Here is a 225,333-nt window from a genome sequence, read left to right on the forward strand (position 1 = left end):
TGCCGTCGCTCGAAAGCTGCTCACCATCCTCAACGCGATGATGCGCGACCGAAAACCCTATCGGGCGGCTCCTTCAACATAACAGTTGCCGGCTCCCGTGCGCAATTGCGCACTAGGCCGGGACGACGGCTAGCTTCCGCTGAACGAATTATACCCCTGGTCTTCCCAGTAGCCGCCCTTGTAGTCGTTCGTGACTTCCATCGAGAGCACGTATTTCGGGTTCTTGAAGCCGAGCTTGGTCGGCACCCTGATCTTCATTGGAAAACCGTAGGCGCGCGGCAGGATCTCGTCGCCGAATTTGAACGTCATCTGGGTCTGCGGGTGCAGCGCGGTGCGCATGTCCAGAGGTGAATTGTAGCCGTCCTTGTCGGCGCACTGGAACCAGACATACTTCGCGCGGGTATCCGCACCGACCAGCTTGAGGAAATCGCGTAAGGGCGTGCCGGTCCAGCTGCCGATCGCGCTCCAGCCCTCGACGCAGATGTGGCGCGTCACCTGCTTGACCTGCGGCAGCTTGTACAATTCGTCGAGCGTCCACGACTTCTTGTTGTCGACCAGCCCGCGCACCTCGAGCTTCCAGTCCGCGCCCGCGATCTCGGGCGCATCGTCGAGATCGTAATAGGCATTGAACGGGAACGGCTTGGTGATCATGCTCTCGGGGAAGGTCGGCGCCAGCGCATCCGGATTGAACATCCAGGCCTGCACCGCGTCGTTGAACTTCGAGACCTTCTTCAGCAATTCCTCCGCCGACGACGAATCGACCACGTCGCAGCCGGTGAGCAGCGTCAGCGCGCCGAGGCTGGTGCCGGCCGTGATGAAGCGGCGGCGCGTCAGCTCCGGCATCGTCTTCACCGCATCGCGCACGAGCAGCTTCTTGTCGACACCGGGGATCAGGAGTTTGCGGAGACGACCCATGATACCCTCCCTCAACGCCCGATGAGCATCGCGCGCAGGCTCTTCGGCACCAGCAGCGCGAGCGCGACATGGATCACCAGGAAGGCGACGATCAGCGCCATGCAGGTGAAGTGAACATAGCGGGCAATGTCGTAGCCGCCGAACAGCGCCACCAGCCAATGCAGCTGCACCGGCTTCCACATCGACAGGCCTGACAGCACGATGACGATGCCGACGGTGATGATGCCGGCATAAAGCAGCTTCTGCACCGAATTGTACTTGCTGAGATCGTCATGCGACAACTTGAAGGTCAGCGCCGCCTTGGTGTCGGCAATCACGCCGCTGGGGGTGATCGGCAGCAGCTTCTTGCGGAAGCGGCCGGTCGCGAAACCCAGGGCCAGATAGACCAGGCCGTTGACCATCAAAAGCCACATCGCGGCGAAGTGCCAGAGCAGCGCACCGCCGAGCCAGCCACCGAGCGTGATGCTCCGGGAGAAGGTGAAACTGAATAGCGGCGAGGCGTTGTAGATCTGCCAGCCGGACATGATCATCAGGATCATCGCGAAGGCGTTGGTCCAGTGCACGATCCGCACCCACACCGGCTGGATCGCCTTCGCCGGGGTTGCGGTCTCTGCCTGGTGGTCGCTGACGGCAAGGCTCGTCATGGAAGTTCTCTGCTGGTGGTCGTTACCGGCTTATACGCCGGGAACCGGCGTTCCGTTACGGGGTGGCGGGCTATCAGTTTGATATAGGCCGCTTCATGTGGTCACAAAAATGCGAGCCGGGGCGAGGCTCCGGCTCGCTGTTTCGTCGGACCGGCCAGGGACTAAACCGGGCGGCCAGGTGTTACGACGCCGGCATCAGCACGGTGTCGACCACATGGATGACGCCGTTCGACTGGTTGACGTTGGAGATCGTCACCATCGAGGTGCCGCCCTTGGCATCGACGATCCAGACCTTGCCGTCCTGCCGCTTCACGGTCAGCTCCTCGCCCTCGGCGGTCTTCAGCATCTTGCCGTCGGTGAGGTCGGAGGCCTCGAGCTTGCCGGGCACCACATGGTAGGTGAGGATCTTGGTCAGCGTCGCCTTGTTCTCGGGCTTGACGAGACTGTCGACGGTTCCGGCCGGCAGCTTGCCGAACGCGGCGTTGGTCGGCGCGAACACCGTGAACGGGCCCTTGCCTTCCAGCGTGCCGACCAGGCCCGCGGCCTTCACCGCTGCGACGAGCGTGGTGTGGTCCTTCGAATTGACGGCGTTCTGGATGATGTTCTTGGACGGGAACATCGCGGCGCCGCCGACCATCACGGTCTTTTCCTCGGCGCGAACCGGCGCGATGACGGTGGCAGTGATCGCGAGCGCGCTGAAGGCGGCGGCAGCGAGATAGGCAATACGCTTCGACATGATTTCGTCTCCCGATGGGTAATCTGGCCGGCGCGTCTCCGCCGGCGATGAAGGGGCAACAACGGCGCGGGTTGGTTGATGAATGCGCCGTCGTTGAGCTGAGCTACGCGAGGTTTTCCGGGCGGTTTCCGGAAATAATTCTTTGTGATTCCTGAAACCGGCTGCGCCGTGCTTCGTACACGCGCTCGTCGCACGACCTGCGCGCCATTCCATTCAGCGGAATGGACGCGTGCGCTGCCGCGAGCAATTTGCTTGCCGCCATTGTTCGATTGGTTCAGCCTGAGATTGCGGCGCAGCTTCGCCGCCGGCGGTCGTGGGGATCCCAGTCATGAGCAGCATTACGGCGGATGGGCGCGCCGCGCCTATGGTGAACGATGCCGATAGCGACGTCGGCCCGCTCGAACAGAAACACCTGCAATACGCCAACTACCGCGCCGTCGCCGGCAGCACCGAGCTCACGAAGACCCATTGGCACATCGCCACCGCCAACGCGCTCGGCTGGGGCTTCGACGGCATGGATGGCGTGATCTTCGCGCTGATCTCGCCGATGGTGATCAAGGACTTTGCGCTGAGCTTGCCGGAGTATCGCTCCGGCATGCAGATCGCGCTGTTCGTCGGCATCGCCGGGCTCTATTTCTGGCCGTGGCTCGCCGACCGCTACGGCCGCCGCACGCTGCTCGCGGTCAACATCGCACTGTTCTCGCTGTTGATGCCGGTGGCGGCGCTGTCGCCGACATTCGCGGTGTTCGTGATCGCGCGCTCGCTGCTGTTCTTCGCGCTCAACGGCGAATGGTCGCTCGGCTCGATGCTGGTGGCGGAGACCTGGCCGGCGCGCTTGCGCGGCCGCGTCATCAGCATCACGCGCTCGGCGTGGTGCCTCGGCGCGACGCTCGCCGGTGCGATCACCGGCCTCGTCGCCGCCAATTTCGGCTGGCGCATCGCCGTGATGGTCCCCGGCGCGATCGCGCTGCTCGCGATCTATATCCGCTCCACCTGTCCGGAATCGCCCTATTGGGTGCGCGCGCAGGACCGAAAGCGGCGCATCTCGGAGACGCTGGCGCGCGGCGGCACGGTCAGCGACGACGACCGCAACTGGTTCACCAAGGCCAAGTCGGTCGGCATCAGCCAGGTGTTCATGCCCGACGTGCTGCCGTCGACATTGGTCGCATTGTTCGTTGCCTGCGCCTCGACCTGCATCTACGGCACGGTCGGCGCCTGGATGCCGCTGTATCTGTCGACCGAGAAGCATTGGTCGACCGCCGAATACAGCCTGTTCTACGTATTCTACGGCCTGTGCGGCTTCCTCGGCTTGTGCGTGGTCGGCTGGCTGATCGACAAGATCGGCCGCCGCCGCACCTTCATCATCACCCTGATCGAGGGTGCGATCTTCATGACGCTCTGGGTCTATTCCGAGGACCGCGTCCTGCTGTGGACGTTTGGTCTCGCGTGGTGTCTCGGCTTTCTCGGCTTCTGGGGCCCGAGCACGACGCTCACTGCGGAAATCTTCCCGACCCGGATCCGCGGCGCTGCCAACGGCGTGGTCTGGGCGATCGCCTATTTCGTCGGCTTCGTGCTGTTTCCCTTTGTCTCGATCGCACTCCAGCAGCACACCGGCTCGTTCGCGCTGGCGTTCCTCTGCATCCCCGTGCTGATGATCGCGATGGCGATCGGCGTGTTCCTGTTCGTGCCGGAGCATACCGGCAAGGAGCTGAATGAGATCAGCGAGTGAGGTCGATCGCAAAAGCCTCCACACCGTCGTCCCGGCCAAGCGAAGCGCGAGCCAGGACCCATAACTACGGATGGTCGTTTTGCGAAGGCTGTGGTTCCAACCTTTGCTAACAACCAATATTAGTGGTTATGGGTCCCTGCGTTCGCAGGGACGACCGGTTGTGGGAGCTCGGCCTAATCCCGGTTCGCCGGCGTCTGGATAAACCCGCGGTTATGCGTCGGGCTGATCAGAATCTCGTTCATGCAGACCCGCGCCGGCATGCTGGCGACGAAGGCGATGGTGCGGCCGCAATCTTCGGGCTGCAGCATCTTGGCCTGCTCGAGCTCGCTCGGCACCACCGGCCGCTGCTTCAGGATCGGGGTAGCGACCTCGCCCGGCGACAGGCAGCAGGCGCGCAGGCCGTTGATGCATTCGTCCATGTTGAAGGAATGGGTCAGCGCCAGCACCGCGTGCTTGGTCGTGGTGTAGGCCGGGCCCGGCATCTTCGAAACGTGACGGCCGGCCCAGGAGGCGACGTTGATGATGCAGCCGTCCTGCTGCTTGCGCATGGTCGGCAGCACCGCGCGCATGCAATAGAGCACGCCGTTGAGGTTGACCTCGACCAGCTTGTCCCAGCCTTCCAGTTCCATATCGGCCCAGCTGCGCTTCGGCACGTTGATGCCGGCGCTGTTGACCAGGAGGTCGATACGGCCGTGTTTGGCGACGATCGCCTCGGCCGCCTTGTTGACGTCGGCCTTGTTGCTGACGTCGAGCGGGATCGCCTCGGCCTTGCCGCCCTTTTTCGTGATGTTGGCCACCACGCGGTCGAGCTCTTCCTTGCGGCGGCCGGAAACCACCACCGTCCAGCCGTCCGCAGCCAGGAATTCCGCTCCGGATTCACCGATTCCCGTTCCACCGCCGGTGACCCAGGCCACGCGTTTCCCATTATTTGTCATGCAAACTGTCTCCGTTGCTTTCCGAAGGGCGTTTTTGCTAATCCAGCCAGACCTTTCCGGCTCTTTTTCGCCCTTCGGGGGATGTTGCATGAACACGACCACCAACGCCAATCTGTTTTCCCGCCTGTTCGACGGCCTCGACGATCCCAATCGGCTCGCGATCGAGCAGCTCGACGGCAGCCGCATCTCCTATGGCGATCTGATCGCGCGCGCGGGCCAGATGGCGAATGTGCTGGTTGAGCGCGGCGTCAAGCCGGGCGACCGCGTCGCGGCGCAGACCGAGAAATCGGTCTCGGCCCTGGTGCTCTATCTCGCGACCGTGCGCGCCGGCGGCGTCTATCTGCCGCTCAACACCGCCTATACGCTGAACGAGCTCGAATATTTCATCTCAGACGCCGAGCCGGCGCTGGTGGTCTGCGATCCCGCCAAGCTTGATGGCATCAAGGCGATCGCCGCCAAGGTGGGCGCCAAGGTCGAGACGCTCGATTCCAGCGGCAAGGGCTCGCTGACCGAGGCCGCCGACAAGGCACTGACGGAATTCGCCACCGTGCCGCGGGCAAACAACGATCTCGCCGCGATCCTCTACACCTCGGGCACCACCGGCCGCTCCAAGGGCGCGATGCTGTCGCACGACAATCTGGCGTCGAACTCGTATTCGCTGGTCGACTACTGGCGCTTCACCGACAAGGACGTGCTGATCCACGCGCTGCCGATCTATCACACCCACGGCCTGTTCGTGGCGAGCAACGTGACGCTGTTTGCGCGCGCCTCGATGATCTTCCTGCCGAAGTTCGATCCGGACGCGATCCTCAAGCTGATGGCCCGCGCCACCGTGATGATGGGCGTGCCGACCTTCTACACCCGCCTGCTGCAGAACCCCGGCCTGAACAAGGACGCCACCAGGCACATGCGGCTGTTCATCTCGGGCTCAGCGCCGCTGCTCGCCGACACCCATCGCGAATGGTCCGCGCGCACCGGCCACGCCGTGCTCGAGCGCTACGGCATGACCGAGACCAACATGAACACCTCGAACCCCTATGACGGCGATCGCGTGCCCGGCGCCGTCGGTTTCGCGCTGCCCGGCGTCACGGTGCGGGTCACCGATCCCGAAACCGGCAAGGAGCTCGCGCGCGAGACCATCGGCATGATCGAGGTCAAGGGCCCGAACGTGTTTCAGGGCTACTGGCGGATGCCGGAGAAGACCAAGTCCGAATTCCGCGGCGACGGCTTCTTCATCACCGGCGACCTCGGCAAGATCGACGGCAAGGGCTACGTCCACATCCTCGGCCGCGGCAAGGATCTCGTGATCTCGGGCGGCTTCAACGTCTATCCGAAGGAGATCGAGAGCGAGATCGACGCCATGCCCGGCGTGATCGAGTCGGCCGTGATCGGCGTGCCGCATGCCGATTTCGGCGAGGGCGTCACCGCCGTGCTGGTCTGCAGCAAGGGCGCCGACATCAGCGAGGCCTCGGTGCTGAAGGCGCTCGACGGACGGCTGGCCAAATTCAAGATGCCCAAGCGCGTCTTCGTGGTCGACGAATTGCCGCGCAACGCGATGGGCAAGGTGCAGAAGAACATTCTGCGGGATACGTATAAGGATATTTATTCGAAGTAATTCCGCTTCGTAGCCCGGATGGAGCGAAGCGAAATCCGGGAGCGGTCTATCGTCTGCAAGAGTCCCGGATTGCGCTTCGCTCCATCCGGGCTACGCGATACCTATAAGGATATTTGCAAGGTGTAGTCAGGAGGCCTTTGGCATGGATCGAGAGCGGGCGGCCGAACTGAAGAAACATCTCCTGAAAGTGAGCCGGGCACTCGATCGTACGGTCATCGCCACGAACGGAATCGACAAGGTCGACCGCGACGCCTTGTTGGAGCATCTGACCAAGGCCTGCCAAATCGTCTACGAGAAACAATTCGACATCTATGCCGAGCATCCAGAGCTGGCGCCGCGCCCCAAGCCCCCACGGATCAGCAGCACGCTCACCTGGGATGAGGTTTCGCCAAGCCTGTCCGTATCGGTCACCAAACTCGACCAGATCATCTTCTCTGTCATGGAGCCACAATGGCGGAATATGATGTTGATTGTAGGCACGGCATTTGTGGAGTGCGCGGACATCGGGCTAGCGATCAGCGACGAGACGATTGCCGCCCGGATTCAGGCATTGGCAAGTGCGGGCCACTTTGAGAGCCAAGGCGACCTGCGGTACTGGGGCAACAGCATGATCCGCCTGAAGGCCTCGCTTGTAGGCCAGGTGTCGTAGCCCTCTCGACTAGTGCCCTCCGACGAGGCTGATCACGAACCGTCCTCCGACGATGAAGAGATAGGCCCCGAACGCCACCTCCAGCGCGCGCTTCGACAGCGCGTGCGCGACCTTCACGCCGAGCGGCGCGGTGACGAGCGTGGTCGGCATCACCAAGAGCGCGCCGATCAGCGAGACATAGCCGAGTGCGAACGGCAATTGCAGCGCGGCGACGTCGGGAAAGCGCGCGGCGGCGGGCCAGCCGGCATAGACGTAACCCAGCGCGCCGGGGATCGAGATCAACACCGCGAGCGCAGACGAGGTCGCGACCGCCTGATGGATCGGCCGGCCGTAGAAGGTCATCAGCAGATTGGCGAACAGGCCGCCGCCGATGCCCATCAGCGTCGACAGCAAGCCGACGAAGAAGCCGTAGACGCGCATCAGAAAACCCTTCGGCACGTCGTCGCCGAACTTCCAGGTCTCGCGCGCCAATAGCAGCCGCGCCGCCGCCGACCAGGCCACCATCACGAACACGATCTTGAACAGCCGCTCCGGCGCGTAGCGCGCGGTGATACTGCCGGCGGCGACACCGATCACGATCGGCAACCACCAGCGGTTCAATATCTCCATGTCGACCGCGCCGCGGCGATAATGGGCGCGGAACGAGCTCAGCGAGGTCGGGATGATGATCGCGAGCGAGGTGCCGATGCACAGCGGCATCCGCACCTCGAGCGGCACGCCGGCAAGGCGAAAGCATTCGTAGAACACCGGCACCAGGATCGCGCCGCCGCCAATGCCGAACAGGCCGGCGAGAAAGCCGGACAGCGCGCCGACCGCGACCAACAGCAGCGCAAGCTCGAGCAATTCCTTGGGGTCCAGGCCGGCCATCATGTCCTTCGTGCAGCGGTTGGCGCCGCATGCAGGTATTGGCGCCGTCGTGAGACTGTTCCCCCGAGCAATAGCCCCTTTTGGGATTCGGGAGTATCTATGCTGTTGAGCAGGCTCTGTTGCGAAATGCGGAAGGATCGAGCTTGGACCAGCTTGCAGCGATGGCAGCCTTTGTCCGCGCGGTCGAGACCGGCAGCCTTTCGGCGGCGGCGCGGTCGCTGCCGAGCTCGCTGACCTCGGTGAGCCGCCAGATCAGCGCGCTCGAAGAGCATTTCGGCACTCGCCTGCTGCTGCGCACCACGCGCCAACTCGCGCTGACCGACGACGGCCGGATCCTCTACGAGCGCGCGAAATCGATTCTTGGCGAGGTCAAGGAGATCGAGGCGGCGTTGGCGCGAGACCCGCATCAACCGTCGGGCCGGATTCGGCTGAGCTCACCGAGCCTTGTCGGGCGGCTGGTGATCGCACCGATGCTGGTTGAGTTTCTGCGCCGCTATCCGGCAATCTCCGTCGACTTGCTGTTGATCGACCGCACTGTCGATATGGTCGAGGAGGATATCCATCTCGCTGTCCGCATCGGCCGCTTGCGCGACTCGCAACTCGTCACGCGCAAGCTCACCGACCTGCAGATGATCGTGTGCGCGGCGCCGGACTATCTGGCGCGGCGCGGCGAACCACGCACGCCGGACGATCTTGCTGATCATGACTGCCTGGCGTTTTCCGATTCGCCCGGCAGCGCCGCGTGGCGTTTTGCCGACGGCTCGAAGACGGGTCGCAAATTCCGCATATCCGGTCGGCTCTGGATGAATAGCCTCGACGCGCTGGTTGCTGCGGCGCGGGATGGCGCGGGCATCGTGCGCGTGCCGTCCTGGCAGGTGCAGTCTGATCTTTCGAGCGGCCGCCTGCGACGGCTGCTGTTGGATCATGAGCCGGCCCCAACGCCACTGCATCTGATGCTTCAGCCATCGCGTCTCGCATCGCCTAAGATCAGGGCATTCGTTGACTATCTGGTGGAACAATGGGGAAAGATCGACGCCTTCCGGGCTCTATCCGCGCGCCAGTGAATACGCCGGCCGACGTTGCGGATTTGGATTCACTTCTTAGTTCACCCGACCTTGCATCTGGTATACCACACTGCGGATCAACCAGAATTCGGCAAAGCTAGTAATGAACTTCGGTTCGACCGAAGGCTATTTGGCCGTTGCGCGGGCTGATCCTAGTCCGTAAATAGAACTCCTCTACCGCGTTCCCCGATGGGCCGGGCGCGGTCCCTCACATCATAAAGCCCGCCGATGACCGCCAGGATCGAACGACCGCTTTCACCCCACATTCAAACCTACCGCGTGACCCTGACGATGGCGCTGTCGGTGGTCCATCGGGCCACCGGAATCGCGATGTATGTCGGCACGCTGCTGCTGGCCTGGTGGCTGATCGCAGCCGCCTCCGGCCCCACCGCCTACGCCAACGTGCAGGCCTTCACCGGCAGCATCATCGGCAAGCTGATCCTGTTCGGCTACACATGGGCGCTGCTGCATCACCTGGTCAGCGGCATGCGCTACTTCGTCTGGGACCTCGGCTACGGCTTCAAGGCCAATGAGCGCGAGGCCCTGACCTGGGGCGCGCTGATCGCCGGCATCGCGCTGACCGTGCTGGTCTGGATCATTGCCTACGCCGTTGGAGGTGGACGATGAGCGGCCATTCCTCGATGCGCACGCCACTGGCGCGCGTCCGCAATCTCGGTTCCGCGCATACCGGCACTTCCGATTTCTGGCGCCAGCGCCTCACCGCGGTCGCCATGGCGCTGCTCATCGTTCCCGTTCTGGTCGTGATACTGACGCTGATCGGCCGCAACCAGGCCGGCGCAGCGCAGATCCTCGGCTCGATCCCGATCGCCATCATCCTGCTGCTCTTCATCGTCGCCAGCACCTGGCACATGAAGATCGGCATGCAGATCATCATCGAAGACTACGTCCATAACGAGAAGGCGAAACTCGCCTGCGTGATGGCGAACAATTTCTTCTGCGTCGCGGTCGCATTGGCCTCGATCTACGCAATCCTCAAATTGTCGTCTGGAGTTTGACCCATGGCCGGTGAAGGAAACGGCAAGGCCACCAATGGCGGCCCGGCCACGAACGGCAAGGCCTATCCGATCCAGGACCACACTTACGACGTCGTCGTGGTCGGCGCCGGCGGCGCGGGCCTGCGCGCCGTGGTCGGCTGCTCGGAAGCGGGGCTGCGAACCGCCTGCATCACCAAGGTGTTCCCGACCCGCTCGCACACGGTAGCGGCGCAGGGCGGCATCTCGGCTTCACTCGGCAACATGCATCAGGACGACTGGCGCTGGCACATGTACGACACCGTGAAGGGGTCGGACTGGCTCGGCGACCAGGACGCGATCGAATACATGGTGCGCAACGCGCCCGACGCGGTCTATGAGCTCGAGCATTGGGGCGTGCCGTTCTCGCGCACCGAAGACGGCAAGATCTATCAGCGCCCGTTCGGCGGCATGACCATGGACTACGGCAAGGGCCAGGCGCAGCGCACCTGCGCCGCCGCCGACCGCACCGGTCACGCCATGCTGCACACGATGTATGGCCAGTCGCTGCGCCACTCGGCCGAGTTCTTCATCGAATTCTTCGCCATCGACCTGATCATGGACGACCAGGGCGTCTGCCGCGGCGTGATCGCGCTCAAGCTCGATGACGGCACGCTGCATCGCTTCCGCGCCCAGACCACGATCCTGGCGACCGGCGGCTATGGCCGCGCCTACGCCTCCTGCACCTCGGCGCACACCTGCACCGGCGACGGCGGCGGCATGGTGCTGCGTGCCGGCCTGCCGCTGCAGGACATGGAGTTCGTCCAGTTCCATCCGACCGGCATCTACGGCTCGGGCTGTCTCGTCACCGAAGGCGCCCGCGGCGAAGGCGGCTACCTCGTCAACTCCGAGGGCGAGCGCTTCATGGAGCGTTACGCGCCGTCGGCCAAGGACCTCGCCTCGCGCGACGTCGTCTCGCGCGCGATGACGATCGAGATCCGTGAAGGCCGCGGCGTCGGCAAGAAGAAGGATCACATCTTCCTGCACCTCGATCACCTCGATCCGAAGGTGCTGCACGAGCGGCTGCCGGGCATCTCGGAATCGGCGAAGATCTTCGCCAATGTCGACGTCACCCGCGAGCCGATCCCGATCGTGCCGACCGTGCATTACAACATGGGCGGCATTGCCACGAATTATCACGCCGAGGTGCTGACCAAGCGCAACGGCGACGACAATTCGGTGGTGCCGGGCCTGATGGCGATCGGCGAAGCCGCCTGCGTCTCGGTGCATGGCGCCAACCGCCTCGGCTCCAACTCGCTGATCGACCTCGTGGTGTTCGGCCGCGCCGCCGCGCTGCGCCTGGCCGACAAGCTGACGGCGAACGCCAAGCAGCCGGAGCTGCCGAAGGATTCGGCTGACCTCGCGCTCGGCCGGCTCGATCATTTCCGCCACGCCTCCGGCGGCACACCGACTGCCAAGCTGCGCGACAGCATGCAGCATGTGATGCAGAACAATTGCGCGGTGTTCCGCACCGGCGACGTCCTGCAGGAAGGCCAGAACCTGATCCACAAGGTCTATGGCGGCGTCGGCGACATCTCGGTCTCGGACCGCTCGCTGGTGTGGAATTCCGACCTGGTCGAGACGCTGGAATTCGACAATCTGATCGTGCAGGCGGTCGTGACGATGGATTCGGCGGCGAACCGCACCGAGAGCCGCGGCGCGCATGCGCGCGAGGACTTCCCGGATCGCAACGACAAGGACTGGATGAAGCACACGCTGACCTGGATCGATCCGGCCGGCAAGACCGCGATCGAGTACCGTCCGGTGCACAGCTACACGATGACCAATGACGTGCAGTACATCCCGCCGAAGGCGCGGGTCTACTGAGAACGAAGGCGAGCAAGCATGGTTGAATTCGCACTTCCGAAGAATTCGAAGATTTCCGGCGGCAAGACCTGGCCGAAGCCGGCCGGCGCCACCGAGACCCGCGAATTCCGGGTGTATCGCTGGAACCCGGACGACGGCAAGAATCCGAGCGTCGACACCTACTATGTCGACACCCACGATTGCGGTCCGATGGTGCTGGACGGTCTGATCTGGATCAAGAACCACGTCGACCCGACGCTGACCTTCCGCCGCTCCTGCCGCGAAGGCGTCTGCGGCTCCTGCGCGATGAACATTGACGGCCAGAACACGCTGGCCTGCACCAAGTCGATGCACGACGTCGGCGCCGGCGGCGCGGTGAAGGTCAATCCGCTGCCGCACCAGCCGGTCGTGAAGGACCTGGTCCCCGACCTCACCAACTTCTACGCCCAGTATGCCTCGATCGAGCCGTGGCTGAAGACCACGACGCCGACGCCGCAGAAGGAGTGGAGGCAGAGCCACGAGGACCGCGAGAAGCTCGACGGTCTCTATGAGTGCATCCTGTGCGCGTGCTGCTCGACCTCCTGCCCGAGCTACTGGTGGAACAGCGAACGCTTCCTCGGCCCTGCCGCACTGCTGCAGGCAACGCGCTGGGTCACCGATTCCCGCGATGAAGCGACCGGCGAGCGCCTCGACAATCTCGAGGATCCGTTCCGCCTCTATCGCTGCCACACCATCATGAACTGCGCCAAGGCCTGCCCGAAGGGACTCAATCCCTCCGAAGCGATCGCCGAGCTCAAGTTCAAGATGGTCGAACGCCAGATCTGATCCGATGCAGCCGCGGCTGGCGCTGGTATCAGCGGCCGGCCGCAGCTGATCGAATCAGGATATCCGCGCCGACCGCATCGACCCCCGGCTTGCGGAGGTCGAGCACGACGTCGACGATGCTGTGATCCTTCGGATCCATCGTGACGGTGAAGCCGAGATCGCGGCACATCCCGATCATCGTGGTGTTCTCGGTCAGCACCTGGCCGGACAGGCGCTTCAGTCCCTCCGACTGCGCATAGTGGATCAGGAGCTGCATCAGCGCCCAGCCAAGCCCTTTGCCCTTGAGATCGGACTGCAGCAGGATCGCGTATTCGGCGTTCTCGTACAGCGAGTCCGAATGCAGCCGAACCGCGCCCATCATCTCGCCGGTGGCCGGATCGAGCGCCACAAACGCCATCGCGCGCGCATAGTCGAGCTGGGTGAGGCGCGCGATGAAGGCGTGCGAGAACTCCTTCATCGCGTGGAAGAAGCGCAGCCTGAGGTCTTCGGCGGTGACGCGCCGGAAGAACGCCTCGACCATCGGCTCGTCCTCCGGCCGCATCGGGCGCACCGTGACGTGCGAGCCATCGCGTAACGCAAGCTCGCCCTCCCATTGCGAGGGATAGGGCCTGACCGCGAGCCGGGTCTGACCGGCGAACAGCCGCGCCGGCTTGCGGATCGCGACCCGCGCATCGAGCGCGAGCACGCCGGTCTCGTCCGCCAGCATCGGATTGATGTCGAGCCCGGCGACCTCGGGAATGTCGGCGGCCATCTGCGCGAGCTTGACGAGGGTGAGCGGCACCAATTCGGCCGGAACGGCCGGCACATCGCCATAGCCGCCGAGCAGCCGCGAGACGCGCGTGCGTCCGACCAGCTCACGGGCGAGATTCATGTCGAGCGGCGGCAACGCCAGCGCCTTGTCGTTGATCACCTCGACCGCCGGACCGCCGCGGCCGAACACGATCACCGGACCGAAGGTCGGATCGTCGGCGATGCCGAGGATCAGTTCGCGCGCTGCGCGCCGCACGATCATCGGCTGGATCGTCACCCCTTGCAGGATGGCCTCGGGCCGCGCGCTTCGCGCCCGTGCGATAACGGTCCGCGCGGCCTCGATGACGCTGTCCTTGGTGCGGAGGTCGAGGATGACGCCGCCGACGTCGGACGCGTGCCTGATGTCGCGCGAGAACACCCTGACCACGATCGCGTGCCCCTCGGCAAGGAATGGCGCCGCCTTCTCGGCGGCGTCCTCGGCACTGTCGGCGACGAGCGTCGTCACGATCGGAATGCGATAGGCCTCGAACAGGGCGACGATCTCGGCCGGATCGAGCCATGCCCGTCCCTCCGACAACGCTTTCACGACCACGTGCCGCGCCGCCGCCGTCTCCGGCGTGAACAGCGATGCGACGCCGGGCGGAGTAGCGGCGAGCGCGGTGGAGGCCTCGCGATAGCGCACCAGATACATGAAGGCGCGGACCGCATCGTCCTCGGTCGGGAAATGCGGAATCCGCGCCGCCTCGAAGATCGCGCCGGTGCGCTCGTCGGCGCCGACCCACGCCGCAAGCACCAGCGCGGCGACCGCGCTGCGTTTTGACCGGCGATCGCGCACGCATTGCGCCACCGCCTCGGCAATCCCCACGGCCGGCGCCACCGCCGTCTCGACGTTCGCGACCAGGACGGCGTCGTTGTTGGCGTCATCGAGCAGCGCGTTGAGCGCCACCACGTAGCGGGCGGCATCGGCATCGCCGGCGATGTCGACCGGATTGGCGCATGACCAGCCCTGCGGCAGCAATTCGTCGAGCCGCGCGATGGTCTGCGCCGTCAATGTCGCGGGGACACCGCCGAGCTCGGCCAGCCGGTCGGTCGCGAGGATACCGAGGCCGCCGCCATTGGTCAGGATCGCCAGCCGGTTGCCGCGCGGCACGAAGCCGCGGCCGAGCAACTCGGCACAATCGAACAGTTGGCGAAGGTCGTAAACGCGCAGCATGCCGGCGCGGCGGAACGCGGCATCATAGACCGCATCGGAGCCGGCCAGCGCGCCGGTGTGGGTCGCGGCGGCCTTCGCCCCCTCCGCCATCCGTCCCGATTTGACGATGACGACCGGCTTCATGCGCGCCGCGGCGCGCGCCGCCGACATGAACTTGCGCGCGTCCTTGACCGCTTCGAGGTAGATCAGGATCGCGTTGGTATGATCGTCGAGCGCGAAATAATCGAGCAGGTCGGCGACGTCGACGTCGAGCTGATCGCCGATCGAGGCGATGCCGGAGAAGCCGAGCCGCCGCTCCGCCGCCCACTCGATCATCGCCGACGCGACCGCGCCGGACTGCGAGATCAGCGCGACATGGCCATCCGACGGCTGATGCGAGGCGAAGCTCGCATTGAGCTTGGCGCGCGGCACCATGACGCCGAGGCAGTTCGGCCCGACCAGGCGCATGCCGTGCCGCCGCGCCGTCTGCTCTACGATCTCCGCGAGCGAGCCCGCACCATGACCGAGACCGGCCGACAGGATCGCCGCACCGGCAACGCCGGCGGCACCTGCTTCCGCCACGATCTGGGGAACCGCAGCCGCCGGTGCGCTGATGACGACGAGGTCCGGCGTGAACGGCAGTGACTTCAAGTCGGGAACGGTCGGCGCGCCATCGACATCGGCATAGTGCCGGTTGACGACGCCGAGCTTGCCGGTGAAGCCGCTCGCCTTGATGTTTCGCAGCACCGCCGCGCCGAGCGACGACGGGCGTGGGCTGCCGCCGACCACCGCGATGCTTCGCGGCGAAAATACCCGCTCCAGGCCGAACGTCGACATAGCGTGGTCCCGCAGGAAGCGCGTGATGCGCTTCGAATGAAGTCTACTTCCTCGTTCGACCCATTGTACCCGTTGCGACCTCAGGCTGGTATGACGGAACTCAATACTCCGTCTAATGCAGGCCGAGCGCCTGCGCCAGGTTGAAGGTCAGGAAGCTCGCGACATAGGCCAGCGCGAGCATGTAGAGGAACGTCACCACCATCCACTTCGCGCCGCCGGTCTCGCGGCGAATCACCGCCAGCGTCGAGGCGCATTGCGGAGCGAAGATGTACCAGACCAGGAGCGACAGTGCGGTCGCCAGCGTCCATTTCTGCGCCAACACCTGGCCGATCGCATCGGCCGCTTCCTTGCCGCCCTCGATCGAATAGACGGTGCCGAGCGCCGCGACCGCGACCTCGCGCGCCGCCATGCCCGGGATCAACGCCACCGCGATCTGCCAGTTGAAGCCGATCGGCCGCAGCAGCGGCTCGAGCGCATGGCCGATCATCGCCGCAAAGCTGTAATTGATCGCCGGTCCCTCGGCACCGGCGGGCGCCTGCGGGAACGAGGCCAGGAACCAGATCAGCACCATCATCGAGAGGATCGTGGTGCCGGCGCGATACAGGAACATCTTGGCGCGGGTGAACACGCCGATCGCGATGCTCTTCAGCCGCGGCATCTTGTAGTCGGGCAATTCCAGCATGAACGGCGCCGGCGCATGGTCGCGCCACAGGAAGAACTTTGCGATCGCCGAGACCGTCAGCGCGCTCGTGATCCCTGCGGCATAGAGCCCGAACATCACGAGCCCCTGCAGATTGACGAAGCCCCACAGCGTGGTCGCCGGAACGAAGGCCGAGATAATCAGCGTGTAGACCGGAATGCGCGCCGAGCAGGTCATCAGCGGCGCGATCAGGATCGTGGTCAGGCGGTCGCGGCGGTTGTCGATCACCCGCGTCGCCATGATGCCGGGAATGGCGCAGGCGAAGCTCGACAGCAGCGGAATGAAGGCGCGGCCATGCAGCCCGGCGCCACCCATGATGCGGTCCATCAGGAATGCGGCGCGCGCCATGTAGCCGAAATCTTCCAGCAGCAGGATGAACAGGAAGATGATGATGATCTGCGGCAGGAACACGATGACGCTGCCGACGCCCGAGATCAGGCCGTTCTGCAGGAAGCTCTGCAGCAGGCCCCAGCTTGCGGGCAACAGGTCGTGGATCAGTTGGCCGAGCGCGGCGAAACCGTCCGACAATAACTCCATCGCCGGCTGCGCCCAGGTGAACACTGCCTGGAACATCACGAACAGGATCACGGCCAGGATCACGAGACCCCAGACCGGATGCAGCACGACCGAATCGATCCGGTTGGTCAGCGTGTCCGGCTTGGTCGGCAGCGTCACCACTGCTGCGATGATGCGGTCCGCCTCGCGTTGCGCCGCCTTGAGGTCGGCAATCGTCGGCGTCGTCCATTCGCTGGCCGCCGCCTCATGCGACTTCGCCAGGAATTCGTCGGTCCGCTTCAAGAGTTCGTCGACGCCGCCCTTGCGGACCGCGACCGAGGTCACGATCGGCAGGCCGAGCTCCTGCGACATCCGGTCGAGATCGATCGTCACGCCGCGGCGCTTTGCGATGTCGATCATGTTGAGCACGAGCATCATCGGCCGGCCGACGCGCTTCAGCTCGAGCACCAGCCGCAGGGTCAGCCGCAGATTGGTGGCATCCGCGACGCAGAGCATGAGATCTGGCACCGCCTCGCCGTCGAAGCGGCCGAGCACGATGTCGCGGGTGATCTCCTCGTCCGGGCTGCGGCCGCGCAGCGAATAGGTGCCGGGCAGATCGAGCACGGTGACGCTGCGGCCCTCCGGCGTGACGAAGCCGCCGGATTTGCGTTCGACCGTGACGCCCGGATAATTGGCGACCTTCTGGCGGCTGCCGGTCAGGCTGTTGAACAGCGACGTCTTGCCGGTGTTCGGCGCGCCCACCAGCGCCAGACGCAGGGATGCAGTTGTCATTCGACGATCACGGCCATGGCTTCGCTCCGGCGCAGCGCGATCGTGATGTTGTCGACGCGCACCGCGATCGGATCCCGCCGGATCGTGCCTTCATGCAGGATTTCCACGCGCGCGCCCTCGACAAATCCCATCTCCACCAAGCGCTGCTCCAGCTCCTGCGGAGAGAGCGATGAACCCGTCACGAGCGCATCGAGCCTGATGATCTTTCCGACAAAACCGCGATCCGCATGTCCGAGCCGGATGTCCTGAAGATTATCCTGGGAAGTGTCTGGATCGCCTGTCATGCGGCCTGTTTTTCAGCAGGTAGTCACAGGGTCAAGCATTTGCCCGCGAGAGGTTTTAGAACCCCTAAAAACAGCACCCGCGCCCGTCATCCCGGCCGATTTTCAGCTTGACTGCCGCGCTCCAGCTAACGAGGTCGTGATCCTTCCGGGTCCCTCTGGGGCGTCGCCCTCCCGCCGTGGCAGGCTGGCGGAAACTCGGCCAGCCACGCCGGCGGTATTGCCCCTCCACGCCGGGCCTGAACGCGAGCCGGCAGCCGACCGATCGCCCCGCAGGACTTTCGTTACCACGAACGGCGGACGAGCTTCGGTACGGCCATCCGGGACGGGGATTTGCTTCCTCCGGCACAAAGGTTTGCGTTAAGGTCTGCAAGGAGCCGGAGCGCCCGTGCCGACCGCACAACGCAATTCGCTGAGACTGCTGCAATGGATGATGGCCGCCTCGCTGGCCCTTCCGCTGGCACTGTTCCTGTTTGCGTCGGCAATGTCCCGGATCTCCAACAGCGAGGCCGCCGACCAGGAAATCCAGCGGACCCTCGACGTCACCCATGAGCACGCGCTCAAGGTGTTCGAGACCATCGACCGCAGCCTGGCCGAGGTCACCGAGGTGGTCCGCGGCATGAGCGATGCCGAGATCGTCGCCCGCGAGAAGAGCCTGCACGAGCGGCTGCGCAAGGTCGCCGAGGCGCTTCCTCAGGTAAAATCGATCTGGATATTCGATGCCAGCGGCCATGCCCTGGTCAACAGCCTGGTGGAGCCGGCTCCCGACATCGATTTCTCGGATCGGGACTACTTCCGGATCCATGCCGAGCGCGATATCGGCACCTATATCGGCGAGGTGCTGACCCCACGGCCGCCTTACCAGGGCGCGCGGTTCTTCAGCGTCGGCCGGCGCCGCAGCAATGCGGACGGCAGCTTTGGCGGCGTGATCCAGGCTTCGGTGCTTCCGGAGTATTTCGAGAACTTCTATGCGCGGATCGGCCGCGAGCCCGGCAGCTTCCTGGCGCTGATCCGGACCGACGGCGCGGTGCTGGCGCACTACCCGGTTGTCGACCACGACGCCAGGTTCGAGCCGAGCGGGCCGCTCGGACAACAGATGGCCGCCAATCCGCAGGCCGGCACCATGACGATCCGCTCCCCCGTCGACGGCATCGAACGCCGCATGCGCTATGAGCGGCTGTCCGAATACCCGATCTATGTCAGCGCCGGCCTCGAAACCCTGGCGATCCGGGCGCGCTGGATCACGACCATGGCCCAGCACCTGATCTTCGGCATCCCGGCCACCGCGCTGTTGTTCGGCTTGCTGGTGCTCGCCTATCAGCGAACCGAGCGACTGGAGGAGGAGGCCAACAAGCGCATCGAAGCCGAGGAGGCGTTGCGGCATGGCCAGCGGCTCGAGGCACTCGGGCAACTGACCGGCGGCGTCGCGCACGACTTCAACAATCTGCTCACCGTGATCCGCGCGTCGGTCGACATGTTGCGGCGGCCGGACCTGCCGGAGCCGCGGCGGCAGCGTTACATCGATGCGATCTCCAACACGGTGAACCGCGCCGCCAAGCTGACCAACCAGCTGCTCGCGTTCGCGCGCCGGCAAACCCTCAAGCCCGAGGTGTTCGACGCCTGCCAGAACGTCCGCACCCTGAGCGAGATGATCGCGACCCTGATCGGCTCGCGCATCGAGATCACGGCGCAGGTGCCGGACCAGACCTGTCTCGTCAACGCCGATGCCGGCCAGTTCGAGACCGCCATCATCAATATGGCTGTCAATGCGCGCGATGCGATGGAGGGCGTCGGCCGGCTCACGATCGCGGTCCGCGCCGTCGACAAACTGCCGTCCGAGACCAGCACGCCGCCGGGCCCGCACGGCCATGTCGCAGTGTCGGTGGCCGATACCGGCGTCGGAATTCCGCAGGAGCTGTTCGGCCGCATCTTCGAGCCGTTCTACACCACCAAGGAGGTCGGTCACGGCACCGGCCTCGGCCTGTCGCAGGTGTTCGGCTTCGCCAAGCAATCCGGCGGCGAGGTCACCGTGAGCAGCGAAGTCGGCAAGGGCTCGACCTTCACGCTGTATCTCCCGCGCGTCGTCGGCAGACACAACGCGCAATCGCCGCTCATGGAGGATGCGCCTCCGGTCGATCCGGCCAGCGCGTCGGTCCTCATCGTCGAGGACAATGCCGAGGTCGGAAAGTTCGCGGCCGACACGCTGACCCAGCTCGGATGCACCTGCGTGCTGGTGGAGAACGCCACCCACGCGCTGGAGGAGCTGGCCGTCGACCCCGGCAGGTTCGATCTTGTGTTCACCGATGTCGTGATGCCCGGCATGAGCGGCATCGAGCTTGCGGAGGAGATCCGCCGGCAGCGGCTCGACCTGCCGATCGTGCTCGCCTCCGGCTACAGCCAGGTGCTGTCGCAGCAGGGCAGCGGCGGCTTCGAGCTGCTGCAGAAACCCTATTCGGCCGAACAGCTGGCGCGCATGCTGCGCAAGGCCGCGCGCTCGCGCCGGCTGCGGCGGGATCAGGCGCCGGCGGGGTGAGGTGATTGCGCACTGGTGCCACAAGTGCGCCGTCGTCCTGGCGAAGGCCAGGACCCATAACCACCGCATTTGATTTTGAACGAGATCGTGGCCCAGCCTCGCGCAACAATTCTCATTCGGGGTAATGGGTCCTGGCCTTCGCCAGGACGACGCTGGGGATAGATCGATTCAAGACTTCAGCCGTGCAATGACAAGCGAGGATGCTCGCGGCCGGCTGCCGGAAATGGGATGGAACCGGCCGATTTCCCTGGCGTTGACGTGCCATGGGCAAAGCCGCGGCAAAATCCGGATCTGCGTGCAAACAATCTTCGAGCGAGGCCGCGCCGCGTCGGAAGGCAAGTCCTAAGCAAAGCGGTTCTGAAGGCAAGAACCACGCGAAGACCGAAGCGGACGACAAGTCCGAACTCGTCGAAGTCGTCGCCGAAGGCGGCGATCATGTCGAACCACCGCCGCCGGAAATCCTCGAGCCCGATCCCGAACTGTCGCCCGAAGAGGCGGAGCAGGCGCGCAAGGATTATTTGCTGACGCGGTTCTGGATCACCGCGCGCGGCTACTGGGGCCGCAATGGCGACCGGCTGGCTTGGCTGTTCACGATCGGCCTGCTGCTGCTGATCGTCGCCAACGTCGCCGTCCAATACGGCATCAACGTCTGGAACCGCGCGATCTTCGATGCGATCGAGAAACGCGATTCGGTCAGCGTCTTCCATCTCACCGCCATCTTCTTTCCGCTCGCGATCGGCAGCGTCCTGCTGGGCGTCGCGCAGGTATTCGGCCGCATGGCTATCCAGCGGCGCTGGCGCGCCTGGCTGACCAACGCCGTCGTGTCGCGCTGGCTGACCAACGGCCGCTACTACCAGCTCAATTTGGTCGACGGCGACCACAAGAATCCGGAATACCGCATCGCCGAGGACCTGCGGATCGCGACCGACTCGCCGGTCGACTTCATCGCCGGCGTGACGTCGGCGCTGCTGTCCGCCGTCACCTTCATCGTCGTGCTCTGGACGATCGGCGGCGCCCTGACGGTGACGCTCGGCGGCTCGTCCATCAGCATTCCCGGCTTCCTGGTGATTGCCGCAATCATCTACGCGGCGATTGCGTCCGGCTCGATCACGGCGATCGGCCGCAGCTTCGTGCAGATCTCCGAGGACAAGAACCAGGCGGAAGCGGAATTCCGCTACATCCTGACCCGCGTCCGCGAGAACGGCGAAAGCATCGCGCTGCTCGGCGGCGAAACCGAGGAGCGCGACGGCATCGACAAGACGTTCTCGAACGTGCTGCGGCAATGGGCGCGGCTCGCCGGACAGCACATGCGCACGACGCTGGTGTCGCAGGGATCGAACCTGATCGCGCCGGTGGTCCCGCTGTTGCTGTGCGCCCCGAAATTTCTCGATGGCAGCATGACGCTCGGCCAGGTGATGCAGGCAGCGTCCGCCTTCACCATCGTGCAGACGGCGTTCGGCTGGCTGGTCGACAATTATCCGCGGCTCGCCGACTGGAACGCATGCGCACGCCGCATCGCATCGCTGATGATGTCGCTCGACGGACTCGAACGCGCCGAGACCGGCGACGGCTTCGGACGCATCGAACGCGCCGAGACCGAGGGGGAGGCGATGCTGAGCCTCAACGACCTCTCGGTCACGCTCGATGACGGCACCGCCGTGGTCGCCGAGACCGAGGTCGTCGTCGAGCCTGGAGAACGGCTATTGGTCGCCGGCGAATCCGGCACCGGCAAGAGCACGCTGGTCCGCGCCATCGCCGGCCTGTGGCCGTGGGGCGGCGGCAGTGTCGGCCTGCATGCGGACCGCCGCCTGTTCATGCTGCCGCAGAAGCCCTACGTGCCCTCGGGCAGGCTGCGGCGCGCAGTGGCCTATCCCGGCGCGGCGGAAGATTGGAGCGTCGAGGAGATCGGCGATGCCCTGCACAAGGTCGGCCTCGACCATCTCAAGGACAAGATCGAGGAGGATGCGCCGTGGGACCAGACCCTGTCCGGCGGCGAGAAGCAGCGGCTCGCCTTTGCCCGCCTGCTGCTGCACAGCCCCGACATCGTCGTGCTCGACGAGGCGACCTCGGCGCTCGACGAGAAGAGCCAGGACAAGATGATGGAGACCGTGACGACGGAATTGCCGAAGGCGACCATCGTCAGCGTCGCCCATCGCGTCGAGCTCGAAGCGTTCCATAGCCGCAAGATCGTGCTGGAGCGCCGCAAAGGCGGCGCCAGGCTGGTCAGCGACGTCGACCTGATCCCGCGCAAGGGCAAGCGAAAGCTGCTCGGTCGCTTCCTGGGCCCGCGGCAGGCATCCGGCAAGGCCGCGTAACGGGCGTTGGCGCTCCGGTCAAAACCGGCTATGCATGCGCCGCTTTTGACGAGGGCAATGCGTGATCCCCAGCAACGACATTTCGCCGGCGCCGTTCGGCGCCCTGGCGCCCAATGTGGCGCAGGCCGCCATCATCCGGCTTGCGCATGGCACCGGATTGAAGCGCGGCGCGTTCCGACCCTGGCTGTCGCGGCTGGTCAATCTGTTCGGTTCGGGACCGCTTGATGTGACCTATCAGGGCGCATCGTTCCGCTTCTATCACCAGCACAGCGCGACCGAGCGTGGTGCGCTGTTCAACCCCGACTACAACCTCGAAGAGCTCGCGTTCCTGCGCCGCCATGTCGGCGCTGGCGGCACCTTCGTCGATCTCGGCGCCAATGTCGGCACCTATGCACTGGCGCTGGCGCGCGATGTCGGCCCCAATGGCAAGGTGATCGCAATCGAGCCGCATCCGATGACGCATGCGCGGCTCAAATTCAACACACAGGCCTCCGGCTTTCCGCAGGTGCGCCTGGTTGCGGCGGCCGCAGGCCCCACCGACGGCGAGCTGATGATCGAGACCGACGGCGACAATCTCGGCGCCAGCCACATCGTCACCGGCACGCCCACGGGCAAGGCATTCAAGGTGCCGTCGCTGCGGCTGCAACGGATCCTCGAGGAAGCCGGCGCTGACAAGGTCGATGCGCTGAAGATCGACGTCGAAGGTTTCGAGGATCGCGTGCTGATCGGCTTCTTCCGCGACGCGCCGGAGCAACTCTGGCCGCGCGCGGTCGTGATCGAACATCTGTCGAAGGACGAATGGACCGACGACTGCATTGCGGACATGCACACGCGTGGTTACGTCGATCAGGGCCGGACGCGAAGCAACACGCTGCTGGTGCGGGGGTGATCTCGCAGGGCTCGCACCTTGAGCGAGGAGCTCGGAGATAATGCGCACTTTATCCACGTCATTGCGAGCGAAGCGAAGCAATCCATCGCGCAGCAAGCGGAGAAATGGATTGCTTCGTCGCTGTCGCTCCTCGCAATGACGGCGGCGCAGCGCGTCAATTCTCTCAGGATGAGGGAATATCGAACTGATGTAGCCACAACAAGGGAGGCTCGCGATGATCGACCATATCGGCTTTTCGGTCTCTGACTACGAACGCGCGAAGGCGTTCTACCAGGCGGCGCTGGCGCCGCTTGATTACGGCCTGATCATGGAAGTGCCCGCGGAAGTAACCGGGCACGCGCCGGCGGCAGGCTTCGGCGCCAACGGCAAGCCGGATTTCTGGATCGGCGGCGAAGGCGCGATGAACAAGCCGGTGCACATCGCCATCACCGCCAAGGACCGCGCCACCGTCGACGCGTTCTACAAGGCCGCGATGGCGGCCGGCGGCCGCGACAACGGCGCACCGGGCATTCGCGCGCATTATCATCCGAACTATTACGGCGCGTTCGTGCTCGATCCCGACGGCCACAATATCGAGGCGGTCTGCCACACGCCGGGATAACGCCTGCAGGAACGCTGCGGCGCGCGATCCGTTATCGCTTCGAACTACAACGGAGCGATCAATGCGCGCGCCGCGACTTGGTATCGGCAGATTTGGCATCGGCATCAGCCGCCCGGTCTCGATGTGATGCCGATCGAGCCTCCGGACATTCCGCCGGCAACTCCTGGCACGCCGAGCGAGCCGCCGCCGGGAATTCCGCCCGGCAATCCGCAGCCGGAGATTCCTCCGCCGGTGCGCGAACCCGGCGAGCCACCGCGACCAGATGAGTTGCCCGGCAAGACGCCGGACGAATCGCCTGTGCGCGGACCGCCAGGACCATCGGGCCCGCCGCCTGCGACAGATCGACCCGCAGCGCGGTGAATCACCCTCGCGCCTTAGTTCCACATCGATTGCGAATGTGTCGAAGCGTTTCTTCTGAATGTCCAGTGAACAAAGGCACATGCAACCCGTTATAATGTCGAAATAAACTTCGCCGATGATTCGGCGCTCGCCACAATCCGGCCTAACGGCTGGCAATTCATCGTCCTGCCGAATTGTTCGGTTCTGACTTTCTTTCCTTCCTGCCCAGACTTTCCGCCGGGGACTCCAAGATCATGACAAAGCTTCGTCTCGTGCTGCTTGCCACGACTGCGCTGACGGTGATGCAATTCGCCACTTCAGCGTCGCACGCCCAAACTTCGCCGCTGGTCGTCGCACAGGCGCAGCAAAAGGAAGAGCTCGGACCTGACGGAAAGCCGAAGCCAAAGCCAGCACCGCCGGCCGCCGCGCCGCATCCGCAAGCACCGCCTCCGGCAGCCGCGCCGCCTGCACATCCGGCTCCGCCGCCGGCCGCAGCACCCGCGAGGCCGACCCCACCTGCAGCGCCTGCTCGGCCCGAGCCGCCCGCAGCTGCCCCCGCAAAGCCGACGCCACCCCCGGCAGCAGCACCGCATCCGACGCCGCCCCCGGCTCCCGCACGGCCTGAACCGCCCGCCGCGCGCCCGGCCCCGCCGCCGGCCGCAGCGCCCGCAAGGCCAGAGCCGCCTGCCGCAAAGCCGGCAACGCCGCCGCCTTCGGCCGCGCCCGCACACGAGCCCCCTGCTGCGAAGCCGGCACCGACACCCGCACGGCCGGAGCCGCCCGCGGCTGCACCCGCGAAGCCCGCGACGCCGCCGGCGGCAGCGCCCGGACATCCCACGCCGACCCCGCCGCCGCCTGCTGCAGCACCGCAGCGGCCGGGCACGCCGCCGACTCCGGCGCCGGGAGCCGCGCACACGCCGCCGACTCCGACGCCAGGTGCCGCAACTCCGGCACCGGGTGCCGCTGCTCCGGGTGCCCGCCCCGGCACGCCGCCCGCGGCCGCAACGCCGACACCTGCAACGCCCTCACCGACAACGGCGCCGGCCGAGCGCCGGCCTGGCGATCGCCCGGGTGGCGAACGTCCGGGTGGCGCCAAGCAACCGCCGGGCACGCCGCCTGGCACAACATCGCCGGCAACGCCCGCGCCGGGCGCGACACCGGCAGCACCGGGTGCCGCTACTCCGCCGGCACGTCCCGGCACGCCGCCGGCCGCCGCAACGCCAACCCCGGCCGCACCTGCAGCGCCGGGAGCTGCAACACCGGCACCGGGTCAGCAGGGACGTCCCGCGACACCGCCCGGAACGCCTGCGACTCCGGGCGCGGCAATGGGCGCCCCCGGCGCCACGCCGGCTCCGGGTCAGCCAGCCCGTCCGGGCGTTGCGCCCGGCGTCTCGCCGGCGCAGGGAGCCGCGATGGGCGCGCCGGCACCGTCGGTCGTCCCCGGCTCAGCCGCCGCAACGCCACCGCCCGGCCGCGCGCAATACGCGCCGCCGACGGTCGCGCCTGCGTTCCGGGCCGCGCCTGCGGTCGCAGCACCGCTGCCGCCGCCGCCGCGGCATGACAACATCACGCCGCTGGCCATTGGCGCCGCGGTCGGTGCCGGCGTGGTCGCTGGCGCCATCATCGGCGGGAGCATCGCCGACCTGCGCGGCCAGCGGCAGGAAGTGATCGAAGGCGGCCGCACCATCTACACCGAGCCGGACCGCGTCATCATCCGCGATCCGGGCGGCCAGGCCTATGTGCGCGGCGACGACGTCTATCGCTTCCGCTACGGCGCGCGTGACATCCGCACCGAAACGATCGGCGGCGAAACCCGCACCGTCGTGGTTCGCCCAGACGGCAGCGAGATCATCACCGTGGTCGGTGCCGATGGCCAGATGCTGCGCCGGATCCGCAGGGATCCCGGCGGGCGCGAGCTCGTCATCATCGACAACAGCTATCGCGATCCGCGCGCGGTCGGCGGCTTCTATGTCGACGTGCCGCCGCCGGTGGTCAACATTCCCTATGATCGCTATATCGTCGACGCTCAGGAGGCGTCGCCGGACGTGATCTACGAGACCATGGAGGCACCGCCGGTGCAACGGATCGAGCGGCGCTACTCGCTCGAAGAGATCCGCTACAGCCCCAACGTCCGCATGCAGATGCCGAGCATCGACGTCAACACGATCAACTTCGACTCGGGATCGTGGACCATCCCGCCGGACCAGGCGGCGAGGCTGCAGGTGATCGCCGACGGCCTCAACCGGGCCATCCAGCGCAATCCGCGCGAGGTGTTCCTGATCGAGGGCCATACCGATGCGACCGGCAACGACACCGACAATCTGTCGCTGTCCGACCGCCGTGCGCAGTCCGCCGCCGAATTGCTGACGCAGCAGTTCGGCGTGCCGGCCGAGAATCTGACCTCGCAGGGTTACGGCTCGCAATACCTGAAGGAGCAGACCGACGGACCGAGCCGCATCAACCGGCGCGTCACCGTCCGCCGCATCACCCCGCTGCTCAACGGCGGCACCGCCTCCGCCGCACCGCCGCGCTGAGCCGGCGCGACATCAGACGACGAAATGGCCGGGAGCGATCCCGGCCATTTTTGTTAGGTGAGATTCTGGAGCAGAGGTTTGCCCTTCCTCGTCATTGCGAGCGGAGCGAAGCAATCCATCGATCCACACGCGCGGACAGATGGATTGCTTCGTCGCTACGCTCCTCGCAATGACAGCGAGGTCACTTCCCCGCCCCTAACCCCAGCGCCTCGACCATCACGCGAAACACTTCGGTGTTGTCCATCGAGCCGCGCACGCGCTCGCTGCCCGGCCCGGTCGCGGTGAGGATGACGTCCTCGCCGGAATGCACGCTGGCACCGATCATCGCCGGCAGGTTGCCGAAGCGCATCACGACGCCGGGCACATCCTTGTACTTGTCGTTGGCCTTGAAGGTGTCGGGCGCATCGCCCTTCACGGTCGGCTCATTCGGATCGTCGAGCTTCGGACGGAACGTCTCGTAATGATCCGGCAGGCTGGCCGAGAAGATCGCAAGCCGCCTCGAGACATCGACGCGCGACGGATAGCCCTCCGCATCGGGCGCCGGATAATTCGGAAAGCCGGCCTTCTCGTAGACGCCGACGCGCTCGCGCAGCGGCGCGCTGGGCACGGCGGCCATGTCGTCATTGATGGTGCCGACCAGGCTGTTCGGATGGTTGTGGTCGGCCACGGCCAGGATCAGCGTGTCGTCGCCACGCGCTTTTGCCCAATCCTTCGCCAGCCGCACCGCATTGTCGAGCATGATGGTGTCGTAGACCGCGCGCTCCATGTCGAGCAGATGGGCGTATTTGTCGATCAGACCGGACTCGACCATCAGGAAGAAGCCGGGCTCGTGCTTCGACAGCACCGTGAGCGCAGCCTGGACCTGCTCGGTCAGATCGGGTTGCTCGGGGAATTTCTTGACGCCGCCGCCCTTGAGGAATTTGCGGTCCAGCGCGCCGTCCATGTTGCCGCCGGCGAACAGGCCGAGCAATTGCCGCGTCTCCGGCCTCGCGGCCAGCGCATTCAGCTCGCTTGCGGTGGTGGCAACCGGATAACCGGCGTCGCGGAAGCGCGCGATATAATCGATGTCGTCCTTGCGCTTCGATCCGGCCGCGAATTGCGGCAGGAAGTTCGCTGCGCCGCCGCCCATCAGCACGTCGGGCTTGGCATCGAAATATTGCGCGACGATCGCGTCATAGGCCGCGCGGCGGCGGGTATGCGCAACCATCGCCGCCGGCGTCGCGTCCTCGACCTCGGTGTTGGTGACGATGCCGACGGCAAGGCCCGCCCGCTTTGCGAGACTCGCGATGGTCTCGACCCGGGGATCGTCGAGCGGATCGGGCGTCCGGTCGGCATAGACGCCGAGCGCATTGACCGCGGCCTTGTGGCCGGTGGCGTAGGCGCTCGCGGCATTCGCCGAATCGGTGATGATCGAGTCCGAGCCGGCGGTCGCGACCAGCGCCATCTGCGGCATGTCGTCGATGGCAAGCTTGCCGCGGCTCTTGCCCTCCGTGATTCCCTTGGAGAGGATTCGCGCGGCGACGCGGTGCGCAGGCGACATCCCGTCGCCGATGAACAGGATCACGTTCTTCGCCTTGCGCGCGCCGGTGTCGTAGACCGTCCAGGTCACGCTCCGGCTCTGCGTGCCGTCGCTGACTTCGACGGCAACCGGGCCGGGCTTGGCGAGCGTGACGTCGCGCAGCAGCAATGCCGACTGCTCCTTACCCGCCTCGCGCGCGATGAATGTGCCGCTTTGGCCGAACACTGCGGCATAGTCGACGCCGTTCAGCGTCACCTTCAGCTTGGCCTGGTCGACCACGCCGGGCAGCTCGACCTTGAAGTCGAATCTTGCACCGGCGAGGACATCGGTCCGATCGATCGGATAGATGGTCTGGGCCAGCGCCGGCGCCGCCGACAGCAATAGCGTGACGGCCACGCCGGTGACTGACTTGATCATGATCGATGCTCCGCCCCTTGCGCACGATGCGCAGTACAGGCGGAGGCTAGTGGCGGCGGATGACGCCGCAATGAGGCGGCGCCGGGGCGTATTGCCGCAAGCGCCGCCAAGGGGCGTCAGCGCGCCATCTGCGTGGGATCGTAGAAGAAGCGTTCCTCGACCAGTTCCTCGCCGCGCCAGGTCTGCCAGGCGACCTCCTCCATGCTGCGGACCTTCCCGTCCTTGCCGGTGAATTCGAACCGCCAGCAGATCGCCGAATGATCGCCGTCGAGCAGCAGCGGCCCGAGCCGCGTCGTCTTCACGCCAGAGACCGCGGCGAGCACCGCCGCCTCGCGCGCCGCCAGCGCCTCGCGGCCGACGCGCCATTCGCCGTCATTCTCCTGGGTGCGGGCATCGGCGGTATAGAAGTTCCTGATCGCGCCGACATGGTCGTTGGCTTCGACCGTGTCAGCGAAGGCTTGCAGCGTCTTGAGCGAGGGCATCGGGCAATCTCCATTTACCGACTGATAGTCGGTATTTATCGACTGACAGTCGGTAAGTCAACTGGCGTCGCCGTGGAACCTGGGTTAGAGATGCGTGATCCGGAAAAGTGTGAAGCGGTTTTCCCGCGACAAACGGGAAGCGTTTGCGCTGAGATCACCCTCAAAAAATAACGAACCATGGCAACCCAGGCCGAACGGCGCGAGAAAACCAGAGCTTCGATCGTCAAGGCGGCGCGGCGCATCTTTGGCGAGCGCGGCTTTTCGGCTGCGACGATGGACGACATCGCCGCCGGCGCACGCGTCGCCAAGGGCGCGGTCTATCATCACTTCGCGACCAAGGAGGCGGTGTTCGAGGCGGTGTTCGAGCAGGTATCGATCGACCTCGTCGCCGATCTCGACCGCATCTCGCGCGCCGAGAACGATCCGCTCGCCGCGATGGCGGCGGGCACGCAGGGCTATTTCGCGGCGTGCTCGAAAGGCCCGACCGGCCAGATCATCCTGCGCGACGGCCCCGCCGTGCTCGGCTGGGAGCGCTGGCGCGAGATCGACGCCAAGCATTTCGGCGGCAAGTTTCCGCGCGCGCTGGCGGCCGCGATGGAGGCCGGCGTGATCGCCAAGCAGCCGATCGAGCCGCTGGCGCGGCTGTTGCTGGGTGCTGTGACGGAGGCTGCCGTCGCGGTGTCCGCGGGGCCCGACATCGGCAAGACCGGCACGGATTATGCGCGTGCGTTCCGCTCGCTGCTCGATGCGCTCAGGGTGAAGTAAGCCCGGCTCTCTCCCCGCGTCGTCCCGGCGAAGGCCGGGACGACAGCGAGTTTGTGGCGCGGTTCTCGCCCCGCCTCAATCCTTGTCGTTCTCGAGCTGGAAGATCTGCGAGCCCTCGCCGCTCGAGATCAGGCCGGTCTTGTTGTAGAGGCCGAGCTTGGCGCGGGTGTCGGCGATGTCGAGGTTGCGCATCGTCAGCTGGCCGATGCGGTCGGCCGGCGTGAAGGCGGCGTCCTCGACCTTCTCCATGCTGAGGCGCTCCGGCGCGTAGGTCAGGTTCGGGCTCTCGGTATTGAGGATCGAGTAATCGTTGCCGCGGCGCAGTTCGAGCGTCACCTCGCCGGTGACGGCGCGCGCCACCCAGCGCTGCGCGGTCTCGCGCAGCATCAACGCCTGCGAATCGAACCAGCGGCCCTGATACAGCAGCCGGCCGAGCCGCATGCCGCTGATGCGGTATTGCTCGATCGTATCCTCGTTATGGATGCCGGTGACCAGCCGCTCATAGGCGATATGCAGCAGCGCCATGCCCGGCGCTTCATAGATGCCGCGGCTCTTGGCCTCGATGATGCGGTTCTCGATCTGGTCGCTCATGCCAAGGCCATGGCGACCGCCGATCACATTGGCCTCCAGGAACAGCGCGACCGGATCGGCGAACGTCTTGCCGTTCAGCGCGACCGGCTGGCCTTCCTCGAAGCGCACCACGACCTTCTCTGCCTTCACATCGCAATCGACGCGCCAGAACGGCACGCCCATGATAGGGTTGACGATGGTAATGCCGCTCGACAGGCTCTCGAGATCCTTGGCCTCATGCGTCGCGCCGAGCAGATTGCTGTCGGTCGAATAGGCCTTCTCCGCGCTCATCTTGTAGGCGAAGCCCTGCGCGGTCATGAACGCCGACATTTCGGCACGACCGCCGAGCTCGTCGATGAATTGCTGGTCGAGCCAGGGCTTATAGATCCGCAACGACGGATTGGTCAGCAGGCCGTAACGATAGAAGCGCTCGATGTCGTTGCCCTTGAAGGTCGAGCCGTCGCCCCAGATGTTGACGCCATCCTCCTGCATGGCCGCCACCAGCATCGTGCCGGTCACCGCGCGGCCGAGCGGCGTGGTGTTGAAATAGGTGATGCCGCCGGTCGAGATGTGGAACGCGCCGGACTGGATCGCGGCGATGCCCTCATGGACCAGCTGGGTGCGGCAATCGACCAGGCGGGCCTTCTCGGCGCCGAAATCCATCGCCTTGCGCGGGATCGCGTCGTAATCGGCCTCGTCGGGCTGGCCGAGATTGGCGGTGTAGGCAAAGACCTTGGCGCCCTTCAGCTTCATCCAGAGCAGCGCCGCCGAGGTATCGAGCCCGCCCGAGAACGCGATGCCGACTTTCTCGCCGGTGGGCAGGCTTTTCAGAATCGTACTCATGGGACGGTCCAATCGGTCGAAATGGATGAGGGTTCAGAGGTCGCGAATATCAAATTTCGGAAGGCGGGGCACGCCTTTAATCAGGCTTCAATCAGACCTCGGGCTGGCTGGACGCCGCCTTGCCACCCCCGCGCCAGCGCTGCATCCACCGGTAGCCGGGCATCGCAAGCCGCGTCAGCGCGGCATCGACCTGGGCGTCGGTCAGACGGGTCGAAGCCCAGCGGTAGATCAGTGCGTAAAACAGCCAGACGGTGAAGAACGACACCAGGCCCGCGATCGCGACATCAGTGAAGAAATGGCCGCCAAAGGCCATTCGGAGCCCGCTGGTGACGATGCCGAACACGGTGGCCCCTGCAAACGCCAGCGGCCGCCACGCGGGCGGCGTCAGCGCCGCCGGCGCATAGGTCCAGAACGCGGTGGCGCCCTCGCCCGAGAAGAACGAGCAGTTGCGCGGGCAGCCGCCGCGCGGGTCCCACCACGGCATGAATTGCAAATCGCCGCCGAACTGCGTCACGAACACCGGCCGCGGCCGGCCCCAATAGTTCTTGAAAGTGAAGTTGGTCAGCACGCCGGCCGACAGCAGCATCGTCGCGAGCAGGAACACCGCGGCGCGGCCGGACATCAGCATCGGCCGATCCGGCCGGATGAATTTCCAGACGATGGTCACGATCGCCGGCAGCACCAGCGCCCAGGCTATCCACATCGCCGCATCGCGCGCGAACTGCGCCACCGTATCGAGCTTCACGGGGAAGGTCTGTTCCGCCGCGTCGTAGAACAAAGCTGCCAGCTTCAGGTCGAGCTCGGGATAGAGCCCGAACAGGATGCCGACGATGAGCGCTAGCGCCAGCGCGATGAAAAGTCCGGTCCGGTTCATGGCGCGCGGTTTAGCCGAGGCGGGAGGGCATGGGAACCCCTCCTCGTCATTGCGAGCGAAGCGAAGCAATCCATAGCGCCACATGACGAAAGAATGGATTGCTTCGTCGCTTCGCTCCTCGCAATGACGGCTTGCATCACGCCTTCGGCGATTGCGACGGCAATGGCGGGGGCGGCCGCAAGGGGCGCGTCGGCTCGCGCCAGGCGCCGGCGGTGCGGCCGGCGATCAGCCAGTAGACCAGGCCCGCGACGATGCCGGCGCCGGTCATGATCTCCATGTGCCGGCGGACGATGCCGTGGAACTGCATCGTGTCGGGATCGAACGGGATCAGGCCGAGATAGCAGGCCGCGCCGACGATCGCGCCGCCGACGGCATAGGCCAGCACGCTCCTGATGAAGAACGCCTCGGTGATCAGCACCACGATCAGCGCCGGCAGCAGCGCAAAGCCCGAGATGAAGATGAAACCGAAGCCGAGCACGATATCGATCGCGCTCTGGTCGATCTGCCCGCCGAAATCAGAGATCTCGGGATACAGCACCGCGCCGACCACGATGATCCCTGCCACGAAGCAGGCCATCAGGAAGCCGAACGCGACGACGAACAGGCGGCCGATCACGGCCATGCTACGGCCTCCCCGTCATTGCGAGCCACCCGGTCGGCGCGAAGCGCCGCCGGATGACAGGCTCCGCGAAGCAATCCATGTCTCAGCTTGCTGAGGAATGGATTGCTTCGTCGCTTCGCTCCTCGCAATGACGGATTGCATGGAGAGTGGCACTTCTCAATCCGTCATCGCCATCGCGCGCAGCGCCTGGCGCTCACGGGCCGAGAGCTTTTCGGTCTCCGACTTGAGCTGGCCGCAGGCGGCGAGGATGTCGCGGCCGCGCGGCGTGCGCACCGGCGAGGAATAGCCAGCGTTGAAGATATATTCGGAGAACTTCTCGATCTGCTCCCAGTCCGAGCATTCATAGGCGGTGCCCGGCCACGGATTGAACGGGATCAGATTGATCTTCGCCGGAATGCCCTTGAGCAGCTTCACCAGGAGCTTCGCGTCATCGAGCGAATCGTTGACGCCCTTGAGCATCACATATTCGAAGGTGATGCGCCGCGCGTTCGAGGCGCCGGGATAATCGCGGCAGGCCTGCAGCAGCTCCTTGATCGGATATTTGCGGTTCAGCGGCACAAGCTCGTTGCGCAGCTCGTCGCGCACCGCATGCAGCGAGATCGCGAGCATCACGCCGATCTCGTCACCGGTGCGCTGGATGTTCGGCACCACGCCGGAGGTCGACAGCGTGATGCGGCGGCGGGAAATGCCGATGCCTTCATTGTCGGCAACGATGAGCAGCGCATCGCGCACCGCGTCGAAATTGTACAGCGGCTCGCCCATCCCCATCATCACGATGTTGGTGACGCGGCGCGTGCCGTCTTCGCGATCGGCCCAGTCGTTGAGCCGGTCGCGCGCCACCATCACCTGGCCGACGATCTCGCCGGCAGTGAGGTTGCGCACCAGCCGCTGCGTGCCGGTGTGGCAGAACGCGCAGTTCAGCGTGCAGCCGACCTGCGAGGAAACGCACAGCGTGCCGCGATCGGTCTCGGGGATGTAGACGCACTCGACCTCGTGCGGCCGCTCGACCTTGTCGCCGCTCGGCAGCCGCAACAGCCATTTGCGCGTGCCGTCATTGGAGATCTGCTCGGCGACCACCTCGGGACGGTCGACGGTAAAATGCTTCTCGAGCTCGGCGCGCATGTCCTTCGAGACGTTGGTCATCTCGGCAAAACTCTTGGCACCGCGGAAATACATCCAGTTCCAGAGCTGCTGGATGCGCATCTTGCGCTGGCCGGCCTGCACGCCGATCTCGCCGAGGCGATCCGATATCTCCGCGCGCGACAGTCCGATCAGCGACGGCTTGGCCGGCGGCACATAGGTCTCGAGCGGAACCTTTTCGACCAGCGCGCTGGCGCCGGACACGGCTTGGGTGGTCACGGTGTCGGTCATGAAACCTCAAATAGGCCTTCCAGCCGGTGCTGGAAAGCCACCAAATACCTCGAATTTACGTCACAGAGCGGACTTTGTCGGCCGGACCGCGCTCTAGCGCCGGCAGTCCTGCCCGAGCCGGTCGAGCGCCTGCGCCAGGCCCTTCAACGAGAAGCTGTCGATCGTCTCGGTGCCCTTGGCCGAGACGGCCTTTACCGTCAGATCGGCCGATTTCCGCATGGCTTCCACCATCCGCTCCTCCTCGGCCGCATTCTTGATCCAAAGGCCGTCGCCCTGCGTGTACATCGCATAAGTTCCGCCGCCGACCTGGAGCGTCGATTCCGAGCCCGGCTTCACGGTGTAGCCGATCATGATCGAGACCTCGTTGACGACCTTCTCGGCCGGACGGGTGGAGATGAAGGCATAGGCCGGATCGCGCGGCCGGTTCGGCGGGTTGGTCTTCGACGACGACGGCTTGGCAAGCGCAAAGCACACCTTCTTGCCGTTGGGCGAGGCGGTGTAGGCGCCCCAGGTCCCGAATTGGCCGATCAGCGTCGGCTCCGCACCGCCCGCCGCAGCCGCGGCGGCCGAAGGCGCCGGCTTGGCCGCTTCCTTGGCCGTCTCCTTCTTGGGCGCAGCCTGCGTCGGCGCGAGGGTGATGATCCCGCACAGGACACAAGCCGCCAGTGATGTCAGAATCTGCCGCACGGCCAACTGGTTCCCCCATCATTGTGACTGCAAGATGGCCCGGCGATTCCCCCTCTGCCGGCTCGGATGGATAACCGGGAAACGCTTTTTTGGGAAGGCAGTTAGACCCGGCGCGCGTCAGCCAAAAGCCGCATGCGCGTCATCGCGCCTCGGTGCTTGTTGCCGCTGATCAGGCCTTGATTCCTTGATCATCCCTTGGCACGCGCCGCGCGCTGGCTTTCCCACTGCGCTTCGGTCCATTGCAGCAGGTCCTCGGCACCGGAGCTGCGCAAATGCGAGCCGCCGTCCTGCACCACCATCTCGCCATTGATGTAGCCGGCCTGATCCGAGATCAGGAAGCTCGCCAGATTGGCGAGTTCCGAGTGCTCGCCGGCGCGGCCGAGTGGATTGCGATGCGCCCAGGTCTCGCCGCGCCCTTCGGGACGCAGCTGTCCGGTGGCACCTGGCGTCGGGAACGCGCCGGGCGCGATCGCCACGGTACGGATGCCCTTCGGGCCCCACTCGACGGCAAGGCTCTTGGTCATCGCCAGCACCGCGGTCTTGGCCATCGACGACGGCACCGTGAAGGCGCGGCCGGTGATGGTCGAGGTCGACAGGATCGAGAGCACCACGCCCTTGTGCTTGCCGTCGATCCAACGGCGGCCGGCAGCGAGCGTGCAGTACATCGTGCCATGCAGTGTCGGCGCGAGGATCGCGTCCGCGGCACGGAATGACAAATGTTCGCTCTGCGCAATAAAGGTTGCGGCAGCATTGTTGACGAGTACGTCGATCGGTGCGTCCTGCCACACCTGGTCCATCATCGCTTCGACCGCCGCGCCATCGCGGATATCGCAGCGCGCGGTCGAGACCTTGGCGCCGAATTCGCTGCGGAATTTTGCGGCGGTTTCCTCCAGCAGCCCCTCGCGGCGCCCGCAGATGATCAGTTCGGCACCGAGTTCGGCAAAGCGGGCGCCCATCGCGGCGCCGAGGCCGGAGCCGCCGCCGGTGATCAGGATGCGCTTTTTCGCTAGCAGGCCTTTTTCAAACATAGTTTGATCCCTCCGCTTTGTATTGTCGCTCCGCCGCAAATCCGGCATGAAGCTTGTAGTCCAAGATCTTGCAGCTCTTTCTGCGTCCGAAACTCAGGTGTGTCCATGAAAGCCATCCTCTGCTCGCAATACTGTCAACCCGACGATCTCGTGCTGGCAGACGTGCCCGATCCGGTGGCGGGTCCCGGCGAAGCCGTGATCGCGATCAAGGCGGCGGCGCTGAATTTCTTCGACATCCTGATGATCCAGGGCAAGTACCAGATCAAGCCGCCGTTCCCGTTCTCGCCGGCCGCCGAAGTCGCCGGCGTGATCGAGAGCGTCGGCGCTGGCGTCACCGATCTCAGGATTGGTGATCGCGTCGTGGCGTCATGCGGTCACAACGGCGCGCGCGACAAGATCGCGCTGCCGGCGAATACGATCGTGAAGATTCCCGACAATCTCGATTACGATCGCGCCGCAGGCATCATCATCATCTACGGCACCGCGCTGCATGCGCTGGAAGATCGCGCGAGCCCGAAGCCGGGTGAGACGCTCGCGGTGCTAGGCGCTGCCGGCGGCACCGGCCTTGCCGCGTGCGAGCTCGGCAAGCTGATGGGCCTGAAGGTGATCGCCTGCGCGTCGTCGGACGAGAAGCTCGCATTCGCCAAGCAGCATGGCGCCGAGCTGACGCTGAACTACGCCAAGGAAGATCTGAAAGAAGGCCTGCGCAAGCTGACCGACGGCAAGGGTGCCGACATCGTGTTCGATCCGGTCGGCGGCGCCTATGCCGAAGCCGCGCTGCGCTCGACCGCTTGGGAAGGCCGCTTCCTGGTGATCGGCTTTGCCGCCGGCGACATTCCAAAGATCCCGCTCAACCTCGCGCTGCTGAAGGGCTGCGACATCCGCGGCGTGTTCTGGGGCGCGTGGGCGCGGCAGAATCCGGAGAAGAATCGCAAGAACCTCGAGAAGCTCGTGCAGTGGACCGCCGAGGGCAAGATCTCCTCGCATGTCGACCGTACCTTCCCGCTGTCGCAGACCGCTGAAGCCCTGAAGGTGCTTGCCGGCCGCAAGGCGATGGGCAAGGTGATCCTGCATCCGGGCAGCTGAGCGGGGATCACGTAGCCCGGATGAAGCGCAGCGTAATCCGGGACTGCTCGTACGATTGGTGAGAAGAACCCCGGATTGCGCTTCGCTTCATCCGGGCTACAACTTAATCCTCTGCAGGCACCCCGCGCTTCAGCGCGGCGCGCGCGGCTTCGCGGTGGTCCGGCGTGATGTGGCTGGCCACCATGCGGATCGCGGTTGCAAGCACTGCGGCATCGTCGGTGAAGCCGAGCACCGGCAGCATGTCCGGGATGAAATCGAACGGCAGGATGAAATAGGCGATCGCGCCGAGCAGCGCCGCCTGCACGTGGCGCGGCGTCTGCCGGTCGAAGGCGCAATAATAGGCGGCCAGCAGATCCTCGGCGAAGGGCAGGCGCGCCACCACTTTCTTGAACTTGATCCAGAAACGGCGGCGCACGCTTTCGGGGTCCTGCGCCAGCCGGTCGGCAGGCCCAAATCCCACACCGTAGTCGCTCGTTGCCATCGCCAGGGTTCCTCGACGCCGCGACAGTTCGGCGGCGAACGATACGAATCTGGGGATGTCGGCCAACCGGCGCAAGGCTGCGCGCAACGGGGTCAGTTGACCCCGAGCTGCCTTGCGATCGCGTTCATGGCCTTGGCGAGGTCGATATCGCGCTTGGTCACCCCGCCGACGTCATGGGTCGCCAGCACGACCTCGACCGTCTTGTAGACGTTCTTCCATTCGGGGTGATGGTCGCACTTCTCGGCGACCAAAGCGGCGCGCGCCATGAAGCCGAATGCCTCGTTGAAGTCCTTGAACACGAAGGTCTTTGCGATCGCCTCGCGTCCGGCCAGCTCCGACCAGCCGGCCAGTTCCCAAAGCGCGGCCTTCCTTGCTTCCGCTGACAGCTTTTCGACCATGGTAGAACCCTCCCGTCTGGCGCCGACCATAGCCTAACAACCGGCGTCCGGGTGGGATCCATGCCGAAATTAAGGCCGAAATCGCGTCCTATCGCCGCTGGTAACCATGACGGAGATGTAACATCTGTCCGTTCAGTAATTTGCTACAAACAGAAGATGTATCCCCGTTGGTAGTTTGCGAAATTGAGCCCAGACGGTTGTTTGCGAGATCGATGATCCAAGGCCGATGACAGACGGCTCCGCCAGCATATCGCCCAAGCCGTTGCGCTCCGCCAAGCGCCGGCTGATGTTCGTTTTGATCGCGGGCGCGCTCGCCATCGTCGGCGCGCTGATCGCCGGCTACTATTTCGCGGTGCGTCCGGTGACGCTCAAGATCGCGGTCGGCCCGGCCAACAGCGATGACCTCAAGGTCGTGCAGGCGCTGGCGCAGGCCTTCAACAACCAGCAGCACACCCAGGTCAAACTCCGACCAGTGCAGACCGACGGCGCCACCGCCAGCGCGAAGACGCTGGCCGACGGCAAAGCCGATCTCGCCATCATCCGCGGCGACCTCGAGGTGCCGAAGAATGCGCAGGCGGTCGCGACCTTGCGCAAGAACGTGGTGGTGATGTGGGTTCCGCCGGCAAAGGGCAAGGTTCGCAAGTCCGCCAGGATCACCAAGATCGCGCAGCTGGCCGGCCGCAAGATCGGCGTCGTCGGCCGCACCCCGGCCAATGTCAATCTGCTGAAGCTGATCCTGACGCAATACGGTGTCGATCCGATGAAGGTCGAGATCGTGCAATTTCCGGCCAATGAGGCGCCGGACGCCATCAAGAACCTGAAGGCCGACGCCTATCTTGCCGTCGGTCCGGCCAACAGCAAGCTCACGATCGACGCGATCACGGCGTCGACCAAGGACGGCGGCGAGCCGACCTTCCTGGCGATCGACGCGTCCGAGGCGATCGCGCAAAACCATCCGGCCTATGAGGCCGCGGAAATCCCCGCCGGCTCGCTCGGCTCGGCCGACCGTCCCGACGACGAGGTGAAGACGATCAGCTTCTCCCACCACATCGTCGCGCGAAAGGGCCTGTCGGACGCAACCGTCGCGGCCTTCACCCGGCAATTGTTCGCGATCCGGCAATCGCTCAAGAACGACTTCCCGCTCGCCGCCAAGATCGAGACGCCCGACACCGACAAGGACGCCACCATCCCGGTGCATCCCGGCGCGGCCGCCTTCGTCGACGGCGAGGAAAAGACCTTCCTCGACCGCTACAGCGATTACATCTGGTGGAGCCTGATGGCGTTCTCGGCAATGGGCTCGGCCGGTGCGTGGTTCGCCGGCTATCTCAAGCAGGACGAGCGCAACACCAACACCTCGCAGCGCGAACGCCTGCTGGAGATGCTGAAGGCGGCGCGGCAGAGCGATTCGACCGACGAGCTCGACCAGCTGCAGGCGGAGGCCGACGACATCCTGCGCCACACGCTGGACTGCTTCGAGCATGGCGCGATCGAGGAAGGCACGTTGACCGCGTTCAACATCGCGCTCGAGCAGTTCCACAACGCCGTCGCCGACCGCAAGGCGCTGCTGCTGAGCATGCCGCAGAACTTGCAGCGGACCGCGAGCCAGTTTCGGGCTGCGGGCACGGCGTAACGGCCCGCTTACCGCAATCTTTCCAGGAGCTCCCTTCGCCTCCTCCGCTTGCGGATGACTTCGTCCGTTCTCTCATCCGAAAACTTGTGAGGGAGTCAACGGCGGCAGGGTTCCCTCCCCCCTTGCGGGGGAGGGTTAGGGAGAGGGGCGCCACACAACGCGCTCTTTCCATGCAATTCGATGTCAAGCGGCAGTGCTGCGCAGGCGCCATTCTCCATGCGCATCCCGCCCGGGGCCCTCCCTCTCCCCACCCTCCCCCGCAAGGGGGGAGGGAGCCTGACGTGCGTGCTCACCTTACAAACGACGCCGGTGGCAGTCTTCGTACGCACTAAACATCCATCGCGCTGCTTCCTCCCGCCCTGTAATCCCACCGTCATGGAATTTTTCTAGGTCTTGGCTCGCCCGCGGCGCATTGTCGCTGTGACCTTGAGGAGACCCCCATGACGATCCGGTTCTCGCGAAATCTCACCCGCCGACGCTTCCTCTCCACCGCGGCTGCGGCCGGTGCCGGCGTGATCGCGATGCCTTATCTGTCGCGCGCGGCCGATCGCCCCGTGATCACCCATGGCGTGCAGTCCGGCGATGTCGGCGTCGACGGCGGCGTGGTGTGGGCGCGTGCGGACCGGCCGTCGCAGATGATGGTCGAGGTCGCGACCACTGAATCATTCAAGGACGCCCACGCGCTGCCGCCGATCACGGCGCTGCCGGAGAGCGACTTCACCGCCAAGATGCTGCTGGAGAACCTGCCCTCCGGCCAGGACATCTTCTACCGCGTCCGCTTCCGCGACCTCGCCCATATCGACATCGTCGGCGAGCCCGTGGTCGGCCGCTTCCGCACCGCGCCGAGCGACCGTCGCGACGTCTCCTTCGTATGGGGCGGCGACGTCGCCGGCCAGGGCTGGGGCATCAACCCCGACGACGGCGGCATGATCACCTTCGCCGCGATGAAGAAGCACAATCCGGATTTCCTGCTGCATTCGGGCGACACCATCTACGCCGACGGCGTGATCCCGGCCGAGGTAAAGCTCCCCGACGGCAAGGTCTGGAAGAACATCACGATCCCGGAGAAGGCCAAGGTCGCCGAGACGCTCGACGAATACCGCGCCGCGCACAAGTACAATTTCCTCGACTCCAACCTGCGCGCCTTCAATGCCGAGGTGCCGATCTTCGTGCAGTGGGACGATCACGAGGTGACCAACAACTGGTCGCTGTCGAAGCAGCTGCCGGCCGCCTACAAGGAGCGCGACATCACCGTGCTCGCGGCGCGCGCGGCCAAGGCCTTCCACGAGATGTATCCGATGCGCGAGAGCATCGTCGAGCCGGGCCGGGTCTATCGCACGTTGAGCTACGGCCCGCATCTCGACGTCTTCATGCTCGACGAGCGCAGCTATCGCGGCCCGAACGGTCCGAACCTGCAGGAAAAATATGGCCCCGACGCCTATTTCATCGGGCCGGACCAGATGGCCTGGCTGAAGCGCGCGCTGCTCAACTCGCGCGCCACCTGGAAGGTGATCGCCTCCGACATGCCGCTGTCGCTGATCGTCTATGACGATGCCGCCAACAAGAAGGGCTCGGAGGCGTTCGCGCAGGGTGACGGCCCGGCGCGCGGCCGCGAGCTCGAGATCGCCGACATCCTGCGCTTCATCAAGACCGCGGGGATCGTCAACACGGTGTGGCTGACCGCCGACGTGCACTACGCGGCGGCGCATTACTACAACCCGAACAAGGCCCAGTTCCAGGAGTTCGATCCGTTCTGGGAATTCGTCTCCGGCCCGCTGCATGCCGGCACGTTCGGCCCGAACGAGCTCGACAATACGTTCGGTCCCGAGGTGAAGTTCGTCAAGGCGCCGGGCGAGGCCAACCAGAACCTGCCGCCGTCGGCCGGCATGCAGTTCTTCGGTCACGTCAAGATCGACGGCAAGAGCGGGCAGATGACGGTGAGCCTGCGCGATCGCGTCGACGCCGAGCTGTGGGCGATCACGCTCGATCCGAAGCCGGTGTAAACCGGCCACCGCAGCGAGGGAACCAGACGCCCTGTCCGCGACGCCCTTGCCGCAAAGCAAGGGCATCGCGATTGACAGGGGATGGACGCGACCTGCCTCTTCCGGTACCGATATCAGAGCCGTTATGCTGGGGGCCCGGAGGGGCGGAGCATGAGGCGCTGCGAGTTCTTTCGCGTGCTCGGTGGCATCGTCGCGAGGTTTCGGCCTCGCCGCTTGATTGTTGTCGCGATCGCCGTGTTCGCGCTGCTGCCGATCGAAGTCAGCGATGCCGGCTGGCTGCCAGATTTCTTCAAGACCTCGTCCAAGCACGCCAAATCGCCAAAGCGCGCGAAGCCGACAAGGTCGGCCAAACTGGCCAAGCACCGCGCGCCGGCAAAGCACCGCGCCACGCGGCTTGCCGCCCTTGGGCCGGTCGCGCTGCCGCCTTCCGTTCTCAGGCCGGCCGCAGGCAAATGCGATCCCGCGACATTCCGGATCGTTCTCGATGTCGGACATACCGCAGAATCGGAAGGCGCGATCAGCGCCCGCAACGTCGCCGAGTTCGCCTTCAACCTGCGCCTCGCGCGGCAGATCGAGGAGACCTTGAAGGCCGAAGGCTTTGCCGAAACCAGGCTGCTGCTGAGCGAGGGCAAAGCAAGACCCAGCCTGTTCAGGCGCGTCGCCGCCGCCAACAATCTGCACGCGGATCTCTTACTGTCGATCCACCACGACTCCGTGCCCAACAAGATGCTCGAGGACTGGGAATTCGAGGGCAAGAAGAGCCATTTCAGCGACCGCTTCAGCGGCTACTCCGTGTTCGTCTCCCGGGAGAATCCGGACTTCGGGACGAGCCTGCGGTTCGCCGAACTGGTCGCGAAGGAAATGAAGGCCCAGGGGCTGCAATATGCCGCGCAGTACAGCCTGCCCATCATGGGTAGCAACCAGCACCCGCTGCTGAACAAGGAAACCGGCGTCTACAGCTATGATGAGCTGATCGTGCTGCGAAAGACCGCGATGCCCGCCGTCCTGCTGGAGGCCGGCTCGATCATCAACCGGGACGAAGAACTCGCAATGGACTCGCCGGAACGCCGCAACAGCATCGCCAGCGGCGTCGCAGTCGCCGTGAAGGAATTCTGCGATCCGCGCTGGGCGCTGCTCGGTCCGCTCTGACGGCCGGGTGATCGGCACTTCCTCGTTCAGCCCGGTTTGCCCGCCTTGAGCTCGCTGAGCTTGTCCAGCGCCTGTTCGAACTTGGCGTTGAACAGCCACATCGCATCGAGAATTTCGCGGAAGGTCGCGGATGATTTGGCGCGGTCGGTGCGGCCGAACGCGAAGACGCTGTTGTTGCGCAGATATCCCATGATCCTGGGATCGGAAATCCTGTAGCCGACGAGGTTGCCTGACTTCAGCGCGGCCCGCGTCGGCGTTGGAATGATCTGGATCAGTTCGAACAGCTTCATTTGATCGATGGGATCGGGCAGCGCCTTTGCGATCGCCGGGACCTGCGGGAAAATATCCGCGTGCGCGTTCATGAGCGCGTCGCGCACCGCGGTCCAGTGATTGAACCGATGGTCGAGATTGCCGGCCCGGGCCTCTTCCTTGTCGTCGCGACGGCTCAGCGCAGGATCGAGGGCTGCGATCGCCTCCTTGATGGCGGCCCACTTCTTTCGACCGTTGCGATCTTCGGACGGGCCGGTCTGCAGGCTCCCCTTGTAGGTGTTCGAGCGCGCATTTCCCGCATTCTGCTTGCCGTTCGTCTCGGCAAAGAACAGGCCGAGGCTGATACGGCCCGCGGTGGCGGCAGCAACGGGATCGAGCCCCTTGGCGCGCGCGATCACCGTCGCCAGGTCGACCACGTCCTTGAATGGCGTATCGGAGCTTTGCGCGTCGGCGGGCGGCGCCTCCATGACGTCGAACAGCTTCCTGTACTCGTCGAGCAGCGGCTCGTTATCGGCGTCGAAATAGGCCGGAGGGATTCCGGATCTGCCGGGCTTGCCGATCCTGGATGGGAGCGCATCGGTGAGATCCTTGTAGGCGCTCATCATCTCGACGCGGGCGAGATAGAGCGCCTGCCCCGGCAGGTCGGGCAGCGGCTGCCTGGAATCGATCTGCGCGCGCCGCTGGCGCAGGATCGAGACGAAGTTCTTCAGCGCATTGTCGTAGGCCTTGAGCGCGGCCGCTTGCTCGCTCGTGACGGCGGTCGGCTCGGCGATGGCTGGACGCGCCACAGCCGGCGCAAGAAGCAGCCCGAGAGAGAGCGCCGCTGCGCGCGCAGCGGCAGATGTTGTGATCGCCATCCTGATTGCCATGACAGCTTCCCGGGGCCTGTGCGTCGCCGAATCCGATATTCCGGATCGTAGACTGCGTGGCCGAAGCCCGGCAATCCGTCAAAGCTCGTTTCTCAGCGCAGCTTCGAGCGTCTCGCTCGAACACGGCTTGGTCAGCCGCGGCTTGTCGGCGAGCGATTCCGGCAGCCTGATGTCAGCGCCGTAACCGGTGACGAATGCGAACGGCACTTTCAGCGCATCGAGCCGCTCGGCGATCGCGAACGTCTTCTCGCCCCTGACGAGGGCGACGTCGAGCAGCGCGAAATCCGGCGCGCGTTCGGCGATCAGTTCGAGCGCCCGGGCGACGTTCGCGGCGGTGCGCACCGTGCGGGCGCCGAAGCCGAGGATGGTGTCCTCGAAATAGAGCGAGATGATCGGATCGTCCTCGACGACCAGGACATCACCGGGCATGCCGGCATTGGGAGCAGATTCCATGACGCGGTGTCCATTTCTTCGATGATGGATGAGAGACCGGATCAGTCCGGCCGGATGGCCCGCGACCGGCGCCCGAAAGCACGCCGGCTGTTCCCGAGATGAAACCCACCACAGCGCGAGCCGCCGCGTCTGCTCACTAGTGAACATAAAAGCTGGAACATTTTCAGTATGGTCCGCGTTGGATTTTCAGGATTTTCCAATGATTGCCAAACGGACCGATTTGGCCGGGACGTGCGACCGGCCATTCAACAATCTCTTGCGCCGGCTGAATGCCGCCGATTACGAGCTGATCGCGCCGCATCTTGCGGTGGTCGATGCTGATGCGAGTGACCTGCTCTACAATCCCGGCGACGACGTGCAGATCGTGCATTTCCCATGCGGACCGAGCCTTGCGTCCTACATGGTGGCCAACGAGGACGGACGCGATGTCGAGACCATCCTGGTCGGCCGCGAGGGTGCCGTCGGCGGCATCGTCAGCCAGGGATTCCTGCCGGCCTATACCCGCATCACCGTCAAGTTCGGCGGCCCGTTCGTGCGGCTGCCGATCAGCAGGCTCGACGCCGCCAAGCTGAAGTCGATCTCGGTGCGCAACATCTTCGCGCGCTATGCCGACTGCATGCTGGCGCAGATCTTCCAGTCGACCGCCTGCAATGCGATCCACTCGATCGAGCAGCGCGCCGCAAAATGGATCATCTCGGCGATGGAGCGCACCAACGGCAACGGCGTGGTGCCGCTCACGCACGAGCAGCTCTCGACCTTGCTCGGCGTCGGCCGCAGCTACACCAGCCGGATGATCCAGAGCTTCAAGGCGGAAGGCGTGCTGGACACCCGCCGCGGCGCGATCGTGATCCGCGACCCGGACAAGCTCAAGCTGCGCTCCTGCTTGTGCAACGAGGCGGTGAAGGATCACTTCGAGGAAGTGCTGCGCGGGGTCTATCCAAGCGAGGACAACCCGGCGAACTAGACGGCTCCAAGCCGCTATCGCGGACCGCGAAAATAACGCTACACTCGCCTCATGAGCGGGGCTGAACTTCACGCCGTCTTCGACGTCGCAGCATGGGGCGCGGCCGCGGCCGCCATTTGGTGGCTGTCGCGCATACGCGGGCTGCAATTCCCGCGGCAATCCTTCGAGCTGCCCTACATCGCCGTGCTGGTGTTCGGCGCCGGCATCGGCGCCTACATCTTCGGCACGCTGAACCTGTGGTTCTCGGGCATGCCCGGCATCGCCCGCTCGGTCGAGGGCGCGCTGGCCGGCGGCATCGTCGCGATCGAGCTCTACAAATGGCTGCACGGCATCTCGCTGCGCACCGGGGCACGGTTCGCGCTGCCGCTTGCGATCGGCGTCGCGGTCGGCCGGCTCGGCTGCTATTTCGCGGGGCTCGAGGATTTCACCTACGGCACGCCGACCACGCTGCCCTGGGGCCATGATTTCGGCGACGGCGTGCTGCGCCATCCGGTGCAGCTCTATGAAAGCCTCGCGATGGCGGCGTTCGCGGTCTTCTACGTCTGGGCCGTATTGAACCGCAACGCCGCTATCATCACCAATGGATTCTACCTCGTGCTGTTCTACTACGGCCTGCAACGCTTCGTCTGGGAGTTCATCAAGCCCTACGGCGCGCTGATCGGTCCGTTCTCACTGTTCCACCTGCTGTCGCTGTTTGTCATGGTCTATGCCGCCGTCATGCTCGCGACGGCGCCGAATGTGAGTGTGAAGCATGAACGCGCCGCTGCGTAAGTCCCGCCCCTACATCTTCTGGGGCCAGACCCAGTCGCTCTGCGAAACCTGCCTGACCCTGGTGCCGACCAAGATCCAGATATCAGGCAACGAGGTCTGGCACGAGAAGCGCTGCAAGCAGCACGGCGTGCAGTCGACGCTGGTCTCGACCGACCAGGCCTATTGGCGGCTGTGCAAGGATTTCATCAAGCCCGGCGACCGGCCGCTCGCCTTCCAGCGTCACACCGAATTCGGCTGCCCCTATGATTGCGGACTGTGCCCGGACCATGAGCAGCACTCCTGCCTGGCGCTGATCGAGATCACCGAGCACTGCAATCTGACCTGCCCGGTGTGCTTTGCGGATTCCTCGCCGGCGCGCACCAGCTTTACGCCGCTGGCCAAGATCGAGAAGATGCTCGACGCGCTGGTGGCGAGCGAGGGCGAGCCTGACCTCGTGCAGATCTCCGGCGGCGAGCCGACGCTGCATCCGGATTTCTTCGCGATCCTGGATGCGGTGCGCGCTCGCCCGATCCGCCATGTCATGATCAACACCAACGGCCTCAGGATCGCGCGCGAGCCCGACTTCGTGGCCAAGCTCGCCGAGAACAAGCGCGGCCTTGAAGTCTACCTGCAATTCGATTCGCTGAAACGCGAGGCGCTGGTCAATCTGCGCGGCGCGGACCTGCGCAAGATCCGCCAGCAGGCGCTGGAGAATCTCGAACACTACGGCGTCTCGACCACGCTGGTCGCCACCATCAAGCGCGGCGTCAACGACGCCGAGATCGGCGACATCGTCCGCCATGCGCTGACCTGGACATGCGTCCGCGGCGTCACGCTGCAGCCGGTGCAGGACGCCGGACGTAACGAGAATTTCGACAAGAATACCGACCGCATCATGCTCTCGGAGATTCGCCAGCACGTGATCGAGACCGGAGTGTTCGGCGACAAGGACATGATCCCGCTGCCGTGCAATCCCGAAAGCATCTCGATCGGCTACGGCCTGCGCAATGCCGACAAGGTGCTGCCGCTGACCTCGCTGATCCCGCAGGAGCAGCTGGTTGCCGTGATGCCGAACACGATCAGCCCGGAGAAATATCCGGTGTTGCGCGAAAAATTCGTGGATTTGTTCTCGCTGTCGTCAGGGCCGCTCAACACGTCGGATCGGGTCTGCGAATTGCTGTGCTGCCTGCCGAGCTTCGAGGTGCCGGAGGGCCTGACCTACGAGAACGTGTTCCGCGTAACCATCGTGCAGTTCCTCGACCGCTTCAATTTTTGCGTCGGCAACGTGAAGCGCAGCTGCATCCACTTCGTCACCGAAAGCGGCGTGATCATCCCGTTCGACACCTACAATCTGTTCTATCGCGACGGCAAGATCGAACGCATCCGCGCCGCGATGGCCGGGCAGACCTATCGCGAGGCACCGCCAAGCGAGGATGTATCGCGATGAGCGATACCGGCGCGCCCTCTTCGCCTCCGCCCCGCCCTGCGGAGCAGCGCAATGGCTGCCTGACCGCACTGATGATCGTCGCCGGCGGCATTCTGTTGCTGCCCGGCCTCTGCTCGCTGTTCTTCGTGTTTACCGGCATCGCCAACATCAGCAACACGGCCGACCTTCAGTTCGTCGGCGGCTGCTTGCTTGTGGGGTGTCTCGGCGTGGCCCTGATCTGGTGGGCCATCCGCAGACCTGGACCCTAGGGACGGCTGGCATCGCGAACCTATTGGTGGACCAACAGCCATGAGCGAGACAAATCCGCCCCCCCTGCCGCCTGCGCCAGCACAGCCGCCCCACGAATACGTCCCTCCGCCGCTGCCGCCACGACGCGGCGGCTGCGCGACCGCCTTCATGGCGCTGTTCGGGGTGTTCCTGCTGCTGCCCGGCCTCTGCGCCCTCCTGTTCGGGTTCGGCGTCCTGAGCGAGTCGAAAACCGATCCCTCCATTCTCTTCCTGATCCTGCTCGGGCTCGCGGTCTGTTTTGCCGGCGTGATGCTGATCCGCGCCGCGATCAAGGGGGGCTGACGCTGCTCGACAGAAATCCGGACCTGACGGGTCATGAGTGACGCCAATCGACCGCCGATCCCCAAGGAGCGCTGGAAGGGTCCGCCCGAAGGCCCGCCGGACCATGTGAGACCGCTGGTTCGCGCGCCGGGAGCGGCTACACGACGTCGTCACTCGTGATCGCCGGTCTCGTGCTGGCGATGGTTGGACTTGGCTGCCTGATCCTTTGGTTGATCCTAAGCGGTGGCACCATCGGTGCCAACATCGGCATCTTGTTCGGTGGCTTACTCACGGGCGTTTGCGGCCTCGTCCTGATCCAGCTGACCGGCCGTCAACCGGTCATTGAGCAAACCGAGACATCATCGGGCGGATGCCTGTGGGCGCTCATGGCGCTGTCCGGAAGCCTGATGCTCATTCCCGGACTCTGCTCGCTGCTGTTCGGCATGGGCTATCTCGACAGCCCGATCGCCGGCACTGGACTCTTTTCTGACGGGTACTTCACGATTTTCCTGACCGGTGCGCTGATCGGCGCAATCGGCGTTGGGCTGCTCCGCTGGGTCATCGTCCGTGCGCCCCTGTTGGCTGGCATCACAATGGTGGTCGGCACCGTCCTGGTGCTGCTTGGCTTCTATGTGGCGCTTTTCGGCGCCAGCCGCGGCCACGTGCGCGTCTTGTTGGTAATCGGCCTGCCAGCTGCGACCGCCGGAATTCTCTTCCTCCGGAACGCCATGCAGCGCCGCCTCCGCGACGGGCCGGATCATTCTGGTCTGGACCTGGCCCCACCCAACCATGAATAAATCAATCGAGAGGTCCGCCTTGGACGCAGAAGATAGATCGCGACATCGATGAGCAATTCCGATCAGCCGCCATCGACAGAGCCGCCGCGGCAAGAGCCACGGCTGCCGCCCGGCTGCACGATCTTCATGCTGATCGTCGGGGTACTTCTGCTGGTCCCGGGCGCCCTCTGCGTGGTCCTCAATGTCACTCTGGGCGGGTCCGGTGACCCGCTCACCGGGGTGTCGGTACTGGTGACGCTTGTTGGGCTCGGGTTGATCGTGTTCGCGCGTTCTCAGAAACGAGGCTGAATCGCCCCCGAAAAGGCCCCCAAAACCGGCTTCCGGAACCAAAATCGGCCACCCAAACCGCCAATAAACCGTTGTTTTTTGGCGTTTTCTGACTATATTGCGCCGCAACGCACGAGGTGCCCGGTCCGCTGACCGGGCTTCCTTTTTGGGGTGATGCGTCCCCGTCAAATTTCTTGGGTATGAGCGTGATCCGGGCCCCTGATGGGCCACGCGAGCGAGCGGCCGGCCAAACTGGTCCGGCGAGATCGCGCATCTGACCATTGCACGACCAGAAGAAGAGCCATGAACCTTCGCAACGTCGCCATCATCGCCCACGTCGACCACGGCAAGACCACCCTCGTCGACCGCCTGCTGCAGCAATCCGGCACCTTCCGTGAGAACCAGAAGGTCACCGAACGCGCCATGGACTCCAACGACCTGGAGCGCGAGCGCGGCATCACCATCCTGGCCAAGGCCGCCTCGGTGCAGTGGAAGGACATCCGCGTCAACATCGTCGACACCCCCGGCCACGCCGATTTCGGCGGTGAGGTCGAGCGCATCCTCAACATGGTGGACGGCGCGCTGGTGCTGGTCGACGCCGCCGAGGGTCCGCTGCCGCAGACCAAGTTCGTGGTGTCGAAGGCGCTCAAGATCGGCCTGAAGCCGATCGTCGTGATCAACAAGGTCGACCGCCCCGACGCGCGCCCGACCGAGGTCATCAACGAGGTGTTCGACCTGTTCGCCGCGCTCGACGCCAGCGAGGAGCAGCTCGACTTCCCGATCCTCTACGGGTCGGCCAAGCAGGGCTGGATGGCCGAGAGCCCGGAGGGTCCGAAGGACCTCGGCATGCAGCCGCTGTTCGACCTGATCGTGCGCCATGTCGAGCCGCCGAAGGTCGAGGAAGGTCCGTTCCGGATGATCGGCACCATCCTCGAAGCCAACCCTTATCTCGGCCGCATCATCACCGGCCGCATCTCGTCGGGCTCGATCAAGCCGAACCAGCAGGTCAAGGTGCTGGGCGCCGACGGCAAGCTGATCGAGAGCGGCCGCCTGACCAAGATCCTCGCCTTCCGCGGCCTCGAGCGCACGCCGCTCGAAGAAGCCGAGGCCGGCGACATCGTCGCGATCGCGGGCCTGACCAAGGGCACCGTCGCCGACACCTTCTGCGACCCCTCGGTCGAGACGCCGCTGCCGGCGCAGCCGATTGATCCGCCGACGGTGTCGATGTCGTTCATCGTCAACAACTCGCCGCTCGCCGGCACCGAAGGCGACAAGGTCACCTCGCGCATGATCCGCGACCGCCTGATGCGCGAGGCCGAGGGCAATGTCGCGCTGCGCGTCGTCGAAGCCGCCGACAAGGATTCGATGGAAGTCTCCGGCCGCGGCGAATTGCAGCTCGCGATCCTGATCGAGACCATGCGCCGCGAGGGCTTTGAGCTCTCGGTGTCGCGTCCGCGCGTCGTGCTGCAGAAGGACGAGGCGACCGGCGGCTGGCAGGAGCCGATCGAGGAGGTCGTGATCGACGTCGACGAGGAACATTCCGGCGTCGTCGTGCAGAAGATGAGCGAGCGCAAGGCCGAGATGATCGAGATGCGCCCGTCCGGCGGCAACCGCCTGCGGCTGGTGTTCTACGCGCCGACCCGCGGCCTGATCGGCTACCAGGGCGAACTGCTCACCGACACCCGCGGCACCGCGATCATGAACCGCATCTTCCACGGCTACGCCGCCTACAAAGGCGAGATCCAGGGCCGCCGCAACGGCGTCTTGATTTCGAACGACCAGGGCGAAGCGGTGGCCTATGCGATGTTCAAGCTGGAAGACCGCGGCCCGATGATGATCGAGCCGGGCTGGAAGGTCTACAAGGGCATGATCGTCGGCGAGCACACCCGCGACAACGACCTCGAGATCAACGTGCTGAAGGGCAAGCAGCTCACCAACATCCGCACCACCTCGAAGGACGAAGCGGTGCGCCTGACGCCGCCGATCCGGATGACGCTGGAAAAGGCGCTCGCCTATATCGAGGACGACGAGCTCGTCGAGGTGACGCCGAAGTCGATCCGGCTGCGCAAGAAGCATCTCGATCCGAACGATCGCAAGCGCGCCGAAAAGGCCAAGGAAGCAGTGGCGTAAGCACTCTGTCATGCCCCGGCATCGGGTCGGCGCGAAGCGCCGCCCGATGACTAAACGCCTCCGGGGGCATCCAGTACGCCGCGGCCTATCGGTTCAATCACAACCGTCTCTGGAATACTGGATCGCCCGCTTTCGCGGGCGATGACAGTTATGCGCGCGGCGGCTTCAGGCCCGGCGGCGAACGTGCTAGAGCCGGGGCATGAGTTCGCTTCCCTCCACGGTCGATGTTGCCATCATCGGCGCAGGCGCCGCAGGCCTCGGCGCCGCGCATGCGCTGAAGGGCACCGGCCTATCCGCCATCGTGCTGGAAGCCCGCGACCGGCTCGGCGGCCGCGCGCATACGATCCAGGCCGCGCCAGATGTGGTGTTCGACGTCGGCTGCGGCTGGCTGCATTCGGCCGACCAGAACAGCTTTGTCGGCATCGCCAGGCAACTCGACTTCGAACTCAACAAGGACCTGCCGCCATGGCGTGAGCGCGCCTATGGCAAGGCATTCCCGCAGGCCGACCGCGACGCCTTCATGCTTGCGCTCGACGAGTTCTACGATCGCCTCGAAGAGGCGGCGCGCGGCGGCAAGGACGGCTCGGCCGATCGCTACCTCGAGCCCGGCAACCGCTGGAACCCGATGATCGATGCGATCTCGACCTATGTGAATGGCTGCGAGCTCGACCAGCTTTCGATCCTCGACTTCGACGCCTATGAGGACAGCAACGTCAATTGGCGGGTGCGGCGTGGCTATGGCGCGTTGGTCGCGGCCTACGGCGAACAAGTATCGGTCGCGCTGAATTGCGAGGTCCGGCTGATCGATCACTCCGGCAAGCGGATCCGCATCGAGACCTCGCGCGGCGTGCTGGAGGCGGACAAGGTGATCGTCACCGTGCCGACCAACCTGATTGCCGATGAAGCGATCCGCTTTTCGCCTGCGCTGCCCGACAAGCTCGATGCCGCGCGCGGCCTGCCGCTCGGCCTCGCCGACAAGGTGACCTTGGCGCTCGCCGAGGCCGAGGCGCTGCCGAGGGAAGGCAATCTGCGCGGCGCCACCATGCGCACCGAGATGGGCACCTACCACATCCGCCCGTTCGGCCAGCCCTGCATCGAGGGCTTCTTCGGCGGCCGTTTTGCGCAAGCGCTCGAAGATGCCGGCGACGGCGCCATCGCCGCGCACAGCATCGACGAGATCGTCTCCTTCCTCGGCAATGATTTCCGCCGCAAGCTCAAGCCGCTCAGCGAATCCCGCTGGGCCCACGACCCGTTCGCCCGCGGCTCCTACTCGCACGCGCTGCCCGGCCACGCCGACAAGCGCGCCGTGCTGGCCGCCCCGGTCGACGGCCGTCTGTTCTTCGCGGGCGAAGCGACATCGCCGCATTTCTTCTCGACGGCGCATGGCGCGCGGGACAGCGGTGAGCGAGCGGCGAAGGAAGTGTTGAGTACCCTGTCAGACATCGAGTGAGCCTTTGACAGAACATACCATGAACAACTATACATTCTGGGACGAATCGCTGACAAGTTGTCCATTACTGTCCCAGCACAAGAGTTGCTCATGGCTCGCTCCCACCATTCGGTCGAATTCGAAGAACTCCGACTGAAAACGGGGCTCACGCGAGCCGAAACGGCAAATTTGCTCGGCGTTACGGAACGCACTGTCGTTCGGTATGAGGGTGGTGAATCGCGCCCCTCTCCGATCGCGATCAAGTGGCTGCAGGATTATCTAGCCAGATTGCCGGAGAAACGGCAGAAACCTGCCGCCTTCCGATTCGTCGACCTGTTCGCTGGCATATCCTTGTAGTCCTGCAAATATCTCCAGAGGTGCGCAGTCAACGTATACTTCGGATCGACGCTCTCATTGAGGTCTAGGATTGATCCAAGCTTTGGACCTTGGTCTGGAACGACGAGACGATCGAAGTCAAACCGGCTCTCTCGTTTGAATCCCACAATGAAAATGCGCTCGCGTTTTTGTGGCACCCAAGGAGCGGAGCTAATGACCCTATGATGGATTTCATACCCAAGTTCATTGCGAAGCACGTTCTCGATCGTTGCAAACGTGCGCCCCTTGTCGTGTCGCTGAAGGTTCTTGACGTTCTCCAGGAGAAAGGCGTGCGGTCGATGATGCGCGATGATCTGGGCAAGGTCAAAGAAGAGGGTGCCTTGGGTATCGCAGAGAAAGCCGTGCGGCCTTCCCAAGGCGTTCTTCTTTGAGACGCCGGCAATCGAAAATGGCTGACAGGGAAATCCGGCGAGCAACACATCGTGTGCTGGAATTAACGAAGGGTCCTTGGAATACTCCCGGATATCACCTGCAATCGGATGATCGCTTCCGAAGTTTTCCCGGTAGGTGATCTGGCTGTACTTGTCCCATTCGGATGTAAAGACACACTGTCCTCCGATTGCGTCGAATCCCAGTCTCAGCCCGCCTAAACATCAGGCGAAGGGCAATGGTTTCGGTTACAGCCTGTTTGGACCGGACGATGTAGCTCGCACGCTCTCCGCCCGATACTTCAAGGACGGATCCGAGGTGTTGGTTGCCCAATCGAGAAAGAGGCCGCGTCGTCTAACTCCGCGCGAATGCGCCCGTCTTATGGGCTTCCGTCACGTTGATGGATCAGATTACCGCATTCCCGTCTCAGACACTCAGGCCTATCGGCAATTTGGCAATGCAGTTGTTGTCCCGGTGGTGGCCGCCGTCGCCGAACTGATGAAGCCGCACATCCTTGCGGCAATCGAACATCGGGCGATGAGAGAGCCCGTCAAGCAGCCCGAGCTACCGTTCGTTCGGGAAAGGGATCAGGTTTTCGCCTATGGCTGACGTCGTTTCGGCCGAGGTCCGAAGCCGAATGATGGCCGGTAAAGATGTTGATGACTGGATCGTAGAGAATAAGAAGAAATCCGCGTACTGGATCGGAAAGCGGCTTTCGTCAAACGACACAGGCCTTACGGGAAATCATCAATACGGGCCGCTCATCGTAAAGACCGCCCTCTTCAGATTGTTTCCCAAGCTCTCCGCAATAGAGCCCTCCGTTACGGAAGATCATTTTAGTTTGGAGATCGATTCGCACGCCCACTCGTCCTATGCCCGAGCAGTTTGGTACAAGAGCAAAAATGAGGGACGTTTCACGAACCTCGGCGGGACCAGATCGCCTCTTCTCGATCCGGAAAATACAGGTGGCCTCGCGGTCTTCGCCTTTCGTCTTGATCCATCGGGCAAGGTCCTTGAGGGACGCGCTTGGGTTTGCAGGAGCCCGTCAGAGGAAGACAGATTTGAAGCGCTGATCGGACCTGTGGAGCCGCGCGAGTTCGTGATCTGGGAGAACGCTGAAGTCTCGTATGCCCACCTTGGAAGATCGGAAACTCAATCAACATGCTGGCTTGATTACGACGAGATTCCTCGAGAATGGCTGCAGAAGTTTCCCACCGGTCAACAGATCCTGACGAAGGTAATTGAGAGACGCGCGGCGAAAGGTACGCCTGATCAACTATTGATGCAGCGCCGCAAATGCGAGTACGAAATGTTCCAAAGTATAGAGGAAGCCACATTCCTACCGAAACTAACACCTGGTTTTAAGTCCGTTTCATCCTTCACTGCTTTGGCGCAATCTATTCTCCAAAGCAGAAAGTCTCGCGCTGGAAACTCACTGGAATTGCACGCTCGCCAGATTTTCGAGGAGAGTGGTTTGAGGTCAGGCCAACAGTATTCTCATAAGCCAAAGATCGACGGCAACCCGGACTTCATTTTTCCATCGGCCGCTGCATACTCGGACTTGCATTTTCCGACTGCCAGTCTTCGCATGCTCGCCGCTAAGACGACCTGCAAGGATCGTTGGCGTCAGGTCACAAAGGAAGCAAAGCGTCTTACGGAACGACATCTGCTAACGTTGCAAGTCGGAGTAACGGAATCGCAGTTCGCGGAGATGTCCGAAGCCGGGGTACGCTTGGTAGTTCCGACCGAGCTCCACAAGGCATATCCGGCAAAGGTGAGGACGAAATTGATTAGCCTCGAGAGCTTCATAAAGGGCATTACGAAGTTGAAGCCCTACAAGCCGTAGTCGGCCTACTCCAAGACCCGCGCTCGCATGTCCGCATCGGGCACGAAGCACGTCTCATATTTTCCGAAGATGCGATAGCGGTTGCGGGCGATGAGGCTGTAGACGGCGTCGCGCAGCGGTTTTGGCACCGCGAACAGCGCGCTTGTCCAGCCCCAGCCGGGGAGATGGCTCAGCACCGTCAGCGCGGCATCCGACTTCATCCAGGCGATGCCGCCATGAACCACGGCGTTGGTGTCGGGATCCTCGGGATCGATGCCGAAGGTCCTCGCCAGCCGCGTGCCGTAGGCGGACTGGATCGGCGTGAAACGGAAGCGCCTCTCGGAATCGCGCGCAACGACGAAGCGGACCCAGCGCGAGCAGAAGATGCAGACGCCATCGTAGAGGATCACGTCGTCGTCGGGCCAGCTCGTCATCGATTGTCCAAAATAAGCAGCGCGACCAGCATCAGCACGATCGCAGGTCCCGTCTTCACCAGTGCGCCGAGCGGCTCGATCCAGAGATCCGGCGTCAGGACCGCCGATCCCGTCATGTAGCCGAGCGAGGCGACGATGCCGGCGACAAGGCCGAACGCCGCGGTGCGTCGGATCGCGATCAGCACGCCGATGCTCATGTCCATCAGGCTGGTCAATACCGTCACCGGCCCGACCAGCGCGGGCGGAAAGTGATGCGCGCTCAGGATACCGGCGGCGGCGTCATAGGAGATGACCAGCGCGATGAAGCCGGAAGCAACCCAGAACAGCGCGAGGCTTGCGAAGATCAGCGCCTTGATCAGGAACAGCCGCGCAAACCATTTGTCCTGGATGGTCGCGGGTCGGCCGCCGACCGCCTGCGCGATCGTCTTCGGCACGATGCCGGTCGCGGCCATCCAGGCCGTGGGATCGCCGGTGACGCCGCGGCGCAGCTCGGCAATCGCATTGGAGCGCATCGGCGGCATCCAGCCGAGGCGGCTCGTGAGATCGCCGAGACGGGCGCCGAGATCGATCAGGAACGACGGCGACGCGATGCGAAAATGTTTCGCCGTGCCGAATGACCAGCGGAATTGGGCGATGACGCCGCCGAGCGAGACCGGCTGCTTCTGCATCAGGTCCCATGTCACCGCGCGCACCGCATCATCGGCGGCATCGCGCGCGGCGAGCCAGGCGATGGTGGCGGCGATATCCTCGACCGCGACCGGCTGGAACGGCGTTGCCGCCTCGTCGGCCGGCAAATCCACCGGCAGCGCCGCCAGCGCGCGCAGCATGGCGCTGCCGCCATAGGCCGATGGCGCGATCACAAAACCGGGGCGCAGGATCGCGTAGGCGATGCCGGACTCGGCGATCAGCCGTTCGGCCTCGCGCTTGGTGGTGCTGAAGGCCGTGCGATCCTCATCGGCGCTGCCGGGAATCGAAATGTGCACCAGACGGACGGCGCGATGGCTGTCGCGAATCGCCTGCAGCAGTCGCGCCACGAAGTCGCGATGCACGGCGCGGGTGTCGCTGCCCGGACCATCCTGCAGCACGCCGAGGCAATTCACGACGACATCGGCCTCGTGGGTACGAATAAGCTGCGTCAGGGCAGCGACATCCATCGCCATCACCGGCAGCTCGAGGTCGGCCGCGCCCATCTTTTGTGCAGCCGTGAAATGCCGCGCGATCCCGATCGCGCGAAAACCGCGCGCCCTGAGATCGTCGGTGACATAGCGTCCGATCAGGCCCGACGCGCCGAGCACGAGGATATTGTGTGATGCGCCGTCACTCATGAAATCGGATCATGCTCTAGAATGGTTTCGCGATCATCAGCCAGAGGATGATCATCACCGAGCCGAAGCCGGGAATCCCGAACAGGAACCAGCGGCGAAACAGCGCAGTGTAGCGCGGCGGCAGCGGAAGTCCCTTGTCGGCCGCCGCCTGCGCGAGGTCGCGCATCTCCATCTGCATGAAGACAACGGGAACCCAGAACATGCCGGCCAGCGCGTAAAGCGCGAGCGACACCAATAGCCAGCGCTCGGTGATGCTGGTTGCCGACAGCCACATCAGCAGCCCGCCGCTCGCCGGCTGCAGCAGCACCGCGCTCAGGGTGAAGATCATGTCCGCAACCACGACGGTCGACGCCGTGCGCGCGATGAACGACGCGCTTTGCGTGCGATGCGCCGCCAGCATGAAGAAGGCGATGCCGGTCCCGGTGCCGAGGATCACGATGGCGCCGAGCACATGCAGATATTTGATCAGGAAATAGAGCGTCATCGCAGTCCGCTCGCGATCGGGCCGGTTTCGGCGCGCACAAATACCGCCGCTGCCATAGGCCGTGCGCGCGCAAAAATCCACTGCGGCGGCGCACGCGGAGTACCCACATCGCGTTTGGATCGCGCGCCAAATCCTGGCGGCGAATCAGCCCCGAACGAGCTTTTTCCAAGCGATGGCACTGTCATACTGCGCGCGCGATTCACGCTTTGCACAGGGCCGGACCAGCAACCGGTCGCTTGAACCCGGCAAGTGTCCTTTTTCGGAACAAGTTTTCATGACACTGATGCAAAAAACCCACACGTTAACCGATAATTAACGATGGACCTTGAAGGCGGCCCTCCGACTTGCTTTGATTAGATGCATGAGCACAACGCTAATCGAGGTCCGGCCAGCCAAAGCTGCAGACGCAGCCTCGGTGGCGTCTACCCATGACGAAGCCTGGCGCTCGGCGTATCAGGGAATCATCCCCGGCGCCGAACTCGAAAAGCTGATCAATCGCCGTGGCCCGCAATGGTGGGATAGCGCCATCCGCAAGGGCAGCCGCGTCAGCGTGCTGGTGTTCGGTGACAGGATCGCGGGCTACGCCAATTACGGCCGCAACCGCGCCCGCAGCCTGCATTTCGAAGGCGAGATCTACGAGCTCTATCTGCGGCCGGAATTCCAGGGCCTCGGCTTCGGCCGGCGCCTGTTCGCCGCAGCCCGCCGCGACCTGATGCAGAGCGGCCTGAAGAGCATGGTGATCTGGGCGCTCTCCGACAACGAGCCGGCGACCGAGTTTTACCGCGCGCTGGGCGGCCGGATGGTGGCGCGCTCCTCGGAGCGGTTCGGGCCGAAGTCGCTCGACAAGGTCGCTTTCGCCTGGGCCAACTGAAAATCCTGCTTCTCTCGCAGCTGCAGCAAGGCTAAACCAGCTTGAGCGCTGCGCGCGACGGCCAGCCCGGCCCCACGGCCGGGCCTGATGCCGTTTTGCGGCCTGGCGGCGCCAACCAAAAAATCACATCGTTCTCAACTTCCAAAAGGCCACGCGGAGCAATCCATGCGTATCGACGCCATATCGATCGGAAAAAATCCGCCCCACGACGTCAACGTCATCATCGAGGTTGCCGTCGGCGGCGAGCCCATCAAGTACGAGATGGACAAGGAGGCCGGCACGCTCGTGGTGGACCGCTTCCTCTACACGCCGATGCGCTATCCCGGCAATTACGGCTTCATCCCGCACACGCTGTCGGGCGACGGCGATCCCTGCGACGTGCTGATCGTCAACACCCGCGCGATCGTGCCGGGCGCCGTGATGAGCGTGCGCGTGGTCGGCGTGCTCCTGATGGAGGACGAGGCCGGCGGTGACGAGAAGATCATCGCGGTGCCGTCATCGAAGCTGACCCAGCGCTACGACAAGGTGCACAATTACAGCGACCTGCCCGACATCACCCTGCAGCAGATCCAGCACTTCTTCGAGCACTACAAGGATCTCGAGAAGGGCAAGTGGGTGAAGGTGCTGCGCTGGGGCGACGCCGAAGAAGCCCGCAAGCTGATCCTCGAAGGCATCGAGCGCGCGAAGAAGAAGTGAGGACCAAGGTCCTGTTGCCTACTCCGTCATTGCGAGGAGCGTAGCGACGAAGCAATCCATGCTCCCACAAGGGGAGAGATGGATTGCTTCGCTCCGCTCGCAATGACGGCGGAAGTACTATTCGCTGGCTCACACCGCCGGCGCCGGCAGGCCGGCAATCGCGCAGGCGGCGCGCAGCGTGTTGACCAGCAGGCACGCCACCGTCATCTGCCCGACACCGCCCGGCACCGGCGTGATCGCGCCGGCAACGTTGAGCGCTTCCTGGAATGCGACGTCGCCGACCAGCTTCGGCTTGCCGCCGGGCACCGGGATGCGGTTGATGCCGACATCGATCACGGTCGCGCCCGGCTTGATCCAGTCGCCACGCACCATCTCCGGACGGCCGACGGCGGCATAGACCAGGTCGGCCCGGGCGCAGAGCTTGGCCAGATCGCGCGAGCGCGAATGCGCGATCGTCACCGTCGCGTTCTCGTTCAGCAGCAATTGCACCAGCGGACGGCCGACCAGATTGGAGCGGCCGATCACGATCGCGTTCATGCCCTCAAGCGAAGCATGCACGCTCTTGGTCAGGATGATGCAGCCGAGCGGCGTGCAGGGCGACAGCGCGGCCAGGCCACCGGCGAGCCGGCCGGCATTGCTCGGGTGCAGGCCGTCGACGTCCTTGGCCGGGTCGATGGCGTTGATGATGGTCTCGGTGTGCAACGATTTCGGCAGCGGCAGCTGCACCAGGATGCCGTGCACCAGCGGATCGCGGTTGAGCCGCGCGATCAGCGCCAGCAGATCAGCCTGCGACACGTCCTCCGGCAGCTTGTGCTCGAACGAGGCCATGCCGGCGGCCTGGGTCTGGGTGTGCTTGCTGCGGACATAGACTTCGCTGGCCGGATCGTGGCCGACCAGCACCACGGCGAGCCCCGGCGTGAGCGCATGATCGCGCTTGACGCGGGCGACCTCGTCGGCGACGCGGGCGCGAAGCTCGGCGGCGATGGCTTTTCCGTCAATGATGCGCCCAGTCATGTCAGTCCTTCGTCTTTTGGTTCGGCCCGGCCGCCGTCAGCTTCCGCAAGGTCTCGCCAAGGCCCTTGGGGTCGCCGGCGACCGCCACCTGCTTCAGCCGCGAGGTGGCGCCGGACAGCAGCTTCACCCTGGCCTTGGGCACGCCGAGCGCCTTGGCCAGCAACTCGGTCACCGCGCGGTTGGCCTCGCCGCCTTCCGCAATGGCGCGCACCCGCACCTTTACCACCGAGCGGCCGTTGGCCAGCGTTTCGATCCCGTCGATGTCGTCGCGGCCGCCGCGCGGCGTCACGCGCAACGCGATGCTGATGCCCTCGGTGGAGTAGCGCCAAGGCTCCATCAAAAAGGATCCATCAGCGGAGGTCCATCGCGAGGGGTCAGATCACGTTGGGATAGATGTAATAGGCGATCACCCGCTGGAGGAACATGATGATCAGGATCACGATGATCGGCGAGATATCAAGGCCGCCCAGATTGGGCATCACATTGCGAATCGGCCGCAGCACCGGCTCGGTGATCCGGTAGAGGAACTCGGCCACCGCGGAGACGAACTGGTTGCGCGTGTTGACCACATTGAAGGCGACCAGCCAGGACAGGATGGCGGAGGCGATCAAGAGCCAGACATAGAGGTCGAGGACGATGATGACGATGTCGAGAACAGCGCGCATATGTTGGGAGCTCGCGGGTGGGACGACCAATTGAAGCGCAACGAGACCGGACTGAGCCGCCATCGCGCGTCTTGTTTGAGCAGGATCTTCTCGGAAAACCGCTACACGCTTTTCGCTAACGCGGCCCGCCGGGTCCGGATCATGCTCTAAATATCGGTTCATCCCCCCGCAAACAAGGGAAGTTCCCGGCGGGACGGGCCGAAAACCGTTGTTTCACCGTTCTTGACTTGGCCTTGGGCGGGACTGTAAATGGCGCCCGACTGACGGCCGGGATACTCAGCAACACCCGGCCGCGATGGGGCCATAGCTCAGCTGGGAGAGCGCGTCGTTCGCAATGACGAGGTCGGCGGTTCGATCCCGCCTGGCTCCACCACGCTCCGCCCTTCGGGCTACGCGTGGCGCAGCCACGCAGGAGCCTGAAGGGCGGAGCGTGGTGTCCGGCGAAGCCCAAAGGGCGAAGACGGACTACCCCAGAACTCCTCTCTTCTCGGACACCTCGCCCTACGCGTGGCGCAGCCACGCAGGAGCCTGAAGGCCGAAGCGTGGTGTCCGGCGAAGCCCAAAGGGCGAAGACGGACTTTTACCCCCCTCACGTCCCCGTAAACCGCGGCGGCCGCTTCTCCACAAAGCTCGCGACACCCTCCCGGAAATCATTCCCCTTGAGCGCGATCTGCATCTCGCGGTTGGCGTCGATGGTGGCCTCGGCGAGGGTCTGGAACGGCACGTCATAGACCTGGCGCTTGATCACCGCGATCGCGCTCGGCGAGACGAAATCGGCGAGGTCGCGGGCATAGGCGTAGGTTTCCTCGCGCAGCTTCTCCGGCGAAGAGAGCCGGTTGACGAGGCCGATGCGCAGCGCCTCCGCGGCCGAGACGCGCCGCGCCGACATCAAGAGATCGAGCGCATTGGCGTGGCCGACGATGCGCGGCAGCATCCAGCTGATGCCATGCTCGGCGATCAGGCCGCGCCGCGCGAAGGCTGTCGTGAACACCGCACTGTCGGCCGCGAAGCGCAAATCGCAATACAGCGCGTGGACCAGGCCGATGCCCGCCGTGGCGCCGTTGAGCATCGCGATCACGGGCTTCTTGATCGCAGGGTAATAGGCGTAGCGCGTCTGCCAGTCGGCGCGGCGGTTCATGTCGAACGGAATGCTCTCGCCGCGCCTGACCTCGTTAGGATCGATCCCCTTCAGCGCTTCCATGTCGGCGCCGGCGCAGAAGCCGCGGCCCGCGCCGGTCAGGATGATGACGCGAACATCGTCGTCGTTCGATGCAGCCTCCATCGCGTGACGCACGTCGCGCTCCATGATCGCGGTCCACGCATTCATGCGGTCGGGACGGTTGAGCGTGATGGTCGCGATCCGGTCGCTGACCTCATAGAGGATGTGCTGGTAGCTCACGGCGATCTCCCTGTGCCTTGTTGTTATTGATGCGCGCGGCGATGCGAGCCGCGCGCGGCAGCCGACAGTAGCACATCCATCAGAATGAAAAGGCGGCGCGAAATTCCGCGCGGCGGCTATTCCGCGGCCTGCAACAACACCGGCTGCGGCACACGCGCGATCCAGCCGTCGATGAAATGCTTCAGCCACGCGCGCTCGGCGGCATCGTGCACGGCGCGTTCGGCGAAGTGCAGATGACGCGGTTGCGCACCCGGGGAATCCATTCGCGCGCAACCGCGCGTGGTCCAGCGATGCATCATTGCGTAGGTCACGTCGGGATGGAATTGCAGGCCGAAGGCGTTGCCGAGCTGGAACGCCTGCACCGGGAAATCGTCGCCCGCAGCAAGCAGGTCCGCGCCGTCGGGCAGTTGGAAGCCCTCGCCATGCCAGTGATAGACGCGCGCCGGCCAGTTCGGACACAGCGCGCGGCCGGCCGCCGTCGGCCTGACCGGGTAATAACCGACCTCGACACGGCCTTGTGGATGCGGCGCGACGCGTGCGCCGAGTTGCCGCGCCAGCATCTGCGCACCGAGGCAGATGCCCAGGAACGGACGCTGCTCGCGCAAGGGAATCGCGATCCAGTCGATCTCGCGCCGGATGTAATCGTCGGGATCGTTGGCGCTCATCGGGCCGCCGCAGATCACCGCGCCGGCATGCGCGTCGAGCGTTGCGGGCAGCGCGTCGCCGAAGCGCGGACGGCGGATGTCGAGGGGGTAGCCCAGCGCACGCAGGGCGTTGCCGATCCGGCCGGGAGTCGAGGTCTCCTGATGCAGCACGATCAGCACCGGCCGCCGCGAAACCTGATCCAAGGTCTGGTCCCAAATCTGATCCTTGGGCGTGACCGCGGCCGGCCTTCGGTTCGCGAAGGGCACCACGACACGGGTTTGGTCAGACCGGAACGACATTGCCTCTGCTTGAAGGTTTGGCCTCTGCTTAAGGATTCGGCACGTAAGGTGCGATCATAGCTAAGTGGTCGTTAACATCGTGTGAGTTTGCGCACAGACGCGCGAAGCAAATCGCGGGCCAGAAACAGCCTTAACGACGATCAATGGGCGCGTTTCGGAGCGAAGCGAGCAGCGGCTAGCGCTTGCGGAGCTGGAAACCGCCGACCGCCGTCAGGATGAAGGAGCGCGGAAACAGCCGGAGCAGGAACGGCACGACCTTGATGAAGGCGCCAGGCAGCACGGCGCGCTTGTTGGCCATCAAGCCGCGATAGGCCTGGCGCGCGACCTCGGCAGGCGTGACGTCGAGGATCGCGGAATCGAAGCCAGGCGCGAAGCCGGCGCGGTCCTGAAACTCGGAGGGCACGGGACCCGGGCAAACCACGGTGACGCGCACGCCCTTCGGCGCCAGCTCACAGCGCATCGCCTCGGAGAACGACAGCACATAGGCCTTGCTGGCATAGTACACCGCCATGCCGGGGCCCGGCAGGAATCCGGCGATCGAGCCGAGATTGAGGATACCACCGCGGTTGCGGATCAGCTGGTCGGCAAAGCGCAGCGTCAGGTCGGTCAGCGCGCGGATGTTGACGTTGATGATGTTGAGCTGCTCGGCACGGTCCCGCTCGATGGCGAGGCCGAACAGGCCGAAGCCGGCATTGTTGACGAGATATTCGACCTCGACACCGGCCTCGGTCAGGGCCTGCGCGATCCGGTCGCCCGCATCGGTCTGCTGGAGGTCACAGGGGATCACGATCGGCACCGCGCCGCCCTTGGCCCCGAGCTCGTCGGCGAGCGCCTTCAGGCGGTCGGCGCGCCGCGCCACCAGCGCCAGGCGGTGACCATTCGATGCAAACACGCGCGCCAGTTCGGTGCCTATGCCCGCCGATGCCCCGGTTATCAGCGTCACACGCTCAGTCACGTTCAAACTCTTACTGCAAATTCTAGTGAGGTCCCCAACAAGGCGACGAGAGCATAGGCATGCGGTGTGACGCAAGCCGCGTATGGGCTTGTGGACAGTCGCAGGCCGCTAATTTGGCGATGAAACGTCAGATTTTCAGTCGGATCGCCCCCAATCGCGGCGGACATTAAAGTTTCGTCATCCGTGATGCCGGCGACGATGCTCCCGCTTGCGCGGCCGACCGTGTCAGATTGCCGCGTCTGCCGTGCCCCAGGGGCCCTTCGGCAGCTCCGCCTGCTTCTCGGCGACCCGGTGCTTGAGGTCGATGCGGTCGCGCGAGGAAATGCCGAGCAGATCGGCAGCGCGCCAGACCACATTGTCCTCGAACTCGCTGACCTGGCCATCGGCATAGACCAGCTCCCACATCATCTCGACGATGCGCAGCCGTCCCTCCTCATTCACCGAGCGCATGATCACACTGGTAAAGTGATAGAGATCCACCGCCTCGCCTTCGACGCGCATTGCGGAGGCGATCAACTTGTCGGCGGTGCCGGGATCGAGCTGGAAGCGGCTCTCGATCAGGCTGTGCAGCTTGCGCGTCTCGGCGGGCGTCGGCTCGCCGTCCAGCGAGACGACATGTACCAGCAGCGCGGTGGCCGCTAGGCGATAGTCGCCGTCATCGAAGTGGCGGTCGGCCTTTGCATCGGGGGAGACGATATCGGCAATGAATTGGCGGAGTCCGTCGAGCATCGCTCTCTCTGTCGAATGAAGCTGAAACGTATATGGCGTGGAAACAGAACCGGCGCAATCCGCGCAGGTTCCCGCTGCGGCATTACGTTTGGGTAATCTGGAGCACCGTCATTGCGAGCGAAGCGAAGCAATCCATGGTTCTGCGGATGCGGTGCGATGGATTGCTTCGTCGCTTTCGCTCCTCGCAATGACGGAGAGGTCACTACCCCTCACGGTATCTCGTACACCACGAGCTTGTCGGCAATGCCGCGCAGTGCCGCTTCCTTCTGGATCGGCTTGATCGCAGCGCGATCGAGGATGCCTGCAACCTCCGCCGATTCCATCACCGGCTGGGTCAGATGGATTTCCTGCGACGTCGACAGGCTCTGCACCCTGGCTGCGATATTCACGGTCTGGCCGAAATAATCCTGCCGCTCGTTCAGCGTCACCGCGAGGCACGGCCCTTCATGGATGCCGATCTTGACGACCAGATCCTCCTTGCCGCGCTCGGCGTTGAGCTCTTTCATCGCCGCACGCATGCGCAGGCCCGCCGACAATGCATGCTCGGGCCGGATGAACGTTGCCATCACGGCATCGCCAATCGTCTTCACGACAGCGCCGCGCTCGGAGGCGATGATCTCGAGCAGCGCGTGGAAATGCGCCCGCACCAGATCGAACGCGGCGAGATCGCCGACCCGCTCATAAAGCGCGGTCGAGCCCTTGAGATCGGTGAACAGGAAGGTCAGCGCGGTGATCTTCAGCCGCTGGTCGACGGTGAGATTGTCGGCCTTGAATACGTCGCGGAAGGTCTGGTTCGACAGCATCCGCTTTGCGGTGAGGATCGGCTTGCGCTTGCCGAGCAATTTGTGCAGCGGATCGCCGGCGATCCACACCGATGGCAGCACGCGAACGTCGGCGTGATTCTCCAGCGAGAGCCGCAGTGGCCCCGGCCGCATCGTCGAGGTCCCGGTCGGCGCATGAGTCTTGTTGAATGCGATCGAGAACTGCTGACGATCGGTGGTCGGCTCGCCCTCGACGGCGAAGAAGTGCGCCGAATGCGTCACCGGCTCGAACACGATGACGAATTCATTGGGCAAATTGAGCGACAGGATCGCCTTTTCGCCGGGCGGCAATTCGAGCCCCTCCAGCGTCACCTCGTTGATCAGGGTCGCCAGCGAGCTCTCATCGAACTCGATCCCCGAACTCCAGAACATCTGGCGGAAATATTCCCAGATCGGCAGCGTGCTGGGATCGTGTGCGGCAATGTGCCGGACGCGCGGGCTGACGGTGAAGGCAACCTCGACCAGTTCATCGACCGAGGCCTCGTAGCCGCACGCGCACAGCGCGCAATTATAGTCGTCATGACGCAACGACTTCAGGGTGGTGTGGGCATCGAGCACGCCGCCGCAGCCGGGACACAGCACGTTCCAGCTCATGTCGAACAGGCCGAGCCGCGACGCATGCAGGAAGCCGGAGATCACCTTCTCCTCTTCCAGCCCGGTGCGGCGCGAGAAATCCAGCGCGTTGATGCGATTGAGCTCGCGATCATGGCCATCGGCGATCAGTTGCTGCATGGCATCGACGACGGCCGGATCGGCCGTCTGCCTGAGGACTGCGAGATGGGCCTGTGTATCGCTCATGGTGAGGCCTTAAGTGAGCATTGGGACACCGCCGCGCAAGGTCAGCGCGGCTTGATCGTGAACACCGGAGAGCGGTTCGGCTGTGTCGTCACCACGCCGATCGGAATCACCGGATCCTTGTCCGCCAGCGCGACGCGGAACGCGCCGACGATCTTCGCGAGCGCGAGCGTCGCCTCGACCAGCGCAAAATGCGCGCCGATGCAGACTCGTGCGCCAACGCCGAACGGCAGATAGGCAAAGCGATCGGGCGGCGTTCCCGTCAGGAAACGCTGCGGCACGAACGCGTTCGGGTCGCGCCACAACTTTTCATGCCGGTGCAACAGCCACGGTGCGATCAGGATTACGTCATGCTTCCTGACCGGACGGCCCATGATGGTGTCGGGACCGCCCGCCGCGCGCGCGATCAGGAATGCTGGCGGATAAAGCCGCATGGTTTCGTCGATCACCGCGCGGGTGAACTTCAACCGCTCAATGTCGAGCGTGCCATCTGCTGCCACGCTCCTGACTTCTGCTGCCAATTGTTCCTGGGTCTCAGGATCGAGCGCCAGCAGATAGAGCGCCCAGAACAGCGCGGTTGCGGTCGTCTCATGGCCGGCCAGGATCATGGTCGCGACCTGGTCGCCGAGCTGGGCATCGGTGAAGGCCTGGCCGGTTTCAGGATCGCGCGCGGCACCCATCAGATCGAACAGGTCGCGGGCCGGCGCGTTGTCATCCTTGCCGGCGGCGCGGCGCTCGGCCATCAGCATGCCAACGAATGCGGTCCAGCGCTTGCGGAAGCGGGCGCGCCGGAAATCCTGCGGGGTCGGCCAATTCAGGGGCAATAGCAGGTCCAGCATATGCGGCCGCGCCAGCGTGTCGCCATACTCCATCACGAAGTCGCGCAGCGCGGCGCCGTGGCGCTCCATGCCGAACGAGAACATGGTGCGGCCGGCGATCTCCAGCGTCATGCGCTGCATGACCTCGCGCAGATCGACCGGTCCATCGCTCGCGGTCTTCAGCTTGGCGATGGTCTCGTCGACCGCCGCGATCATGTAGGGCACGAGCGTCATCACCGCGCGCGGCGTGAATGCCGGCGCCAGCGTGCGGCGCTGATGCTTCCACGCGCGGCCCTCGGCGATCAGCAGGCCCTCGCCCAGCATCGGACGCAGCACGCGAAGACCTGCCGGCGTGCGGTGGTAGTTCTCGTAATTGTCGACCAGCACATGGCGGATCGCATCCGGCGTGTTGAGGATGAAGCTCGAGTGGTTGAAGAAGCGGCCCTGGACGATGTCGTCCTCATAGGCGCGCTGGCCCCAGGTTTCGATCGGCGAGTTGCGCATCACCCGCATCCGCTGGAACGCACCCATGTCGGCGGGCGCGCGCGGCGGAGCCGGCGGGACCAGGGGACGCCGCGTGACCGTGATATCGTAGACTTCGGCTATGCTCATGGTCCTCGCTTCCTGCCTCACGCATTGGCCGATCCGGCCATGCGATCCCGGCGCCATGAAGGCGCGCGGACCCTCCACCAGACCTAATAAGTCAGCTCGGCGACCGCAATCCGGTTCTCGGACGCCGGCCAGGCCCGCATCACGATGCGCTCTCCGTTGAAGATCGCGGCGACCGGACGGCCGACCTCGGCCGCGGCAAACCGCAACGTCGTCACCGCATCCGTCGGCACGCCGGATTTGACGTCGCCCGGCTCCTTGCCGTCGAACAGCACGATATCGCGCGGCAGACCGAAATAACCGCGCGGCCGCGACATCAGCACGATGGCGCCTGCACCGGCATCGGCCGGCAGCATCGGCCGCGCCGCACGCAGATGCACGATCTCGGAAGAGCGCGAAAACGGCGAGCGATAGATGTGCGTCGTCACCGCATCAGGCGAGGTCAGCACGAATTCGAGCGGCCAGGACGGATCGACCTGCGCCGGCCCCCAGCGGCCATCGGCGCCGGTCTGCGAGCTGTGCAGCGGGCCGCCGATGCGCTCGCCGGTCTCCGCCGACACACGATAGATATCGACCACGGCACCCGGCACCGGCTGGTTGGTCGGCACGCCGCCGGGCGTGCCCGTGACGAGGCCGCTCAGCCGCACCGCCGTCTCCGGCACGATCTCGATCCGCGACGGCTCATGCCCGGCGATGAATTTGTAGATCTCGCGAAAGGCGCGCGGATGATACGCGGTCTCGCGATGATCGACCGCACCGAGCACCAGATTGGTCGCGCCTTTCAGCGCGGGGCCTTCCGTCGTGACGTTGGTCGGCGTGCCCGGCTTGCCGATGAAGCGGCCGTCGGCTTGCGCATATTTGTCGAGACCGTCGCTGCGCAAGGTCAGGAACGCGGTGCCGACAGTTACTTCGCTGTCGCCATCGTTCAGCCCGCGCAGGAACGGTCCGCGCCCGTTGAACTCGTTGCCGAGGCCGTCGTCGGACGCATACACGCCGTGATTGGGCGTGCCGCACAGCACCGCGTGGCTGATGTCGCCGCCGCCACCATTCTTGATGATGTTGCGGATCGCATTGCCGCCGCGCGAATTGCCGACCAGCGCGATGCGCGCGGCGCCGCTGCTCTGCTTCAGCTCCTTGACCGCCTCGGCGAGCGCGCGGCGCTGGTCCTCGGTCGAGGAGCGGCCCGCCTGCTCGATCTTGTCATCGGCGCGCGCCAGCGGATCGGTGAAATTGATCGCGGCCATGCGCTCGCGCGGCACGCCGTTGGACTCCATCCGCCACAACGTCGTCATCCAGAGCGCGGCGTGATCGCCATTGCCGTGGACGAACAGGATCGGCGGGATGTCGCCGGCCTGCGCGGACTGGGCGAAGGCCGGGGCAGAGAGGCGGCCGGCCAGCAGAGTCAGGGCGCCGGCCCCTTGAAAAAATCTCCGCCGCGACAGCGCCATTGGTCCCCTTCCCCAAGCCTTTCAGGGCTTTAGCTGTGTCCTACCCAGCTCAGGGATACCGTTATCGCTGGACAGGACACGCGTTTGCCGGGCATCAGTTGATGCAGCCGGAATCATTCACAAACCATAGCAGGCCTACCGGAACCGGATATGACCGAACCGCCTGATCGACCAGACAGTATCACTGCACCGTTGCGGCATTCAATCTTCAGGCGAATCTGGCTCGCCAGCCTGCTCTCCAATCTCGGCATCCTGATCCAGGGCGTCGGCGCCGCCTGGGCGATGACCCAGATGAGCTCGGAGGCCGACAAGGTGGCGCTGGTGCAGACCGCGCTGATGCTGCCGGTGATGCTGATCTCGATGCCGGCCGGCGCCATCGCCGACATGCATGACCGCCGCATCGTCGCGCTGGTGTCGCTGGCGATCGCGCTCTCTGGCGCCACCACGCTGACGGTGCTGGCCTGGCTCAATCTGGTGACGCCGAACATCCTGCTCGCGCTGTGCTTCGTTGTCGGCAGCGGCATGGCGCTGTTCGGCCCGGCCTGGCAATCCTCGGTCAGCGAGCAGGTGCCGTCGGAGACGCTGCCGGCCGCGGTCGCGCTGAACGGCATCAGCTACAACATCGCGCGCAGCTTCGGCCCGGCGATCGGCGGCATCGTGGTTGCATCCGCGGGCGCCGTGGCGGCGTTCGCCGCCAATGCCGTGCTGTATCTGCCGCTGCTCGTCGTGCTGTTCCTGTGGAATCGCGTCAGCGAGCCGTCGCGGTTGCCGCGTGAACGGCTGAACCGCGCCATCGTTTCCGGCGTGCGCTACATCACCAATTCGCCGTCGATCAAGATCGTGCTGACCCGCACCATGGTGACCGGCATCATCGGCGGCTCGGTCTCGGCGCTGATGCCGCTGGTGGCGCGCGACCTCCTGCATGGCGGCGCGCAGACCTACGGTATCATGCTCGGCGCCTTCGGCATGGGCGCTGTGATCGGCGCGCTCAACATCAGCGAAATCCGCAGCCGGCTCAGCGGTGAGGCCGCGGTGCGGACCTGCGCGCTGCTGATGGGCGTCGCGATCGCAATCGTTGCCGTGAGCAAGCAGCCGGTCATCACCGCAGCCGCGCTGGTGGTGGCCGGCGCGGTGTGGATGCTGGCGATCGCGCTGTTCAATATCGGCGTGCAGCTGTCGGCGCCGCGCTGGGTCGCCGGCCGTTCGCTGGCGGCCTTCCAGGCCTCAATCGCCGGCGGCATCGCGATCGGAAGCTGGTGCTGGGGCCGCATCACGGACGTCGGCGGCGTCGAGATGGCGCTGCTGATCTCCGCCGGGTTGATGCTGCTGTCGCCGCTGCTCGGGATCTGGCTGCGGATGCCGCCGGTCGGCGCCCGCAACGAGGACGCGACCGATATGCTGGCCGATCCCGAGGTGCGGCTGCAACTGACCGGACGCAGCGGGCCGCTGGTGGTCGAGATCGAGTACCGGGTGGCGCAGGACAATGCGCGCGCCTTCCACAACGTGATGCAGGACGTGCAGCTGAGCCGCCAGCGCAACGGTGCCTATGGCTGGTCGATCGCGCGCGACATCGCCGATCCCGAATTGTGGACCGAGCGCTATCATTGCCCGACCTGGCTCGATTTCCTGCGCCAGCGCAACCGCGCCACCCAGATCGAGCGCGAGCTGCATCAGAAGGCGGCCGACTTCCATATCGGCGCGGATCCGATCCGCGTGCGCCGGATGCTGGAGCGGCCGTTCGGGTCGGTGCGCTGGAAGGACGAGACCCCGGACCGCGCCGCCAAGGAAGTGATCCCGGTGGTCGCGACCGCGGCGGGCAGCAGTACGTAGATCTAGCCGGTCGTTACTGCCCGTTGTCGGTGAGCGTCTGCTGGCAGGCCTTGCTGAGGCGGCTGCGATGCTCTCTCAGGCAGGCCAGCACGACCTGATCACCCTCGCTGAGATGGGCGCGGCAGAACCGCGAGGCATCGCGCGAGCAGGCATCACGCCCCTGCTGCTGTGCCGACGCGGCCGACGTCAACAGGACCAGTGGAACGACGGCGAACAAGAATCGGGTCATCTCTCAAAGCCTCTAAGGAACAGAACGCTGGTTCTATAGCGTTTCAGGGGTGCGAAGAAGCTTGAAACGGGCAGACCCGGCCGGTTCCCGCGGCGCAAATCACTCGGCGGCGGCCCGGCGCTGCGCGGCGAGATCGCGATCCAGCACGATGCGGCAGCCGCTGCTGAGCTGGGAGCGATTCTTGACCATGCAGGCGGTGATCCTGGGGATGTTCGGGATCTCGGCGCTGCACAGCCGGAACGCATCGCCCGAGCACATCTGCTGCGCTTCGGCACTGAACGCAAAGCTCGCGGTCGGCGACAACACGGCAATTGTGGCCGCAACGGTCAACGCGACGCCGGCTCTGCGCACTGCACGCTCGAGACCCTGACTGCTGAAGATGGTGATCATGATCGGCTCCCATCGGCGCCGCAAATGGCGGGGCCCTTGTTTGATGGACCGATCCTGCACGGGCGCGAGCTGGCCGACCGTGACGGTCATCACGCATGGATAGGGCCCGCTTTTTCTTGCCGTTTCGCCGCCTTGTTGGGACCGCGTTAAGACCTTGTTGGCATTAATCGCTCGTTACGGCTGTGGCGTATCCTTAAGTTCCGAGAGAGTGTGTAGCGATGCGTAGTGCGTTGGGCCTGATGCTGGCCAGTGTTGTAGCGGCGATCGTGATCGCCGGCGTGTGGTTCTGGACCTCCTCCCCGCGTGCCGACGCGGCTCCTCCGCAGACAACGGCAGCAAGCCAGGCCGATCCACTCCCTGTGGCGGCGAGGCAGGCCGCCAGGGACGATGTCGACACGACCGCCGCGCTGTCGAAGCGCGCCGACGCCACCCAGGCGGCAGCGCCGGCCGCAGCCCCCGCACCGGCTCAGGTGCAGGCCCCGGTCGCGGCCGCGCCCAAATGCGCCAATCCCGATGGGCTCGGCATCAGCCGCACCGTCGTGGTCGACACGACCGGCGGCCCGGGCTTCGGCTTCCTGCAGTACAAGCAATATGACTTCCTGACCGACCATGAGGTCGTGCTGACCTTCGACGACGGTCCGTGGCCGACCACGCCCACCGTGCTCAAGGCGCTGGCGGATGAGTGCACCAAGGCGGTGTTCTTCCCGATCGGCCTGCACACCACCTATCACCCGGATATCCTCCGCCAGGTCGCCGCCGCCGGCCACACCATCGGCGCCCACACCTGGTCGCACGCACATCTGGCCGGCAAGAAGATCACCGAGCAGCAGGCCAAGGACGAGATCGAGAAGGGCTTTAGCGCGGTGAAGCTGGCGCTGGGGGCCAACCCCGCTCCGTTCTTCCGCTTCCCGGCACTGGCGCACACGCCGGCGACCACAGCCTATCTCGGCACGCGCAACATCGCGATGTTCTCGGTCGACGTCGACTCCAACGACTTCAAGTCCAAGAGCTCGGATGAGGTGATCAACAACGTGATGACCAAGCTCGACAAGGAGCACAAGGGCATCATCCTGATGCACGATCTGCAGAAGCACACCGCGCAGGCGCTGCCGACGTTGCTGCGCAAGCTGAAGGCCGGCGGCTACAAGGTGGTCTGGATGAAGGCCAAGACCCAGATCGAGACGCTGCCCGAATACGACGCGATGATGGCAAAGACCGAGAAACCGGTCGCATCGGGCCGGCCGATCGGCAACGTCGTGCAGACGGTCGCCGAGTAACGCCGCGAATACGCCGAACACGCTCAACGCAAAAAGCGCCCCTGGATCGGATCCAGGGGCGCTTTCGTTTGCGGTGTCGGCGTCGGCGACCCGCAAATCACCGTGGGCGCCGGTGGCGAGGTTCCCTGCCGCAGAGGCGCGCCGCCAAAATATCGAAAACAACCCCATGCAAAGGAGCTGGCGGTGCCGGCGCTCGACAAGGCGCGCCGTCGCGCGCTTGCCCGGGCATGACGAAGCCGAACGCGCGGCTACCAGTAAATCCCGTGGCGATGCAGCTCGCCGATGATGCGGCCCTCGGTCCAGCGCCGTGCGTGGCGGCGATGGCTCGACCGGTGCGCGGTCGACCACTGCTCGCCTGCCGGCCTGGCGTCGGGCGCCGCTGACGGCTGGACGTTGGCCTGCTGCGCGGTCGGCTGGGCTTGCGGCTGCGGGGCCGGCGCGGCAACCGGCGCCGCCCGCTCGACATATTTCGGCGCCTCGGCGGGCTGCGGGGGCGCTTCGACGGCTGGTGTCACCGGCGCATCGGCACCCTTGCCCGCCGTTTTGACCGAACTCGATGCGGCTGCCGGTAGCGACGCTGCCCCGCCCAACGACAGGCTTCGTTCGCCGGCCTGTGCGGAAGCGGACACCAAGACCATCGCCATGATCAGGATGAGTTTACGCATTGTTGTTCTCCCGTTGGTGGCCGGGAGACTAGCGATGTCGAGCGACGGACTTTGTGAGATGCGTCACGCCATCAAGACATCGGTTGCCGACGGGTTGGCATAGTCCAGTCGGATTGTTGGAACTTGGTCCTATCGGCGGGGCCGTATCACTGTAGCTTATGGCCTTGAGACATGGTCTCGGCACAACGCCCTTCGCCCGTGCGCGCCAGCGTCGACAGCACAGGTTTGTGTGCCGCGCCTCCGACAATGACCTGGGAATAGATTCGTCGGTTTGGCCTTCTCCTTCACGATGCTTGAACTCCGGAGAAACTCAGTGAGTGCATTTGAACAAGGTCGCGTCCGGCCCGGCGCCGATGGCTTGGCAAATACGGCCGCCGAAAAGCTCCGTTCGATGGTGCCGGCGGCTGGAGCGATGGCTTATCCGTTCGTGCTCGATGCATTTCACCTCGCGGTCTCTCCGGCGAGCGGTCAGCTCTCGCCGGGCCGGCTGGTGCTGGCGGCGCTCTGCCTGCTGGCCGCGACGGCCGTGCCCTTGCTGGGGCTAGCTTGCGCCTGGTGGCTCACCAAGGCAGCGCCGTCGTTCTTCGAACTACGCGCCCGGCGGCTCGCCTATGTCAGCATCGCCGCGCCGCCATTGTTCGTGCTGACCGGCGTCGGCCTCGGACTGCTGCACATCCCCATCAGCGACGAGCTCGTATGGGTCGCGGCTTGGCTCGCCGCGTCTCTCTACGTGCTGCTCGGCGGCGAGCAGGAGCGGCCGGCGACATCGGCCGCGAGTGCTCCGTCCCTTGCCGGATGGCGCGTTGCGCATGGTATCGCGGCGGCGGTGATTCTGCTCTACGTCGCGTTTCATCTCACCAATCACCTGCTGGGCCTGCTCGGACCCGACGTTCATGGCGCCGTGATGAAGATCGGACGCACGGTCTATCGCTCTTCCGTGATCGAACCGATCCTCGTCGGCCTGATGCTGTTCCAGGTCGCAGTCGGCGTGCGGCTCGCCTGGCGCTGGAGCGCGCTGCCGGCGGATGCGTACCGCGTGTTTCAGATCGGCTCCGGCACCTACCTCGCGGCATTCATCGTCACCCATCTGAATTCAGCATTCGTCTCGGCGCGCGCCGCGCATCACATCGACACCAATTGGGACTGGGCCTCGGGCGCACCGACCGGCCTGATCCATGACGCCTGGAGCATTCGCCTGGTGCCGCACTACGCGCTCGGCGTGTTCTTCGTCCTCGGCCATCTGGCTGCAGGATTGCGCGGCGTCCTGATCGCACACGGCATCGCCACCACCATTGCCAACCGGATCTGGGCAATCGGGCTCGCGATGGGAGGGCTGATCGCGATTGCGATCATGAGCGGCCTATGCGGTGCGCGGATCTAGAGCGTCAGGCCGCGCAAATCGTCCGATAGGCTGCCAGCTGGAGTGCGACCACGCGCCGCGCGGAATGACATTTCTCGAACCACAGACGCGCGGCGTCGCCGCGGCCATTGTCGTCCAGCGGATCAGCAAGGACTTCGAAAATCCGGGCCGCGCACGACTCGATGCTGTCGGCAGCCAGACAGGGCGGCGCTGCTCCGAAGAACTCCGCTGATTGGGCTTCATCCAGATTCGTTATGACCCGGCGTCCGAGCGCCATTGCCTCAAAGGTCACTCCGCCCATCGCCGGTATCATGAACTGATCGACCACGACGTCACTCGAGCAGTAGAGCTGTCGAAGCTCCGCCTTGTTGAGCGACGGAATCCACGAAACCATGTCTTCGATGCCAAGCTCCCGGATGAGCTCCTTGCTCCGGTGGACGTCAACACCCCACTCGACCAGGATGATGCGAAAATCGCGATCCGTTTGTGCGACCTGTGCTGCCGCCCTCAGAAAAAGATCATTGCCCTTCTGCATTGAAGCCGGTGCCGCGTGCCAGTGATGGCGCGTCGGACTAAAGAATGTGGTGACCTTGGCATCCCGCATCGGGATCTTGAGCTTTGCTCGAAAGGTCGAAATCTTTTCATCGTCGAAGGCATGCGGAAGGTAGACGGTCCGCTCTCTCTTTAGCTTCAGCCGCTTCACGGACGGCAGCACGTCCGAATTGGTCACGAACGAAAAAGCCGCATTCTTGTACGCCGCCGAACAAAGAATGCCATTGTAGCTCTTCTCAAAGGGCACTTCCCGCAGCGTGCCATGTTCGTAACAGGTGTAATTCTTGAATCCGTTGATGAATGGAATGAACCCGTCGATCGAATAACCCTGAATGATGTCGTAGTGCTCCAATACGTCCGCGAACTCATTGGCGACGGTCGATGCGAAGGCTTCGACGGAGACCAGGGCTTCTGCCGGATAATCCGTGAACTGCCGCAGCACATCGCCAAGCAGTACCGCACGTTGCGGGGCGCTTCGATCCTCGCCCTTGCCGTACTTTTCGAAATAGCGAAACTCCGGGCGATCGATGATCTCCGAGCGGGTCACCACGGGAACGACGAACGAACCGACGTCGGCGGCCGCGCTTGTGCTTGCTGCCGTCATCGCGGTGTCAGGGTCCGGGATCGCAAGGACATTGCTTTCGCTTACAACCGGCGTCGCGGTGCCTGGATCCGGCGCCGCAAAGACATCAGCAGGAAACTCGAAGCCAAAACGCGGCAAGCCGCGGGTCCGTCTCTGACTTCGCCAAAAGGCGACCGCCAGGCTCGACCAGGCCGCAACTCCGGTTTCCGCCTCACGGCGCAAATGAACAAACACATATTTCGTCAGCAAGGAGCGATAGATCGATGTGAGGCGACTTGGCCCTTTGGGATCTGGTGCGCGCGTATCGCGAAGCGTTACATCCTCGTGGCTTTCACTTGCAGTCGGCACTGCGATGTCAGGATCCGGCGTCGTGAAGACATCAGCCGGGAACTCGAAGCCAAAACACGGCAAGCCGCGGCTGCGTCGCTGACTTCGCCAAACGGCGACCGCCAAGCTCGACCCGGCGACGACACCGGTTTCCGACTCACGACGCAGCTGAACAAACACGTGCTTCATGAGCAAGGCACGATAGATCGATATCAGGCGGCTCGGCCCGTTGGGATTTGGTGGCGGCGGGCTGCGGAACGTCTGGTATCCATTGTCTTCGCTTGCAGGCGGCGCCGCCGTGTCAGGACCCGGGATCGTGAAGACATCAACCGGAAACTCGAAGCCGAAACGCGGCAGGCCGCGGCTTCGTCTCTGACTTCGCCAGATTGCGACCGCCAGACTCGATCCGGCGACAACGCCGGTCTCCGCCTCGCGCCGCAAATGCGCAAACACATGCTTCGTGAGCAAGGCGCGATAGATTGATGTCAGGCGGCCTGGTCCCTTAGAATCTGGCGACCGCGAACTGCGGAAGGCCCGATATTCGTTGCCTTTGCTTGCAGCCGGCGCCGCGGTGTCAGGGTCCGGGATCGTGAAGACGTCCGCAGGAAACTCGAAGCCAAAGCGCGGCAGGCCGCGGCTGCGTCTCTGACTTCGCCAGATTGCGACCGCCAAACTCGGCCCTGCGACAACCCCGCTTTCCGCCTCGCGCCGCAAATGAGCAAATACATGCTTCGTGAGCAGGGTGCGATAAATCAATATGAGGCGGCCTGGTCCTTCGGGATCTGGCGACCGCGAGCCGCGAAACGTCGGATCTTCGTCGACGCCTGATCGACCTTCCCCAATCTGCGGATCTGGCGCGGCGACCTCCGATGAAATCCGCGAAATGGCGGAGAGCGCAGGCTCTATGGTCGCCTCCGGCGGGGCGATGGTCAGTAGATCGACCGGTTGCGGGCTTCGGGCCGACTTCTGGATCTGGAAGTCCTGAAAATCGCGCGCAATCGAAATCGTGTCTGCCAGATGCTCCTGCATCGGTGGACGGACCCGGCTCTCTGCAGCGGCGATGCCATCGAGCATCTCCCAATACCTTGCCTGCAGCAGCGTCCAGAAAAATGTCGCGGCTTCGCTGTCGCCGGCGTTCTTCGCACGAAGGTACGAAAGGCAATCGAGAACGGGGCCTTGCACAAACCAATCCGGTCGCCGCCAACCGCCCAACTCGGTGGCCCACCAATCCGGGAACATGTTGTCGACATGGCCGTCGAAGCTTGCGGCCTCCCATTCCGGGCAACCCATGACGTGATAGTAGTTGTAGCAAACGACGTCCGCTTCGATGCCAAAGCGACGCTGAATCAGCGCATTGTTGTAGGCATTGTTCGCGATATTACCGATATGCAGGACGCGCAGCGGGCGGTCGTGAGCGCGCTGGAATTCCTTCACGAACGCAAGCTGTCCTTGAAGCTCGCTGTCATGACCTTCGCGTCCCAACGCCACCCCCCAAGCAATCGTATCTCAGGTATTACGCCTTCCGCGTGCGAACGCACAACCCAAGATCGCGCGGCCAGCCAATACTGATTCCGCGCGTGGCCATTTTGCGCCATGTCGCGCCGCAATCTCACCCATCATTTAGTCGGCTTGACCGAATTGCCGTGATGGCGGCTTGGTCACGATCGCGAGTGGAATGTGCGGTGCGCGAGTACAGGCGGCCAAGGCGCGACCGTGGATCGAAGCGGGAAATGTTCCTGGGGAGTGGTGCCGCAAGAGGGACTCGAACCCCCGACCCCGTCATTACGAATGACGTGCTCTACCAACTGAGCTATTGCGGCGAACCGTTCGGCAACGGCCTGATCATTCGCGCCACCTGATATCGGGCATGACCCCGATTGGCAAGGAAAACGCGGTTATTGAACCACACACCTGACATCTAACCGCGAATTAGCTTCCCAAACGTGACAGAAATCCGCGCCAACCGCCCACCTGGGCCTTGGGCGGGCCGATTTGTTCCGCAAACTCGTCCACCGCACCGTCCTCGTCGACCCCGGGGTCGTCAGGGGCCCGGATGATCGGGATCACGGCCGGAATGGGCGCCGGCGGCGCCTTGGGCAGGTCGGTCCGGGAACGGAACAAGGGGGCCGGCGCCGGAGGCGTTGATTCGGCCGCCGGCGGCGGAGCAGGCTCCGGTGCTGGAGTGCCGTCCGAAGCGGGGGCCGGCTCGGCCTCGATGGCTGCCGGCAGCGGGGCGTTATCCTGCACGGTCGGCGTCGCAGGCTCGACGGGCTTGAGTTCAGTTGGCTTGAGTTCAGTTGGCCTGGGCTCAGTTGGCTTGGCTTCGACCGCCTCAACCGGCTTGGCTGCCTCCGGCGGCTTGGCCGCCTCGGGCTCGATGGCCACCTCCTTGGGCGGCTCGACCCGGCGCGGCGCCAGCATCGCCTCCTCGAACGGCGAGGGCTCGATCGCATGGCCCTTGTCGGACGGCAGCGCCGCCACCGGCGTCTGCCATTGGAAGGCATCGAGACGGCCGGTGACCGGCGACACCGGACGCCAGCGATCCGAGACATAGCCGTCCGCGGTCCAGGCCGGATCGTGCAGCGCGCGCACCGCGCGCAAGGTCCAGGCCCGCGCCCGGCCGCTGTCGCCATGCTCGGTGCGCTCGATCTCGGCCATCAACAGCGCAACGCGCTGCGTCGGTGCCGCTGTGAACGGCTCCAGCGCGGCGCGCGCTTTCGCAAACTCGGACGCATCGATCGCGGCGCGCGCGATCGCCAGCGCGCCCTCGATGTTGCCGGGCGTCTTCGCCGCCAGCGTCTCGACCCGCACCAGGCGCTGGCGCGCGGAATCGCCGAGCCGCACATGCGAATAGGCGTCGGCGAGATCGGGGTGCGGCTGCGCCAGCCACGCGGTCTCGACGATGCGCATCGCGCGGCGCACCTGATGCGCCTCGCTCTCGAACTTCGCTGCGAGCACCGCAGCCGGGATCAGTGTCGGCGCCAGTTTGAGCGCCTCCATCGCGCTCGAGCGCGACAGGTCGCGATCGATGGTCTCGAATTCCAGCGCGCGCGCCGTCAGCAGCACGCCGCGCTGCCGCCGATAGGTCGCCTTGTCGATCAGTCCGGCAGTCTGGTTGTTGTCGATGATCGACAGCGCGCCGGCCCAATCGCCCTTGGCGCAGCAGAAACCGAGCACCGCATGCGAAGCCCACGAGGACGACGGTGACATCTTCAGCGCTTCCTCGGCGATCATCACGGCCGCCACCGGATCGTCGGCGCGCTGCGCCTCGATGAACAGGCCGCGCAGGCCGAGCAGCCGCGTGTCGGCGCGCTCGGCCATGGCACGGAAGGCACGCTGCGCGCCGTCGCGATCACCGTCGAGCTGCGCGGATTGCGCGTGCAGCAACAGCGCCAGCGGATCGCCGCCTGCGTGACGCCGCGCCACCTCGGCATGCGCACGCGCCGCCGAGGAATCGCCATGCCCGATCGCGAGCAGGCCTTGCGTGATGGCGTGACGGCCGCGGGCGTGGCGCCGCTCGCGCCGGCCGCGGCGGATGTGCCCGGGCACCTTCCACAGCGCGCGCAGGATCACGCCGACGACCATCGCGACGACGATGACGAGGCCGAGCAGGTACATCGGCTGCTTGGACGTCAGGCGCAAGCCGCCCCAATTCAGCACGAGATCGCCGGGCTGATCGGCCAACCAGGCGGCACCCGCTGCAGCGAGCGCGATCAGCAGCAGGAACAGAATGATCCGGATCATCAAGAACCTATTGCAAGCATCTATTGATTGACCGTGGCGAGCGCCGCCATGGCGTTGTCGGCAAATTTCCGCGACGCGTCGAGCGCGGCGCGGCGCGCGTCCACCTTGGCGAGCCAGGGTTGCGCCGCGGCGCGATCGGCCGGCGGCAACGACTTCAATTCGCGTTCGGTCAATGCGAGATCATTATGCACGGCGGCCGATGTCACGCGCGCGACGATGCTGCCGCGGTCAGTGCCGGTGCCGTCGGTCCGCTCGATGCGGATCAGCTTGGACGCGCCGGCCTGCAGACGATCAACCAGCCCGGCGCTGGCTGCCGCAGCTTCCGGCGGCGGCGGTGCGAGTTGCGGCACGATCTCGATCAGCTCGCGGCATAGTTTATTCGGATTCGGCACGCCCGATGCAGCGAAGACGTCGAGCGGTTTCAGCAGGTCGGGATTGTCGCTGATCGCTTTGGCAGCCTCGAGCGCCGAGGCGTAGGGATCTCCGTGACGCACCGCGACGTCGAGCAGCGATGCCGCGACGACGCGGCGCAGTGGCACATCATCTGCCTTCGCCTCGGCCTTGGTGTCGGCGATCTTGCTGTCCTGCCTGGCGATCGCGGCACCCTGCGCCTTCACCGCACCCTCGACCTTGTCGATGCGCGCCGTGATGCCGGAGATGTCGGGCGCAGCCGCGCCATCGCGCGGCGCGGCCTTCGCGTCATTGACCGCAGCGGCAAGCTTGTCGGATTGCGTCCGCGTCGCGGCGAGCTCGGTGCGCAACGCGGCGATCGACTTGTCGAGCGCCTCGAGCCGCGCCGTTGCCGCGGGATCGGCGGCCGCGGCGACCGGCCGGCTGGCCTTCGACTCAAGCGCACTGATACGCGTGCCGAGCTCGTCGACCGTTGCGGCATTGGGCTGCGGCGCGGACGCCGGCGGCACCGCGGGCCAGCCGAGCAGCCAGCCGACCCCGATCACCAGCGCTGCGGCGATCGCGCCCGACACCGGCGCCACCACCCAGGGCGACACCGGCCGCGACGGCTCGGCATCCGGCGCGGCGGAAGCGGCCTCGGGCTGCGGCTCTGCATGAGGCGCAGGATCGGGATGGGGCTCCGCCTCGGGCGCAGCCGCCTCCGCTCCTTTGTCAGCGTCGTTGACGGCTTCCGCGCTGCCCTCGGTCTTCGACGGCTCGCTGGAGATCTGGGTCGCCTGAAGATCGATGGTCGGCGGCGCGCGCTTGGGCCGGGAATCCGGCGAAGGTCCTGTGTCGTCGGGCCTTTCTTCAGCCATCGCGAGGGTCCTCAAAACTATTGGCCGCACATTGTACCAGAATCGGCGCCAGTTCTTAGAGCACGATCCGAAAACCGGAGCATTGCCTAACATCATGGTCTGACGAAAGAATTATTCCGCTCGCGGCCTCATCGTGCGGTCGAGCGCCTCCAGCAGGGCGTTTTCATCCGGGCGCGCCGCCACCACCACCTTGGTCGCGCCGGCGTCATGGAGCACCGCGGCGACCGCGGCCGAGATGCAGCATTGCGGCAGCGCGAGCGCCGAAATCTCCAGGCCGTCGGCCCGGATGGTGTCCAGGAACGCCTGCGCGCTGCGGCGGGAATAATGCAGCACCGCCGTGATCCGGTTCGCCATGAAGGCGTCGCTGACCTCCCTTGGAAGAGCGGCCACCGGCGCCATCCGGTACGTGGTGTGGGTGACAACCGTCAGCCCCTTTTCGGTGAGTTCGCCGGCGAGATCGCGCGACAGGTCGGCGCCGGCGAGATAGAGCAGCGTGGCGGACGCCGGCAGTTCGCCGGCCTCGACCCGCGCGAGCACGAGATCGCGCAGCGAGATCGCATCGCCCTTCGCCACGATCACCCTGTCGAAGCCCGCGGCGCGTGCGACATCGGCGGTATGCGCCCCGACCGCGAACAGCGGCAGCCGCAGCAGCCGGCTGGCGCCGAGATCGATCGCGCGCGGCGCATTGGCGCTGGTCAGGATGACCGCGTCATAATCCGCATCGTCGTCATGGAACGGCAACGGCTCGAAGCGCAGCACCGGTGCCGCGATCGCCTCAAAGCCGCGTTGGCGCAGCGACGCGAGCGTCGCTTCATTGTCCGGATGCGGTCGTGTGACAAGGATGGTCACGGGGTCAGGCCTCCCGCATTACGAATTGGCCCCTGCAGATTGGACCTTGGCGACCGATTGCACTTTGAGACCTCGCAATGCTACCCCGGAGGGGACATTTGATGAGCATGATCTTGCCGGAAACCGGTTCCGGCCTGTCCGGATCATGCTGGTAGCACAAGGGCCGAAATTGGGACACGAACCACCGATGCTGGTGTTGGGGATCGAGACCACCTGCGATGAAACCGCAGCCGCCGTGGTCGAGCGCCAGGCTGACGGGCAGGCGAAAATCCTCTCCAACGTCGTACGCTCGCAGACCGACGAGCACGCCCGCTTCGGCGGCGTGGTGCCGGAGATCGCGGCGCGCGCCCATGTCGACCTGCTCGACGGCATCGTCGCCTCCGCGATGAAGGAGGCCGGCGTCAGCTACGGACAATTGTCGGCGGTGGCGGCCGCCGCCGGCCCCGGCCTGATCGGCGGCGTGATCGTCGGTCTGACCACGGCGAAGGCGATCGCGATGGTGCACGACACGCCGCTGATCGCGGTGAACCATCTCGAGGCGCACGCGCTGACGCCACGGCTGACCTGCGCGCTGGCGTTTCCCTATTGCCTGTTCCTGGCCTCGGGCGGCCACACCCAGATCGTCGCCGTGGTCGGCGTCGGCGAATATGTCCGGCTCGGCACCACGGTCGACGACGCGATGGGCGAGGCGTTCGACAAGGTGGCGAAGATGCTGTCGCTGCCCTATCCCGGCGGACCGCAGGTCGAGCGCGCGGCCGCCGGCGGCGACCCGACGCGGTTTGCGTTTCCGCGCCCGATGCTCGGCCGTCCGGATGCGAACTTCTCGCTGTCGGGATTGAAGACGGCGGTGCGCAACGAAGCGAGCCGGCTGGAGCCATTGGAGCCGCAGGACATCAGCGACCTCTGCGCGAGCTTCCAGGCCGCGGTGCTGGAAGCGACCGCGGACCGGCTGACCGTCGGCTTGCGGTTGTTCCAGGAACGCTTCGGCACGCCGCGCGCGCTGGTCGCGGCCGGCGGCGTCGCCGCCAACCACGCCATCCGCAGCGCGCTACAGGATGTCGCCGCGAAAGCGCAGACCACGCTGATCATTCCGCCACCGGCGCTCTGCACCGACAACGGCGCGATGATCGCCTGGGCCGGTGCCGAGCGGATGGCGCTCGGCCTCACCGACACGCTTGAAGCACCGCCGCGGGCACGCTGGCTGCTCGATGCCAACGCCAAGGCGCCGGCCGGCCACGCCAACAGCCGCGCCGGATATTGAGCCGAGGGGTCCGATGCCCGCGCATATGTCAGTCAGCGTGATCGGGGCCGGCGCCTGGGGCACGGCATTGGCCGAGGTCGCGGCGCGCGCCGGACGCAAGGTGACGCTGTACGCGCGCAATGCCGAGCATGCGGCGCAGATCGAGGCGACGCGAATCAATCCGAAGCTGGCCGGCGTCCGGCTTCAGCCAAGCATCGCGGTGACGTCGGATATCGCCGCCGCGGCGCGCGCGGACATCATCCTCGCGGTGACCCCCGCGCAGCATCTGCGCGCGGCGGTCGGGCATCTCGCGCCGCATCTTGCGCCTGCTACGCCGGTGATCGCCTGTGCCAAGGGCATCGAGCATGGCACGCACAAATTCATGACCGAGGTGGTCGCGGAAGCCGCGCCGCGCGCCGTGCCCGCGATCCTGTCGGGACCGAGCTTCGCCGACGACGTCGCGCGCGGATTGCCGACCGCCGTGACGTTAGCCACCGGGGACGAAGAGCTCGCACGCGCGCTGGTGCAGGCGCTCGGCTCGGCGACGTTCCGGCCCTACCACACGTCAGACGTGCGCGGCGTCGAGATCGGCGGTGCGGCCAAGAACGTGCTGGCGATCGCCGCCGGCATCGTCGTCGGCAAGAATCTCGGCGCTTCCGCGCTCGCGGCACTGACCACGCGCGGCTTCAGCGAGCTCGCACGGCTGGGCCGCGCCTGCGGCGCGCGCACCGAAACCCTCGCTGGCTTGTCGGGGCTTGGCGATCTCCTGCTCAGCTGCTCGACCGCGCAATCGCGCAATTTCGCGCTCGGCCTCGCGCTCGGGCGGGGTGAAGCCGCGCCGGTCGGCAAGCTCGCCGAAGGCGCGTTCACCGCGCCGGTGCTGTGCGAGCTCGCCGCCGCGCAAAAGGTCGATATGCCGGTGTCGAATGCGGTCGCCGCGATCCTGAGCGACCGGTTGACGATCGATGCGGCGATCGAAGGCCTGCTGACGCGGCCATTCAAGGCCGAGTAACGCGCCTCACGCGGTCGCGAAGGCGACGAGATCGTTTAATCCCGATCCGATTCCATCGGGCACGACGCCGAGCTCCTCGACGGTCGCATGGGCGCGATTGATCCAGAAGGTTGGATAGCCGAACCACTTCGCTCCAGCGACATCCCAGCCCGCGAACGCCGCAAAGACGATCTCCTCTTTGCGCAGAGCGAAGGCATCGACACCCATCTGATAGGCGCGGGCGTCGGGTTTGAAGGCCTGAACCTTGTCGGTCGAGAGGTGAGGCTCGAACAGTCCCTCTAGCCCGGAATTCCTGACCACTGCATCAAGCATCGGCGCGGTGAGGTTCGAAAGGAACGCCATGCGCACACCGGCCTCGCGGAGTTGCCTGAGCGCCGGCAGAACATCGGGCCACGCCTTCAGCTCCAGATATGTCTGCATGAGACGGTCGCGCTGTTCCGGTGACAGCTCGATCTTCGTAGCCTTCGCTGCGAAGACCAGCGCGTCCTCGGTGATGCGCCAGAAATCGGTGTAGCGTCCGCCGAGAGTCCTGAGCCAGCCATACTCGAACTGCCGCGTTCGCCAGGAGGCGCTCAACTCGGCACCCTTGCCCGGAAACATCTCCTCCACGCGCGCAAATACCGGACGCGGATCGATGATTGGAAAGCCGTCGAAAGCAATGGCCTTGAACGGTGGACGGCCTGCGGTGCGGGCCTGGTGCGACAGCACGGCCGCCGCCGCAACGGAAGCTGCGGTCAGGGCGGTGAAAGTCCGGCGATTCAGAAGCATGTGATCTCCTGCAAGACGAGGAGCCACTCGATCACAGGAAAAACGTCACGGCACAATTGCCGGATTCCGGCACAGATCATTCCAGATTTGAGAACAATCAACGCCTGCAGGCCTCTCTTCACGGACTGAACCTGCCGTACTAGCGTAGCTAGCGAACCGTCGGATCCCGGTCGAACAATCGAGAAACGGGTCCCAAGGAAAAACCCATGCGTCAACCGCATCGCGCCATCCTCCTCATCAGCTTCGCCATTGCCGTCGCCGCCCCGTCCATCGCAGCCCGCGCCCAGACCGCCGCCTCCTACGACGACCTCGCAAAGATCGAAGCGGCCGCCAATGCCGACAACGGCAAGCGGGTCGCACCGCTTAAATCGATCGGCAACCCCACCACTGACGTGTCCCCCGAGATGCAGGCGATGATCGGCACGCCCTATCCGCCGCACTTCAATGCCGACCCGAAAACCCCGGCCGAATGGAAGGAGTTGATCAATCGCCGCGCCAAGGAGGCCATCGCGAATATTCCGGCGATGAAGGCGAAGCTCGGCGTCAAGGTCGAGGAAAGCAGACTTGCCGGCGTGCACTGCTACATCGTGACGCCGAACAAGATCGCGCTCGAGAACCGGCGGCGCCTGCTGATCCACGTGCACGGCGGCGGCTACGTGTTCGGCCCCGGCGAAGCCGCGCTGCCGGAAGCCATCATGATGGCCGGCTTCGGCGGCTACAAGGTGATCTCGATCGACTACCGGATGCCGCCGGACTTCCCGTATCCGGCCGCGATGGACGACGCGATGGCGGTGTGGAAGGAAGTTCTGAAATCCCATGAGCGCCACCGGCTGGCGATCTTCGGCACCTCGACCGGCGGCGCGATGACGCTCGCGATGGTGTTGCGGGCCAAGGACGAGAAGCTGCCGCTGCCCGCCGCCATCGCGCCGGGCACGCCATGGTCCGACATCGACAAGATCGGCGACAGCTACGCCAGCAATGAGTGGGTCGACAATGTGCTGGTGACCTGGGACGGCTGGCTCGGCCGCGCGGCCAAGCTCTACGCCAACGGGACCAGCCTGAAGAATCCCTACATCTCGCCGATCTACGGTGACTTCAAGGGTTTCCCGCCGACCATCCTGACCTCGGGCACGCGCGACCTGTTCCTCAGCAACACGGTTCGCACCCATCGCAAATTGCGCCGCGCCGGCGTGATTGCCGATCTCAATGTCTATGAGGGGCAGTCCCACGCGCAGTACCAGATGAACATCGATGCGCCTGAGACCAGGGAGGCGTTCACCGATATCGCCAAATTCTTCGATCGATATCTGAAGCAGTGAGCATGACGTCGGATACCTGCGCTTGTCGTGGGCATCGAGCTGCCTGTAGATTGCCGCGCAATCGGCGATCGAGAACGGGGTAAAGTCGCGATGAATTACTGGCTGGTGAAATCCGAACCGTCGACCTGGTCATGGAATCAGCAGGTCGCCAAGGGTGCGAAAGGCGAGGCCTGGACCGGCGTGCGCAACTTCACGGCGCGGCAGAACCTCGTCAACATGAAGAAGGGCGACAAGGCGTTCTTCTATCATTCCAACGAGGGCAAGGAGATCGTCGGCATCGCCGAGATCATCAAGGAGGCCTATCCCGATCCGACCGACAAGACCGGCAAGTTCGTCTGCGTCGACATCAAGGCCGACAAGCCGCTGAAGACGCCGGTGACGATGGCCGCGATCAAGGCCGACAAGAAGCTCGCCGACATGGCGCTGGTGAAATATTCGCGGCTCTCGGTGCAGCCGGTGACCGCGGAGGAATGGAAGATGGTCTGCAAGATGGGCGGGCTGTAGGCGTCGCAGTAAACTCTGCTGTCGTCCCGGCGAAGGCCGGGACCCATTACCCCAAATGGCGATTGCTGAAGCGAGCTGGGGCCACAGCGAATTCTAATCACGGGCGGCCGTGGTTATGGGTCCCGGCCTTCGCCGGGACGACAGAGAGCCTACGCCCCCGCCGCCATCACCACCTGCGCCAGCAATTGCTCGCGCTTGGACTGGGTGCGGTAGCCGCCCATCGTCGCGGCGAAGCGCTCGAGAATGCCGTCCTCGAACGCGGTGACGATGGTGTCGTGGACATAGCTCTTGCGGCAGATCGCCGGGGTGTTGGAGAGCTGGTCGGCAGCGGCGCGGATCGCGTCCAGCACCTGGCGCTTGCGGCCGCGCTGGCTGGCGGCCGGCGTGATCCGCGACAGCGATTCCACGACGACGGCCGACGCCATCAGGGTGCGGAAATCCTTCAGCGAGATCTTGATGCCGGCGAGTTCGCGCAGGAACGCATTCACCGCGGTGGTCGAGGCGGCGCGCACGACGCCGGAGCGGTCGTAATACTGGAACATGCGCTTGCCCGGGACGTCGCGCAGAATGCCGATCGCGCGCACCAGCTTGGCCGCGTCGCATTCCTTGCGCACGGCCTTGCCGCCCTTGGCCTTGAAGGTCAGCACCAGGGAATCATCTTCCAGCGTGACGTTGGACTTCAACAGCGTGGTGGCGCCGCGGGTGCCGTTGAGGCGGGCATAGGATTCGTTGCCGGGCCGGATCGCGGTGCGCGCGATCAGCTCGATCACGGCCGACAGCGCGAACTCGCGCGTCGGCTCGTCGCCGGAGAGGAACGCCGAGACCTTGCGCCGGATCTTCGGCAGCGCCGCCACCAGCTTGCCCAGGCGATGCGCCTTGCGCTGCTCGCGGACCTTCTCCCAATCGGCGTGATAGCGATATTGCAGCCGGCCGGCCGCATCGAGGCCGACCGCCTGCAGATGCGTGTTCGGATCGGTGGAGTAGCGCACCCGGCGATAGGCCGGCGGCATCGCCATCGCGTGCAACCGGCGAATGGTGCGGGCGTCGCGGACGCGCGAGCCGTTGGCGCGAACGAACGAATAATTCTTGCCGCGCTTGACGCGGCGGATGGTCAACTCGTTCTGGTCGCCGAGCCGCAGGCCGAGGTCGCGCGCCAGATCTTCAACTGACGTCTTGATGGCAGCGGCGGCCGGGGCGTCGAGCTTGATCTTGGACTTGGGTGACGGCTTGGGCCATTGGCCCAGCGCCTTCGCCAGGGCGACAGCGGGATCGGCGGACATGGGCCGCACAGCCGCGATGTTCTGCTGATCCATCATACTACTCGTCAGACGCCTTGTTCCGCTGTTCTCCCGGTAATGCCGTTGCTTCGGGCTTCGTTCCGGTGGGCCGTCCGGCCTCGGATTGGCGATTTAGGGCGTCAGGACCGACATTGCGAGTCGCGAATCGGTTATCTGCGGTTTCTAAATACCTTTCATGGGTGCCATTCGCCCGCTAACCTTGATTTTGGGCTGTCCGGCATCGGTCAAAACAGTGGGAGCCCGGTCCGGGAACCGGGCTTTGGAGGACCGCGGCGACGAAGGGAACCGCCGGAGGCAGGTCAGGGACCGTGTCGTTTCCAGCCCAGTCCCGTGAGGGATACGCCACGGGAGCCGCGCCGGCTCTCCGGCGCGAAATCGTCGGCGCAGATGATCGCGACTGCCCTTCGGACAATTCATCGAAGCGCGCAGTGAGCGGTCCGGCACGATGGGTGTGGGAGCGCCACGTCCCGGCCGGCGTCAACGCACGGCTGCACGCTGTCTCGAGGCTCTTCAAATCGCGCGCCAGATCGATCGCGATCCGCCAATTCTTTCGCGACACCCATCGGGCTCCGACGAGGGCACGAGGCGCAAGCGAGCGAGCGGCGAACGATACCACTACGACCAAGAGACCAGTGACCTCGAGCACACGATGGCGCATAGGTTTCACTCATCAACGAGGCGCGGTAAACCGCCCAATCAGATGTGGCAGCCGGCGCAATGCCCGGCGGCTTCGACGCGACGAAAGTGACAGTCCTTTTTCCTTGCCGGGCCGGAATGCGGCAACGCATAATCGCGGCAATGATCAGGACGGCTTGCCACCGCGTTGTTTGCGATCGGCAATGAGTGGAGGAAAATGATGTCCGAGAAGATCTATGACGTGTCGGCCGATTGGGCCAAGCGCGCTTACGTCAACGACGCCAAATATCGCGAGATGTACGCGCACTCGGTCAAGGATCCCAACGGCTTCTGGGCTGAGCACGGCAAGCGGATCGACTGGATCAAGCCCTTCACCAAGGTCGAGAACGTCTCCTTCGCGCCCGGCAACATCTCGATCAAGTGGTTCGAAGATGGTGTGCTGAACGTCGCCTGGAACTGCATCGACCGCCATCTCGAGAAGCGCGGCGACCAGACCGCGATCATCTGGGAGGGCGACGACCCCTCCGAATCCAAGCACATCACCTACCGCCAGCTGCACGACGAAGTCTGCAAGATGGCCAACATCCTGCGCACGCGGAACGTCAAGAAGGGCGACCGCGTCACGATCTATCTACCGATGATTCCGGAAGCGGCCTACGCCATGCTGGCCTGCGCGCGGATCGGCGCGATCCACTCGGTCGTGTTCGGCGGTTTCTCGCCGGACAGCCTCGCCCAGCGCATCAAGGACTGCGATTCCAAGGTGGTCATCACCGCCGACGAAGGCCTGCGCGGCGGCAAGAAGGTGCCGCTGAAGGCCAATGTCGACGCAGCGATCGAAAAAGTCGGCGGCGTCGATTGGGTTGTGGTGGTGAAGCGCACCGGTGGCGCTGTTGACATGAACCCGACCCGCGACCTCTGGTATCACGAGGCGGCCAAGGTGGTGACCACGGAATGCCCGGCCGAGCACATGCACGCCGAGGACCCGCTGTTCATCCTCTATACCTCGGGTTCGACCGGCACCCCGAAGGGGGTGTTGCACACCTCGGCCGGCTATCTCGTGTTCGCGTCGATGACGCATCAATACGTGTTCGACTATCACGACGGCGACATCTACTGGTGCACCGCCGACGTCGGCTGGGTCACCGGCCACAGCTACATCCTCTACGGACCGCTCGCCAACGGCGCGACCACGCTGATGTTCGAGGGCGTGCCGAACTATCCGGACAATTCGCGTTTCTGGAACGTGGTCGACAAGCACAAGGTCAACATCTTCTACACCGCGCCGACCGCGATCCGCGCGCTGATGCAGGGCGGCGACGAGCCGGTGAAGAAGACCTCGCGCAAGTCGCTGCGCCTGCTCGGCTCGGTCGGCGAGCCGATCAATCCGGAAGCCTGGGAGTGGTACCACCGCGTGGTCGGCGACGATCGCTGCCCGATCGTCGACACCTGGTGGCAGACCGAGACCGGCGGCATTTTGATCACGCCGCTGCCCGGCGCCACCAAGCTGAAGCCGGGCTCGGCGACGCGGCCGTTCTTCGGCGTGGTGCCTGAGATCGTCGATGCCGACGGCAAGACGCTGGACGGCGAGACCTCGGGCAATCTCTGCCTGACCAAATCCTGGCCGGGCCAGATGCGCACCGTCTATGGCGACCATGCGCGCTTCGAGCAGACCTATTTCTCGACCTACAAGAACAAGTACTTCACCGGCGACGGCTGCCGGCGCGATGCCGACGGCTATTACTGGATCACCGGCCGCGTCGACGACGTCATCAACGTTTCCGGCCATCGCATGGGCACCGCCGAGGTCGAGAGCTCGCTGGTCGCGCATGAAGCTGTGTCGGAAGCCGCCGTGGTCGGCTACCCGCACGACATCAAGGGCCAGGGCATCTACGCCTATGTCACGCTGATGAAGGGCACCGAGCCGACCGAGGCGCTGCGCAAGGAGCTCGTCGCCTGGGTCCGCAAGGACATCGGCCCGATCGCCTCGCCGGATCTCATTCAATTCGCGCCCGGCCTGCCAAAGACCCGCTCCGGCAAGATCATGCGCCGCATCCTGCGCAAGATCGCCGAGGACGAGCCGTCGAGCCTCGGCGACACCTCGACCCTGGCTGATCCCGCCGTGGTCGATGACCTCGTGCAGAACCGGCAGAACAAGAAGTAACCCGGCGACGGCAATATCGAGACATGCAGCAAGGGCCGCGCGCGATCACCGCCGCGGCCCTTCGCTTTTCTCCATGCGATCCGGCGGCGGCAGTTCTTGAAACGCTATGGAATTGGCCATTTCACGGGATTGTCAGAGGCAAGGCGTCATTGCGGCGCGTTTGTGGCCAAGTGTTGTTTTCAGGTCATTTACTTTAATCCGAACTTTTCCTTTTCTGCCCGCCATCAGGACGTGTCTCGCGGCCGGTGTGAAACCACCCGGTTAAGACACGCGGTTAATATTGCGTGCGTGAGACCGGCGAGCCCGGTTTTTTTCAGGGCTCTGCACCTTCGTTTTTGGCTCCCCCACGGGAGCTGTTGGGAAGTGGAGAGGTTGATGTCGATGAAGTTTGCGGTGGCGTTCGCTGTCACCCTTGGTGCCGTTGTTGTGATGTCGCAGACGGCCGAAGCGCGGCCGGAAATGGTCGGAATCCACGCTGACAATTATGAGCCGGGCACCATCGTGGTGAAGACCAACGAACGGCGGCTCTATCTCATTCTCGATTCCGGCCACGCGATGCGTTACCCGGTCGGCGTCGGCAAGTCCGGCAAGCAGTGGGCCGGCACCACCCGCATCGACGGCAAGTATCGCTACCCGGCCTGGTCGCCGCCCGCCGAGGTCAAGCGCGACAAGCCGAGCATCCCGAACGTGATCGCAGGCGGCTCGCCGCATAACCCGATGGGCGTCGCGGCGATGACGCTGGCCGGCGGCGAATACGCGATCCACGGCACCAACGTGCCGGGCTCGGTCGGCGGTTTCGTCTCCTACGGCTGCATCCGCATGCTGAATCCCGACATCACCGACCTCTATTCGCGCGTCGAGGTCGGCACGACTGTTGTCGTCACCCGCTGATCGCGTTCAGCGCTTCGCATGAAGAAAGGCCGCGCAACTGCGCGGCTTTTTGTTTTGGCGCATTCAGCTCAGCGCGCAAAGCTACCGCACCAGCCGAAGCGATGTCCGCCATTGTAGGCGCGGGCATGACCGGCCGCGAGCAGCGCGGCCGAGACGTTGTCGGTTTTCCTGGTCGCGACGTCGGCAACGACGCGCCCCTGATATTTGTCGGGACCGACATTGTAGATCGCGACATCGCCCTGGCCGAGCAGATCGCGCAGCGCCACCGTCGCCGCCTGCGCCATTTGCAGTTCACGCGCACAGGATGCCTTCAGCTCCGGCGCATCGATGCCGCGCAGCCGGACCCGCGTGGTGAAATCCGGGCCCGGCGCGAGATGCACGCGCGCTTCGAACGTGTCGCCATCGATCGTCCTGATCACATCGACGCTGTGCCGCGCGTCAGGCGCGCCGGCGCGCTGCAAGATCACATCGGCGTCGCGCGATCGGTTCAACGACCAGTGCGACGGCATCGGCACCCATTCAGGCGCCCATCGGCGGATCGGCAGCGTGCTCCCGACGGCGATGCCGAGCACGAACACCCAAGGCAGCGCCGCCGACACGCGGCGGCCCCACGGTGATCGGCGGAAGGGCGGACGTCCCGTCCCACGATAAGGATTTATTCTCTCGTATGGGGACATATTCCCAGACTGACTTGAGTCGGGCCGGCGGGCAAGACACGCCAAAAGACTCTCAGAAGTCCGAGGCGATGCCCTTGGTCTCCCAATCGCCGTAACGCGTCGGTTCCAGTCCCTTCGGACCCTGATATTCCTTCGGCCGCGCGGCCGCATCCTTCGCGGCCAACTCCTCGGCAGCCTTGCGCCGCGCTTCGGCTTCGGCGAGCGCGCGCTGGGCTGCCGCCGTCAGCGGCTTGCGCGGTGCGGGTTCCGGCGGCGACGGCGATTTCTCAGTGACGTTCTCAGACATGGCAGGCCTTCTTGGCAAAACTTTCTGCCTGCGAATTTCGTATCCCGGTGTTGGCTCAGTGACGGCATCACGATCACGAAATCCCGCAAGGCGATTCTTACATTTGGCATATTCGCATGCCAGAGGTGTTTTCGAGTTGATGGGCATGAGCCGAATGTAACTCCAGCACCTTCGAGATATCTCCGCTTCATGCCCCCTTCAAGATTTGCAGTTCCTGCCGAAGTCCCCGGTCTCGCGGCGCGCCGCATCGCGGCCGACCTCCTCGACGGCGTGCTGCACAAGCACCGCACGCTCGACGACCAGCTCGACGGCGCCGGCGCGCATCCCGGCCTGAAATCGCTGGCCGATCGCGACCGCGCGCTGATGCGCCGGCTGGTCTCGACCATCCTGCGCAAGCTCGGCACGCTCGGCCATCTGCTGTCGCGCCTGCTCGATCGCGGCATCCCGACCGATGCGCCGCGCGCGCAGAGCGCGCTCTTGATCGGCGCCGCGCAGATCCTCTGGATGGACGTGCCCGACCATGCCGCGGTCGATCTGTCGGTGCGGCTCGTGCAGTCGGACCGCCGCGCGGCGAAATATGCCGGGCTGGTCAACGCCGTGCTGCGCCGCTGCGCGCGCGAGGGCCAGGGCCTGATCGACGAGATCAGCATGCAGACGCTGGATCTGCCGCCCTGGATGCTGGCGCGCTGGAATGCGCATTACGGCGAAGCCACCGCGCGCGAGATGGCGCTGGCGCTCGGCCACGAGCCATCACTCGATCTCACGGTGAAGTCGGACGCAGCGCAATGGGCGAGCCGCCTGCATGGCGAGATCTTGCCGACGGGAACCGTGCGCACGCTGCTGCAGGGTTCCGTCACCATGCTGCCGGGCTTTGCCGAAGGCCAATGGTGGGTGCAGGACGCCGCCGCGGCGCTGCCGGCGCGCCTGTTCGGCGACATCAAGGACAAGGCGATTGCGGACCTCTGCGCTGCGCCCGGCGGCAAGACGGCTCAGCTCGCGTTGGCGGGCGCGCAGGTCACCGCGGTCGACCGCTCGCCGGCGCGGGTCGCGCGGTTGCGCGATAATCTCACGCGGCTGGCGTTGCAGGCCGAGACTGTCGTCGCCGACGCCGCCGAATGGCCCGCCGATGCCGCGAGCTTCGACGGTATCCTGGTCGATGCGCCCTGCACCTCGACGGGAACCATCCGCCGCCATCCCGACGTCGCCTGGCTGCGCCAGGAAGGCGACATCGCCGCGCTGTCGGCGCTGCAGAAGCGGCTGCTGCAAAAGGCCACCCATCTCTTGAAGCCCGGCGGCACGCTGGTCTACTGCACCTGCTCGCTGGAGCCCGAGGAAGGCGAGCACGCGATTGCCGCGCTGCTGGCTGGCGAATCAGGCCTGCGCCGTGCGCCGGTCGAGAGCAGCGAGGTCGCCGGCCTCGACGACATCATTACCGCCGACGGCGACCTGCGCACTCTGCCCAGCCATCTGCCCAACGCCGACCCGCGGCTGGGCGGGCTGGATGGCTTTTACGCAGCCCGGCTGGTTAAGTCCTGATTTTAAACTTCAGTCCTCTAAGCTCCAGATGCTTCGTGAAGTGATTCGCGCGGTATCAAGAGGGTGTCTTGTTTATCAAGCAGGTGTCTTGGCCGCGTTTCCGGATTAAATAAGGATTCGTTGAAAATTCCCTCCCCGCAAGGTTAGGCGTGTCGGTCGCTCAAAGCAGACGCATCTCGACGCTGATTGCTGGCCGCTTCGCCCGCAGCATGCTCGCACGCGCCAGCGGCACCACGGTTGCGCTGTCGCGGCTGTGGCCCGGCCGCACCGACCGGCTGATCATCGCCCCGCACGACCTCAGAACCGCCGACGCCACCCGCGCTGCCGAGATCTATGCCGGGCGATTCGTGTTCGCCGGCAAGATCGTCACCTGCCACGGCCGCTCGATCTTCGATCTCGAGCCGCCGTCGGAGGATTGGGAAGCCGCCCTGCTCGGCTTCGGCTGGCTGCGCCATCTGCGCGCCGCCGACACTGCGCTGACCCGCGCCAATGCCCGCTCGCTAGTCGATGATTGGATTTCGAATCAGGCCCGCAAGCGGCCGCTGGAACGGCGCGCCGACGTGCGCGCGCGGCGCGTGATCTCGCTGCTGTCGCAGGCCCCCTTGGTGCTCGGCGACACCGACGGCAAATTCTATCGCAAATATCTCCGCGGTCTGGCGCGTGAGATCCGCTATCTACGCCACGCGACGCTCGACAATGACGGCGTGCCGCGCCTGCAGGTGTTGATCGCGCTGTGCTACGCCTCGCTCTGCCTCGCCAACCAGGCGCGCAACATCAAGTCGGCGACGCGCAGGCTTTCCGACGAGTTGCAGCGCCAGATCCTGCCCGATGGCGGCCACATCTCGCGCAATCCCGGTGCGCTGGTCGAGTTGCTCAGCGATCTCTTGCCGCTGCGGCAGACCTTTGCCGCGCGCAACATCGCGCCGCCGCCGGCGCTGCTCAACGCGATCGACCGTATGATGCCGATGCTGCGCTTCTTCCGGCACGGCGACGGCAGCTTCGCGCTGTTCAACGGCATGTCGACCGCGCCGTCAGATCTGGTCGCGACGCTGCTCGCCTATGACGACACCCGCGGCGTGCCGATGGCGAGCATGCCGCATACCGGCTTCCAGCGCCTCGATGCCGGCAACACCACGCTGATCATCGACACCGGCGCACCGCCGCCGGCAAGCGTCAGCCAGGATGCGCATGCCGGCTGCCTGTCGTTCGAGCTCTCCTCGGGTCCGAGCCGCATCGTCGTCAATTGCGGGATGCCGTCGACCGGGCGCGACAATTGGCGGCCGTTCGCGCGCTCCACCGCGGCGCATTCGACGCTGACCTATCGCGACACCTCATCGTGCCAGTTCGTCGAGCTGTCGGCGATGAAGCGGCTGCTGCGCGGCGCGCCGATCACCAGCGGCCCCAGCAATGTCGAGAGCTACCGCGAGGCCGTTCCCGGCGGCGACGTGCTCACCGCCTCGCATGACGGCTATCTCTCGCGCTTCGGCGTGATCCACCGCCGCGTGCTGATGGTCTCGCAGGACGGCACGCGGCTCGAGGGCGAGGACTCACTGTCGCCGGCGCCCGGCGGCCGCATCAAGGGCAGCGAGGCCGATTTCGCGCTGCGCTTCCATTTGCACCCCTCGGTGAAGGCGAGCCGGCTGTCGGACGCCCGCGGCGTGATGCTGGTGCTGCCCAACCGCGACGTCTGGACCTTCGAGGCGATGGACGACAAGGTCGACCTCGAGGACAGCGTGTTCCTGGCCGGCAATGACGGCCCCCGCCGCACCTCCCAGATCGTGATCCGGCAGGACGCCAGGCAGGCCGCCACCATCCGCTGGAGTTTTGTGCGCTCCTCGACCTCGGCCACCGCCACCAACGCCCGCCGCAACGCCCGCCGCGAGCCCGAACTGCCGCTGTAGTGGTGGCCGGGCGTATTGCTTCCAATCCGTGCGATTTGGACCGTCACCCTGAGGAGCGCGCACTAGCGCGCGTCTCGAAGGGTCGACGGCCACAGCCGGGCCGATTCATCCTTCGAGACGCGCTTCGCGCTCCTCCAGCGACAAAGGCGAAGCCTTTGCGCGGGGATGACGGGGAAGAAGCCTCAATTTCCCCGGAATCCGCCGCATGTACCGGTTTCGTACCGCACAAAACCATGCTACCCGGCTGCCTTAACCGCCAAGGATTTTCCGATATGACCGAGCAGCTTCGCCGCGTGACCCGCGCTCTGTTGTCCGTTTCCGACAAGACCGGACTGATCGATTTCGCCAAGGCGCTGGCCGACCAGGGCGTCGAGCTGGTCTCGACCGGCGGCACCGCCAAGGCGATCGCGGCGGCCGGGCTGAAGGTCAAGGACGTCTCCGAGCTCACCGGGTTTCCGGAGATGATGGACGGCCGGGTCAAGACGCTGCATCCGAAGGTGTATGGCGGCCTGCTCGCGATCCGCGACAACAAGGAACACGCCGCCGCGATGGCCGCGCACGGCATCGCGCCGATCGACCTTCTGGTCGTCAACCTCTATCCGTTCGAGGCCACCGTCGACAAAGGCGCCGGCTTCGAGGAGTGCATCGAGAATATCGACATCGGCGGCCCCGCGATGATCCGCGCCGCGGCCAAGAACCATGACGACGTCGCTGTCGTAGTCGAAGCGAACGATTATCAGGCGGTGCTCGACGAGCTCGCCGCGCACAAGGGCGCCACTTCGCTCGGCCTGCGCCGGCGGCTCGCCGCCAAGGCCTATGCGCGCACCGCGGCCTATGACGCCGCGATCTCGAACTGGTTTGCCGTGCAGCTCGACACCAAGGCGCCGGATTTCCGCGCCTTCGGCGGCAAACTGATCCAGTCGCTGCGCTATGGCGAGAACCCGCACCAGACCGCGGCGTTCTATGCCACGCCGGAGAAGCGGCCGGGCGTTGCCACCGCGCGCCAGCTGCAGGGCAAGGAACTGTCCTACAACAACATTAACGACACCGACGCGGCCTATGAGTGCGTCGGCGAATTCGATCCGCAGCGCACCGCGGCTTGCGTGATCGTCAAGCACGCCAATCCCTGCGGCGTCGCCGAAGGCCCGGATCTCGCCACCGCCTATGCCCGCGCGCTGGCCTGCGACTCCACTTCGGCCTATGGCGGCATCATCGCGGTCAACCGCACGCTCGATGCGGACGCGGCGCGCGCCATCATCGGCATCTTCACCGAGGTGATCATCGCGCCCGATGCGACCGAGGAGGCGATTGCGATCATCGCCGGCCGGCGCAACCTGCGGCTCTTGCTCGCCGGCGGCCTGCCGAACGCGCGCGCGGTCGGCCTCACCGCCAAGACCGTCGCAGGTGGCCTCTTGGTGCAGAGCCGCGATAATGCCGTAGTCGAGGACATGAACTTGAAGGTCGCGACCAAGCGCGCGCCGACCGACGCCGAGCTGCGCGATCTCAAATTCGCCTTCCGTGTCGCCAAGCACGTCAAGTCGAACACCATCATCTACGCCAAGGATCTCGCCACCGTCGGCATCGGCGCCGGCCAGATGAGCCGGGTCGATTCCGCGCGCATCGCCGCGCGCAAGGCGCTCGATGCCGCGGCCGAGCTGAAGCTCGCAGAACCCCTGACCAAGGGTTCGGTGGTCGCCTCCGATGCGTTCTTCCCGTTCGCCGACGGCATGCTGGCCTGCATCGAAGCCGGCGCCACCGCCGTGATCCAGCCCGGCGGCTCGATGCGCGACGACGAGGTGATCAAGGCCGCCGACGAGCACGGCATCGCCATGGTGTTCACCGGCGTGCGGCATTTTAGGCACTGATCTCTCGCCATCGTCGTCCCGGCGAAAGCCGGGACCCATACCGCGTGATCTATCGAAAGCGCGCTGGGGTTAGTTGTCCCTCACCAAGCACGGCCGGTGGTTATGGGTCCCGGCCTTCGCCGGGACGACGGCGGCGATTTACTCCCGCACCCGCGCCAGCAGCGTCAGCCCGACCACGAAGAACACCACCAGCACGGCCATGCCGGCCTTCTGGCTCGCGGTCGCCGCCGTGATCGCCCCAATCATGAGCGGACCGATGAACGACGTCACCTTCCCAGTCAGCGCGAACAAGCCGAAGTATTGCGCGATGCGATCCTTCGGCGCGAGGCGGATCAGGAGCGAGCGCGAGGCTGCCTGCAGCGGCGCGCCGGTGGCGCCGATCAAGCAGCCCAGCACGATATAGGCGCGCTCGGCAGCACCCGCGAACAACGGACCGCCGGGCACCGGCGGCGCGACCGGGATGAACAGGATGGAATCCTTGTTCACGGTGAGGATCACGACGATCGCAAACAGCAGGATCACGAGGCTGCCGGTGATCACGCGCTTCGGCCCGAACGCATCGTCGAGCTTGCCGCCGATCCAGCCGCCGAATGTGCCGGCAACCGCCAGGATGATGCCGAAGGTGCCGATCCGGATCGTATCCCAGCCGAACGTGCCGGCGGCATAGATGCCGCCGAACGCGAACAGCGAGACCAGCCCGTCGGTGTAGATCATGTTCGCCAGCAGGAACCAGGCCAGCGATGTCTGCTTCGGCAGACTCAGCAATGACTCCCTGAGCTCGCGCAGGCCTTCGCCGAGTGCCTCGCGCATCGGCCGCTTCGCCGGATAATCCGGCGTGAACAGGAACATCGGCGTCACGAAGATGATGAACCACAGCCCGGTCAGCGGCCCGGTGATGCGGTCGCCTTCATGCGTGACCGGATCGAGGCCGAACAGCGGCGTGAAGCCGAACAGTGTTTTGCCGGTTTCGGCATTGGCCGCGAGGAAGCCGAGCACCAGCACGAGGCTGAGGATGCCGCCGACATAGCCGGTGGCCCAGCCGGTGCCGGAGAGCCGCCCGATCCGGTCCGGCGGCACCAGGGTCGGCATCATCGCATTGTTGAACACGGTCGCGAATTCGACGCCGACGCTGGCGATCGCATAGGCGAGCAGCAGCATCGGGATGATGTCGGGATTGCCGGGCGTGCCGATCCACATCGCGCTCGATCCGATCACGAGCAGCGCACCGAACACCGCGATCCATGGCTTGCGCCGGCCGCTGGCATCGGCGATCGCCCCTAGTACCGGCGACAGCAGCGCGATCGCGAGCCCCGCCGCGGCAGTCGCAAAGCCCCATAGCGCCTGCCCGCTTGCGGCGTCGGGCGCGACGAAGCTCGCGAAATAGGGTGCGAACACGAAGGTCGTGATCAACGTGAAATAAGGCTGCGCGGCCCAGTCGAAGAAGATCCAGCTGATGACGGCTGCGCGGCCAGGATAGGCTTTGGTGGTGGCCTTCGCTTCAGCCGCACCCGTCTGCATTGTTGCCGTCATCGCGAAAGATATTCCTTGAGATCGAGCCACAGAGAGGCTTTTGCCGCTTCAAGCCGCTCCCATATAGCATGGGCCGGTTTGGCTGATACGGCGATGAACAGGGCAGGACATTTCGATGGCGCTGACAGCAACGATGTCGCGGCGGCTGTTTGCCGCTCTCCTGGTGATCGGCATCGCGACACCGGCCCTCAGTCAGGTCCAGCGGCGCGCCTACGAGCCGTCAACCACTGATACGGCTAGCAGCATTCGCGCCGAACACGGCATGGTGGTGGCGCAGGAGAAGCTCGCGGCGCGGGTCGGCGCCGACATCCTGCGGCAGGGCGGCAATGCGGTCGACGCCGCGGTCGCCACCGGCTTTGCGATGGCGGTGACCTATCCGCGCGCCGGCAATATCGGCGGCGGCGGCTTCATGGTGATCCATCTCGCCGGACGCAATGAAGATATCGCGATCGACTATCGCGAGACTGCGCCGCAGGCCGCCAGCCGCGACATGTTCCTCAACGCCGAGGGCAAGCCCGATCCCGACAAGTCGCGCAACTCCGCGCTTGCAATCGGCGTGCCCGGCACGGTCGCGGGCCTCGCGCTGGCGCTGGAGAAATACGGCTCCGGCAAGTTCACGCTGGCGCAGGTCCTCAAGCCCGCGATCGATCTGGCGCGCGACGGCTTCATCGTCACCGACGATACAGCGGACACGCTGGCGGACATGTACCGCCGCATGTCGCGCTGGCCCAACTCGGCCAAGACGTTCTCGCACGCCGACGGTACGCCGCTGCATGAAGGTGACCGCCTGGTCCAGGGCGATCTCGCCGGCGTGCTGACCGCAGTCGCCGAACAGGGCCCGCGCGGCTTCTACGACGGCGCGGTCGCCGAGAAGCTGGTCAGCGGCATCAAGAATGCCGGCGGCATCTTTACATTAGCCGATCTGAAATCCTACCAGCCGGTGATCCGCACGCCGGTCCGCGGCACCTATCGCGGCTACGACATCATCTCGATGCCGCAGCCCTCGTCCGGCGGCGTCGTGCTGCTCGAGATCCTCAACATCCTCGAAGGATTTGCGATGTCGGACATGAAGCAGGGCTCGGCCGCCTCGCTGCATGTGATGATCGAGGCGATGAAGCGGGCCTATGCCGATCGCGCCCGCTATCTCGGCGATCCTGCCTTCGTCGACGCGCCGACCAAGCTGCTGGTCGACAAGGACTACGCCGCGAAGCAGCGCGCGACCATCGATCTTGCCCGCGCCACGCCCTGGACCGACGTGCGCAACGCCAAGCAACCACACGAGGGCGACAACACCACGCATTATTCCGTCGTTGATGCCAGCGGCAACGCCGTCAGCAACACCTACACGCTGAATTTCCCCTATGGCGTCGGCCTCGTCGCGGAGGGCACCGGCGTGCTGCTCAACAACGAGCTCGACGATTTCACCGCAGCGCCCGGCGCCTCCAACGCCTTCGGCCTGGTCGGCTTCGAGGCCAATCTGCCGGGGCCGGGCAAGCGCCCGCTGTCGTCGATGTCGCCGACCATCGTGCTCAGGGACGGCAAGCCGGTGCTGGTGACGGGCTCGCCGGGTGGCAGCCGCATCATATCAGCGGTGACGCAGATCATCGTCGACGTGATCGACTACAAGATGGACATCGCGGCCGCGGTCGCCGCGCCCCGCATGCACCATCAATGGCTGCCCGACGAGGTCCGGATCGAGCGCGGCTTTCCTGACGAGGTGCTGACCAAGTTGAAGGCCAAGGGCCACAAACTGGTCGAGCCGCTCGGCTACTCCTCCGCGAACTCGATCCTCGTCACGACCAATGGTCTGCTCGGCGCACCCGATCCGCGCACGCGTGGCTCGGAGGCCGCAGGGTACTAAAGGCGGCTTTGCCCGCCTGCGACATCGCGATAGATTGGCGGTCCGCGCAACTCCGGCCGCGGATCGCAAAGTGCCGGTGAAAGATTTCTCCGGGGAACGCGCATGAGCACGGCCGAATCCAAATCGATGGAAGTCGCAGAGATCGAGGACACCAGCCTCCTCGCCTTCTATCGCGACATGAATTTGCAGGAGCGGCGCACGTTCTGGGCCTGCGCGTCGGGCTGGACGCTCGACGGCATGGATTTCATGATCTATCCGCTCGTCATCGGCACCATCATCACGCTGTGGAAGGTCGATGCCGGCACCGCCGGGCTCGCCGGCACCGTGACGCTTCTGGCCTCCGCCGTCGGCGGCTGGCTCGGCGGCTATCTCTCCGACCGGATCGGGCGGGTGAAGACGCTGCAGCTCACCATCATCTGGTTCTCGTTCTTTTCGCTGGTCTGCGCCGTGGTGCAGAATTTCGACCAGCTGCTGATCGCCCGCGCGCTGCTCGGCTTAGGCTTCGGCGGCGAATGGGCGGCCGGCGCGGTGCTGATCGGCGAAGCGATCCGGCCGCAATATCGCGGACGCGCGGTCGGCTCGGTGCAGTCGGGCTGGGCAATCGGTTGGGGCTTTGCGGTGCTGGCGCAGGCGGTGCTGTTCTCGATCCTGCCTGCGGAGAACGCCTGGCGCTGGATGTTCGTGATCGGCGCGCTGCCGGCGCTGCTGGTGTTCTATCTGCGCCGCTATGTCACCGAGCCGGAAATATCAGCCGCGACCATGGCGCAGCAGCAGGCATCCGGCAGCGGACCCGCCGCGCTGTGGGAGATCTTCCAGGGGCCGATCCTGAAGACCACGCTGCTGGCCTCGCTGGTCGGCACCGGCATGCAGGGCGGCTACTACGCCATCACCTTCTGGGTGCCGCGCTTCCTCACCACCGAGCGCAAGCTCTCGGTGGTCGGCTCGACCGGCTATCTCGCGACGCTGATCATCGGCTCGTTCATCGGCTATCTGGTCGGCGCCTGGCTTGCCGACCGGATCGGCCGGCGCAATCTGTTCCTGATCTTCTCGCTCGGCGCCATCGCGGTGGTGCTGCTCTATACCCAATTGCCGCTGTCCAACGAGGTGCTGTGGGTGCTGGGCTTCCCGCTCGGCTTCTTTGCCTCGGGCTATTTCTCCGGCATGGGCGCGTTCCTGACCGAGCTCTACCCGACCCGGCTGCGCGGCTCGGGCCAGGGTTTTTGCTACAATTTCGGCCGCGGCGTCGGCGCACTGTTTCCGTTCCTGGTCGGCGCGCTGTCGACCACGACGACGCTCGCCAACGCGATCGCGATCTTCGCGGTCGCAGCCTACGCCGTGTTCTTCATAGCCGCCTACGCGCTGCCGGAAACCCGCGGGCGCGTGCTGCATGCGGGTGGGTAGCGTTGTCAGTGGCGCGACGGCCGCGACGCTTGCTCCGTAGTCCCCTCCCCCCTTGCGGGGGAGGGCTAGGGAGAGGGGTGGCCGCGAAGGCGGTGTATGTGGCTTACCCCTCTCCCCAACCCTCCCCCGCAAGGGGGGAGGGAGCCCTGCTAGTGTGCGTCCCTAACTGCAGAGGAGTGGTCTCATGTCATCGCTCAAAGGCAAGACGCTGTTCATCTCGGGTGCGAGCCGCGGCATTGGGCTGGCGATCGCGCTGCGCGCCGCGCGTGACGGCGCCAATGTCGCGATCGCGGCGAAGACCGCCGAGCCGCATCCGAAGCTGAAGGGCACGATCTACACCGCCGCCGACGAAGTCCGCGCCGCGGGCGGCAAGGCGCTGCCGGTGATCTGCGACATCAGGGACGAGGCCCAGGTAATGGCGGCGATCGAGCAGACCGTCGCCGAGTTCGGCGGCATCGACGTCTGCGTCAACAATGCCAGCGCGATCAGCCTGACCAATTCGCAGGCCACCGACATGAAGCGCTACGACCTTATGATGGGGATCAACACGCGCGGTACCTTCATGGTGTCGAAATACTGCATCCCGCACCTGAAGAAGGCGGAGAATCCGCACATCCTGATGCTGTCGCCGCCGCTCGACATGAAGACGAAATGGTTCGAGCACTCGGCCGCCTACACGATGGCGAAGTTCGGCATGAGCATGTGCGTGCTGGGGCTGGCCGGCGAATTGAAGTCGGCCGGCGTCGCCGTCAACGCGCTGTGGCCGCGTACCACGATCGCGACCGCCGCGGTCGGCAATCTGCTCGGTGGCGATGCCATGATGCGCGCGAGCCGCACCCCCGAGATCATGGGCGATGCGGCCTATGCGATCATCACGCGGCCGTCGCGCGAATTCACCGGGCATTTCTGCATCGACGACAAGGTGCTCTATGCCAACGGCGTGCGCGACTTCGAGCACTATCGCGTCGATCCCTCGGTGCCGCTGATGTCGGATTTCTTCGTGCCCGACGACGACGTGCCGCCACCCGGCGTCACCGTGCAGGCGCTACCGGCGCGCTGAAGCATGATCCGGAAAAGTGCGAAGCGGTTTTCCGGAAAGATCATGCTCAAAAAAGGCTACAGCACGGACGCATTGAGTTGCGCGCGCCAGTGCGCCACGCGCTCCTTGAGCAGCGTGTCGCGCACATAGGCAAGCTCCTCATCTTCGATCCGCTCCAACGTTTCAAGCGACAGATTGTCGGCGCCATGCGCCGACCAGGCGCGCTGCAGCTCGGCATTGCGATGATTGCCCATCCGCAGCGTGAACCAGATCCGGTTCTGGATCTTGTCGAGATCAAGCGCCTGCCCGACCCAGACCGCGCCGGTCGCGCGGCAGCGGATCGCGAACACGCCGGCAATGCTCGCGCGCTTCTTGTAGTCGGCGATGGCCAGCTTGCGGTCCTCGGTCTTCATGGCGGCTCCCGTCGTCGTGGTGCGATGATTTATATCCGGGTATTATTGACAAAGCAATTATGCCCGGGTAAAAAATGCCATCCGAACCCGATGGGCCGACCGACATGGACACCGCCTGCTATCTGGAGCCGACCTGGAACGCCGGGCGCGACTTTGCCCAGCGCGAGATCAGGGGCGAGCTGGTGATGCTCAACCTGCTGCGCTTCCGCGAAACCGCCGATTATTCGCAAAACCCCGAGCTCGCCCCGCCGCAGCCGATATCAGGCGCGGAGGCGTACGACCGCTATGTCGCCCATACGCTCCCGCATCTGCAGAAGAGCGGCGGCGACATCCTGTTCATGGGTGACGGCGGGTCGTTCCTGATCGGGCCCGAGGCCGAGCGCTGGGACCGTGCGATGCTGATCCGGCAGAAGAGCCGCGGCGCGTTCCTCGCCTTCGCGGTAGCAGAAGCCTATCTGGCCGGCATCGGACATCGCACCGCGGCGCTCGCCGATTCACGGCTGTTGCCGCTGGTCGAGTTGCCGCGATGAGCGCGCGTTTATCGGCCGACCTCGTACGGCCCGCCCTTCTCCAAGGCCCGCGCATAGGCCGGGCGGGCGTGGATGCGTTCGAGGAACGCGACGCATCGGGGGTGACCATCCTCGAGCCCGCCGCGCGCTGCGGCCGCTTCCAGCGGAAAGCTCATCTGGATGTCGGCGCCGGAGAATTCGCTGCCGGCGAACCATTCGCTCTTGCCGAGCTCGCCTTCCCAATAGGCCATGTGCTGCTTGAGCTGCGGATTGACCAGCGTGGACAGCGCCTGGTTCGACACCTTGCGCACCAAGGGCCGCAGCAGCGCCGGCGCACGCTTCGGCATCAGCGTGAACAGCAGCTTCAGCAGCAGCGGCGTCATCGCCGATCCCTCGGCGTAGTGCAGCCAATAGGTGTAGCGCAGCCGCTCCGGCGTATCGGCTCGCGGGATCAGGCGGCCATTGCCGTAGGTCGCGATGATGTATTCGAGGATCGCGCCGGATTCCGCGATGGTGTTGCCGTTGTCGGTGACGACGGGCGACTTGCCGAGCGGATGGATCGCGCGCAGCTCCTTCGGCGCCCGCATGTCGGGCTGCCGCTGGTAGCGCACGATCTCGTAAGGAACGCCCAATTCCTCGAGCAGCCACAGCACGCGCTGCGAGCGGGAATTGTTGAGGTGATGAACCGTCAGCATGGGCGTCCTCTCAGATGTCAGCGCAATCGGGCGGCGTTTGGTGCCAGCCCGCCGCAAGAAAGTCGAGACGCACGTGCCTGGATTACCCCGAATTACCCGGGCAATATGCCGCGCAACCGAAGAGATCCGCGATGACCCCAGCCTATGTCGTCTTCGAAAACGAGCACCGCATCGCCGCCGGTGACCTCCCGGAGGTCGCCCGCACGGCCAAGCAGCTGCTCGATCAGCGCAAGGACGCCACGGTCCTGGTGTTCAACGGCCGCACCTCGGCGCTGGTCGATATCGACTTCCGCGGCTCGGTCGACGACGTGCTGGCGCGGCTGCCGAAGCCCGCCCGCCCGCTCGACGAGGAGCCGGCGGTGCCGGCCGCGCCGCGCGGGCCGGGACGGCCAAAGCTTGGCGTCGTCGCGCGCGAGATCACCCTGTTGCCGCGGCATTGGGACTGGCTCGCGCAGCAGAAGGGCGGCGCATCGGTTGCGATCCGCAAGCTGGTCGACGAGGCCCGGCGCGCAAGCGGCGACAAGGATCGGACGCGCGCAGCACAAGATGCCGCCTATCGCTTCATGACCACGATGGCCGGCAACCGGCCGAACTACGAGGAGGCGATCCGCGCGCTGTTCGCGCACGACCGGCGGCGCTTCACGGCCCTGATCGCGGACTGGCCTGCCGACATCCGCGATCATGCGATCCAGCTCGCCTACAGCGATCAAGCGGACTGACCTGCTTTGAATAGACTGGACGAGTAACCTCGAACGCGATGTCGTCCCTGCGAAAGCAGGGACCCATAACCACCGAAGGGCATTGCGGCGCATCGAACTAGCCGCGCGCCCTTTGCAGAGGCCGCGGATTATGGGTCCCTGCTTTCGCAGGGACGACAGCGGTGTGTACTGCCTGACCTACCCAAGCTGCACAAGCTCGGTACCATTTTGGAAGTTGAACGTGTCCAACCCTCCCTCCCTACGCAAATCCTTCCTGTCGTTCCTGGCGCCGATGCTGCTGAGCAATGTGCTGCAATCGCTGTTCGGCACCATCAACGGCGTCTATCTCGGCCAGATGATCGGGGTCGACGCGCTGGCGGCGGCATCGGTGTTCTTTCCGGTGATGTTCTTCTTCATCTCCTTCGTGATCGGCCTCAGCGCGGGCGCCTCCGTCATGATCGGCCAGGCCTGGGGCGCCGGCGAGCCCGACCGGGTGAAGGCGGTTGCCGGCACCACCATGACCGTGACGCTGCTGCTCGCGCTGGCGATCGCGATATCAGGCGGCCTGTTCGCCCGCCCGCTCTTGGTCGCGCTCGCCACGCCGCCCGACGTCCTCGACGCCGCGGTGTCCTATGCGCGGATCATGATGATCACGATGCCGGTGACCTTCGCATTCCTGCTGCTCGCGGCGATGATGCGCGGCGTCGGTGACACCGTGACACCGCTGGTGGCGCTGACGGTCTCGACCATCGTCGGGCTCGTGGTGACGCCCGCGCTGATCCGCGGCTGGCTCGGGCTGCCGATGCTCGGCGTCGCCAGTGCCGCGATTGCCTCCGCCGTCTCGGGCGTGGTGACGCTGCTCTGGCTGCATGTCCACATGCTCAGGCACAAGCACCCGCTCGCCTTCGACACGGCGTTCCTGCGCGCGATGCGGCCGAACGGCGCGCTGCTGCGCATCGTGCTGCGGCTCGGCATTCCGACCGCGATCGGCATGGTGGTGGTCTCGCTCGCCGAACTGGTGCTGCTCGGCCTCGTCAACGGGTTCGGCTCGGACGCCACCGCCGCCTATGGCGCGGTCAACCAGGTGATCGGCTATGTGCAGTTTCCGGCGATCTCGATCGCCATCACGACCTCGATCTTCGGCGCGCAGGCGATCGGCCGCGGCGAACCCGGCCGGGTCGGCGCCATCGTCAGGACCGGGCTCGAGATGAATCTCGCGCTGACCGGCGGGCTGGTGGTGCTCGGCTATCTCTTTGCGCGGCCACTGATGGGTTTCTTCATCACCGACAGTGCCGTGCTCGCGCTCGCGCAGCAGCTGCTGTACATCGTGCTGTGGAGCATGGTGCTGTTCGGCATGGCGACGGTGTTTTCCGGCGCGATGCGCGCCGGCGGCACGGTGTGGATGCCGCTGTTCATCTCGACCCTGGCGATCGCGGCCGTCGAGGTTCCGGTCGCGACCCTGCTCAGCCGCGCCATCGGCATCAGCGGCATCTGGATCGCCTATCCCGTCACCTTCGCAACCATGTTCCTGTTGCAGATGGCCTATTACGTCCTGGTATGGCGCAAGCAGACCATCAAGCGGCTGATTTGACATCACGCGCTGCGGCTCACATGATGAGTATCATATTCTACCGATGGCGCCTGCAACGATAGGCCCATGCTACAACGAGCCCAAACGAGACAAGCTGAGGGAGAAACCGCCGTGAGCCAAAATCCGCAATTCCTGTTCGATTTCGGCAGCCCCAACGCGTTCCTCAGCCATGAGGCGATCCCGGCGATTGAACAGCGCACCGGCGTCAAATTCGAATATGTCCCGATCCTGCTCGGCGGCATCTTCAAGGCCACCAACAACAAATCGCCGGCCGAAACGCTGGCCGGCGTCAAGAACAAGCCCGAGTTCATGAAGATCGAGACCGAGCGCTTCCTCAAGCGCTTCAACGTCAAGCCCTACACCTGGAACCCGTTCTTCCCGGTCAACACGCTGCACCTGATGCGTGCGGCGGTCGCCGCCCAGTTTGAGGGCGTGTTCGAGAAGTATGTCGAGGCGGCTTTCCACCACATGTGGGTCGAGCCGAAGAAGATGGACGATCCGGAGGTCGCCGGCAAAGCCATCGCCTCCTCTGGCCTCGATGCCGCAAAGCTGTTTGCCCGCGCGCAGGACGCTGACGTCAAGGGTAAGCTGATGGAATACACCCAGTCGGCGGTGGAGCGCGGCGCGTTCGGCTCGCCGACCTTCTTCGTCGGCAAGGAGATCTTCTTCGGCAAGGAGCAGCTGCGCGAAGTCGAGGAATTGGTGTCGGGAAAGTGAGATGAGCCGACGGCGAATAGCGAGTAGCAAGTAGCGAATAGCCGGTTCAGATCCCTATCTATTCGCCACTCCCCATTCGTTATTCGCCCCTGGCTTCCGGGCAACTACAAAGAAGGAAAAATTCCCATGCGTGTTCTCGTGGTCGGCGCCGGTGCGATCGGCGGTTATTTCGGCGGCCGGATGCTTCAGGCCGGCCGCGACGTCACCTTCCTGGTGCGGCCCCGCCGCGCCTCCGAGCTCGCCTCCGCCGGGCTCGTGATCAGGAGTCCGAACGGCGATGTCACGCTGAACAATCCGCCGACGGTGCAGGCCGACAAGCTCGCAGACAAGTTCGACGTCGTGCTGCTGAGCTGCAAGGCGTTCGATCTCGAGGACGCGATCAAGTCGTTTGCGCCCGCGGTCGGCGACAACACCGCGATCATCCCGCTGCTCAACGGCATGCTGCATCTCGATGCGCTCGAGAAGAAGTTCGGCGCCCAGCATGTGCTCGGCGGCCTCTGCGCAATCGCCGCGACGCTGAACGAGAAGCGCGAGGTGGTGCAGCTGCAGCCGATGCAGTCGCTCGGTTTCGGCGAGCGCGCCGGCGGCATCTCGGACCGCGTGGGTGCGATCGTCGACACATTCTCCGTCGTCAACGGCGCGGCCGCCAGCGACCACATCATACAGGACATGTGGGAGAAGTGGGTGTTCCTGGCATCGCTCGCCGCCTCGACCAGCCTGATGCGGACCTCGGTCGGCAACATCCTGGCCGCGCCCGGCGGCAAGGATTTTCTGCTCGGCATCCTCGACGAATGCAGCGCGATCGCCGCTGACGCCGGTCATGAACCAGGCGGTCCGTTCTTCCAGCGCACCCGCGGGCTCTTGACCGCCGAGGGCTCGCCGATGACCGCATCGATGTTCCGCGACATCAAGGCGGGGCTGCCGGTCGAAGCCGACCACGTGATCGGCGACCTGATCGTGCGCGCCGACGCGGCAAAGATCCCGGTGCCGAAGCTGCGCACGGCGTATACGCATCTCAAGGCATATGAGAAGCAGCGGGGCGCTTGACACACAATCAGCGTCGTCCCTGCGAAAGCAGGGACCCATACGCCGCGGCCTCTCGATTTGAGGCAGATGTGGTTGCTATCTCGTCAACCAATTAAGTTCGGTGGCTATGGGTCCCGGCGTTCGCCGGGACGACACCGTCTCTGCGGCTACAAATGCGCCAGATAATGCGCGAGCGCGGTGATCTCCTCGTCGCTCAACGGATACGCCACGTCGGCCATCGCCGCCTGCGCGCCGCCGGAGCGCTGTCCCGACTTGTAGTCGTGCAGCGCCTTGACGAGATATTCCTCGCGCTGGCCGGCGATCCGGGCCACCGCCTTGGTGCCGGCAAAGCCGTCGCCATGGCATGAGGCACAGCGGCGGCCGGCCGCGGCCTGCTTGCCCTTCTCGGACAAATCAGGATTGTCGTCCTTGCCGCCCTTGAACGGCGGCAGCGACGCGAAATAGGCGCCGAGATTGCGGATGTCGTCGTTGTTGAGCTGCTCGACGATCGGCTGCATCTGCTCGTTCTTGCGCGCGCCGGCGCGGAAGAACACCAGCTGCCACTGAATGAATTGGTCGAGCTGGCCGGCCAGCGATGGAATGTTCTCGGTCTGCGAGATGCCGTTGTCGCCATGACAACCGGCGCAGATTTCGGCCTTCGCCTTGCCGGCGGCATTGTCTGCCGCCTGGGCAAACGAAGTCAGCGCGACCGCCGACGCGAACAGCATTCCGAGGGACACAACGCGCATTGTCAGTTTCTCCGGCGGTCATTGCCGGGCGTCTGTCCTCGAGCTGATCGAGGATGCCCCGGCAATCCATCAGGTTTAAAAAGGGTTCTTGTTGGATGGATGCCCGGATCAAGTCCGGGCATGACGAGGTGGTTCCGTTACCCGATCGCAACAGAGGCTGCGGTCGCCTCGCGGCCACCGCAGCCTCTGAGCGTCGACTGCTACTTCTTGCTGTAGCTGATGCGATAGATCGCACCGGCCCAATCGTCGGCGACGAGGATGGAGCCATCCTTGTCGAGCAGGATATCGGCGGGACGGCCGAGATAGCCCTGGTCACCCTCGATCCAGCCGGAGGCGAAGATTTCCTGCTTGGCATTCTTGCCGTCGGGGCTCGCGGTGATCTTCACGATGCGGCCGCCCTGGTACTTGTGCCGGTTCCAGGAGCCGTGCTCGGCGATCAGGATGCTGTTCTTGTAATCGGCCGGGAATTGGCTGCCGGTATAGAACTTCATGCCGAGCGGAGCCACGTGTGCGCCGAGATTGTACACCGGCGGGGTGAACTCCGAGCACTTGTGACCCATCGCGAACTTGGTGTCCGGCAGGTTGCCCTGGTGGCAATAGGGATAGCCGAAATGCTCGCCGATCTTCGAGATCATGTTGAGCTTGTCGCTCGGCAGATCGTCGCTGATCCAGTCGCGGGCGTTTTCGGTGAACCAGTACTTGCCGGTGCGCGGATCGACGTCGCCGCCGACCGAGTTGCGCACGCCGAGCGCCCAGATCTCCGCATTGCCGGTCTTGGGATCGACGCGGCGGATCTGCGACACCGAGGTCGGCGGGATGCCGATGTTGAAGGGAGGTCCGAACGGAATGTAGAACCAGCCATCCTTGTCGACGGCGATGTATTTCCAGCCATGCGCCGCATAGGACGGCATGTCGTCATACACCACCTTGCCGCTGCCGAGATTGTCGAGATTGGCTTCGGCATTGTCGTACTTGATCAGCTTGTCGACCGCGATGACATAGAGCGCGCCGTCCTTGAAGGTGAGGCCGGTCGGCATGTTGAGGCCCTTGAGGATGGTCTTGACCTCTTTCTTGCCGTTGTTGTCCTTGATCGCATAGACGTTGCCGAGGCCGAACGAGCCGACGAACAGCGTGCCCTTGTCGCCCCAGGCCATCTGCCGCGCGGCGAGCACGTTCGAGGCATAGACCTCGATCTTGAAGCCCGGCGGCAGCTTGATCTTCTTCATCATGCTGGCGAGTTCGGCGTCGGACGCGCCGGTCGGCGGACCGGACGGCGGGGCAAGGCCCTTCTGCGCTTCGGTCTCGTCGCCGAGGAACCAGTCATCCGGCGGATGGGTCCAGAATTCCTTGGTGCCGGACTCGTACTTCTTCAGCGCACGGTTCTTGTCCGTTTGTTGCTGCGCATTGGCGAAGGTGGTCCCCGCCAGCAGCGCGATCGCCGCGAACGCAAGTATTGATCGATTGAAAGCCGATTTCATCGAGTCGCTCCCTACGCAAGCCGTTGCAGCTTGCCTGTTATTGATTTTGAACGCCCTGAGAGATGATGGTGGCGGTCTGCGAGGTAGGTCAGACGGCAAAATGGTAGCACATCCATCGACGCTGAAAAGCGCGTGCAGCGGTGTGCGCTGCGTCAAAACAAGTTGAGACGAAATTTGAGACGAAATTTTCCTGCGCGAGCTGCCTGATAACAAGGCATTCTGCACTGCGGCGTAATATTCGAACGAAGTTAACGCTTGGAATCTATCGCGACGAGAGCCGCGCCAGGCCGAGCGCCTGCGCCTTGGCCTTCGACAACGGCCTGAACAACACGCTGCGCCGCTCCCCACTGGTGATCGCCGCGATCTTGAAGCCATCATCGGCGGCGATGATGTCGCCGGTCCGCAGCGTCATGTCGTCCTCGATCGCAATCGGCGACAGGCCGGTTGAGGCGCTGGCGCTGCAAGAGCATTGCGGCACGATCTCGCGCTGAAACCGGAATGCATTGGCGAGCGTCTTGTAGGTCTCGCCCTGTTCGGTCCTGGCGCTGTCGATGTCGGAGCCGGAATACAGCTTCACCTCGGCAGCGGGACAGGCCGCCTCACACGACCTGACATCGGCCGCCTCGCTCACCCGCGGCAGCGGGAAGAAGCGGCCATCGCAGGTCCGAACGCAGAAGTTTTGCCGGCCGCCCCAATGCGAGCGCGTCGTGATGTAGACGCGGGTCCGCGGCTGCTGCGTGGGCTCCGCGCCGGGCGCCGGCTCAAAGCCGGGCATGGGAAAGAAACTGGGCGCCGGCGCATAGGCGGAGTCGCCCGGCAACAGCTGCGCTGAAGCCGGCGAACATATCCCGACGCTGGCAAGCGCGATCAGCGCTGCAACAGTTGCGCGAGTAACGCTGCGCTCCAAGGCGGGATCTGGCGTCCAGCTGATCGGCATGATTCACTTGCGTGCCGCGTCGAGAGCCGAGCGGCAGCCATTTCAATGCCGACACAACCACGGATTTCTATCAGATTTGAGAATGCACCATTTGACGGTGAACGAGCCCGGAAGCGGCCATCGCGGGCCGCGGCAAACCGCAAGACCGCGCCAACAACAAAAAAGCCCGCAATGGGAGCGGGCCTTCATCAGACTGTCAGCTCTGTCGGCGAGATATTCGGTCAGCGAGAGATTTTGGAGCGGGCGAAGGGGCTCGAACCCTCGACCCCGACCTTGGCAAGGTCGTGCTCTACCACTGAGCTACACCCGCATCCGAAATGGCGGCGATCGCTCGCCGGCAACGGCAGACCTATGCCAAAAGCTGTCTGTGAATGCAACACAAGAGCGCGGTCTGAACCTCACGAAATCGCACGGTTTCGCTAAAAATTGACCCCGAATCGGCCGAAACCGGTCGCGGCGACGATTTCTTTTTATGTTTCCGCCGGAACCGGCCTCAAAGCCATCTCGTCGCGGAGCGATTCGAGCCAGCCCTCGAACCAGCCGGTCAGGGTCTGCGCCAGTTCGACGCGGCGGTCGGCTTCGCAATCGAACACCGCCCACCATTCGATGAAGGCCCGGTCGCCGTCGACCACCGGGGTGACCCGCAGGGTTGCGCTGAAATCCGTCATCGGCAGCGTCGGAGGACCGGCAAATTCGTAGGTCTGGAAGCGCTCGACGTCGGACTGCGCGAGCAGCCGCTGCCGGATTCGCCGTTCCCGGTACAGCACGTTGCGCACCGCACCGATGGTGTCGCCGGACTTGCCGTCCTCGATCTCGCTGGTCCCCGCGCCACGGACCCAGACCGGGTAATTGTTGAAATCGCGGATGATTTTCCAGACTTCACCGGCCGGCTGCTCGAACACGGTGCTGTAATAGGCCTTCGCCATGGGTGATCCCCGTTGCCATCAAGGACGGCCATCTTCGGCCGTCCCGGAGGGCAAGCCCACCCGATCTCCGATCGAACGGGATCGGACGGCAAGCGATTGAATTTTGCCGGGTCACCGCCATGTACTGGGCGTGATCTGTCGGAAAACCGGTTCCCACTTTTCCGGGATCATGCTCTAGGCTCACAGAACGGCTGAACGTGCCGTGCGGAGCGTGCTAGAACGCCCCCGGATTTCCGACCTCAGAAGCAGGCGAGGACAACGTGACGATAATGGAGCAGGGCGGCCCCACGCCCCAGGCAGCGCCCGATCTGATCAAGGAGACGACGACCCAGACCTTCGTCAAGGACGTCATCGAGGAATCGCGCCGCCAGCCGGTCATGATCGACTTCTGGGCGCCATGGTGCGGCCCTTGCCGCCAGCTGACGCCGATCCTGGAGAAGGCGGTCCGCAACGCCAAGGGCCGGGTCAAGCTGGTCAAGATGAACATCGATGAGCATCCGCAGATCCCGGGCCAGATGGGCATTCAGTCGATCCCGGCCGTGATCGCCTTCGTCAACGGCCAGCCCGCCGACGGCTTCATGGGCGCGGTGCCGGAGAGCCAGGTCAACGCCTTCATCGAGAAGATCACCAAGGGTGTGCCGGCCGCCGGCGAGCCCAATCTCACCGAGGTCCTGGCCGAGGCCGACGCCGTGCTTGCCGAGGGCGACGCCGAAGGTGCGGCGCAGATCTACGCCGAGGTGCTGGCGCACGACGCCACCAATATCGCGGCGCTGGCCGGCCTCGCCAAATGCTACATGACGACCGGTGCGGTCGAGCAGGCCAAGCAGACGCTGGCGATGGTGCCGGAATCCAAGCGCGGCGACGCCGCGGTGAAGGCGGTGCAGGCGGCGATCGATCTCGCCGAACAGGCGCAGTCGGTCGGCCCGGTCACCGAGCTCGAACAGAAAGTCGCCGCAAACCCGCTCGATCATCAGGCCCGCTTCGATCTCGCGACCGCGCTCAATGCGACGGGCAAGCGCGCCGAGGCGACCGAGCAATTGCTCGCCATCGTCAAGCGTGACCGCAAGTGGAACGACGACGGCGCGCGCAAGCAACTGGTGCAGTTCTTCGAGGCGTGGGGCGGCACCGATGAGGCAACCGTCGAGGGGCGCAGGCGGTTGTCGACCATCCTGTTCTCGTAACATACGCCCGTCACAGCAGCGGGACCGCAGATGCCGATCAATGCCGAATATCGCGGGCCCGGCGAGCTCCCCGAGGTGATCCCGGTGTTCCCGCTACCCGGCGCGCTGTTGTTGCCGCGCGGCCAGATGCCGCTCAACATCTTCGAACCGCGTTATCTCGCGATGATCGACGACGCGCTGCGCGACGGTCACCGCCTGATCGGCATGATCCAGCCTGACGTCGCGCATTCGCATAAGGAGGCGAAGCCGGTGCTGTTCCGCATCGGCTGCGTCGGCCGCATCACCCAGCTCGCCGAATCCGGCGACGGCCGCTACATCCTCGAACTGACCGGCGTCGCGCGCTTCAAGGTGGTCGAGGAGCTGACCGTGCAGACGCCGTACCGGCAGTGCAAGGTCGACTTCTTCTCCTTCACCGGCGACTTCACCGCGCGCAAGGGCGAGGAGGCCGTCGACCGCAAGGCGCTACTCGAGGTGCTCGCCGATTTCCTCGAAGCCAACAATCTGAAGGTCGACTGGGAGGGCATCGAGTCCGCGCCGAACGAGGCGCTGGTCAATGCGCTGGCGATGATGTCGCCCTATGGTCCGGCCGAAAAGCAGGCGATGCTCGAGGCGCCCGACCTGAAGACCCGCGCCGAGATCCTGATCGCCGTCACCGAGATGGACCTCGCCAAGAAGCGCACCTCAGGCGACCCGCCTGTCCAATAGGCTTCGCCGTCCTTCATATCAGCGATTGCGAAGCTGCTTGCGTCCGGTGAACATCGCGCGCACCAGGTTCTGACGCTGCAGCAATCCCACCACGACGACGCCAAGCACATGCAGGGCGACCAGGATGATCACCGCATCCGAGGCATAGGCGTGGGTGTCCTCGACCCACCACACGCCGAAGAAGGTGACGGTGACCTCCATCGCACCCGTGATCGCCGACACCGCGAGCGTGAGCAGCAGCGCCACCAGCATCACGGTACCCGCGGGATTGAGCCCGATATAGCGGCCGGTGATGCCGCGGCGGAGATTCCAGATGTAGCTCGGCGCGGCGCGCAGCCGGACACCGAGCTTGCCGAAACGCGCATAGCGCGTGCCGGCAAAGCCCCAGATCAAGCGGAACGCCAACAGTCCGATCACGGAATAGCCCGCCAGCCGATGCAGCCGGTCATAGGCGTTGGGCGTCACCCATGCGACCAGGACGAGAATGGCGAGCGCCCAGTGCCACAGCCGCAGCGGCAGGTCCCAGACCTGCACGCTGGTCGCGCCGCGGGCGCCCGGAGCCGCCTCCGTCATCGCCGCCGCCGCTTCACTTGACGATTCACTTGGCGATCGTGTGCTTCAGGCTGAGATCCTCCGGGCTGTAGAACAGCTCGTAGAGCTTGCCTTCCTTCACGCCGTACACCTCGTAGCAGGAGCCTTCGACCTTCGAGCGGCGCACCTCGTAGCCCGCCGCCTTGGCCTTGGCTTCGGCATCGCTTGCCGGCTTCCACGACGCCTTGTCGAGCTTGGTGCAAGTCTTGTAGCCGTCGGCCAACGCCGCCGATCCCGCAAGCCCCAGAACACCAGCTGCAAGCACAGCGCTCAAAATCACTCTCACACGCATCTCCCCTCCTTGATGATCATGCCCACAACGCACATCGCGCTGAGCACATGCGTGAACAATGCCGAGGGGATTGCCAAGTCAAGGAAGCCCGGTAGCGGCAGGCTTTAGAGATATTCTAACGGCCGCGAAAACCGCTTTGCGCTCCACGCGCAATTCGGTTTTGACCGCGTGCCGCGGCCTTACGCCTCATGGAGATCCGAATCTGCCGGCGCGGCGTTCGATCAGGACGCGGCACCCGCCATTGCGAGACGAACCGCAGCAGGGCGTTCGGCCGCTGCCGGGACCCGCTCCCCGATCATCTGCGCGACCTTCTCGCTCTGCACCGGCGGGCTGAAGTGGAAGCCCTGCACTTCCACGCAGGCATCGGCGCGGAGGATGTCGAGCTGCTCCCTGGTCTCGACACCTTCGGCCGTCGTCGTCTTGCCGAGACTGACGGCGAAGCGAACGATTGCGCGTGCGATCCGGCGCGACTCGTCCGACGCGCCCGACAGTTCGGACACGAAGCTGCGGTCGATCTTGACCTTGTCGAACGGAAACTTCTGCAGGAAGCTCAGCGAGGAATAGCCGGTGCCGAAATCGTCGAGAGCGATCCGCACCCCGAGATCGTGCAGCTGGCTGAGCGCCGCGAACACCGCCTCGCTGTCCTGGATGATGGCCGTTTCGGTGACTTCGAGCTCGAGCCGCTGCGGGGAAATTCCGGCGCTCGCCAGCGCGTGCACGATCACCGGCACCAGCTCCGGACTCCTGAACTGCACCGGCGACAGATTGATCGCGATCTTGAGGTCGCCGGGCCATTTGGCGGCTTCAGCGCAGGCGGTGCGCAGCACCCATTCTCCGAGCGGCACGATCAGGCCGGTCTCCTCCGCGAGCGGAATGAATTGCGCCGGCGAGACCATGCCGCGTTGCGGGTGATGCCAGCGCAGCAGCGCCTCGAAGCCGCAGGTCGCCCCGCTCGCGACATGGATGAACGGCTGATAGTGCAGCTCGAACTCGCCATTGGCGAGCGCATTGCGCATGTCGCGCTCGAGGCCGCGCCGATCCTGCAGCAGCCGGTCGAGCTCCGGCTCGAAGAAGCGGAACGAGCCGCGTCCACCGCTCTTGGCCGAATAAAGCGCGAGATCGGCGCTGCGCAGAACCTCGTCAGAATCGGTGCCGTCGCGCGGCGCGATCGCGATGCCGATGCTGGTCGTGGTGGTCACCCGATGATGGCCGAGATCGATCGGCTCGCTGAGCGCCTTCCTGATCTTCTCCGCGAGCAAGCCGGCCTCGGTAACCGGATCGCTGACGTGGTCGATGACGGCGAACTCGTCGCCGCCGAGCCGCGCGACCAGCGTCGTATCGCTGACACAGCGGCGGAGCCGCGCGGCCACCGACTTCAGCAACTCATCGCCTGCCGGGTGTCCGAGCGTGTCGTTGACGTCCTTGAAGCGATCGAGATCGAGCATCAGCACCGCAAGGCTCGGCCCACCGCACCTCGCGCCGGAAAGCGCCTGCTCCATCCATTCCTTGAGCAGCACGCGATTCGGCAGGTCGGTCAGCGCGTCGTGTTGCGCCATATGGGTGATCTTGGCCTCGGAGCGCCGCTGCTCGGTGACGTCGCGATGCGTCGCGACCCAGCCGCCACCGGGCATCGGCTGCCGCGTCACGCAGATCAGCCGGCCGTCGGCAAGCTCGTCGACCCGGCTGCTGATCTCGTCGGCCGGCAGCGCGTTCAGCGTGGCGAGCTTCTCGGTCGCGGCGTTGTCACTGGTCTCGCCCTTGAGAAGGCCATTGGCGATCCGATGCGTGATGATCGCGCGATGGGCGGTGCCGGGCATCAGCAATTCGGGCGGCAGCCGGTACATCTTGGCGTAGCGATCATTGCATACGACGAGGCGCTTCTCCGCATCGAACATGCAGAGGCCCTCGCCCATGTGGTTGATCGCGGTATCGAGCCGGAACCTCTGTTGCTCCAGCTCCTTCTGGGACGCCTCGACCTGCTGGCGCGCCAGCGACAGCTGGCTGATGATCTCCTCGAAGCGACGGGTGCGAAGCGCGAGGCGGCGGTCCGCGAGCACGCCGACCAGGCTCATCCCGAGCACCGAGAGCGCCACGCCCGCGATCACGATGGCGAGGAAGGTGGGAGAGAGCGACAGGGCCTCCGGAGCCAGCAGCGGATCCGGAATGATCTCGACCGCGCCCATCGCGGTGAAATGATGCGACACGATCGCAAGCGTCAGCAACAGCGCCGCGACCAGCGACGACCAGCGATCCTGATAACGGACCGCGGTCGCCAGCGCGGCGTAACCGAACAGCATGCCGAGCACGATGGAGGCGGCCACGAGGTCCATCGACCACACCACGTGGCCCGGCACTTCCAGCGCCCACATTCCGAGATAATGCATGCTGGCGATGCCGGCTCCGATCACGGCGCCGCCGACCGGCGCGCGCCAGAGGCTGGAGTCGCTGGCGGCAAGGCCGAGGCCACCGGATGTCAGCATCATCGCCACCGCAAGCGACAGCGCGGTGAGAACGATCCCGTAGCCGGTCGGCACGCCCGGCTCATAGGCCAGCATGGCGACGAAATGCGTTGCCCAGATGCCGTAGCCGATCGCAGCTCCCGCGATCGCGATCCAGATCAGCCGCGTCCTCGCCTGCGAGGCGATCGCGCGATGGAAGATGTTGACCGCGACAATGCTGGCAACGAAGCAGACCAATCCGGCCAGCAGAACCAGCCGCCAGTCATGCTCACCTGAAAGGCACGTCAGAACACGAAACATGCGTCGGTCCATGGTTGTCCGCGCGGACAAGCTAGGCCGATTGAATTGTCTTCTCGATAATTTTCTACAACTTTCAGTGGCATGGTTATCCGTGCGTAAGCTGATTCCGCACGGAAATTGATGGCCCCATAAATTTGGAACACGCCCTGCATGGGCTGTGCTCAGGACTCGAGTTGCACGAGCACGGTTTCACCGGTTGCGACCAGCGACGCCTCGCCCTGTTCGTTCTCCGCAAACAATTCGGCGCGCGCGAACACCTGCCGGCGGCCGGCACGCACCAATGTGCCCTTGGCGATGAAACCGCGGCCCACTGCAGGCCTCAGGCAATTCATCGAGAAATGCGATGCGGTGACCGAGCCCACGACCGACGCGGCGGCAAAGCCGCAGGCGGTGTCGAGCAGTGCCGCGATCATGCCGGCGTGCAGGTGGCCTGCATATTGGGTGAGATCGTCGCGCCAGGGCATGCGCAGCTCCACTTCGCCGGCGCCGGCGGAAACCACCTCGAGGCCGACAAGCCGGTTGAAGGCCGCCGACGCATTGGTGGCGATCAGACGCTCCAGATCGAATCCCGCTCCAGTGGTCATGCAATCCTCCATTGCGGCGGTCGTCGTTCGAGATTGGCCCTGACCGCCTCGATGTGATTGGGCGCGCCAAGCAGCCGCGCCTGCTCGGCCGTCTCGGCTGCGAGCCCGGTCGCCGCATCGCGATCGGCGGCAAGATTGAGCAGCCGCTTGGCGGCGCGGATCGCATCGGGGCTGCGGTCAGCGATCGCGCGGGCCGTCTCCAGCGCCGCGGCGCGCGGGTCTTCGACGATCCGGGTGGCGAAGCCGTAACTGAGCGCTTCGTCGGCGGAGAAGACGCGCGCAGTATAGGTCAAATCGCGCACCACGTCCTCGCGCGCGAGATGGCGCATCAGCTGCGTGCCGGCCATGTCCGGTACCAGCCCCCATTTGGCTTCGATGATGGCAAGGCGCGTGCCGGGCGCGAGATATCTGACGTCGGCGCCGAGCATTAGCTGAAAGCCGCCGCCGAACGCGATACCATGGACCGCGGCGATCACCGGCACCGGCAGCTCGCGCCAGAGCCACACCAGATGCTGCGCGAAATTGGCGATGCCGTGGGTGCGCTGGCCGAGATCGGCAAACGGGAGGATCGACTCGCCTTCCGTGGTTGCGACCAGGCGCTCGATATCGAGGCCGGCGCAGAAGGCCTGGCCTTCGCCCGACAGCACCACGGCACGGACCCTTGGGTTGTCGGCGAGCTGTGCGCCGATGTCGGCGATCGCGGTGAACATCGCCGGATCGAGGGCGTTGAGCTTGTCGGGGCGGTTGAGCCTGACGTCGGCGACGCCACTCGCGATGCTCAGGCTGATGCGGTCAGTCGTCATCGTTGCGCTCGCTAGTAGCCGGCGGCAGCGAGCGCCACGACCACGCTCATCGCCATCCAGCCGATATGGCGGAAGCGGGTCGCAACCGCATTCGCCAGCGCGGCGCAGCCGAACACGACGGCGAGCGTCGCCACGATCCAGTGCCGCGCGGCATCGGAGGCCATCGCGGGCGCCGCTATCAGCAGCACGCCGCCGCCGATCCAGGCGACGGTACCGGCCTGATAGACCAGGCGGAGCAGCAGGCGCAGCCGCGGCGGCTCGACGGTGGCGCGTGCGAATATTTTGGTCTCGCCGAGAACGCCATGGATCAGGCTGACCAGGATGGCGATGGCACCTGCGCCTTGCAGCAGAAGATCACGCATCGGCAAACCTCCATACAGTACTGTATGGATATAACGTCAATGGCTGGCGCCTGTCAATACACTTGTGTATGGTTGGCGGCGCAGACGGGGAACCATGACGGAACAGCTCTCAGCCAAGGACTGGCTCGATCAGGGCCTGAAGACGCTGGCGCGGCGCGGCTTCACGGCACTCAAGGCCGAGCCGCTGGCCAAGGCCATGGGCGTCTCGCGCGGCAGCTTCTACTGGCATTTCGCCGACATCGGCGCCTACCGCGCCGCGATCCTCGACCATTGGCGCGAGGTCGCCGCCGAGCAGGTGATCGCCGAGCTCGAGACCATTCCGCAAGGCGGCGATGCGCTGGCACTGCTGCTGCGCCGGACCTTCTCGGCGCGGCTGGCGCTGGAACGCGCGGTGCGCAGCTGGGCCACCACTGACGCCGCGGCGCGCGCCGCCGTGCTCGAGGTCGACCGGCGCCGGATCGGCTATATCGAAAGCCTGCTTCGGCAGGCCGGATTTCCCGACGACGTGGCACGCGGCAGGGCGCAGATCTTTTACTGGGCGTTCATCGGCTACGCGCTGTCCGAGCAGACGCTGCCGAAAGCGCAGCAGCAGGCAGCGATCGACGAGCTGCTGCGGATGACGAAGCGCTGACAGCCGACATTTGGATGTGCTACATCACCGCGAGCCGGAGACTTCCATGAATTCGACGACCGATCACCTCGAAAGCACCGCCGACCCGAAACTGCTCGAAATCCTGGTGTGCCCGATCACCAAGGGACCGCTGGAATTCGACGCGGCGCGGCAGGAGCTGATCTCGCGCTCGGCCAAGCTCGCCTATCCGATCCGCGACGGCATCCCGATCATGCTGCCGGAAGAGGCGCGCAAGATCGATTGATGTGATCGCGTAACCCGGATGAAGCGCAGCGCAATCCGGGAAAGTCTCATCGCGGAAAGTCCGGGCCCCGGATTTCGCTTCGCTGCATCCGGGCTACGGCATCACGACACTCCTACAGCGCCTCGCCCTTCAGCAGCCGCGGCACCTCGCCCGACAATCCGGCTGCCTGGCGGATGAACATCTCCTTCAGCGGCGGCGCGCGATCGACGAGGCCGAGACCGATGTCGCGCACGGTGCGCAGCAGCGTCGATTCGTTCGAGAACAGGAAGTTCAGCGAGTTGGTGGCAACCCCCATCGCCATGGTGTCGAAGCGCCGCCAGCGCTGATAGCGCTCGAGCACGTCGGCCTGTCCGAGATCCATGCCGAGCCGCGCCGCATCGACCACGACCTCGGCCAATGCTGCGACATCCTTCAGGCCCATATTGAGCCCCTGCCCCGCGATCGGATGGATCACATGCGCGGCGTCGCCGATCAGCGCCAGCCGTTCGGCGATGAACGAGCGCGCGACGAAATAGCCGAGCGGAAATGCGCGCGGTCTGTCGAGCGCCTTGATCTCACCGAGATGCAAACCAAAACGCTGCTCGAGCTCGGCGTGGAATTCTTGCTCGCTCAGCGCGGTGATGCGCGCGGCATCCTTGCGCGTCTCGGTCCACACCAAGGACGAGCGGTTGCCGGTCAGCGGCAGGATCGCGAACGGGCCTGCGGGCAGGAAATGCTCCTCGGCACGGCCATGATGCTCGCGCTCGTGCCCGACCGTGACCACGATGCCGGATTGATCATAGTCCCAGCCATGGGTCGCAATCCCGGCGCGCTCGCGCAGCTTCGACCGCGCGCCGTCTGCGGCGACCAGAAGGCTCGCATCGATCTCGGTGCCGTCGGCCAACGTGACGCTGACGCCGTCGGGGCGCGACTCCGATGCCGACACCGCGGTGGCACGCAGCTCGACGCCCTCGGCTTCGGCGCGCGCGGCCAGCGCATCGATCAGATAGCGGTTCTCGACCATATGGGCGAACGGCTCGCCGGGCTCGACATTGCCGGCGAAGGTCAGGAACACCGGGCGCGTCGCGTCCTCCAGCTTGGAGTCGGTCACGACCATGTCCGTGATCGGCTGCGCGGTCGGCGCCACCTGGCCCCAGACGCCGAGGGTCTCGAACAGCCGCCGGCAGGCCGCCACGATCGCGGTCGCGCGCGGATCGCGGCTCGGACGCTGGCTCAGCGCGGGATCGGCCACGATCACCGGGATGTCCGGCCCGAGCCCCTGGCGCAGCGCCACGGCCAGCGCCAGCCCCGCAAATGCGCCCCCGCAGATCACGATACTTCGTTGTGCCGGCATGCCTTTTCCTTACGCGCCCGACGCCATCAGACTGTGCTTGCTACCTGATAATAGCTGGGCGAAACAGGGGGCAGAAACAAGCCCGATCGTCATTCCGGGGCTCGCGCAGCGAGAACCCGGAATCTCGAGATTCCGGTTCGATGCTGTCGCACCACCCCGGAATGACGGTTTAACCAACCGAAAGCCGCCGAATGTCCAAGAGCCTGATCGACCTGCTGTCCATCCTCGATCTCGAGCAGCTCGAGGTGAATTTGTTCCGCGGCAACAGCCCGAAGACGAGCTGGCAGCGCGTGTTCGGCGGCCAGGTGATCGGTCAGGCGATGGTCGCGGCGTGCCGCACCGTCGAGGGCCGCCTGCCGCATTCGATCCACTGCTACTTCATCCTGCCCGGCGATCCGCAGATCCCGATCATCTACCAGGTCGAGCGGCTGCGCGACGGCAAGAGCTACACCACCCGCCGCGTCACCGCGATCCAGCACGGCAACGCGATCTTCTCCATCATGGTCTCGTTCCATTCCGACGAAGAGAGCAACTTCAATCATCAGGAGAAGATGCCCGACGTGCCGCCGCCGGAGAAGCTGACCGCAGAGGAAGTGTCGAAGCAGCCGATGTTCAAGGAGATGCCGGAGTTCATCCGCCGCTACTATGAGAGCGACCGGCCGATCGAGCTGCGCCCGGTCGAGCTCGGCCGCTATTTCGGTCAGAAGATCGATGACGGCCGCATCCATGTCTGGATCCGCACCGCGGCGAAGCTGCCCGACGATCCGGCGCTGCATCTGTGCGCGCTCGCCTATGCGTCGGATTTCTCGCTGCTCGATGCCGTGATGGCGCGCTATGGCCGCACGCTGTTCGACCGGCGCATGATGCCGGCGAGCCTCGACCACGCGATGTGGTTTCACCGCCCGTTCCGCGCCGACGAATGGCTGCTCTACGCGCAGGATTCGCCGAGCGCGCAGTCCGGCCGCGGTCTGACCCGCGGCCAGATCTTCAAGCCCGACGGCACGCTGGTGGCGTCCGTCGCGCAAGAAGGGTCGGTGCGCGAACGCAAATAGAGCGCGTGTCACACGGTCTTGTCTGCGCGGCTAAAGCGCGATGAGATTGGGTTGAATCGTCATCGCGCTTCAGCTCTTTGTTTGAGCATGATCTTCTCGGAAAACCGCTTCGCACTTTTCCGGATCATGCTCTAGCCGGGCTCGATGTCGCGCGGCACAAGCGCGATTCGAAAGTCGCTGTATTTCTTTTCCAGCGCCATCCGCAGGCAAACGATCGACCAGATCAAGCCGGCGATGGCGCCAACCGGGCCGGTGACCGTCTTGATCATGGCTCGCGGCTCGCCGAGTGCGCCCAGCACAAAGCCGATGACGAGCCCAAGCACAAAACCGATCGCAACGGATCCAAGCAGCGAGCGCCAGATAAAGAGCCAGTAGATCCGCAGCAACCGTCCAAGGGTGATATCCAGTTCCTGGATCTTGTCCGCCGCCGGGCCGCCGCCGATCGACGCGCTGCGGCCGAACGACTGCGCGGGCCGCAACGGATCGCTCAGAAGGCCGGGAACCTCGCCGGCCTTGGTCCAGCTCGCCATCCCCTCGCTCCAGACCAGCGTGTCCGGGGTCAGCTTTCGCCTCGCGTAGAGGTCGCGGAGCTCAGCGTCCGAGCACGGGCCCTTCTGCTGGCCATCGGATGCGTAGAACCAGGAACGGTTCGACATCTTGCTTCCTTGCGGTCGATCCGTGATCGATCACTGGGCTGCGCCGCGCTCGGTCAACGCGAATTGCGAGATGAACCAGTTGGCGTACCAGCGCAGCACCCACGGAATCGGGATCAGGAAGCCGCACCCGACCGCGAACACGATGGTTCGCCACAGCACATCGAGGCCGGAGGCATTGAAGGTGACCTCGCGGCGCGTGCCTTCGACATTGCGGCAGATCCAGCGCAGCCACGCGGTCATCACCCAGGCCCAGCCGATGATGGTGATGGACGCGATCACGATCAGCACGTACCAGCCGACATAGGCGGCCGGGCTGCCGTTGAACGAGATCGGCAGGTCCTGGCCGCTCGAGCTGAGACGGCCGAAGATCCAGCGAACGATCATCCAGCTCAGGAAGCCCTGCACCGCCAGCGAGAGCAGCGACACGATCGTGCTGTGGGCCGCTCCGGCATAGGTCAGAAGGCCGAGCACGATGAAGACGTACCAGATGTCGAGCGGCTGCCCGGTGAAGGCAAGGTGCGGCCGGCCCGGCACGCGAATATAGGGAATCGCAAAGCGGTACAGGCCGGTCGCGGTCCACGGCGCGGGGATGACGAAGATCTGGCCGATGAACATCAGCACGCTGCGTCCGAACAGGCCCCAGATCGGGAAGTCGGCCGACAGCGCGCCGCCGCTGTAGCTTGCCGATGCTGCAACCGGCGGCGGTCCACCGGCCTGCGGAAACGCCGGCGGCGCCCCTGCGCTCGGAACAAGACCTGGAATCTCCCCGGCCTTCTGCCAGCCGGCCATTCCCTCGGTCCACACCAGCGTATCGGCGCCCACCATGCCACGGGTGATCAAGTCGCGGAGCTGAGCTTCAGGCAGGGGGCCTTTTTGCTGGCCTTCGGATGCATAAAACCAGTTTCGGTTCGACATTTCTTGTTTCCTCGGGGCGCGCGCTTGGGACGCGCGGTAGGCGAAACGAGCCAGCGGGACCGCTGGCCGGGGCGGGAAAGCCATATTCTGGCGGAGGGTTGTCGTCTCGTACAGTGACGGAGTGCACCCGCTGCGCACGTTTTCCCCTTCAACCTGCAACTTTTTTGTGCCATTTGCCCAGAAAGCTGCCAGATTTGGCGGACACGAAATGTGCGGGACGACAAATTGCCGCTCCGGTGGCGGCAAGCGCCGCTCCGGGGACGGGGCGCACAGGGAAAACTTCAAGGGAATAAAGGCCTGAACCATGAAACTCGTCGTCGCGATCATCAAACCGTTCAAGCTTGACGAAGTCCGCCAGGCCCTGACCGCGATCGGCGTTCACGGCATGACCGTGACCGAAGTGAAGGGCTATGGCCGCCAGAAGGGCCACACCGAGATCTATCGCGGCGCCGAATATGTCGTGAATTTCCTGCCCAAGCTCAGGATCGAGATCGCCGTCGACACCGAGCTCGCCGAAAAGGCGGTCAGCGTCATCACCGAACACGCCCGCACCGGCCAGATCGGCGACGGCAAGATCTTCGTGACGCCGATCGACCACGCGCTGCGCATCCGCACCGGCGAGACCGATAACGACGCGCTCTGAATTCTAGAGATCAGCGCCGGCAACGACGCCGGCGCGCCGAAATCCACACACCGAAATCCACACCAAGAAACGACGACACGCCGGGGAATGATGATGGGGGCACGAGCTCTTCGTGCAGCGATATCAGCTGCGCCGATCAATGCTGCGATCCTGCTCGCATGGGCGACGCCAACCTTCGCACAGGACTCCAGCGCAGGCGCCTCCGGCATCAACGCTGCCGACACCGCCTGGATGATCGTCGCCACCGCGCTGGTGCTGATGATGACGATCCCGGGGCTTGCGCTGTTCTACTCCGGCATGGTGCGCAAGAAGAACGTGCTGGCGACGATGGCACAGAGCCTCACCGCCGTGGCGCTGATCTCGATCCTCTGGGTCACCTTCGGCTATTCGCTGACCTTCGTCGGCAACGGTCCCTGGCTCGGCTCGCTCGACAGCTGGTTCCTGGCCGGCATCACCATGGACAGCGTCAATCCGGCGGCGAAGACCATCCCGGAAGCGCTGTTCATGCTGTACCAGATGACGTTCGCGATCATCACGGTGGCGCTGGTTGCAGGCTCGGTCGCCGACCGCATGCGGTTCTCCGCCTATGTGCTGTTCTCGATTGGCTGGTTCATCTTCGCCTATGTGCCGCTGGCGCATTGGGTGTGGGGCGGCGGCTTCCTCGCCTCGGCGGGCGTGCTGGATTTCGCCGGCGGCCTCGTCGTGCATCTCTCCGCCGGAATCAGCGGCCTCGTCGCGGCCAAGTTGATGGGCAACCGGCATGGCTATGGCCATGACAATCTGTCGCCGTTCGATCTGTCGCTCGCCGTGGTCGGCACCGGGCTGCTCTGGGTCGGCTGGTTCGGCTTCAATGGCGGCTCGGCGCTCGCAGCCAATTCGCGCGCGGTGATGGCGATCACCGCCACGCACCTAGCGGCCTGCGCCGGCGCGCTGACCTGGGGCGCGATCGAATGGGCGACGCGCCGCAAGCCGTCGGTGCTCGGCATGATCTCGGGCGCGGTGGCGGGGCTCGGCACCATCACCCCGGCGTCCGGCTTCGTCGCGCCGTGGCACGGCGTCATCATCGGCATCCTCGCCGGCCTGATCTGCTACTGGGCCTGTACCTGGCTGAAGCATCGCTTCAAGTATGACGACTCGCTCGACGTGTTCGGCGTGCACGGCATCGGCGGCCTGACCGGCACGCTGCTCGCAGGCATCTTCGCGACGGCCGCGATCGGCGGCACATCGGGCCTGCTCGAGGGCAATCCGAACCAGCTGCTGATCCAGCTCTATGGCGTCGTTGTTACGGCGCTCTGGTGCGGCGGCGTCACCTTCGTGCTGCTCAAGCTGGTCTCGGCTTTCGTGCCGCTGCGCGTCTCGATGCAGCAGGAGATGGAAGGCCTCGACATCTCGCTACACGGCGAGGCGCTGCAGTAGCAGCCGAGCTCACCGGGCCAGGACGAGAACGCCGGCGACCGCGAGAGACGGGACGGACGGTGCGTCACGCCGCGTGACGCAGCGCATGGCGCGCCGCGACGGCGAACTCGCAAAACAACCCCATGCAAAGCACCCGAGCGCCGCGACGTCGCGAAGCACGACACGAGATGCTTGACACCTAGCCTTCCATTGCCTAGCAATACTAGGTATGGAAGGTGAAGTGCTCAAAGGGCATCTCGACATGATCGTGCTCGCCGCGCTCGAGGCGGCCCCCGCGCACGGTTATGCGATCATCGAAGAAATCCGTCGCCGCAGCGGCGGAGCCTTCGATCTGCCGGAGGGCACGGTCTATCCGGTGTTGCATCGCCTCGAGACGTCGCAACTGCTCTCCAGTCATTGGGAAAAGTCTCCGATCGGCCGGCGGCGCCGGGTCTACGCCTTGACCAAGCACGGCAGCGCCTCGCTGGCCGCACGCAGGACGTCATGGGTCCAATTCTCAAGCGCGATTGAAGCTCTTCTCGCGGAGCCCAAGCTGTGTCGCACCTGATCGCCAACTATCTCGAACAGCTCGCACATGAACTGTCGTTTGACCGGTCGTTGTCGCGCCGGGTGTGCGAAGAGGTCGAGGATCACCTTCGCCAATCCGCAGACCGGCATCCAGCTGGCGACACCGTGGAGGCGGAGCGCCGCGCGATCGAGCTGTTCGGCCCGGCGAAAACCATTGCCGCGCAGTTTGCGGCGACATCGCTGCTGCAGCGGTCCCGAGCCGTCGGACCAATCGTCATTCTGATCGTGCTCGGCGTATTCGCCGCCATGAAAGCGCGCGTTGCGTGGTATGCAGCCGCGGGCTGGGCCACCGGCGGGCCTGCGCGATTTCCGGACATCGGCGTCATCGCCTACGCGTTCGACCGCTATGCGTTTTATCTGGCATTGCTGACCGGGCTGTGCGGATGGGTCTATGGGTTCCGCATGCAGTCGGGCGCGCTCGACAAGACCCGGCTGCAGCGATCGTTCATGCTGTCGGCCGCTGCGGGAGCTGCGCTGATCGGTTCGGTGCTGGCCGATATCGTTCTGACCACGCTTCGGCTCTCCGGAGTTGGATGGTCCATCTCTCATTTGATACCGATCGCGTCCGTCGGGATCGAGGTTGCGCTTGTCGTAGCGCTGATCGCCCGCATTCACGCGGTGACGTCTCTTGTCGCAACCGCAACGCTGCGATTTGACCTCGAACCCTCGGAGATTTCCTGAGATGACTGATCGCCGCTTCTTTCTCGCCCTCGCCGCCGCCGGCGCAACTGTTGCGATCGCCCCGCGCACGACGGCGCGGGCCGCATCGTCGGCCGATGCAAACGCAGCGAATTCCGCACTGCTCGATCGCTATACGGCCGCCATCAATGCACACGACACGACTGCATTCCCGGCAATTTTCACCGAGAGCTATATCCAGCACTCAGGCCGCAGCCCGTCGGGGCTCGCCGCGCAGGTCGAGAACTTTCATCGCATTCAGGAAACCTGGCCCGATATCCAAATGCGCGTCGAGGATCGCATAATCGACGGCGACAAGGTCGTCGCACGCTGCATCTACACGGCAACACACGACCGCACCGTTCGGGGATTTACCGCCACAGGCAAGAAGATCTCGTTTGCGACCATCGACATCTGGCGCGTTGAGGGCAGCAAATTCGCGGAACACTGGGACCTGGTCGATACCGCCGGACTGGAGAAGCAGCTGTCCGGCAAATGAACGGAATGACTTGCGCGACACATAAGCGTGTGCTTATGTGTTGGCATGATCGAAGCTGATATCTTCAAGGCGCTGGCCGATCCGACCCGCCGCAAGGTGTTCGAGAAGCTGGCTGGCGGCAGCCTGAACGCCAGCGCCCTGCGCGACGGCCTCGATATCAGCCAGCCGGCGATGTCGCAGCATCTCGCGGTGCTGCGCGCGGCGGGCCTGGTGCGCGAGCAGCGGCAGGGCCGCTTCGTGAATTATGCAGTCGACCCGGACGGGATCGCCAGCATCGGGACCTGGCTTGCCCGCTACCGCGCCTATTGGCCGAAGCGCATCGAGGCGCTCTCCGACCTGCTGAAGGACATGGATCAATGAGCGACACAGTCGAGCCTGACGCGGACCAAGCCCTGGTGCTCGAATACGAGCTCGACGCGCCGCCTGAAAAAGTCTGGCGCGCCGTGACTATTCCGGCGCTGCGCCAACGCTGGTTGCCGGATTGCGATCTCGCCGGCGCCGAGCCGGAAGCAACGATCACGGGCGAAGAGGTGCGTTACCGGCTTCGCGAGTCCGAGCCGCCGTTTCGCGAAAGCCATGTCACCTTCCGGATCGAGCCGAACGAGGCCGGTGGCACCCGCTTTCGCATCATCCAGCAAGCCTGCGACGAGCGAGCAAGACTGCCGCAGGCCGCCAACAGCAACCGCCGCACCCTGATGCGCGCGGCCTGATCGCAAACTTCACCGCTGAGACTTCATCACCTGCAGACATGGAGGTCGCCGATGCGCGACATGATGCAACTCGTCCCCATGGTCGTCGAACAGTCGACCCGCGGCGAACGCTCCTTCGACATCTATTCCAGGCTGCTGCGCGAGCGCATCATCTTCCTGAACGGCGAGGTCAATGATGCGATGTCCGGGCTGGTCTGCGCCCAGCTGCTGTTCCTCGAGGCGGACAACCCGAACAAGCCGATCAACCTCTACATCAACTCCTATGGCGGCGTGATCACCAGCGGGCTTGCGATGTACGACACCATGCAGTTCATCAAGGCGCCGGTGCACACGCTATGCATGGGCACCGCGCGCTCGATGGGCTCGTTCCTGCTGATGGCCGGCGAACCCGGCCACCGCGCCGCGCTGCCGAATGCCAGCCTCCACGTGCATCAGCCGCTCGGCGGCTTCCAGGGCCAGGCGTCCGACATCCTGATCCACGCCACCGAGATGCAGGAGACCAAGCGGCGCATCACCCGGCTTTACGCGCAGCATTGCGGGCGCACCGAAGCCGACGTCGAACGGACGCTCGACCGCGATCACTTCATGTCCGCGCAGCAGGCGCTCGAATGGGGCTTGATCGACAAGGTCTTCGCGGCGCGCGACGCCGCCTAATGGTCCGGCATCGCCCTATTTAGATACCCATCACTGCTCCCCCGCTGAGCAGAATTGTGTCCGGACCCTGGCTTGCTCACGAATTGAGCCGGCCTGATTAGATTTTAGGCGCGACCGAATAGCGCAGGGGCACCCGGCTCCCGCAATGCGGGAAAATATCCGGATTCATAATCCATTAGCGAACTCCGGCCGGTTGGCACGGCATTTGATTCTAAGGGTCCCGGCTGTGCCCGCGTAGTGGAAGTCCTCCGCGTGGTGAACCTCAGTCGAAACTCCCGGTGTTCGTTCGCACCGGGCCCAAGCGGGGATAGGACTCATGAAAATTGTTATGGCGATCATTAAGCCATTCAAGCTGGAAGAGGTCCGTGACGCCCTGACCGCCATTGGCGTTCACGGTCTCACGGTGACGGAGGTCAAGGGGTACGGCCGTCAGAAGGGTCACACGGAAATCTATCGCGGCGCCGAATATGCCGTGAGCTTCCTGCCCAAGATCAAGATCGAGGTCGCGGTCGGTTCCGACCAGGTCGACAAGACCATCGACGCCATCACCTCCGCCGCCAAGACCGGACAGATCGGCGACGGCAAGATCTTCGTCATCAGCCTCGAGCACGCCGTGCGCATCCGCACCGGCGAGGCCGATGCCGCGGCCCTCTGATTTCGCGCTCAAACCTTAAGACCTCAGGAGTGAAATAACATGACGTTCAAGCGTCCCTATGGCGCGGGACTGGCGGCCCTCGCAGTCGGCCTCTTTGCCGCAACCGCCGCCTACGCCGAGCCAACCGTCAACAAGGGCGACAACGCCTGGATGCTGACCTCGACGGTGCTGGTGCTTTTGATGACCATCCCGGGCCTCGCGCTGTTCTATGGCGGTCTCGTCCGCTCCAAGAACATGCTCTCGGTGCTGGCGCAGGTATTCTACACGGTCTGCCTCGTTACCGTGCTCTGGGCTCTCTACGGCTACAGCCTCGCCTTCACCGGCGGCTCCGACTTCATCGGCGGCTTCTCTAAGGCCTTCCTGATGGGCGTCACGCCGGATTCGAAGGCGGCGACCTTCTCGGTCGACGCCAACATCTCGGAGCTCGTCTATATGTGCTTCCAGATGACCTTCGCGGCGATCACGCCGGCCCTCATCGTCGGCGCCTTTGCCGAGCGCATGAAGTTCGCGGCGATCGCGCTGTTCATCCCGCTCTGGGTGACGCTGATCTACTTCCCGATCGCGCACATGGTCTGGTACTGGCCGGGCCCGGACGCGATCCAGGATGCCGCCAAGGCGCTCGCTGCCGCGGCTGACGAAGCGGCCAAGACCGCGGCGCAGCAGAAGCTCGATGCGATCAACGCCGATGCCGGCTGGATCTTCAAGAAGGGTGCGATCGACTTCGCCGGCGGCACCGTCGTGCACATCAACGCCGGCATCGCCGGCCTGGTCGGCGCGCTCCTGATCGGCAAGCGCACCGGCTACGGCAAGGAACTGATGGCTCCGCACTCGCTGACCATGACCATGATCGGCGCCTCGCTGCTCTGGGTCGGCTGGTTCGGCTTCAACGCCGGCTCCAACCTCGAAGCCAATGGCGGCGCGGCGCTCGCCATGACCAACTCCTTCGTGGCCACCGCCGCGGCGGCGCTGTCCTGGATGTTCGCGGAATGGATCATCAAGGGCCATCCCTCGCTGCTCGGCGCGCTCTCGGGCGCGGTCGCGGGCCTCGTCGCGGTGACGCCGGCGGCCGGCTATGCCGGTCCGATGGGCGCCATCGTGCTCGGCCTCGTGGTCGGCGTGGTCTGCCTGTTCTTCTGCACGGTTGTGAAGAACGCGCTCGGCTATGACGACTCGCTCGACGTGTTCGGCGTCCACTGCGTCGGCGGCATCGTCGGCGCGCTCGGCACCGGCATCCTGGTCAACCCGGCACTCGGTGGCGCGGGGATCATCGACTACACCGCGATCCCGCCGAAGGTCGCCGATTACGACTTCGCGGCGCAGATGATCTCGCAGGTCTGGGGCGTCAGCACCACGCTGGTGTGGTCGGGCATCGGCTCGGCGATCCTCTACAAGATCGTCGACGTGATCGTCGGCCTGCGCGCCAACGTCGAGACCGAGCGTGAAGGCCTCGACATCACCGAGCACACGGAGCGCGCCTACAACATGTAAGAGTTCTCCCGGGGCGCGACCTCCCCAAGCGGTCGTTCCCAGAACTACGGTCCGGGCACATACCCGGCAATGTCCGGACCGTTGAGGGGCTCCAGCGCAAGTTGGAGCCCCTTTCTTTTTTTGGCGGCTTGAGAAAATAATGTCGGAATTGCCTGCCATTGTGGAATGACAGGCTACAAACAACGAAGCCGACAACAAGAACGGGAGGACGTCATGAAGGTGCAAGGCAGGTGCTATTGCGGCAACGTGCGCTATGAGGCCGAAGGCGAACCGATGATGGCGGCGCAATGCCTGTGCCGCGAATGCCAGTACATCACGGGCGGTGGGCCGAACTTGTTCATGGCGATGCCGGCCACCGGCTTCAAATACACCGCCAGCGAACCGAAGCAGTTCACGCGCAAGGACCTCGAACGCGCCGTGACCCGCGAGTTCTGCCCGGAATGCGGCACGCATCTGGTGACCAAGGTGCCGGGCCTGCCCGCCGCGATCCTGAAGGTCGGCACCTTCGACGACCCCAGTGTGTTCACCCCGCAGATGACGATCTACGCCTGCGACAAGCAGACCTTCCACCATCTGCCCGAGGGCAAGCCGTCATTCGAGAAGCTGCCGGCGCATTGAGACGGCACACGTTCAGTGTGTAGCCCGGATGGAGCCAACGGGTCGCGCGAACGCGCGCCCGATGACAGGCTCCGCGCAATCCGGGAAAGCCTCTCCGCGTAAGGACCGTCCCCGGATTGCGCTTCGCTTCATCCGGGCTACGGAGCTTGAGAACACACCCGGGCTAGCCCTTGCCCCGGCAACTGCCGCGACCAACAGCGCGTAGCCCGGATGGAGCGTAGCGCAATCCGGGAACGACGTCTGCGCAGGAGAGACCGCCCCGGATTTCGCTCCGCTTCATCCGGGCTACGGTGCCTATGCAGCGTCAGTCGAACAGGACTTCCTCGTCCGGCAGGGCGCTTGGCGCGCCGTCACGCAAATAGCGTTCGAGAATATCGGCGAGCGACAGCGGCGTCAGGCGCTCTTCCGCATTGGGCAGATCGGCGATCGGCCACCAGCGGAAGCAGTCGAGCACCTTCGCCTCGGCCGCATCAGCCATCACAGGGTCGAAACGATCGGTGTGAACGATCCGGTATTCTTCCTTCTGGGAGATCCGCCGGCCGCCCCAGTTGAAGGTGTGGTGGCGCCGCCAGACCGCGGGGCCATGCGCGAAGGCGGTCAGCCCCAATTCCTCGGCAAGCTCCCGCCTGAGCGTCGCTTCCGGCGTCTCGTCGCCTTCGCTGCCGCCACCGGGTGCGATCCAGAAGCAATCCCCGTGCGGCGGGCGAATCCGCAGCAGCAGGACTTCGTGCCCGCCCGTGATGATGAGCGCCCTGACGGCGCGGCGGTGGATCATGTCCAAGGGCAATCTCGGGGCAATCTCGGTGCAATTTCGATGCGGTCTTGTTCGGCGAGCGCTGATATCACGCGCCGGCCGATCGTGCCCGCCGCCGATGGTTAATCGCGTCTTAACCTCGCCCTATCTATGGTGACTTGATCGGTTTACGGTCGGCGCCCCTCAACCCCGACCGCAGTGAAAGTGCTGGCATTTCAACCATGGCAATGACCGCCTCATCCGGCTTGGCGCAGGGCGCCGGCGATGTCGCATCCGCCGGCCAGGCCGAGCGTTCCCCATTCGTGCGTACCACCGAGCTCCTGGCGCCGTACCAACCGGCTAAGCCATTGATTACGTTGTCGGTCGGCGAGCCGCAGCACCCCGTGCCTGGTTTCGTCGGGCCGGTACTGTCGAAGCACACCGCCGAGTTCGGCCGCTACCCGATGGCCAAGGGCATCGAGCCGTTCCGCCGCGCGGCCGCGACCTGGCTGTCGAGCCGGTTCCAATTGCCGCGTCCGGTCGATCCGGAGAGCGAGGTGCTGGTGCTGAACGGCAGCCGCGAGGGGCTGTTCTTCGCCGCGATCACGGCGTCACGCTACGTCTCGCCGCGCAAGGGCCGGCCGGCGATCCTGATGCCGAATCCGTTCTATCCGGCCTATGGTGCCGGCGCCCGCGCGGCCGGCTGCGAGCAGATCTATCTGCCGACCACGCTCAGTAACGGCTTCCTGCCCGACCTTGATTCGATCGACGAGGCGACGCTGGCGCGCACCGTGGCGTTCTTCCTGGCCTCGCCCGCCAATCCGCAGGGCTCGGTCGCCTCGCGCGCCTATTTCACGCGGCTGAAGCAGCTCGCCGATCGCCATGGCTTCATGATCCTGAGCGACGAGTGCTACTCGGAGATCTACACCCGCGAAGCCCCGGGCAGCATGCTGGAATGTGCCGGATCCGACTTCACCAATGTGGTCGCGTTCCAGTCGCTGTCGAAGCGCTCGAACCTGCCGGGCATGCGGGTCGGCTTCGCCGCCGGCGATCGAAAGTTCATGGCCGCCTTCCTCGAGCTGCGCAATGTCGCCGCACCTCAGGTGCCGGTGCCGTTGCAACATGTCGCGGTCGCCGCCTATGGCGACGAGGCGCATGTCGAGGAGAACCGCAGGCTCTATCGCATCAAGTTCGATCTCGCCGACCAGATCCTCGGCAGCCGCTACGGCTACAAGCGGCCGGCCGGCGGGTTCTGCGTCTGGCTCGACGTCTCCGATCGCGGCGGCGACGAGGCGACGACCGTCAGGCTGTATCGCGACGCCGGCGTGCGCGTGATTCCCGGCAGCTATCTGGCGCGCGAGCAGAACGACGGTTCCAATCCGGGCGCGGGCTATATCCGCCTTGCGCTGGTCTCCGACAGTGAATCGACGGCCGAGGCGATGCATCGCCTGGTCGAAACCCTGGGTTAATCGCGAAGCGCGAAGATTGAGTATGCCAGCGATCGAACGTGTCATCCCCCTGGTCGGCCATCTGCCGCTCTCGCTGCGCGAGGCGCTGGCGCGGCGGCTGCGCGAACTGACCGGGCTCGGCCTGATCGCGCTGTCAGGCGGCATCACTGCTGCGCTGATGACCTGGTCGGTGCAGGACCCGTCGCTGAGCCATGCCACCTCGCGCGCGATCCGCAACGTGCTCGGCTATCCCGGTGCGATCGGCGCCGACCTCCTGATGCAGATCCTCGGCCTCGGCGCGATCATGCTGCTGCTGCCGGTCGCGGTGTGGGGCTGGCGGATGCTGACGCATCGCCCGTTCGACCGCGAGGCGCTGCGGCTCGGCTGCTGGATCCTGTGCACGGTGATCGCGGCGGGCTTTGCCAGCTGCTGGCCGCACAACACCGCTTGGCCGCTGCCGACCGGGCTCGGCGGCGTGGTCGGCGATGCGCTGCTGCGCGCGCCGGCCGTGGTGTTCGGGCCGCCCGGCTTCATCTACCGCGTCGTGCTCGGGCTGATCCTGTTTGTGGCGATGGCCGCGTGCTTCTTGTTTGCCTGCGGCTGGGGCGCCAAGGAGCAGGACGAGGAACTGACGCCGATCTCGGACGATGACGAGCCGTTCGTCGAGGATGACGAGGACCGCAGCTCGGTCTCGCTGGGCTGGCTGTTCCACGCGCTGATGAGCGCGAAGGCCCGGCTCGGCTGGCTGTTCACCACAGCCTATAAATCGCTGGTGTCGAGCGGATCGCAGGGCCGCAGCGCGGCGTTCGAGCGCCAGGAGCCCAATATCGGCGGCGGCCGCGCGGCGCCCTCGATCGCGCCCGCGCATGACGATCACGACGCCGACGAAGACGAGGCCGAGGCTTTCGACGACGAGGAAGAAGAGGACGAGGAGGAGGAGGAAGCTCCCGCCGCCCGCGCCCCGCGCAAGAAGGCCGAGCCAAAGCCGAAGAAGAAGAATTCCGACAAGTTCGAGCTGCCGTCGGTCTCCGTGCTCAGCGCGCCGAAGGCGAGCGACCGCCAGCCGCTGAGCAAGGCCGAGCTGGAAAACAATTCGCGCGCGCTCGAAGGCGTGCTGCAGGACTTCGGCGTGCGCGGCGAGATCGTCAAGGCCAACCCGGGCCCGGTGGTCACGCTGTACGAGCTGGAGCCCGCGCCCGGCATCAAGTCGTCGCGCGTGATCGGCCTGTCCGACGACATCGCGCGCTCGATGAGCGCGCTGTCGGCCCGCGTCGCCGTGGTCGCCGGCCGCAACGCGATCGGCATCGAGCTGCCGAACGCGCATCGCGAGAAGGTTTATCTGCGCGAGCTCTTGGTCGCCAAGGAAAGCGTCGATTCGGTCGCCAAGCTGCCGCTGTGCCTCGGCAAGACGATCGGCGGCGATCCCGTCATCATCGATCTGGCGCGCACGCCGCACATGCTGATCGCCGGCACCACCGGCTCCGGCAAATCGGTCGCGATCAACACCATGATCCTGAGCCTGGTCTACCGGTTGCGCCCGGATCAGTGCCGCCTGATCATGGTCGATCCGAAGATGCTCGAACTCTCCGTCTATGACGGCATCCCGCATCTGTTGACGCCCGTCGTCACCGATCCGAAGAAGGCGGTGGTGGCGCTGAAATGGGCCGTGCGCGAGATGGAAGAGCGCTACAAGCGGATGGCCAAGCTCGGCGTCCGCAACATCGACGGCTACAATGCGCGCCTCGTCGAGGCCAAGGGCAAGGGCGAAGAGCTGACGCGCACCGTGCACACCGGCTTCGACAAGGAGAGCGGCAAGGCGATCTACGAGGAAGAGAAGCTCGACCTCGAGCCGCTGCCCTACATCGTGATCATCGTCGACGAAATGGCCGACCTGATGATGGTCGCCGGCAAGGACATCGAAGGCGCGGTGCAGCGCCTCGCGCAGATGGCGCGCGCCGCCGGCCTGCATGTGATCCTCGCCACGCAGCGCCCGTCGGTCGACGTCATCACCGGCACGATCAAGGCGAACTTCCCGACCCGCATCGCCTTCCAGGTGACATCGAAGATCGACAGCCGCACCATCCTCGGCGAGATGGGCGCCGAGCAGCTGCTCGGCCAGGGCGACATGCTCTATATGGCGGGCGGCGGCCGCATCAGCCGCGTGCACGGCCCGTTCGCCTCCGACGAGGAGGTCGAGAAGGTGGTGCGTCATCTGAAGACGCAAGGCGCTCCGGAATATCTCGAGGCCGTCACCGCGGAAGAGCCGACCGACGAGGACGGCGCCGTGTTCGATGCCACCGGCATGGGCGGCGACGGCGGCGGCGACCTGTTCACGCAGGCGGTTGCGATCGTCAAGCGCGACCGCAAGGCGTCGACCTCCTACATCCAGCGCCGGCTGCAGATCGGCTATAACCGCGCCGCCTCGCTGATGGAGCGGATGGAACTTGAGGGCATCGTGGGACCGGCGAATCACGCCGGAAAGCGCGAAATCCTCGTCGGGGAAGAAGAAGGCCAGTTCTGATCGGGGGCGATCATCACGGAAAAACCATATCTCCCTCGGAAGAGGCGGGATAAAATCCGGCGAAGCGGGACGAGCGTCGAACAGAGACCTGACATATCTGATGGCAAAACACCTCATTGACCGCGGCGCGCGCACTGCGCTGGCTCTTCTCGTCACCGCCGCGATCGCAGGCGGCGCGACTGCGCAAAATGCGCCGGCGCCAAAACCCGCCGCACCCAAGGCAGCACCGAAGGCCAAGGACAGTGGTGCGCAGAGCAATGCCGACAAGGGCCCGACCACGACGGGCGCCACCCAGGCACCGCCGGACCCGGTGATTCCAGATCCGCGCCGCAACGTGCCCGCCAGCATCTTCCAGACCTTCGACGCCAATCAGAAGGCGCAGGCCGCCAAGGTCTCGGCCTATCTGTCGTCGCTGCAGACCCTGGTCGGGAATTTCGTGCAGGTCGGCCCCGACGGCACCAAGACCAAGGGCGATTTCTACATCCAGAAGCCCGGCAAGCTGCGCTTCGAGTATGACAATCCGAGCACGATCGAGGTGATCGCCGACGGCTCGTCGGTCGCGGTGCGCGACCGCAGGCTCGCCACCCAGGACGTCTATCCGCTGTCGCAGACCCCGCTGCGCTATCTGCTGTCGGACCGCATCGATCTGATGAAGGACACCAACGTCGTCAGCGTCACCGCCGACGACGTGTTCGTCAGTATCACGATCGAGGAGAAGCAGGCGCTGGTCGGCACCAGCCGCTTCCTGCTGATGATCGGCGCCAAGGACGGCAAGCTCAAGCAGTGGACCGTCACCGACCCGCAGGGCTACGACACCACGGTTGCGGTCTACAATCTCGACGCCACGCAGAAGCCCGATCCCGGGCTGTTCAAGATCGACTTCACGACCTATCCCGGTTCGTCGCCGGGTTAGCGAGATGCCGTAGGATGGGTAGAGCGCAGCGAAACCCATCACCTTTGATCCGCGTGGGAAGATGATGGGTTTCGCTTCGCTCTACCCATCCTACGCATCACCCCCTGTGGACAATTGAATCCCGCACTGAGAACCATGCTAAGACGCAGCTCTCATGCGGTTCTCCGTCACCACCTGGAACATCAATTCGGTGCGCCTGCGCATCGATATCGTCGCCAAATTCCTGAAGAGCGCGCGGCCGGATGTGCTGTGCCTGCAGGAAACCAAGTGCATCGACGATGCGTTTCCGTTGAAGCGCTTCAGGCGGCTCGGCTATGAGCATGTCGCGCTGAACGGGCAGAAGGGCTATCACGGCGTCGCCATCGTCTCACGGCTGCCGTTCGAGACGACCGACATCCGGACATTCTGCGACAAGATCGACTCGCGGCACATCTCGGTTTCCTTTGGTGAAAAGGCGCAGCTTTCAAAACCGCTGGTGCTGCATAATTTCTACGTGCCGGCCGGCGGCGACGTTCCCGACCCCGCGCTCAATCCGAAGTTCGAGCACAAGCTGCAATTCCTCGACGAGATGAAGAGCTGCGAGCCGCTGCATCCGCGCGGCGACGATCGCCACATCCTGGTCGGCGACCTCAACGTCGCGCCGCATGAGAACGACGTGTGGTCGCACAAGCAGCTGTTGAAGGTGGTCTCGCACACGCCGGTCGAGACCGAGAAGCTGCTCGCAGCCCAAGCGCATGGCGAATGGTTCGACATCGCGCGCGAGCGGATCCCGATGTCGGAAAAGGTCTACACCTGGTGGAGCTATCGCGCCGCCGACTGGACCGTCGGCGACCGCGGCCGCAGGCTCGATCACATCTGGGTCTCGCGCGCGCTGAAGGATCACGTCAGCGATTTCAAGATCACCCGCGACGCCCGCAGCTGGGAGCGCCCGTCGGATCATGTGCCGGTGACGGCGGTGATGGAGGTGTGACGCCGCATCAGCGCGAAGGTTGTCCTCCGTCATCCTGAGGAGCGCGGAACGCGCGTCTCGAAGGATGAATCGGCCCGGCTGGTGGCCGTCGACCCTTCGAGACGCGCGCAAGAGCGCGCTCCTCCAGCGACAAAGGCGAAGCCTTTGCGCGGGGGGTGACGGATCAATGAGCTTTGCAGAACGACGGGAAGATCACGTACTCAGCTTGCCGCCCGCCATCAGAATATCACTGGCGAGCTGGCTGGTGCGAAGCGCGAGCTCGTCGCGCAGCCGGCGCGCGGCGGCGGGATCGCTTTCCAGCACGCGCTGGAACAGGCTGCGGGCGACTCGGATCACCGAGCCGCGCTCCAATGCAGTGGCGGTCGACGGCCGTTTCATCGCGACGATCAATGCGAGCTCGCCGATCAGCGCGCCCGGACCGGCGATGATCTCGGCGCCGCCTTCCTCGACCCGGAAGCTGCCGCGCTGCACGACATAGCCGGCGTCCGCGGCGTCGCCGACCTTGAACAGCACCTCGCCTGCGTTGAAGTCGCGTTGCTCGGAGCCGATCGCCAGCATGCGCAAGGAGCTCTCGCCCAACAGACGCATCGTCGGGACCCGCTCGAGCAGGGCTACGTCATCATCGATCGACATTCAGGTCCGGTAACCGCGGTGCGCCTCGATTTCACGAATCGTTGAGCGCGAAGCGTATCACGGCACCAGCTTGTAGCCACCGGCTTCCGTCACCAGGATTTCCGGGTTGGCGGCGTCCTTCTCGATCTTCTGGCGGAGGCGGTAGATGTGGGTTTCCAGCGTGTGGGTGGTGACACCGGAATTGTAGCCCCAGACTTCCTGGAGCAGGGTCTCGCGCGACACCGGCATCTGGCCGGCGCGGTAGAGGAAGCGCAGGATCGCGGTTTCCTTCTCGGTCAGCCGCACCTTCCTGGCATTGGCGCCGGTGAGCATCTTCGAGCCGGGACGGAACGAGTAGGGGCCGACCGAGAACACCGCGTCCTCGCTGGCCTCGTGCTGGCGCAGTTGCGCCCGGATCCGGGCCAGCAGCACCGCGAAGCGGAACGGCTTGGCCACATAGTCGTTGGCGCCGGACTCCAAGCCGAGGATCGTATCGGAATCGGTGTCGTGGCCGGTCAGCATGATGATCGGGGCCTTGAAGCCACCCTTGCGCAGGCTGCGGACCACTTCGCGGCCGTCGGTGTCGGGCAGGCCGACATCCATCAGGACCAGATCGGGAGAATTGGCTTTGGCGGCAGTGGCGCCCTTGGCGCCGGTGTCGACTGCGGAGGCTTCGAACTCCTCGTGCAGGGACAGCTGCTCGACCAGCGTATCGCGCAGATCGGTATCGTCATCCACGATCAAGATCTTGCGGGCATTGGCCATAGGTACAATCCTTCGGGGGCGGGGCGGTCAGAGGCGGAGGGCGCTTAAGACCGTAGCATCGGCTAGATATGTGCTCAGGTAGGCGATTGTTACCGATTCACAAGGCAACGGCAGTCTACCTCAAATCCGGCGGGGCAGGACGTGAATGTCCTGTAATGCCGGGTGATAGAATGATCCGAACATCCTAGGCAAGTTCAGTTTGGAACGATTCTTGAGGGAAGATCAGCTATTTCAATCACTTATATGACAGCCAAACGTGATCGCCCGCTCTCCGCCATCGAGGTCCGCGCCGCCGCCGGCAATCCGCGCCGGGGCTGGCTGACGGCCGATGGCTGGACCGTTCCGGTGGCGCTCGGACGTGGCGGAATCCTCGCCAACAAGCGCGAGGGCGACGGCGGCACGCCGCGCGGCATCTTCCATCCGCGGCAATTGTGGTGGCGCGCCGACCGGCACCGGCGTCCGCTGACCTTGCTGCCGACCCGGCCGATCCGCCGCGAGGACGCCTGGTGCGAGGACCCCGCCGACCGCCATTACAACCAGCCGATCCGGCTCGACCGCGAGCAGGGCGGCGACCGCCTGACCCGCGAGGACCATCTCTACGACTTCATTGTCGAGATCGACCACAACGCCGCGCCGCGCATCGCCGGCCGCGGCAGCGCCGTGTTCCTGCATCTGGCGCGGCCGAATTTCGGACCGACCGCGGGCTGCGTCTCGATGACGAAGGCGTCGATGCTGCGGCTGCTGCGGCGGATGGCCCCGCAGACCCGGATCATCATCGGCTGAAGTTGTCGAATAGCTGAGCATCGGTTTTCCCACGCGACAAGCGCGACGCGTTTGTGCTGAGATTGCGCGCGACCCAAAAACATTCCCCAAAATAAAACTCGCGGGAGCGAAAGCATGCTCGACACCAACCAGATCGCGGCCGCCGCAAGGGTCCTGACCGAGCACTGGCACGCGGGGACCAAACTCGGCGCACTCGATGGCGCGATCCGGCCCCGCGATCGCGCCGAGGGGTACGCGGTGCAGGCCGAGCTGGAGAAGACGTCGCGCGAAAAACTGTTCGGCTGGAAGATCGCGGCGACCAGCGCGGCCGGCCAGAAGCACATCAACGTCGCCGGGCCGTTGGCGGGGCGCATCCTCGCCGAAACGGTGATCGCAGATGGCGGCACCGCGTCGATGAAGGGCATCGAGATGCGCGTCGGCGAACCGGAATTCGCCTTCCGCATGGCGCGTGATCTCGCACCGCGCGCAACGCCATACAGCGTAAGGGACGTGTTGGAGGCGGCCGGCACGCTGCATCCCGCGATCGAGATTCCGGATTCGCGCTTCGCCGATTTCGTCTCCGCCGGCGAGGCGCAGCTGATCGCCGACAATGCCTGCGCGCATCTGTTCGTGCTCGGACCCGCAACGTCAGCCGACTGGCGCGCGATCGATCTGGTCGAGGAACGCCCGACCATCACGCTGCGCGGCGAGCGCTATGTCGGCCACGGCAAGAACGTGCTCGGCGATCCCCTGATAGCGCTGACCTGGTGCGCCAATGAATTGCGCGCGCTCGGGCTGACCTTGCGGGCAGGGGAGGTCGTCACCACAGGCACCTGCCATCCCCCGCTGCCGATCGCGGCGGGAGATATGTTCGCGGCGGACTTTGGCGCGATCGGAAAGGTGTCGGTGAAGTTTGCGTAGGCGCTAAGCGCAACGCTCACCGCATCGTCGTCCCGGCGAAGGCCGGGACCCATAACCACCGAACTCGGTTGTCGCGCACCGACTAGCCGCGCGCCCTTTGCGATGGCCGCGGCGTATGGGTCCCGGCCTTCGCCGGGACGACACTGGTTATACGACACTAATTATGCACCACCGTCCGCGTCCCGAAAATCGCCGACCCCACCCGCACATGCGTCGCGCCCATCGCGATCGCCACGGCGAAATCCGCGCTCATGCCCATCGAAAGATTTGTCAGCCCGTTGCGCGCGGCGATCTTGGCGCAGAGCGCGAAATGCGGCGCCGGCGCCTGGTCGACCGGCGGGATGCACATCAGTCCTGAAATCTGCAGGCCGTGGCTGTCGCGGCACGCCGTGATGAAGGTATCTGCGTCCTGCGGCGCGACGCCGGCCTTCTGCGGCTCCTCGCCGGTATTGATCTGGACGAACAGTTCCGGGTGCTTCCCCTGATTTTTGATTTCCTTGGCTAACGCTTCGCAAATGCTGGCGCGATCGACCGAATGGATCGCATCGAACAGCGCGACCGCCTCCTTGGCCTTGTTCGACTGCAACGGTCCGATCAGGTGCAGCTTCACGCCGGGATGAGCCTGGGTCAGCTCCGGCCACTTGCCCTTGGCCTCCTGCACGCGATTCTCGCCAAATACGCGCTGTCCGGCGCCGATAATCGGCAAAATTGCGTCGGCCGCGAATGTCTTCGACACCGCGATCAGCGTCACCGACGCGCGGTCGCGCCGCGCCTCCTTGCAGGCACGCGCGATCTCCTGCTCCACGGCGGCGAGGCCATGTGGTGAATCAGCCGATAACGGCGTGGTCGGGCTTTGCGTCATGCTTGTGCCGTTCTCTGACAGGTGCGGGGGTTGGCTCGAATTTTACCAAATTCGGGAAAGGCTTTTTGAAGCCCTGCATTCTACCTTGCACGCGGGCAAGGGAATAGAATGTCGGGCGTCACTTTCAACCGCAACCGGGTCAGGCTCAAGAAGGTTCTGGGTATTCGTGCCCGGCTCGCCTTGCTTGCGGTGATGCTGGTCGCGCCGCTGATGCTCGATCGCGTCCGCACGCTGGAAGATTCCCGCAGCAAGCAGGTCGCGCAGGCCGCGGCCGGCTATGCCAACCTCACCGCACACGCCGCCGAAACCCAGCGCGAAGTGGTGTCCTCGGTCGAGACCATGCTGAAATCGGCCGCCTATATCCGCGCCTCCGGCGGCATTGGGCAGAGCTGCGAGGTGCTCCGCGCCAGTCTGCCGACGGTGCTGCCCTGGATCCGCAGCATCATGTTCGTGTCGAGGGACGGGCTGGTGCAATGCTCGACGCTGAACAGCCAGGTCGGGCTCAGCATCGGCGATCGTGAATATTTCAAGAAGGCGCAGGACAATCGCGGCTTCGTGTTCAGCGACTATCTGCGCGGCAGGACCAACGGCCGCGCGATGATGATGGCGGCCTATCCGGTGGCCGCGATCAATCCGGAACAGGACGCCATCGTGGTCGCCGGCATCAACATCGACTGGCTGTCGCAGATCATGGCCAATCTCGGCGGCCAGCCCGGCATGTCGGCCGCTCTGGTCGATAGCACCGGCGTCGTGATCGCGGCTCCATCGGATCATGCCAGCCTGATCGGCCACTCGCTCGACACCATCCCCTTGATGTCGGCGATTGCCGAGAAGGCGCTGAGCTACGACGAGCCGTCGGGCTCGGTGTCGTTCACGGCTTCCGACGGCGCACAACGTACGCTGAGCTTCGCCCGCATCGCCGGAACGCAATCCCGGCTGATCGTCAGCATGGACGAGGCCAAGGTGACGGCGGCGATCAACCGCGAGATCCGTACCGCCTACCTGCAACTCGGCTTCGTCTGCCTTTTCGTTTTGCTGGGCGCCCTGGTCGGCGCGGAGCGGCTCGTCATCCATCCGATCGAGCTGATGACCGGCATGGCAAGGCGGTTCGGCGAAGGCGACTGGTCGGCGCGCGTCGCCAAGCACAAGCTGCCGTCGGAGTTCGTCCCGCTGGCGCGCGCCTTCAACGCGATGGCGGCGCAACTCAGCCAGCGCGAGCGCGAACTCGTTGAGTCCAACGACCGTCTCACCGTGATGGCTTCGATCGACGCGCTGTCGGGCCTTGCCAACCGCCGCGGCTTCCAGAGCCGGCTCGACTTCGAGTGGATGCGGGCGCAGCAGTATGAATGCGAGCTGTCGCTGATGATGATCGATGTCGATCACTTCAAGCTCTACAACGACACCTACGGCCATCCCGAGGGCGATGCCTGCCTGACGCGGATCGGCGAGGTGCTGTCCGGCATCGCCGCCGACACGATGGGCTTCGCCGGCCGCTACGGCGGCGAGGAATTCTGCTTGCTGCTACCGAACACCGACGCCGCGCATGCGCTGGCGATCGGCGAAACGGTGCGCACTGCGGTGCTCGGCCTTGCCGTGCCGCACGCGCCCTCGAGCTATTGCGTCGTCACCGTCAGCGTCGGCGTCGCAACCACCAAGCCGAATGAGACCCAGCGCCCCGGCGATCTGATCGAAGCCGCCGACGCCGCCCTCTACGCCGCCAAGCGCCGCGGCAGGAATGCCGTGATCGAGCACGGGTTCCTGCAGACGCTGGACGAAGCCGGAATGGCGCTGGCGAGCTAGCTGCATCGCCCCGTGCAGGTGGAGCAGCATCAAGAGCTCATCCCTTGCGCCAACCGAGAAAATAACTGCTGGTGCTCTCATCGACACGCAGCGGGATCATACCCAATTTGTAGTCCGGATGCCGCCGTGACCCGTTTTCGGATCCCGGTGCCGCTGCTATTAGGTCAACGGTGCTGCCCGATAGCCCCTCGTTCCGAAATTGCCGGGCGTCCCCTCTACTCACCATCGTGCGGCCATGCTTTGGTCAAAACTGCGTTGAGTGCTTGGCGGGAACATCGAACGTCATGACAATGCGATTCGCCTCTTTTGGTGACACTGGATCAGGGGACAGGTCGCCACCGCATTCTTGAGATACCCGCTGCAAGGCTTGCGATGGAACGGGCAAGGTTCGACAAAGCCAGGATGCTCGCTTTTGGCGACGCTCGGGCCATCGCGACCTACGCGGTCGAAATCCTGATAGTCGGCGCGATTTATGGCGGCCTTGCCGAAGCCGCGCGGCTGCTTCCGGCGATCAATCCAACCGCGACACTGCTATGGCCACCGACCGGGCTTGCGCTCGCGCTGGTCCTGCTGCGCGGCTACCGGATCTGGCCGGCGATCCTGGTGGGGACCATCTCGCCTTACTTTATGGCCGACCGATCGCTCCTGGAATTTGGCACCGCCGGGATCGGCAGCCTGCTTGCTGCATGTGCCGGGACATGGCTGATCGACCGTTGGTCGAATGGTCGCCAGACGTTTGCCACGCCTGTCGGTGTCGCGAAGTTTGCAATCATGTCCTGTGCGCCGACCGCGATCATCAGTGCAACCATCGCCTCGGCCGGCTTCGCGCTCGCCAATGATTTGAGCCTTTCCGATTCCGTCGTCGCCGGGGTGACCTGGTGGCTTGCGGACGCTGCCGGGACCCTGGTGGTTGCTCCGCTCATCGTGCTCTGGGCAACGATGCCCTTGCGCATTCCTTCCAAATGGAAGCTGTTGGAATCGATCGCTGTCCCAGCTCTCGCCGGCATCGTCGGGATCGTTGCTTATAGCCCGCTCATCGGCAGCGACCTCGTCAGCACCGACCTCGATGTGGTGCTGCCGCATCGGAGCCTGCTGGGCTTTCTGGTTCTACTGCCCTTGATCTGGGCCGGCCTGCGCGGCGATCGATGCACCGTGTCGACGGCTGCGTTCATTTTTGTCGGAATGGCCGTGTGGGGGTTCTCGGTAGGGAATGATCCATTTCCGAAAATGGATCCGAACGGCGCACTATTATCCTTGCTCGTGCTCTCGATCATCGTATCGGCGCCTCCCCTCGCCCTGGCGGCGGCAATTGCGACACGCCAGACCACGGAAGTCGATCTCCTTTCCGTTCAGGACCAACTGAACGGTCAACTCGAACGGAAAGCCTTGGCGCTCGACAACATCAGGCGGCATTTCCAAACCCTTATTGAGGGCGTCGTCGACTATGCGATTTTTGCGCTCGATCGAGAGGGACACGTTACGAGTTGGAATAGCACCGCCCAAAAGATCATCGGCTACAGCTCGGAAGAAATCATCGGCAAGCATTTTGGAATTTTCTATCGGCCGGATGAACGCCGCGCGGGTTCGCCAGCACACGCGCTGGAGACGGCAATCGAAAGAGGCAAGTACGACGTTGAGGGTTGGCGCATCAGAAAGAATGGTACGCCGTTCTTCATCACGGGCTCCGTCTCGTCGAGCCATGATGACGCAGGAAATCTGATCGGCTTCATCAGTATTCTGCGCGACGCAACCGAGCGGCGCGACGCGGAGGAGAAGCTGGTCCAGGCCCGCGAACAGCTCGCGATGTCCCAGAAAATGGAGGCGATCGGCAAACTGACCGGCGGGATTGCGCACGACTTCAACAATCTATTGATGATTATCGGAGGCAGCGCCCAGATCTTCACGCGCCTGCTTGATCCGAAACTGCCCAAGGCAATCGAAGCCATCCAGACCGCGGCCAAGCGCGGCGAGAGCCTGACGCGCCAATTGTTGACCTTCTCTCGTCATCAGCACCTCAGCCCGACGGTCGTTGATCTGAATGCGTCGATCAAGAACATGCGGACCATGATTGAAAGCTCGCTGCGCGGGAACATCGTGTACAACGAGAACGTCGGTGAGGGCATAGCCTCGGTCAAGGTGGACCTCGCCGAGCTGGAGCTTGCGATCGTCAACATCGCCGTCAATGCGCGCGATGCAATGCCAAGCGGCGGCACGTTCACCTTGTCCGTCCATGCGGTGACCGCGAACCAGGAGACCGGCGGCGATCGCCGCGCAAAGGCTTTCTTTGCGATCGCGCTCGGCGATACCGGCACCGGCATTCCGCCAAATCTTCTGTCCAAGATGTTCGATCCGTTCTTCACGACCAAGGAGGTCGGCAAGGGGACCGGGCTCGGTCTGTCCCAGGTCTATGGTTTCGCCCACCAGGCGGGTGGAACGGTGACGGCAGACAGCAAGGTTGGTCAGGGAACAACAATTACAATCTATTTGCCGTCCTGCGCAGACGAGCAAACCGCCAGCAAGGACCTCGCCGCCGCCAGGGCAAAACCGAGGCAGCCGCAGCGGCAGACGGTTCTTGTTGTCGACGACAGCCCCGAAGTCGCGGATGTGACATCCTCGCTGTTCGAGCATTTGGGCTATGAAACGATCTATCGGGATTCGGCCGAAGCGGCGTTGAAGCTGCTCGATGCCGGCACCAGGATCGATCTCGTCTTCAGCGATATCGTCATGCCGGGAACCATCGATGGGGTCGGGCTCGCGAGAGAGGTGCGGTCGCGCTACCCCGGTTTGCCGATCGCCCTGACAACCGGTTACAGCGACGCTGCCAATGCGGCACCGCCAAGCCTCAAGATACTCCGCAAGCCGTTCGACACCGAGGCACTCAGGGATTTCATCCAGGATCTTGCGCCCCCGAGATCGCCGCGATCATCCGTCGTGCCTTTGGCATCAAACACGACCGACGCTCTGCGCAGACATTGACCGGTCGCGCCGTCGCGGGCGCTGTTCGGGCAAAAGATGCCGCGGGAATGCGGAACTATGACCTCATATTCGGTGTCGTCCTGGCGAAGGCCAGGATCCATTACCCCCGCCGGCCGTGATTGCGCCAAACTGGGGCCGCGATCCCGTTTCCCAACAGAGCCCTGTGGTTATGGGTCCTGGCTTTCGCCAGGACGACGGGGAGGCTGCCGGCGGCACCCCGGCATGACCATTTGGCAGGCCCCAAGCCGTTGACCGAACAGGCGCTTTTGTGGCCTAGTCCGCCGTCCCCGGATGGGACCCGAAAATCACCGAAAGCCACCCAAAATCCTTGCGATTTCATGACCGCCGAACGCTACAACGCCCGTGAATCCGAACCCCGCTGGCAAGCCATCTGGGACCAAAAGGCGATCTTCGCCTCCAAGAACGACGATAAGCGGCCGAAATACTACGTGCTCGAGATGTTCCCCTATCCGTCGGGGCGCATCCATATCGGCCATGTCCGCAACTACACGCTCGGCGACGTGCTGGCCCGCTTCATGCGCGCCCGCGGCTACAACGTGCTGCACCCGATGGGCTGGGATGCGTTCGGCCTGCCGGCGGAGAACGCCGCGATCGAGCGCAAGGTGGCGCCGAAGGCCTGGACCTACGACAACATCGCCGCGATGAAGAAGCAGCTGCGGTCGATCGGGCTGTCGCTCGACTGGAGCCGGGAGTTCGCGACCTGCGACCCCAGCTACTACAAGCATCAGCAGAAGATGTTCCTGGACATGCTGGCTGCCGGTCTCGCGGAGCGCGAGAAGCGCAAGCTGAACTGGGACCCGGTCGACATGACCGTGCTGGCCAACGAGCAGGTGATCGACGGCCGCGGCTGGCGCTCGGGCGCCGTCGTCGAACAACGGGAAATGAGCCAGTGGGTCTTCAAGATTACGAAGTACGCGCAGGAGCTCTTGGAGGCGCTGGACGGTCTGGACCGCTGGCCCGACAAGGTGCGGCTGATGCAGCGCAACTGGATCGGCCGCTCCGAGGGCCTGTTGATCCGCTTCGCGCTTGATGCTGCGACCACGCCGGCCGGCGAGACCGAGCTGAAGATCTTCACCACCCGGCCGGACACGCTGTTCGGCGCGAAATTCATGGCGATCTCGGCGGACCATCCGCTGGCGCAGGCCGCTGCCGCGAAGAACCCCAAGCTCGCGGAGTTCATCGCCGACATCAAGAAGATCGGTACCGCGCAGTCGATCATCGACACCGCCGAGAAGCAGGGTTTCGACACCGGCATCAAGGCGGTGCATCCGTTCGACCCGAATTGGAAGCTGCCGGTCTATGTCGCGAACTTCGTGCTGATGGAATACGGCACCGGCGCGATCTTCGGCTGCCCGGCGCATGACCAGCGCGACCTCGACTTCGTCAACAAGTACAATCTCGGCAACGTGCCGGTGGTCTGCCCCGAGGGCCAGGACCCGAAGACCTTTGTCATCACCGACACCGCCTATGACGGTGACGGCCGCATGATCAATTCGCGCTTCCTCGACGGCATGACGATCGAAGCGGCGAAGGAAGAGGTCGCGAAGCGTCTCGAAACCGAGCTGCGCGGTAATGCGCCCGTCGGCGAGCGCCAGGTGAATTTCCGCCTGCGCGACTGGGGCATTTCGCGGCAGCGCTATTGGGGCTGCCCGATCCCGGTGATCCATTGTCCCAAGTGCGACGTGGTGCCGGTGCCGGACGACCAGTTGCCGGTGACGCTGCCGGAGGATGTCTCCTTCGACAGACCGGGCAACGCGCTCGACCATCATCCCACCTGGAAGCACGTCAACTGTCCGAAGTGCGGCGGCAAGGCTGTGCGCGAGACCGACACGATGGACACTTTCGTGGACTCATCGTGGTATTTCGCGCGCTTCACCGATCCGTGGAACGAGACCGCACCGACCACGCCCGCGGTCGCCAACCGGATGATGCCGGTCGACCAGTATATCGGCGGCGTCGAACACGCGATCCTGCATCTGCTCTACAGCCGCTTCTTCACCCGCGCGATGAAGGCGACCGGCCACATCGACATGAGCGAGCCGTTCGCCGGCATGTTCACCCAGGGCATGGTGGTGCACGAGACCTACCAGAAGGCCGACGGCGCCTGGGTGACGCCGGCCGAGGTGAAGATCGAGGTTGATGGTAATGCCCGCCGCGCGGTGCTGCTTGAAACCGGTGAGGACGTCGCGATCGGCCCGATCGAGAAGATGTCGAAGTCGAAGAAGAACACCGTCGACCCCGACGACATCATCGCGAGCTACGGCGCCGATGTCGCGCGCTGGTTCATGCTGTCGGACTCCCCGCCCGACCGCGACGTGATCTGGAGCGACGAACGCGTGCAGGGCGCCTCGCGCTTCGTGCAGCGGCTGTGGCGGCTGGTGAACGAATCGGCCGAGATCGCCAAGACCGCGCCGGCGGCGCGGCCGGGCACGTTTGGGCCCGAAGCGCAGGCGCTGCGCAAGGCGGCCCATGGCGCGCTCGACAAGGTGTCGTCCGGGATCGAGCGGCTGCATTTCAACGTCTGCCTCGCCCATATCCGCGAGTTCGCCAACGCGCTGGCGGAGGTGCTGGCGAAAGGCGACAAGCCGGCGGCGGACGTGGCCTGGGCCGTCAAGGAAGCCGCGACCATCCTGGTCCAGCTGTTCTCGCCGATGATGCCGCATCTGGCCGAGGAGTGCTGGGTGGTTCTGGGCCACACCGGGCTGGTTTCCGAGGCCGATTGGCCGCAAATCGAGCGCGATCTGCTGGTTGAAGACAGCGTGACCCTGGTCGTCCAGGTCAACGGTAAAAAACGAGGTGATGTTACCGTGCCACGCACCGCCCAAAATGCGGATATAGAGGCTGCCGTTTTGGCGCTCGATGCGGTAAAAGCCGCCTTGGATGGCAAGCCCGTCCGCAAGGTGATCGTGGTGCCCATGAGGATCGTCAATGTTGTCGGCTAGGATCAGGATCGCCGCCCGGCTCATCGCTGTGGCAGCCTTGGCCGCGCTGACGGCCGGATGCTTCCAGCCGATGTATGCCGAGCGCACCCTCGACGGTTCGCCCGCCCTGCGCGAAAAGCTGATGGGCGTCGAGGTTCCGCCGGTCGACAAGCCGAACGCCTCGCGCGAGGCCCGGGTCGGCGTCGAGGTCCGCAACGCCCTCGCCTTCAAGCTCTACGGCACCGCCACCGGCATGCCGCCGACGCACCGCCTGGTGCTGCGCTTCTTTACAAGCCGCTCATCGCTGATGATCGACCCGACCACCGCGCTGCCAACCAGCGAGAATTACGGTATCGACGCCCAGTTCAATCTGGTCGAGATCGCCTCGAACAAGTCGGTGATGACCGGCACCACGTTCTCGCGCGTGTCCTATGACATGCCGGGCTCCTACCAGCGCTTCGCGCGCCAGCGCGCCCTCCGCGACGCCGAGGACCGCGCCGCGCAGGAGATCGCCGACAATATCCAGACCCGGCTCGCCTCGTTCTTCTCCAGCGGGACCTGATCGCCGCATTGGCAGCACTTCGCGGAAAAGAGATCGACAGCTTCCTCGCCCGGCCCGACGCCGGCCGCCCGATCATCCTGCTTTACGGCCCGGACCTCGGCCTGGTGCGCGAGCGCGCCGACGCGCTGATGGCCTCCGCGGTCGACGATCCCAATGATCCATTCTCGCTGGTGCGGCTCGATGGCGACGAGCTCGCCGCCGAGCCATCGCGGCTGGTCGATGAAGCGATGACGGTGCCGCTGTTCGGCGGCCGCCGCGCCATCCGCGTGCGCGCCGGCTCGCGCAATTTTTCGAGCGGCGTCGAGACGCTGACCGAAACGCCGGCGCTCAGGGATTGCCGCATCGTGATCGAGGCCGGCGAGCTCCGCCCGGAATCGCCGCTGCGCAAGATCTGCGAGCGCGCCAAGAACGCGGTCGCGATCGGCTGCTATCCCGACACCGAGCGCGACCTGACCAAGCTGATCGAGGACGAGCTGCGCGTGTCCAACCTGCGGCTCGCACAAGATGCGCGCGCGGTGCTGATGTCGCTGCTCGGCGGCGACCGCATGGCCTCGCGCAACGAGCTGCGCAAGCTCGCGCTGTTCGCGCATGGCAAGGGCGAGATCACGCTCGATGACGTCATGACCGTGGTCTCCGACGCCTCCGAGCTGAAGCTCGATCCGATCGTCGACGGCGCGTTCGCCGGCAACGCCGCGCTGGTCGAAACCGAGTTCACCAAGGCGATGGTCGCCGGCACCTATCCCGGCGTGATCATCTCGGCCGCGCAGCGCCAGGCGGCGTGGCTGCACAAATCGGCGCTGGCGATCGCGGACGGCACCCCGGCGTCAACCGTGCTCGAAGGCGGATTTCCGCGGCTGCACTTCTCGCGCAAGCCGGCGGTCGAGATCGCGCTGCGCAACTTCACGCCGCAGCGGCTGGTGAGCATCATCGATCAGCTTGCGACCGTGGCGCTCGACATGCGCAAGCAGGCCGCGCTCGCCGCCGTGATCGCGCATCGCGCCCTGCTCTCGATCGCGGTGAATGCGAAGCGAAGGGGATAGCCGAGACCTCGAGACAACCGTCATTGCGAGGAGCGAAAGCGACGAAGCAATCCATCGCTCCGCAGATGCCAGAGAAATGGATTGCTTCGCTTACGCTCGCAATGACGTGGAGAGAGATCGGAAAAACTAGCCGCCTTCCAGCCGCCGCACCACTTCGTCGAGCTGCTCGAGATTGCGGTAGTTGATCTGGACGGTGCCGCCGGGATCGCGGTGGCTCACGGTGACGGTCAGGCCGAGCGCATCGCTGACACGCTTCTCCAGCGCCAGCGTATCGGCATCCTTGTCGACCTTGGGCGCGCTGCCAGAGCGCGCCTTCTGCGGCTTGCGCTCCGGCACGCCCTCCTCATGCGCCAGCGCCTCGGCCTGGCGGACGTTGAGGCCTTCGGCAACGATGCGCTTCGCGGCCGCGAGCGGATCCGGCACGCCGATCAGCGCGCGGGCGTGGCCGGCGGACAGATCGCCCTTCGAGATCAGCGCCTGCACTTCGTTCGGCAATTTGGTCAGCCGCATCATGTTGGCGACGTGGCTGCGGCTCTTGCCGACGATCTTGGCGATGTCTTCCTGGCTGCGTTTGAACTCGTCGGCGAGCGAGTGATAGCCCAGCGCCTCTTCCATCGCGTTGAGGTCTTCGCGCTGCACGTTCTCGATGATCATGATCTCGAGCGCGTCGGAATCGGAGACTTCGACCGGCACGATCGGAACTTCGTGCAGGCCGGCGAGTTGCGAGGCGCGCCAGCGACGTTCGCCGGCGATGATCTCGTAGCGGTCCTGCGCGCCCTTGATCGCGCGCACCACGATCGGCTGGATCACGCCGCGCGCCTTGATCGAATCGGCGAGCTCGCCGAGCTCGGCATCGGCGAATGTACGCCGCGGGTTGCGCGGGTTGGCCTTGAGGAATTCGATCGGCACCTTGCGCTGGTTGCGCGGCCGCTCGACATGCGCGGCCGCCTCGCCGCCGACATCTCCGATCAGGCTTGCCAGCCCGCGCCCCAGTCGCGAACGCGCTTCATCGGCCATTGTTGCGAGCTCCCTTGGATTCACACGCAGTACTCCGAACTTGAATTTCAGAATCGTAGGATGGGTAGAGCGAAGCGAAACCCATCGCTACATGCGATGAGGGTGATGGGTTTCGCTGCGCTCTACCCATCCTACGCAACGTCGCTAGTGCGCGCGCAGCTCGCGCTCGCGCTGGATCACTTCGGTGGCGAGCTTGAGATACGCATCGCTGCCGGCGCATTTGAGATCGTAGACCAGCACCGGCTTGCCGTAGGACGGCGCTTCCGAGATGCGCACGTTGCGCGGGATCATGGTGTCGTACACCTTGTCGCCCATGAACTGACGCACGTCGGCAACGACCTGGTTGGAGAGGTTGTTGCGCGAGTCGAACATGGTCAGCACGATGCCGTGGATCGACAGCGTCGGATTGAGCGTCGAGCGCACCTGCTCCACCGTCTGCAGCAATTGCGACAGACCTTCGAGCGCGAAAAACTCGCATTGCAGCGGCACCAGGATCGCGTCCGACGCGGCCATCGCATTGACGGTCAGAAGGTTGAGCGAGGGCGGGCAGTCGATCAGCACGTAGGTGTAGTCGGCTTCCGGCGAGACGTTGTTGTTCAATCCGGCGATCGCATCGCGCAGTCGGAAGGCGCGGCCGGGCGTGGTACCGAGCTCCAGTTCGAGGCCGGAGAGGTCCATGGTGGAGGCGGCGATATGCAGCCGCGGCACGGCGGTCGCGACCACGGCATCGCGCAGCGGCGCTTCGCCGATCAGGACGTCGTAGGTCGAGCAGCTGCGGTTGCGGCGATCGATGCCGAGCCCGGTCGAGGCGTTGCCCTGCGGATCGAGATCGACGATCAGGACGCGCTCGCCAATCGCAGCGAGTGCGGTGCCAAGATTGATCGCTGTGGTGGTCTTGCCGACACCGCCCTTCTGGTTGGCGAGCGACAGGATACGCGGATGGCCCGGCGCTTGGAGCGCCTTATCCCCTTGATAAACCTCGTCCATCACAGTCATACCAAAATACCATTTGCTCTTGCGGAGTCCCCTAGCGCCGCTCGATTGACCCGAGTTCGACGATCCAGCCCTGTCCGCCGGTCCGGCTGGCGTGTAGCTTTGGCTCAATAATCCAATATTTAGTGGCCTCGGTCAATTCGGCCTCTACATCTTGACCCTTCAAAAACAGCACCTTGGCGCCCTTTTTGACCCACGGCTCCGCAAAGCCGATCAGTTGATGTAACGGAGCCAGCGCCCGCGCGGTGACGCAATCGATGGGGCCCGCGATTCTATCCACAGTATCCCCGATATCAGCCAGATGCACCGTTCCCGGCGACGCCGTCACCCGAATCGCCTCGCGCAAGAATGCGGCCTTCTTGGCGATTCGCTCAACCAGATGGATCTGCGTGCCTGGCGTCTCGGCCAGGGCGCAGGCGAGCACGACGCCAGGAAAGCCGCCGCCGCTACCGAGATCGACCCAGGATTTTGCCGTCGGCGCGAGGCTCAAGAGCTGCAGCGAGTCGGAGATATGGCGGGTCCAGAGATTCGGCAGCGTGGATGGCGCGACGAGATTGGTCTTGGCCTGCCATTCCAGGAGGAGGGCGATATAGCGATCGAGCCGCGCTTCCGTTTCACGTGAAACAGGCGTGAGCGCGAGCGCCGCCGCCTTGTCCTTGGCGGAGACGGTAAGTTCGGCAGATTGCGGGGCTGGAGCCATTCTCTGGAATGCCGGTCGAGCTCGTCATCGCGAGCGAAGCGAAGCAATCCATGGTCGACCCGCGGAAGCGATGGATTGCTTCGTCGCTTCCGCTCCTCGCAATGACGAGGCCACCATCCGTTTCACGTGAAACGTCAGGCCGTCGCCTTGGCCGATTTCCGTCGCGCCTCGCGCCGCAGATAGGCGGCCAGAATACCAAGCGCGGCCGGCGTCATTCCATCGATCCGACCCGCCTGCCCGACCGTCCGCGGCTGCGCCTTCTGCAACTTGGCCCGAGCTTCGTTGGAGAGACCCGGCACGTCGGCATAGTCGACATCGGTCAGGACCAGGCCCTCGTCGCGCCGGAAGGCGTCGACGTCGGCGGTCTGGCGTTTCAGATAGACATCGTATTTGGCGTCGATCTCGAGATGCACCGCGATCGCAGGGTCAATGGCCGATAGCTCCGGCCAGATCGCCCGGACTGCCGGCCATTCGATCTCCGGATAGGCCAGCAGCTCAAAGGCGGAGCGGCGATTGCCGTCCCGATTGAGGGCGAGCCCGTGCTTGGCGGCCTCATTCGGTGTGATCGCAAGCGACTTTGCCAGGGATTTCGCAGCTTCCAGCGCCGCCATCTTGGTTCGGTGGCGTTCGGCACGGGCCGATCCGACGCATCCGAGCGCGATCCCCTTGTCGGTCAGCCGTTGGTCGGCGTTATCGGCCCGCAGCGTCAGCCGGTACTCGGCGCGCGAGGTGAACATCCGGTAGGGTTCGGTGATCCCGCGGGTCACGAGATCGTCGATCATCACGCCGAGATAGCCATCGGCGCGGTCGAACACGATCGGGTCGGCACCGCCGGCCGCCAGAGCGGCGTTAAGCCCGGCAACGATGCCCTGCCCCGCCGCCTCTTCATAGCCCGTGGTGCCGTTGATCTGGCCGGCCAGGAAAAGCCCGCGCAGGCGCTTGGTCTCGAGGGTCGGATCGAGCTCACGCGGATCGACATGATCGTACTCGATCGCATAGCCCGGCCGAACCATCTTCACCCGGTCGAGGCCGGGGATGCTGGCAAGGATCGCGAGCTGGACCTCCTCGGGCAGCGAGGTCGAGATCCCGTTGGGATAGACCGTCGAGTCGTCGAGGCCTTCCGGCTCCAGGAAGATCTGATGACCGTCGCGATCACCAAAGCGGACGATCTTGTCCTCGATCGAGGGACAATAGCGCGGTCCGGAGCTCTTGATCTGGCCGGAATACATCGGCGAGCGGTGCACATTGGCCCTGATCACCTCATGGGTCGCCGGCGTGGTCCGGGTAATGCCGCACTGGATCTGCGGGGTCGTGATGCGGTCCGTCATGACCGAAAACGGCTCCGGCGGCTCGTCTCCGGGCTGCATTTCGACCGCGGACCAGTCGATGGTGGCGCCGTCGAGGCGCGGCGGCGTCCCGGTCTTGAGCCGGCCGAGCACGAAGCCTGCCCGCTCGAACGATGCAGACAGGCCCATGGCCGGCGCCTCGCCGACCCGGCCCGCCGGCCAGTTCTTCTCACCGAGATGGATCAGACCGCGCAGGAAGGTTCCGGTGGTGATGACGACCGCGCCCGCTGAGAGCTGTCGGCCATCGCCCAGGCGAATACCGGTCACGCGGCCATCGACGACGATCAGTCCATCTGCCTCGCCCTCGATCACGCTGAGGTTCGCGGCCTCCGTAATCGCTGCCTGCATCGCGGCCGCATAGAGTTTCCGGTCCGCCTGAGCCCGGGGACCGCGGACAGCCGGACCCTTCCGGCGATTGAGCATACGAAACTGGATGCCGCCGGCGTCGGCGACCCGGCCCATCAGACCATCGAGAGCGTCGACTTCGCGGACCAGATGGCCCTTGCCGAGACCGCCGATCGCGGGGTTGCAGGACATCGCGCCGATAGTCGCGAAACGATGGGTCACCAGAGCCGTCTGCGCGCCCATCCGGGCAGCCGCGCTCGCGGCTTCGCAGCCGGCATGGCCGCCGCCGATGACGATGACGTCAAATAAGTCTGCCCTGGAAGTCATGGCGGGACTTCTATCGTGGAGTGATGAAAGCCGGAAGAACGAAGTTGAGATCGCCGGTCTGAGACCCGGCCGTCTGAGCGAAATATGGATCGATCCGGATCACTCGCAATGACACGGCGGAGCTGTTTCACGTGAAACAGGCACGATCGAGCGAAGCCAAATGTTTCACGTGAAACGGGAGAGCCTCGTTAACCAATCCGAAACCATGTTTCACGTGAAACAGATCCGGCCGCGGCTACTTCCCGACGCAGAACTCGCGGAAGATGACGTCCAGGATGTCCTCGACGTCGACCCGGCCAAGCAGACGGCCGAGTGAAGTGGCCGCTCTGCGAAGTTCCTCCGCCGCGAGCTCCTCACCCTGCCCGACCACATCGATGCTGCGCTGGAGAGAGTCGACGGTCTCCTGGAGCAAGCCGCGCTGCCGGGTCCGGCTGATCAAACCGCCCTCGCTGGTTCCAAAATAATCGTGGGCGAAATCGACCAGTGCGGTGATCAGCTCAGAGAGGCCGTCACCGCGCGCCGCCGAGATCCTGAATTCGGGGGTGCTGCCACCCTCGCCCGACTGGGTCCGGACAAGGTCGATCTTGTTTCGCACCAGCCAGGTCGGCGTCGTACCGCCGTGCCCCGGCTTTGCGGCGCCGCTGTCGGCCAGCCAAAGCACGAGGTCGGCTTCCGCGGCACGGGCCCGGGCGCGGCGGACACCCTCCTGCTCCACCGGGTCGCTGGTTTCGCGGATCCCGGCGGTGTCGATGACTGTGACCGGATAGCCGTCGAGGTCGAGCTGCACCTCGATCACGTCCCGCGTCGTGCCCGCGTGCGGTGAGACAATCGCGACCTCGCGCCTGGCAAGCTGATTGATCAGGGTCGATTTGCCGACATTCGGCGGACCCGCGATCGCAACCACTAGGCCGTCACGTAGCCGCTCGCTTTGGCCCTGCCCCGCAAGCGCATTCTTGATCTCATCATGCAGCGCCCGGACCTTCTCGAGCGCCGGCGCGATCAGCTCCGTCGGCACATCGCCTTCGTCGGAGAAATCGATGCCGGCCTCGATCAGCGCTGAGGCTGCGATGATCCGCTCGCGCCAATCGCGGGCGCGATCGCCGAGCAGCCCCTTTAACTGCCGCAGCGCCTGGCGCCGTTGGCGATCAGTATCGGCGTGGATCAGGTCGTCGAGACCTTCGGCCTCGGTCAGGTCGAGCTTGCCATTCTCGAACGCCCGCCGGGTGAACTCGCCAGGCTCAGCCGGCCGGACGTTGTCGAACGCCGCGATGGCATCGAACATCGCCGCCAGCACGGCGCGCCCGCCATGGACATGAAATTCGGCAACGTCCTCGCCGGTCGCGCTTGCCGGGCCTGGGAACCAGAGCACGACCGCGTCATCGATCGGTTGGCGGTTCGAATTGTGGAGCAGCGCGCGGGTTGCCATCCGCGGGGCCGGTGTCTTGGCCGCCAGTCCTTCAATGACCGACGCGGCCATTGGACCAGACAGCCTGACTATGGCGATCGCGCTCGGTGGCCGCCCGGAGGATAAAGCGAAGATGGTTTGGTCGCGCGCATGCATCGTCTATTTCTTCCCAAGCCAATCAGCAAAGGCAATGCCGCTTCCGTTTCGCACGCGAGATTGCAGCATGTTGCATTGCAATATGGGCGCGTTTCGTTGCAGCAGCCTTGCAGCAATTTTGTTGCGCTTCTGCCGGTTTGCGTCAGAGGCTAAATCACAAATGTAAATTATATCAGTCTGTTACACGAATATTTGGCGCAATAGCCAGGCTCGATTCATGCTGCACTTTGCTGCAGCAAATCCGCAGCATGAAAAAGGCGCCCCGTTTGTGCGGAGCGCCTTGTTCTCTTCGGCCCCAATTCGACCTTGGCCTCAGGTGTTCATGGAATCGAAGAATTCCGAGTTGCTCTTCGTGTTCCGGAGCTTGTCGAGCAGGAAGTCGATCGCGTCCATGGTGCCCATCGGATTGAGGATGCGGCGGAGGACGTACATCTTCTTCAGCACCTGCGGATCGGTGATGAGCTCCTCCTTGCGGGTGCCGGAGCGCGCGATATCGATCGCCGGGAAGGTCCGCTTGTCCGAGACCTTGCGGTCGAGGATCAGTTCGGAGTTACCGGTTCCCTTGAACTCTTCGAAAATGACTTCGTCCATGCGGCTGCCGGTATCGACCAGCGCGGTGGCGATGATGGTCAGCGAACCGCCCTCCTCGATGTTGCGCGCGGCACCGAAGAAGCGCTTCGGGCGCTGCAGGGCGTTGGCGTCGACACCGCCGGTCAGCACCTTGCCGGATGACGGCACGACGGTGTTGTAGGCGCGGCCGAGGCGGGTGATCGAATCGAGCAGGATCACGACGTCGCGGCCATGCTCGACCAGGCGCTTGGCCTTCTCGATCACCATCTCGGCGACCTGGACGTGGCGCACCGCGGGTTCGTCGAAGGTCGACGACACCACCTCACCCTTCACCGAGCGCTGCATGTCGGTGACTTCTTCGGGACGCTCGTCGATCAGAAGTACGATCAGATAACAGTCAGGATGATTGGCGGTGATCGAGTGCGCGATGTTCTGCATCAGCACCGTCTTGCCGGTGCGCGGCGGCGCCACGATCAGCGCGCGCTGGCCCTTGCCGATCGGCGCGACGATGTCGATCACGCGGGCAGAGAGATCCTTCTTGGTGGAATCCTCGAGCTCCATGCGGAATCGCTGATTGGGAAACAGCGGCGTGAGGTTGTCGAAATTGACCTTGTGCTTGGCCTTCTCGGGATCCTCGAAATTAAGCGTATTGACCTTCAGCAGCGCGAAGTAGCGTTCGCCTTCCTTCGGGCTGCGGATGTGTCCTTCGATGGTATCGCCGGTGCGCAGGCCGAAGCGGCGGATCTGCGACGGCGAGACGTAGATGTCGTCGGGACCAGGCAGGTAGTTCGCATCGGGCGAACGAAGGAAGCCGAATCCGTCGGACAGCACCTCAACGACGCCCTCGCCGACAATGTCGGTCTCGGCGGCGGCGAGGTTTTTGAGAATTGCGAACATCAGCTCCTGCTTGCGCATGGTGCTGGCATTCTCGACCCCATTCTCTTCCGCAAACGAGACGAGCTCGGCCGGCGTTTTCGATTTGAGGTCCTGGAGTTTGATTTCCCGCATGGGGGTCGTCCTGTGAGGAAGTAAGTAGGGAAGGGGTGCGAGGTGGCTTGGAAAAAGCGGACGCCAAAGGAAGGTCCGCAGGTCTCAGCCAGGAAAGTGCCGTTTGGGCTTTCAAACCTGATGCGGCGCCGGCCCGAAAAGAACCGAAACGCGACCACATCCGCCTGCGTGGGGTGGGATAAAACCTATATAGAAAATCGATCCGTCCTTCGCAAGAAGGACTGAAGCATGCGTCTTAGGCATCGCAATGTCTAGAACGGCTTCACGACCACCATGATCACGATCAGGAGCATCAGGAGCGTCGGCACCTCATTGATAATGCGGTAGAATTTCTGGGTTCGCTGATTCCGGTCCGCGGCAAAATCTTTCACGCAGCGGGACAAAAAGCCGTGGATACCCGACATGATGAGCACCAACGTAAATTTGACGTGAAACCAGCCCGATAGGTACCAGTGTCCGGCCCAGACCAGATAAAGCCCGGCAAGCCAGGTCACGATCATCGCGGGATTGATGATCGCCTTCAAAAGCCGCCGTTCCATGACCTTGAAGGTCTCGGACTGCTTCGAGCCGGCCTCGGCCTCGCAATGATAGACGAACAGCCGCGGCAGATAGAGCATCCCCGCCATCCAGGAGATGACCGCAACGATGTGCAGGGCCTTGATCCAGTCATACAACATCGCGGCGATTGCCTTTCGGGGAATAGCTCGGCAGGGAACAACTCGGGCGGGCTCAGCCTTGCGTGCAAAGCTCCGCAAGCGAGGGACGGATACATATCCGCACACACGGCTCTCCTAAACCTAATTAATTTTAGAATCTAAGGTTTGAGTCTTAATGGCAGTGAATTTGACTCATGCAATGCGATCCAGCCGTTCTCGCGGGCTTGTTCACATCCCTCAACATCCCGGCCCGCGGCAGCGGATATCCGGAATCCGCCGCTCCGCTCAATCGGTTGCGCAGTTCTGTGGCCAGCTTATGAAGAGACAAATCCACACCGGTTCACTATCATCGCTGCCATGACGCCGACTTATCCTTTTGCGGGGTGCTGTGAAGAAAGGGATGAGATATTCACGGGGCGGGCGGCGGACCCGGATTCTTCTCCTCGACCTCCACAGGGATTCACAGGATAGACAGGGGCTCTGGTGCCGACGACTTCCAATTATTTCCACCTGCATCTGGTGTCGGACTCGACCGGCGAGACGCTGATCACCGTGGCGCGCGCGGTCGCCGCGCAATACGCCAACGTGACCGCGGTCGAGCATGTCTATCCGTTGGTGCGCAGCCAGAAGCAGCTCGATCGCGTGCTCGACGAGATCGAGGAATCGCCCGGCATCGTGCTGTTCACGCTGCTGGAGAAGGATCTGGTCGGCCGGCTCGAAGCCAAGTGCAAGGAAATCAACGTTCCGAGCCTCTCGATCATCGGGCCGGTGATGCAATTGTTCGAGGCGTATCTGGGTGCCGCGACGACCGGGCGTGTTGGCGCGCAGCATGTGCTGAACGCGGAATATTTCAGCCGGATCGACGCGCTGAACTACACGATGATCCATGACGACGGTCAGCATGTCGAAGGCCTCGAGGAGGCCGACGTCGTCCTGGTCGGTGTGTCCCGCACCTCGAAGACCCCGACCTCGATCTATCTCGCCAACCGCGGCATCCGCACGGCAAACGTACCTCTGGTGCCGGGCATCCCGTTGCCGCACCAGCTCGAGACCCTGAAGAAGCCGTTGGTGGTCAGCCTTCATGCGACGCCGGAGCGCTTGATCCAGGTTCGGCAGAACCGCCTGCTCACAATGGGCGACCGCGACAACGACACCTACATCGACAAGCAGGCGGTGGCCGACGAAGTCGCATTCGCGCGACGTCTGAGCGCGAAGTTCAACTGGGCATTGCTCGACGTGACGCGGCGTTCGATCGAGGAGACGGCGGCTGCGATCATGAAGCTCTACAACGACCGCCAGCGCGCGCGGCCGTCGGAATGATCGCCGTATCATGAGCATCTGGCGCGGCCCCCAAAAGCTGATCCTTGCGTCGCAAAGCCGTGCGCGCAGGATGCTGCTCGAAAACGCCGGTCTCGATTTCGAGGCACTGCCGGCCGATATCGACGAACGCGCGGTGCAGAAGAATTCTGGCCTTTCGGCGCCGGAAGAGATCGCGTCGCTCTTGGCGCGCGAAAAGGCGCTGTTCGTCTCGAGGCAAAAGCCCGGTCAATACGTCGTTGGTGCCGACCAGACGCTGGCGTTGGGCGAGCGGATGTTCAGCAAGCCTGCCGGCCGCGCGCAGGCTGCCGAACAGCTCGGCCTGCTCGCCGGACAGACCCACGCGCTGCACTCGGCCGTCTCGGTCGCACGCGACGGCCAAGCCCTGTTCAACGATGTGAGCGTCGCCCGGATGACGATGCGGCAGCTCGCTGCCGGCGAGATCGAGGCCTATCTCGACCAAGCCGGGGAGGCGGTGACGACCAGCGTTGGCGCCTACCAGCTCGAAGGCCTCGGCGGGCATCTGTTCGAGCGGATCGAAGGCGACCATTTCACCATCCTCGGCCTGCCGCTATTGTCGCTGCTCGCCTTCCTGCGCCGCGAGGGGCTGCTCGCGGTGTGAAGATGCCGAGGCGTGGCGACGGAGAGATGCTGAACCGATGTTGATGCAATGTTGATTCTCGGACTGACCGGCTCGATCGGGATGGGGAAATCCACCACGGCCAAACTGTTCATGGAGGCCGGTGTGCCGGTGTACGACGCCGATGCGGCCGTGCATCAGCTCTACGAAGGCGAGGCAGCACCGGCGATCGAGGCTGCGTTTCCCGGCACCACCGCCAATGGCAAGGTCGACCGCACAAAGCTCTCTGCGCGCGTGGTGCAGGACCCGGTGGCGATCAAGCAGCTCGAGCAGATCGTGCATCCGATGCTCGGCGCATCGCGCCAGAAATTCTTCGCCGACGCAGAGGCCGCCGGCGCGCCCATCGTCGTGCTCGACATACCGCTGCTGTTCGAGACCGGCGGCGAGAAGCGCGTCGATGCGGTCGTCGTCGTCACCACCTCTCCGGAACTACAGCGCGAGCGCGTGCTGGCGCGCGGCACCATGGATGCCGCCAAGCTGGATGCCATCATCGCCAAGCAGATGCCGGACGCCGAGAAGCGCAAGCGCGCCGATTTCATCGTGGATACCTCGCACGGACTTGATCCGGTGCGGGCGCGCATCCGCGACATCCTGGCCGAGGTTGCTAAGATGCCGCAGCGGCGGGCCTGATTCGCCCGCGTTCCGGATCATCTCACGTCATGCGCGAAATCGTTCTCGATACCGAAACCACTGGCCTCGATCCGCTGCGCGGCGACCGGCTGGTCGAAATCGGCTGTGTCGAGATATTCAACCGCATGCCGACCGGACAGAGCTACCACGTCTACATCAATCCCGAACGCGACATGCCGGTGGAAGCGTTCAACGTGCATGGGCTGTCGACCGAGTTCCTGGCTTCCAAGCCGCTGTTCACCGAAGTGGTCGACGAGTTCCTGGCCTTCATCGGCGATACGCCGCTAGTGATCCACAACGCGTCCTTCGACATCAGCTTCATCAACGCCGAGCTCGACCGCATCAAGCGGAAGGCGATCCCGAAGGATCGGCTGGTCGATACGCTGCTGCTGGCGAGGCGCAAGCACCCCGGCGTGTCGAACCGGCTCGACGATCTCTGCTCGCGCTATCAGATCGACAATTCCCGCCGCACCAAGCACGGCGCCTTGCTCGACGCCGAGCTGCTGGCCGAGGTCTATATCGACCTGATCGGGGCGCGGCAGTCGCAACTCATCCTGGCGTCGGAAACATCGGATGCGCGGGCGGGCGGCCACGGCGATTCGCCGCGGCGGCAGCGCGAGACCCCGCTGGTGGCGCGGGTCAACGAGGCGGACCGGGAAGCCCACCGGGCCTTCATCGCCACGCTCGGTGACAAGCCGATCTGGAACGATTACCTGCCGCCGCCAGCGCCTGCTGAAGCGCCGGCGGCCTGATCAATATTCCTGTTATCCGTCATCCTGAGGAGCCGCGAAGCGGCGTCTCGAAGGATGAACGGCCCGGCCGGTGGCCGTCGATCCTTCGAGACGCCTCTTCGCAGGCTCGTCAGGATGACGGCTACAGGTACGGGTGATTGCGTAGGGCTGGACGCCGCTTTCTCGAAGTTGAAATCAGCTCGGCTTGGCGCCGGATGCGGCCTGGGTGGCTGCCTGGCGTTCCATGTTCTGACGGTAGAGACCGACGAAGTCGACGGGGTCGAGCAGCAGAGGCGGGAAGCCGCCGTCGCGCACCGAGGTGGCGACGATCTCGCGGGCGAACGGGAACAGCAGCCGCGGGCACTCGATCATGACCAGCGGGTGCAGGTTCTCCTTCGGCACATTCACGATCCGGAACACGCCGGCATAGGCGAGATCGAAGCTGAACATCACCTTGCCGCCGGTCTCGGCCTTGCCCTCGATCGAGAGAACCACCTCGTACTCGTTCTCCGACAGGTTGTTGGCGCCGACATTGATCTGGATGTTGATCGCCGGCTGCTGTTGCTGCTGGCCGAGCGAGGCCGGTGCGTTCGGGTTCTCGAACGACAGGTCCTTGGTGTACTGCGCCAGCACGTTGAGCTGGGGAGCGGGCTGTTCGACGGGGGCGCCGTTGCCATTGGTCATGAAATGTCTCCTGGAGCAGCGCTCGATGGACAGGATGTCCGACGGCACGCGTTAAGGTTTGGAAATGCCGAGCCGGGCGAGTGGCTATCATAGGCCCGGCTCGGTCCACAAGGACGACGAGCGCGCGCGCCCTCGGGCCTTGCTGCCAAATCTGCGACGAAGAGCGCGCGAGCGCAACTCTGCCCAATCTCTTAACAGCTTCCTAAATTATTGAAGATGCGCGATTTCCGGGCAGGAACGGGTTTCCCCCCGGGGTTAAAACGCGCTACACTTGCCCGTGCCAAAAAGCGCCATTGGCCGGGCATAGTTTCGTGCCTACATGCTGCGGACTTAATCGGTGATGTAATCTCTGCCGTTCCCGACCGGGAACGCTTTGATGCCCGGCCCGTTGCCGGCAGAGACCAGAAAGCGAATTCGACGTGGATATCTACACCATCATCTTCCTGGCGCTGGCTGTGTTTATCTTCCTGCGCCTGCGCAGCGTTCTCGGACAGCGCACGGGAAGCGAGCGGCCGCCGTATGATCGTGCAGCACCCAACGTCCTGCAGCGCGGCCAGGATAACAACGTCGTGCCGATCCCGGGATCGGTGATCGATCAGCCGGCTCCGGCCGCGCCTGCCGAGCCCGTCGAGCCGACCGAACGCTGGAAGGGTATCGCCGAGCCCGGCACCCCGCTGGCGCAGGGTCTCGACGCGGTCGCCGCCCAGGATTCCTCGTTCGATCCGCGGCATTTCCTCTCGGGCGCCCGCTCGGCCTATGAAATGATCGTGCTGGCCTTCGCCAATGGCGACCGCCGCGCGCTGCGCGACCTGCTGTCCACCGAGGTCTATGAAAGCTTCGAGGCCGCGATCAAGGATCGCGAGAAGCACGAGCAGAAAACCGAGACGCGGTTCGTCTCGATCGACAAAGCCGAGATCGTCAGCGCGGAGACGCGCGACCGCTCGACCCAGCTGACCGTCCGTTTCGTGTCGCAGATGATCTCGGTCACCCGCGACAAGGCGGGAACCATCGTCGACGGCAGTCCGGACAAGGTCGCCGACATCACCGACATCTGGACATTCGCCCGCGACTCGACTTCCCGCGATCCGAATTGGAAGCTGGTTGGCACTGGAAGCGCTCACTAGACATCTCAGCTACGGGCGCCTCGCGATCGCGTGCTGCGCGCTCGCGGTTGTGTGCTCCACCGCGGCGATTGCCGCGCGCTACAGGTCGAGCCGGCACCCGCCGCCTCGGCACGAGCGTACCCACCCGATCCCGTACCCTAATCTGGAATTGCCGCTGCAGGTCAGCGGCAGTCAGTATGAGCCGCTCGCCTGGGCCAATGTCGCCGGCTGGGGCGACGACGATCATCTCGCCGCCTACAAAGCGTTTCGCACCAGCTGCAAGCCGATCGCCGCCCAGCAGGGTGCGCCCGCGGAGTCGAAAGCGCTCGGCAGCTCGCTGCGCGATCCCTGCCGGATCGCCAAGGGGCTCGATCTCGGCGACGGCGCCAAAGCAAAGGAATTCTTCGAGCAGAATTTCGTGCCGCTGCGCATTTCGCGGCTCGGCGAGGATGCCGGCTTCGTCACCGGCTATTACGAGCCGGTGCTCGATGGCTCGAAGACCCAGACCGACGTCTACAATGTTCCGGTCTATCGCCGGCCGTCCAACCTGTTCGTGCGCGGCAAGACGCAGGCGTCGGTCGGCCTGCCCAACAGCGGTCCGGTGTATCGCAAGATCGGCCGGCGCAAGCTCGTGCCCTATTACGACCGCGCCCAGATCGAGGACGGCGCGATCGCCGGCCGCGGGCTCGAGATCTGCTGGCTGAAGAGCCAGACCGATCTGCTGTTCGCGCAAATCCAGGGCTCGGCGCGGATCAAGCTCGACGACGGCACCACGCTGCGCATCAATTACGATGCGCATAATGGCTATCCCTATACGGCGGTCGGGCGCGTCCTGATCGACCGCGGCATCATCCCGAGGGATCAGATGTCGATGCAGAAGATCAGGGAATGGATGGAGCAGAACCCTGAGGGCGCCAACGAGGTGCGGCGGCAGAACCGCGCCTACGTGTTCTTCCGCGAGGTGCCGCTGTCGGACAAGGACGAAGCGGTCGGCGCACAGGGCGTGCCGCTGACGCCCGGCCGCTCGATCGCGGTCGACAAGGCGCTGCATGTCTACGGCACGCCGTTCTTCATCGCCGGCCAGCTGCCGATCGAATCCGAGCAGTCGAAGACGCCGTTCCATCGGCTGATGATCGCGCAAGACACCGGATCGGCGATCGTCGGCCCGGCGCGCGCCGATCTCTATTTCGGCGCCGGCGCCGACGCCGGAAAGGTCTCGGGCCGGCTGCGGCACAATATGCAGTTCGTGATGCTGGTCCCGAAGGGGCTCGATCCCGTGGCACGCGGCCACAAGCTGCCGATCCCTGACGAGCGGCCGTCCGCCAAGATCGCAAAACTGTTTCCGCAGACCGATCCGGCAAAGGACAAGGCGGCGGCGAAGCCTGCTGATGTGCCGACGGCGACGGTCGCCAAGGCCGGGAGCAAGGACGCTGCCAAGAATGCTGCCAGGAGCCCGGCCGCGAAGGATGCGGCGCCCGCCGCTGCTCCGGCGACAACCCCTGTCGCGCAGGCCGCACCTGTGGCAGAACCGGTGCCGTTGCCGGTCGCCCGGCCCGACATTCCGCAACCGGAGAAGCGGCGCTTCCGGCGCTATCGCCATCACCGCGAGCAATGAAACGACCTGCGCCGATCCCCGACCTGTCCGCTCCGTCGCGGCGCAAGCGCGCGCTGAGCGAGGAGGAGCGTGCGCTGTGGGAGAGCGTGGCGAAACAGGTCAAGCCGCTGCGCAAGAAGCCGGCTGCACCGAAAGCCCATGCCGTCGCGGCCGATCCGGCCACCCATCACGCCGCGGCCAAACCGATTCCAGTCAAGCCGGTGACATCGATCAAGGCCGCACCGGCGCCGCGTCCGCACGTGCCGCCGCTGGCACCGATCGGCCGCCGCGACCGGGCAAAGCTGTCGCGCGGCCGGCAGGAGATCGATGCCCGGCTCGATCTGCACGGCATGACCCAGATGCGCGCGCATCGCGTGCTGTTCGCCTTCCTGCAGCGCGCGCACTCTGACGGGCTCACCTTCGTGCTCGTCATCACCGGCAAGGGCAAGGTCGGTGGGCTGGAGTCCGAGCGCGGCGTGCTGCGCCGACAGGTGCCGGAATGGCTCAGCCTGCCCGAATTCCGCTCGCTGGTCGTCGGCTTCGAGGAAGCGCATATCGGCCATGGCGGCGAGGGCGCGCTCTATGTGCGCGTGCGGCGCGCGCGCTGAGCTAGATCCGGAAATGAGCATGATCCGGAAAAGTGTGAAGCGGTTTTCCGAAAGAGATCATGCTCAATAAAACTAAAAGGGACGCACGATCCCGACGCGCGGGATCATCGTGACGATCCAGCCGAGAACCGTTGTCTTGCGGTCGTCCGCGGGGATCACAGGCACAGTCTTCGACGCCGGCAGCGCCTTCACCGCGTGCAGCATCAGGAACATGCAGACCGCCCAGTTCGAGATCCAACGCGAATAATCGAACACGGTGACGAACATCACGACATAGCCGGCGCTGATCATGACGAGCGCGGCAAGCACGATCCGCCGATGCAGCTCGCTTGCGAGCGCTTCGATCAACCGCGCGAAATAGCGCCACAGCGGCGTATGCAGCCAGATCAGCAGTGCGAACACCGGGACGCCGAGGATGTTCGAGGGCATCCGCGCCCAGGTGTCGGCGAACTCCTTCGACAGCGGCTGGTACCAGATGTAGCCGAACTGAAGCAGATCGGTGCGGGACGGATCGGCCATCCGGCTTTGCAGGTGACGGATGAATTCGTCGTAGGGCACGTCGACCGTGCCTTCGAACTGCGCGACCAGGAACAGGATGCCGACCGCGGCGAGCGCCGCAAGTCCAACGGCGATGTTTCGTGGCGTCGCACCCTGCACGAGGTAAAAGCGCAGCACCACGATCGCCACGATGGCCGGCACATACATCAGGACGAAGATGTGGTGGATCAGGATCAGTACGACGGAGAAGGCCGCGGCGATCAGCACATAGACAAGCGAGCGCGCCGGGATCAGCAGCAGCACGATTGCCAACGCGCAGCCATAGATGTCGAAATGGCCGAGCGTGTGCATGAAGTTCTTCAGGAAGAACGGCGATCCCGCGATGAAGACGAACAGCGGCCAATGCGCGTCGTCGAAGCCGAATGTCCGCTGGAACAGTTTGACGAACAGCCCGAGCGTCAGCAGCCAGATCGCGCCGGCCAGCGCGAACACCAGCCATACCGGCACCTTGTCGGTGAACAGCGACACGATCGCGCCGACCAGCGCACGCTTGGTGAAGCCGTAGTGATAGTCGACCAAGAGGTGGATATAGGGGACGAACGGCGGCAGCGCGATCTTGTGCAGGAACACCCCGACCAGCACCGCCGCGTTGACGGCCAGCATCAGGCGCCAGGGGTTTTGCCACCATCCTTGCTTCAAACTCATCGTCGTCCCGGCCAAGCCACCGGGCCGGCGTGAAACGCCGCCCGATGATAAACTCCACGCGAGCCGGGACCCATAACCACAGGCCGGCGTTTGACCAAGACTGGTGCTGCAGCTTTCTTCAACAATGGGTGCCGGTGGTTATGGGTCCCTGCTTTCGCAGGGACGACAATCTTAGCTGCAACGCCTACAAAATAAACCGGCTGAGATCGGCGTTCTTGGCGAGGTCGCCGACATGCTTGGTCACATAGTCGGCGTCGACCTGGATGGTCTCGCCGTGGCGGTCGGGGGCGGTGAAGGAGATCTCGTCCAGCACCCGCTCCATCACGGTCTGCAACCGCCGCGCGCCGATATTCTCGACCGTGGAATTGACCGCAACGGCAACGTCCGCCAGTGCGTCGATCGCGCCGTCGGTGATGTCGAGCGTCACGCCCTCGGTCTTCAGCAGCGCGACATATTGCTTGATCAGCGACGCCTCCGGCTCGGTCAGGATCCGGCGCATGTCGTCGCGGGTCAGCGCCTGCAGCTCGACGCGGATCGGCAGGCGGCCCTGCAACTCCGGCAGCAGGTCCGACGGCTTCGCGATATGGAAGGCGCCCGAGGCGATGAACAGGATATGGTCGGTCTTGACCGTGCCATGCTTGGTCGAGACCGTGGTGCCCTCGATCAGCGGCAGCAGGTCGCGCTGCACGCCCTCGCGGGAGACGTCGCCGCCGGCGCGGTTCTCGCGCACGCAGATCTTGTCGATCTCGTCGAGGAACACGATGCCGTTGTTCTCGACCGCGCTGATCGCCTCCTGCACCAGCTGGTCGGTGTCGAGCAGCTTGTCGGATTCCTCGTTGACGAGGATCTCGTGCGAGCCCTCCACGGTCAGGCGGCGGGTCTTGCTGCGTCCGCCCATCTTGCCGAAGATGTCGCCGAGCGAGATCGCGCCCATCTGGGCGCCGGGCATGCCGGGGATCTCGAACATCGGCATGCCGCTGCTGCCTGACTGCGTCTCGATCTCGATTTCCTTGTCGTTGAGCTCGCCGGCGCGCAGCTTCTTGCGGAATGACTCGCGCGTCGCCGGGCTCGATCCGGGGCCGACCAGCGCATCCAGCACGCGCTCCTCGGCGGCAAGCTGGGCGCGGGCCTGGACGTCCTTGCGCTTGCGCTCGCGGGTCTGCGCGATCGCGACCTCGACAAGGTCGCGGACGATCTGCTCGACGTCGCGGCCGACATAGCCGACCTCGGTGAACTTGGTGGCCTCGACCTTCAGGAACGGGGCGCCCGCGAGCTTGGCGAGCCGCCGCGCGATCTCGGTCTTGCCGACGCCGGTCGGTCCGATCATCAGGATGTTTTTGGGCAGAACCTCCTCGCGCAGGGAACCGGCCAGCTGCAGCCGCCGCCAGCGGTTGCGCAGCGCGATCGACACCGCGCGCTTGGCGTCGGTCTGGCCGACGATGAAGCGATCAAGTTCAGAAACGATTTCACGGGGGGAGAAGTGAGTCATTGGCTTTAGCTAGGTTGAAATGGCGGTCTCGGCAAGCGGCAGTCTACAGAAGGGGCGGCCCGGCCTGCCACTGCCTGATCGCCTCGAACGGGTGGATCAGCATGATGATGTTCAGGGTCAGATTGTCGCGAATGTGGAGCAGCAACACGATTTCGAACACAACGCCGAGCGCGACCGTTGCGGCGATCGGCAGCTTGCGCGCCAGCAGGAAGCCGAGAACCATCGCGAGCGTGTCCGACACCGAGTTGACGATGGTGTCGCCGTAATAGTCGAGCGAGATCGTGCCGGCGCGGTAGCGCTCGATGATCCAGTTGGAGTTTTCGACGAGCTCCCAGCTGCCCTCGATCAGCATCGCGACAATCAGCCGCCCCGGCCAGGTGAGCCGCGGCAGCACGAGGAACGTCAGGCCATAGAACAGCAGGCCATGCACCACATGCGACAGCGTGTACCAGTCGGCGATATGCTGCGAGTTCTCCGAGCTCTGAACCGTGCCGTGCCAGAGCTTGACATAGCCGCAGGCGCAGATCGGCAGGCGGCCCATCGCATAGAGCAGTGCCGCCTGCAGTGCGAGCAGCGCGGTGGCGATCGCAAGCCATTGCCACGCTGGCACGCCAGTGTCGGGTTTTGGCGCGACGGTCATGCGTCGCGGACCATCAATAGCGCCGGCCCGTCCGGCGTCTCGACTATTCCGGCCTCCTGAAAACCCGCCTTCGCGTAGGCGCGGATGGCACGCACATTGGCCGGATCGGGATCGGTGACGATGCGTGGCGCGCCTTGCGCCAGCCGTTCCCCGGCAAAGGCGCGGATCAGCGCCGAGCCGTGGCCGCGCGCCACCATGTCCGGTTCGCCGATGAAGAGATCGATGCCGCGGGTGCCCACAGGCTGCGCTCCGAAGCCGGAATTCCACGCCGTCAGGTCGTAGCACTGGATGTAGCCGAAATCGCTGCCATCGGCGGCGACGATGAACTGGTCCATGGCCGGCTCGTCGAGGTCGCCGCTGACGAGCGCGTATTGCTCGGCCGGATCGCCCCACCACTCCCTGACATGCGGAAGCGCCAGCCAGCGCTTGAGCTGCGGCAGGTCGGCCATCGTCATCGGGCGGAAACGATGGGGGCCGGCCATGCTCAGCCGCCGATCGTCTCGATCGTCACATTCCGGTTGGTGTAGACGCAGATATCGGCGGCAATATCCAGCGCGCGACGGACGATGGTCTCGGCATCCTTGTCGGTGTCGACCAGCGCCCGGGCCGCGGCGAGGGCATAATTGCCGCCGGAACCGATCGCCATCACGCCGGATTCGGGCTCCAGCACGTCGCCGGTGCCGGTCAGCACCAGGGAGACGTCCTTGTCGGCCACGATCATCATGGCTTCCAGCCGGCGCAGATAGCGGTCGGTGCGCCAGTCCTTGGCGAGCTCGACGGCGGCCCGGGTCAGCTGCCCCGGATACTGCTCCAGCTTGCTTTCCAGCCGCTCGAACAGGGTGAAGGCGTCGGCGGTGGCGCCGGCGAAGCCGCCGATCACGTCACCCTTGCCGATCCGGCGGACCTTCTTGGCGTTGGCCTTGATCACGGTCTGGCCGATCGAGACCTGCCCGTCGCCGCCGATCACCACCTTGCCGCCCTTGCGGACGGTGCAGATCGTGGTGCCATGCCAGACCGGCAGCTCATTTTGGGATGCTTGCATAGGTTACCTCTCTTCCGGGCAGATTTAGGCGGTCGGGCAGGGGGTTACAATCGGGCGAAATCAGAGCGTTTTCGAGCGAAGTGGGCACCGGTTCGCGTGAAGAAAACGCGTCAGAATTAAATCGACAACGATTTCCGGTCACCATGGCCCGAAGTTGGGGCGTTTCGGGGTCATCCCGCAGTAGCGAAGGTGACATCAGCCTGTTAAAAGACCGGCGTTTTCGGCACGGGAAAGCTTAATCTTCATGCGCACCGCAACCATCAAGCGCAAGACCAAGGAGACCGACATCGAGGTGACGGTCAACCTCGACGGGGCAGGCGTATCCACGGTTTCGACCGGGATCGGCTTCTTCGACCATATGCTCGACCTCCTGGCCCGGCATTCGCGCATCGACATCACGGTGAAGGCGGATGGCGATCTCCATGTCGATTACCACCACACCACCGAGGACGTCGGGATCGCGCTCGGCCAGGCCGTCAAGCAGGCGCTGGGCAACATGGCCGGCATCACCCGTTACGCCTCGATCCACATGCCGATGGACGAGACGCTGTCGCGCGTCGTGATCGACATTTCCGGCCGCCCGGTGCTGGTGTTCAAGGTCGAGTTCCCGCGCGACAAGATCGGCGAGTTCGACACCGAGCTGGTGCGCGAATGGTTCAACGCCTTCGCGATGAACGCCGGCGTGACTCTCCACGTCGAGACCCTATATGGCGAGAACAGCCATCATATCTCCGAATCCTGTTTCAAGGGTTTGGCGAGGGCGCTCCGGACGGCGGTTGCGATCGATCCGCGTGCCCAGGGCGAAGTGCCCTCGACAAAGGGTCAGCTCGGCGGCTGATCCCGGGAGCTTGATCCGGAAAACGGCGGCACCGGCTTTCCGGAGATCATCCTCCAAATTGCAGTCCATCCTCGGCGGAGCGTTCGATGCCGGTCTATACAGTGCATGCCCCCGTGGCCAACGGCGCCGATCTCGCGGCGACCGACAAGTTCGTCTTCGTGCGCGACGGCTTCCATTTCTGGGCCGCGGTCGCGGGCGTGATCTGGCTGGCCTGGAACAGGCTCTGGCTGGCGCTGATCGGCTGGCTCGTCCTCACCTTCGCGATTGACTACGCGCTGACCAGGCTCGGGATCGGCCGCGGCGCGGTCCTCCTCGTCGACTTGGTGTTGATGGTGCTGATCGGGCTGGAGGCGGCGACCCTGCAACGCTGGACGCTGTCGCGGCGCAAATGGCGCCAGCTCGACATCGTGGTCGCCGACAATGCGGATGCCGCCGAACGCCGCTTCTTCGAGCGCTGGACCGCGCGGCATCGCGGCGGCTTCAACGACCAGCGGTCGGTCGATCGCGGCGGACCGCCCCCGACCCGGGACGTTCCCGGTCAATCATTCTCAAAACCCCCGCCGATGCCGCAGGGCGGCATCATCGGATTGTTTCCAGAGCCAGGAGGATCGCGATGACGGTTGCAATCATCGATTACGGCTCCGGCAATCTGCATTCGGCGGCAAAGGCCTTTGAGCGCGCCGCGCGCAGCATGGAGGATCCGCAAGCCATCAAGGTGACGCGCGATCCCGACGCGGTGTATCGCGCCGATCGGATCGTGCTGCCCGGTGTCGGTGCGTTCGCCGATTGCCGCCGCGGCGTCGATGCGGTTGACGGCATGCTGGAAGCGCTCACCGAGGCGGTGCGGGTCAAGGCGCGGCCGTTCTTCGGCATCTGCGTCGGCATGCAGCTGATGGCGACGCGCGGCAAGGAGCACGTGATCACCGAGGGTTTTGACTGGATCGGCGGCGACGTCGTGAAGATCGAGCCGCGCGACGAGAGCCTGAAGGTCCCGCACATGGGCTGGAATACGCTCGACATGGTGCGCGAGCACCCGGTGCTGGAGCGGCTGCCGCTCGGGCCGAAGGGGCGTCACGCCTATTTCGTGCACTCCTACCACCTCAACGCCGCCGACGAGGCGGACGTGCTGGCGCGCGCCGACTATGGCGGGCCGGTGACCGCGATCGTCGGCAAGGACACCGCGATTGGCACCCAGTTTCACCCCGAGAAGAGCCAGCGCTTCGGCCTCGCTTTGATCTCCAATTTCTTGAAGTGGAAGCCGTGATTCTCTTTCCAGCGGTTGATCTGAAGAACGGTCAGTGCGTGCGCCTGGAGCAGGGCGACATGGCGCGCGCCACCGTGTTCAATCTCGATCCGGCGGCGCAGGCGAAGAGCTTCGCCGCGCAGGGCTTCGAATATCTCCATGTCGTCGATCTCGACGGCGCCTTCGCCGGCAAGCCGATGAATGCGCATGCGGTGGAGGCGATGCTGAAGGCCGTCACCATGCCGGTGCAGCTCGGCGGCGGTATCCGCGATCTCAAGACCATCGAGGCCTGGCTCGACAAGGGCATCACGCGCGTCATCATTGGCACCGCTGCGGTGCGCGATCCCGAGCTCGTGAAGGGCGCGGCGAAGCAATTCCCCGGCCGCGTCGCGGTGGGCCTGGATGCGCGCGACGGCAACGTCGCGGTCGAGGGCTGGGCCGAGACCTCGCATGTCACTGCGCTCGAGATCGCGCAGCGCTTCGAGGATGCCGGCGTCGCCGCGATCATCTTCACTGACATCGCCCGCGACGGCCTGCTCAAGGGCCTCAATCTCGATGCGACGATTGCGCTCGCCGACCGCATCTCGATTCCGGTGATCGCGTCCGGCGGCTTTGCCTCGATCGACGACGTCAAGGCGCTGCTCGAGCCGCGCGCGAAGAAGCTTGCGGGTGCCATCGTCGGCCGCGCGCTCTATGACGGCCGGCTCGATCCCGCCGCGGCGCTCAAGCTGATCCGCAGCGCGGCCTAGGAGGCAGAGACATGTTCAAGGTTCGCGTGATCCCCTGTCTCGACGTCAAGGACGGGCGCGTGGTCAAGGGCGTCAACTTCGTCGATCTGCGCGACGCCGGCGATCCGGTCGAGGCCGCGATCGCCTATGACGCCGCCGGCGCCGACGAGCTCACCTTCCTCGACATCACCGCCACCCATGAAAACCGTGGCATCATGCTGGACGTGGTGCGGCGGACGGCGGAGGCCTGCTTCATGCCGTTGACCGTGGGCGGCGGTGTCCGCACCGTCGACGACATCAAGACCCTGCTGCGCTCCGGCGCCGACAAGGTCTCGATCAATTCGGCGGCGGTCAGCCGGCGCGAGTTCGTGAAGGAAGCCGCCGAGAAGTACGGCGAGCAATGCATCGTGGTCGCGATCGACGCCAAGCGGGTCAAACGCGCCGGCGGCTCGGACCGCTGGGAGATCTTCACCCATGGTGGACGGAATGCCACCGGGATCGATGCGATCGAATATGCCCAGGAGGTCGTAGCCCTCGGCGCCGGCGAGATCCTGCTGACCTCGATGGACCGGGACGGCACGCGGCAGGGCTTTGACCTGCCGCTGACCCGGGCGATCGCGGACAGTGTCCCCGTACCGGTCATCGCGTCCGGCGGCGTCGGCAATCTCGATCACCTGGTCGATGGCGTCCGCGAGGGTCATGCCACCGGCGTGCTGGCCGCGTCGATCTTCCACTTCGGGGAATTCACCATCCGCCAGGCCAAGGATCACATGGTGCGCGCCGGCTTGCCGATGCGGCTTGATCCGTAGCGCGTGGCTCGGAAACACAGTGATCCGGGACTCCTTGTCACAAAAATGCTAAGTCCCAATTTAGGGATGGCACCTTGGCGGTGCCGGTGCGCATGCTTGAGTTGAGTTGATGTCGCGTTTCACGGTCCACGATTTGGCCGCCACCATCGACGCCCGCGCTGCAACGGGCGGCGAGGCGTCCTATACCCGCAAGCTGCTCGACAAGGGCGCGGAGCACTGCGCCAAGAAATTGGGCGAGGAAGCGGTCGAGACCGTGATCGCCGCAGTCGAGAATGACCGCGATCATCTCATCGCGGAAAGTGCCGATCTCGTGTTTCACCTGCTGGTTCTGCTGAAATCACGCGGCGTGAAGCTGGAGGATGTCGAGGCCGCGCTGGAGAAGCGCACTTCGATGTCGGGACTGGAAGAGAAGGCGTCGCGCAAGCGGGACTAGCGCACATGATCGAGCGCATTGAGAGGGGCGTCATGGACATCCGGGCACCAGACCAGCAGTACAACCCCTACCGCGTCTTCACGCGCCAGCAATGGTCGCATCTGCGCGACGATACGCCGATGACGCTCGAGCCCGGCGAGTTCGACCGCCTGCGCTCGATGCACGATCGTCTCGATCTGCAGGAGGTCGAGGACATCTACCTGCCGCTGTCGCGGCTGCTCTCGATCTACGTCGATGCGACCCAGCGGCTGTATTATTCGCAGCGCCAGTTCCTCGCGATCCGCGATCGCAAGATGCCCTACATCGTCGGCGTCGCCGGCTCGGTTGCGGTCGGCAAGTCGACCACGGCCCGCGTGCTGCAGGCGCTCTTGGCGCGCTGGTCGCCGCGCCCGAAGGTCGATTTGATCACGACCGACGGTTTCCTGTTTCCCAATGCCGTGCTCGAGCGGCAGGGCATCATGCAGAAGAAGGGCTTTCCCGAGAGCTACGACCTGCCGACGCTGCTGTCGTTCCTCAGCGACATCAAGGCGGGACGGCGGCGGGTGCGCGCGCCGGTCTATTCGCATCTGACCTACGACATCGTGCCGAACAAATGGGTCGAGATCGACCAGCCCGACATCCTGATCGTCGAGGGCGTCAACGTGCTGCAGACCGGGCGTCTGCCGCGTGACGGCAAGGCGGTGCCGTTCGTCTCCGACTTCTTCGATTTCTCGGTCTATATCGACGCCGATGAAGCCGTGCTGCGGGAGTGGTACATCAAGCGCTTCCTGGCGCTGCGCGACACCGCGTTCACCGATCCCCGTTCCTACTTCCACCGCTACGCGCTGCTGTCGGACGAGGAAGCCACCGCGACCGCGATCGCGATCTGGGAGCGTACCAACCTTGCCAATCTCGAGGACAACATCCTGCCGACCCGCCCGCGCGCGACGCTGATCCTGAAGAAGGGCGCCGACCATGTGGTGCAGTCGGTCGCGTTGCGGCGGTTGTAAGTTTGATCCGCCAAAGCTGACCAACATCAGCGGTGTCGTCCCGGCGAAGGCCGGGACCCATACTCCGCGGCGCTTGCAAAGGGCACGCGGCCAGACGGTCTTTCACCAATTTGCGTTCGTGGTTATGGGTCCCGGCCTTCGCCGGGACGACGTGGGATTTGCGGCGGCTACGCCGCGATGTGCCGCCCGGCGGCGAGGCCCGCGAGCGCTTCTTCCAGCTTCTCGCGGTCGAGCGGCTTGATCAGGAAGCCGTCCATGCCGGCTTCGAAGCAGGCATAGCGATCCTCCACCAGCGTGTTGGCGGTCAGCGCCAGGATCGGCGTCCGGCGTCCGGACTGGCCAGCTTCGTAGTCGCGGATCTGCTTGGTGGTCTCGATGCCGTTGAGGCGCGGCATCTGGATGTCCATCAGCACAAGATCGTAGGGCGTGCCGGCCGACGTCGCCGAGAGCCAGGATTCCATCGCCTGCTCGCCATTGGTGGTGATGACGACGTTGTGGCCGAGCCGGGTGAGCAGCGAGCGCATCAGGAGCGCGTTGATCTCATTGTCTTCCGCGACCAGGATCGAGAGCCCCTTGTCCGGCGGCGCGGCCGCCGGCGCGGTAGCGGTGGGCTCGGCGATTGCCTCGCTCACAAGGCTTGGCATTACAAGGCTTGGCGCGGCGATCTCGGGTGACGCGGTCAGGCGTGCGGCGAGCGACGAGGCGCGGAGCGGCTTGACCAGATAGCCGGTGAACATTGCCGTCTCGGAGGCCGCGAGGTCCTGCCGGGTCGACGGCGTGACCATCACGATGCGATGGGTCGCATGGATGCGGGCAGCGGTGGCGAACGCCTCCATCGTCTGGGTGCCGAGCGTGTGATCGATCAGGACCGTGTGCCAGCTCCGCTCCGGCAGCAGTGCCTCGGCGACATTGGCATCCGACACGATGCAGGTCTGCGCGCCCCAGCGCTGCAGCCGCCGCGAGATCAGCGAAGCCTCGATGCTGTGCGGCGCGACCAGCATGATCGACTGGCCGGCGAGGTCAGGCGCGGTGAAGCCGTTGGCTTCGCCGGCACCGGCGGCGGAGAGCGGGATCGACACCTCGAAGGTCGAGCCTGAGCCCGGCGTGCTGGCGAGCGTGATGCGGCCGCCCATGCGCCTGACGATGCGGTCGCTGATCGACAGGCCGAGGCCGGTTCCGCCATAGCTGCGCGCGATGCGATCGTCGGCCTGCTCGAAATCCCGGAAGATGCGCTGCTGCGCTTCAGGCGCGATGCCGATGCCGGTGTCGCGAACCAGGAAGCTGATCTCGTTCGGCCAGATCCCGGGCTCGACGATCAGCGCCACGCCGCCGGTCGCGGTGAACTTGATGGCATTGCCGGCGAGATTGAGCAGCACCTGACGCAGCCGCGCGGCATCGCCGGTCACCTGCATCGGCAGCCGCTCGTCGACATAGGCCGCGATCTCGATGCCCTTGGCCTGCGCGCGCGGCGCCAGCAACTCGGTGATGTCCTCGATCAGGCCGGACAGCGCAAAGGCGCGGTGTTCGAGATCGATCTTGCCAGCCTCGATCTTGGAATAGTCGAGCAGCTCCTCGATCAGCGCCATCAGCGCGTCGCCGGAGGTCTTGACCGCCTTGACGTAGGTCATCTGCTCCGGCGTCAGCTGGGTGTCCATCAAGAGCCCGCTCATGCCGATGATGCCGTTCAGCGGCGTGCGGATCTCGTGGCTCGCCATCGCCAGGAAGCGCGACTTGGCGCGGTTGGCGGCGTCGGCCTGATCGCGCGCCTCGGTCAGCGCGCGCTCGCTCTCAGTGCGGTCGGTGACGTCGCGGCCGACGCTCTGCATCTCCGCCGGCGCGCCGGCATCGTTGCGCACGAGGCCCTCGCGCCAGGCGATCCAGCGCGGCCCGAGCGGTCCCTCGATCTTCTGGTCGTAGACCCGGGTCCCGTTGGATTCGAGCGCGGTGTCGCCCTGCTCGAGCACCTTGAGCGCGGCGGTGCTGCCGGTCAGTTCGCTGCGGGAAATCTGCGCCAGCGCGCAATAGGCGTCGTTGGCATAGGTGATGCGGCCGTCGAGGTCGCGCAGCACGATCAGATCGTCCTGTGCCTCGTACAGGGTGGAGGCGCGCTGCTCGGCTTCCTGCAGCTCCCAGTTGCGGTCGGCCATCGCTTCATTGTGCATGACGATGGTGCGCAGCCGTCTGCGCATCAGCCGCAGCCGGATGCCGAGCGTCACGATCCAGAGGCAGGCGAGCGCGAACAGGAAGCTGACCCCGATCGCGAATGCATTGGGATCGTAGCCGCTGTGCGGCGAGAGGGCGCCGGAAATGAACCCGAAGGCGCTGCCGAATGCGACGGAGAAGATCGTGAACGAACGGACGATCGTCGCGACCCAGGAATGGCGCCGCAGGAAGCGGCGAAGGCGTAACTTGATCCGGAAGAAACGCCCCATCAATGGTGGTCCTGAGAGTGCCCGATCTGGGGATGAGGATGCGTCGGCGACCTTGCAAAGTGCTTGAAGTTGGTGGCTGTTTCGCGCTGCCCTCGGAACAGGGTTAGCGCGAGGTTAACTCCGCCATGATCCGGCGCGGAAAGTTGGGGTCAGGCGCGAGCGAGGCCGCTTCAAGGCGGCGATGGCCGTCGTGGGCGCTGACGATCAGGGCCGCGGCATCGCGCGCCGAGAACGTCTTCGACTGCACGTAGACGCGGTAATCGAACGGACCATCGTGGGTAAGATAGATGACAGGACCGGTTGCGGTCGGCTCGCTGGAAATTGCGACGAGCTGCGGCACCGCGTTGCTCTCGCAGGCGCCGGCCTCGGCATCGTCGATGTCATCGATCACGGTGAAGTCGGCGGCATCGGCGCTGTCTGCGATCTGAACCCGGACGGTGGCAAGGCCGGGATCGTCGGTGAAGCTGACGTGCAGCTGCGCCTGCCAGGGGACCGATGCGATCTGCATCGTGGCGCCGCCCACCTCGATGCAGGGCCGGGGACCCGGCAGCAATTCAGCGCGGGCAAATACCGCGGCCACGGCAAGGGGGACCACCGAGGCCAGAATCTTCATACGCAACATGACACAACCCACTCGACCCAAGCGCGCCGCGGACCGCGGTGCTTATGGTTTGCGGAGCGTAAATGGGAGTGGTTACCGTCGCGTTGACGCGCGCGATTCCGCCACGAATTGAAACAGGCTTGGGTTCGCGTCAGGCCGCGCGGCGCAAATCGTCGGCCAATGCACGATAGGACAGCGCTTCGGCGAGATGCAGCCGGCCGATCGTGTCAGCGCCGTCGAGATCGGCGAGCGTGCGCGCCACCCGCAGCACGCGGTGATAGCCGCGCGCGGTGAGGTGCATGTTGTCGGCGGCCTCGCGCAGCAGCTTCTGCCCGTGCGCATCGGGCTGCGCGATGGTCTCGAGCAGCGAGCTCGGCGCTTCCGCATTGGTGCGGACCTGCGGCATGCCGGCCGCGGCATAACGCGCGAGCTGGATGTCGCGTGCCGCTGCGACGCGCGCGGCGACTTCGGCCGAGCCCTCCGCCGGCGGCGGCAGGATCAAATCCGCCGCGGTCACGGCCGGCACCTCGATCCTGAGATGGATGCGATCCATCAGCGGGCCGGAAATCCGCATCTGGTAGTCGGCGGTGCAGCGGTCGAGCCGGCCGCGTTTGCAGGAATAGCCCGGCTCATAGGCGTGGCCGCAGCGGCACGGGTTCATCGCCGCGACCAGCATGAAGCGTGCCGGATAGGTGACGCGATGGTTGGCCCGGCTCACCGAAACCTCGCCGTTCTCCAGCGGCTGGCGCAGCGAATCCAGCACGCGCGGATCGAACTCCGGCAATTCGTCGAGGAACAGCACGCCCTGATGCGCGAGCGAGATCTCGCCCGGCTTGGCGCGCATGCCGCCGCCGGTCAGCGCGGCCATGCTCGCGGAATGATGCGGGCTGCGGAACGGACGCCGCGCGGTCAACGCGCCGTCGCGGATTTCGCCGGCGACGGAGGCGATCATCGAGACTTCGAGCAGCTCGGACGGCGACAGCGGCGGCAGGATCGAAGGCAGCCGCGCCGCCAGCATCGATTTGCCGGCGCCGGGCGAGCCGATCATCAGCAGATGATGCCCGCCGGCGGCCGCGATCTCCAGCGCGCGCTTTGCGCTCTCCTGGCCCTTTATGTCGCGCAAATCGAGCAGCACTTCCTCGCGCTCATGCACCTTCGGCTGCGGCCGCGACAGCAGCTGCGTGCCCTTGAAGTGATTGGCGATCTGGATCAGCGAGTGGGCCGCGATGATCTGGATGTCCGGGCTCGCCCAGGCGGCTTCCGAGCCGCAGGCGGCCGGACAGATCAAGCCCTCGTCGCGCGAATTGGCGCCGATCGCGGCGGGCAGCACGCCCGCCACCGGTGCAATCGAGCCGTCGAGGCCCAGTTCGCCGAGCACGGTGAAGCCGCTCAGCGCATCCGGCGGGATCGCCCCGATCGCCGCCATCAGGCCGAGCGCGATCGGCAGGTCGTAATGGCTGCCCTCCTTGGGCAGATCGGCCGGGGCGAGGTTGACGGTGATACGGCGGGCGGGCAGCGCGAGGCCGGAGGCGATCAGCGCCGAGCGCACCCGCTCGCGCGCTTCCGACACCGCCTTGTCGGGCAGGCCGACGATCGCAAACGCCGGCAGCCCGGGCGCGACCTGCACCTGCACGTCGACTGCGCGAGCCTCAATCCCCTCGAAAGCGACGGTGGAAACCCGCTGGACCATGCTGCCCCTATCTTCCGCCACCCAAGGTAGCGGAGCGGGCTGCCCAGCGCAAGAACATTAAGAGAACATCCGGGGCGACGCGCGCCGTCCCCGATCCAGGTGCATGATCGTGGATAACCGCGCGGACGGCCCAACGGCAGGCGGTGAACGCGTCCTTGCTTAGCCGCACCGTACACAATGCAAGCACCAAAGCGTGGTAGCTACAGCGGCGCGGACACGATCACCACGAATACGGTCGAGGGCTGCTACAGTATTTTCAAGCGTGGCATGAAGGGCAACTATCAGCACTGCTCCGAGAAGCACCTGTATCGCTACCTCGCCGAATTCGATTTCCGCTATTCCAACCGAGTCGCACTCGGCGTGAACGATGGGAACGTGCGGTGCTTGCCATGAAGGGTATCGAGGACAAGCGTCTCACGTACCGGCCGACTAACAAGCTAGTCGCCTGAGCACCTTGCTCGCCGATTCTTGCGCTGGCGCAAGCGGAAAAAGCGCGCAATCCACCGGACTCAAAAGACCGAATTGCCCCTAAACTGAAAAAGTCCCAGAGAGATTCGCCTGGGACCATTCCCGCTGGGAGCCGCGCGGGATAATTCGCGTTCAGTCCCCGCAAATATTAGCGGACGCGGATTCGGTCAAGCAGCTCTCACAAATTGAGAGATCTACCATGCCGTTCGGTCCTGACTATTTCGTTGCGATTAATGCTTCAATCGCAAAGGTTGAAAAGAAGCTCTATGAAAAAGCTAAGACGCCGCAGCAAAGGCACGAGATAGACGAACTCGTGAGCGAATTGAAAGCTGAGATCGCAAAGGCCAATTCAGCCTTCGCACAATCCGTCGGCTTCCCTATTTGCCATTGCAAGCCACCAGCCGGTGTTCCCATGGCATGGAAGGAAAACGAATCTGCTCACGTCTGTCCGGAATGCGGCCATCGGAAGGAAAAGCCAAAACCCATTCGGGTTGGTCCGAGCCGATTCGTCAACAGACGACGGGGCAGTGACGATTGGGACATTTTCACCGGGAAGTAGCAGGCATCTTCGTCTTCGGCTTTGTCGGCTTCTTTTTCCCAAGCTTCATTTCATCGTGAGGCTGGGGCATCCGCACCAAGGCGCCCACTACGCGCTTGGCCTCCTCTAATTCCTGTTCCGGTGTGTCATGTCAGATAGTTCCGATCCTGGTGAACCCAGCAACGCTGACGAGGTACGCACGTTTTTCGCCATATATGGCTCGTTTCTTCAGCTATGGCAGACTTTCGAGCTTGTCATAGAAGTCGCGATCATGCGGCGACTTAATCTATCTGCTCGTCACGCGTCCATTGTCCTAAACAGTCTCAATTTCGCGGCGAAATCAAACATCCTGTCCTCTCTTCTTAAAGAGGAGGGCGATCAGGAGGCACTTTCAGCACTCGGCAACGCGCAAACCAAGGCTGGCAGGAATGATTTCATTCACAGCTTCCTGACAATTCAAGACGCGGGCATCTTCCGGCTAGTGCGCCGAAATATCAAAAATGGGAACTACACTGCGGATCTAAACGAGTTAGACGTTCCGGCCATGTTTACGCATGGAGCCCAGTTCGCTGAAGCGTATGAGCGAGCCCAAACTGCCCTTGGCGTGACTAGTGAAGACGTCGATCAGTACATAGAAGCGATCGAATCTCACGCTTGAGACGCCCCATCTCGGGCAGCGCATTAAGAGAACATCCGGGGGCGACGCGCGCCGTCCCCGGATGGCCAGCCGTCACAGCGTCATCTGCATCGGCTCGGGATAATAGTGGAAGCCCTCGCCGGCCTTGGCGACGTGGCCGTAGCCCGGCCAGGCGAAGTGATAGGACATGACCGGCGTCTTGTTCGCGGCCAGTGTCTCCAAGAGCCTGACCCGCGAGGCTGCCGCCTGCTTCGGATCGGTGTCGTAGGAGAACTCCATCCGCGGTCGCTCCAGCAGCAGCACCGCGTGATGGGAGAGGTCGCCGAGGAAGGCGAACGACTTGCCGCCGGAGCTCACCATGAAGATGGTGTGGCCCACGGTGTGGCCGGGCGCTGCGATCGCCGTCACGCCGGGCAGGAATTCCTGGCCGTCCTTGAAGAACACGATGCGGTCGCGAACCGGCAGCAGGTTCTTGCGGGCGTGCACGACAAAGTCCTTCAGCGGACTGCCCATCTTGCCTTCGTCGGTCCAGAAATCGAGATCGCTCTGCGCGATGTAGTATTGCGCATTCGGGAACAGCGGCTTGTCGTCGGCGCCGACGATGCCGCCGATGTGATCGATGTGCGCGTGCGACAGCACGACGGCGTCGATGTCCTCCGGCTTGATGCCGGCTTCCTGCATGCTCTTCTGCTGCCGGCCGGTGGTCGGACCGAACGCCTTCGACGTGCCCATGCCGGTATCGAACAGGATCAACTTGTCGCCGGTGTTGACGATCGGCGAATTCTGCTCGAGCACGACATTGTCGGGCGAGAGGAAGTTGTCGGAGAGCATCTTCTTCACTTCTTCCTTCGGCACGCCGGTGAAGGTGCCGGAGGGATCGCCGAGCGGAAGCGGACCGTCGGAGACGACGGTGACTTCGGCATCGCCGAGCACGAAGCGGTGCCAATAGGGAGTCTGCGTGCCGAGTTTCGGCGCGCGCGCTTGCGCAGTGCCGCCGAGGAGTGTGCTGGCGCCGAGACCGGCACCGAGCGCGAGCAAGGATCGTCGTGAGACATTGAGCGTCATAACGTCTTCCTCCACAATTTTTATGAGTTTGTCGCGTTGTTGCCCGCGTTGGCCCGCCGCTTGACCTGACGCAGGCAAGAAGATGCTGCCCTCGCCCGCGCAAGCTGGCAAGAAGAATAAGGCGAACGCAGGCACGGCCAGGCGCTGGCTAAATTTCAGCCAGCCTGTGCAACGCACAAGGGAGGAGGATTATTTCGCGGCGCGCTTCTTCTCGATGGTATCCCAGATCTTGGCCGCGACGTCGGGGCCGTTGAGCCGCGCAATGGCGCGGATGCCGGTCGGCGATGTGACGTTGATCTCGGTCAGATTGCCGTCGATCACATCGAGGCCGACGAACAGCAGGCCGAGTTCGCGCAGCGCGGGCCCGACGGTGGCGCAGATTTCGCGCTCGCGATCCGAAAGCTCGGTCGCCTTGGCCGCGCCGCCGCGCACCATGTTGGAGCGCAGATCGTCCGCCGCCGGCACGCGGTTGACGGCGCCGGCGAATTCGCCGTCGACCAGGATGATGCGCTTGTCGCCATGCTTCACCTCGGGAAGGAAGCGCTGGATCACCCAGGGCTCCTTGAAGGTGACCGAGAACATGTCGAACAGCGAGCCGAAATTCATATCCTGCGGCATCACACGAAACACCGCGGCGCCGCCATGGCCGTGCAACGGTTTCATGACGACGGCGCCGTGCTGGTCGCGGAATGCGTTGATCTCGTCGAGGTCGCGCGAGATCAGGGTCGGCGGCATCAGCTGCGGGAAATTCATCACGAACAGCTTTTCCGGCGCGTTGCGCACGCTGGCCGGATCGTTGACGACCAGGGTCTTCGGATGGATGCGCTCGAGCAAATGGGTCGAGGTGATGTAGGCGAGGTCGAACGGCGGGTCCTGCCGCAGCAGCACCACATCGAAGCCGTTGAGGGCCTCGCGCTTCGCTTCGCCGAGCGTGAAGTGATCGCCGACCTCGTCGCGCACGGTGAGCGGCTGCAGCGGCGCCACCAGCTCCTCGCCGCGCAGCGACAGTTTGTCGGGCGTGTAGTAGGAAATGCCGTGGCCGCGCTTCTGGGCTTCGAGCAGCAGCGCAAAGGTCGAATCGCCGCGGATGTTGATGCGCGCGATGGGATCCATCTGGACGGCGATCTTCAATTTCATAGGCGTATCCCGAGAGGTCTGAGGGTAACTTTAAGGGCTTGCGTCGAATGCCGCTAACAGATGGCGCGGCAGGCTCCTCGGCGCAATCAGCACGGCGTCGAATCTAAGGTCAAATTCGGCATGTTCGGGATGCGCCATCAGCCAGGCCTGGGCGGCATTGACGATGCGCTGCTGCTGGCGCGGGGTCACCGCATAGGCGGCCTCGTCGAGGCTGGCCCGGGCCTTGACCTCGACGAAGGCGACGAGGTTGCGCCGCCGCGCCACCAGGTCGATCTCGCCATAGGGGGTGCGGAAGCGTTTCGCCAGGATGCGATAGCCCTTGGCAATCAGGAGCGCCGCGGCGCGGCTTTCGGCCGACAAGCCGGTGCGGAATGCGGCGACGCGTTCGGGCGAGGCGCTGTCAGTCTTCGCGCTGTCAGTCTTGGCCATCGCCGTCCCCGATGGTTTTGGCAAGCTCGAGCGCGCGGGCGTAGACCTCGCGGCGCGGCCGGCCCGACAGCTCGACCGCATGCGCCACCGCATCCTTGACACTGCCGCGGGTGAGCTGCGCGCGCAGCAGGTCGTCGAGCGCGTGCTGGTCCATCACCCCGGCATCGTCGGCCGGCGGGCCAATGACGAGCACGAACTCGCCGCGCGTTTCCAGCGCGTCCGCGCCCGCCGCAAGCTCGGCGACCGGCGCGCGCTTGACCTCCTCGTGCAGCTTGGTCAGCTCGCGGCAGATCGCAGCATGGCGATCGCCCATGATCGCGTCGAGATCGCGCAGCGTGTCCTGCACCCGATTGCCGGATTCGAACATCACGAGCGTCGCATCGATCCGGGCGAGTTCACTAAGCCGTGCGCGGCGCGCGTGCTCCTTGGCGGGCAGAAATCCCTCGAAGAAAAACCGGTCGGTCGGCAGCGCCGCCACCGACAGCGCCGTCAGCACCGACGACGGTCCGGGCACCGCGATGACGGCATGCCCGGCGGCGCAGACCTCGCGCACCAGCTTGAAGCCGGGGTCGGAGATCAGCGGGGTGCCGGCATCGGAAACCAGTGCGATCGCAGCGCCCTGCGCCAGCCGTTCAAGGATCTTGGGCCGGGCCTGGGTGGCATTATGCTCGTGGTAAAGCGCGAGCTCGGCGGTGATCGCGTAACGCTCGGTCAGCCGGCGCGTAATCCTGGTGTCCTCGCAGGCGATGACGTCGACACCGGCCAGCGTCTCCAGCGCGCGCAGGGTGATGTCGGCGAGGTTGCCGATCGGGGTCGCGACCAGATGCAGCCCGGGCCTGGCCTTCGGCGCGGCCAGCTGCTGGCCGCCGAGCGAAAAGCTTCTGGCCGCAGCGCCTGTCGTGGCATCGGAATGGTGGAGGGAACTGGCTTTTGCGCGCATAATGCCAATCTAGAGGGATGGCAGCACTTGCGCCACATCCGGAAACCGCGATGACGGTAGGCGGTTGCTGAGGGAAACGGGAGCCGCGGCAAGGGCGCCGCGGGGCCATAATCCTTTTGTTTTAGTTAACTATTCGCCGACAATATGCCCAAATCCACCCGCCTCATCTGAGGTCGATGGAGTCCTGGCCGATCCTGGTCGGCCAAGAGAAGAGAGACGATGGAAGGCCCGCATCACCGCAACTCCCAGCCGTCGGGCGCGACCCGGCGGACGGCGCTCGGCCTGCTCGTGGGCGCGCCGTTGCTCGCGGCCTGTTCCGGTATCCAGCAGAGCTTGAGCCAGTTTTCCAGCAACCCGGAAGGTGGTCCCGCCGGCCCGCAGCAGCAGCCGCAGGCGGTCGGTACCGGGCAGGTCAAAATCGGATTGATCCTGCCGCTGTCGGCGTCCGGCAATGCCGGGCTCGCCGCGCAGTCGATGCGCAACGCCGCCGAAATGGCGCTCGCGGAATTCCAGAACCCGAACATCCAGCTTCTGATCAAGGACGACGGCGGCAGCCCGCAGGGCGCATCGCAGGGTGCCCAGCAGGCACTGTCCGAAGGCGCCGAGATCATCCTGGGACCGCTGTTCGCCGGCTCGGTGCCGGCAGTCGCGCAACTGACGCGGCCGCGCGGAACCTCGGTGATCGCGTTCTCCACCGATTCGAGCGTCGCCGGGCACGGCGTCTATCTGCTGAGCTTCCTGCCGGAGTCCGACATCAACCGGATCGTCGATTATTCTTCCGGCATCGGAAAACGCTCGTTCGCCGCGATGGTGCCCGACAACGCCTATGGCAACGTGGTCGAGGCCGCGTTCAAGCAGGCAGTCGGCCGCAAGAACGGCCGCGTCGTCGCATTCGAGAAATATGGCGCCGATCGCGCCACGCCGGCGCGGACCGTGGCCCAGGCGCTCGGCCAGGCCGACGCGCTGCTGATCGCCGACGACGGCGATTCGGTGGTCGCGACCGCCGATGCGCTGACCGCGGCGGGCGCCAATCTGCGCAACATCCAGCTGCTCGGCACCGGGCTGTGGGACAATCCGCGGGTGTTCGCGAGCCCGGTTTTGCAGGGCGGCCTCTACGCCGCGCCCGATCCGTCCGGCTTCCGCAGCTTCGCCGGCCGCTATCGCACCAAATTCGGCGGCGAGCCGGTGCGCACCGCAACGCTTGCCTATGATGCCGTGGCATTGATGGCGGCGCTGGCGCGCACCCAGGGGGCGCAGCGCTTCGCGCCGGAGACGCTGACCAATCCGTCCGGCTTTGCCGGCATCGACGGCCTGTTCCGCTTTCGCTCCGACGGCACCAATGAGCGTGGCCTTGCGGTCATGAAGGTGGCATCCGGCGGCAGCACGCCGGTTGCGGGTTCGCCGAAGAGCTTTGGGGCTTAATTTTCGTCAGGCGGTCGAGCTGCCTTGTCGAGCGCCGGCACCCGCCAGCTGCTTTGCATGGGGTTGTTTTCGATATTTAGGCGGCGAGATCCGCGACGACGGCGTCGAGCACCGGGAAGCCTGACTTGGTCACGCGCAGCCGTCCGTCGGCATCGACGGCGATCGCGCCCTCCTCGCGCAGCATCGCGATCCGGTGCGGATCGAGCTTTCGGCCGGAGAGCTGCGCATAACGCTTGGGGTCGATGCCCTCGGCGAGCCGCAGCCCCATCAGCAGGAATTCGTCGGCGCGTTCTTCGCTGTTGAGGCTGTCATCGGTGACGACGCCATGCCCGCGCTCCTCGACATTCAGCAGCCACGCCTCGGGGCGCCGCTCGGTCGCGGTCGCGTGCCTGATGCCATCGATGTCGAGCCTTCCATGCGCGCCGGGACCGATGCCGGCATATTCCTCGCCGCGCCAGTAGACCAGATTGTGCTTGCACTCGGCGCCAGCGCGGGCGTGGTTGGAGATCTCGTAGGCCGGCAAGCCCTCGCGGGCGCAGACCTCCTGGGTCACGTCATAGAGCGCGCGCGAGGTCGCTTCATCCGGGGTCTGCAATTTGCCGGCGGCATGCAGCCCGAAGAACGGCGTGCCTTCCTCGATCGTGAGCTGATAGAGCGACAGATGCTCGGCCGCTTCCGAGATCGCCTGCTTCAATTCATCGGCCCACATCCGCGGCGTCTGGTCGGGCCGCGCATAGATCAGATCGAACGAGTAACGGTCGAACGCGGAGCGCGCGATCGCCACCGCGTCGAGCGCCTCGCGCGCGGTGTGCAGCCGGCCCAATGCCTTCAGCGAAGCATCATCCAGCGCCTGCACGCCGAGCGAGACGCGATTGACGCCGGCTGTGCGATAGCCGCGAAAGCGCGTCGCCTCGACGCTGGTCGGATTGGCCTCGAGCGTGACCTCGACGTCGCGCGCCACCCGCCAATGCTTGCCGATCGCATCGAGCACGGCGCCGACGGTCTGCGGCTGCATCAGCGACGGCGTGCCGCCGCCGAGGAAGATCGAAGTGACCTCGCGTCCCGGCACCCGGGCGGCCGTGGTCTCGATCTCGCGGGCGAAGGCACGCACGAAGCGGGCCTCGTCGACCGGCGCATGGCGCACGTGGCTGTTGAAATCGCAATACGGGCATTTCGACAGGCAGAACGGCCAGTGCACGTAGACGCCGAAAGCTTCTCGTTCAGCGTGGCTCAAGGCAGATCTCCGCGAGCTTCACGAAGGCACGGGCGCGATGCGACAGGCCGAGTCCGAGCGGCGGCAGGCCGTGCTTCTCGATGCTGCTCATCTCGCCAAAGGTCCGCGTATAGCCGTCGGGCAGGAAAGCCGGATCATAGCCGAATCCGGCGGTGCCGCGCGGCGGCCAGACCAGGGTTCCATCGACCCGGGCCTCGACCTCTTCGAGGTGATGGTCGGGCCAGGCCACGCACAGCGCGGAGACGAAATGCGCCTTGCGCTGCTCCGGCGCGGTGGCGCCGCGCTCCTGCAGCAGCCGCTCGATCCGCGTCATCGCCGCCATGAAGTCCTTGCCCTCGCCGGCCCAGCGCGCCGAGTAGATGCCCGGCGCCCCATCGAGCGCGTCGACCACGAGGCCGGAATCGTCGGCGAAAGCCGGCAGTCCGGTCGCCTTTGCCGCCGCGATCGCCTTGATCGCCGCATTGGTGCGAAAGCTGTCGCCGGTCTCCTCGGGCTCGGCCAGATCGAGCTCGCCGGCCGACACCGCCTCCACGCCATGCGGCGCCAGCAGTTCCCGCATCTCGGCCAGCTTGCCGGGATTATGGGTGGCGATGACGAGCCTTCCGGTGATTCGGCGATGCATGACCAATCAGACTACGCGACCGCGATCTTTTGCAAGTCGACCAGACGCGCGACACCTTTGCGCGCCAGCGCCATCAGGGCCAGGAATTCGTCCTGCGAGAACGGCGTCTTCTCGGCGGTGCCCTGCACCTCGATGATGCGGCCGTCGCCGGTCATGACGAAATTGGCGTCGGTGTCGGCCTCGGAATCCTCGGCATAGTCGAGATCGAGCACCGGCGTGCCCTGGTAGATGCCGCAGGAGATCGCCGCCACATTGTCGCGCAATACGTTGGTCTTCAGCATGTTGCGGGTCTTCATCCAGTTGATGCAGTCGGCCAGCGCCACCCAGGCACCGGTGATCGAGGCGGTGCGGGTGCCGCCATCGGCCTGGATGACGTCGCAATCGACCGTGATCTGGCGCTCGCCGAGCGCTTCGAGATCGACGGCGGCGCGCAGCGAGCGGCCGATCAGCCGCTGGATCTCGACCGTGCGGCCGCCCTGCTTGCCGGCGGAGGCCTCGCGGCGGGTGCGTTCCAGGGTGGCGCGCGGCAGCATGCCGTATTCGGCGGTGACCCAGCCGCGGCCCTGGCCCTTCAGCCACGGCGGCAACCGCTCTTCCAGCGTCGCGGTCACCAGCACATGGGTGTCGCCGAACTTCACCATGCAGGAACCCTCGGCGTATTTGACGACGCCGCGTTCCAGCGACACGGGGCGCAGTTCATCGGGCGCACGGCGGCTTGGCCGCATGAAATCCTCCAAAAATCCGACAGATATGGCTGGGCGTGCTTGTAGGAGGGGCAGGGGGCAGCGGCAAGGGTCTTGGCGAGGGTTTTGGCGAGGGTTTTCGGCCCCGGTACCGCCCGGTATCAAGGGGGTGAATGCATGCTTGTCACCGGCCCTCCGGATCGACAAATTAGGCAGTAATTGTGAGGGACTGGAGTGTGACTCACCACGATCCGATCGGCCTGATTGCCCCGCATGCCGGGCTCGCCCAGCTCAACGAGCGCTCGCGCGACATTTTTCGTCAAATCGTCGAAAGCTATCTCGCGACCGGCGAGCCGGTCGGCTCGCGCAACATCTCGCGGCTGATCGCATTACCGCTGTCGCCGGCCTCGGTCCGCAATGTGATGTCGGATCTCGAGCAGCTCGGCCTGATCTACGCGCCGCACACCTCGGCCGGCCGGCTGCCGACCGAGCTCGGCCTGCGTTTCTTCGTCGACGCCCTGATGCAGGTCGGCGACCTCACCGAGGCCGAACGTCAGTCGATCCAGACCCAGCTTGCGGCCGTCGGGCGTGCGCAATCCGTCGAGGCGGCGCTTGGTGAAGCGTTGACGCGGCTGTCGGGGCTGACCCGCGCTGCGGCTGTCGTGCTGACGCAGAAATCGAATGCGCGGCTGAAGCACATCGAATTCGTGCGGCTGGAGCCGGAGAAGGCGCTGGTCGTGCTGGTCGGTGAAGACGGCCAGGTCGAAAACCGGGTGCTGGCGCTGCCGCCCGGCGTTCCGTCCTCGGCCCTGACCGAAGCGACCAATTTCCTCAATGCGCGGATCCGCGGCCGGACGCTGGCCGAAGCACGGCTCGAGCTCGAGACGGCGTTGACGCAAAATCGCGCCGAGCTCGACCAGCTCACACAGAAGGTCGTCGCGGCCGGCATCGCGAGTTGGTCCGGCGGTGAGAACGAGGACCGCCAGCTGATCGTGCGCGGTCACGCCAATCTGCTCGAGGATCTGCATGCGCTCGACGATCTCGAGCGGATCAAGTCGCTGTTCGACGACCTCGAGACCAAGCGCGGCGTGATCGACCTGCTCGGCCGCGCCGAGCGCGGCGAGGGCGTGCGGATCTTCATCGGCTCGGAGAACAAGCTGTTCTCGCTGTCGGGTTCCTCGACCATCATCGCGCCCTACGGCGACGCCCAGGGCCGGATCGTCGGCGTGCTCGGCGTGATCGGGCCGACGCGGCTGAACTACGCGCGGGTGATCCCGACCGTCGATTACGCCGCGCGCATCGTCAGCAAGATGCTGGGCGGCTGACCGAGCCGGATTTCGCTTTCATTTGATGGGTTTCGTTCACCCCGACCGGAGATCCCTATGCCCAAAACCGGTATGTTGCGCTTGATTTTCGCCGCCTAAAGCACGATATCCCGGGCAGCCAATCCCCAAGATTTGAACCGACGCGAGTTTTCGAGAAGGCAAGCCATGACCGATCCGAACCGGGCCAATGACAACACCGAGAATTCGGCGCCGACGGGTGAGCCCGTGGTCTCGAAGCCCTACATCATGCCTGACGATCCCGAGGTGGGATCGGCCGAGGCGCTGACCAAGGAACTCGCGGAGGCGAAGGACCGCACGCTGCGCACGCTGGCCGAGATGGAGAACCTCCGCCAGCGCACCCGCCGCGAGGTCGCCGACGCCAAGACCTATGGCATCACCGGCTTCGCCCGCGACGTGCTCGATATCGCCGACAATCTGCAGCGCGCGCTCGACGCCGTGCCGGCCGAGACCAAGGAAGCCGCCGATCCCGGCCTGAAGGCGCTGATCGAAGGCGTCGAGCTGACCGAGCGGTCGTTGCTCAACGCGCTGGAGAAGAACGGCGTCAAGAAGTTCGATCCGATCGGCGAGAAGTTCGATCCGAACTTCCAGCAGGCGATGTTCGAGGTGCCTGACGCGTCGGTGCCGTCGGGCACGGTGGTGCAGGTGGTGCAGGCCGGCTACATGATCGGCGAGCGCATCCTGCGTCCGGCGCTGGTCGGTGTCTCCAAGGGCGGCGCCAAGGCTGCGCCGAGCGCCGACATCACGGTCTGATCCGTCCAAGCTGCGAATGGGTAGGCGCGCTGTCGTGGTTTCACGGCAGCGGCTTCTCATGCGCTTTCGGCCAATAGGTGCCGAAACTCCAGAGGTTTCCTTCCGGGTCCCGGCAGGCGAAATCGCGGCTGCCGTATTCGGTGTCGCGCAGTTCCATTTCGATCTTGGCACCCGCAGCCGTCGCCTTCGCATGCAGGGCGTCGGGATCGTCGACGGCGATGTAGATCGAATCGGTGCGGCGGCCGCTGAGGTCGCCGACCAGCCTGCCATAGGCATCGTCGCGAGCCTGGCCCAGCATCAGCAGCGAGGAACCATAGGCAAGCTCGGCATGGTGGATCACGCCGTCGTTGCGATAGACGACATGCTCGGTGAATCCGATCACTCTCGTCAGCCAGCCGATCATCGCCTCGGCGTCCTTGCAGCGCAGGGTCGGGTAGATGCGGGGCGGTTCGATATCGTGCGTCATGGTGGTGGCCTCCTTGGCTGATGGCGCCACTCTGCACGAGACGATCCGGCTTCGGCTTGAAGGTTTGTTACCAGTCCTCGGCACGAACCAGCCGGCCGTTGGTCAGCGCCTGGCGACGTGCCCAGGCGGTCGGTGGCTCTCCTGCGAACGCGACGAACTCGCGCGCGAGATGGGCCTGGTCGGCATAGCCGCTTTCCGCCGCGATCCCTGCCCAGCCGAGCCTGGATCCGCTTTGCGCGAGCCGGCTCGCCCGATGAAACCGCATCATGCGCGCCAGCGACTTGGGCGCGATACCGAGCTCCGATCGAAACCGGCCGACCAGATGCTTGCGGCTCCAGCCGATCTCGCCGGCGAGTGCCGTGATGCCGATGGCACCGGCCGAGCGCGCCAGTCTTCGATAGGCGAACGCGACTTCGCGAGACGGCGCGTGGCCGGCGCGGCGAAGCACGAAGTCGTCGATCAGGTCGAAGCGGCGCTGCCAGCAGGTCTCGGCGCCGAGGCGCTGGCGCAGCCAATGGCCATCACGACCGAGCACGTCCTCGAGTTCGATCATGCGCCCGGCCAGCTCGGTCACCGCGCCGCCGAAGAAGCTGTAGGCCCCGAGCGGGGTGAAATCCATCTACACGCAGGCGGCGTGCCCATCGGACTCGATGTAGACCGGTCCCGCGTAGAGACCGGCAGCAAAGCTGTGCTGACGGTCGCTCGCTTGCGGCTCCCGCCCGAGCGCGATCAGGAACGGGGTGCCGAAGCTGATGATCAGCGGAACGATCAGCGGCGCGGTCTGCCGCTGTGCGAACCGGCCGGCCGCGGTCTCGCGATAGCCGGTCATCGCAGCAATCAGCTCCGCCGCACGCGGCGACGGGGCGCGCTGCACGAACTCAAATGCGACGGGTGCCGCGAACTCGGCCATGCGGTCCTCGCGGGAGGCGGAGGCTTACGCGATATCCGAGGACTGGATGCGCTTGACGCCGGCCTTGTCCATGTCGGCCCAGGCCTTGGCCAGGGATCCCTGGGTGTCGATGCCGCGGCAGGCGTCTTCCACCACATAGGTTTCGAAGCCGGCCTTGCGCGCATCGAGCGCGGTCCATGCCACGCAGAAATCGGTGGCGAGCCCGGCCACGAAAACCCGCTCGACGTTGCGCGCCTTCAGATAGGCGGCAAGTCCGGTGGTGGTCTTGCCGTCGGCTTCGGTGAAGGCGGAGTAGCTGTCGACATCCTTGTGAAAACCCTTGCGGATGATCAGCTCGGCCTGCGGGATCGCGAGGTCCTTCGACAGCCCCGCGCCGTCGGTGCCCTGCACGCAGTGGTCGGGCCACAGCACCTGCTTGCCATAGGCGAGGTCGATGACTTCGAACGGCTTCTTGCCTGCATGGACCGAGGCAAAGGAGACGTGTCCGGGCGTGTGCCAGTCCTGCGTCATCACCACATTGGCAAAGCTCTTGGCGATCTTGTTGATGACGGGCACGACCTGCTCGCCATCCTTCACCGCGAGGCTGCCGCCGGGCAGGAAGCAGTTCTGGACGTCGATCACGAGCAGCGCGGAGCCGTCGTCGGGCTTGATCGCGGCCGCCCAGAGATTTCTTGGAGCCAGCGTCGCAAGCGCCATCGTACCAAGGCCTGCAACGATCCGTCGTCGATCCAACATCGCGCCCCTCCTCGCTTTGCGTGATACAGCGCGAGGAGGCTAGTTCCGTTCGGCGAACGACGAAAGTGGGATTTTTCCGACCGGGCTGCGAACGGCGGGTCAGCCGCGCGGCTGGATGCCGTCGCGCACCGCTCGGAAGCGCGGGAAGGCCTTCTCCCAATCGGTGCGCGGCGAGCTGCCGATGACCCGCACCGATGTCTGCGCGCCGAACCGCAGCCACTGCACGATGGTCACCGGGGTGTTGTCCTTGCCGCTGACGGCGTCGATCCGGGTCTCGAAGCCGGGCTGGCCGTCGATCCGGATCGGTTCGGACATGGTGATCCGCCCGTCGCGCACGCCGGGGATCGTGGTCGCGATCTGCTGGGCAAAGCGGCCGCGGTCGTCGGGCGTGGCGGGCGCCGAAGCGATGACGCCAAGCAGCATGAAGGGCTTGGTCTCGAGGCCCTTTTCGTCGCCGTCGGCCATCAGCAGCGCGGCACCCGGCGCCAGCATGCGGATGTTCTTGAAGCTGCCGAGCTCGGTGACCTTGAACGGCATCATGGCGAGCTGTTCGTCGACCGGCACCTCGTTGCGAATCTGGGCCGAGGCGAACATCTGCCGGACCGCGTCATCGGTGTAGATCTTGCTGGCGTTCTCCGGCACCTGCACTGCGACATAGCCGGAGAAGGTCGGCCCCGGCAGGATCATGGAATAGCGCCGCACATTGCTGGCGCCGTCGCGCGCGCTCTCCACGGTGTAGTAGGCGAGGCCGGCCGGCGTCTCGAGGCTCTCGGGCTTGATGTTTCCGGTGCCGGCCGGGTTGGCCTTGAAGGCGGTCACGACCTCGTTGTAGGCGTCCGCGGGCAGGTCGGCGATCAGGACCTTGACGCCCTGATCCTCGGTCTCGAAGCCGATGAACGACTTGGCGCGGACGAGGCCCACCAGCGGCTTCATCCCGACATGCGCGCCCGGCGGAAACACCACGTCGGCGGCAAAGCCACGACAGGTGGCAGCAATCAGCAAGGCAACCGCAACGAGAACTCGAAAAGGCGTCATGGGGAATCTACCGGTTTTGCTTGGTGGCCGCGCAACGGGGCCGGTGCAGGGCTGGATGGCCTCTTTCAGTCGGACCGCTTTTAGCGGTTTTGATGACCCTGCAACAGGCCGCCAACTCTCCGCTCCGGGCCCGCAGGCTCGATTCCGTGGGCTTTTCGCCCCGATTGGCTGGCACTTTCCAGTTTCCCGACGTTTCCAACGAACGGCCGCCAGCGGCCAAACAGCGCGCCCTCGACCCGTGCGCCGCTCTCGCATACGACGTTTGTGAGCGTTCACTCAACAGCGCTGACGCCGAGCCGCGAACGTTCGTGGTCGACGGCCGGCCCCATCATTGCCGATTTGTTAACTTGGATCGGGCTTGAACCGGCGCCGCGTCCGGACTGACACAATCTTTCAAACGTCAGTCTTTTCAGGCCTCAACGTTGCGTCCAGTCCTTGCGGGCAGGACCCTCTGTCCTATATCAGGCTCACCGTCGCAATATCGCGAGTATGTGAACGTCTGGGGGTTCGGTACGGAGCGCCGTCAGGGCCCAACCAACCTGCCGTAGCAAAGAGGATATCAAAATCATGGGTAAGGTCATTGGGATCGACCTCGGCACCACGAATTCGTGCGTCGCCGTAATGGATGGCAAGAACGCCAAGGTGATCGAGAATGCCGAGGGCATGCGGACGACGCCGTCGATCGTTGCCTTCACCGACGACGGCGAGCGCCTCGTCGGACAGCCGGCGAAGCGCCAGGCGGTGACCAATCCCGAGCGTACGTTCTTTGCGGTGAAGCGCCTCATCGGCCGCCGCTATGACGACCCGATGGTCGAGAAGGACAAGAAGCTCGTTCCCTACAAGATCGTCAAAGCATCGAACGGCGATGCCTGGGTCGAAGCCGACGGCAAGACCTATTCGCCCTCGCAGGTCTCGGCCTTCATCCTGCAGAAGATGAAGGAGACCGCTGAGGCGCATCTCGGCCAGAAGGTCGAGCAGGCCGTCATCACCGTTCCCGCCTATTTCAACGACGCGCAGCGTCAGGCCACCAAGGACGCCGGCAAGATCGCCGGCCTCGAAGTGCTGCGCATCATCAACGAGCCGACGGCTGCCGCGCTTGCCTACGGTCTCGACAAGTCGAAGTCCGGCACGATCGCCGTGTACGACCTCGGCGGCGGCACCTTCGACGTCTCGATCCTCGAGATCGGCGACGGCGTGTTCGAGGTGAAGTCGACCAACGGCGACACCTTCCTCGGTGGTGAAGACTTCGACATGCGCCTGGTCGGCTATCTCGCCGACGAGTTCCAGAAGGAGCAGGGCATCAACCTGCGCAACGACAAGCTCGCTTTGCAGCGCCTGAAGGAAGCTGCGGAGAAGGCCAAGATCGAGCTGTCGTCGACCACGCAGACCGAAATCAATCTGCCGTTCATCACGGCTGACCAGACCGGTCCGAAGCATCTGACGATGAAGCTGACCCGCGCCAAGTTCGAGGCGCTGGTGGCCGATCTCGTCGAGAAGACCATCGAGCCGTGCCGCAAGGCGCTGAAGGATGCCGGCCTGACCGCCGGCGAGATCGGCGAAGTGGTGCTGGTCGGCGGCATGACCCGCATGCCGAAGATCCAGGAAGTGGTGAAGCAGTTCTTCGGCAAGGAGCCGCACAAGGGCGTCAACCCCGACGAAGTCGTCGCGATCGGCGCTGCGATCCAGGCCGGCGTGCTGCAGGGCGACGTCAAGGACGTGCTGCTGCTCGACGTGACCCCGCTGTCGCTGGGCATCGAGACGCTGGGCGGCGTGTTCACCCGCATCATCGACCGCAACACCACGATCCCGACCAAGAAGAGCCAGGTGTTCTCGACCGCCGAAGACAATCAGGGCGCCGTGACCATCCGCGTCTTCCAGGGCGAGCGTGAAATGGCGGCCGACAACAAGATGCTCGGCCAGTTCGACCTGATGGGCATTCCGCCGGCTCCGCGCGGCATGCCCCAGATCGAGGTGACCTTCGACATCGACGCCAACGGCATCGTCAACGTCTCGGCCAAGGACAAGGCGACCGGCAAGGAACAGCAGATCCGGATCCAGGCATCCGGCGGTCTGTCCGAGGCCGACATCGACAAGATGGTCAAGGACGCCGAGGTCAACGCGGCCGAGGACAAGAAGCGCCGCGAGGCCGTCGACGCCAAGAACCACGCCGATGGCCTGGTTCACTCGACCGAGAAGGCTTTGGCCGAACACGGTTCGAAGATCGCCGACACCGAGCGCCGTGCGATCGAAGACGCCGTCAGCGACCTTAAGGAAGCGCTGAAGGGTGACGATGCCGAGGCGATCAAGGCCAAGACCAACACGCTGGCGCAGGCTTCGATGAAGCTCGGCGAGGCCATGTACAAGCAGCAGGCCGAGGCCGATGCGGCCAAGGACGCTGCGAAGGATGACGTTGTCGACGCGGAGTTCACCGAGGTCGACGACGACAAGAACAGCAAGAAGTCTGCTTAAGCGGATTTGCGATCATGACCCTCACACCAATGAGCACGCCAAGCGTCTCGGAGGAGTGGGGGTCATTTTTCTTTAAGGCGATCGCTGCATCTTCCAGACAGGCGCAATCCTTGACGCGATTCTCAGCGCAATCTTTGGCGCAGTCTTCGGCGATCGCGATGAACTTCGGACGGAATTGAAGGATGTCCACCAAGCGCTGCTATTACGAGACCCTCGAGGTTGAGCGGAACGCGGACGAGACCAAGCTGAAATCGGCTTTCCGCAAGCTCGCGATGAAATGGCATCCGGACAAGAATCCGGGCGACGCCACCAGCGAAGTCCGATTCAAGGAAATCAACGAAGCCTATGAGGTGCTGAAGGACGGCGACAAGCGCGCCGCCTATGACCGCTTCGGCCATGCCGCCTTCGAGCAGGGCATGGGCGGTGGCGGCCCCGGCTTCGGCGCCGGCTTCGCCTCCTCCTTCTCCGACATCTTCGAGGATCTGTTCGGCATGGCCGGGCAGCGCCGCAGCGGTGGCCGCGAGCGCGGTGCCGACCTGCGCTACAACATGGAGATCACGCTCGAGGAGGCCTTCCAGGGCAAGACCGCGCAGATCGAGATCCCGGTCTCGGTCACCTGCGAATCCTGCTCCGGCACCGGCGCCAAGGCCGGCACCAAGCCGAAGACCTGCTCGCATTGCGGTGGCGCCGGCCGTATCCGGCAGGCCCAGGGCTTCTTCACGCTGGAGCGGACTTGCCCCGGCTGCCAAGGCCGCGGCCAGATGATCGAGGATGCCTGCACCTCCTGCGCCGGCTCCGGCCGGGTGACGCGCGAGCGTACGCTGTCGGTCAACATTCCTCCGGGGGTCGAGGACGGCACCCGTATCCGGCTCGCCGGCGAAGGCGAGGCCGGCGTCCGCGGCGGACCGCCCGGCGACCTCTACATCTTCCTGTCGCTGACTACGCACCAGTTCTTCCAGCGCGACGGCGCCGACCTGCACTGCCGCGTGCCGATCTCGATGGTCACAGCAGCCCTCGGCGGCGAGTTCGAGGTGCCGACCATCGACAAGGGCAAGACCAAGGTGAAGGTGCCGGCCGGCACCCAGTCCAGCCGCCGATTCCGCATCGCATCAAAGGGCATGCCGGTGCTCCGCTCGCGCCAGACCGGCGACATGTATGTCCAGGTCGTGGTCGAAACGCCGCAGAATCTGACCAAGAAGCAGCAAGAATTGCTGATGGAGTTCGAAAAACTCTCGTCCGGCGCAACCCAGCCGGAGGCAGCGGGTTTCTTCTCTAAGGTCAAGGACTTCTTCGGGAGCCGCTCCGTCTAGCCGCAGTCGTTACGCTTGACCGTAACGACTTCGATCTATACGTGTTTATGACTGTTTTCTGACAACCGCTCGATTGTGCGGTCCCCGCCTGGTAGCGACATGCCTTTGCAATCGTCCGTGCGTGCGTCGAAGAAGCCCCTCCGTCTCGACGACGAGGTTCGTTTTCTCCGTTCATGGATGGAGAAGCCGCTGCATATGGGCGCGGTGATGCCGTCCGGACGGCTGCTCGCGCGCACCATGGCGCAATATGTCGATCCCGAAGCCGAAGGGCCGGTCATCGAGCTGGGGCCCGGCACCGGGGCGATCACCAACGCGCTGATCGAGCACGGCGTCGATCAGAAGCGTCTCGTCCTGGTTGAGTACAATCCCGGCTTCTGCGCGCTGCTGCGCGAACGCTATCCGCAGGCCAAGGTGGTCCAAGGCGACGCCTACAGGCTTCGCGACACGCTGTGGGACGTCATGAAGTCTCCGGCCTCGGCCGTGGTCTCCGGCCTGCCGCTCGTCACCAAGCCGATGCTGACCCGCCTGAAGCTGATCCGCGACGCCTTCATAGCGCTCGCGCCCGGCGCGCCGTTCGTCCAGTTCACCTATTCGGTGGCGCCCCCGATTCCGAAGTCGCTGCCCGGCGTGTCCACTGAGGCCTCCGAGCGGATCTGGATGAACCTTCCGCCCGCGCGGGTCTGGGTGTATCGCAAGGGCTGACCGCCCCGCGCTGGGGCGCTCGCCCTGGACCTGCGATTTCAAAATGTCTGCGCTGAAAATCCTCGTGATCCCGGGATCGCTTCGATCCGGCTCGCTGAACGCGAAGCTCGCCGCCGTGCTGGCGCACGAGCTCGCGCAAGCCGGAACCGACGTCACCCGCATTTCGCTCGGCGATTTTCCGATGCCGATCTATGACGGCGACCTGCAGGCCAAATCGGGCGTGCCGCAGCACGCCGTCAATCTGAAGCGGATGATCGCCGCCCATCACGGTGTGCTGGTCGTGACGCCGGAATACAATTCCTCGGTGCCGGCGCTGGTGAAGAACACGATCGACTGGGTGAGCCGCGTGCAGGATCCGCACGAGGCCCGCGGCCAGGTGTTCCGCGAGCGTGTGTTCGCGCTCGCCGCGGCATCCGGCAACCGGCTCGGCGGCACGCGCGCGCTGGCGGCGCTGCGCCTGATCCTGTCGGCGTGCCATGCCACGGTGATCCCGAACCAGCTCGCGCTGTCATTCGCCGAGCAGGCCTATGACGACATGGATCACCTGAAGCACCAGGGCGACATCGACACGATGCGGGCGCTGGTGCGGCAGCTGATCGACCATTCCCAACGCATGATGTGAGGTGACATGCAGCCAGCCAAGATCGCTCCAAGGATCGCCCCAAGAGACCGGTTGATCGTGGCGCTCGATGTGCCGTCGGTCGCAGCAGCCGAGGCGATGATCGACAGGCTCGGCGACAGCGTCACCTTCTACAAGATCGGCTATCAGCTCGGTTACGCCGGCGGCCTTACGCTGGCGAAGCAGCTTGCGGGCCGCGGCAAGAAGGTTTTCGTCGATCTCAAGCTGCATGACATCGGCAACACCGTTGCGCGCGGCGTCGAGAGCGTCGCCTCGCTCGGCGCGACCTTCCTCACCGTGCATGCCTATCCGCAGACCATGAAGGCAGCGGTCGAGGCCCGCGCCGGCTCCGGCCTGAAGATTCTCGCGGTGACGGTGCTGACCTCCTATGATGACAACGACCTTCACGCCGCGGGCTATCGGCTCAACGTCTCCGATCTCGTCGAGGCGCGCGCCAGGCAGGCGCAGGCGCTCGGTGTCGATGGCCTCGTCAGCTCGCCCGAGGAAGCCGCCGCCCTGCGCAAGATCGTCGGCGATCAGATGAACCTGGTGACCCCCGGCATCCGTCCGGCGGGCTCGGCGACCGGCGACCAGAAGCGCATCATGACGCCGGGTCGTGCCATTGCCGCCGGTGCCGACTATCTGGTGGTCGGACGTCCGGTGATGGAAGCCGCCGATCCGAAGGCCGCCGCCGAAGCCATTCACACCGAGATCGCCGAGGCACTCGCCTGAACCAACAACAAGGGAGAACACAGAGATGGCGAAGGGATACTGGATCGGACGCGTCGACGTTCACAACGACGAGGGTTACAAGCCCTACGCGGTCGCCAACCTTGCGATCTTCAAGAAATTCGGCGGCCGCTACGTGGTGCGCGGCGGCCAGCTTAACTGCGTCGAGGGCCAGAGCCGCTCCCGCAACGTCGTGATCGAATTCCCCGACTACGCAACCGCGATGGCCTGCTACAATTCCCCGGAATACCAGGCCAACATCAAGGTGCGGCAGCCGCATTCGATCGCCGACCTCATCATCATCGAGGGCTATGACGGCCCGCAGCCCTGATCGCCGGGCGGCCGGTTCGGTTGCCGGAACTGCCATGGCTCGCTATATCGCGTGGAGAGGTGAGCCATGGCTGACATGCGTTTGATCGTTGCGGGTGCCGGCGGCCGGATGGGCCGTACGCTGACGCGGGTGATTTCCGAAACCCCGGGGGCGGTGCTGGTCGGCGCGCTGGAGGCGCCGGGCTCGGAACTGCTCGGCAAGGACGCCGGCGTGCTCGCCGGCCTTCCCGCCAATGACGTCAAACTGTCGGCCGATCTGTGGTCGATGTCGGCGGGCGCCGACGGCATCCTGGATTTCACCGTGCCGGCGGCGACCATCGCCAATGTCGCGATCGCGGCCGAGCGCGGCCTCGTCCATGTCATCGGTACCACCGGCCTGTCGCCGTCCGACGATGCGGTGATCCGCAGCGTCACCAACCGCGCCATCGTGGTGAAGTCGGGCAATATGAGCCTCGGTGTCAATCTGCTTGCGGCGCTGGTCAAGCGCGTCGCGCAATCGCTCGACCAGAGCTTTGACATCGAAATTCTCGAGCTGCATCACAAGCAGAAGATCGATGCGCCGTCGGGCACCGCCTTGATGCTCGGCGAAGCCGCCGCCGCCGGCCGCAAGATCGCGCTGGAGCAGCATTCGGCGCGCGGCCGCGACGGCCTGACCGGCGTACGGCGTGCCGGCGACATCGGCTTTGCCTCGCTGCGCGGCGGCACCGCGGCCGGCGATCACAGCGTGATCTTTGCCGGCCCCTCGGAGCGCATCACGCTCTCGCATCATGCCGAGGACCGCGCGCTGTTCGCGCAGGGCGCGCTGAAGGCGGCGCTCTGGGCACATGGCAAGAAGCCCGGCATGTATTCGATGACCGACGTTCTCGGGTTGAGTGACTGAGATCGTTCGTCGAGATCAAATCCAGCTAACGCAAAACGGAATCTGAAATGAGTGATCGACTTCTTGTGCTCGTTCGTCACGGTCAGAGCGACTGGAATCTGAAGAACCTGTTCACCGGGTGGAAGGACCCTGACCTCACCGAGCAAGGCATTGCCGAGGCCAAGGACGCCGGCCGCAAGCTGAAGGCGCAGGACCTGTCGTTCGATGTCGCCTTCACCTCCGACCTCACCCGCGCGCAGCACACGCTGACGCTGATGCTGGAGGAGATCGGCCAGACCGGGCTGCCGACCACCAGGAATCTTGCGCTCAACGAACGCGACTACGGCGATCTCTCGGGCCTCAACAAGGATGACGCCCGCAAGAAGTGGGGCGAGGATCAGGTGCTCATCTGGCGCCGCTCCTACGATGTGCCGCCGCCCGGCGGCGAAAGCCTGAAGGATACGCTGGCGCGCACGCTGCCCTATTATGTGCAGGAAATCCTGCCCGGCGTGCTGCGTGGCCAGCGCACGCTGATCGCCGCCCACGGCAATTCGCTGCGCGCGCTGATCATGGTGCTGGAGAAGCTGACGCCGGAGCAGATCCTCAAGCGCGAGCTCGCGACCGGCGCGCCGGTGGTCTATCGGCTCAACGCGGATTCGACCGTGGCGTCGAAGGTCGATCTGGCGGGGTAGGCAATGCTCAACCCGTCATCCTGAGGTGCGAGCGAAGCGAGCCTCGAAGGATGCACGGCCACCAGCCGGGCCGTCGACCCTTCGAGACGCGCTTCGCGCTCCTCAGGGTGACGGACCTTCGCTTTAATGCAATCCCACTTGCCCGGCTTCCCAGCCCAGCATCGCCTGCTTGCGGGTGATGCCCCAGTGGTAGCCGGTGAGCGCGCCGCTCTTGCCGAGGGCGCGATGGCAGGGCACCACGAACGACACCGGGTTGCGGCCGACCGCGGCGCCGACGGCGCGCGAGGCCTTCGGGCTGTTGATGTTGCAGGCGATGTCGGAATAGCTCACCGCGCGGCCCATCGGGATCTTGAGCAGCGTCTCCCACACCCGCACCTCGAAGTCGGTGCCGATCAAGACGACGCGCAGCGGCTGGTCCGCCCGCCACAACCGTGTATCGAACACGCGCTGCGCCAGCGCGGTGGTGCCGTCGGTGTCCTCGACATAGGTCGCGTTCGGCCAGCGCCGCTTCATGTCCGCGAATGCGGTCTGCTCGTCGCCGGGGTCGGCGAAGGCAAGCCCCGCGAGCCCGCGGTCCGTTGCGATCACGATCGCGGTGCCGAACGGCGACGGATGGAAGCCGTAGCGCAGCGTCATGCCGCCGCCGCCGGTCTTCCATTCGCCGGGGGACATCGCCTCGTGCGTGACGAACAGGTCGTGCAGCCGTCCCGGGCCCGAGAGGCCGGAGTCCAGCGCCGCGTCGAGCACGCTGGCGGAATCGCGCAACAGGTTCTTGGCGTGGTCCAGCGTCAGCGCCTGCATGAAGGCCTTCGGCGTCAGCCCGGCCCAGCGGCGGAACAGATGGTGCAGTTCATCCGGCGTGACGGCGGCGGCATCGGCCATCGCTTCGATGGTCGGCTGGGTGCGCCAGTGTTCCGAGATGAACGCGATGGCGCGCCGCACTGAGTCATAGTCGCGCAGCGCGGCGCTCTGGAGGCCCGGCTTGGCCAGGCGCTGGTCATGTATGGCGAGTGTCATCATGGTGTCTGATTTAGGAGCCATGGCGCATCCAAACCACCCGATTTCTGACAAGCTTGACTAGGTGATGGGGTTGTAGGTCGGGCCGCGTTTCGCGGCGTTGAGTGCCGCCGTCAAGGCTTTGGAAAAACTGGCCTTTTCGTCCGGGCTCAAGAAGCTGCCGACGTTGACCCGGCGGCCGCGGGACACCAGATAAAGCCGCTCGATGCCGAACTCCTCATGCGAGATCTGCTCGAACCGCACCCAGAGCGGATTGAGCACCCATTCCACCACATGGCCGCGGTGGCTGATCCTGCGCACCCGCAGTTCCGACGGCGTCACGGTGATCTCCTCGCTCGCCTTGGCGGTGCGGAAATTGACCTTGAACGCCCAGTAGATCACCAGCACGTCGAGGCCGAAGAAGCCGAAGATCGGCCAGGCGCCCAGCCACCAGAACACCACGCCGGCGATGAAGCTGATCACGGTGACGAACGACATCAGCACGATGAAGCCGGTGCGGTTCAGCGAGCGATGCGGCGTCAGCAGCGCCGAGAACAGTTTTGGCTCGGCCTCGGTGCCGGGATCAAAGTCGTTGCCTGCGGTCATGACGTATCAGTATATCCGGTTCATGGCCAAAATCATCCGCTCTCAACGCGCCAACACGCCAGGCGTTCGGTCGGCGCCGAAGAAGAAAGCCGCGAAAGCGGCAAAGCCGCTGTCCAAACGTGCGGCAAAGAAGCTGCCCGTAAAGGCTGCCAAGAAGGCGGCCAAGCCCAGGCCATGGACGGCGGAGGAGGTCTACGAGGTTTTCGACCGGTTCCGCAAAGCCAATCCCGAGCCGAAGGGCGAGCTCGAGCATCTCAACCCGTACACGCTGCTGGTCGCGGTGGTGCTGTCGGCGCAGGCCACCGACGCCGGCGTCAACAAAGCGACGCGGCCGCTGTTCGAAGTCGCCGACACGCCGAAGAAAATGGTCGAGCTCGGAGAAGATCGAGTGCGCGAGTACATCAAGACCATCGGGCTCTATCGCAACAAGGCGAAGAACGTCATCGCGCTCTCGGAGAAGCTGATCGCCGAATTCGGCAGCCAGGTGCCGCGCACCCGTGCCGAAATCGAGTCATTGCCCGGTGCCGGCCGCAAGACCGCGAATGTCGTGCTCAACATGGCGTTCGGCGAACACACGATGGCGGTCGACACCCATGTGTTTCGCGTCGGCAATCGCACCGGACTCGCACCCGGCAAGACGCCGCTTGAGGTCGAGCTGGGATTGGAGAAGGTGATCCCGACGGAATTCATGCTGCACGCCCATCACTGGCTGATCCTGCATGGCCGCTATACCTGCCTCGCCCGCGGCCCGCGTTGCGAAGTGTGTCTGATCAATGATCTCTGCCGGTGGCCGGAGAAGACCGTCTGAGCCATGATCGTCATGGTGTGGTAATAGGCTCGTCCGGCGTTCCGGTGCGTGATCGAGGAGTGTAGCGTGACAGAGCAGGTTCAAGACGGTTCCTCACGCGTCACCGAGCCGGCTCTTGCACCTGCGACAGCGCCAGTCGCACCGAAATCTGCGACCAAGGGTTTCTGGCGCCGTTTCGCGATCCCGCTGTTTGCGGTGCTCGTTGCACTCGCCTTCGTCGTTGTGGCGACCTCGCGCTGGAATGCGTGGATCGGCAGCGCCACGATCCAGATCACCGATGACGCCTATGTGCGGGCCGAGCTCACCCAGCTCAGTAGCCGCGTCTCGGGCGAAGTGCTCACGGTCGCCGTTTCCGATTTCCAGCGCGTCAAGGCCGGCGATCTCCTGGTGCAGATCGATCCTGCCGACTACCAGGCGCAGGTCGCACAGGCCGAGGCGGGCGTGGTCGGTGCGCAGGCCGCGCTCGACAACCTCAACAACCAGGTCGAGCTGCAATATGCGACCATCGCGCAGGCCGAGGCCTCGCGGCTGTCCGCGGAGGCGCAGGAGACTTTGGCGCGGCAGGAGGAAGAGCGTCAGCACTCGTTGTCGCAAACCGATGCCGGCACGTTGCAGCGCCTCGAACAGGCCACTGCGGCTTACGCCAAGTCGCAGGCCGACGTGAAGGCCAGCCGTGCGGTGATCGCCGCGCAGCGCCATCAGCTCGAGGTCCTGCAGGGCACCAAGAAGCAGCGCGCCGCCGACCTCGACGCTGCCAAGGCGCTGCTGGCATCGGCCAAGCTCAAGCTCGGCTACACCAGGATCGCCGCGCCGTTCGACGGCGTCACCGGCGAGCGCCAGGTGCAGCCGGGCGACTACGTCAACATCGGCACCAACCTGGTCAACGTCGTGCCGCTGCCGAACGTCTATGTGATCGCCAACTACAAGGAAACCCAGCTGACCAACGTCATGCCGGGCCAGCCGGTCGAGGTCACGGTGGATACGTTCTCCGGCGAGAGGTTGCGCGGCACGGTCGAGCGCATCGCGCCGGCGAGCGGATCGCAATTCGCACTGCTGCCGCCCGACAACGCCACCGGCAACTTCACCAAGGTGGTGCAACGCATCCCGGTGCGCATCCAGTTCGACAAGGGCCAGAAGCTGCTCGAGCGCCTGCTGCCGGGCATGTCGGTGGTGACGCGGATCAATACCGGCGAGGCGGTCGCCAATGCCGGAAAATAATGACGACCGTCGCAGCGGTCCGGTCTCGCGCGGTGACGTCGCGCGCTATCCGTTTTTCGCTGTTGTCGCCGTGCTGCTCGGCGCATTCCTGGCGAATTTCGACAGCCGCCTGACCACGATCGGCCTGCCCGATTTGCGCGGCGCGTTCTCGCTCACCTTCGACGAGGGCGCGTGGCTCTCGACCGCGGCGATCGGCTCGCAGATCTTCGTCGCGCCTGCGGTCGCCTGGCTTGCCACCGTGTTCGGCTTGCGGCGCGTGCTCGGCATTCCGAGCCTGGTCTACGCCGTGGTCTCGCTGACCATCCCGTTCGTGCGCGATTACACGACGCTGATTGCGCTCAGCATCGCGCACGGCATGCTGCTCGGCACCTTCGTGCCGGCGACGCTGATGATCATCCTGCGCAACCTGCCGATCCGCTGGTGGATTCCGGGAATTGCGATGTATTCGATCCGCGTCGGATTCGCGCTGGACTCGTCGAGCTCGCTGGTCGGCTTCTATGTCGAGCATCTCGGCTGGCAGTGGCTGTATTGGCAGGGCGTGGTGATAGCGCCGCTGATGGGGCTGATGGTCTATCTCGGCACGCCGAGCGAGCCGGTCAATCGCGACCTGCTGCACCATGCCGATTGGGGCGGCATGCTGCTGCTCGGCGCCGGCGTGGCGATGGTCTATGCCGGGCTCGATCAGGGCAACCGGCTGGACTGGCTCTCGTCGGGCACCGTGATGGCGCTTTTGATCGGGGGCGGGTTGTTGATCATCGGCTTCATGATCAACGAGATGGTCGCGCCCCGGCCCTGGGCGCATTTCAACGTGCTGTTCTCGCGCAATATCGGGCTCTCGCTGATCGTCATCCTCTTGTACACGCTGACCAGCCTGTCGAATTCGTCGCTGGTGCCGAATTTCCTCGGCGCCGTCGGCGCGCTGCGGCCGGAGCAGTCCGGCGTGCTGCTGTTCACCTACGGCGCGCTGCCGATGTTCGTGCTGGTGCCGATCTCGATCCTGCTGCTCCGCCATCTCGATCCGCGCATCGTCGTGGTGCTCGGCTTCTCGGCATTCGCGGCCGCCAATCTCTGGGGCACGCAGCTGAGCCATGTCTGGGCACGGGAGGATTTCGTCGGCATCGTGCTGCTGACGTCGGTGGGGCAGGCGTTCACGCTGCTGCCGATCATCATCATGGCGCTGTCCAATTCCGATCCGTCGCGGGCGACGGCGTTCGCGGCCTATATCCAGATCATGCGGCTCGGCGGTGCCGAGATCGGCGTGGCCCTGATGGGAACGTGGCTGCGCGTTCGCGAGCAGATCCATTCGAACTATCTCGGACAGCACGTCCAGAACGGCGACGTCGACGTCGTGAACTTGCTGAAGCGGTTGGCCGGTGAATTTTCCGGCCACGGCCTCGGGGCGGCGATGGCGCGGGCCGTCGGCAGGCTGGCGGCGCTGGTGCAGCGCGAGGCCAACACGCTCGCCTACATTGACGGCTTCTGGCTGTGCTTCTGGCTCGCGATCGCGGCGCTGTTCATTGTGGCCCTGATCACGCGTGCGCCGCAGGGCCCGCTGTCGCCGGTGCCGCTCGGCTTCATCAGGAATGTGCTGCGCAAGCCGGGCGCCGCCGCGTCCTGATTGACGAACGGCGCGGCGCGGCCGTCGCCGCCGGGGTCAATTTATAGTGAATGCCGCGCTCCCTGTATCTCACCGGCGTCTGAAATATTTTGCACGTCGCGTGGTTCCACAACCGGGGGAACTGGAGCCACGATGATCGAGACCAAGCAGACGGCCGCGCTTGTTTCCATGGCGACGGCGGTTCCACCGCATCTATTCCATCAGGGACAAGTCCTGCAGGCCGCCCGCAACCTTCTCGCCGACCGCTATCCCGAATTCGAGACGCTCTCGAGCCTGTTCGCCAACACCGGCATCCAGCATCGCCATGGCGTGAAGCCGATCGAATGGTATCTCGAACGGCGCGGTTGGCCGGAGCGGACGCAGGCGTTCCTGGAAGGCGCCGAGGCGCTGTTCGTCGATGCCGCCGGCAAGGCGATCGCGCGCGCCGACGTGACCGGCAGCGACATCGATACCGTGGTGACCGTGTGCTCGACCGGCATCGCCACGCCGACGCTGGAGGCGCGCGTCGCCGGCAAGCTCGGCCTGCGGCCGGATGTGTCGCGTGTGCCGGTGTTTGGCCTCGGCTGCGCCGGCGGCGTGTCGGGCCTCTCGATCGCGGCGCGGCTGGCGCAAGCGCGGCCGGGCGCGAACGTGCTGCTGGTCGCGCTCGAGCTCTGCACGCTCGCGGTCCGCCACGATGAACTGACCAAGGCGAACATGGTTGCGGCCAGCCTGTTCGGCGATGGCGCCGCGGCGATCGTGCTGCGCGCCGGTGACGGCGGTGCGACGCGGATCGAGGCGGCCGGCGAAAAGCTGTGGCCGGATACGCTCGGCATCATGGGCTGGACGGTCGATCCGGAAGGATTCGGCGTCGTGTTTCAGCGCACCATTCCGGATTTCGTCCGCGACCACGTTGGACTGGCCGTGAGCGAAATCCTGGCCCGGATGGAGTTGACGACCGATGACATCGACCGCTTCCTCTGCCATCCCGGCGGCTCCAAGGTCATCGCCGCGCTGGAGCGGGCGCTCGCGCTCGATCAGGGCACGCTCGATCATGAGCGCGACGTCATCGCGGCGTGCGGCAACATGTCGGCCCCGACGGTTCTGTTCGTCCTCGAACGCGCTTGCGCCAAGGGCCTGCCACCGCGCGCGCTGCTCACCGCGCTCGGGCCGGGCTTCACGCTCAGCTGCGTTGCGCTGAGGCACGCGGCGTGAGCTTCGCCTCGCTCATCCTTGCGTTGGTCACGCTGCAACGCCTCGGCGAGCTCGTGCTGTCACGTCGCAACACGGAGCGGCTGCTGGCGCAAGGCGCGATCGAGGTCGGCGCCGGTCACTACCCGTTCATCGTGCTGCTTCACGCCGGCTGGCTGACCGCGCTGTGGATCTGGGGCCGCAACCAGGATGTCAACCTGGCTGCATTAGCGGCTTTCGTGGCGCTGCAAGGCTTGCGGCTGTGGATCCTCGCCGCGCTCGGACCGCGATGGACCACGCGGATCATCGTCTTGCCGGGTGCGCCGCTGATCGCATCCGGGCCGTACCGGTACTTTCCGCATCCAAACTATGCCGTCGTCGTCGCTGAAATCGCGCTGCTGTCGCTCGCATTGCACCTGCCCGTGTTGGCGTTGATCTTCACCGTGCTCAATTGTGCGGTGCTCGCCGTCCGAATTCGCGCCGAGAGCCGTGCGTTGTCGGTTTCCGACTGGCCGCGCATCAGCACGCCATGAGCGAGCGGGCAGATCACCCGGCCGATACCCCATCGGCTGCGACCTGGGCGGGCTTCCTGCTGATGTGCCTCGGCATGTTCATGGCGATCCTCGACATCCAGGTCGTCGCGACCTCGCTGCCGACGATCCAGCGCGCGCTTGCGATCTCGCCCTCGGCGATGAGCTGGATCCAGACCGCCTATCTGATCGCCGAGGTGATCGCGATCCCGCTGACCGGACTGTTCACCCATGCACTGTCGCTGCGATGGCTGTTCGTCCTCGCCGTCAGCCTGTTCACCATCGCGTCCGTCGGCTGCGCCTTCAGCGACGGTTTTGCCGTGCTGCTGACGTTCCGCCTTCTGCAGGGATTTTCCGGCGGCGTTCTGATCCCGGCGGTATTCTCCGCCGTATTCACGCTGTTTCCGGCGCGCCTGCACCCGGTCGCCACCACGATCGGCGGCGCCGTCGCCGTGCTCGCACCGACCGTTGGACCTGTTGTCGGCGGCTGGATCACGCAGACCTGGTCGTGGCCGTGGCTGTTCCTGATCAATCTGATTCCGGGAACGCTCGCGGCCTTGGTCACGCCGTTGCTGCTTCCGAAGGAGGGGATGCATCTTCGCGCGTTCTCCAGGCTGGATAAATCGTCGCTGATCCTGCTCGCAGCGGCCCTCGCAAGCTTCATGATCGGGCTGAAGGAAGCGCCGCAGCGCGGCTGGGCCTCGATGCTCTGCCTCAGCTTGCTGATCGGAAGCATTGCCGGGATGGCGCTGCTGATCCGGCGCACGCTCCGCGCGGCGGATCCGATCGCGCAATTGACCCTGTTCCGGCGGCGTTCGTTCGCGATCGGTTGCGCTCTGAGCTTTTGCCTCGGCATCGGGCTTTACGGATCGACCTATCTGATGCCGGTATTCCTCGGCTTCGTCCGCCGCCACGACGCCTTCGAGATCGGCACCATCATGCTGGTCACGGGAGCCGCGCAGCTCGTCGCCGCGCCGCTGGCGGCCTTCCTCGAAAGTCGCGTCGGTGCGCTGGTGTTGACCGGCACGGGCTTCGCCTTGTTCGCGCTCGGTCTCGGACTGAGCGCCTTCCAGCCGCGGACGGCCGATTTCGGCGAGATGCTCTGGCCGCAGGTCGTGCGCGGCGTCGCCATCATGTTCTGCCTGCTGCCGCCGACACGGTTTGCGCTGGGCAGCCTGCCGGAGGCCGAAATTGCCGACGCCAGTGGACTGTTCAACCTGATGCGAAATCTGGGTGGCGCGATCGGGATCGCCCTGATCGACACCATCCTCTACGGGCGCAGCCCAATCTATGGCGAGGATTTTCGTGCGCGCCTGCTGGCAGGCGATGTCAACGCGGCGCAGGCGGTCGGGCTCGATCCGATGTTGCTGATCAACCGTCCGCCGGGTCCGCCGGACGATGCCACGGTGGCGTTCGTCCGGCCGCTGGTCGAACGGGCGTCGCTCGCGCTCACCGTCAACGAGGCATGGGCGATGCTCGCCTGCGTCGCGATCGCCGGGCTTTTGCTGGTGTCATTCGCGCGCGACCGGGCGCCGGCATCCCTCCAGGTGCCGCGGGAATGCGAGCTAGAGCATGATGCGGAAAAGTGGACACCGGCTTTCCGAAAAGATCATGCTCAAAAAGAGCATCTAGATTGAGGAGACGTTGCTTCGCCGCGCCGGCTCGATCAGCTCGCGCCGCGGACCCGACAGCCGCTTGTACATGTGGACCATGAAGGCCATGCCGAACAGCGGCGTCGCCAGGTTGACGATCGGGATCGACACGAAGGCTGCGATGAACAGGCCTGCGGTGAACACGGTTGCCGCATTCTCCTTGCGCATCGCCTTGGCATCATCAGGCGAGCGGAACCGCATCGCGGCGAGCTCGAAATATTCGCGGCCGAGCAGCCAGGCGGTCGCGATGAAGAAGATGATGAAGCCCGCGCCCGCGAACAGCACGAACGGCAGCGCGACCAGATAGACCAGCACCGTCAGCAGTGCCGTCTTGACGCCCTCGATCGTCGCCAGCGTGACCGGCAACGCCACGCCGGGATGGTCGGCCGGATAGTGCTCGCGCTCGACATGGTCGGCGACGTCGTCGACGAACAGGCTCGCCACCAGCGAGGTGATCGCGGGCATCAGGAAGATGCCGCCGAGCACGACGCCAAGGCCCGCCGAGATCGAGATGATCCAGGACAGCACGTGCAGCGTGGAATGGAAGTTGGGGCCGAGCATGCCTTCGGCCCAGACCTCGCCCGTGTCGGCAAACCAGCTCAGCAGCCGCTGCAATCCGATCGCGAGCACGGTGATCAAGACCAGCGCAAGCGCGATCGAGCGCCACAGGATCGTGCGCATCGGCGGCGACAGGATTTGCGAAAGCGCCTTGATGGCGGCATCGAACATGACCGGGTTACCTCTGCAAATTGACGTGCGAGAGGTAGCCACCCAATACGGCTTCGGCAAGTGCTGCCTGTGCCGCGGTAACAGCGTTTTCGAGCTAGGCGTCGAGCGGCCTGCCGCGGACGTTGGGTCCCCAGACACCAATGGTCACGATCACGATCATCATCGCCGCGGTGATCAGGCCGAACACGCCGCCGACCCCGGCCTCCTTCAACATGAACGCCACGATGAAGCCCGAGAACGTCGCGCTGAGCCGGCTCATCGAATAGACGAGCCCCGCCGCGCGCGCCCGGATCGCGGTCGGGAACACCTCGGTCTGGTAGGCGTGATAGGCGTAGGACAGCGTCATGTTGGCGCCGGTCACCAGCACGCCGCTGGCGATCAAAAGCGCCGGCGCGGTCAGCTGCGCGAAGGCGAGGCCGAACACCGAGATCGCGGCGGCGGCCCCGCAAATGATCCATTTGCGCTCGAAGCGGTCGGCGAAGGTTGCGGCCAAGAGCGGCGCGAGCGGATAGGCGAAGGCGATGATGAAGGAATATTGCAGGCTCTTGGTGACGTTGATGCCCTTCTGGACCAGCAGCGCGGGAACCCAGTTGGAGAAGCCGTAGACGCCGAACGCCTGGCACAGGTTGAAGATCATGAACAGCACGACGAGCGAGGCGTAGGGCGGCCGGAACAGGTCGGCATAGCCGGTCTCGACCGGCGCACGTGCCGGCGCCACTGCAGCCGCGGGGGCAGGGCGCGGCAGGGCCGCGCCGGATGCAGCCTCGAGCGTCCGCATGATTGTCTCGGCCTCCGCGGCGCGGCCATTGCGGGCCAGCCAGAGCGGGCTTTCCGGCACGTAGAGCCGCAGCACCCAGATGATCATGCTGGCGGCGGCGCCGATCAGCACCACCCAGCGCCAGCCATCGATGCCGTAGGGCGTCGCCGGCACCAGCCACCACGACAGCGCGGCAACGATCGGCACTGCCGACAGCATCACAGCCTGGTTGATCGCAAACGCCCGGCCGCGCATCCAGCTCGGCACCAGCTCGGTGATGTAGGCGTCGATGGTGATGACTTCGATGCCGATCCCGATTCCGGCGATGAAGCGCCACAGCAACAGGCCGCCCGGCGTAGTCTGGCACGCCATGATGACGGACGCCGCGCTGTAGAACAGCAGCGAATAAGTGAAGACGGCCTTGCGCCCGTAACGATCTGCGAGAAAGCCGAGGCAAAAGGTGCCGATGAAGAGACCAGCGAACGTTGCCGCGACGAAGGCGCCGATGCCGGAGAAGCCGAAGAAGGCCTGCGTCGTCGTGGTCATCAGCCCGCTGCGGGCGAGGCCCGGGGCGATATAGCCGGTGAAGAACAGATCGTAGATTTCGAAGCAGCCGCCGAGCGAGAGCAGGATCACCAGCCGCCAGACATAGGCGGAGGTGGGCAGCGCCTCGAGCCGTCGCGAAATCTGGTCGGGTCCGCTGGTCGTGTTGGCGAGATCGGCAACCGAGCCGAGTTCGACGGCGCTCATCATGGTCCTCCCCGGATGGTGCAATGGCCGCCTTTCTTGCGAAGGCGTGCGGTTCGCGCATGTTTGGCAGCCGGGAGCCAGAAATCCAGACGAACATATCGAAGGTATCGTTCGATATTTTCGATCGTACTTCCTGATACGCGCTTTCTTCACGCGAACCGGTACCCACTTCGCTTGAAAGCGCTTTAGATCAGAAGCGTCGCCTCCCAGGCGCCGCGGCCGACCTGGTCTGCGATCAGGGCGCGGATCAGGCGGCACATTTCCTCCATGACGTAAGTCATCGGGCGGTTGCGCAGGCGGCAGAGATAGAGCGTGCGGGTCAGCTTGGGTTCGACGACTTCGCGCGCGACCAGCAGCCGTGCTTTGAGCGGCTCGCTGACGAAGTGGGTCGTCGCGATCGTGCAGCCGAGGCCCGCGGTCAACGCCCCGATCATGCCGCTGGTCGAGTTGAGGTGCATGATCGCGTTGGCCTCGAGCCGCTTCAGCAGCACGGGGTCATCCAGCAACGCGCGCGCCGACAGTCCGTATCGCAACAGGATCAGCGGCAGCCGTGTCACCTCCTCGAAGGCGATCGGCGCCTTCTTGCCGATCAGCTTCTCGGTGCCGACGCAGAACATCTGCTCTTCCAGCACCGGCTCGGCGACCAGGTCCTTTTCCGACGGCGGGTTGTAGACCAGCGCGAGATCGACCTCGGAGCTCAGCAGATGCAACAGCGTCGCGCCGGAGAGACTCTCGGTCAGCGACAGCTTCAGGTTCGGATATTTCGTCAGCACGGTCCGCATCAGCGGCACGCCGATCGCCTTCATGCCGGAATTGGCCATGCCGATCGAGATATCGCCGGCGATCTCGCTGCCGCCTTCCTTGATCTCGCGCTCGGCCGCCGCCATCGCGCGCAGGATGATGCGGGCATGCTCGTAGAGCCGCTCGCCGGCCGCGGTCGGTTCCATGCCGCGCGGCTTGCGCTCGAACAGCGGCGTGGCGAATTCGGCTTCCAGATTGGCGATGTGGTGGCTCAGCGCGGACTGCGCGACATTGGCCTGATCCGCCGCCCGCGACAGGTTGCGCTGCTCGTAGACCGCGATGAAATAGCGAAGCTGGCGCGAATCCATGGGGGCTCAGCGTTCTAGAACGGCGAATACACTATTCGACAGATTATATTTTTCAGATAGCGTGCGGAAGCCTAACCTGCGCCGATCACAAAGCGTTTTCGAGCGAAGTGGGTACCGGTTCGCGTGAAGAAAACGCGTCTGAATCAAGAGCGCAACGAGCACGGAGAAACCGATGACCGGGAGCGGACTGCCGCTGGAGGGCGTGAGGGTCGTCGAGATGACCCACATGGTGATGGGGCCGACCTGCGGCATGATCCTGGCGCAACTCGGCGCCGAGGTGATCAAGGTCGAACCTCCGGCCGGCGACAAGACCCGCTCGCTCGGCGGCATGGGTGTCTCGTTCTTCCCGCTGTTCAATCGCGGCAAACGCAGCATCGTGCTCGATTTCGCCAAGCCCGAGGACCGCGACACGATGCACCTTCTGCTCGCCGGCGCCGACGTGTTCCTGGAGAATTTTCGCGACGGCCAGCTCGACAAGCAGGGTCTCGGGCCCGAGGAGCTGCGCGCGAAATATCCGCATCTGATCATCGCCGGCCACAAGGGCTTTCTCTCCGGCCCCTACGATCATCGCCCGGCGCTCGACGAGGTCGTCCAGATGATGTCGGGGCTCGCCGCGATGACCGGCACAAGCGAGAAGCCGCAGCGCGTCGGCTCGTCCGCCAACGACATCATGGGCGGCATGTTCGGCGTGATCTCGATCCTCGCCGCGCTCTACCAGAAGCGTGCCGGCAAGGCCGATGGTGCCGACATCCGCATCGGCCTGTTCGAGAACTGCCTGTTCCTGGTCGCCCAGCACATGGTCGAGTACGAGATGACCGGGCGCAAGCCGCGCTCGATGCCGGAGCGTGAGCACGCCTGGCCGATCTACGACATCTTCGATGCTGCCGGCGGTGACCGCATCTTCATCGGCGTCGTCACCGAAGGCCATTGGCAAAGCTTCTGCCGCGAGTTCGGTTTGCAGGAATTTGCCGACGATCCGACGCTGCGCTCTACCACGGACCGCATCATGGCCCGCGACCGGATCATTCCGCGCGTTGCCGAGGTGATCAAGGGCTGGAAGGTGGCCGACCTTTCGGCGAGGCTCGACGTGCTCAACATCTGCTTCTCGCCGATCAACCGGCCGGAGGATCTGCTGCAGGACCCACATGTGCTGCGGCCGGGTGGCCTCGTTCACAACGTCAATGCCGACGGCAAGCCGTTCCGCGTTCCTGCGCTGCCGGTCGAGTGGAACGGCCACAATATCGGCGAGGGCCTGAAGGTGCCGGTGCTTGGCGCCGATACCGACGCGGTCCGCGCCGAACTCGCACAACAGACAATTTCATCAACCGGAAACGCTGCGTGAGGCTGACATGACCCGCGTCCACGATATCTATCCCAACGACAGAGTGAGCCTGCGCGAGGTCGGTCTGCGCGACGGCCTGCAGCTGGTAAAGACATTCCCGTCCACCGCGGCGAAGCAGCGCTGGGTGCGCGATGAATATGCCGCCGGCGTCCGGCATTTCGAGGTCGGCTCGTTCCTGCCGGCCAAGACCTTTCCGCAATTCGTCGATGTCCGCGATATCGTCGCGACCATCGCCGCGCTGCCGGGCGCGCATGGTGTCGCGCTGGCGCTGAACGAGCGCGGCGTCAACGAGGCGCTGGCCTCCGGTGTCGCCGAGATCGCCTCGGTGGTGTCGGCGACCGAGGAGCACAGCCAGGCCAATGCCAACCGCTCGCGCGAATCCGCGATCGAGAACATCAAGCGGCTCTGCGAGCTGCGCGACGCCAGCGCACACAAGCCGCTGGTCAATGCGGCGATCTCGATGGGGCTGGGCTGCTCGATCGTCGGTGCGGTCGATCCGAATGAGGTGCTGCGCCTCACCGAGAAGCTCTACGAGGTCGGCGTCGACATGGTCGCGATCGCCGATACCGTCGGCTATGCCGGACCGAAGCAGGTCGGCGGGCTGACGCGCGGCGCGGTGAAGATCGCAGGCTCCAAGCCGGTCTGCGTCCATCTGCACGACACGCGGGGTATGGGTATCGCCAATGCCTCGGCCGCGCTCGATGAAGGCGCCCGCGTGCTGGATGGTTCGCTCGGCGGCCTCGGCGGCTGCCCGTTCGCGCCGGGCGCCACCGGCAATGTCGTGTTCGAGGACCTCGTCTTTCTCTGCGAGAGCAAGGGATTTCCGACCGGCATCGATCTCGATCGCTTGGTCGAGGTGCGCGCGATCCTGAAAGCCGAAATGCCGAACGAGCAGCTCTATGGCGGCCTCGCCCGCGCCGGCCTGCCGCGTGGCGCCAAGGCCAAGGCGGCGTAGCCTGACCTTCCGCCGCGCATCGGCAACGTTCTGATCAGTCGCGGATGCGGTGGCTCGAGCTGAAATCCTCGACATCAGGCTGCATTGGGGCTGTTTCGCGGTAGGGCGGCACGATCAGCATCACGACCCGCCGTGTTCGGCCGGGCCTGCCCAGCAGCGTCGCCTGGGCGTCAAACTCGGAGCGAAAGACGTCCGTCGCGCGCAACGTCGTGCGCGCCATCCAGCTCAGGCAATCCGGCTGGTCGGCGAAGCACAATGCGGCCCAGCCGCGATCGAGCGTGGTCTTGCGCGGCAGCCCCCAGGTGTACTGATAGGCAAACGGCCGGGCATAGAACGGATGATCCGGGCTGTAGAAGGCGGCAGCGAAGGCGAGCGCATCGTCGCCGCTAACGGCCGCGAGCGGCGTCCCGGCCGCATCGTGCCATCGTTCGGTGAGCTCGGTCGCGACTGCATGATAGAAGCCGCGGCCTTCTTCATAGCCGTGGGCGTGGCGATAGAGTGCGTGGACCGGAGCGCCGGCGGCAACCGCGAGAATCGCGATGCCCGCCACCATGACGGCCAGGTTGACCGCATAGAACCGCTCGATCGGGTAGCTCGTTCCGCACACGATCAGCACGATGAACAGGAAGAGGCCCTGTACCGCCCAGAGCGAGGGCAGGTCGGTGCCGATCGCGAGCGACACCATCACCGGAAACAGGATGGTGCCGATTGCGACCAGCCGGAGCAGACGGAGCCCCGGGTTCATTGCGCGGAAATCCGCAGGCAGCCGCGCCAGCCGCCGGCCGGCAATGAACGCCCAGGTCACCGCCGCGACCGAGAGGGCAGCGATCAGGCCCATGATGAAGTAGGAGACTTCCCACAGCGCCGCGACATGATCGGCACCGGCATGCGCGAGCGCATAGTCGAACGTCGTAGCGCCCGTCGTGGCGAGCCAATGCAGATGCGGGCCGAGCACCAGCATGCCGGTCAGCGCCGAGATCCAGGGCGAGGCCGACTGCAGATAGCGGCGGCGACCGGGATGCAGCACGGCCGCGAAAACGAAGCTTGCGACCAGGAAGATCGAATAATATTTGCCGAGCATCGCGAGTGCACAGGCCACGCCTGCCGCGATCGCCCATCCGAGTTGCCGTGGCGCCTCGAACGCGCGCAGGAAGCAATAGGTCGCCAGCGGCCAGGATGCCAGCAGCACCGCGTTCGCGTTGAACCGCTGGGCGTGGAATTGATAGGCCGGCAGCAGCATCGCCAGCAGCAGGACGATCGCGCGCTTCTCGCCGCGGACGAAGCGGCGCGAGATCAAGTCGACCGCCCACAGCGCCACGGCTGCGTTGGCCATCGCCATCAGCTGCAGCGACCAATCGCTCAGCGGAAAGACCGCGGTCCATCCCCGGGTGATCCAGCCCATCAGTGGCGGATGCTTGGGGTATCCCCAGGCGAGGTGGCGGCCGAGCGTCCAGGTCTCGAGCACGTCGGGATGCAGGCCGGCACCGAGATAGGCGATGATGAGATACGCCGTCCAGATCGCGACGAAGAGGACGAGCAGCAACGGGATCGACCACCCGGTCTCGATTCCCTCGAGCCAGCTGTTGAATGGACGGCGCCAGCGTGCCGGGTCCTTCTCCGACGCGGCGGCCATCGCCGAGAAATCGAACAACGAAAACACCGTAAAACTACCGGATGAAAGCAAGCTTGAATCGCGCGCACCCTAGTGATGCAGCAGCGAGAACTCAACGACGAAGCCGGACGACGAGACCGATTCCAGATCATGGTTGATGCGGCCGTCCGCGGAGCGCGCGGTATCCGGCGTCTGGCATCGGCGGCCGTTATCCCGGCGTGGGCTCCGTGCTGATCACTTCCGCAGCCGGAAGCGTCGCCTCTTCGTCAATCGCTTCAGGAACAAGCGGCGGCGACTTACGCTCTGGAAACACACTGAATTCGCCGGCTACCTCCTGGAGCGGCTTCTGCTTGTCGGCCCAGTGCAGGGCCGTGTAGTCGAAACCGTGCACGATGGTGGGTTTGACGACTTCGAAATAGGGCGAGATGTCGAAGTCGCGCGGCATGTAGAGCGAGGAATCGCGGATATGCAGGATCTCGCGGCGCGCCTTGCGGCTGGCGGCGCGGGTGATCTTGGGCAGGATCGGATAGCGCACGGCGTCGAACGCCTGCGCGATCAGCGCCGAGCAGATGATCTTGGTCGGATCGCCGGAGCCGAATGCGATCATGCGGCGGCGCCAGCGCTGCGGGATCGGCAGCGGAAACAGATAGCGCGCGAGATCGACGATGTTCTTGGTGTCGTAGCCGAAGCCGATGCGGTTGATGGCATAGCGGCACACCGTGGTGCGGTCCTCGAACGACAGTCCGACCGGACGGCAGAGGCGGGTGTGATAGGACAGGTATTTCGACAGCGGCGCGGAGGTCACGCCTTCGCCGATGTTGGCCTCGATCAGCACATGCTGCTCGCCGTCGGGCTCGAACGCGCCGTCGATCGGTCCGACAAACAGCGCGGCATGCGACCAGGTCGATTGCGTGAGATACTTGATGATGCCGGAAATGCGGTTGTTGCCTTCGACCAGCAGCACATCGCCGGGCTGCATGATGCCCCGCAGATGGTCCGGGTCGCTCGGCGTGAACGGCTCGTAACCGGGGACTTCCTTCGACAGGTACCCCGCGATCCATTTACCGACGGTATCGAGCATTACGCCCATGGATTCCCCCCAGCGGTTCTACGACCGCTTGTGTTCACTTAATCATGGTCGCAAGCCGTTGCAATTTAGTTCATGCCATCGGCGGATCAATCATGATTGATTTACCATGAGTGTTGCTGCGATCGGTGAGATGCGGCACAGTTCGCGAAGCGTTCCCATTCTCTGCAAGTCCCCGGAAACCATGCCAGAAACAATGTCATGACAGCGACCCGCCGCGATTTCCTGTCGGCGTCGGCTGCTCTCGCGCTGGCGCCAGTATTTGGCGGCCGGGCGCTTGCCGCGCCTCCGCCGCGCGAGGCCGACATCGTCGTGATCGGCGCGGGTGCCGCAGGCATTGCCGCGGCGCGACGGATCGCCGCCGCGAACCGCAAGGTGATCGTGGTGGAGGCGTCCGGCCAGATCGGCGGCCGCTGCCAGACCGACGCATCGAGCTTCGACGTGCCGTTCGACCGCGGCGCGCGCTGGATGCACAATCCCGAAACCAATCCGATGATCCGCCTGGCGCGCTCCGCAGGACTCGACATCGTGACGGCGCCCGCGGGCCAGAAGATCCGCATCGGCCGGCGCTACGCCCGCCCCGGCGAGACCGAGGAATTCCTGGCCGCGCTGGTACGCGCCAATCGCGCCATCGACGACGCCTCGCGCAAGGCCGATATCGCCTGCGCCGCAGCGATGCCGAAGGATCTCGGCGATTGGGCCGGCACCGCGGAATTCCTGCTCGGCGCCAATTTCAGCGGCAAGGATCTGAAGGATCTCTCCGCCGTCGACAAGGTGCGCGCGCAGGATCGCAACACCGCGATCGCCTGCCGGCAGGGGCTCGGCGCGCTGATTGCGAAACTCGGCGAGGGGCTGCCGCTCGTGCTGTCGACGCCGGCGCAACGCATCCTGTGGAGCAATCGCGACGTGATGGTCGAGACGGCATCCGGCAAGATCACCGCGCGCGCCGCTATCGTCACGGTGTCGAGCAACGTGCTCGCGAGCGGCAATATCAAGTTCGCGCCCGAGCTTCCGAAGCGCGCGCTCGACGCCGCCGCCAAGCTGAACCTCGGCAGCTATGATCGCATCGCACTGCAGATCCCCGGCAATCCGCTCGGGCTGTCGCGCGACGACGTCATCATCGAGCAGAGCAATTCGACCAAGACCGCGCTGCTCTACGGCAACATCGCCGGATCCTCGCTGTGCACGATCGACGTCGCAGGCTCGTTCGGCCGCGACCTGTCGGCGCAGGGCGAGAAGGCGATGGCTGCGTTTGCGGTGGAATGGCTGACGAAGCTCTATGGCAGCGAGGTCGGCGCCGCCGTGAAGAAGACCAGCGCGACGCGCTGGAATGCACAGCCCTTCATTCAGGGGGCGATGTCGGTCGCCTCACCCGGCGCGCAATTCTCGCGCCGGATCCTGGCCGAGCCGATCGGCGCGATGTATCTCGCCGGCGAGGCCACCCATGAGACGCTGTGGGGCACGGTCGACGGCGCCTGGGAGAGCGGCGAGCGCGCTGCCGACGCCGCGTTGCGCAGGATCGGCGGCGTGAAGGAGACGACGCCGGAGCCCGCAGCCCCCGCCGCAAAACACAAGCGTCGCGCGCCGCGATCGGCCGGGCCGATGAATTGATGGTTGGATGAGGAGACGGCTGCGCGTGGCCGGCTTGACCATCGCGCGTGCTGTGATTTGGCGTTGGGTGCTGCCACACTATAGGTGTCGTCCCTGCGAAAGCAGGGACCCATACGCCGCAGCAGACGTTGTGAACGGGACTCGTCGTTCCAACGTCGTTCGCCAATAACCATTCGTGGTTATGGGTCCCTGCTTTCGCAGGGACGACACCGAATGTGTTCGGCGGCCTGTGGTCATAGTCAGCATTCTCGCGACATGATTTGCCCGAGCTTTGCATCTCATTTCGCCGCTCTGAAATCAGAAGGCGCAAGGGAAGCCGGGGGTCCCGCGTCCCTTTCCCTCCGTCATTCCGGGCTCGTGCTTCGCACGCCCTCAGGTGGGCAATTGCGCACCGGGGAATGACGAGGCGAGAGAGTCCGCGCCTTCTCACACCGGCAGCTTCAGCTCCATCAGATCCTTCGCCACCACGATCCGGCCCTTGAAATTCGTCTTCACATCCCGCGTCCAGTCGTCGTCGGTGACTTGCGGATCGTCGCCGGGCACGAAATGGCTCAGCACCAGCGTCTT

At 65.0% G+C, this 225,333-nt stretch carries 218 protein-coding genes, 3 tRNA genes and 1 pseudogene (1 of these 222 only partly in view); 119 read left to right on the top strand and 103 right to left on the bottom strand.

Features of this window, described 5'->3' with window-relative positions; all coding sequences use genetic code 11:
- Positions 1–129: 129 nt before the first annotated feature.
- The 3 genes from FBZ93_RS11210 to FBZ93_RS11220 all read right to left on the bottom strand — a co-directional run bounded on the left by FBZ93_RS11210 (position 130) and on the right by FBZ93_RS11220 (position 2,295).
- Positions 130–915, bottom strand: coding sequence for a molybdopterin-binding protein (locus tag FBZ93_RS11210; RefSeq protein WP_146986050.1), 786 nt, complete (start codon positions 913–915; stop codon positions 130–132).
- A gap of 11 nt (positions 916–926) precedes the next feature.
- Entirely contained in the window at positions 927–1,559 is a 633-nt protein-coding gene (locus FBZ93_RS11215) for a cytochrome b/b6 domain-containing protein (RefSeq protein ID WP_146986052.1), read from the bottom strand.
- 181 nt (positions 1,560–1,740) lie between these two features.
- Positions 1,741–2,295, bottom strand: a complete 555-nt coding sequence (locus FBZ93_RS11220; RefSeq protein WP_146986053.1) for a fasciclin domain-containing protein — start codon at positions 2,293–2,295, stop codon at positions 1,741–1,743.
- A gap of 328 nt (positions 2,296–2,623) precedes the next feature.
- Between FBZ93_RS11220 and FBZ93_RS11225 the strand changes: the two genes are divergently transcribed.
- A complete protein-coding gene (locus FBZ93_RS11225; RefSeq protein ID WP_146986055.1) occupies positions 2,624–4,024 on the top strand; it encodes an MFS transporter in 1,401 nt (466 codons plus the stop codon).
- Positions 4,025–4,197: 173 nt separating this feature from the next.
- Here the strand turns inward: FBZ93_RS11225 and FBZ93_RS11230 are convergent, their stop codons facing one another.
- Positions 4,198–4,959: an SDR family oxidoreductase gene (locus FBZ93_RS11230; RefSeq protein WP_146986057.1), complete on the bottom strand. Its 762-nt coding sequence runs from the start codon at positions 4,957–4,959 to the stop codon at positions 4,198–4,200.
- 88 nt (positions 4,960–5,047) lie between these two features.
- Here FBZ93_RS11230 and FBZ93_RS11235 point away from each other — a divergent pair, with 88 nt between their 5' ends.
- Together FBZ93_RS11235 and FBZ93_RS11240 are read left to right on the top strand one after the other, a co-directional pair.
- Positions 5,048–6,574 carry a malonate--CoA ligase gene (locus tag FBZ93_RS11235; protein WP_146986059.1) on the top strand — a complete coding sequence of 509 codons (1,527 nt, stop codon included), beginning with the start codon at positions 5,048–5,050 and terminating at the stop codon, positions 6,572–6,574.
- A gap of 142 nt (positions 6,575–6,716) precedes the next feature.
- Complete coding sequence (locus FBZ93_RS11240) at positions 6,717–7,223, top strand: DUF3658 domain-containing protein (protein ID WP_146986060.1); 507 nt, start codon at positions 6,717–6,719, stop codon at positions 7,221–7,223.
- A 9-nt stretch (positions 7,224–7,232) separates the two neighbouring features.
- On the opposite strand, the gene FBZ93_RS11245 is transcribed toward FBZ93_RS11240, so the two are convergent.
- Positions 7,233–8,093 carry a sulfite exporter TauE/SafE family protein gene (locus tag FBZ93_RS11245; protein WP_146986062.1) on the bottom strand — a complete coding sequence of 287 codons (861 nt, stop codon included), beginning with the start codon at positions 8,091–8,093 and terminating at the stop codon, positions 7,233–7,235.
- 140 nt (positions 8,094–8,233) lie between these two features.
- Between FBZ93_RS11245 and FBZ93_RS11250 the strand changes: the two genes are divergently transcribed.
- The 5 genes from FBZ93_RS11250 (at position 8,234) to FBZ93_RS11270 (ending at position 12,816) form a co-directional block, all read left to right on the top strand.
- Positions 8,234–9,154 (top strand): LysR family transcriptional regulator, encoded by a 921-nt coding sequence (locus FBZ93_RS11250; protein WP_146986063.1) that lies wholly within the window; start codon positions 8,234–8,236, stop codon positions 9,152–9,154.
- Between the two features lie 228 nt (positions 9,155–9,382).
- Positions 9,383–9,781: a succinate dehydrogenase, cytochrome b556 subunit gene (gene sdhC, locus FBZ93_RS11255; protein ID WP_146986065.1), complete on the top strand. Its 399-nt coding sequence runs from the start codon at positions 9,383–9,385 to the stop codon at positions 9,779–9,781.
- 14 nt (positions 9,782–9,795) lie between these two features.
- Positions 9,796–10,170: a succinate dehydrogenase, hydrophobic membrane anchor protein gene (gene sdhD, locus FBZ93_RS11260; protein ID WP_146986563.1), complete on the top strand. Its 375-nt coding sequence runs from the start codon at positions 9,796–9,798 to the stop codon at positions 10,168–10,170.
- A gap of 3 nt (positions 10,171–10,173) precedes the next feature.
- Entirely contained in the window at positions 10,174–12,012 is a 1,839-nt protein-coding gene (sdhA, locus tag FBZ93_RS11265; protein WP_146986067.1) for a succinate dehydrogenase flavoprotein subunit, read from the top strand.
- 18 nt (positions 12,013–12,030) lie between these two features.
- On the top strand, positions 12,031–12,816 hold the full coding sequence (locus tag FBZ93_RS11270) for a succinate dehydrogenase iron-sulfur subunit (RefSeq protein WP_050424944.1): 786 nt from the start codon (positions 12,031–12,033) through the stop codon (positions 12,814–12,816).
- A gap of 28 nt (positions 12,817–12,844) precedes the next feature.
- On the opposite strand, the gene FBZ93_RS11275 is transcribed toward FBZ93_RS11270, so the two are convergent.
- The 3 genes from FBZ93_RS11275 to FBZ93_RS11285 form a co-directional block, all read right to left on the bottom strand.
- Positions 12,845–15,595 (bottom strand): bifunctional acetate--CoA ligase family protein/GNAT family N-acetyltransferase, encoded by a 2,751-nt coding sequence (locus tag FBZ93_RS11275; protein ID WP_146986068.1) that lies wholly within the window; start codon positions 15,593–15,595, stop codon positions 12,845–12,847.
- Between the two features lie 112 nt (positions 15,596–15,707).
- Positions 15,708–17,582, bottom strand: a complete 1,875-nt coding sequence (gene feoB, locus FBZ93_RS11280; protein WP_146986070.1) for a ferrous iron transporter B — start codon at positions 17,580–17,582, stop codon at positions 15,708–15,710.
- The gene (locus tag FBZ93_RS11285) at positions 17,579–17,866 is read right to left on the bottom strand and encodes a FeoA family protein (protein ID WP_050424942.1); all 288 of its coding nucleotides are present in this window, start codon (positions 17,864–17,866) and stop codon (positions 17,579–17,581) included. Before FBZ93_RS11285 ends, feoB begins: the two co-directional genes overlap by 4 nt.
- Positions 17,867–18,251: 385 nt before the next feature.
- Here FBZ93_RS11285 and FBZ93_RS11290 point away from each other — a divergent pair, with 385 nt between their 5' ends.
- From FBZ93_RS11290 to FBZ93_RS11320, 6 genes are all read left to right on the top strand, one after another.
- Complete coding sequence (locus FBZ93_RS11290) at positions 18,252–20,396, top strand: hybrid sensor histidine kinase/response regulator (protein ID WP_146986071.1); 2,145 nt, start codon at positions 18,252–18,254, stop codon at positions 20,394–20,396.
- Positions 20,397–20,659: 263 nt separating this feature from the next.
- Positions 20,660–22,711, top strand: coding sequence for an ABC transporter ATP-binding protein/permease (locus tag FBZ93_RS11295; protein ID WP_146986073.1), 2,052 nt, complete (start codon positions 20,660–20,662; stop codon positions 22,709–22,711).
- A 61-nt stretch (positions 22,712–22,772) separates the two neighbouring features.
- Positions 22,773–23,600: an FkbM family methyltransferase gene (locus FBZ93_RS11300; protein ID WP_146986075.1), complete on the top strand. Its 828-nt coding sequence runs from the start codon at positions 22,773–22,775 to the stop codon at positions 23,598–23,600.
- A gap of 214 nt (positions 23,601–23,814) precedes the next feature.
- The gene (locus FBZ93_RS11310) at positions 23,815–24,201 is read left to right on the top strand and encodes a VOC family protein (RefSeq protein ID WP_146986079.1); all 387 of its coding nucleotides are present in this window, start codon (positions 23,815–23,817) and stop codon (positions 24,199–24,201) included.
- A 126-nt stretch (positions 24,202–24,327) separates the two neighbouring features.
- A complete protein-coding gene (locus FBZ93_RS41290) occupies positions 24,328–24,561 on the top strand; it encodes a hypothetical protein (protein ID WP_074132518.1) in 234 nt (77 codons plus the stop codon).
- Positions 24,562–24,794: 233 nt separating this feature from the next.
- Entirely contained in the window at positions 24,795–27,074 is a 2,280-nt protein-coding gene (locus FBZ93_RS11320; protein WP_146986081.1) for an OmpA family protein, read from the top strand.
- 181 nt (positions 27,075–27,255) lie between these two features.
- On the opposite strand, the gene FBZ93_RS11325 is transcribed toward FBZ93_RS11320, so the two are convergent.
- Complete coding sequence (locus FBZ93_RS11325; RefSeq protein ID WP_146986083.1) at positions 27,256–29,010, bottom strand: alkaline phosphatase; 1,755 nt, start codon at positions 29,008–29,010, stop codon at positions 27,256–27,258.
- A gap of 116 nt (positions 29,011–29,126) precedes the next feature.
- On the bottom strand, positions 29,127–29,492 hold the full coding sequence (locus FBZ93_RS11330; RefSeq protein WP_146986085.1) for a nuclear transport factor 2 family protein: 366 nt from the start codon (positions 29,490–29,492) through the stop codon (positions 29,127–29,129).
- Positions 29,493–29,669: 177 nt separating this feature from the next.
- Between FBZ93_RS11330 and FBZ93_RS11335 the strand changes: the two genes are divergently transcribed.
- Positions 29,670–30,257: a TetR/AcrR family transcriptional regulator gene (locus tag FBZ93_RS11335; RefSeq protein WP_146986087.1), complete on the top strand. Its 588-nt coding sequence runs from the start codon at positions 29,670–29,672 to the stop codon at positions 30,255–30,257.
- Between the two features lie 75 nt (positions 30,258–30,332).
- Here the strand turns inward: FBZ93_RS11335 and argG are convergent, their stop codons facing one another.
- From argG to FBZ93_RS11365, 6 genes are all read right to left on the bottom strand, one after another.
- On the bottom strand, positions 30,333–31,670 hold the full coding sequence (argG, locus tag FBZ93_RS11340) for an argininosuccinate synthase (protein WP_146986089.1): 1,338 nt from the start codon (positions 31,668–31,670) through the stop codon (positions 30,333–30,335).
- Positions 31,671–31,761: 91 nt separating this feature from the next.
- Entirely contained in the window at positions 31,762–32,544 is a 783-nt protein-coding gene (locus FBZ93_RS11345) for a phosphatase PAP2 family protein (RefSeq protein WP_146986091.1), read from the bottom strand.
- 136 nt (positions 32,545–32,680) lie between these two features.
- Positions 32,681–33,166 carry a hypothetical protein gene (locus FBZ93_RS11350; RefSeq protein WP_146986093.1) on the bottom strand — a complete coding sequence of 162 codons (486 nt, stop codon included), beginning with the start codon at positions 33,164–33,166 and terminating at the stop codon, positions 32,681–32,683.
- Between the two features lie 156 nt (positions 33,167–33,322).
- Complete coding sequence (rlmN, locus tag FBZ93_RS11355) at positions 33,323–34,537, bottom strand: 23S rRNA (adenine(2503)-C(2))-methyltransferase RlmN (RefSeq protein WP_146986095.1); 1,215 nt, start codon at positions 34,535–34,537, stop codon at positions 33,323–33,325.
- Between the two features lie 93 nt (positions 34,538–34,630).
- Positions 34,631–35,224 carry an invasion associated locus B family protein gene (locus FBZ93_RS11360; protein ID WP_246667448.1) on the bottom strand — a complete coding sequence of 198 codons (594 nt, stop codon included), beginning with the start codon at positions 35,222–35,224 and terminating at the stop codon, positions 34,631–34,633.
- Positions 35,225–35,412: 188 nt separating this feature from the next.
- Positions 35,413–36,252: an SDR family oxidoreductase gene (locus FBZ93_RS11365; RefSeq protein ID WP_146986099.1), complete on the bottom strand. Its 840-nt coding sequence runs from the start codon at positions 36,250–36,252 to the stop codon at positions 35,413–35,415.
- Positions 36,253–36,357: 105 nt separating this feature from the next.
- Here FBZ93_RS11365 and FBZ93_RS11370 point away from each other — a divergent pair, with 105 nt between their 5' ends.
- The gene (locus FBZ93_RS11370) at positions 36,358–37,338 is read left to right on the top strand and encodes an NADPH:quinone oxidoreductase family protein (RefSeq protein ID WP_146986101.1); all 981 of its coding nucleotides are present in this window, start codon (positions 36,358–36,360) and stop codon (positions 37,336–37,338) included.
- 103 nt (positions 37,339–37,441) lie between these two features.
- Here FBZ93_RS11370 and FBZ93_RS11375 read toward each other — a convergent pair whose 3' ends face one another.
- Together FBZ93_RS11375 and FBZ93_RS11380 are read right to left on the bottom strand one after the other, a co-directional pair.
- A complete protein-coding gene (locus FBZ93_RS11375) occupies positions 37,442–37,819 on the bottom strand; it encodes a YkvA family protein (protein WP_146986564.1) in 378 nt (125 codons plus the stop codon).
- A 92-nt stretch (positions 37,820–37,911) separates the two neighbouring features.
- Positions 37,912–38,217: a 4a-hydroxytetrahydrobiopterin dehydratase gene (locus FBZ93_RS11380; RefSeq protein WP_146986103.1), complete on the bottom strand. Its 306-nt coding sequence runs from the start codon at positions 38,215–38,217 to the stop codon at positions 37,912–37,914.
- Positions 38,218–38,443: 226 nt separating this feature from the next.
- On the opposite strand from FBZ93_RS11380, the gene FBZ93_RS11385 reads away from it, so the two are divergent.
- The 3 genes from FBZ93_RS11385 to FBZ93_RS11400 all read left to right on the top strand — a co-directional run bounded on the left by FBZ93_RS11385 (position 38,444) and on the right by FBZ93_RS11400 (position 42,999).
- Positions 38,444–39,847, top strand: a complete 1,404-nt coding sequence (locus FBZ93_RS11385) for a TAXI family TRAP transporter solute-binding subunit (protein ID WP_246667449.1) — start codon at positions 38,444–38,446, stop codon at positions 39,845–39,847.
- Positions 39,848–40,287: 440 nt separating this feature from the next.
- Positions 40,288–41,850, top strand: coding sequence for an alkaline phosphatase D family protein (locus FBZ93_RS11395; RefSeq protein ID WP_146986105.1), 1,563 nt, complete (start codon positions 40,288–40,290; stop codon positions 41,848–41,850).
- 150 nt (positions 41,851–42,000) lie between these two features.
- Positions 42,001–42,999, top strand: coding sequence for an N-acetylmuramoyl-L-alanine amidase (locus FBZ93_RS11400; protein ID WP_433995402.1), 999 nt, complete (start codon positions 42,001–42,003; stop codon positions 42,997–42,999).
- Positions 43,000–43,025: 26 nt separating this feature from the next.
- On the opposite strand, the gene FBZ93_RS11405 is transcribed toward FBZ93_RS11400, so the two are convergent.
- On the bottom strand, positions 43,026–44,138 hold the full coding sequence (locus tag FBZ93_RS11405) for a hypothetical protein (RefSeq protein WP_246667450.1): 1,113 nt from the start codon (positions 44,136–44,138) through the stop codon (positions 43,026–43,028).
- A gap of 78 nt (positions 44,139–44,216) precedes the next feature.
- Entirely contained in the window at positions 44,217–44,591 is a 375-nt protein-coding gene (locus tag FBZ93_RS11410) for a response regulator (protein ID WP_146986107.1), read from the bottom strand.
- Positions 44,592–44,790: 199 nt separating this feature from the next.
- Between FBZ93_RS11410 and FBZ93_RS11415 the strand changes: the two genes are divergently transcribed.
- From FBZ93_RS11415 to FBZ93_RS41930, 10 genes are all read left to right on the top strand, one after another.
- Entirely contained in the window at positions 44,791–45,555 is a 765-nt protein-coding gene (locus tag FBZ93_RS11415) for a Crp/Fnr family transcriptional regulator (RefSeq protein ID WP_146986109.1), read from the top strand.
- Between the two features lie 51 nt (positions 45,556–45,606).
- The gene (locus FBZ93_RS11420; RefSeq protein ID WP_146986111.1) at positions 45,607–46,326 is read left to right on the top strand and encodes a prolipoprotein diacylglyceryl transferase; all 720 of its coding nucleotides are present in this window, start codon (positions 45,607–45,609) and stop codon (positions 46,324–46,326) included.
- Positions 46,307–47,752 (top strand): radical SAM protein, encoded by a 1,446-nt coding sequence (locus tag FBZ93_RS11425; RefSeq protein WP_146986113.1) that lies wholly within the window; start codon positions 46,307–46,309, stop codon positions 47,750–47,752. Before FBZ93_RS11420 ends, FBZ93_RS11425 begins: the two co-directional genes overlap by 20 nt.
- Positions 47,749–48,000 (top strand): hypothetical protein, encoded by a 252-nt coding sequence (locus FBZ93_RS11430; protein ID WP_146986115.1) that lies wholly within the window; start codon positions 47,749–47,751, stop codon positions 47,998–48,000. The genes FBZ93_RS11425 and FBZ93_RS11430 overlap by 4 nt, the downstream gene beginning before the upstream one ends.
- A 40-nt stretch (positions 48,001–48,040) precedes the next feature.
- A complete protein-coding gene (locus FBZ93_RS11435; RefSeq protein WP_167529006.1) occupies positions 48,041–48,322 on the top strand; it encodes a hypothetical protein in 282 nt (93 codons plus the stop codon).
- Between the two features lie 155 nt (positions 48,323–48,477).
- Positions 48,478–49,098, top strand: a complete 621-nt coding sequence (locus FBZ93_RS41080; RefSeq protein ID WP_208763996.1) for a hypothetical protein — start codon at positions 48,478–48,480, stop codon at positions 49,096–49,098.
- Between the two features lie 48 nt (positions 49,099–49,146).
- Complete coding sequence (locus tag FBZ93_RS11445) at positions 49,147–49,386, top strand: hypothetical protein (protein ID WP_146986116.1); 240 nt, start codon at positions 49,147–49,149, stop codon at positions 49,384–49,386.
- Between the two features lie 282 nt (positions 49,387–49,668).
- A complete protein-coding gene (gene typA / locus FBZ93_RS11450; RefSeq protein WP_050425748.1) occupies positions 49,669–51,495 on the top strand; it encodes a translational GTPase TypA in 1,827 nt (608 codons plus the stop codon).
- A 199-nt stretch (positions 51,496–51,694) separates the two neighbouring features.
- Positions 51,695–52,945: a flavin monoamine oxidase family protein gene (locus tag FBZ93_RS11455; RefSeq protein ID WP_146986117.1), complete on the top strand. Its 1,251-nt coding sequence runs from the start codon at positions 51,695–51,697 to the stop codon at positions 52,943–52,945.
- 90 nt (positions 52,946–53,035) lie between these two features.
- Positions 53,036–53,281 carry a helix-turn-helix domain-containing protein gene (locus FBZ93_RS41930; protein ID WP_146986118.1) on the top strand — a complete coding sequence of 82 codons (246 nt, stop codon included), beginning with the start codon at positions 53,036–53,038 and terminating at the stop codon, positions 53,279–53,281.
- On the opposite strand, the gene dcm is transcribed toward FBZ93_RS41930, so the two are convergent.
- Positions 53,200–53,901, bottom strand: coding sequence for a DNA (cytosine-5-)-methyltransferase (dcm, locus tag FBZ93_RS11465; RefSeq protein ID WP_146986569.1), 702 nt, complete (start codon positions 53,899–53,901; stop codon positions 53,200–53,202). The genes FBZ93_RS41930 and dcm overlap by 82 nt on opposite strands.
- On the opposite strand from dcm, the gene FBZ93_RS11470 reads away from it, so the two are divergent.
- Both FBZ93_RS11470 and FBZ93_RS11475 read left to right on the top strand, forming a co-directional pair.
- Positions 53,828–54,298, top strand: a complete 471-nt coding sequence (locus FBZ93_RS11470; protein ID WP_146986119.1) for a DNA cytosine methyltransferase — start codon at positions 53,828–53,830, stop codon at positions 54,296–54,298. The two genes, dcm and FBZ93_RS11470, sit on opposite strands and share 74 nt — an antisense overlap.
- The gene (locus FBZ93_RS11475; RefSeq protein ID WP_208763997.1) at positions 54,291–55,535 is read left to right on the top strand and encodes a type II restriction endonuclease; all 1,245 of its coding nucleotides are present in this window, start codon (positions 54,291–54,293) and stop codon (positions 55,533–55,535) included. The genes FBZ93_RS11470 and FBZ93_RS11475 overlap by 8 nt, the downstream gene beginning before the upstream one ends.
- 5 nt (positions 55,536–55,540) lie before the next feature.
- Here the strand turns inward: FBZ93_RS11475 and FBZ93_RS11480 are convergent, their stop codons facing one another.
- Genes FBZ93_RS11480 through FBZ93_RS11490 form a run of 3 tightly spaced genes read right to left on the bottom strand, consistent with a single transcriptional unit; the run spans position 55,541 to position 57,757 of the window.
- Positions 55,541–55,948, bottom strand: a complete 408-nt coding sequence (locus FBZ93_RS11480; RefSeq protein ID WP_146986120.1) for a thiol-disulfide oxidoreductase DCC family protein — start codon at positions 55,946–55,948, stop codon at positions 55,541–55,543.
- A complete protein-coding gene (locus tag FBZ93_RS11485) occupies positions 55,945–57,273 on the bottom strand; it encodes an SDR family oxidoreductase (protein ID WP_146986121.1) in 1,329 nt (442 codons plus the stop codon). Before FBZ93_RS11485 ends, FBZ93_RS11480 begins: the two co-directional genes overlap by 4 nt.
- Before the next feature lie 16 nt (positions 57,274–57,289).
- Complete coding sequence (locus FBZ93_RS11490; protein WP_146986122.1) at positions 57,290–57,757, bottom strand: DUF2269 family protein; 468 nt, start codon at positions 57,755–57,757, stop codon at positions 57,290–57,292.
- 361 nt (positions 57,758–58,118) lie between these two features.
- Between FBZ93_RS11490 and FBZ93_RS11495 the strand changes: the two genes are divergently transcribed.
- Positions 58,119–58,628, top strand: coding sequence for a GNAT family N-acetyltransferase (locus tag FBZ93_RS11495; protein ID WP_021078234.1), 510 nt, complete (start codon positions 58,119–58,121; stop codon positions 58,626–58,628).
- A gap of 165 nt (positions 58,629–58,793) precedes the next feature.
- A complete protein-coding gene (ppa, locus tag FBZ93_RS11500) occupies positions 58,794–59,324 on the top strand; it encodes an inorganic diphosphatase (RefSeq protein WP_024583161.1) in 531 nt (176 codons plus the stop codon).
- Between the two features lie 129 nt (positions 59,325–59,453).
- Here ppa and folD read toward each other — a convergent pair whose 3' ends face one another.
- The 3 genes from folD to FBZ93_RS11515 are packed head-to-tail and all read right to left on the bottom strand — an operon-like array spanning position 59,454 to position 61,003.
- Positions 59,454–60,338, bottom strand: coding sequence for a bifunctional methylenetetrahydrofolate dehydrogenase/methenyltetrahydrofolate cyclohydrolase FolD (folD, locus tag FBZ93_RS11505; protein WP_146986123.1), 885 nt, complete (start codon positions 60,336–60,338; stop codon positions 59,454–59,456).
- Between the two features lies 1 nt (position 60,339).
- Positions 60,340–60,675: a DUF167 domain-containing protein gene (locus FBZ93_RS11510; RefSeq protein ID WP_146986124.1), complete on the bottom strand. Its 336-nt coding sequence runs from the start codon at positions 60,673–60,675 to the stop codon at positions 60,340–60,342.
- 37 nt (positions 60,676–60,712) lie between these two features.
- Positions 60,713–61,003 (bottom strand): YggT family protein, encoded by a 291-nt coding sequence (locus FBZ93_RS11515; RefSeq protein ID WP_050425753.1) that lies wholly within the window; start codon positions 61,001–61,003, stop codon positions 60,713–60,715.
- Positions 61,004–61,300: 297 nt separating this feature from the next.
- Between FBZ93_RS11515 and FBZ93_RS11520 the strand changes: the two genes are divergently transcribed.
- Positions 61,301–61,376, top strand: a tRNA-Ala gene (locus FBZ93_RS11520).
- Positions 61,377–61,592: 216 nt separating this feature from the next.
- Here FBZ93_RS11520 and FBZ93_RS11525 read toward each other — a convergent pair.
- From FBZ93_RS11525 to FBZ93_RS11555, 7 genes are all read right to left on the bottom strand, one after another.
- The gene (locus tag FBZ93_RS11525) at positions 61,593–62,402 is read right to left on the bottom strand and encodes an enoyl-CoA hydratase (RefSeq protein ID WP_146986125.1); all 810 of its coding nucleotides are present in this window, start codon (positions 62,400–62,402) and stop codon (positions 61,593–61,595) included.
- Between the two features lie 116 nt (positions 62,403–62,518).
- Positions 62,519–63,346 (bottom strand): glutamine amidotransferase, encoded by an 828-nt coding sequence (locus FBZ93_RS11530; RefSeq protein WP_146986126.1) that lies wholly within the window; start codon positions 63,344–63,346, stop codon positions 62,519–62,521.
- Positions 63,347–63,521: 175 nt separating this feature from the next.
- Positions 63,522–64,301 carry an SDR family NAD(P)-dependent oxidoreductase gene (locus tag FBZ93_RS11535; protein WP_146986127.1) on the bottom strand — a complete coding sequence of 260 codons (780 nt, stop codon included), beginning with the start codon at positions 64,299–64,301 and terminating at the stop codon, positions 63,522–63,524.
- A gap of 225 nt (positions 64,302–64,526) precedes the next feature.
- Positions 64,527–65,030, bottom strand: a complete 504-nt coding sequence (locus FBZ93_RS11540) for a TerB family tellurite resistance protein (RefSeq protein WP_146986128.1) — start codon at positions 65,028–65,030, stop codon at positions 64,527–64,529.
- Between the two features lie 209 nt (positions 65,031–65,239).
- Positions 65,240–66,649, bottom strand: coding sequence for an adenylate/guanylate cyclase domain-containing protein (locus FBZ93_RS11545; protein ID WP_146986129.1), 1,410 nt, complete (start codon positions 66,647–66,649; stop codon positions 65,240–65,242).
- 41 nt (positions 66,650–66,690) lie between these two features.
- A complete protein-coding gene (locus tag FBZ93_RS11550) occupies positions 66,691–68,076 on the bottom strand; it encodes a cytochrome P450 (protein WP_146986130.1) in 1,386 nt (461 codons plus the stop codon).
- Between the two features lie 83 nt (positions 68,077–68,159).
- A complete protein-coding gene (locus tag FBZ93_RS11555; protein ID WP_146986131.1) occupies positions 68,160–69,521 on the bottom strand; it encodes a hydrolase in 1,362 nt (453 codons plus the stop codon).
- A gap of 150 nt (positions 69,522–69,671) precedes the next feature.
- On the opposite strand from FBZ93_RS11555, the gene FBZ93_RS11560 reads away from it, so the two are divergent.
- Positions 69,672–71,351 (top strand): MFS transporter, encoded by a 1,680-nt coding sequence (locus FBZ93_RS11560; RefSeq protein ID WP_146986132.1) that lies wholly within the window; start codon positions 69,672–69,674, stop codon positions 71,349–71,351.
- Positions 71,352–71,364: 13 nt separating this feature from the next.
- Here FBZ93_RS11560 and FBZ93_RS11565 read toward each other — a convergent pair whose 3' ends face one another.
- Complete coding sequence (locus tag FBZ93_RS11565; RefSeq protein ID WP_146986133.1) at positions 71,365–71,580, bottom strand: cysteine rich repeat-containing protein; 216 nt, start codon at positions 71,578–71,580, stop codon at positions 71,365–71,367.
- 99 nt (positions 71,581–71,679) lie between these two features.
- Complete coding sequence (locus tag FBZ93_RS11570; protein ID WP_433995403.1) at positions 71,680–72,060, bottom strand: hypothetical protein; 381 nt, start codon at positions 72,058–72,060, stop codon at positions 71,680–71,682.
- Positions 72,061–72,188: 128 nt separating this feature from the next.
- On the opposite strand from FBZ93_RS11570, the gene FBZ93_RS11575 reads away from it, so the two are divergent.
- Complete coding sequence (locus tag FBZ93_RS11575) at positions 72,189–73,247, top strand: polysaccharide deacetylase family protein (RefSeq protein ID WP_146986134.1); 1,059 nt, start codon at positions 72,189–72,191, stop codon at positions 73,245–73,247.
- 248 nt (positions 73,248–73,495) lie between these two features.
- On the opposite strand, the gene FBZ93_RS11580 is transcribed toward FBZ93_RS11575, so the two are convergent.
- Positions 73,496–73,912 carry a hypothetical protein gene (locus FBZ93_RS11580; protein ID WP_146986135.1) on the bottom strand — a complete coding sequence of 139 codons (417 nt, stop codon included), beginning with the start codon at positions 73,910–73,912 and terminating at the stop codon, positions 73,496–73,498.
- A 313-nt stretch (positions 73,913–74,225) separates the two neighbouring features.
- Here FBZ93_RS11580 and FBZ93_RS11585 point away from each other — a divergent pair, with 313 nt between their 5' ends.
- Positions 74,226–75,293, top strand: coding sequence for a hypothetical protein (locus FBZ93_RS11585; RefSeq protein ID WP_246667451.1), 1,068 nt, complete (start codon positions 74,226–74,228; stop codon positions 75,291–75,293).
- A gap of 4 nt (positions 75,294–75,297) precedes the next feature.
- On the opposite strand, the gene FBZ93_RS11590 is transcribed toward FBZ93_RS11585, so the two are convergent.
- The 5 genes from FBZ93_RS11590 to FBZ93_RS11610 form a co-directional block, all read right to left on the bottom strand.
- Complete coding sequence (locus tag FBZ93_RS11590; RefSeq protein WP_146986136.1) at positions 75,298–78,216, bottom strand: glycosyltransferase; 2,919 nt, start codon at positions 78,214–78,216, stop codon at positions 75,298–75,300.
- Between the two features lie 262 nt (positions 78,217–78,478).
- Positions 78,479–78,554: transfer RNA gene (locus FBZ93_RS11595), tRNA-Thr, on the bottom strand.
- A gap of 109 nt (positions 78,555–78,663) precedes the next feature.
- Positions 78,664–80,478: a heme biosynthesis protein HemY gene (locus FBZ93_RS11600; protein ID WP_146986137.1), complete on the bottom strand. Its 1,815-nt coding sequence runs from the start codon at positions 80,476–80,478 to the stop codon at positions 78,664–78,666.
- A 20-nt stretch (positions 80,479–80,498) separates the two neighbouring features.
- Positions 80,499–81,746 carry a COG4223 family protein gene (locus tag FBZ93_RS11605; RefSeq protein ID WP_146986138.1) on the bottom strand — a complete coding sequence of 416 codons (1,248 nt, stop codon included), beginning with the start codon at positions 81,744–81,746 and terminating at the stop codon, positions 80,499–80,501.
- Between the two features lie 111 nt (positions 81,747–81,857).
- Positions 81,858–82,595, bottom strand: coding sequence for a uroporphyrinogen-III synthase (locus FBZ93_RS11610; RefSeq protein ID WP_146986139.1), 738 nt, complete (start codon positions 82,593–82,595; stop codon positions 81,858–81,860).
- A gap of 187 nt (positions 82,596–82,782) precedes the next feature.
- On the opposite strand from FBZ93_RS11610, the gene tsaD reads away from it, so the two are divergent.
- Together tsaD and FBZ93_RS11620 are read left to right on the top strand one after the other, a co-directional pair.
- On the top strand, positions 82,783–83,856 hold the full coding sequence (gene tsaD, locus FBZ93_RS11615) for a tRNA (adenosine(37)-N6)-threonylcarbamoyltransferase complex transferase subunit TsaD (RefSeq protein WP_146986140.1): 1,074 nt from the start codon (positions 82,783–82,785) through the stop codon (positions 83,854–83,856).
- Between the two features lie 13 nt (positions 83,857–83,869).
- Positions 83,870–84,847 carry an NAD(P)H-dependent glycerol-3-phosphate dehydrogenase gene (locus FBZ93_RS11620; protein ID WP_146986141.1) on the top strand — a complete coding sequence of 326 codons (978 nt, stop codon included), beginning with the start codon at positions 83,870–83,872 and terminating at the stop codon, positions 84,845–84,847.
- Between the two features lie 6 nt (positions 84,848–84,853).
- Here FBZ93_RS11620 and FBZ93_RS11625 read toward each other — a convergent pair whose 3' ends face one another.
- Positions 84,854–85,615 (bottom strand): haloacid dehalogenase type II, encoded by a 762-nt coding sequence (locus FBZ93_RS11625; protein WP_146986142.1) that lies wholly within the window; start codon positions 85,613–85,615, stop codon positions 84,854–84,856.
- A 206-nt stretch (positions 85,616–85,821) separates the two neighbouring features.
- On the opposite strand from FBZ93_RS11625, the gene FBZ93_RS11630 reads away from it, so the two are divergent.
- Both FBZ93_RS11630 and FBZ93_RS11635 read left to right on the top strand, forming a co-directional pair.
- A complete protein-coding gene (locus FBZ93_RS11630; RefSeq protein ID WP_146986143.1) occupies positions 85,822–86,934 on the top strand; it encodes an alpha/beta hydrolase in 1,113 nt (370 codons plus the stop codon).
- Positions 86,935–87,024: 90 nt separating this feature from the next.
- A complete protein-coding gene (locus FBZ93_RS11635) occupies positions 87,025–87,438 on the top strand; it encodes an EVE domain-containing protein (RefSeq protein WP_146986144.1) in 414 nt (137 codons plus the stop codon).
- Positions 87,439–87,587: 149 nt separating this feature from the next.
- On the opposite strand, the gene FBZ93_RS11640 is transcribed toward FBZ93_RS11635, so the two are convergent.
- Positions 87,588–88,754, bottom strand: coding sequence for a DNA topoisomerase IB (locus FBZ93_RS11640; RefSeq protein ID WP_146986145.1), 1,167 nt, complete (start codon positions 88,752–88,754; stop codon positions 87,588–87,590).
- Between the two features lie 838 nt (positions 88,755–89,592).
- On the opposite strand from FBZ93_RS11640, the gene acs reads away from it, so the two are divergent.
- Entirely contained in the window at positions 89,593–91,533 is a 1,941-nt protein-coding gene (acs, locus tag FBZ93_RS11645) for an acetate--CoA ligase (RefSeq protein ID WP_146986146.1), read from the top strand.
- 375 nt (positions 91,534–91,908) lie between these two features.
- On the top strand, positions 91,909–92,424 hold the full coding sequence (locus FBZ93_RS11650) for a L,D-transpeptidase (protein ID WP_146986147.1): 516 nt from the start codon (positions 91,909–91,911) through the stop codon (positions 92,422–92,424).
- Positions 92,425–92,492: 68 nt separating this feature from the next.
- Here FBZ93_RS11650 and FBZ93_RS11655 read toward each other — a convergent pair whose 3' ends face one another.
- Both FBZ93_RS11655 and FBZ93_RS11660 read right to left on the bottom strand, forming a co-directional pair.
- The gene (locus FBZ93_RS11655; protein WP_208763998.1) at positions 92,493–93,101 is read right to left on the bottom strand and encodes a thermonuclease family protein; all 609 of its coding nucleotides are present in this window, start codon (positions 93,099–93,101) and stop codon (positions 92,493–92,495) included.
- Positions 93,102–93,153: 52 nt separating this feature from the next.
- Positions 93,154–93,387, bottom strand: a complete 234-nt coding sequence (locus FBZ93_RS11660) for a DUF1674 domain-containing protein (RefSeq protein WP_146986148.1) — start codon at positions 93,385–93,387, stop codon at positions 93,154–93,156.
- Positions 93,388–93,576: 189 nt separating this feature from the next.
- On the opposite strand from FBZ93_RS11660, the gene FBZ93_RS11665 reads away from it, so the two are divergent.
- The 3 genes from FBZ93_RS11665 to purH all read left to right on the top strand — a co-directional run bounded on the left by FBZ93_RS11665 (position 93,577) and on the right by purH (position 98,689).
- Complete coding sequence (locus FBZ93_RS11665; RefSeq protein ID WP_146986149.1) at positions 93,577–94,923, top strand: RsmB/NOP family class I SAM-dependent RNA methyltransferase; 1,347 nt, start codon at positions 93,577–93,579, stop codon at positions 94,921–94,923.
- A 149-nt stretch (positions 94,924–95,072) separates the two neighbouring features.
- Positions 95,073–96,824: a heparinase II/III family protein gene (locus tag FBZ93_RS11670; protein WP_146986150.1), complete on the top strand. Its 1,752-nt coding sequence runs from the start codon at positions 95,073–95,075 to the stop codon at positions 96,822–96,824.
- A 272-nt stretch (positions 96,825–97,096) separates the two neighbouring features.
- Positions 97,097–98,689: a bifunctional phosphoribosylaminoimidazolecarboxamide formyltransferase/IMP cyclohydrolase gene (gene purH, locus FBZ93_RS11675; RefSeq protein ID WP_146986151.1), complete on the top strand. Its 1,593-nt coding sequence runs from the start codon at positions 97,097–97,099 to the stop codon at positions 98,687–98,689.
- A gap of 138 nt (positions 98,690–98,827) precedes the next feature.
- Here purH and FBZ93_RS11680 read toward each other — a convergent pair whose 3' ends face one another.
- The gene (locus tag FBZ93_RS11680) at positions 98,828–100,207 is read right to left on the bottom strand and encodes an MFS transporter (protein ID WP_146986574.1); all 1,380 of its coding nucleotides are present in this window, start codon (positions 100,205–100,207) and stop codon (positions 98,828–98,830) included.
- 127 nt (positions 100,208–100,334) lie between these two features.
- On the opposite strand from FBZ93_RS11680, the gene ggt reads away from it, so the two are divergent.
- From ggt to FBZ93_RS11695, 3 genes are all read left to right on the top strand, one after another.
- Entirely contained in the window at positions 100,335–102,080 is a 1,746-nt protein-coding gene (gene ggt, locus FBZ93_RS11685; protein ID WP_146986152.1) for a gamma-glutamyltransferase, read from the top strand.
- Positions 102,081–102,182: 102 nt separating this feature from the next.
- A complete protein-coding gene (locus tag FBZ93_RS11690) occupies positions 102,183–103,481 on the top strand; it encodes an MFS transporter (RefSeq protein WP_146986153.1) in 1,299 nt (432 codons plus the stop codon).
- Between the two features lie 184 nt (positions 103,482–103,665).
- Positions 103,666–104,541, top strand: coding sequence for an SDR family oxidoreductase (locus FBZ93_RS11695; RefSeq protein ID WP_146986154.1), 876 nt, complete (start codon positions 103,666–103,668; stop codon positions 104,539–104,541).
- 56 nt (positions 104,542–104,597) lie between these two features.
- Here FBZ93_RS11695 and FBZ93_RS11700 read toward each other — a convergent pair whose 3' ends face one another.
- Entirely contained in the window at positions 104,598–104,933 is a 336-nt protein-coding gene (locus FBZ93_RS11700; protein ID WP_146986155.1) for a GIY-YIG nuclease family protein, read from the bottom strand.
- Between the two features lie 74 nt (positions 104,934–105,007).
- On the opposite strand from FBZ93_RS11700, the gene FBZ93_RS11705 reads away from it, so the two are divergent.
- Positions 105,008–105,463: a DUF1330 domain-containing protein gene (locus tag FBZ93_RS11705; protein ID WP_246667452.1), complete on the top strand. Its 456-nt coding sequence runs from the start codon at positions 105,008–105,010 to the stop codon at positions 105,461–105,463.
- Between the two features lie 8 nt (positions 105,464–105,471).
- On the opposite strand, the gene FBZ93_RS11710 is transcribed toward FBZ93_RS11705, so the two are convergent.
- A complete protein-coding gene (locus FBZ93_RS11710; protein WP_146986156.1) occupies positions 105,472–106,137 on the bottom strand; it encodes a glutathione S-transferase family protein in 666 nt (221 codons plus the stop codon).
- Positions 106,138–106,268: 131 nt separating this feature from the next.
- On the opposite strand from FBZ93_RS11710, the gene FBZ93_RS11715 reads away from it, so the two are divergent.
- From FBZ93_RS11715 to panE, 4 genes are all read left to right on the top strand, one after another.
- The gene (locus FBZ93_RS11715; RefSeq protein ID WP_146986157.1) at positions 106,269–106,856 is read left to right on the top strand and encodes a DUF2239 family protein; all 588 of its coding nucleotides are present in this window, start codon (positions 106,269–106,271) and stop codon (positions 106,854–106,856) included.
- A gap of 271 nt (positions 106,857–107,127) precedes the next feature.
- Positions 107,128–108,426 (top strand): MATE family efflux transporter, encoded by a 1,299-nt coding sequence (locus FBZ93_RS11720; protein ID WP_146986576.1) that lies wholly within the window; start codon positions 107,128–107,130, stop codon positions 108,424–108,426.
- Positions 108,427–108,492: 66 nt separating this feature from the next.
- Positions 108,493–109,143, top strand: a complete 651-nt coding sequence (locus FBZ93_RS11725; RefSeq protein ID WP_146986158.1) for a 2-hydroxychromene-2-carboxylate isomerase — start codon at positions 108,493–108,495, stop codon at positions 109,141–109,143.
- A gap of 126 nt (positions 109,144–109,269) precedes the next feature.
- A complete protein-coding gene (panE, locus tag FBZ93_RS11730; RefSeq protein ID WP_146986159.1) occupies positions 109,270–110,190 on the top strand; it encodes a 2-dehydropantoate 2-reductase in 921 nt (306 codons plus the stop codon).
- A gap of 146 nt (positions 110,191–110,336) precedes the next feature.
- Here the strand turns inward: panE and FBZ93_RS11735 are convergent, their stop codons facing one another.
- The 5 genes from FBZ93_RS11735 to FBZ93_RS11755 form a co-directional block, all read right to left on the bottom strand.
- Positions 110,337–110,918 (bottom strand): c-type cytochrome, encoded by a 582-nt coding sequence (locus FBZ93_RS11735; protein WP_208764000.1) that lies wholly within the window; start codon positions 110,916–110,918, stop codon positions 110,337–110,339.
- Between the two features lie 200 nt (positions 110,919–111,118).
- The gene (locus FBZ93_RS11740; protein ID WP_146986160.1) at positions 111,119–112,396 is read right to left on the bottom strand and encodes a PQQ-dependent sugar dehydrogenase; all 1,278 of its coding nucleotides are present in this window, start codon (positions 112,394–112,396) and stop codon (positions 111,119–111,121) included.
- 262 nt (positions 112,397–112,658) lie between these two features.
- Complete coding sequence (locus FBZ93_RS11745) at positions 112,659–113,333, bottom strand: DUF2865 domain-containing protein (protein ID WP_146986161.1); 675 nt, start codon at positions 113,331–113,333, stop codon at positions 112,659–112,661.
- A 235-nt stretch (positions 113,334–113,568) separates the two neighbouring features.
- Positions 113,569–113,643, bottom strand: a tRNA-Gly gene (locus FBZ93_RS11750).
- A 160-nt stretch (positions 113,644–113,803) separates the two neighbouring features.
- On the bottom strand, positions 113,804–114,259 hold the full coding sequence (locus tag FBZ93_RS11755; RefSeq protein WP_146986162.1) for an SRPBCC family protein: 456 nt from the start codon (positions 114,257–114,259) through the stop codon (positions 113,804–113,806).
- Between the two features lie 260 nt (positions 114,260–114,519).
- On the opposite strand from FBZ93_RS11755, the gene trxA reads away from it, so the two are divergent.
- Entirely contained in the window at positions 114,520–115,440 is a 921-nt protein-coding gene (gene trxA / locus FBZ93_RS11760; protein WP_208764001.1) for a thioredoxin, read from the top strand.
- A 30-nt stretch (positions 115,441–115,470) separates the two neighbouring features.
- A complete protein-coding gene (locus tag FBZ93_RS11765; protein WP_146986163.1) occupies positions 115,471–116,145 on the top strand; it encodes an LON peptidase substrate-binding domain-containing protein in 675 nt (224 codons plus the stop codon).
- A gap of 18 nt (positions 116,146–116,163) precedes the next feature.
- On the opposite strand, the gene FBZ93_RS11770 is transcribed toward FBZ93_RS11765, so the two are convergent.
- From FBZ93_RS11770 to FBZ93_RS11795, 6 genes are all read right to left on the bottom strand, one after another.
- A complete protein-coding gene (locus tag FBZ93_RS11770; protein ID WP_146986164.1) occupies positions 116,164–116,718 on the bottom strand; it encodes a cytochrome b/b6 domain-containing protein in 555 nt (184 codons plus the stop codon).
- 25 nt (positions 116,719–116,743) lie between these two features.
- Positions 116,744–117,028: a PepSY domain-containing protein gene (locus FBZ93_RS11775; RefSeq protein WP_050425238.1), complete on the bottom strand. Its 285-nt coding sequence runs from the start codon at positions 117,026–117,028 to the stop codon at positions 116,744–116,746.
- 221 nt (positions 117,029–117,249) lie between these two features.
- On the bottom strand, positions 117,250–119,787 hold the full coding sequence (locus FBZ93_RS11780; RefSeq protein ID WP_167529008.1) for an EAL domain-containing protein: 2,538 nt from the start codon (positions 119,785–119,787) through the stop codon (positions 117,250–117,252).
- 161 nt (positions 119,788–119,948) lie between these two features.
- A complete protein-coding gene (locus tag FBZ93_RS11785; RefSeq protein WP_146986165.1) occupies positions 119,949–120,371 on the bottom strand; it encodes a PaaI family thioesterase in 423 nt (140 codons plus the stop codon).
- Positions 120,368–121,174: a crotonase/enoyl-CoA hydratase family protein gene (locus FBZ93_RS11790; RefSeq protein ID WP_146986166.1), complete on the bottom strand. Its 807-nt coding sequence runs from the start codon at positions 121,172–121,174 to the stop codon at positions 120,368–120,370. The genes FBZ93_RS11785 and FBZ93_RS11790 overlap by 4 nt, the downstream gene beginning before the upstream one ends.
- A gap of 11 nt (positions 121,175–121,185) precedes the next feature.
- Positions 121,186–121,536, bottom strand: coding sequence for a hypothetical protein (locus FBZ93_RS11795; protein ID WP_146986167.1), 351 nt, complete (start codon positions 121,534–121,536; stop codon positions 121,186–121,188).
- Positions 121,537–121,630: 94 nt separating this feature from the next.
- On the opposite strand from FBZ93_RS11795, the gene FBZ93_RS11800 reads away from it, so the two are divergent.
- Positions 121,631–122,167, top strand: a complete 537-nt coding sequence (locus FBZ93_RS11800; protein ID WP_146986168.1) for a TetR/AcrR family transcriptional regulator — start codon at positions 121,631–121,633, stop codon at positions 122,165–122,167.
- A 46-nt stretch (positions 122,168–122,213) separates the two neighbouring features.
- Positions 122,214–122,411 (top strand): Trm112 family protein, encoded by a 198-nt coding sequence (locus FBZ93_RS11805; protein WP_018269337.1) that lies wholly within the window; start codon positions 122,214–122,216, stop codon positions 122,409–122,411.
- A 112-nt stretch (positions 122,412–122,523) separates the two neighbouring features.
- Here FBZ93_RS11805 and FBZ93_RS11810 read toward each other — a convergent pair whose 3' ends face one another.
- Complete coding sequence (locus tag FBZ93_RS11810) at positions 122,524–123,744, bottom strand: ubiquinone biosynthesis hydroxylase (protein ID WP_146986169.1); 1,221 nt, start codon at positions 123,742–123,744, stop codon at positions 122,524–122,526.
- Positions 123,745–123,935: 191 nt separating this feature from the next.
- On the opposite strand from FBZ93_RS11810, the gene tesB reads away from it, so the two are divergent.
- On the top strand, positions 123,936–124,796 hold the full coding sequence (gene tesB / locus FBZ93_RS11815; protein WP_146986170.1) for an acyl-CoA thioesterase II: 861 nt from the start codon (positions 123,936–123,938) through the stop codon (positions 124,794–124,796).
- A 131-nt stretch (positions 124,797–124,927) separates the two neighbouring features.
- Here tesB and FBZ93_RS41935 read toward each other — a convergent pair whose 3' ends face one another.
- Together FBZ93_RS41935 and FBZ93_RS11825 are read right to left on the bottom strand one after the other, a co-directional pair.
- A complete protein-coding gene (locus FBZ93_RS41935; protein WP_146986171.1) occupies positions 124,928–125,452 on the bottom strand; it encodes a DUF4339 domain-containing protein in 525 nt (174 codons plus the stop codon).
- A 30-nt stretch (positions 125,453–125,482) separates the two neighbouring features.
- Positions 125,483–126,367 carry a DUF4339 domain-containing protein gene (locus FBZ93_RS11825; protein WP_146986172.1) on the bottom strand — a complete coding sequence of 295 codons (885 nt, stop codon included), beginning with the start codon at positions 126,365–126,367 and terminating at the stop codon, positions 125,483–125,485.
- A 304-nt stretch (positions 126,368–126,671) separates the two neighbouring features.
- Here FBZ93_RS11825 and FBZ93_RS11830 point away from each other — a divergent pair, with 304 nt between their 5' ends.
- From FBZ93_RS11830 to FBZ93_RS11880, 11 genes are all read left to right on the top strand, one after another.
- Complete coding sequence (locus FBZ93_RS11830) at positions 126,672–127,010, top strand: P-II family nitrogen regulator (RefSeq protein WP_074128375.1); 339 nt, start codon at positions 126,672–126,674, stop codon at positions 127,008–127,010.
- 93 nt (positions 127,011–127,103) lie between these two features.
- Positions 127,104–128,426: an ammonium transporter gene (locus FBZ93_RS11835; protein WP_146986173.1), complete on the top strand. Its 1,323-nt coding sequence runs from the start codon at positions 127,104–127,106 to the stop codon at positions 128,424–128,426.
- A gap of 208 nt (positions 128,427–128,634) precedes the next feature.
- Positions 128,635–128,973: a PadR family transcriptional regulator gene (locus FBZ93_RS11840; RefSeq protein WP_146986174.1), complete on the top strand. Its 339-nt coding sequence runs from the start codon at positions 128,635–128,637 to the stop codon at positions 128,971–128,973.
- Entirely contained in the window at positions 128,961–129,674 is a 714-nt protein-coding gene (locus FBZ93_RS11845) for an HAAS signaling domain-containing protein (protein WP_146986175.1), read from the top strand. Before FBZ93_RS11840 ends, FBZ93_RS11845 begins: the two co-directional genes overlap by 13 nt.
- 1 nt (position 129,675) lies before the next feature.
- The gene (locus tag FBZ93_RS11850) at positions 129,676–130,170 is read left to right on the top strand and encodes an ester cyclase (RefSeq protein WP_146986176.1); all 495 of its coding nucleotides are present in this window, start codon (positions 129,676–129,678) and stop codon (positions 130,168–130,170) included.
- Between the two features lie 45 nt (positions 130,171–130,215).
- A complete protein-coding gene (locus FBZ93_RS11855) occupies positions 130,216–130,530 on the top strand; it encodes an ArsR/SmtB family transcription factor (RefSeq protein ID WP_146986177.1) in 315 nt (104 codons plus the stop codon).
- Entirely contained in the window at positions 130,527–130,880 is a 354-nt protein-coding gene (locus tag FBZ93_RS11860) for an SRPBCC family protein (RefSeq protein ID WP_146986178.1), read from the top strand. The genes FBZ93_RS11855 and FBZ93_RS11860 overlap by 4 nt, the downstream gene beginning before the upstream one ends.
- 51 nt (positions 130,881–130,931) lie before the next feature.
- On the top strand, positions 130,932–131,534 hold the full coding sequence (locus FBZ93_RS11865) for an ATP-dependent Clp protease proteolytic subunit (protein WP_146986179.1): 603 nt from the start codon (positions 130,932–130,934) through the stop codon (positions 131,532–131,534).
- 316 nt (positions 131,535–131,850) lie between these two features.
- Positions 131,851–132,189, top strand: a complete 339-nt coding sequence (locus FBZ93_RS11870) for a P-II family nitrogen regulator (protein ID WP_021082517.1) — start codon at positions 131,851–131,853, stop codon at positions 132,187–132,189.
- Between the two features lie 39 nt (positions 132,190–132,228).
- Positions 132,229–133,677, top strand: a complete 1,449-nt coding sequence (locus FBZ93_RS11875) for an ammonium transporter (RefSeq protein WP_146986180.1) — start codon at positions 132,229–132,231, stop codon at positions 133,675–133,677.
- Positions 133,678–133,890: 213 nt separating this feature from the next.
- The gene (locus FBZ93_RS11880; protein ID WP_146986181.1) at positions 133,891–134,295 is read left to right on the top strand and encodes a GFA family protein; all 405 of its coding nucleotides are present in this window, start codon (positions 133,891–133,893) and stop codon (positions 134,293–134,295) included.
- Positions 134,296–134,599: 304 nt separating this feature from the next.
- Here the strand turns inward: FBZ93_RS11880 and FBZ93_RS11885 are convergent, their stop codons facing one another.
- A complete protein-coding gene (locus FBZ93_RS11885; RefSeq protein WP_146986580.1) occupies positions 134,600–135,070 on the bottom strand; it encodes an NUDIX domain-containing protein in 471 nt (156 codons plus the stop codon).
- Between the two features lie 200 nt (positions 135,071–135,270).
- Here FBZ93_RS11885 and FBZ93_RS11890 point away from each other — a divergent pair, with 200 nt between their 5' ends.
- The 4 genes from FBZ93_RS11890 (at position 135,271) to FBZ93_RS11905 (ending at position 140,880) form a co-directional block, all read left to right on the top strand.
- On the top strand, positions 135,271–136,497 hold the full coding sequence (locus tag FBZ93_RS11890) for an aminotransferase class I/II-fold pyridoxal phosphate-dependent enzyme (protein WP_146986182.1): 1,227 nt from the start codon (positions 135,271–135,273) through the stop codon (positions 136,495–136,497).
- A 16-nt stretch (positions 136,498–136,513) separates the two neighbouring features.
- Positions 136,514–138,997, top strand: a complete 2,484-nt coding sequence (locus FBZ93_RS11895; protein WP_146986183.1) for a DNA translocase FtsK — start codon at positions 136,514–136,516, stop codon at positions 138,995–138,997.
- Positions 138,998–139,097: 100 nt separating this feature from the next.
- On the top strand, positions 139,098–139,910 hold the full coding sequence (locus FBZ93_RS11900; RefSeq protein ID WP_146986184.1) for an outer membrane lipoprotein carrier protein LolA: 813 nt from the start codon (positions 139,098–139,100) through the stop codon (positions 139,908–139,910).
- A 154-nt stretch (positions 139,911–140,064) separates the two neighbouring features.
- Positions 140,065–140,880 (top strand): exodeoxyribonuclease III, encoded by an 816-nt coding sequence (locus FBZ93_RS11905; RefSeq protein WP_146986185.1) that lies wholly within the window; start codon positions 140,065–140,067, stop codon positions 140,878–140,880.
- 192 nt (positions 140,881–141,072) lie between these two features.
- Here FBZ93_RS11905 and FBZ93_RS11910 read toward each other — a convergent pair whose 3' ends face one another.
- A complete protein-coding gene (locus FBZ93_RS11910; protein WP_050425197.1) occupies positions 141,073–141,513 on the bottom strand; it encodes a Crp/Fnr family transcriptional regulator in 441 nt (146 codons plus the stop codon).
- A gap of 57 nt (positions 141,514–141,570) precedes the next feature.
- Positions 141,571–142,257, bottom strand: coding sequence for a response regulator transcription factor (locus FBZ93_RS11915; RefSeq protein ID WP_016841446.1), 687 nt, complete (start codon positions 142,255–142,257; stop codon positions 141,571–141,573).
- A 243-nt stretch (positions 142,258–142,500) separates the two neighbouring features.
- On the opposite strand from FBZ93_RS11915, the gene FBZ93_RS11920 reads away from it, so the two are divergent.
- Both FBZ93_RS11920 and FBZ93_RS11925 read left to right on the top strand, forming a co-directional pair.
- The gene (locus FBZ93_RS11920) at positions 142,501–143,040 is read left to right on the top strand and encodes a L,D-transpeptidase family protein (protein ID WP_146986186.1); all 540 of its coding nucleotides are present in this window, start codon (positions 142,501–142,503) and stop codon (positions 143,038–143,040) included.
- A gap of 114 nt (positions 143,041–143,154) precedes the next feature.
- Positions 143,155–143,940: a 2-keto-4-pentenoate hydratase gene (locus FBZ93_RS11925; protein ID WP_146986187.1), complete on the top strand. Its 786-nt coding sequence runs from the start codon at positions 143,155–143,157 to the stop codon at positions 143,938–143,940.
- 157 nt (positions 143,941–144,097) lie between these two features.
- On the opposite strand, the gene FBZ93_RS11930 is transcribed toward FBZ93_RS11925, so the two are convergent.
- Positions 144,098–144,802, bottom strand: coding sequence for a YggS family pyridoxal phosphate-dependent enzyme (locus FBZ93_RS11930; RefSeq protein WP_146986188.1), 705 nt, complete (start codon positions 144,800–144,802; stop codon positions 144,098–144,100).
- 108 nt (positions 144,803–144,910) lie between these two features.
- On the opposite strand from FBZ93_RS11930, the gene FBZ93_RS11935 reads away from it, so the two are divergent.
- The 5 genes from FBZ93_RS11935 (at position 144,911) to holA (ending at position 154,122) form a co-directional block, all read left to right on the top strand.
- Positions 144,911–146,602 (top strand): sensor domain-containing diguanylate cyclase, encoded by a 1,692-nt coding sequence (locus FBZ93_RS11935; RefSeq protein ID WP_146986189.1) that lies wholly within the window; start codon positions 144,911–144,913, stop codon positions 146,600–146,602.
- Positions 146,603–146,974: 372 nt separating this feature from the next.
- The gene (locus FBZ93_RS11940; RefSeq protein ID WP_146986190.1) at positions 146,975–149,578 is read left to right on the top strand and encodes an MASE1 domain-containing protein; all 2,604 of its coding nucleotides are present in this window, start codon (positions 146,975–146,977) and stop codon (positions 149,576–149,578) included.
- A 338-nt stretch (positions 149,579–149,916) separates the two neighbouring features.
- Positions 149,917–152,541 carry a leucine--tRNA ligase gene (leuS, locus tag FBZ93_RS11945; RefSeq protein ID WP_146986581.1) on the top strand — a complete coding sequence of 875 codons (2,625 nt, stop codon included), beginning with the start codon at positions 149,917–149,919 and terminating at the stop codon, positions 152,539–152,541.
- A complete protein-coding gene (gene lptE, locus FBZ93_RS11950; RefSeq protein ID WP_146986191.1) occupies positions 152,528–153,082 on the top strand; it encodes an LPS assembly lipoprotein LptE in 555 nt (184 codons plus the stop codon). The genes leuS and lptE overlap by 14 nt, the downstream gene beginning before the upstream one ends.
- An 8-nt stretch (positions 153,083–153,090) precedes the next feature.
- On the top strand, positions 153,091–154,122 hold the full coding sequence (gene holA / locus FBZ93_RS11955; protein ID WP_146986192.1) for a DNA polymerase III subunit delta: 1,032 nt from the start codon (positions 153,091–153,093) through the stop codon (positions 154,120–154,122).
- 126 nt (positions 154,123–154,248) lie between these two features.
- On the opposite strand, the gene FBZ93_RS11960 is transcribed toward holA, so the two are convergent.
- The 5 genes from FBZ93_RS11960 to mnmE form a co-directional block, all read right to left on the bottom strand.
- Positions 154,249–155,139, bottom strand: coding sequence for a ParB/RepB/Spo0J family partition protein (locus FBZ93_RS11960; RefSeq protein ID WP_167529009.1), 891 nt, complete (start codon positions 155,137–155,139; stop codon positions 154,249–154,251).
- 144 nt (positions 155,140–155,283) lie between these two features.
- The gene (locus FBZ93_RS11965; protein WP_146986194.1) at positions 155,284–156,135 is read right to left on the bottom strand and encodes a ParA family protein; all 852 of its coding nucleotides are present in this window, start codon (positions 156,133–156,135) and stop codon (positions 155,284–155,286) included.
- A 31-nt stretch (positions 156,136–156,166) separates the two neighbouring features.
- Positions 156,167–156,832 (bottom strand): 16S rRNA (guanine(527)-N(7))-methyltransferase RsmG, encoded by a 666-nt coding sequence (rsmG, locus tag FBZ93_RS11970; protein WP_146986195.1) that lies wholly within the window; start codon positions 156,830–156,832, stop codon positions 156,167–156,169.
- A gap of 134 nt (positions 156,833–156,966) precedes the next feature.
- The gene (gene mnmG / locus FBZ93_RS11975; protein WP_146986196.1) at positions 156,967–158,850 is read right to left on the bottom strand and encodes a tRNA uridine-5-carboxymethylaminomethyl(34) synthesis enzyme MnmG; all 1,884 of its coding nucleotides are present in this window, start codon (positions 158,848–158,850) and stop codon (positions 156,967–156,969) included.
- Positions 158,851–159,085: 235 nt separating this feature from the next.
- Entirely contained in the window at positions 159,086–160,411 is a 1,326-nt protein-coding gene (gene mnmE / locus FBZ93_RS11980) for a tRNA uridine-5-carboxymethylaminomethyl(34) synthesis GTPase MnmE (RefSeq protein WP_146986197.1), read from the bottom strand.
- Between mnmE and FBZ93_RS11985 the strand changes: the two genes are divergently transcribed.
- Positions 160,311–160,577: a hypothetical protein gene (locus tag FBZ93_RS11985; protein WP_246667484.1), complete on the top strand. Its 267-nt coding sequence runs from the start codon at positions 160,311–160,313 to the stop codon at positions 160,575–160,577. The genes mnmE and FBZ93_RS11985 overlap by 101 nt on opposite strands.
- A 146-nt stretch (positions 160,578–160,723) precedes the next feature.
- Here FBZ93_RS11985 and rho read toward each other — a convergent pair whose 3' ends face one another.
- Positions 160,724–161,989, bottom strand: a complete 1,266-nt coding sequence (gene rho / locus FBZ93_RS11990; protein ID WP_028341998.1) for a transcription termination factor Rho — start codon at positions 161,987–161,989, stop codon at positions 160,724–160,726.
- Between the two features lie 251 nt (positions 161,990–162,240).
- Positions 162,241–162,663: a protoporphyrinogen oxidase HemJ gene (hemJ, locus tag FBZ93_RS11995; RefSeq protein ID WP_146986582.1), complete on the bottom strand. Its 423-nt coding sequence runs from the start codon at positions 162,661–162,663 to the stop codon at positions 162,241–162,243.
- A gap of 465 nt (positions 162,664–163,128) precedes the next feature.
- On the opposite strand from hemJ, the gene FBZ93_RS12000 reads away from it, so the two are divergent.
- From FBZ93_RS12000 to dnaQ, 4 genes are read left to right on the top strand one after another with little or no spacing between them, the layout of a single operon-like run.
- Positions 163,129–163,965 (top strand): pyruvate, water dikinase regulatory protein, encoded by an 837-nt coding sequence (locus FBZ93_RS12000; RefSeq protein ID WP_146986198.1) that lies wholly within the window; start codon positions 163,129–163,131, stop codon positions 163,963–163,965.
- A gap of 10 nt (positions 163,966–163,975) precedes the next feature.
- A complete protein-coding gene (locus FBZ93_RS12005; protein ID WP_146986199.1) occupies positions 163,976–164,584 on the top strand; it encodes a Maf family protein in 609 nt (202 codons plus the stop codon).
- Positions 164,585–164,632: 48 nt separating this feature from the next.
- A complete protein-coding gene (gene coaE / locus FBZ93_RS12010) occupies positions 164,633–165,232 on the top strand; it encodes a dephospho-CoA kinase (protein WP_146986200.1) in 600 nt (199 codons plus the stop codon).
- Positions 165,233–165,261: 29 nt separating this feature from the next.
- Positions 165,262–165,984: a DNA polymerase III subunit epsilon gene (gene dnaQ, locus FBZ93_RS12015; protein WP_146986201.1), complete on the top strand. Its 723-nt coding sequence runs from the start codon at positions 165,262–165,264 to the stop codon at positions 165,982–165,984.
- Positions 165,985–166,158: 174 nt separating this feature from the next.
- Here the strand turns inward: dnaQ and secB are convergent, their stop codons facing one another.
- Positions 166,159–166,647, bottom strand: a complete 489-nt coding sequence (gene secB / locus FBZ93_RS12020; protein WP_146986202.1) for a protein-export chaperone SecB — start codon at positions 166,645–166,647, stop codon at positions 166,159–166,161.
- A gap of 419 nt (positions 166,648–167,066) precedes the next feature.
- Here secB and FBZ93_RS12025 point away from each other — a divergent pair, with 419 nt between their 5' ends.
- Genes FBZ93_RS12025 through FBZ93_RS12035 form a run of 3 tightly spaced genes read left to right on the top strand, consistent with a single transcriptional unit; the run spans position 167,067 to position 169,952 of the window.
- Positions 167,067–167,771, top strand: a complete 705-nt coding sequence (locus tag FBZ93_RS12025) for a Tim44/TimA family putative adaptor protein (RefSeq protein WP_146986203.1) — start codon at positions 167,067–167,069, stop codon at positions 167,769–167,771.
- A complete protein-coding gene (gene mltA / locus FBZ93_RS12030; RefSeq protein WP_433995409.1) occupies positions 167,755–169,365 on the top strand; it encodes a murein transglycosylase A in 1,611 nt (536 codons plus the stop codon). The genes FBZ93_RS12025 and mltA overlap by 17 nt, the downstream gene beginning before the upstream one ends.
- Entirely contained in the window at positions 169,362–169,952 is a 591-nt protein-coding gene (locus FBZ93_RS12035; RefSeq protein ID WP_146986204.1) for a Smr/MutS family protein, read from the top strand. Before mltA ends, FBZ93_RS12035 begins: the two co-directional genes overlap by 4 nt.
- A gap of 72 nt (positions 169,953–170,024) precedes the next feature.
- Here FBZ93_RS12035 and FBZ93_RS12040 read toward each other — a convergent pair whose 3' ends face one another.
- The 5 genes from FBZ93_RS12040 to hslV form a co-directional block, all read right to left on the bottom strand.
- The gene (locus FBZ93_RS12040; protein WP_146986205.1) at positions 170,025–171,155 is read right to left on the bottom strand and encodes a hypothetical protein; all 1,131 of its coding nucleotides are present in this window, start codon (positions 171,153–171,155) and stop codon (positions 170,025–170,027) included.
- A 184-nt stretch (positions 171,156–171,339) separates the two neighbouring features.
- Complete coding sequence (gene hslU / locus FBZ93_RS12045; RefSeq protein WP_146986206.1) at positions 171,340–172,644, bottom strand: ATP-dependent protease ATPase subunit HslU; 1,305 nt, start codon at positions 172,642–172,644, stop codon at positions 171,340–171,342.
- Between the two features lie 43 nt (positions 172,645–172,687).
- Complete coding sequence (locus tag FBZ93_RS12050; protein WP_146986207.1) at positions 172,688–173,284, bottom strand: DUF2585 domain-containing protein; 597 nt, start codon at positions 173,282–173,284, stop codon at positions 172,688–172,690.
- Positions 173,281–173,766 (bottom strand): GNAT family N-acetyltransferase, encoded by a 486-nt coding sequence (locus FBZ93_RS12055; RefSeq protein ID WP_146986208.1) that lies wholly within the window; start codon positions 173,764–173,766, stop codon positions 173,281–173,283. Before FBZ93_RS12055 ends, FBZ93_RS12050 begins: the two co-directional genes overlap by 4 nt.
- A gap of 2 nt (positions 173,767–173,768) precedes the next feature.
- Positions 173,769–174,326: an ATP-dependent protease subunit HslV gene (gene hslV / locus FBZ93_RS12060; protein ID WP_024583062.1), complete on the bottom strand. Its 558-nt coding sequence runs from the start codon at positions 174,324–174,326 to the stop codon at positions 173,769–173,771.
- Positions 174,327–174,570: 244 nt separating this feature from the next.
- On the opposite strand from hslV, the gene hisB reads away from it, so the two are divergent.
- From hisB to coaA, 7 genes are all read left to right on the top strand, one after another.
- A complete protein-coding gene (hisB, locus tag FBZ93_RS12065; protein ID WP_021078165.1) occupies positions 174,571–175,164 on the top strand; it encodes an imidazoleglycerol-phosphate dehydratase HisB in 594 nt (197 codons plus the stop codon).
- A gap of 86 nt (positions 175,165–175,250) precedes the next feature.
- A complete protein-coding gene (locus FBZ93_RS12070) occupies positions 175,251–175,781 on the top strand; it encodes a DUF2628 domain-containing protein (RefSeq protein ID WP_146986209.1) in 531 nt (176 codons plus the stop codon).
- Positions 175,778–176,428 carry an imidazole glycerol phosphate synthase subunit HisH gene (gene hisH / locus FBZ93_RS12075; RefSeq protein ID WP_146986210.1) on the top strand — a complete coding sequence of 217 codons (651 nt, stop codon included), beginning with the start codon at positions 175,778–175,780 and terminating at the stop codon, positions 176,426–176,428. Before FBZ93_RS12070 ends, hisH begins: the two co-directional genes overlap by 4 nt.
- Entirely contained in the window at positions 176,425–177,156 is a 732-nt protein-coding gene (hisA, locus tag FBZ93_RS12080; protein WP_050425371.1) for a 1-(5-phosphoribosyl)-5-[(5-phosphoribosylamino)methylideneamino]imidazole-4-carboxamide isomerase, read from the top strand. The genes hisH and hisA overlap by 4 nt, the downstream gene beginning before the upstream one ends.
- A gap of 11 nt (positions 177,157–177,167) precedes the next feature.
- Entirely contained in the window at positions 177,168–177,944 is a 777-nt protein-coding gene (gene hisF, locus FBZ93_RS12085) for an imidazole glycerol phosphate synthase subunit HisF (RefSeq protein WP_028335794.1), read from the top strand.
- A gap of 109 nt (positions 177,945–178,053) precedes the next feature.
- Entirely contained in the window at positions 178,054–178,377 is a 324-nt protein-coding gene (locus FBZ93_RS12090) for a phosphoribosyl-ATP diphosphatase (protein WP_028341982.1), read from the top strand.
- Between the two features lie 32 nt (positions 178,378–178,409).
- A complete protein-coding gene (gene coaA / locus FBZ93_RS12095; RefSeq protein WP_146986584.1) occupies positions 178,410–179,366 on the top strand; it encodes a type I pantothenate kinase in 957 nt (318 codons plus the stop codon).
- A gap of 167 nt (positions 179,367–179,533) precedes the next feature.
- Here coaA and FBZ93_RS12100 read toward each other — a convergent pair whose 3' ends face one another.
- From FBZ93_RS12100 to FBZ93_RS12110, 3 genes are all read right to left on the bottom strand, one after another.
- Positions 179,534–181,798, bottom strand: a complete 2,265-nt coding sequence (locus tag FBZ93_RS12100) for a PAS domain-containing hybrid sensor histidine kinase/response regulator (RefSeq protein WP_146986211.1) — start codon at positions 181,796–181,798, stop codon at positions 179,534–179,536.
- A gap of 103 nt (positions 181,799–181,901) precedes the next feature.
- Positions 181,902–182,420 carry a hypothetical protein gene (locus FBZ93_RS12105; protein ID WP_167529010.1) on the bottom strand — a complete coding sequence of 173 codons (519 nt, stop codon included), beginning with the start codon at positions 182,418–182,420 and terminating at the stop codon, positions 181,902–181,904.
- A gap of 130 nt (positions 182,421–182,550) precedes the next feature.
- The gene (locus tag FBZ93_RS12110) at positions 182,551–184,089 is read right to left on the bottom strand and encodes a YifB family Mg chelatase-like AAA ATPase (RefSeq protein ID WP_146986212.1); all 1,539 of its coding nucleotides are present in this window, start codon (positions 184,087–184,089) and stop codon (positions 182,551–182,553) included.
- Positions 184,090–184,308: 219 nt separating this feature from the next.
- Between FBZ93_RS12110 and FBZ93_RS12115 the strand changes: the two are divergent.
- The 3 genes and pseudogenes from FBZ93_RS12115 to FBZ93_RS12125 form a co-directional block, all read left to right on the top strand.
- Positions 184,309–184,538: pseudogene (locus FBZ93_RS12115) on the top strand (transposase); the annotation flags it as partial.
- A gap of 218 nt (positions 184,539–184,756) precedes the next feature.
- Positions 184,757–185,116 carry a hypothetical protein gene (locus FBZ93_RS12120; protein ID WP_146986213.1) on the top strand — a complete coding sequence of 120 codons (360 nt, stop codon included), beginning with the start codon at positions 184,757–184,759 and terminating at the stop codon, positions 185,114–185,116.
- 127 nt (positions 185,117–185,243) lie between these two features.
- Positions 185,244–185,753 carry a hypothetical protein gene (locus FBZ93_RS12125; protein WP_146986214.1) on the top strand — a complete coding sequence of 170 codons (510 nt, stop codon included), beginning with the start codon at positions 185,244–185,246 and terminating at the stop codon, positions 185,751–185,753.
- Positions 185,754–185,825: 72 nt separating this feature from the next.
- Here FBZ93_RS12125 and FBZ93_RS12130 read toward each other — a convergent pair whose 3' ends face one another.
- The 4 genes from FBZ93_RS12130 to rsmI form a co-directional block, all read right to left on the bottom strand.
- The gene (locus tag FBZ93_RS12130) at positions 185,826–186,797 is read right to left on the bottom strand and encodes an MBL fold metallo-hydrolase (protein ID WP_146986215.1); all 972 of its coding nucleotides are present in this window, start codon (positions 186,795–186,797) and stop codon (positions 185,826–185,828) included.
- A 189-nt stretch (positions 186,798–186,986) separates the two neighbouring features.
- Positions 186,987–187,934: a glutathione synthase gene (gene gshB / locus FBZ93_RS12135; protein WP_146986216.1), complete on the bottom strand. Its 948-nt coding sequence runs from the start codon at positions 187,932–187,934 to the stop codon at positions 186,987–186,989.
- 30 nt (positions 187,935–187,964) lie between these two features.
- The gene (locus tag FBZ93_RS12140; RefSeq protein WP_146986217.1) at positions 187,965–188,363 is read right to left on the bottom strand and encodes a YraN family protein; all 399 of its coding nucleotides are present in this window, start codon (positions 188,361–188,363) and stop codon (positions 187,965–187,967) included.
- Positions 188,350–189,303: a 16S rRNA (cytidine(1402)-2'-O)-methyltransferase gene (gene rsmI, locus FBZ93_RS12145; protein ID WP_146986218.1), complete on the bottom strand. Its 954-nt coding sequence runs from the start codon at positions 189,301–189,303 to the stop codon at positions 188,350–188,352. The genes FBZ93_RS12140 and rsmI overlap by 14 nt, the downstream gene beginning before the upstream one ends.
- A gap of 219 nt (positions 189,304–189,522) precedes the next feature.
- On the opposite strand from rsmI, the gene FBZ93_RS12150 reads away from it, so the two are divergent.
- The gene (locus FBZ93_RS12150) at positions 189,523–190,725 is read left to right on the top strand and encodes a penicillin-binding protein activator (protein WP_146986219.1); all 1,203 of its coding nucleotides are present in this window, start codon (positions 189,523–189,525) and stop codon (positions 190,723–190,725) included.
- Positions 190,726–190,801: 76 nt separating this feature from the next.
- Here FBZ93_RS12150 and hemW read toward each other — a convergent pair whose 3' ends face one another.
- From hemW to rph, 3 genes are read right to left on the bottom strand one after another with little or no spacing between them, the layout of a single operon-like run.
- A complete protein-coding gene (gene hemW / locus FBZ93_RS12155; protein ID WP_146986220.1) occupies positions 190,802–191,959 on the bottom strand; it encodes a radical SAM family heme chaperone HemW in 1,158 nt (385 codons plus the stop codon).
- Complete coding sequence (gene rdgB / locus FBZ93_RS12160) at positions 191,946–192,581, bottom strand: RdgB/HAM1 family non-canonical purine NTP pyrophosphatase (RefSeq protein WP_146986221.1); 636 nt, start codon at positions 192,579–192,581, stop codon at positions 191,946–191,948. Before rdgB ends, hemW begins: the two co-directional genes overlap by 14 nt.
- 11 nt (positions 192,582–192,592) lie before the next feature.
- Entirely contained in the window at positions 192,593–193,306 is a 714-nt protein-coding gene (rph, locus tag FBZ93_RS12165; RefSeq protein WP_021078183.1) for a ribonuclease PH, read from the bottom strand.
- Between the two features lie 194 nt (positions 193,307–193,500).
- Here rph and hrcA point away from each other — a divergent pair, with 194 nt between their 5' ends.
- On the top strand, positions 193,501–194,589 hold the full coding sequence (gene hrcA / locus FBZ93_RS12170; RefSeq protein ID WP_016841498.1) for a heat-inducible transcriptional repressor HrcA: 1,089 nt from the start codon (positions 193,501–193,503) through the stop codon (positions 194,587–194,589).
- 165 nt (positions 194,590–194,754) lie between these two features.
- Entirely contained in the window at positions 194,755–195,360 is a 606-nt protein-coding gene (gene grpE / locus FBZ93_RS12175; RefSeq protein ID WP_146986222.1) for a nucleotide exchange factor GrpE, read from the top strand.
- Between the two features lie 40 nt (positions 195,361–195,400).
- Here the strand turns inward: grpE and FBZ93_RS12180 are convergent, their stop codons facing one another.
- The 5 genes from FBZ93_RS12180 to FBZ93_RS12195 all read right to left on the bottom strand — a co-directional run bounded on the left by FBZ93_RS12180 (position 195,401) and on the right by FBZ93_RS12195 (position 198,506).
- A complete protein-coding gene (locus FBZ93_RS12180; protein ID WP_146986223.1) occupies positions 195,401–195,826 on the bottom strand; it encodes a VOC family protein in 426 nt (141 codons plus the stop codon).
- Positions 195,827–195,893: 67 nt separating this feature from the next.
- Positions 195,894–196,445, bottom strand: coding sequence for an AraC family transcriptional regulator (locus FBZ93_RS12185; protein WP_246667454.1), 552 nt, complete (start codon positions 196,443–196,445; stop codon positions 195,894–195,896).
- Positions 196,446–196,736, bottom strand: a complete 291-nt coding sequence (locus FBZ93_RS41300; RefSeq protein WP_246667455.1) for a hypothetical protein — start codon at positions 196,734–196,736, stop codon at positions 196,446–196,448. It abuts the gene before it with no gap.
- 24 nt (positions 196,737–196,760) lie between these two features.
- Complete coding sequence (pncA, locus tag FBZ93_RS12190; protein WP_146986224.1) at positions 196,761–197,471, bottom strand: bifunctional nicotinamidase/pyrazinamidase; 711 nt, start codon at positions 197,469–197,471, stop codon at positions 196,761–196,763.
- 99 nt (positions 197,472–197,570) lie between these two features.
- Positions 197,571–198,506 (bottom strand): hypothetical protein, encoded by a 936-nt coding sequence (locus FBZ93_RS12195; RefSeq protein ID WP_146986225.1) that lies wholly within the window; start codon positions 198,504–198,506, stop codon positions 197,571–197,573.
- A gap of 567 nt (positions 198,507–199,073) precedes the next feature.
- Between FBZ93_RS12195 and dnaK the strand changes: the two genes are divergently transcribed.
- The 8 genes from dnaK to FBZ93_RS12235 all read left to right on the top strand — a co-directional run bounded on the left by dnaK (position 199,074) and on the right by FBZ93_RS12235 (position 206,216).
- Complete coding sequence (gene dnaK / locus FBZ93_RS12200; protein ID WP_026192053.1) at positions 199,074–200,975, top strand: molecular chaperone DnaK; 1,902 nt, start codon at positions 199,074–199,076, stop codon at positions 200,973–200,975.
- 182 nt (positions 200,976–201,157) lie between these two features.
- Positions 201,158–202,285 (top strand): molecular chaperone DnaJ, encoded by a 1,128-nt coding sequence (gene dnaJ, locus FBZ93_RS12205; protein WP_146986226.1) that lies wholly within the window; start codon positions 201,158–201,160, stop codon positions 202,283–202,285.
- Between the two features lie 99 nt (positions 202,286–202,384).
- Entirely contained in the window at positions 202,385–202,987 is a 603-nt protein-coding gene (locus FBZ93_RS12210) for a class I SAM-dependent methyltransferase (protein WP_146986227.1), read from the top strand.
- Positions 202,988–203,030: 43 nt separating this feature from the next.
- Positions 203,031–203,609: an NADPH-dependent FMN reductase gene (locus tag FBZ93_RS12215; RefSeq protein ID WP_146986228.1), complete on the top strand. Its 579-nt coding sequence runs from the start codon at positions 203,031–203,033 to the stop codon at positions 203,607–203,609.
- A gap of 6 nt (positions 203,610–203,615) precedes the next feature.
- Positions 203,616–204,338, top strand: a complete 723-nt coding sequence (pyrF, locus tag FBZ93_RS12220) for an orotidine-5'-phosphate decarboxylase (RefSeq protein WP_146986229.1) — start codon at positions 203,616–203,618, stop codon at positions 204,336–204,338.
- A gap of 25 nt (positions 204,339–204,363) precedes the next feature.
- Positions 204,364–204,666, top strand: coding sequence for a DUF1330 domain-containing protein (locus tag FBZ93_RS12225; RefSeq protein ID WP_050424071.1), 303 nt, complete (start codon positions 204,364–204,366; stop codon positions 204,664–204,666).
- 66 nt (positions 204,667–204,732) lie between these two features.
- Complete coding sequence (dapB, locus tag FBZ93_RS12230; protein ID WP_146986230.1) at positions 204,733–205,545, top strand: 4-hydroxy-tetrahydrodipicolinate reductase; 813 nt, start codon at positions 204,733–204,735, stop codon at positions 205,543–205,545.
- Between the two features lie 47 nt (positions 205,546–205,592).
- Positions 205,593–206,216, top strand: a complete 624-nt coding sequence (locus FBZ93_RS12235) for a 2,3-bisphosphoglycerate-dependent phosphoglycerate mutase (protein WP_146986231.1) — start codon at positions 205,593–205,595, stop codon at positions 206,214–206,216.
- A 123-nt stretch (positions 206,217–206,339) separates the two neighbouring features.
- Here FBZ93_RS12235 and FBZ93_RS12240 read toward each other — a convergent pair whose 3' ends face one another.
- On the bottom strand, positions 206,340–207,236 hold the full coding sequence (locus FBZ93_RS12240; protein ID WP_146986586.1) for a methylated-DNA--[protein]-cysteine S-methyltransferase: 897 nt from the start codon (positions 207,234–207,236) through the stop codon (positions 206,340–206,342).
- 57 nt (positions 207,237–207,293) lie between these two features.
- On the bottom strand, positions 207,294–207,818 hold the full coding sequence (locus FBZ93_RS12245; protein WP_146986232.1) for a DUF2244 domain-containing protein: 525 nt from the start codon (positions 207,816–207,818) through the stop codon (positions 207,294–207,296).
- 22 nt (positions 207,819–207,840) lie between these two features.
- Between FBZ93_RS12245 and nth the strand changes: the two genes are divergently transcribed.
- From nth to FBZ93_RS12275, 6 genes are all read left to right on the top strand, one after another.
- Complete coding sequence (nth, locus tag FBZ93_RS12250) at positions 207,841–208,626, top strand: endonuclease III (protein WP_146986233.1); 786 nt, start codon at positions 207,841–207,843, stop codon at positions 208,624–208,626.
- Between the two features lie 66 nt (positions 208,627–208,692).
- Positions 208,693–209,844, top strand: coding sequence for an HlyD family secretion protein (locus tag FBZ93_RS12255; RefSeq protein ID WP_433995404.1), 1,152 nt, complete (start codon positions 208,693–208,695; stop codon positions 209,842–209,844).
- Positions 209,831–211,462, top strand: a complete 1,632-nt coding sequence (locus FBZ93_RS12260) for an MFS transporter (protein ID WP_146986234.1) — start codon at positions 209,831–209,833, stop codon at positions 211,460–211,462. The genes FBZ93_RS12255 and FBZ93_RS12260 overlap by 14 nt, the downstream gene beginning before the upstream one ends.
- Positions 211,463–211,594: 132 nt before the next feature.
- Positions 211,595–212,656 carry a type III polyketide synthase gene (locus FBZ93_RS12265; RefSeq protein WP_146986235.1) on the top strand — a complete coding sequence of 354 codons (1,062 nt, stop codon included), beginning with the start codon at positions 211,595–211,597 and terminating at the stop codon, positions 212,654–212,656.
- The gene (locus tag FBZ93_RS12270) at positions 212,653–213,165 is read left to right on the top strand and encodes an isoprenylcysteine carboxyl methyltransferase family protein (RefSeq protein ID WP_146986236.1); all 513 of its coding nucleotides are present in this window, start codon (positions 212,653–212,655) and stop codon (positions 213,163–213,165) included. Before FBZ93_RS12265 ends, FBZ93_RS12270 begins: the two co-directional genes overlap by 4 nt.
- Positions 213,162–214,799, top strand: a complete 1,638-nt coding sequence (locus tag FBZ93_RS12275) for a DHA2 family efflux MFS transporter permease subunit (protein ID WP_167529011.1) — start codon at positions 213,162–213,164, stop codon at positions 214,797–214,799. The genes FBZ93_RS12270 and FBZ93_RS12275 overlap by 4 nt, the downstream gene beginning before the upstream one ends.
- Here the strand turns inward: FBZ93_RS12275 and FBZ93_RS12280 are convergent.
- The 3 genes from FBZ93_RS12280 to FBZ93_RS12290 form a co-directional block, all read right to left on the bottom strand.
- Positions 214,791–215,543: a sulfate transporter family protein gene (locus FBZ93_RS12280; RefSeq protein ID WP_146986237.1), complete on the bottom strand. Its 753-nt coding sequence runs from the start codon at positions 215,541–215,543 to the stop codon at positions 214,791–214,793. The two genes, FBZ93_RS12275 and FBZ93_RS12280, sit on opposite strands and share 9 nt — an antisense overlap.
- Positions 215,544–215,637: 94 nt before the next feature.
- Entirely contained in the window at positions 215,638–217,050 is a 1,413-nt protein-coding gene (locus FBZ93_RS12285; protein WP_146986238.1) for an MFS transporter, read from the bottom strand.
- 185 nt (positions 217,051–217,235) lie between these two features.
- Complete coding sequence (locus FBZ93_RS12290) at positions 217,236–218,159, bottom strand: LysR family transcriptional regulator (RefSeq protein WP_146986239.1); 924 nt, start codon at positions 218,157–218,159, stop codon at positions 217,236–217,238.
- Positions 218,160–218,331: 172 nt separating this feature from the next.
- On the opposite strand from FBZ93_RS12290, the gene FBZ93_RS12295 reads away from it, so the two are divergent.
- Entirely contained in the window at positions 218,332–219,501 is a 1,170-nt protein-coding gene (locus FBZ93_RS12295; RefSeq protein ID WP_146986240.1) for a CaiB/BaiF CoA transferase family protein, read from the top strand.
- A 7-nt stretch (positions 219,502–219,508) separates the two neighbouring features.
- The gene (locus FBZ93_RS12300; protein ID WP_146986241.1) at positions 219,509–220,456 is read left to right on the top strand and encodes a hydroxymethylglutaryl-CoA lyase; all 948 of its coding nucleotides are present in this window, start codon (positions 219,509–219,511) and stop codon (positions 220,454–220,456) included.
- Between the two features lie 34 nt (positions 220,457–220,490).
- On the opposite strand, the gene FBZ93_RS12305 is transcribed toward FBZ93_RS12300, so the two are convergent.
- Both FBZ93_RS12305 and FBZ93_RS12310 read right to left on the bottom strand, forming a co-directional pair.
- Positions 220,491–222,089, bottom strand: a complete 1,599-nt coding sequence (locus tag FBZ93_RS12305; RefSeq protein ID WP_146986589.1) for a glycosyltransferase family 39 protein — start codon at positions 222,087–222,089, stop codon at positions 220,491–220,493.
- A 187-nt stretch (positions 222,090–222,276) separates the two neighbouring features.
- Complete coding sequence (locus tag FBZ93_RS12310) at positions 222,277–223,158, bottom strand: YiiX/YebB-like N1pC/P60 family cysteine hydrolase (RefSeq protein WP_246667456.1); 882 nt, start codon at positions 223,156–223,158, stop codon at positions 222,277–222,279.
- A gap of 198 nt (positions 223,159–223,356) precedes the next feature.
- Between FBZ93_RS12310 and FBZ93_RS12315 the strand changes: the two genes are divergently transcribed.
- Positions 223,357–224,766 (top strand): flavin monoamine oxidase family protein, encoded by a 1,410-nt coding sequence (locus FBZ93_RS12315; RefSeq protein WP_146986242.1) that lies wholly within the window; start codon positions 223,357–223,359, stop codon positions 224,764–224,766.
- A gap of 426 nt (positions 224,767–225,192) precedes the next feature.
- On the opposite strand, the gene FBZ93_RS12320 is transcribed toward FBZ93_RS12315, so the two are convergent.
- Positions 225,193–225,333, bottom strand: the end of a protein-coding gene (locus FBZ93_RS12320; protein ID WP_146986243.1) for an MBL fold metallo-hydrolase. The gene runs 804 nt beyond the window's last position; only the last 141 of its 945 coding nucleotides appear in the window; the start codon falls outside the window, past its right edge; the stop codon is at positions 225,193–225,195.

This window comes from Bradyrhizobium macuxiense (assembly GCF_007993935.1).
Taxonomy (GTDB): domain Bacteria; phylum Pseudomonadota; class Alphaproteobacteria; order Rhizobiales; family Xanthobacteraceae; genus Bradyrhizobium; species Bradyrhizobium macuxiense_A.

Bases quoted from the DNA above. Each gene is read 5' to 3' on its own strand.
- FBZ93_RS41290 (WP_074132518.1), top strand. From the start codon at position 24,328: ATGCCGATCGAGCCTCCGGACATTCCGCCGGCAACTCCTGGCACGCCG.
- FBZ93_RS11560 (WP_146986132.1), top strand. From the start codon at position 69,672: ATGACCGAACCGCCTGATCGACCAGACAGTATCACTGCACCGTTGCGG.
- FBZ93_RS11735 (WP_208764000.1), bottom strand. From the start codon at position 110,918: ATGCGCGTTGTGTCCCTCGGAATGCTGTTCGCGTCGGCGGTCGCGCTG.
- FBZ93_RS12100 (WP_146986211.1), bottom strand. From the start codon at position 181,798: ATGGGGCGTTTCTTCCGGATCAAGTTACGCCTTCGCCGCTTCCTGCGG.
- FBZ93_RS11965 (WP_146986194.1), bottom strand. From the start codon at position 156,135: ATGACTGTGATGGACGAGGTTTATCAAGGGGATAAGGCGCTCCAAGCG.
- FBZ93_RS11345 (WP_146986091.1), bottom strand. From the start codon at position 32,544: ATGAACCGGACCGGACTTTTCATCGCGCTGGCGCTAGCGCTCATCGTC.
- FBZ93_RS11985 (WP_246667484.1), top strand. From the start codon at position 160,311: ATGACCGACGCGGCCATTGGACCAGACAGCCTGACTATGGCGATCGCG.
- FBZ93_RS12240 (WP_146986586.1), bottom strand. From the start codon at position 207,236: ATGATGACACTCGCCATACATGACCAGCGCCTGGCCAAGCCGGGCCTC.
- FBZ93_RS12235 (WP_146986231.1), top strand. From the start codon at position 205,593: ATGAGTGATCGACTTCTTGTGCTCGTTCGTCACGGTCAGAGCGACTGG.
- argG (WP_146986089.1), bottom strand. From the start codon at position 31,670: ATGAGTACGATTCTGAAAAGCCTGCCCACCGGCGAGAAAGTCGGCATC.
- sdhD (WP_146986563.1), top strand. From the start codon at position 9,796: ATGCGCACGCCACTGGCGCGCGTCCGCAATCTCGGTTCCGCGCATACC.
- FBZ93_RS11840 (WP_146986174.1), top strand. From the start codon at position 128,635: ATGGAAGGTGAAGTGCTCAAAGGGCATCTCGACATGATCGTGCTCGCC.
- sdhA (WP_146986067.1), top strand. From the start codon at position 10,174: ATGGCCGGTGAAGGAAACGGCAAGGCCACCAATGGCGGCCCGGCCACG.
- FBZ93_RS12300 (WP_146986241.1), top strand. From the start codon at position 219,509: ATGACCCGCGTCCACGATATCTATCCCAACGACAGAGTGAGCCTGCGC.
- FBZ93_RS11690 (WP_146986153.1), top strand. From the start codon at position 102,183: ATGAGCACGGCCGAATCCAAATCGATGGAAGTCGCAGAGATCGAGGAC.
- FBZ93_RS11445 (WP_146986116.1), top strand. From the start codon at position 49,147: ATGAGCAATTCCGATCAGCCGCCATCGACAGAGCCGCCGCGGCAAGAG.
- FBZ93_RS11875 (WP_146986180.1), top strand. From the start codon at position 132,229: ATGACGTTCAAGCGTCCCTATGGCGCGGGACTGGCGGCCCTCGCAGTC.
- FBZ93_RS11220 (WP_146986053.1), bottom strand. From the start codon at position 2,295: ATGTCGAAGCGTATTGCCTATCTCGCTGCCGCCGCCTTCAGCGCGCTC.
- FBZ93_RS12195 (WP_146986225.1), bottom strand. From the start codon at position 198,506: ATGACGCCTTTTCGAGTTCTCGTTGCGGTTGCCTTGCTGATTGCTGCC.
- FBZ93_RS11375 (WP_146986564.1), bottom strand. From the start codon at position 37,819: ATGGCAACGAGCGACTACGGTGTGGGATTTGGGCCTGCCGACCGGCTG.
- FBZ93_RS12260 (WP_146986234.1), top strand. From the start codon at position 209,831: ATGCCGGAAAATAATGACGACCGTCGCAGCGGTCCGGTCTCGCGCGGT.
- tesB (WP_146986170.1), top strand. From the start codon at position 123,936: ATGTCCAAGAGCCTGATCGACCTGCTGTCCATCCTCGATCTCGAGCAG.
- FBZ93_RS12185 (WP_246667454.1), bottom strand. From the start codon at position 196,445: ATGGATTTCACCCCGCTCGGGGCCTACAGCTTCTTCGGCGGCGCGGTG.
- FBZ93_RS11380 (WP_146986103.1), bottom strand. From the start codon at position 38,217: ATGGTCGAAAAGCTGTCAGCGGAAGCAAGGAAGGCCGCGCTTTGGGAA.
- mnmE (WP_146986197.1), bottom strand. From the start codon at position 160,411: ATGCATGCGCGCGACCAAACCATCTTCGCTTTATCCTCCGGGCGGCCA.
- grpE (WP_146986222.1), top strand. From the start codon at position 194,755: ATGACCGATCCGAACCGGGCCAATGACAACACCGAGAATTCGGCGCCG.
- FBZ93_RS11435 (WP_167529006.1), top strand. From the start codon at position 48,041: ATGAGCGAGACAAATCCGCCCCCCCTGCCGCCTGCGCCAGCACAGCCG.
- FBZ93_RS11210 (WP_146986050.1), bottom strand. From the start codon at position 915: ATGGGTCGTCTCCGCAAACTCCTGATCCCCGGTGTCGACAAGAAGCTG.
- FBZ93_RS11350 (WP_146986093.1), bottom strand. From the start codon at position 33,166: ATGGCCGTGATCGGCCGCCTGTTCGTCGTCGCGTTCGGCTTCCTGATG.
- FBZ93_RS11285 (WP_050424942.1), bottom strand. From the start codon at position 17,866: ATGACAGGCGATCCAGACACTTCCCAGGATAATCTTCAGGACATCCGG.
- FBZ93_RS11810 (WP_146986169.1), bottom strand. From the start codon at position 123,744: ATGCCGGCACAACGAAGTATCGTGATCTGCGGGGGCGCATTTGCGGGG.
- FBZ93_RS11635 (WP_146986144.1), top strand. From the start codon at position 87,025: ATGAATTACTGGCTGGTGAAATCCGAACCGTCGACCTGGTCATGGAAT.
- FBZ93_RS11890 (WP_146986182.1), top strand. From the start codon at position 135,271: ATGGCAATGACCGCCTCATCCGGCTTGGCGCAGGGCGCCGGCGATGTC.
- FBZ93_RS11430 (WP_146986115.1), top strand. From the start codon at position 47,749: ATGAGCGATACCGGCGCGCCCTCTTCGCCTCCGCCCCGCCCTGCGGAG.
- FBZ93_RS12125 (WP_146986214.1), top strand. From the start codon at position 185,244: ATGTCAGATAGTTCCGATCCTGGTGAACCCAGCAACGCTGACGAGGTA.
- rsmG (WP_146986195.1), bottom strand. From the start codon at position 156,832: ATGGCTCCAGCCCCGCAATCTGCCGAACTTACCGTCTCCGCCAAGGAC.
- FBZ93_RS11715 (WP_146986157.1), top strand. From the start codon at position 106,269: ATGACCCCAGCCTATGTCGTCTTCGAAAACGAGCACCGCATCGCCGCC.
- FBZ93_RS11480 (WP_146986120.1), bottom strand. From the start codon at position 55,948: ATGACGAGCTGGCCCGACGACGACGTGATCCTCTACGATGGCGTCTGC.
- FBZ93_RS12005 (WP_146986199.1), top strand. From the start codon at position 163,976: ATGAGCATCTGGCGCGGCCCCCAAAAGCTGATCCTTGCGTCGCAAAGC.
- gshB (WP_146986216.1), bottom strand. From the start codon at position 187,934: ATGAAATTGAAGATCGCCGTCCAGATGGATCCCATCGCGCGCATCAAC.
- FBZ93_RS11905 (WP_146986185.1), top strand. From the start codon at position 140,065: ATGCGGTTCTCCGTCACCACCTGGAACATCAATTCGGTGCGCCTGCGC.
- secB (WP_146986202.1), bottom strand. From the start codon at position 166,647: ATGACCAATGGCAACGGCGCCCCCGTCGAACAGCCCGCTCCCCAGCTC.
- FBZ93_RS11320 (WP_146986081.1), top strand. From the start codon at position 24,795: ATGACAAAGCTTCGTCTCGTGCTGCTTGCCACGACTGCGCTGACGGTG.
- FBZ93_RS11540 (WP_146986128.1), bottom strand. From the start codon at position 65,030: ATGCTCGACGGACTCCGCCAATTCATTGCCGATATCGTCTCCCCCGAT.
- FBZ93_RS11490 (WP_146986122.1), bottom strand. From the start codon at position 57,757: ATGACGCTCTATTTCCTGATCAAATATCTGCATGTGCTCGGCGCCATC.
- dnaQ (WP_146986201.1), top strand. From the start codon at position 165,262: ATGCGCGAAATCGTTCTCGATACCGAAACCACTGGCCTCGATCCGCTG.
- FBZ93_RS11940 (WP_146986190.1), top strand. From the start codon at position 146,975: ATGGAACGGGCAAGGTTCGACAAAGCCAGGATGCTCGCTTTTGGCGAC.
- FBZ93_RS11620 (WP_146986141.1), top strand. From the start codon at position 83,870: ATGCCCGCGCATATGTCAGTCAGCGTGATCGGGGCCGGCGCCTGGGGC.
- FBZ93_RS12210 (WP_146986227.1), top strand. From the start codon at position 202,385: ATGCCTTTGCAATCGTCCGTGCGTGCGTCGAAGAAGCCCCTCCGTCTC.
- dapB (WP_146986230.1), top strand. From the start codon at position 204,733: ATGGCTGACATGCGTTTGATCGTTGCGGGTGCCGGCGGCCGGATGGGC.
- FBZ93_RS11550 (WP_146986130.1), bottom strand. From the start codon at position 68,076: ATGAGCATAGCCGAAGTCTACGATATCACGGTCACGCGGCGTCCCCTG.
- FBZ93_RS11640 (WP_146986145.1), bottom strand. From the start codon at position 88,754: ATGATGGATCAGCAGAACATCGCGGCTGTGCGGCCCATGTCCGCCGAT.
- FBZ93_RS11330 (WP_146986085.1), bottom strand. From the start codon at position 29,492: ATGCCCTCGCTCAAGACGCTGCAAGCCTTCGCTGACACGGTCGAAGCC.
- FBZ93_RS11455 (WP_146986117.1), top strand. From the start codon at position 51,695: ATGAGTTCGCTTCCCTCCACGGTCGATGTTGCCATCATCGGCGCAGGC.
- FBZ93_RS11365 (WP_146986099.1), bottom strand. From the start codon at position 36,252: ATGTTTGAAAAAGGCCTGCTAGCGAAAAAGCGCATCCTGATCACCGGC.
- FBZ93_RS11680 (WP_146986574.1), bottom strand. From the start codon at position 100,207: ATGCAGACGGGTGCGGCTGAAGCGAAGGCCACCACCAAAGCCTATCCT.
- FBZ93_RS11925 (WP_146986187.1), top strand. From the start codon at position 143,155: ATGCTCGACACCAACCAGATCGCGGCCGCCGCAAGGGTCCTGACCGAG.
- FBZ93_RS12245 (WP_146986232.1), bottom strand. From the start codon at position 207,818: ATGACCGCAGGCAACGACTTTGATCCCGGCACCGAGGCCGAGCCAAAA.
- FBZ93_RS11910 (WP_050425197.1), bottom strand. From the start codon at position 141,513: ATGTCGATCGATGATGACGTAGCCCTGCTCGAGCGGGTCCCGACGATG.
- FBZ93_RS11605 (WP_146986138.1), bottom strand. From the start codon at position 81,746: ATGGCTGAAGAAAGGCCCGACGACACAGGACCTTCGCCGGATTCCCGG.
- FBZ93_RS12225 (WP_050424071.1), top strand. From the start codon at position 204,364: ATGGCGAAGGGATACTGGATCGGACGCGTCGACGTTCACAACGACGAG.
- FBZ93_RS11740 (WP_146986160.1), bottom strand. From the start codon at position 112,396: ATGAAATCGGCTTTCAATCGATCAATACTTGCGTTCGCGGCGATCGCG.
- FBZ93_RS11710 (WP_146986156.1), bottom strand. From the start codon at position 106,137: ATGCTGACGGTTCATCACCTCAACAATTCCCGCTCGCAGCGCGTGCTG.
- FBZ93_RS11775 (WP_050425238.1), bottom strand. From the start codon at position 117,028: ATGCGTGTGAGAGTGATTTTGAGCGCTGTGCTTGCAGCTGGTGTTCTG.
- FBZ93_RS12105 (WP_167529010.1), bottom strand. From the start codon at position 182,420: ATGTTGCGTATGAAGATTCTGGCCTCGGTGGTCCCCCTTGCCGTGGCC.
- FBZ93_RS11805 (WP_018269337.1), top strand. From the start codon at position 122,214: ATGAATTCGACGACCGATCACCTCGAAAGCACCGCCGACCCGAAACTG.
- FBZ93_RS11770 (WP_146986164.1), bottom strand. From the start codon at position 116,718: ATGACGGAGGCGGCTCCGGGCGCCCGCGGCGCGACCAGCGTGCAGGTC.
- FBZ93_RS11655 (WP_208763998.1), bottom strand. From the start codon at position 93,101: ATGTCCCCATACGAGAGAATAAATCCTTATCGTGGGACGGGACGTCCG.
- FBZ93_RS11860 (WP_146986178.1), top strand. From the start codon at position 130,527: ATGAGCGACACAGTCGAGCCTGACGCGGACCAAGCCCTGGTGCTCGAA.
- hslV (WP_024583062.1), bottom strand. From the start codon at position 174,326: ATGCAAGCATCCCAAAATGAGCTGCCGGTCTGGCATGGCACCACGATC.
- FBZ93_RS11385 (WP_246667449.1), top strand. From the start codon at position 38,444: ATGACAGACGGCTCCGCCAGCATATCGCCCAAGCCGTTGCGCTCCGCC.
- FBZ93_RS12280 (WP_146986237.1), bottom strand. From the start codon at position 215,543: ATGTTCGATGCCGCCATCAAGGCGCTTTCGCAAATCCTGTCGCCGCCG.
- FBZ93_RS11765 (WP_146986163.1), top strand. From the start codon at position 115,471: ATGCCGATCAATGCCGAATATCGCGGGCCCGGCGAGCTCCCCGAGGTG.
- FBZ93_RS11850 (WP_146986176.1), top strand. From the start codon at position 129,676: ATGACTGATCGCCGCTTCTTTCTCGCCCTCGCCGCCGCCGGCGCAACT.
- FBZ93_RS11835 (WP_146986173.1), top strand. From the start codon at position 127,104: ATGGGGGCACGAGCTCTTCGTGCAGCGATATCAGCTGCGCCGATCAAT.
- rho (WP_028341998.1), bottom strand. From the start codon at position 161,989: ATGCGGGAAATCAAACTCCAGGACCTCAAATCGAAAACGCCGGCCGAG.
- FBZ93_RS12310 (WP_246667456.1), bottom strand. From the start codon at position 223,158: ATGGGCGTAATGCTCGATACCGTCGGTAAATGGATCGCGGGGTACCTG.
- FBZ93_RS11920 (WP_146986186.1), top strand. From the start codon at position 142,501: ATGACAGCCAAACGTGATCGCCCGCTCTCCGCCATCGAGGTCCGCGCC.
- FBZ93_RS11600 (WP_146986137.1), bottom strand. From the start codon at position 80,478: ATGATCCGGATCATTCTGTTCCTGCTGCTGATCGCGCTCGCTGCAGCG.
- FBZ93_RS11725 (WP_146986158.1), top strand. From the start codon at position 108,493: ATGCTACAACGAGCCCAAACGAGACAAGCTGAGGGAGAAACCGCCGTG.
- FBZ93_RS11555 (WP_146986131.1), bottom strand. From the start codon at position 69,521: ATGGCGCTGTCGCGGCGGAGATTTTTTCAAGGGGCCGGCGCCCTGACT.
- hslU (WP_146986206.1), bottom strand. From the start codon at position 172,644: ATGACTCACTTCTCCCCCCGTGAAATCGTTTCTGAACTTGATCGCTTC.
- FBZ93_RS11395 (WP_146986105.1), top strand. From the start codon at position 40,288: ATGACGATCCGGTTCTCGCGAAATCTCACCCGCCGACGCTTCCTCTCC.
- rsmI (WP_146986218.1), bottom strand. From the start codon at position 189,303: ATGCGCGCAAAAGCCAGTTCCCTCCACCATTCCGATGCCACGACAGGC.
- FBZ93_RS11275 (WP_146986068.1), bottom strand. From the start codon at position 15,595: ATGTCGACGTTCGGCCTGGAGCGGGTATTTTCGCCGCGAAGCATCGCG.
- FBZ93_RS11855 (WP_146986177.1), top strand. From the start codon at position 130,216: ATGATCGAAGCTGATATCTTCAAGGCGCTGGCCGATCCGACCCGCCGC.
- FBZ93_RS11235 (WP_146986059.1), top strand. From the start codon at position 5,048: ATGAACACGACCACCAACGCCAATCTGTTTTCCCGCCTGTTCGACGGC.
- FBZ93_RS11270 (WP_050424944.1), top strand. From the start codon at position 12,031: ATGGTTGAATTCGCACTTCCGAAGAATTCGAAGATTTCCGGCGGCAAG.
- sdhC (WP_146986065.1), top strand. From the start codon at position 9,383: ATGACCGCCAGGATCGAACGACCGCTTTCACCCCACATTCAAACCTAC.
- FBZ93_RS11785 (WP_146986165.1), bottom strand. From the start codon at position 120,371: ATGACCACTGGAGCGGGATTCGATCTGGAGCGTCTGATCGCCACCAAT.
- FBZ93_RS11475 (WP_208763997.1), top strand. From the start codon at position 54,291: ATGGCTGACGTCGTTTCGGCCGAGGTCCGAAGCCGAATGATGGCCGGT.
- FBZ93_RS12070 (WP_146986209.1), top strand. From the start codon at position 175,251: ATGCCGGTCTATACAGTGCATGCCCCCGTGGCCAACGGCGCCGATCTC.
- FBZ93_RS12150 (WP_146986219.1), top strand. From the start codon at position 189,523: ATGGAAGGCCCGCATCACCGCAACTCCCAGCCGTCGGGCGCGACCCGG.
- FBZ93_RS11245 (WP_146986062.1), bottom strand. From the start codon at position 8,093: ATGATGGCCGGCCTGGACCCCAAGGAATTGCTCGAGCTTGCGCTGCTG.
- FBZ93_RS11795 (WP_146986167.1), bottom strand. From the start codon at position 121,536: ATGCGTGATCTTCTGCTGCAAGGCGCAGGTGCCATCGCCATCCTGGTC.
- FBZ93_RS11780 (WP_167529008.1), bottom strand. From the start codon at position 119,787: ATGTTTCGTGTTCTGACGTGCCTTTCAGGTGAGCATGACTGGCGGCTG.
- FBZ93_RS11240 (WP_146986060.1), top strand. From the start codon at position 6,717: ATGGATCGAGAGCGGGCGGCCGAACTGAAGAAACATCTCCTGAAAGTG.
- FBZ93_RS11310 (WP_146986079.1), top strand. From the start codon at position 23,815: ATGATCGACCATATCGGCTTTTCGGTCTCTGACTACGAACGCGCGAAG.
- FBZ93_RS11915 (WP_016841446.1), bottom strand. From the start codon at position 142,257: ATGGCCAATGCCCGCAAGATCTTGATCGTGGATGACGATACCGATCTG.
- FBZ93_RS11700 (WP_146986155.1), bottom strand. From the start codon at position 104,933: ATGAAGACCGAGGACCGCAAGCTGGCCATCGCCGACTACAAGAAGCGC.
- FBZ93_RS11650 (WP_146986147.1), top strand. From the start codon at position 91,909: ATGTCGATGAAGTTTGCGGTGGCGTTCGCTGTCACCCTTGGTGCCGTT.
- pyrF (WP_146986229.1), top strand. From the start codon at position 203,616: ATGCAGCCAGCCAAGATCGCTCCAAGGATCGCCCCAAGAGACCGGTTG.
- dnaJ (WP_146986226.1), top strand. From the start codon at position 201,158: ATGTCCACCAAGCGCTGCTATTACGAGACCCTCGAGGTTGAGCGGAAC.
- FBZ93_RS12295 (WP_146986240.1), top strand. From the start codon at position 218,332: ATGACCGGGAGCGGACTGCCGCTGGAGGGCGTGAGGGTCGTCGAGATG.
- FBZ93_RS11580 (WP_146986135.1), bottom strand. From the start codon at position 73,912: ATGCGTAAACTCATCCTGATCATGGCGATGGTCTTGGTGTCCGCTTCC.
- FBZ93_RS41935 (WP_146986171.1), bottom strand. From the start codon at position 125,452: ATGTCGAACCGTTCCTGGTTCTACGCATCCGATGGCCAGCAGAAGGGC.
- FBZ93_RS11885 (WP_146986580.1), bottom strand. From the start codon at position 135,070: ATGATCCACCGCCGCGCCGTCAGGGCGCTCATCATCACGGGCGGGCAC.
- FBZ93_RS11930 (WP_146986188.1), bottom strand. From the start codon at position 144,802: ATGACGCAAAGCCCGACCACGCCGTTATCGGCTGATTCACCACATGGC.
- FBZ93_RS12215 (WP_146986228.1), top strand. From the start codon at position 203,031: ATGTCTGCGCTGAAAATCCTCGTGATCCCGGGATCGCTTCGATCCGGC.
- FBZ93_RS11485 (WP_146986121.1), bottom strand. From the start codon at position 57,273: ATGAGTGACGGCGCATCACACAATATCCTCGTGCTCGGCGCGTCGGGC.
- FBZ93_RS11325 (WP_146986083.1), bottom strand. From the start codon at position 29,010: ATGATCAAGTCAGTCACCGGCGTGGCCGTCACGCTATTGCTGTCGGCG.
- FBZ93_RS11420 (WP_146986111.1), top strand. From the start codon at position 45,607: ATGAGCGGGGCTGAACTTCACGCCGTCTTCGACGTCGCAGCATGGGGC.
- FBZ93_RS11880 (WP_146986181.1), top strand. From the start codon at position 133,891: ATGAAGGTGCAAGGCAGGTGCTATTGCGGCAACGTGCGCTATGAGGCC.
- FBZ93_RS11935 (WP_146986189.1), top strand. From the start codon at position 144,911: ATGTCGGGCGTCACTTTCAACCGCAACCGGGTCAGGCTCAAGAAGGTT.
- FBZ93_RS12305 (WP_146986589.1), bottom strand. From the start codon at position 222,089: ATGGCCGCCGCGTCGGAGAAGGACCCGGCACGCTGGCGCCGTCCATTC.
- FBZ93_RS12040 (WP_146986205.1), bottom strand. From the start codon at position 171,155: ATGAGTTTGAAGCAAGGATGGTGGCAAAACCCCTGGCGCCTGATGCTG.
- leuS (WP_146986581.1), top strand. From the start codon at position 149,917: ATGACCGCCGAACGCTACAACGCCCGTGAATCCGAACCCCGCTGGCAA.
- FBZ93_RS11510 (WP_146986124.1), bottom strand. From the start codon at position 60,675: ATGGAGCCTTGGCGCTACTCCACCGAGGGCATCAGCATCGCGTTGCGC.
- FBZ93_RS11660 (WP_146986148.1), bottom strand. From the start codon at position 93,387: ATGTCTGAGAACGTCACTGAGAAATCGCCGTCGCCGCCGGAACCCGCA.
- FBZ93_RS11870 (WP_021082517.1), top strand. From the start codon at position 131,851: ATGAAAATTGTTATGGCGATCATTAAGCCATTCAAGCTGGAAGAGGTC.
- FBZ93_RS12265 (WP_146986235.1), top strand. From the start codon at position 211,595: ATGATCGAGACCAAGCAGACGGCCGCGCTTGTTTCCATGGCGACGGCG.
- FBZ93_RS12290 (WP_146986239.1), bottom strand. From the start codon at position 218,159: ATGGATTCGCGCCAGCTTCGCTATTTCATCGCGGTCTACGAGCAGCGC.
- FBZ93_RS11830 (WP_074128375.1), top strand. From the start codon at position 126,672: ATGAAACTCGTCGTCGCGATCATCAAACCGTTCAAGCTTGACGAAGTC.
- FBZ93_RS11720 (WP_146986576.1), top strand. From the start codon at position 107,128: ATGCTGCTGAGCAATGTGCTGCAATCGCTGTTCGGCACCATCAACGGC.
- ggt (WP_146986152.1), top strand. From the start codon at position 100,335: ATGGCGCTGACAGCAACGATGTCGCGGCGGCTGTTTGCCGCTCTCCTG.
- FBZ93_RS12050 (WP_146986207.1), bottom strand. From the start codon at position 173,284: ATGACCGTCGCGCCAAAACCCGACACTGGCGTGCCAGCGTGGCAATGG.
- FBZ93_RS11565 (WP_146986133.1), bottom strand. From the start codon at position 71,580: ATGACCCGATTCTTGTTCGCCGTCGTTCCACTGGTCCTGTTGACGTCG.
- pncA (WP_146986224.1), bottom strand. From the start codon at position 197,471: ATGTTGGATCGACGACGGATCGTTGCAGGCCTTGGTACGATGGCGCTT.
- FBZ93_RS12180 (WP_146986223.1), bottom strand. From the start codon at position 195,826: ATGACGCACGATATCGAACCGCCCCGCATCTACCCGACCCTGCGCTGC.
- FBZ93_RS12130 (WP_146986215.1), bottom strand. From the start codon at position 186,797: ATGACGCTCAATGTCTCACGACGATCCTTGCTCGCGCTCGGTGCCGGT.
- FBZ93_RS11425 (WP_146986113.1), top strand. From the start codon at position 46,307: ATGAACGCGCCGCTGCGTAAGTCCCGCCCCTACATCTTCTGGGGCCAG.
- coaA (WP_146986584.1), top strand. From the start codon at position 178,410: ATGGACATCCGGGCACCAGACCAGCAGTACAACCCCTACCGCGTCTTC.
- FBZ93_RS11960 (WP_167529009.1), bottom strand. From the start codon at position 155,139: ATGGCCGATGAAGCGCGTTCGCGACTGGGGCGCGGGCTGGCAAGCCTG.
- FBZ93_RS12110 (WP_146986212.1), bottom strand. From the start codon at position 184,089: ATGGTCCAGCGGGTTTCCACCGTCGCTTTCGAGGGGATTGAGGCTCGC.
- hisB (WP_021078165.1), top strand. From the start codon at position 174,571: ATGCGCACCGCAACCATCAAGCGCAAGACCAAGGAGACCGACATCGAG.
- rdgB (WP_146986221.1), bottom strand. From the start codon at position 192,581: ATGCATCGCCGAATCACCGGAAGGCTCGTCATCGCCACCCATAATCCC.
- panE (WP_146986159.1), top strand. From the start codon at position 109,270: ATGCGTGTTCTCGTGGTCGGCGCCGGTGCGATCGGCGGTTATTTCGGC.
- FBZ93_RS41300 (WP_246667455.1), bottom strand. From the start codon at position 196,736: ATGGCCGAGTTCGCGGCACCCGTCGCATTTGAGTTCGTGCAGCGCGCC.
- FBZ93_RS11705 (WP_246667452.1), top strand. From the start codon at position 105,008: ATGCCATCCGAACCCGATGGGCCGACCGACATGGACACCGCCTGCTAT.
- FBZ93_RS41930 (WP_146986118.1), top strand. From the start codon at position 53,036: ATGGCTCGCTCCCACCATTCGGTCGAATTCGAAGAACTCCGACTGAAA.
- FBZ93_RS11665 (WP_146986149.1), top strand. From the start codon at position 93,577: ATGCCCCCTTCAAGATTTGCAGTTCCTGCCGAAGTCCCCGGTCTCGCG.
- FBZ93_RS12090 (WP_028341982.1), top strand. From the start codon at position 178,054: ATGTCGCGTTTCACGGTCCACGATTTGGCCGCCACCATCGACGCCCGC.
- FBZ93_RS11405 (WP_246667450.1), bottom strand. From the start codon at position 44,138: ATGGCAATCAGGATGGCGATCACAACATCTGCCGCTGCGCGCGCAGCG.
- FBZ93_RS12285 (WP_146986238.1), bottom strand. From the start codon at position 217,050: ATGAGCGCCGTCGAACTCGGCTCGGTTGCCGATCTCGCCAACACGACC.
- acs (WP_146986146.1), top strand. From the start codon at position 89,593: ATGTCCGAGAAGATCTATGACGTGTCGGCCGATTGGGCCAAGCGCGCT.
- FBZ93_RS11575 (WP_146986134.1), top strand. From the start codon at position 72,189: ATGCGTAGTGCGTTGGGCCTGATGCTGGCCAGTGTTGTAGCGGCGATC.
- FBZ93_RS11515 (WP_050425753.1), bottom strand. From the start codon at position 61,003: ATGCGCGCTGTTCTCGACATCGTCATCATCGTCCTCGACCTCTATGTC.
- FBZ93_RS11800 (WP_146986168.1), top strand. From the start codon at position 121,631: ATGACGGAACAGCTCTCAGCCAAGGACTGGCTCGATCAGGGCCTGAAG.
- FBZ93_RS11410 (WP_146986107.1), bottom strand. From the start codon at position 44,591: ATGGAATCTGCTCCCAATGCCGGCATGCCCGGTGATGTCCTGGTCGTC.
- FBZ93_RS11370 (WP_146986101.1), top strand. From the start codon at position 36,358: ATGAAAGCCATCCTCTGCTCGCAATACTGTCAACCCGACGATCTCGTG.
- FBZ93_RS11570 (WP_433995403.1), bottom strand. From the start codon at position 72,060: ATGACCGTCACGGTCGGCCAGCTCGCGCCCGTGCAGGATCGGTCCATC.
- ppa (WP_024583161.1), top strand. From the start codon at position 58,794: ATGCGTATCGACGCCATATCGATCGGAAAAAATCCGCCCCACGACGTC.
- tsaD (WP_146986140.1), top strand. From the start codon at position 82,783: ATGCTGGTGTTGGGGATCGAGACCACCTGCGATGAAACCGCAGCCGCC.
- FBZ93_RS11630 (WP_146986143.1), top strand. From the start codon at position 85,822: ATGCGTCAACCGCATCGCGCCATCCTCCTCATCAGCTTCGCCATTGCC.
- hisH (WP_146986210.1), top strand. From the start codon at position 175,778: ATGACGGTTGCAATCATCGATTACGGCTCCGGCAATCTGCATTCGGCG.
- nth (WP_146986233.1), top strand. From the start codon at position 207,841: ATGGCCAAAATCATCCGCTCTCAACGCGCCAACACGCCAGGCGTTCGG.
- FBZ93_RS11530 (WP_146986126.1), bottom strand. From the start codon at position 63,346: ATGTCGTTCCGGTCTGACCAAACCCGTGTCGTGGTGCCCTTCGCGAAC.
- FBZ93_RS11865 (WP_146986179.1), top strand. From the start codon at position 130,932: ATGCGCGACATGATGCAACTCGTCCCCATGGTCGTCGAACAGTCGACC.
- FBZ93_RS12315 (WP_146986242.1), top strand. From the start codon at position 223,357: ATGACAGCGACCCGCCGCGATTTCCTGTCGGCGTCGGCTGCTCTCGCG.
- FBZ93_RS11295 (WP_146986073.1), top strand. From the start codon at position 20,660: ATGGGCAAAGCCGCGGCAAAATCCGGATCTGCGTGCAAACAATCTTCG.
- FBZ93_RS11225 (WP_146986055.1), top strand. From the start codon at position 2,624: ATGAGCAGCATTACGGCGGATGGGCGCGCCGCGCCTATGGTGAACGAT.
- hisF (WP_028335794.1), top strand. From the start codon at position 177,168: ATGTTCAAGGTTCGCGTGATCCCCTGTCTCGACGTCAAGGACGGGCGC.
- folD (WP_146986123.1), bottom strand. From the start codon at position 60,338: ATGACTGGGCGCATCATTGACGGAAAAGCCATCGCCGCCGAGCTTCGC.
- FBZ93_RS11755 (WP_146986162.1), bottom strand. From the start codon at position 114,259: ATGGCGAAGGCCTATTACAGCACCGTGTTCGAGCAGCCGGCCGGTGAA.
- rlmN (WP_146986095.1), bottom strand. From the start codon at position 34,537: ATGACCGACACCGTGACCACCCAAGCCGTGTCCGGCGCCAGCGCGCTG.
- mnmG (WP_146986196.1), bottom strand. From the start codon at position 158,850: ATGACTTCCAGGGCAGACTTATTTGACGTCATCGTCATCGGCGGCGGC.
- FBZ93_RS11415 (WP_146986109.1), top strand. From the start codon at position 44,791: ATGATTGCCAAACGGACCGATTTGGCCGGGACGTGCGACCGGCCATTC.
- FBZ93_RS11900 (WP_146986184.1), top strand. From the start codon at position 139,098: ATGGCAAAACACCTCATTGACCGCGGCGCGCGCACTGCGCTGGCTCTT.
- FBZ93_RS11545 (WP_146986129.1), bottom strand. From the start codon at position 66,649: ATGAGCGATACACAGGCCCATCTCGCAGTCCTCAGGCAGACGGCCGAT.
- FBZ93_RS12120 (WP_146986213.1), top strand. From the start codon at position 184,757: ATGCCGTTCGGTCCTGACTATTTCGTTGCGATTAATGCTTCAATCGCA.
- FBZ93_RS11230 (WP_146986057.1), bottom strand. From the start codon at position 4,959: ATGACAAATAATGGGAAACGCGTGGCCTGGGTCACCGGCGGTGGAACG.
- purH (WP_146986151.1), top strand. From the start codon at position 97,097: ATGACCGAGCAGCTTCGCCGCGTGACCCGCGCTCTGTTGTCCGTTTCC.
- FBZ93_RS11790 (WP_146986166.1), bottom strand. From the start codon at position 121,174: ATGACGACTGACCGCATCAGCCTGAGCATCGCGAGTGGCGTCGCCGAC.
- coaE (WP_146986200.1), top strand. From the start codon at position 164,633: ATGTTGATTCTCGGACTGACCGGCTCGATCGGGATGGGGAAATCCACC.
- FBZ93_RS11745 (WP_146986161.1), bottom strand. From the start codon at position 113,333: ATGCCGATCAGCTGGACGCCAGATCCCGCCTTGGAGCGCAGCGTTACT.
- rph (WP_021078183.1), bottom strand. From the start codon at position 193,306: ATGCGGCCAAGCCGCCGTGCGCCCGATGAACTGCGCCCCGTGTCGCTG.
- FBZ93_RS11625 (WP_146986142.1), bottom strand. From the start codon at position 85,615: ATGCTTCTGAATCGCCGGACTTTCACCGCCCTGACCGCAGCTTCCGTT.
- FBZ93_RS12140 (WP_146986217.1), bottom strand. From the start codon at position 188,363: ATGGCCAAGACTGACAGCGCGAAGACTGACAGCGCCTCGCCCGAACGC.
- FBZ93_RS11695 (WP_146986154.1), top strand. From the start codon at position 103,666: ATGTCATCGCTCAAAGGCAAGACGCTGTTCATCTCGGGTGCGAGCCGC.
- feoB (WP_146986070.1), bottom strand. From the start codon at position 17,582: ATGACAACTGCATCCCTGCGTCTGGCGCTGGTGGGCGCGCCGAACACC.
- FBZ93_RS11495 (WP_021078234.1), top strand. From the start codon at position 58,119: ATGAGCACAACGCTAATCGAGGTCCGGCCAGCCAAAGCTGCAGACGCA.
- FBZ93_RS11335 (WP_146986087.1), top strand. From the start codon at position 29,670: ATGGCAACCCAGGCCGAACGGCGCGAGAAAACCAGAGCTTCGATCGTC.
- FBZ93_RS11215 (WP_146986052.1), bottom strand. From the start codon at position 1,559: ATGACGAGCCTTGCCGTCAGCGACCACCAGGCAGAGACCGCAACCCCG.
- FBZ93_RS12035 (WP_146986204.1), top strand. From the start codon at position 169,362: ATGAAACGACCTGCGCCGATCCCCGACCTGTCCGCTCCGTCGCGGCGC.
- FBZ93_RS12275 (WP_167529011.1), top strand. From the start codon at position 213,162: ATGAGCGAGCGGGCAGATCACCCGGCCGATACCCCATCGGCTGCGACC.
- FBZ93_RS12055 (WP_146986208.1), bottom strand. From the start codon at position 173,766: ATGGCCGGCCCCCATCGTTTCCGCCCGATGACGATGGCCGACCTGCCG.
- FBZ93_RS11825 (WP_146986172.1), bottom strand. From the start codon at position 126,367: ATGTCGAACCGAAACTGGTTTTATGCATCCGAAGGCCAGCAAAAAGGC.
- lptE (WP_146986191.1), top strand. From the start codon at position 152,528: ATGTTGTCGGCTAGGATCAGGATCGCCGCCCGGCTCATCGCTGTGGCA.
- typA (WP_050425748.1), top strand. From the start codon at position 49,669: ATGAACCTTCGCAACGTCGCCATCATCGCCCACGTCGACCACGGCAAG.
- FBZ93_RS11400 (WP_433995402.1), top strand. From the start codon at position 42,001: ATGAGGCGCTGCGAGTTCTTTCGCGTGCTCGGTGGCATCGTCGCGAGG.
- dnaK (WP_026192053.1), top strand. From the start codon at position 199,074: ATGGGTAAGGTCATTGGGATCGACCTCGGCACCACGAATTCGTGCGTC.